The sequence below is a fragment of the Achromobacter sp. SD115 genome (assembly GCF_017355315.1).
Classification (GTDB): Bacteria; Pseudomonadota; Gammaproteobacteria; order Burkholderiales; family Burkholderiaceae_B; genus Achromobacter; species Achromobacter xylosoxidans_B.
This window is the reverse complement of the sequence record NZ_JADIJM010000016.1, coordinates 1-172478: the sequence shown is the minus strand read 5'-3', so window position 1 is coordinate 172478 and position 172478 is coordinate 1. Positions and strand designations below refer to the sequence as shown.

The window sequence follows — 172478 nt, the reverse complement described above, 5'->3', positions numbered from 1 at the left end:
AGGAAATGTCGTCCACCATGGCCATCGTGCGCATGCTGACCGCGCTGCTCAAGGACACCACCGTGGGGCCGCGCATCGTGCCTATCGTGGCCGACGAGGCGCGCACCTTCGGCATGGCCAACCTGTTCCGCCAGATCGGCATCTATTCGGCGCAAGGCCAGCTCTACGAACCCGAGGACATAGGCTCGGTGCTGTACTACCGCGAGGCGCGCGACGGCCAGATCCTGGAAGAAGGCATCACCGAGGCCGGCGCGATTTCGTCCTGGACGGCCGCCGGCACCAGCTACTCGGTCAACGGCCTGCCGATGCTGCCCTTCTATATCTATTACTCGATGTTCGGCTTCCAGCGCATCGGCGACCTGATCTGGGCCGCCGCCGACCAGCGCACGCGCGGATTCCTCATCGGCGCCACCTCCGGCCGTACCACCCTGGGCGGCGAAGGGCTGCAGCACCAGGACGGATCCAGCCACATCATGGCGGCGGCCGTGCCAAACTGCCGCGCCTATGACCCGGCCTACGCCTTCGAAGTCGCCGTCATCGTCGAACACGGCATGCGCCGCATGCTGGACGAGCAGCGCGATGAATTCTTCTACCTGACCGTCACCAACGAGAACCTGGCGCAACCGGACATGCCTCAAGGCGAGGACGTGCGCGAGGGCATCCTGCGCGGCATGTACCGCCTGCGGCCCGCGCGCGCGCAGGCCCAGGTGCGCCTGCTGGGCGCAGGCCCGATGCTGCGCGAGGCGGAACTCGCGGCAGAACGCCTGCAGGCCGATTACGGCGTGGACGCGGAAGTCTGGAGCGTCACCAGCTACTCCGAGCTGGCGCGCGCCGGCCGCGAAGCCGAACGCGCCCGCGCGCTGGGCCTGCAGGCCAGCGTCGACTGGGTCCGGACCTGCCTGGGCGCAAGCAACGCCCCGGTCGTCGCCGCCAGCGACTACGTGCGCGCCGTGCCCGAGCAAATCCGCGCCTGGGTGCCCGCGCCCTACCGCACGCTCGGCACCGACGGCTTCGGCCGCAGCGACACCCGCGCCCAGCTGCGCGACTTCTTCGAGGTCAGCGCGGACTGGATCGTGCTGCACGCGCTGGACAGCCTGGACCGCCAGGAAGACGCCAAGGCGTTGCGCGCCCGCTTGAATGCCAGCGCGCGCCAGACGCCGCCTTGGGAACTGTAGGATTGCGATCCGCGATGCAGCGAGGTCTTGCGCAAAATCGTCCATTCGCTGCACCGCAACAACCAAGCGCCCGCGCTTTCTGTTGAAATACGGGTGTTCCCAAGCATTTCCAAAAAAATACGGCGGGCCGCGAGCCCGCCTTTTTCAATCCGTCTTCCTTTCCATTTTGTGCCCCAGAGGCCTGTATCCCATGGACGAAACTCTCACCAAAATGGCGTTGGACTACCACGCCTACCCCACCCCCGGCAAAATCTCGGTCACCCCGACCAAGACCCTGGCCAACCAGGATGACCTGTCCCTGGCCTACTCCCCCGGCGTGGCGGCCGCCTGCATGGCCATCTTCGACCAGGGCGACGACGCCGCCTCGAAGTACACCTCGCGCGGCAACCTGGTGGGCGTGATCACCAACGGCACCGCCGTGCTGGGCCTAGGCAACATCGGCCCGCTGGCCGCCAAGCCGGTAATGGAAGGCAAAGGCTGCCTGTTCAAGAAGTTCGCCGGCATCGACGTCTTCGATATCGAACTGGCCGAGAATGATCCGGACAAGCTGGTCGACATCATCGCGGCGCTGGAGCCCACGCTGGGCGGCGTCAACCTCGAGGACATCAAGGCGCCCGAGTGCTTCTACATCGAGAAGAAGCTGCGCGAGCGCATGAAGATCCCCGTCTTCCATGACGACCAGCACGGCACCGCCATCATTTCCTCGGCCGCCATCCTGAACGGCCTGAAGGTCGTGGGCAAGGACATCGGCAAGGTCAAGCTGGCCTGCTCGGGCGCCGGCGCCGCCGCCATCGCCTGCCTGGACCTGCTGGTCCACCTGGGCGTCAAGCGCGAGCACATCTACGTGGTGGACTCGCGCGGCGTGATCTGGGACGGTCGCGATGAAAACATGGAGGCCAACAAGAAGCGCTATGCGCAGAAGACCGACGCGCGCACGCTGGCCGACGTGGTCAACGGCGCCGACGTGTTCCTGGGCTGCTCGACCGCCGGCGTGCTGACCGCCGACATGGTCAAGACCATGGCCGCCAGCCCGCTGATCCTGGCGCTGGCCAATCCGGAACCGGAAATCCGTCCCGAAGTGGCCAAGGCCGCCCGCCCGGACTGCATCATCGCCACCGGCCGTTCGGACTACCCGAACCAGGTCAACAACGTGCTGTGCTTCCCGTTCATCTTCCGCGGCGCCATGGACGCTGGCGCCTCGCGCATCACGGAAGAAATGAAGCTGGCTTGCGTCAAGGCCATCGCCGAACTGGCACAGGCCGAACAGAACGACGAAGTGGCCCGCGCCTACGCCGGCCAGGAACTGTCGTTCGGCCCGGACTACATCATTCCCAAGCCCTTCGACCCGCGCCTGATCGTCCAGATCGCGCCGGCCGTGGCCCAGGCCGCCGCCGACTCCGGCGTGGCCGCCCGTCCCATCGAGGACATCGAAGCCTACCGTCAGAAACTGATGGGCTTCGTGTACCACTCGGGCCAGCTGATGCGTCCGCTGTTCGCACAGGCCAAGAAGGCGCCCAAGCGCGTCATCTACGCCGACGGCGAAGACGAGCGCGTGCTGCGCGCGGTACAGACCGTGGCCGATGAGAAGCTGGCGTTCCCGATCCTGATCGGCCGCCCGGCCGTCATCGAGATGCGCATCAAGAAGTTCGGTCTGCGCCTGGTCGCCGGCCAGGACTTCGAGATCGTGGATCCGGAAGACGACAGCCGCTTCAACGAGACCTGGGCTGCGTACTACCAGTTGAAGGGCCGCGAAGGCGTGACGCCGGCCATCGCCAAGGCGATGATCCGCAAGCACAACACGCTGATCGGCGCGATGCTGCTGCGCCGCGGCGATGCCGACGCGCTGCTCTGCGGCGTGGCCAGCAAGTACGACAACCAGCTCAAGTACATCGACGAAATCATCGGCAAGAAGGAAGGCCAGACCTACGCCGCCCTGAACGTGCTGATGCTGCCCGACCAGACGCTGTTCGTCACCGACACCCACGTCAACGAGAACCCGACGGCCGAGGAAGTCGCCAGCATCACCATCCAGGCCGCGGACGAAATGCTGCGCTTTGGCGTGGTGCCGAAGATCGCCCTGCTGTCGCACTCCAACTTCGGCAGCCGCGTGACGGAATCCTCGCGCAAGATGGCCGCCGCGCGCCAGATGGTGCAGGACCGCGCTCCCGACCTGGAAGTCGACGGCGAAATGCACGCCGACGCCGCCCTGTCGGAAAAGATCCGCGTCCTGGCCTACCCGGACAGCACCCTCAAGGGCCGCGCCAACCTGCTCGTCATGCCCACGCTGGACACCGGCAACATCACGTACAACATGCTGAAGATGACCGGCAGCAATGGCGTCGCGATGGGTCCGATCCTGCTGGGCGCGGCTCGCCCCGTGCACATCCTGACCACCAGCGCGACTGTGCGCCGCATCGTCAACATGACGGCGCTGGCCGTGGTGGACGCGCAGCAGGAAGCCGCCGAGGCCGCCAAGAAGCGTCGTTGATGAGCGACCGCCGCTAAGGCAAAGAGCGCCCCTCGGGGCGCTCTTTTTCATTCCGGAGGGGTCACGCCATCAAGATAGCTGCCCTACCCGCGCTGATGGTAAAAACCAAGTTCGACCTTGTTTTCCGGAGTCAACATGCTGGCCGATGCCTTGTATGCCTGGTTTCACTACCTGGCCATTTTCCTGCTCGTGGTGGTCCTGACAGCCGAGGCCGTGCTGCTGCGGCCCGATCTCAGCGCCAACGGCCTCAAGCGCCTGGTCATCTATGACCGCCTCTATGCGCTGAGCGCCGTGGTCGTGCTCATCACCGGCGTGCTGCGCTTGACGCTGGGCGCCAAGGGCGCCGCGTTCTATATGAGCAATCCCTGGTTCCACGCCAAGATCACGCTGTTCGTCATCATCGGCCTCTGTTCGATCCCGCCCACGATGGCCTTCCTGCGCTGGGCCAAGCAATCCCGCCAGCAGCCGGGCTTCGTGCCTCCCGCGGCCGACATCAAGCGCGCCCGCCGCTGGGTCATGATCGAATCGCACCTGTTCATCTTCCTGCCGCTGTTCGCCGTGCTGATGGCGCGCGGCATCGGCGCATAAGGCAGGCTGCCCGGCCTGCTGCGTGGTTCAGGGGCAGGCCGCGCGGCTCGGCTGCGGTTCCTCGTCGCCCACGATGATGGTGGCGAAGTGGAACACGCCCGCCTCGTCGTTCTTGAGCACGTCCACGACCTCGCCGGCCAGCGTCTGCATGACCGACATGCCCTCGGGCACGTCGGCCTGGCCGTCACGCCGGGCAACTTGGCCGTCCCAGGGACTCAGCACCAGAACGCCCGGATACGGCTCGCGCGCATCGCCGCGGCCGCGCCGCGCCGACTTGACCTGGGTGCCCGCGGCATAGCTCACGCCGCCGAAACGCGTCGGGCAGGCCAGTTCCGCATCGCTGACCCGCAACAGGCGCCGCGCCTCGTCGAGGTACAGCCGGGGCTCGCTCAAAGGCAGCCCGAATATCTTGACCGCCACCGGGTTCTTGACCTCGATGCGCCAGCGATCCGGATCGCGCGATCCATCGGTGTAGACGGTGCCGCTCGAACCGTAGACGATGGAACCCGGCGCAAGGTCCACGGTCTCGACCCGGTTGCCCGGGCCCAGCACGCACTTGTCGAACGCCTTCATGGCGCCGTCGCTCGCCACCTCGAATTCGATGTCCTGTGTGGCGTCGCACTGCCAACCCTGCACCGCCTGGCTACCCGCGCCGCGCAGGATCACATTGCGCGGGTAGCGGCGCAGCAAGGCGTAGGTGTCGTTGTCGTAATCGGTGTTGAGATAGCGTCGGGCGCTCGACGCCAGTACCCCGTACATGGCCACAGGCTGTGGAAACTCCGCTTCGAGATAGGTTTCCAGTTGCCCTTCGTCCTGCAGCTTCAGTCGCGTTCCCGCTGGCATGGCAATGCCGCCGACCGTGGTGGTTTCCTGCAGCGTGACATTGCGGGCGGCCTCCGCACGGGCACCCTCCCGCTCGATCTGCCAGACCACCGTCTGGACCCACGCATAGAACGCGAACGGCACGGCCAGCACGATCGACGCCAGAGCGGAAGTCTTCCAGTACTTGCGTACGGTGCGGCGCGCGCCCGCGCTCACCGCCAAGACCACGGCCCAGCCGAGCAGCAGCAGGCCCGCAAGAAAGCCCAGGGAAACGAAGATGTAGAAGCCGGCGGAAGGCAATGCTATGGGAATCATGGCATGGATGATAAACGCCAAACCCAAACGCCATGTTCAAACACCGGGCCGCCCACCCGTCTTCGCACGACAAACGGCAACAAAAAACCGCCCGAAGGCGGTTTCTTGTTCAAGCCAGGCAGTAGCGTATCAACGCTTGTCCATCGGCGGCACGTCGCGCGTGACCGAACCGGTGAACAGCTGGCGCGGGCGGCCGATCTTGTAATCGGGATCCGACAGCATTTCGTTCCACTGGGCGATCCAGCCCACCGTGCGGGCCAGCGCGAAGATGGCCGTGAACAGCGAAGTCGGGATGCCGATGGCGCGCTGGACGATACCCGAGTAGAAGTCCACGTTCGGGTACAGCTTGCGCTGGACGAAGTACGGATCCGACAGGGCGATGCGTTCCAGTTCCATGGCCAGCTTGAACAGCGGGTCGTTTTCCAGGCCCAGGGCCGAGAGCACTTCCTTGCAGGTTTCCTGCATCAGCTTGGCGCGCGGGTCGTAGTTCTTGTAGACGCGGTGGCCAAAGCCCATCAGGCGCACGCCCGAGTTCTTGTCCTTGACCTTCTCCATGAACTCGCCGACCTTGGCGATGCCGCCGTTGGCTTGCAGTTCTTCCAGCATCTGCAGGCAAGCTTCGTTGGCGCCGCCGTGAGCCGGGCCCCACAGGCAAGCCACGCCGGCCGAGATAGCGGCGAACGGGTTGGTGCCCGACGAGCCGCACAGGCGGACGGTCGAGGTCGAGGCGTTCTGCTCGTGGTCGGCATGCAAGATGAAGATGCGGTCCAGCGCGCGCTCGACGACTTCGTTGACCTTGTAGTCTTCGCACGGCGTGGCGAACATCATGCGCAGGAAGTTGCCCGTGTAGGACAGGTCGTTCTGCGGGTAGATGAAGGGCTGGCCTTGCGAGTACTTATAGGCCATCGCGACCAGCGTCGGCATCTTGGCGATCAGGCGGATGGCCGAGATGTGGCGATGCTGCGGGTTCGTGATGTCGGTGGAGTCGTGGTAGAACGCGGACAGCGCGCCGACCAGGCCGGTCAGCACGGCCATCGGGTGCGCGTCGCGGCGGAAACCGCGCAGGAAGAAGTGCAGCTGCTCGTTCACCATCGTGTGATGGGTGACTTGCGAATCGAAGTCGGCCTTCTGGTCCTTGTTGGGCAGTTCGCCGTTCAGGATCAGGTAGCAGATGTCCATGAAGTCGCAATTGACGGCCAATTGCTCGATGGGGTAGCCGCGGTACAGCAGTTCGCCCTTGTCGCCGTCGATGTACGTGATGCCCGATTCGCAAGCGGCGGTGGACATGAAGCCGGGGTCAAACGTGAACATGCCCGTCTGGCCGTACAGCTTGCGGATGTCGATCACATCCGGACCAACCGTACCCTTGTAAACAGGGAACTCAATGGGGGCGCTGCCATCCGAGAAGGATAGAGTGGCTTTTTTGTCAGACAGGTTCATGTTCATTCCTCTCAATTAATCAGAGCGCGCGCATCTGGCCAATGATGCTCCGAAGCCTGGGCGTGTCCAGCGCGCCTTCAAGCTCTTTGCGGGCCAGCAGCAGATCGAGAAGGTCGTTGTCTCCCATCTCGAAAAGCTGCGTCAATGCCGCCACGTCATCATCGGTAAGCTCAGCCTCGTGGGCATCCAGATACCGGGTGATGATCAAGTCGTTTTCGAGCAAGCCGCGGCGCGCCCGCCAACGCAAACGCGCCCGCTCCAATTCAGTTAGCCTGCTCATCTTTCTTTACACCTTCAATACACTGCTTAGCACTAGACCGTGCGGCGAACCATCAGTTCCTTGATCTTGCCGATCGCCTTGGTCGGGTTCAGTCCCTTGGGACAGACGTCGACGCAATTCATGATGGTGTGGCAACGGAACAGGCGGTACGGATCTTCCAGGTTGTCCAGACGGCTGCCCGTGGCTTCGTCGCGGCTGTCGGCGATGAAGCGGTAGGCTTGCAGCAGGCCGGCCGGGCCGACGAACTTGTCCGGGTTCCACCAGAACGACGGGCAGGAAGTGGAACAGCACGCGCACAGAATGCACTCGTACAGGCCATCCAGCTCTTCGCGCGCCTCGGGCGACTGCAGACGTTCCTTTTCGGGCGGCGGCGTGTCGTTGATGAGGTACGGACGGATCGAGTGGTACTGGTTGAAGAAGTGCGTCATGTCCACGATCAGATCGCGGATGACGGGCAAGCCCGGCAGCGGACGCAGAACGATGGGTTCCTTCAATTCGCGCAGGTTGGTGGTGCACGCCAGACCGTTCTTGCCGTTGATGTTCATGGCGTCCGAACCGCACACGCCTTCACGGCACGAGCGGCGCAGGGCCAGGCTGTCATCGACGTCGTTCTTGATGCGCACCAGCGCATCGAGCAGCATCTTGTCGGTCGGCTGGAGTTCGACTTCCAGCTTCTGCATGTACGGGCGCTCGTCCTTGTCCGGATCGTAGCGGTAGATTTCGAACTTGACGATTCTCTTGTTGCTCATAGTGGGCTCAATCCGGACTTAGAAGGTACGCGCCTTGGGCGGGAAGGACTCGACCGTCAGCGGCTTCATCTGCACGGGCTTGTAATCCAGGCGGCTGCCTTCGGAGTACCACAGCGTGTGCTTCAGCCAGTTTTCGTCGTCGCGCGTCGGGTGGTCGTCCAGCGCGTGCGCGCCGCGGCTTTCGGTGCGGGCGGCGGCCGACTTGATGGTGGCGCGGGCCACTTCCGTCATGTTCGCCATTTCCAGCGCCTCGACGCGCGCGGTGTTGAACACCTTGGACTTGTCCTTGAAGTAGATATTGTCGGCTTGCTTGGCCAGATCTTCGATCTGGGTCACGCCTTCGTTCAGCAGTTCCAGCGTGCGGAACACGCCGCAGTGGCGCTGCATCGAGAAGCGGATGGCATTGCCGATGTCCTGGGTCTTCTCGCCCGAGGTGCGCGATTCCAGCTTGTTGACGCGGTCCAGCGAGAATTCGACGGCTTGCTGCGGCACGGGCTGGTGCGCGTGCTGGCGTTCCGGATGCGAATTGACGATGTGGTTGCCGGTGGCGCGGCCGAACACGATCAGGTCCAGCAGCGAGTTGGTGCCCAGGCGGTTGGCGCCGTGCACCGACACCGCGGCGCATTCGCCGATGGCGTACAGGCCGTTGACAACCTTGTTTTCGCCATTTTCGCGCGACAACACCTGGCCGTGGTAGTTGGCCGGAATGCCGCCCATCTGGTAGTGGATGGTCGGAACGACGGGGATCGGTTCCTTGATCGGGTCCACGTTGCCGAACTTGATGGCGATTTCGCGGATCGAGGGCAAACGCTTGTTGATGACGTCGGCGCCCAGGTGGTCCAGCTTGAGGACCACGTAGCTGCCGTCCGGACCGCAGCCGCGGCCTTCCTTGATTTCCTGGTCCATCGAGCGCGACACGAAGTCGCGCGGAGCCAGATCCTTCAGCGTGGGCGCATAGCGCTCCATGAAGCGTTCGCCATCCTTGTTCAGCAGGATGCCGCCCTCGCCGCGCACGCCTTCCGTGATCAGCACGCCGGCGCCGGCCACGCCGGTCGGGTGGAATTGCCAGAATTCCATGTCCTGCAGCGGGATGCCCGCGCGGGCGGCCATGCCCAGGCCGTCACCGGTGTTGATGAAGGCGTTGGTGGAAGCGGCCCAGATGCGGCCGGCGCCGCCGGTGGCCAGCACCGTGGTCTTGGCTTCCAGGATATAGATTTCGCCCGTTTCCATTTCGAGAGCGGTCACGCCCACGACGTCGCCCGCTTCGTTGCGCAGCAGGTCCAGCGCCATCCATTCGACGAAGAACTGGGTGCGCGCGGCAACGTTGCGCTGGTAGAGGGTGTGCAGCAGCGCGTGGCCGGTGCGGTCGGCAGCGGCACAGGCGCGCTGGACCGGCTTTTCACCGAAGTTGGCGGTGTGGCCGCCGAACGGACGCTGGTAGATGGTGCCGTCGGGGTTGCGGTCGAACGGCATGCCGAAGTGTTCGAGCTCGTACACGGCGTTCGGCGCTTCGCGGCACATGAATTCGATGGCGTCCTGGTCGCCCAGCCAGTCCGAACCCTTGACGGTGTCGTACATGTGCCAGTACCAGTTGTCTTCGCTCATGTTGCCCAGCGAGGCGCTCACGCCGCCCTGTGCGGCAACGGTGTGCGAACGCGTGGGGAACACCTTGGACAGCACTGCAACGGACAGGCCCGCCTGGGCCAGTTGCAGCGAACAACGCATGCCGGCTCCGCCGGCGCCAACGACCACCACATCAAACTGGCGGCGCGGCAGGGATTTCATGACAGAGACCACGGCTTAAATGCTCCAGAGGATTTGCGCGAAGTAAACGACCGAACCGACCAGCCAGAGGATCGTCAGCACTTGCAGCAGCAGGCGCACGCCCACCGACTTGACGTAGTCCATCCAGATGTCGCGCACACCAATCCAGGCATGCCAGGCCAGCGCAATGAATGCAAGGGTGGCCAGGATCTGGCCAACCGGAAGAACGCCCACGTAGAAGTTGAACAGCGCGGTCCAGTGCTCGTACGTGAAGGCCGGCATCATCAGGATGCCGATGAGCAGCACCAGCGTGTACACGGCCATGATGACGGCGGTGATACGCTGGATGATGAAGTCCATGACGCCGTAGTGGGCGCCCACGACCAGACGCTTGGGTCCGTAGTTTTTGACGTCGGCCATTACAGCACTCCGAACAGTTTGAGAGCGAACACCAGGGTCAGCGCCAGGCTCACCCCGAAGACCACGCCGGCGCTCTTCTTGGCCGACAGTTTGTCGATGCCGATGTGCAGGTCCAGCAGCAGGTAGCGGATGCCGGCACAGAAGTGGTGCAGGTAGCCCCAGATCAGGACCAGGAAGACAAGCTTGACGATCGGATTGCCGGCGTACGCGGCCACGGCTGCGAACGTCTGCGGCGCGGCCACGCTGGCCGCGAACAGCGGCAGAATGACCAAGGGAAGACAGAGGAACAGCAGCGCGCCGCTGACGCGGTGCAGAATGGACAGCTTGCCGGCCAGGGGCAGGCGGTAGCTGGCGAGTTGCGCAATACCAATATTGCGAAACTGCGGACGTGGCTTGGCAGCGGTGTCGGACATGACGGCCTCGGTGTTTCGGAACTAGGGAATCGTTACGGCGGAAATGCCGTCGCCCTTGCGGGCAAACACGGTATTTTCGCCCAGAGATAGGGTCGGTATCAAATCGTAGGTAAAAAACTCATCAATTCAGACTATTGCGGTAGTGGTATCGATCGGTCAAGTACAACCCCCGGCGAATTTCCATGGGGCGGTCACCATACGTATAAGACACCCTATCCACCTGCAACAACGGCGTCCCGGCGGGAACATTAAGCAGCGGACAGACCTCGGCCGGCGCGATCACCGCGCGCAGCTTTTCGTCCGCGCGCACCATGCTCACGCCGAATTCGGATTCGAACAGACCATAGAGCGGCGCCTTGTTGGCGCTCAGCAGTTCCAGGGTCAGTCCACGGAAAATGGAACCAGGCAGCCAGATGTCGTCCACCACGGTGGGCGCCTGCCCCAGGGACAGCAGGCGGCGGATCATGATGACGGTTTCGCCGGCCCGCAGGTCGAGGGCGCGCGCGATCTCGGCGGGCGCCCGCAGGCGTCGGCATTCCAGGATGCGGCTTTCCGCCCGGCCGGCCTCGCCTTCGTCGGCGGCCAGGCGCAGGAAGCGGTAGCGCACGCGCGCTTCGTGGTGGGTGGCGACAAAAGTGCCCTTGCCCTGGCGCCGCAGCAGCATGTGCTCGGCGGCCAACTCGTCGACCGCCTTGCGCACCGTACCCTGGCTCACCTGGAAACGGGCGGCCAGATCGATTTCGCTGGGGATGAGCTCGCCGGGCTTCCATTCGCCGCGTTCCAGGCTCTGGACAAGCAGATCCTTGATTTGGCGGTAGAGCGGACTGAAAGCGGCCCCCTCGCCCGCCGTGCGGGCGGCGCGAATGCGTAAGGAGGTTTCGGGCCGGGGCTCTGCCATGGATCTTTTCGATTGAGTCATGTTTATCCGGGGATATGGGAGGGCGGCGCAAGGCAGCGAACCCATCCGCAATGCGCTGCTGCCGCCAAGGTTCTGGCTTGATACAGGCGCGCAGCCGGAACCGGGCTGCGGCGCATTCGAATAAACGCTCTATTGTGGCATATCGGCCGGGAAGCTGTCCAACGTCTTATGTCTTATATAAGATAGAAGAGCAATTGACGGACACGTAAATTCGATCTAGGATTCAACGCTGTCCAGGCCCTGCGCCAGCCGCTGCGCGCACCTCCGCGCCCGCCGCTGCGCACGCTACCGCACCCGCGTTGATTTTCACGCCCAACGATTACACTGATTGGTGAGATTTTTTCTCGCCAAACCATTACGGAGAACGTCCATGTCCAAGCCTGCCTTGCGTGTCGCCGTCACCGGCGCCGCCGGCCAAATCGGTTACGCACTGCTATTCCGCATCGCCTCGGGCGAAATGCTGGGTAAAGATCAACCCGTCATCCTGCAACTGCTGGAAATTCCCGACGAGAAAGCGCAAAAGGCCCTGAAGGGCGTCATCATGGAACTGGATGACTGCGCCTTCCCGCTGCTGCAAGAAGTCACCGCCCACAGCGACCCGCGCACCGCCTTCAAGGACGTTGATGTGGCCCTGCTGGTTGGCGCCCGTCCGCGCGGCCCCGGCATGGAGCGCAAGGACCTGCTGTCCGTCAACGCCCAGATCTTCACGGCTCAGGGCAAGGCCCTGAACGACGTCGCCAGCCGCAACGTCAAGGTCCTGGTCGTGGGCAACCCGGCCAACACCAACGCCTACATCGCCATGAAGTCGGCGCCGGACCTGCCCGCCAAGAACTTCACCGCCATGCTGCGCCTGGACCACAACCGCGCCCTGTCGCAACTGGCCGCCAAGTCGGGCAAGGCCGTCGCCGACATCGAAAAGCTGGTCGTGTGGGGCAACCACTCGCCCACGATGTACCCCGACTACCGTTTCGCCACCGTCGGCGGCGAGTCGCTGTCCAAGCTGATCAACGACGACGCCTGGAACCGCGACACGTTCATCCCCACCGTGGGCAAGCGCGGCGCCGCCATCATCGAAGCCCGCGGCCTGTCCTCGGCCGCTTCGGCCGCCAACGCCGCCATCGACCACGTCCGTGACTGGGTCCTGGGCAGCAACGGCAAGTGGGTCACGATGGGCATCCCGTCGGACGGCTCCTACGGCATCCCGGAAGGCATCATCTACGGCGTGCCGGTCACGACCGAAAACGGCGAATACAAGCGCATCGAAGGCCTGGAAATCGACGCCTTCTCGCGCGAGCGCCTGGACTTCACGCTGAAAGAGCTCCTCGAAGAGCGCGACGGCGTCAAGGACCTGCTGAAGTAAGCAGCGCATGAGTAAAGAATTGGGCCCGTTTGCGCGGGCCCAATTCCTAAGCAAGACCGAAACATAAACCTGTCCCTTTGCTCCTGCGCAAAGGAATATCGCGAAGGGGACAGATCTATTTTCCGGCCAGTCCTTCCATCCGGGGCATTCTGAAAACACCCGGTCCAAATTACGGAGACCACCCATGTCCAGACCCGAATCCGCCGGCGCCCTCTTCCGCCGCGCACTCGCCGAAGAAAGCCCGCTGCAGATCATCGGCGCCATCAACGCCAACCATGCACTGCTGGCCAAGCGCGCCGGCTACCGCGCGATCTACCTGTCCGGCGGCGGCGTCGCGGCTGGCTCGCTGGGTCTGCCCGATCTGGGCATCAACACCATGGACGACGTCCTGACCGACGTGCGCCGTATCACCGACGTCTGCGACGTGCCGCTGGTGGTGGACATCGACACCGGCTTCGGCCCCTCGGCCTTCAACATCGCCCGTAGCGTCAAGAGCCTGATCAAGTTCGGCGCCGCCGCCTGCCACATCGAAGACCAGGTCGGCGCCAAGCGCTGCGGCCACCGTCCGGGCAAGGAAATCGTCTCGACCGAGGAAATGGCCGACCGCGTCAAGGCCGCGGCCGACGCCCGCACCGACACTGATTTCTACCTGATCGCCCGCACCGACGCGATCGCCTCGCACGGCGTCGACGCCGCCATCGAGCGCGCGCTGGCCTGCGTGGAAGCGGGCGCCGATGCCATCTTCGCCGAAGCCGCCTACGACCTGCCCACCTACGACCGCTTCGTCAAGGCAGTCAAGGTGCCGGTGCTGGCCAACATCACCGAATTCGGCAAGACGCCGCTGTTCTCGGTGGAAGAACTGAAGAGCGTGGGCGTGGGCATGGTGCTCTACCCGCTGTCGGCCTTCCGCGCCATGAACAAGGCCGCCGAAGCGGTCTACACCGCTATCCGCCGCGACGGCCACCAGAAGAACGTGGTGGACCTGATGCAGACGCGCGAGGAACTGTACGACCGCATCGGCTATCACGAGTTCGAATCCAAGCTGGACGCGCTTTTCCAGAAAGGCAAGGCGTAAGCAAGCCCTCGGTTTCCGGCGCCGCGGCAGCCGCCCGGCGCCTTGCATGCCCACCCCCATAGCAACGACCATCGCGAAAGGAAGGAGTAGAGACATGAGCACGGCTCCCAAGAAGCAAGTGGCCAAATCGGACGCCAAGCCGGAAGAAAAAGCCGGTTTCAAGCCCAAGAAATCGGTTGCGCTGTCTGGCGTTGTCGCCGGCAACACGGCGCTGTGCACGGTTGGCCGCAGCGGCAACGACCTGCACTACCGCGGCTACGACATCCTGGATATCGCCCACACCAGCGAATTCGAGGAAATCGCCCACTTGCTCGTCCACGGCAAGCTGCCGAACAAGGCCGAACTGAAGGCCTACAAGGAAAAGCTGCGCAGCCTGCGCGGCCTGCCCGCCCAGCTGCAAGCCGCGCTGGAGGCCCTGCCCGCCGCCAGCCACCCCATGGACGTGATGCGCACCGCCGTGTCGGTGCTGGGCTGCGTGCTGCCTGAAAAAGACGACCACAACACCCCGGGCGCGCGCGACATCGCCGACCGCCTGATGGCCAACCTGGGCTCGGCGCTGCTGTACTGGTACCACTACAGCCACAACGGCCGCATCATCGACGTACAGACGGACGACGACAGCATCGGCGGCCACTTCCTGCATCTGCTGCACGGCGAAAAGCCCAGCGATGATTGGGTCAAGGCCATGCACATCTCGCTGAACCTGTACGCCGAACACGAGTTCAACGCGTCCACGTTCACCGCCCGCGTCATCGCCGGCACCGGCTCGGACATGTTCTCGGCCATCTCGGGCGCCATCGGCGCGCTGCGTGGCCCCAAGCACGGCGGCGCCAACGAAGTGGCCTTCGACGTGCAGAAGCGCTATGACACGCCGGACGAGGCCGAGGCCGACATCCGCCGCCGCGTCGAAGCCAAGGAAGTTATCATCGGCTTTGGCCACCCCGTCTACACCGTGTCCGACCCGCGCAACAAGGTCATCAAGGAAGTGGCCAAGAAGCTGTCCAAGCAGGCCGGCAGCACCAAGATGTTCGATATCGCCGAACGCTTGGAAACGGTCATGTGGGACATCAAGAAGATGTTCCCCAACCTGGACTGGTTCTCGGCCGTCAGCTATCACATGATGGGAGTCCCGACCGCCATGTTCACGCCGCTGTTCGTCATCGCGCGCACGGCGGGCTGGTCGGCCCACATCATCGAACAGCGCGTCGACAACAAGATCATCCGCCCCACCGCCAACTACGTGGGCCCGGAAGACCAGAAGTTCGTGCCGCTGGAAAAGCGCAAGTAAGACCGGGACACGGACGAGGGCACGGCATGGCCACCTGTATTCATTCCATGGAGAGGTACCGCTATGTCTGCCCCGTTCTCCAACGTCCGTCCCGATCCCGACCAGGTCCTGGTCGACATCGCCGACTACGTCCTGAAGTATGAAATCCAGAGCGGCCTGGCGTACGAGACGGCACGCAACTGCCTGATCGACACGCTGGGCTGCGGCCTGGAAGCGCTGGAATACCCGGCGTGCAAGAAACTGCTGGGCCCCATCGTGCCCGGCACGACCGTGCCCCACGGCGCCAAGGTGCCTGGCACGCAATTCCAGCTCGATCCCGTGCAAGCCGCGTTCAACATCGGCACGATGATCCGCTGGCTGGACTTCAATGACACCTGGCTGGCCGCCGAATGGGGCCACCCGTCCGACAACCTGGGCGGCATCCTGGCCACCGCCGACTGGCTGTCCCGCACCGCGGTCGCGGCGGGCAAGCCGCCCCTGCTGATGCGCGACGTGCTGACCGGCATGATCAAGGCGCATGAGATCCAGGGCTGCATCGCGCTGGAGAACTCCTTCAACAAGGTCGGCCTGGACCACGTGGTGCTGGTCAAGGTGGCCTCCACCGCCGTGGTGGCACAGATGTTGGGCCTGAGCCGCGAGGAAGTGATCAACGCGGTGTCGCTGGCCTGGGTCGACGGCCAGAGCCTGCGCACCTATCGCCACGCCCCCAATACCGGCAGCAGGAAGAGCTGGGCCGCGGGCGACGCCACCAGTCGCGCCGTGCGCCTGGCGCTGATCGCCAAGACCGGCGAAATGGGCTACCCGTCCGTGCTGACGGCCAAGACCTGGGGCTTTTATGATGTGCTGTTCAAGGGCCAGCCGTTCAGGTTCCAGCGCCCCTACGGCAGCTACGTGATGGAAAACGTGCTGTTCAAGATCTCATTCCCGGCCGAGTTCCACGCGCAGACCGCCGTCGAATGCGCCATGGAGCTCCACGGCCGACTGAAGGCCGCCGGCAAGAGCGCGGACGACATCGCGAAAGTCACCATACGCACGCACGAAGCCTGCATCCGCATCATCGACAAGAAAGGCCCGCTCGCGAACCCGGCCGACCGGGACCATTGCATCCAGTACATGGTGGCCGTGCCGACGCTGTACGGCCGCCTGACCGCGGCCGATTACGAGGACTCGGTGGCGCAGGATCCCCGCATCGATGCGCTGCGCGACAAGATCGTCTGCGTCGAAGACCCGGCCTACACCCGCGACTATCACGACCCCGACAAGCGTTCCATCGCCAATGCGCTGACGGTGGAATTCAAGGACGGCACCCGGCTGGACGAAATCGTCTGCGAGTACCCAATCGGCCACAAGCGCCGCCGCGCCGAAGGCATACCGCTGCTGGAAGCCAAGTTCCGCACCAACCTGGCGCGCATGTTCCCTGCCCGCCAGCAGGACCGCATCCTGCAGGCCTCGCTGGACCAGAAGCGGCTGGAAGCCATGCCGGTGCACGAGTACGTCGACCTGTACGTGATCTGAGCCGCCGTCCCGCAAAGCCCCGTCCGCGGGGCTTTGCTCCGGCCCTGGGCGCAGGGTGGCGCAGCTTACAATGCGGCTTTCCTCGACTGGATCGCACCATGGCCATGCTTTGGGTCAAGACCTTTCACATCGTCTTCATCGCTTCCTGGTTTGCCGGCCTGTTCTACCTGCCGCGCATATTCGTGAACCTGGCCCAGCAATCGGACGCCACGGTCCAGACCACCCTGCTGGGCATGGCGCGCCGCCTGTACCGCTTCACCACCATCCTGGCCGTGGTCGCCGTCGTGTTCGGCATGTGGCTGTACCTGGGCTATGGCATCGGCGTGGGCCCCGGCAACGGCTGGATGCACGCCAAGCTCTTTTTCGTCCTGCTCGTCATCGGCTACCATCACGCCTGTGGCCTGATGCTGCGCAAATTCGAACAGGGCAAAAATACCCGTTCGCACAAGTTCTATCGCTGGTTCAACGAAGTTCCCGTCTTGCTGCTCTTGGTGGTGGTGGCGCTGGTCGTCGTCAAACCCTTCTGATACCCCCTACCTCTGCACATTCGCCAGGATTCGTATGTCCTCTGATGAACAGGACCGTCCGCGCAAGACGCTGACGATCAAGAAAACGGCGCGCGACGCCCACGCCGAAGACGCCCCCAAGCGCACCCGCACGGGCGCCCGCGCCCGCCTGGTCGCGCAACAGGAGCGCACCAAGGAAAGCATCGAACGCCAGAAGGACCCCGCCGCCTATCAGCGGCGCAAGGACGAGGAGGCCCGCGGACCGCGCGGCACCGGCCGCGGCCAGCCCGCCCGCGGCGCGTCGGATCGTGGCGCGCCAGGTCGGGCTGCGTCAGACCGGGCCGCGTCAGGCCGTAACACCTCGGACCGGGCCGCGCCTGGCCGCTCTGCGTCAGACCGCAAGCGCGACGACGGCCCGCGCCGCGAAACCGAATCCGGCAGCCGCTCCGGCCGCGCGCCGCAGCGCGCACCGCGTCTGCGGGACGATCAGTACATCGCGCCGGCCACGCCGGCAGGCCGCTTCTACGACCCGTTCGAGGACGACGGCCCCGCCCCGGAATACCTGGCCGAACCCGACCACGCGCAGGAAGCGGATTTCGCCGAAGCTCGCGACCATGACGACGGCCGCGACAGGCGCGAGCCCGCCGTGGAAACGCGCAGCCGCCGCCCGCGCGAAACCCGCCAGGCGGAAGTATTTCCCATCTTCGCCCCCTGCCCCCAGGGCCTGGAAGAGGCGCTGACGGCGGAAATGCAGGCGCTGGGCTTCGAGGACGCGCAGGCCGGCCGCGCCGGCTGTTCCTTCACCGCCGACTGGGCGGGCGTGCAGCGCGCCAATCTGTATTCCCGCCTGGCCACCCGCATTCTGGTGCAAGTGGCCCATGCCGAGATTTCGCACGAAGACGACATCCTGGACCTGGCCCGCGATACCCCCTGGGAACGCTGGTTCGGCGCCGAGCAGACCCTGCGCGTGGACACCTCGGCCATCAAGAGCCCGGTGCAAAGCCTGCAGTACTGCAATCTGCGCGCCAAGGACGGCATCTGCGACCGCCTGCGCGAACTGGAAGGCGAACGCCCCAGCATCGACACGGTGCGCCCGGATGCCCGCGTACACCTGTTCCTGACCGGACACACCGCCACGCTGTATCTCGATACCTCGGGCGAATCCCTGTTCAAGCGCGGCTGGCGCCTGGACAAGGGCGAAGCGCCGCTGCGCGAGAACTTGGCCGCCGGCATGCTGGCGCTGGCTGGCTGGGATCCGGCTGCGCCGCTGCTGGATCCTTTCTGCGGGTCGGGCACCATCCTGATCGAAGCCGCCTGGATCGCGCTGGGCGTGCCTCCGGGCATTTCGCGCCCGTTCGGCTTCGAGCGCCTGCGCGGGCACGACGCCTACCGCTGGCGCGACCTGAAGGACGACGCCCGCTCGCGCATCCTGCCGCAGCTGGACGCGCCGCTGGTCGGCTACGACCTGGACCCGCAAGCCATCGAATTCGCCCGCAACAACGCCGAACGCGCCTGGCTGACGGAAGACTCCATCCGCTTCGAGGTCGGCGACGCCCGCCACGTCACGGCGCCCGCGGATCATGGCTGGATCGTCACCAACCCGCCCTACGGCGAACGCATGGGGACGGAACAGGACGCGGATCTGTGGCGCGACTGGGCCACCTGCCTGAAGCGCAATTTCGCTGGTTGGCAGCTGCATGTCATCACCAGCGACCTGACCTTGCCCAACCAGCTGCGCCTGAAGCCCAAGCGCCGCGTGCCGTTGCACAACGGCTCGCTGGACTGCCGCCTGTTCGGGTTCGAGCTGGTCGCCGCCGGCTACCGCGACGCCTGAGCACACCTCGCACCCCGGGCGGCTGCGGCCCCCCGGGCGCCGCTTTTTCCCCTGGCGCAGTACGTTGTAAACGCGCAGCAACATGCTGCGCGTATCTTTGCTTATGGTGTTCCCCCGCCCCGTTTGGGAGCATCATCGAACCAAGGTGTTGCCAATACGCACCGGCCACTTGCACAAGTTCAGGGTTAACCCCTATAATTCGGGTTATCCCTAGTAGCTAAACAAACAGTGCAAGCCCGTGGAGGCTATTGTGATCAACCCGAACAACACCATCCGCCTGACCGACGAACTCGAGCGCCAACTGATGCTCCAGGCTATTGAAGAACAATTCCGTCCGCACCCGATGCGGGCGTTGGCCGCCGGCCTGCGTAAGCTGGCCCACGGCATCCGTGCCCTGGCTGGCAAGACGAGCGCCAAGAACGCGCACTCCGCCGCCTGAGCAAGGCCCAGGCTCGTGGCCTGAACAGTTTTCCCCTTGGGGGCTGCACAGCCCCTTTTAAGACCCGCCCTTACCGGTGGGTTTTTTTTTGCCCGAGATGGCCCCGCCCGGCAAAACTCTCGCGGATCGCTGCAAGCACCACGCAGCGCGTCGTCGCCGAACGCCGGCTTTGTCGGATAATAGCGACCCATGACGACCGACGCCCTCCTCGACCAGACCCCCAACCGGCTGCGCCGGTTCGCCTGCATGATGTACGAAGCCGTGCTGCTGTTCGGCGTGGTGTTCCTGGCGGGCTATCTGCTGGATACGCTGACCCAGAGCAAGAACGCATTGGAATTGCGCGGCGCCCGGCAGGCCTGGCTGTTCCTGGCCATCGGCGCGTATTTCGTGCTGTGCTGGCGCCGCCGCGGCCAGACGCTGCCCATGAAAACCTGGAACATCCGTCTGGTCGACCGCGACGGCAATACCCCCTCGACTGCCCGGCTGATGCTGCGCTATGTCCTGGTCTGGCCCCTGGTGCTGGCCGGCGCGGCGGTGGTCTGGGCCGCCGCCAGCGCCACTGGCTGGCCCTCGATGGACATGTTCATCGTCGCCGCGCCCTTCAGCATCTTCATCTGGTCCTGGTTCGACCCCGACGGCCAATTCCTGCACGACCGTCTCCTGGGTACGCGGCTGCGCAACGCGCCGCAACGCAAGAAAGCCCGATAGACCCGGATGCGGCGCGCTGGCAGGCGTGCCGCACACATCCTGCGACAAACAGCAACATCATGCGGCGATTTAGCCGTTTGCTTTCAGAAAGTTGAAAGTCGACCGCAAAGACAATGAGGCCCCTTTTTTCAGACGCCCCAGAACCATCATGCGCGCTTTTCTTTCCCGTGTTGCGCTGGCTGCCGCCAGCACCCTGTTCCTGCTGCCCGCCAGCGCCTTCGCGCAGAACGCGGCTGCCCAGCAGGAAATCGAAGCAGCCACGAAAGCCGCCTTCGCCGCGGCCCAGGAAGGGCCAGCCGACGTCAAGCTGGGCGACCAGGCAATCGTCCATCTGCCCGCATCCATGTTCTTCGTGCCGCGCCTGCAGGCCGACCGGCTGATGGCGGCCTACGGCAATGGCAAGGATCCTTCCCTGCTGGGCGTGGTGATGCCCAAGAGCGACGATGACGACTGGGTCATTACCGTCAATTTCGACAAGGCCGGCTACATCAAGGACGACGACGCCAAGAACTGGAACGTCAACGAATTGCTGGACAGCTTGCGCGAAGGCACCGAGCAGTCCAATGAAGAGCGCAAGCAGCGCGGTTTCCCCGAGCTGATCATGGACGGCTGGGTCGAAGCGCCGAAGTACGACAGCAGTACGCAGCGCCTGGTCTGGTCGGTCGCCGTCAAGCACAAGGGCGAAAGCGCCACCGAAAACCCCACCGTCAACTACAACACCTACGCGCTGGGCCGCGACGGCTACATCACGCTGGACCTGATCACGCAGAAGAGCATGGTGCCCAAGGACAAGACGGCCGTGCTGACCCTGCTGGACAAGCTGGATTACGTCGAAGGCAAGCGCTACGCCGACTTCAACTCGTCGACCGACAAGGTGGCCGAATACGGCCTGGCCGCCCTGGTGGCTGGCGTGGCGGCCAAGAAGCTGGGCCTGTTCGCCGTGATCGCCGCCTTCCTGGCGAAGTTCGCCAAGGTCGGCGTGCTGGCCGCGGCCGCGCTGGGTGGCGGCCTGTGGAAGCGCCTGCGCGCCAAGAAGGCCAACCAGCAACAACCCTGACCACCGGGCCATAAGGCGGCTCCGGCCGCTCAACTCCCTGCAGTCCGGCGCGCGGCCTGCCGCCGTGCACCGCTGCACCGGGCGACATCACGCCGTCACAACAGCGTCACATGGCGTTCATGTTCCGGTCATCGCCGGATGGTTTCATTCCCAGGCATGAGCACAGCCCCTGGGAAAGCTACCGTGAACGAAATCCGCCCTGCGCATTGGCGCGCCCTCTGGATTTCCGATATTCACCTGGGCACCGCCGGGTGCAAGGCGGAATTCCTCCTCGACTTCCTCGACCACAACGATTCCGACACCCTTTACCTGGTGGGGGACATCGTCGACGGCTGGCAGTTGCGCAAGCACTGGCACTGGCCCCGGGCGCACAACGACGTCATCCAGCGCATCCTGCGCAAGGCCCGCAATGGCACCCGGGTCGTGTTCATCCCGGGCAACCACGACGAATTCGCGCGCGAGTTCGCCGGCTATGCCTTCGGCGACATCGAAATCCTGGACGAGGACGTGCACGTCACCGCCAAGGGAGAGCGCCTGCTGGTGCTGCACGGCGACCAGTTCGACGGCGTGATCCAGCACAGCCGCTGGCTGGCGCACCTGGGCGACGGGCTCTACCAACTGGCGCTGTGGATCAACCATCATTTCAACCGGCTGCGCCACCGCCTGGGACTGCACTACTGGTCCCTGTCGCAATACCTGAAGCACAAGGTCAAGAACGCCGTGTCCTTTATCACCGATTTCGAGGAAGCGCTGGCGGGCGAAGCCCGGCGCCGCGGCCTGGACGGCGTGGTCTGCGGCCATATCCACAAGGCCGAACTGCGCTACGTGGGCGAGATCCTCTACTGCAACGACGGCGACTGGGTGGAGAGCCTCTCCGCCCTGGCGGAGACCCACGATGGCCAGCTCCAGCTACTGGACTGGGCCGCCATCACGGCGGAACGCGAGGCCGACCCCGCCGCCCGTCCGCCCCGCTCGCTGACGCTGCCGGCCCTGCCGTCCGCGCTGCGCCGGCAAGGCAAACACCCGTGATAACCCGTATGCGTCCCCGTTACGCAACGGGGATGTTGCAGTTCACGGCCCTCTAGGTCATGCTTGCATCTGGGGCAACGGGCGAACTTGACCCGTTCACGCTGCAACATGCTTACAACATAGGGCCATGAACGACCAATATCAGGCGCTCTACCAAACATTCCGCTGGCTGGTACCCACCCAGTTCAACATTGCGGAAGCGTGCTGCCACCGCTGGGCATCCAGCAGTCCGGATGCGCGGCGCATTGCCATCTACTACGAAGATGAATCCGGCAACCGCGAAGTCTGGACCTATGCCCGCCTGGCGGAAGCCGTCAATCAACTGGCCAACGGCCTGGTGAAAATGGGTGTGGGGCGCGGCGACCGCGTCGGTGTGGTACTGGGACAACGCCCCGAGACCGTAGTGGCCCATATGGCCATCTACAGCGTCGGCGCGGTGGTGCTGCCGCTGTCCGCCCTGTTCGGCCCGGAAGCCCTGGAAAGCCGCTTGCGCGACTCCGAAACCCGCGTCGCGATCGTGGATTACGCCTCCAGCGCCAATCTGCTGGCCGTGAGCGACAACTGTCCCAACCTGCAGCAGATCATCGGCATCGGCTTCGCCGACGAGCGCGTACTGCCCTGGCGCAGCCTGCTGGCGCGCCAGCCCAGCGAATTCAAGATGGTCCAGACCCGCTCGTCGGATCCGGCCATCCTGCTCTATACCTCCGGCACCACCGGCGCCCCCAAGGGCGCGCTGCTGCCGCATAGTGTGCTGATCGGCAACCTGCCGGGCTTCGTGGCCTCTCAAGATTGGTTCCCCAAGCCCGCCGACGTGTTCTGGTCGCCCGCCGACTGGGCCTGGACCGGCGGCATGATGGATGCCCTGCTGCCCACCCTGTACTTCGGACACCCCATCGTCGGCACGCGCGGCCGCTTCTCGGTCGAACGCGCCTTCGAACTCCTGGAGCGCTACCAGGTCACCAACACCTTCCTCTTCCCCACCGCGCTCAAGATGATGATGAAAGCGGTGCCGGAGCCCCGCAACCGCTATCAGCTGGCCTTGCGTTCCATCATGAGCGCCGGGGAAAGCGTGGGCGAAACCGTCTTCGAATGGTGCCAGTCGGCATTGGGCGTGACGCCCAACGAAATGTTCGGCCAGACGGAAATGAACTATGTGGTCGGCAACAGCCAAAAGCGCTGGCCCGCCAAGCCGGGCAGCATGGGCCGGCCATACCCGGGCCACAACGTCGCGGTGCTGGATGAAGACGGCAAGCCGGTCGCGGCCGGCGGCACGGGCGAGATCGCCGTCAACCGGCTCGACATCCACGGCTATCCCGATCCGGTGATGTTCCTGGGCTACTGGCGCAACGAAGCCGCCACCCAGGCCAAGTTCAAGGGCGACTGGTGCCTGACGGGCGACCTGGCAACGGTCGACGCCGACGGCTACCTCTGGTACGCGGGCCGCGCGGACGACGTGTTCAAATCCGCCGGCTACCGGATCGGCCCCGGGGAAATCGAAAGCTGCCTGATCGGGCATCCCGCGGTGGCCAACGCCGCCGTCGTGCCCAAGCCGGATGCCGAGCGCGGCGCCCTGGTCAAGGCCTATGTGGTGCTGACGCCGGAATTCGCGCAGCGCGACCGCAACGACATCATCGAGAACCTGCAGGAACACGTGCGCGAGCGCCTGGCCCCGTATGAATACCCCAAGGAGATCGAATTCGTCGACGAGCTGCCCATGACGACCACCGGTAAAATCCAGCGCCGCATCCTGCGCCTGCGCGAAGAAGAGCGCTCGCGGGCGACCGCGGGCGTGACAGACGCACCGTCGGCGCTCGCGCCACAGACAGAGGCGCAGCAGGCGCCCAAGGCCTGACGCCGCAACCGGAGAACCAGGCATGCCCATTTACCAGCTCGACGACCTGATCCCTAACATCGACCCGGCCGCCTATGTGGCCGACAGCGCCGACATCATCGGCAACGTCACGCTGGAGGCAGGCGTCAGCATCTGGTCCAACGTGTCGATCCGCGGCGACAACGACGCCATCCTGATCCAGAGCGGCACCAATATCCAGGAAGGCAGCGTGCTGCACGTGGACGACGGCTGTCCCATGACCATCGGCCCCAATGTGACGGTGGGCCATCAGGCCATGCTGCACGGCTGTACCATCCATGAAGGCGCCCTGGTGGGCATGCAGGCCATCGTGCTGAACAACGCCGTCATCGGCCGCAATTGCCTGATCGGCGCCGGCGCCATCATTCCCGAAGACCGCATCATTCCCGACAATTCCCTGGTCATCGGCATCGGCAAGATCGTCCGTGAACTCTCGGACGAGGAAATCGCCAATCTGCACAAGAACACCGCCCATTACGTGGCACGCGGCCAACACTACAAGACGGCCCTGAAACGGATCGGCTGAGGGCCCCGGCGCGACGCTTCGACCCTGCTGGCGGCAGGGGGAATAGACCGGCCTGATCGGCTAACATTCCTCCATGACCGATCAGCTCAAGAAATACCTTACCGAAGACCGCAGCGTCCGCATCCAGGCCGTGCGCCTGGAGGCGACCTGGAAGGCCGTGCAGGCCAATCACGACTATCCCCCCGCCATCACCCACCTGCTGGGCGAACTGGTGGCGGCGTCCACCCTGCTGGCCGCCAACATCAAGTTCGACGGCTCGCTGGTGCTGCAGATCCAGGGCGACGGCCCCATCGCCCTGCTGGTGGTGGAATGCCGCAACGACCTGAGCCTGCGCGCCACCGTCAAGATGCGCGAAGGCCACGAAGTACCCAGCGACGGCAACATGCAAAGCTTGCTGAACCCGGGCGGCAATGGCCGTTTCATCGTGGTGCTGGACCCGCAGCGCAAGCTGCCGGGCCAGCAGGCATATCAGGGTATCGTGCCCCTGCAGGGCGACACCGTGGCCGAGGCCCTGCAACACTACATGAAGGCCTCCGAGCAACTGGACACGCGCCTCTGGCTGGCCGCCAACGCCGAGCATGCCACGGGTATGCTGATCCAGCGCCTGCCGTACCACGGCGGTTCGGACGCACCCACGCTTACCGAGCAGAACGCCGCCGAAACCTGGGACCGCGCCTGCGCCCTGGCCGGCACCATCAAGCACGACGAACTGCTGGCCACCGACATCGACACGCTGATCCATCGCCTGTTCTGGGAAGAAACCCTGGTGGCGTTCGATCCACTGGCCGTGCGCTGGCACTGCCCCTGCACCCGCGAACGCGTGGCCAGCATGCTACGCACGCTGGGCCAGGAAGAGGTCGACAGCATCCTGGCGGAGCGCGGCCAGGTCGAGGTGTCCTGCGACTTCTGCGGCAAGCCGTACAAGTTCGACTCCGTCGACTGCGCCACCTTGTTCTCGTCCAGCGCCGCGCCCGCCGCGGACGAACCTCCCACGGTGCACTGACCCGTGCCGGCGGCCTGGCCGCCGGGACAATTCCAGCACACCGGCTTATCCTCATCGACAGGCGGCCATGCCTGCGCCAGACTGCGCAGCCATGACCGCCTTTTTTTACGCCCCTTCCTGCCGCCAGCGCGGCGCCGCCGCCATCGAATTCGCGGTGGCGGCGGCGCTGGTGCTGCTGCTGGGCCTGCTGGCAATCGAAGCAGCCCGCTGGCAAGGCGTGCGCCAGATGGCCTATCTGGCGCTGATGGAGGCCTCACGCGCCGGCGCCACCACGCACGGCGATCCGGTACGCATGCGGACAGCCTTTCTGCAGGCGCTGCTGCCGCTGCACGCCGACATACAAGGCCAGGCCGGCGCCCGCCGCCGCCAGAATGCCGAACTGGCCGCGCTGACGGCCATTTCAGGCACCCATCCCTGGCGCATCGAAGTCCTGCTGCCCGACGAGCAGTCGTTCCGCGAACACGCCCGCCCCGATCTCAAGCTGCCCGTGGCGCAGGGCCTGCGCGTCATCGACAACAGCTACCAGGACCTGCAGCATGCGCGCCGGCCGCCGCGCCCAGGCGGCCAGAGCATCTTCCAGGCCAACACCTTGAAGTTGCGCCTGACCTACCTGCACAAGCCGCTGCTGCCGCCCTTGCGGGCGTTGCTGGCCGTGCTGGGTCCCGACATAAACAGCTACGCCGGTAACGCGCAGGCCAAGGGCCTGCTGCCCTTGCGCATGGAGCTGGAAACGGAGATGCACTCGCACCCGGCGGATTGGGCGCGCAGAACGCCGCAACCCGCCGGCATCGTGTACGGCGAGTGCCGCAGCGTGCGCTGCGGCTGACCAACCGGGGGATGGACAGGAGCGGCGGCCGGCGTTCAGTGCCGGGTGTTGGCCTGATTGGCGGGCTTGGGAGGCACAGCCGCCGGACGGGCGGCCGGCGCGCTGGCGCGCGCGGGCGTGGCCGGCTTGGCCGCGGCATCGGCGGCCAGCGAGGCGCCGCCCGCCGGAGCCGGGGTGTTCTGCGGCAGAATGTGCACGAATACCTCGCCGTCGCGCATCATGCCCAGTTCGCCGCGGGCGCGTTCCTCGATGGCGCCGGAGCCACCCTCGAGGTCGCGCACTTCCGCTTCCAATGCGGCGTTGCGCGCGCGCAGGCCTTCATTGGTCTCGCGTTGCTCCGCCACCTGGCGTTGCAGATCCCAGACCTTGAACCACCCGCCCTTACCCAGCCACAGCGGGTATTGGATCAGGCCTAGCAGCACGAACAGCACCAGGAACAACAGGCGCATACGCGGGAACCCTCAGCAGTCGTGGCGTGGATGCAGCCCCGGGCTTGCGCCTGGAGCCGCGCTTCTCATCAACGCAGGTTGTAAAAAGCTTCCAGGCCCGGATACGACGCGACTTCAGCCAGCTCTTCCTCGATGCGCAGGAGCTGGTTGTACTTGGCCATGCGGTCCGAACGGGACAGCGAACCCGTCTTGATCTGCATCGCGTTGGTGGCCACGGCGATGTCGGCGATGGTGGAGTCCTCGGTTTCGCCCGAACGGTGCGACACCACGGCGGTGTAGCCGGCGCGCTTGGCCATTTCGATGGCGGCGAAGGTCTCGGTCAGGGTGCCGATCTGGTTGATCTTGATGAGGATCGAGTTGGCCACGCCCTTCTGGATGCCTTCGCGCAGGATCTTGGTATTGGTGACGAACAGGTCGTCGCCCACCAGCTGCACCTTCTTGCCCAACTGGTCGGTCAAGAGCTTCCAGCCTTCCCAATCGTTTTCGGCCATGCCGTCTTCGATCGAGATGATGGGGTACTTGTCGCACCAGGTGGCCAGCAGGTTGGTGAATTCCTGCGAGGACAGCGAGATGCCGCCTTCGCCGGCCAGCGTGTACTTGCCGTCGCGGTAGAACTCGGAGCTGGCGCAATCCAGGCCCAGGGCGATCTGCGTGCCCGGCTCGTAGCCGGCTTCGGTGATGGCCTTCAGAATCAGCTGGATGGCGGCTTCGTGGCTGGGCACGTTGGGCGCGAAACCGCCCTCGTCGCCCACGGCCGTGGACATGCCCTGGCCGTGAATCAGCTTCTTGAGCATGTGGAAGACTTCGGCGCCCCAGCGCAGGGCTTCGCGGAAGCTGCCCGCGCCTACCGGCAGAATCATCAGTTCCTGCAGGTCCAGCGTGTTGTTGGCGTGCGCGCCGCCGTTGATGACGTTCATCATCGGCACGGGCATGCTCATGGGGCCGCTGCCGCCGAAATAGCGGTACAGGGACAGGCCCGATTCGTCGGCGGCGGCGCGGGCCACGGCCATCGAAGCGGCCAGGATGGCGTTGGCGCCCAGGCGTTCCTTGGATTCGGTGCCGTCCAGCTCGATCAGGGTGCGATCGACAAAGGTCTGTTCCTGGGCGTCCAGGCCCATCAGGGCTTCCGAGATTTCCGTATTCAGGTTCTCGACGGCGCGCAGCACGCCCTTGCCCAGATAACGGCTCTTGTCGCCGTCGCGCAGCTCGATGGCTTCGCGCGCGCCGGTGGACGCGCCCGACGGCACGGCCGCGCGGCCCATGGCGCCGGACTCCAGCAGCACATCGCATTCGACGGTGGGGTTGCCGCGCGAATCCAGAATCTCGCGGCCGATGATATCGACGATAGCACTCATGACTTTACATTCCCTGAACGATAAACATATTCATGACAGCCGCGCCTTCGCGGGCATTGCGGGCGCGGCGGTACTGCCAGGAGTCGTAGAAAGCCTGGGCCGCGGTCATGGAGGGAAACTCCATGACGACGGTACGGCCAGGCTCACGGCCCTCGAGGTGCCTGGAATCGCCGCCGCGCACCAGGATCTTCGCATCGTACGCGCGCATCGCGAGCGTGGACAGACGCTTGTAATCCTCGTACTGCGCGGGCTTGGTCACTGAGACGTCGGCGATGAGGTAGGCACTCATGGGGTTCCTTCAGAGCAGTTGCGTTGGTTTCGGTCTGACGCCGGATACGGCGACGCCGCCAGTGTCGCGCAAGGCGGCCGGGCGACGCATATCCGATGCTAATTGGTTGTATCCGAAAGCAGCGCCGCCGTACAGGGCGGCGCTGGGGCGGCGGCCCGCGGTCCCGAAGATCCGCTTACGGAACTCCAGACCGCAGGCGCGCATTACGCCTCCTGGCCGCGGCGAGCCTTCTGCTCGATGGCGGCGCGGATATAGCTGCTGAACAACGGGTGGCCGTCACGCGGAGTGGACGTGAACTCGGGGTGGAACTGCACGCCCACGAACCACGGGTGGTCGGGCAATTCCATCATTTCCGGCAGGTTCTCGGTCGGCGTGCGGGCGCTGATCACCATGCCGGCCTCTTCCAGGCGCGGCACGTAGACGTTGTTGACCTCGTAGCGATGGCGGTGACGCTCGTTCACTTCGTCGCCATAGATGGTCTGCGCGCGGGTGCCGGCCTTGATCGGCACGCGCTGCGCGCCCTTGCGCATCGTGCCGCCCAGGTCGGACGACTGGTTGCGCTTTTCGACCTTGCCTTCACGGTCCATCCATTCGGTGATCAGGGCCACCACGGGGTGCGGCGCGGAGGGATCGAATTCCGTGCTGTTGGCGCCGCCCAGGCCGGCGACATGGCGCGCGAACTCGATGACGGCCAGCTGCATGCCCAGGCAGATGCCCAGGTAAGGCACGCCGTTTTCACGGGCGTAGCGGATCGCGGCGATCTTGCCTTCGGTGCCGCGCTTGCCGAAGCCGCCCGGAACCAGGATGGCGTCCAGGTGCTTGAGCTGGTCGGTGCCGCGGGTTTCGATGTCTTCGGAGTCGATGTACTCGATGTTGATCTTCGAGCGCGTGTGGATGCCGGCGTGAACCAGCGCTTCCGTCAGCGACTTGTACGACTCGGTCAGGTCGACGTACTTGCCGACCATGCCGATGGTGAGCTGGTGCTGCGGGTGCTCCAGCGCCTCGACCAGGTTGTCCCACATGGACAGGTCGGCCGGCGGCGGGGTCAGGCCCAGCGCTTCGCAGACGATGTTGTCCACGCCCTGCTTGTGCAGCATGGCCGGGATCTTGTAGATCGAGTCGGCGTCCCAGACGGAGATGACCGCGTCCAGGGGCACGTTGGAGAACATCGAGATCTTGGCGCGCTCGTCGTCCGGAATGCGGCGGTCGGCGCGGCACAGCAACGCGTTCGGGTAGATGCCGATTTCGCGCAGCTTCTGCACCGAGTGCTGGGTCGGCTTGGTCTTGAGTTCGCCGGCCGATGCGATGAAGGGCACCAGCGTCAGGTGCACGAAGGCGGCGTTGTTGCGGCCCATGCGCAGGCTCATCTGGCGCGCGGCCTCGAGGAACGGCAGGGACTCGATGTCACCCACGGTGCCGCCGATCTCGACGATCGCGACGTCGGTGTTGCCGTTCCAGGCGGCTTCGGCGCCACGGGCGATGAAGTCCTGGATTTCGTTGGTGATGTGCGGAATGACCTGGACGGTCTTGCCCAGGTAGTCGCCGCGGCGCTCCTTGCGGAGCACGGATTCGTAGATCTGGCCGGTGGTGAAGTTATTCACCTTGTGCATGCGAGCGGAAATGAAACGCTCGTAGTGGCCAAGGTCCAGGTCGGTTTCGGCGCCGTCTTCCGTGACGAACACCTCGCCATGCTGGAACGGGCTCATGGTGCCCGGATCGACGTTGATGTACGGGTCGAGCTTCAGCATGGTGACTTGCAGGCCACGCGACTCGAGGATGGCGGCGAGCGACGCAGCGGCGATGCCTTTGCCCAGGGAAGACACCACACCGCCGGTGACAAATACGTATTTGGTCATCGTAATGAGCACCCGGGACGAGCGGGCGCGTGCGGGAAATTTGGATTATAGCCGGGAGGCGGAGCTTATTTGGGTTTTCCCCTAGCTCCGGGGCGTAACATTTGGCAGCACTCGAATGGCTGCGAGGGTCATCGCCTTGTGTGGCGCGGCGCAGCGCCGTGCTATGTTCGATCCCTATTTTTCCGGCTGCTGTTTTTTCTCAACACTTCCTCTCTCCGCCGATGACCGACCCCGCCCGATCCTCCTACTCGCTCGCCTGGCGCCTGGCACTGACTGCCGTTTTCCTGCGGCTGGCCTACTCCGCGCTGGTCCAGTCCTATAGCCTGCTCGCCCTGCCCGGGTTGGAGCGAATGCGGGAGATGTACAGCCAACCCCAGTTCCTGGCGCCGCTCCTCGCCCATATCGTTGCGGGCGCGGTGATCGCCGGCTTGACTACCTGGGGCGCCATGCGCCGCTGGCTGGCGCGCCATGACGCGACGGCGGTTGACGAACCCCGCAAGCTGTACGGCACCTTCATCGCCTTGTTCCTGCTCTACACCCTGGCCGTGGCGGCGGGAATGGCATTCCTGCAGAACACGCTGATGCGCTTCGTCATGGACAACCGCGACGTGCTGCAGGAACGGCTCGGCTTCGGCATGATCGGGCAGTTCCTGACGCTGAACATCATCACCAAGCTCGTGAGCATCGTGCTGGAGATCATCGGCATCTGCGTCATCGTGCGCATTGCCGCCTGGACCGTGCAGCCCGCAGGCCCGGCCGGCGGCCCCGCCTACGAACGGCGCCACGCCGCCTGGGTGACCGCGCTGACCGTGCTGGTCTGGCAACTGACCGTTTCCATCTCGGTGGGCAGTTTCCTGCAGATGCAGGCCCCGGGTGCAAGCTGGACCGAATTCGCGCTGGGCTACCTGGTCCTGCCCGCGGCCCTGCTGGCGCTGTGCGCCCTGGTCTGCCTGAAAACCCTGCCGCATCCGATCGGCACGGCCCGGTTTGGACGGGCCGTCGCCCACGGCACCATCGCATTCTGGTTGGCCCAGGCGCTGGGCATAGGCATAGGATTCCTGGTCGTCCGGGCGATGACCTGGGGCCAGTTGATCCGCGCCTCGGAATCCCATGCGGCCGCCGCCATGACGCTGTTGGCCTACGGCGCGCTGCTGGTCCTGGGCTGCCTGATAGGCCGCCTTGCGCTGTACCGCGGCGCCAAGGCCGCCACGCAGGAAGGCTGAGCCCGCCTCGCCCACAAAAAAGGCCGCGGGCATCACGCCCGCGGCCTTTTTCATGCGCTCGCGCAGTGAATCAGATCGCCGCAGTGCGGCGCTCCAGCCAGGCCAGCGCCTCGCCTTCGACCAGCGGCGACAGGCGCTCGAACACCGTCTTGTGATAATCGTTGAGCCAGGCGATTTCGTCGGCGCGCAGCAGCGACGGTTCGATGCAGCGCGTGTCGATCGGGCACAGCGTCAGCGTTTCAAAGCACAGGAATTCGCCGAGTTCGGAAGTCAGCCAGCTGCGGTTGGCGACCAGGTTCTCGATCCGCACGCCCCAGCGGCCCGGCCGGTAGATCCCCGGCTCGTTGGAGGTGATCATGCCCGGCTCCATTGCGGTGTGCGGGCCGGGCATTGCGCGGTAGGAAATGACCTGCGGGCCTTCGTGCACGTTCAGGAAGTAGCCCACGCCATGGCCCGTGCCGTGGCCGTATTCCGCGCCGCCTTCCCAGATGGGAGCGCGCGCGATGGCGTCCAGCATGGGCGAAGGCGTGCCGCGCGGGAACGAGGCGCGCGACAGCGCGATCATGCCCTTGAGCACCAGCGTGAAGTCCACTTTCTGGTCGGCGCTGGGCGTGCCCACCGCGACCACGCGGGTGATGTCGGTGGTGCCGCCCAGGTACTGGCCGCCCGAGTCGATCAGCAACAGGCCATCGCCTTCGATGGTGGCGTGCGATTCGGGCGTGGCGCGGTAGTGCGGCATCGCGCCGTTGGCGTTGAAGCCGGCAATGGTGGCGAAGCTGGGGCAGACGTAGGCGGGCCGGCGCGCGCGGGCGGCGGTGATCTGCTCGTCGATGGTCAGTTCGGTGATGGTTGCATTGCCCAGCGCGCCTTCGAACCAGGCGAAGAACTCACAGAGCGCGGCGCCGTCCTGCGCCATGGCCTGGCGCACATTCGCCAATTCGGCATCGGTCTTGCGCGACTTCAGTAAGGTGGACGGGTTGATGGCCTCGATGCGCGGCACGGCGGGATCCATGGCATGGAATACGCCGCAGGTCACGCGGGCCGGATCGATCAGCAGCTTCTGGTCCAGCTCCAGCGAGGCCAGCGCGTCGGCGGCCTGGGCATAGCCAGCCACTTCCACGCCGTCGGCCGCCAGGACGGCACGCAGCGCGCCGTCGATCTTGCCGTCGGCCACGAACAGCGTGGCGTGGTCCAGGCCGATCAGCGCGTGGCCGACGAACACCGGGTTGTAGTCCACGTCGGCGCCGCGCAGGTTGAAGAGCCAGGCGATGTCGTCCAGGGTGCTGATGAAGTGCACGTCGGCGCCCTGCGCGCGCATGGCCTCGCGCACCTGCGCCAGCTTGTCGGCGCGGGTCACGCAGGCCTCGGGCGCTACGTGTTCATAGATAGCGGCGCCAGGCAGGCCGGCGCGGTCCGTCCAGACCTCGTCCAACAGATCCTCGCGGATTTCGAGGACGGCGCCGGCGGCGGCCGCGGCGGCCGACAGGGCACGGAAAGCGCCCAGGCCCAGCACCTGCCCGTCCACGCCAATGACCTCGCCCGCCTTTGTGTTGGCGGCCAGCCAGTCCACGTGGCCAGGCGTGGTCGCCAGCGCGATCTTCATCAGCTGCACGCCGGTGCCGGCCAACTGCGCTTCGGCCTGCACCCAGTAGCGGCTATCCACCCACAGGCCGGCGAAGTCGGCCGTAACCACCAGCGTGCCGACCGAACCCGTGAAGCCGGACAGCCAACGCCGCCCCTGCCAACGCGCGGGCAAGTACTCGGACAGATGCGGGTCCGAGGACGGAACGACATAGGCGGACAGGCCGCGGCGGCTCATGGCCTGCCGCAATTGGGCGATACGGGCGTCGGTGCTAGACATGGGGGATGGGATCCTTAGCGCAACATGAAAGACATGGCGGCCAGGCTGTTCAGCGTGCGGACGGCGGACTGCATGCTATCCGTGGTGAATCGCAAGGTCACGCCGTCCACGCGTTCCAGCGTGGGCCACATGCAGAACAGGTCGGCCAGGGCCGAGCTCTGCGTCTGCAACCGGCATTCTATAGGGGCGGGAATGCGGAAAGGAACCGCCCCCCCTTTCTTGAGATTGCGCACGGCGGTCTCGGCGGCGGCGGCGATCGCGCGGCGCGAAGCGGCCGGCGACAGGGTCACGCCGCTGCCCTGCCCGTGGGCCACTTTGGTCTGCACCCACTCGGCGCCCGGGAAGGTGTCGCGCGTTTCCGCGATGAAGGCGTCGTCCCCAGTCCCCAGAATGACGGGCACGCCCATCTCGCCCGCCAGCGCGCCGTAGAGGCCGGCCTCGCCCAGCTCCATGCCGTTGATGAGCACGCGGGCAAAGGCGAAGCTGTTGATGGTGTGGGCCAGGATGCCGCGGCCTTGCGAGCGCGAGTGGTAGCCGATCATGAAGACGGCGTCGCAGCCCTCTTCCAGGCCGCCCATCATGCCGAGGTAGCGCGGCTTGCCCAGCACCAGGCGGGCGCGCTCGTCCAGGCCGTCCGGCAGCAGGTTGCGAAAGCCCCCGTGCGAATCGTTGACCAGGATCTCTTCGGCGCCGCCGGCGATCGCGCCCTGCACGGCCGCGTTGGCCTCGGCGGTCATCCAGGCGCGGGCGCGCTCGTATTCGCCGTTGCCGGCGCGCACTTGTTCGGAATGAAAGACGCCGGCGACGCCTTCGATATCGGTGGAAATCAGGATCTTCATGGAATCAGCCTTGGAGAATTTCAGAGTTCAGTGTCGGACAGCCACTGGCGCCACTGCGGCGCCGCGTCGCGGATCGCGGCGCGGTGGTTGCCGTCGCGCCCCGTCACGCCCTCGGCATGCCAGAGCGCGGAAATGATGGCCTGCTCGCAAGCCTCGGCAGCGGCTTCGAACAGGGGATCGATGCGGGCTTCATGCAGCATCGCCAGCGCCGGCATGGGCTGCTCGGGCAGTTGCGGCACCGTGTAGGCGGTGGAAAACGCCAGCGCGATATCCCCGCTGCCATGGCCGTACACCGAGCCGGTGCGGGCCAGTCCCGCCCCCGCCCGCAGCGACAGGCGGCGCAACTGGCGCGCGTCCAGCGGCGCGTCGGTGGCCAGCAGCAGGATGATGGAACCCTTCTCCGGCACGATGGCGGCGTTCTCGCCCGCCTGCGCCAGGCCGTTGTCCAGCTGCTGCGCCAGCCGGCGGCCGAAAGGCCGGCCCGCCACGGTCAGGTTGGGCAGCCGGCCGAAGTTCGACAGCACCAGCGCCCCGACCGTGTAGCGCGGCCCCTCCACGATGGACGCGACGCGCGAAGCCGAACCGATACCGCCCTTGAACGAAAAGCAGGACATGCCCCGGCCGGCGCCGACCGCGCCCTGCTCGAATGGTTTGTCCGCGGCGGCCAGCGCGTCAACGTAATGCGATTCCTGCACCGCCAGCGCTTGTATGTCGTTCAGATAGCCATCGTTGCATTCGAAGACCAGCGGATTGACGGTAGCCATGCCGCGGCCGATGCCGGGATTGGCCGCGACCGCGGCGCGGATCTGCGCATTGGCCACCGTTCCCACGCCAAAGGTGTTGGTCAGCGCGATAGGCGTTTCCAGCACGCCCAGCTCCTGCACCTGGACCAGGCCGGTGCTCTTGCCGAAGCCGTTCAGCACGGTGGCAGCGGCCGGAACCTTGTCCAGATAGGGGTCGCCGCCATGCGGACGCACCACGGTCACGCCGGTTTGCAGCGGGCCGTCGGCCAGCGTGCGATGGCCGACGGTGACCTCGCCCACATCGCAGATCGAATCCAGCGGTCCCGAGGGCAGTACGCCGATGCGGGGAATGTCCAGCGCTTGTTTGTCCATGTTCACTACGTGTCGCCACGCTCCAGAATGCAAAACGCCGCCGCCCTGTGTCCGCTGCGCGCACTGGGTAGCGCGTGTCGCGGACTGGGGCGGCGGCGGAAATAGCCGCCCTCCATGCCGGCCCTCCGTAGAGGTCCGGCGGCAAGCTTACTTGCGGTCGATCTTGGGATCGAGCGCGTCGCGCAGGCCGTCGCCCAGCAGGTTGAACGCGAGCACCGTCAGGAAGATCGCCAGCGCCGGGAAGATCGCCACGTGCGGGGCGATCACCATGTCGGCGCGCGCTTCGTTCAGCATCGCGCCCCACTCCGGCGTGGGAGGCGATGCGCCCATGCCCAGGAACGACAGGCTGGCCGCGGTGATGATGGAGGTGCCGATGCGCATCGTGCCATAGACCACGATGGGCGAGATCGTGCCGGGCAGGATGTGGCGCATGATGATGGTCCAGTCGGACGCGCCCACGCTCTTGACCGCCTCGACGTAGGTCATCTGCTTGATCGACAGGGTATTGCCGCGCACCAGGCGGGCAAACGCCGGCACGCTGAACACGGCCACGGCCACGATGACGTTGATCATGCTGGAGCCCAGGATCGCGACCACGCCGATGGCCAGCAGCATGCCGGGGAACGCCAGCAGCACGTCGGAGATGCGCATCGTGATGCGTTCCCACCAGCCTTCGTAGTAGCCCGCCATCAGGCCCATGAAGGTGCCGACAATGGCGCCCATGGCGACCGACAGGAAACCGGCGGCCAGCGAGATGCGCGCGCCCATGATGATGCGGCTGAAGATGTCGCGGCCCAGCGAATCCACGCCCAGCCAGTGCGTGGTGGAAGGTCCCGCGTTCAGCGCGTCGTAGTCAAAGAAGTTCTCCGCATCGAACGGCACGATCCACGGCGCGAAGATCGCGATCACGACCAGCAGCAGGACGAAGATGCCCGCGCCGACGGCGAGCTTCTGCTTCTTGAATTTGCGCCAGAACTCGGTGGCGGGCGTGCGCACGTCGCTCTTGGGAGCGGCGGCGATGGTCGTGGCGGGTGTCGTATTACTCATGGCCGCCTCACTTGTAACGGATGCTGGGATTGATGACGCCATAGAGCACGTCGACAATCAGGTTGATCAGGATGAATTCCAGCGAGAACAGCAGCACCAGGCCCTGGATCACCGGATAGTCGCGCTGGGTCACGGCGTCCACCAGCAGGCGGCCGAGGCCGGGCCAGTTGAACACGGTCTCGACCACGATCGAGCCGCCCAGCAGAAAGCCGAACTGCAGGCCCATCATGGTGACCACGGGAATCAGCGCATTGCGCAGCGCGTGCTTGATCACGACGCGGCGCTCGGTCAGGCCCTTGGCGCGGGCGGTCCGCACGAAGTCTTCCTGGATGACTTCCACGAAGGAAGCCCGGGTGAAGCGCGCCATCACGGCCGCCACTGCGGCGCCCAGGGTGATGGACGGAAGAATGTAGTGTTGCCAGGTCGAGGCGCCCACGGTCGGCAGCCAGCCCAGATTCACGGAGAACACCTGCATCAGCATCATGCCCAGCGCGAACGCGGGGAACGAGATGCCGGACACCGCCAGCGTCATGCCGAGACGGTCGGGCCAGCGATTGCGCCATACCGCCGACACGATGCCGATGATCATGCCGAAGGTCACTGACCAGACCATGCTGGCGAGCGTCAGCCACAGCGTGGGCATGAAGCGGTCGGCGATTTCGGTCGAGACGGGGCGCTTGGTACGCAACGAGGTACCCAGGTCGCCTTGCAGCATGTGGCTGAAGTAGCGCACGAACTGCTGCGGCAGGGGCAGATCCAGCCCAAGTTCCTTGCGCACGAGCTCGACGGTCTGCTGGTCGGCCTCCTGGCCCGCGGCCAGTCGCGCCGGGTCGCCCGGAAGCATGTGCACAAACAGGAACACGACCACGGCCACCAGCAGCAGCGTGGGGATCATGCCCAAAAGACGTTTGACGATGTAGGTCAGCATTGAAATTCCTGCAACATCGGCGGGGACACCGCGCCCCCGCCGTATGTGGCCTTACAGGGGCGCGAAGGCCCCGAGAGTGACTGCCAGATTTACTGCTTCAGATCGATGTCGCCGAACCAGAACGAGGTGTCCGGCTCAACGTACACGCCCGACAGGTTCTTCGACTTCACGTACAGGTTGTTCTGGGTCACCAGGAAGGCCCAGGGGGCGTCCTTCCAGATGGTTTCCTGAACGTTCTTGTAGATTTCGGTCTTCTTGGCGCGGTCGGTCGTGGCCAGGGCTTGCTGGATGCCGTCGTCCACCGACTTGTTCGAGTAGTAGGACACGTTGTTGAGCACCGGCGGGAAAGCGGCGGTGGTCAGCAGCGGACGCAGGCCCCAGTCGGCTTCGCCGGTCGAGGACGACCAGCCGGCGTAGTACATGCGGACCTTGGCGTCTTCAGGCTTCTGCACCTGTTGCACGCGCTGCACGCGCTGGCCCGATTCCAGCACTTCGACCGACACCTTGATGCCGACTTGCGCCAGCTGCTGCTGCAGGAACTGGACCACCTTCACCGAGGTGCCGTCGTTATAGGCGGACCACAGCTGGCTTTCGAAGCCGTTGGGGTAGCCGGCTTCGGCCAGCAGGGCCTTGGCCTTCTTGATGTCGTAGGGCCACGGACCCGTCTTGTGGGCGAAGTCCACGCCCGTCGGCACGACGCCGTCCACGATGGTGGCGTAGCCCGAGAAAGCGACCTTGGCCAGGGCTTCCTTGTTGATGGCGTAGTTGATGGCCTCACGCACCTTGACGTTGTCGAACGGCTTTTGCTGCGTGTTCATGGACAGGTAGCGCGCCATGATCGAGTTCTGGTGATCGACCACGTCCAGCTTGTCGTTCTTCTTCAGCACGGCGGCCTGCTCGAACGGCACCGGGAAGGCGAACTGCGCCTCGCCCGTCTGCACCACGGCGGCGCGGGTGTTGTTGTCGGTCACGGTGCGGAAGGTCAGCGTGTCGACCTTGGGGTAGCCCTTCTTCCAGTAGCCGTCGAACTTCTTGACCTTCAGGTATTCAGCCGGCTTCCATTCGACGAATTCGAAGGGACCGGTGCCCACGGGGTGGAAGCCGATTTCCTTGCCGTACTTGGCCAGGGCGGCGGGCGAGATCATCATGGCGGCCGGGTGGGCCAGCGCGTTGATGAAGGCCGAGAACGGCTTCTTCAGCGTGATCTTGATGGTCATCGGATCGACCACTTCGGTCTTCTCGATGACGCTGAACTGGATGTAGCGCGACAGGCGGTTGTCCGGGTTGGCCGGACGGTCGAAGTTGATCTTGACGGCTTCGGCGTTGAAATCGGTGCCGTCGTGGAACTTCACGCCGGGACGCAGCTTGAAGGTGTAGACCAGGCCGTCTTCGCTGACGGTGTAGTCGGTGGCCAGCACCTTCTGGACCTTCAGGTCCTTGTCGAATTCAAACAGGCCTTCGTAGTAGGCCTTGCCGGCCGCCTGGTTCAGCGTGCTGTTGGTGTTGTACGGATCGAGCGTTTCCAGCGCGATGGAGACGGCGAACGTCACGTCCTTGGCGGCATGCGCCAGCGGCGACGCGATCACGCCGAAGGCCAGCGCGGCGGCGGCCATCAGTTTGGTGGGGCGCAGAACTTTCATCATTGCAACTCCTGGTTCCGTAAGGAATTAGGGGGTTTGGTGGAAGAAAAACAAGTACGTCAACTGACTCAATACGCTCCGCCGACCGGATGCCGGGCGACGAAGTGATCCGTTCCGACCTGCACCAGCGGCTGCACCACCGGCTCGTCATTGAGCTTGCGGATGGGGCTGGGGATTTCGTCGGACAACAGCGTGCGCTTCATGTGGCGCCGTGCCGGATCGGCGATCGGCACGGCGGACATCAGCTTCTTGGTGTAAGGGTGCTGCGGATTCTCGAAAATGGCGCGGCGCGGGCCGATCTCCACGATCTGGCCCAGGTACATGACGGCCACGCGGTGGCTGACGCGCTCGACCACGGCCATGTCATGCGAAATGAACAGGAAGGAAATGCCCATGTCGCGCTGCAGGTCGATCAGCAGGTTCACGATCTGCGCCTGGATCGACACGTCCAGCGCCGACACCGATTCGTCCGCGATCACGACCTTGGGGTTCAGGGCCAGGGCGCGCGCGATGCAGATGCGCTGGCGCTGGCCGCCGGAGAATTCGTGCGGATAGCGCTGCGCCATTTCCGCCGGCAGGCCTACGCGCTCCAGCAGTTCGGCCACGCGGCGTTCGGCGTCGCGGCCACGGGCCACGCCGTGCACCAGCAGCGGTTCCATGATGGAGAAGCCAACCGTCACGCGCGGGTCCAGCGAGGCGAACGGGTCCTGGAACACGAACTGGATGTCGCGGCGCAGGGATTGCAGCTCGGTGTTCTTCAGGCGCACGATGTCGCGGCCGCCGAAGCGGATCTCTCCGCCCTGGCTGTCGACCAGACGCAGCAGCGAACGGCCGGTGGTGGACTTGCCGCAACCGGATTCGCCCACCAGCGACAGTGTCTCGCCGGGATACAGGTCGAAGCTGACCTGCTCCACGGCGTGCACGCGGCGCTGCACGCGGCTCATGATGCCGCCGCGCAGGTCGAAGCGGGTGACCAGCTTGCGTACGCTCAGGATGGGTTCGCGCTTGGCGTCCGGCGCGGGCTGCGCGCTGACGGGAGCGGCTTCGGGCTGGGCCTGGCCTTCGGCCTGCAGCAGCGGAAAGCGTGCCGGCAGGTCGGTGCCCTGCATGGCGCCCAGCTTCGGCACGGCCGACAGCAGCGCCTTGGTGTAGCGGTGCTGCGGCGAGGCGAACACCTGCTCGGACGGGCCTTCCTCGACCTTGTCGCCGCGGTACATGACCAGCACGCGGTCGGCCACTTCCGCGACCACGCCCATGTCGTGGGTGATGAACACCACGCCCATGTGCATTTCTTCCTGCAGCTGGCGGATCAGTTGCAGGATCTGCGCCTGAATGGTGACGTCCAGCGCGGTGGTGGGTTCGTCGGCGATCAGCAGCGCCGGCTTGCAGGCCAGCGCCATGGCGATCATCACGCGCTGGCGCATGCCGCCCGACAACTGGTGCGGGTAGCGGTCCAGCACCGACTTGGCTTCCGGAATGCGCACCTGCTCCAGCATGCGCAGCGCCTCGGCGCGAGCGGCCGCGGCGTCCTTGCCCTGATGCTGGCGGATCGATTCCGCGATCTGGTCGCCGGCGGTGAAGACCGGATTCAAGGAGGTCATCGGCTCCTGGAAGATCATGGCCATGTCCGCGCCGCGCACATTGCGCATGACGCGTTGGCTCGATCCGGCCAGGTCGATCACGGAACCGTTGCGCCGCCGCAGGGCCATGTTGCCCTGGGCGATGCGCCCGCCGCCATGTTCCACCAGACGCATGAGCGCCAGGGACGTCACCGATTTGCCCGAACCCGATTCGCCCACGATGGCCAGGGTCTCGCCCCGGTCCACATGGAACGACAGATTGCGCACGGCTTCGACCGTGCGCTCCGATCCCACGAAGCGCACCGTCAGGTCGTCGACCTGGACCACGCGGTTTTCCGGCAGCGCCAGGCTGTTTGCGCGATCAACCATCTCTTTTGATTCCCCAAATACTGAAAAAACGAACCCGCCGCCGCTTATCGGTAGATAGCGGTGACCGGCTTCTCGCCAACGCGGGCGTAACCCCGATACATGCCTTCCGTGTTGAACGGCAAGGCCACATTGCCCTGGGCGTCGACGGCCACCAGGCCGCCCTTGCCGTCGATGGTGGGCAGCTTTTCATGCACGACACGGTCGGCGGCCGCTTCCAGCGACGCGCCGCAATATTCCATCTGGGCCGCCACGTCATAGGCGGCAACCATGCGGATGAACATTTCGCCGGTGCCCGTGGTGGACACCGCGCAGGTCTTGTTGCTGGCATAGGTGCCGGCGCCGATCAGCGGCGCATCGCCCACGCGGCCGACCTGCTTGTTGGTGATGCCGCCGGTCGAGGTGGCCGCCGCCAGGTTGCCCTGCGCATCCACCGCCACCGCGCCCACCGTGCCAAACTTCTTGTCCGCATCCAGCGGATCGGCCGGCGCCGGCTGGCCGCGCGCGACCAGAGCCTGGCCGTCGTGGTCCAGCACCGCCGCTTCCGGCGTTTCGCGCTGCACGCGCAGCAGCTGCTCGCGGCGGGCTTCGGTGGAGAAGTAGGAAGGATCGACCAGTTCCACGCCCTCTTGCTGGGCGTAGGCTTCGGCGCCCTCGCCCACGAAGAACACGTGCTTGCTGTTTTCCATGACCTTGCGCGCGGCGAAGATCGGGTTGCGCACGCGGTGCACGCCGGCGATCGCGCCCGAGCGCAGGGTGGCGCCGTCCATAATGGCGGCGTCCAGCTCGTGGGTGGCGGCGCTGGTGAACACGGCGCCATGGCCGGCGTTGAACAGCGGACAGTCTTCCAGCAGGCGCACGGCTTCGGTCACGGCGTCCAGGGCGCTGCCGCCCCGGGCCAGCACGGCCTGGCCGGCGGTCAGGATGGACTCCAGCGCGCTCAGGTACTCTTGTTCTTTCTCGGGCGACATGGCCGCGCGGGACATCGCGCCGGCGCCACCGTGAATCGCGATCACGGGTTGAATCATCGTTTACCTACTCCATGGATGAGCCACGGCATCACGGACTGGGTCACCCCAGCAGCGGCCGCGACGGAATTCTTGGCCCGATAGGCCACCGCCGAGGACAGGGCTTCGATCAGCCCCAGCGCGGCGGTTTCGGAATTGGGAATCAGCTGGCGCGCGGAATACGCGTACAGCACCACGGACGCCGTGGGCGCCAGCGGCGACGTGGGCTTGTCGGTCAGCACCAGCACCGGCACGCCGGCCTGCTTGGCCGCGCCGGCCAGGGTCACCGTGTCAGCCAGATAACGGGGAAAGCCGATGGCGATCACCAGGTCCTTGGCCGTCATGCGCGCCATCTGGCGCGCCGCGTGCGACACGCCGCCGGGACCGGCCAGCGATTCGACGGAATGCAGGTGCATGCACAGGCCGCGCTGCAAGAGGCCGGCCAGGAAGCCGCTGGCGCCGAAACCGATGATGAACACGCGGTCGGCGGCCAGGATGGCCTCTACTGCCTGCTCGCAGGCGGCGGCGTCCAGCGACTGCAGATTGCGCTGGGCGTTGCGGATGTCTTCTTCCAGCGTGGCGGCGAAGATCTGCACGGCGCTGGCGGAATGCGCCAGTTCCGTGCGCAGCTTTTCCACGGGTTCCAGCGCGGCCTCGAAGCCGCGCGCCAGTTCGGCGCGGAACTGCGGATAACCCGGCAGGTCCAGGGCGCGCGCGAAGCGGTTGGCCGTGGCCACCGACACCCCCACCGCCGCCGCGAACTCGTCGATGGTCATGGTGGCGGCGCGGAACTGGTGCGCCAGCACATACTCGGCCATCTTGTGCTGAGTACGGCTCAGCGCGGGCTGAGCCCGGGCGATCCGGTCAGCAATCGTGAGTGCGGCCTTGTTCATCGATGGGGAAGGAGGTGTAGCTGGGGTTTATGTAAATCTGTTTACAAGCAAATTTTAGATAAGAAAATAGATTTTCATACTAAGGGTATACCCGTGAATATATGTAACAGTGCATCAAAAGAAACGGGGCCAGTTTGAGTTACGCTAAGCGCGCTCCCCTTTCCCCACGCCACACCGGATAGACGCAATGCCCGATTGGATCTGCAAAGCCCACCAGGACCTGACCGTGAGCGAGATCTACGCGATCCTGCGCCTGCGCACCGAAGTCTTTGTTATTGAACAGAATTGCATCTTCCAGGACATGGACGGCAAGGACTTGGTCGGCCAGACCTCCCACCTGATGGCCTGGCAGGACGGCAAGCTCGCGGCCTATTGCCGCATCCTGGACCCTGCGCTGAAGGACGGCCAAATCGAGATCGGACGCGTCATCACCGCGCCCTGGACGCGCGGCCAGGGCCTGGGCCACGAACTGATCCGCCACGCGATGCAGGAAGTGCGCCAGCGCTGGCCCGGCCGCGCCATGTACCTGGGCGCCCAGGCCCGCTTGCGCAATTACTACGGCGGGCACGGCTTTGTGCAAGTCACCGAGGAATACATCGAGGACGGCATTCCCCATGTGGGGATGCGGCTGGACGAAACGGCATAAAGAAAAACGCCCCTTGCGGGGCGTTTTCATTGATGCGGCGCTTGGCGGATTACTTGACCGCCGACACGTCCAGCTTGGCTTGCGTCTTGGACTTGATCTCGTCCACCGTCACGCCCGGCGCCGTTTCCAGCAGCTTGAGGCCGTTTTCGGTGACTTCCATTACGCCCAGGTCGGTGATGATCAGGTCGACCACGCCCACACCCGTCAGCGGCAGATTGCATTCCGCCAGCAGCTTGACGTCTTCGGTGCCGTCCTTCTTCTTGGCTACGTGCTCCATCAGGACCACGACGCGGCCCACGCCCGCCACCAGGTCCATGGCGCCGCCCATACCCTTGACCATCTTGCCCGGAATCATCCAGTTGGCCAGGTCGCCCTTTTCGGACACCTGCATGGCGCCGAGGATGGCCAGGTTGATCTTGCCGCCGCGGATCATCGCGAACGAATCAGCCGACGAGAAGATCGAGGAGCCGGGCAAGGTCGTGACCGTCTGCTTGCCCGCGTTGATGAGGTCGGCGTCGACTTCATCGTCAGTGGGGAACGGGCCGATGCCCAGCAGGCCGTTTTCGGATTGCAGCCACACTTCCATGCCCTTGGGCACGTGGTTGGCCACCAGGGTCGGCAAGCCGATGCCCAGGTTTACATAAAAGCCGTCTTGCAGCTCGCGCGCGGCGCGCGCCGCCATTTCATCGCGGGACCATGCCATGTCTGTTCTCCTTAGGCCGGGCGAGTGGTGCGTTGTTCGATGCGCTTTTCGGGCGTGGCGTTCAGCACGATCCGTTGCACATAGATGCCGGGCAGATGGATCTGATCGGGATCCAGGCTGCCGGTATCAACGATTTCCTCGACTTCGACCACCGTGAACTTGCCCGCCATGGCGACGTTCGGATTGAAGTTGCGAGCGGTCTTGCGGAACACCAAGTTGCCGCTGCGATCGGCGATGTGCGCCTTGACCAGCGACACGTCGGGCACCAGCGAACGCTCCATCACGTATTGCTGGCCGTCGAATTCGCGGATTTCCTTGCCGTCGGCCACGATGGTGCCCACGCCGGTACGGGTGAAGAAGGCCGGAATGCCGGCGCCGCCGGCGCGCAGCTTCTCGGCCAGCGTGCCCTGCGGCGTGAACTCGAGCTCGAGTTCGCCGGACAGGAACTGGCGTTCGAATTCCTTGTTCTCGCCCACATACGACGCGATCATCTTGCGGACTTGACGCGTATTGAGCAGCTGGCCCAGGCCGAAGCCGTCGACGCCCGCGTTGTTGCTGATGCAAGTGAGGTCCTTGACGCCCGAATCGCGCAGCGCGGCGATCAGGGCCTCGGGAATGCCGCAAAGGCCGAAACCGCCCACGGCGATCATCTGACCGTCCTTGACGATGCCTGCCAGCGCCTCCTGGGCGCTTGCAAAAACCTTGTCCATCGCTCCAACTCCTAGTTAAGGTCTAACCGAAGAGGGCGCGGCTGCCGGCGCCGGTCCCAGCAGCACCGTCCGGTGCCCTGTGGCGGCTGGCGCCGAGGGTGGCGCGCCCATATTGCTTTTTTGATTTTGCGCTAGATTTTACCGGCATGCCCGGCCAAAGCACGCGCTATTTTGGCGGGGCCGTCCGAAGACGCCGCATCAAGCCGCGGGCTTGAACATGGCGCCCAGTTTGGACAGCACCTCTTGCGGCCACGGGGCGGACGCATTGACCGTATAGTCCATCCAGACTAGCACGTTGCGCGCGCGGGCATACGGACCGCCTTCGTCGCCTACCTTCTCCAGCAACAATTCGAATTCCGCGCTGGAACGGCCGATGCGCGTGAGTTTGTGGGTCACGAGCACGTTGGCGGGATAGGTCAGGGGCCGCAGGAAATCGCAGGACGCATGCGCCAGGATGAGCCCCTGATCGGAAGGCAGCGCAAAGCCCGCGCCATAGAGTATCTGTATCCGGGCTTCTTCCATGAGACGGAAGTACATGGCGTTGTTCAGATGGTTAAGAGCGTCCGAATCGCCCCACCGCAAGGGCAGTTCGACTTGATGGATATCTCCCACGGCCAGTATTCGCGCTGGGGTTTTGTCCGCGTTCACCAATTGCTCCTGATGGCTAAAAGAAATACGAAGGCATACCTGGCCTCCGCCTGCAATACAATCGCCGATAATACTTCCAGCCAAATATGGAATACATACGGGGAGCTTTGCAATGTCTGAACGCGAGTCGATGGAATATGACGTGGTCGTGGTTGGCGGTGGACCCGCCGGCCTGGCCACTGCAATCCGTCTTAAGCAGCTGGCCGCTGAAAAGAATCAGGAAATCGGCGTCTGCGTACTTGAGAAGGGCGCGGAACTGGGTGCGCACATCCTGTCCGGCGCCGTCATGGACCCGCTGGCGCTGACCGAGCTCATCCCCGACTGGAAGGAAAAAGGCGCGCCGCTGAACGTGCCGGTCACGCATGACAAGTTCATGTTCCTGTCCGAAACCGGCGCGCGCACCACGCCCAACTGGCTGCTGCCGCCCTGTTTCCACAACGAAGGCAACTACATCGTCCGCCTGGGCGACGTCGTCAAGTGGATGGGCGAACAGGCCGAGGCGCTGGGCGTGGACATCTTTCCCGGCTTTGCGGCCGTGGAACTGCTGTACGACGAGAACGGCGCCGTCCGCGGCGTGGCCACCGGCGACATGGGCGTGGCCCGCGACGGCTCGCACACCGACCACTACCAGCCCGGCATGGAACTGCATGCCCGCTACACCGTGTTCGCCGAAGGCGCGCGCGGCCAGCTGGGCCGCCAGCTGATCGAACGCTACAAGCTGGACGACGGCCGCAATCCGCAGTCCTACGGCATCGGCATCAAGGAAATGTGGGAAGTCGATCCGGCCCAATCCAAGCCGGGCCTGGTCATCCACACCGCCGGCTGGCCGCTGGACTCCGACACCTACGGCGGCTCGTTCCTCTATCACCTGGACAACAACCTGGTGGCAGTGGGCATGATCGTGGGCCTGGACTACGCCAACCCCTGGCTGTCGCCGTTCGACGAATTCCAGCGCTACAAGACGCACCCCGCCATCCGCGGCACCTTCGAAGGCGGCAAGCGCATCGCCTACGGCGCGCGCGCCATCACCGCCGGCGGCCTGCTGGCGCTGCCCAAGCTGACCTTCCCGGGCGGCGTGCTGGTCGGCTGCGAGGCCGGCTTCCTCAACGCCTCGCGCATCAAGGGTAGCCACGCCGCCATCAAGTCCGGCAAGCTGGCCGCCGAAGCCGCGTTCGACGCGCTGGTCGCCGACCGCCGCCAGGACGAGCTGGCCGCCTATCCGGCCGCTTTCGAGGCTTCCTGGCTGCATGCGGAGCTGAACAAGGCGCGCAATTTCAAGCAATGGTTCAAGAAGGGCCGCACCGTCGCCACCTTGATGACCGGCGTCGAGCAACTGCTGCTCAAGGGCAAGATGCCCTGGAGCCTGCGCCACAACAAGCCTGACCATGCCTGTCTGCAACCCGCATCGCAATGCGCGCGCATCGACTACCCCAAGCCCGACGGCAAGCTCACTTTCGACAAGCTCAGCTCGGTGTTCATCTCGAACACCAACCATGACGAAAACGAGCCCATCCACCTGACGCTGAAGGATCCGTCGATACCGGTGCAGGTCAACCTGGCCAAGTATGGCGGCCCGGAATCGCGCTACTGCCCGGCGGGCGTGTACGAGTTCGTCAAGGACGACCACGGCGAAGACCGCTTGCAGATCAACGCGCAGAACTGCGTGCACTGCAAGACCTGCGACATCAAGGACCCGACCCAGAACATCGTCTGGGTCGCGCCGCAAGGCGGCGAAGGCCCCGTCTACAGCGGCATGTAAAGCAGCCGGACGCCAGCGCCCGGCCACCGAAGGCGCCCCACAGGGCGCCTTTTTTTTCGACGAGCAGGACTATTCCATGACCGAACGCGTACTCCTCATCGGCTGCGGCGACCTGGGCCAGCGCGTGGCCCGGCGCTTTCTCGCGCGCGGCGACTACGTCTACGCCCTGCGCCGCAACCCGCCTGCCGAAGGCGCTAACGGCATACGCTGGCTGCAAGGCGACATCTCCCGCCCGGACGGACTGCCCGCCCTGCCCCGCGGCGTGACACGGCTCATCCACCTGCCCGCGCCCGGAGCGCGCGAGGCCGCCGCGTACCGCGCAGTGTTCATCGACGGCCTGAAGCACGTGCTGGACGCGCTGGACACGACGCAGCTCAAGCGCATCGTGTTCATCTCGTCCAGCGCGGTCTATGGCGAACATGAAGGCGGCTGGGTCGACGAAGACACGCCGCCCGCGCCGCTGGGCGTCAACGGGCGGGTGCTGCTCGAAGCCGAAACCGCGCTGGCGGCTTGCGGCCTGCCTGCCACCGCCTTGCGGCTGGCGGGCCTCTACGGCCCCGGACGCCTGCAATTGATCGAACGCCTGCGCCAGGGCGCGGCGGGCGCGCCGAGTTCTCCCGAACACTGGGCCAATCGCATCCACATCGATGACGCCGCCGCGGCCGTGGTTCACCTGACCCTCCTGCCTGAAGCGGCGCCGGTCTACATAGGCTGCGACGACACGCCCCTGCCCCTGCATGCGCTGTATGCCGACCTGGCCCAGCTGATCGGCGCCCCCGCGCCGCGCGAGGCGCCCGCGCCCGCCAACGTCGGCAGCAAGAAGCTCAGCAACGCCCGGCTGCGCGCCAGCGGCTTCACGCTGCAATGGCCCGACTCGCGGCTGGGCTATGCCGCGCTGCTCGCTGCCTCCGAAGGCACCGAGGCGCCGCAGGCATAGTTCGCCGCCCATCGAATCGTGGCCGTCCAGACTGGACGATACTGACAGCCGGATTCACCACCGGCCGTCGCCCATGCATCCCGCCCACCCCCTGCAGGCAGTCACTCACCCTGACCCCTACCCCTACTATGCCGCGCTGGCGCGCGAGCGGCCGCTGTATCGCGAGGCGACGCTGGACCTGTGGGTAGCCAGCCATCCGGACGCGATAGCGGCCATCATGCAGCATCCTGCCGCGCGCGTGCGCCCCGTGAATGAGCCCGTACCCAAAGGACTTTGGCCCGGTCCGGCGGCCGACCTGTTCGGCCGCTTCGTGCGCATGAACGACAGCGCGACGCACTCCCAAGTGAAGACCTTGCTGAGCGCCTACATCCATGAGCAAGGGACGAGACCCTGTGCGCCCGCCTGGCCGGATCCGGGGTCGTTGAACGCAGCGGCCATCGACCGCTACCTGAGCGCCGCGCCGGTGCATGCGCAAGCCGCTTTCCTGGGCTTGCCGCCGGACCTGTACACCGATTGCGCCGCAGACATCGCGGCATTTCTGTCGGCGCTGCCCGCCACCGCCACGGCGGATCGCATCGAGGCGGGACACGCCGCCGCGCAGCGCCTGCAAACACGCCTCGAATCGCATCTGCAGGCCCCCGATGCCGCCCCAGCCTTGCGCCGGTTGCGCGAAGACGGTGCGCGCGCGGGCATCGCGCCCGCGCTGCTGGCCGCCAATCTGGCCGGCCTGCTGTTCCAGTCCTGCGAGGCGGGCGCAGGACTGCTGGGCAACGCGATCATCCTGGCCGGGCGGCACGGCCTGCCCGCGGATCCCACGGAAGACGCAGCGCTGGCCTTGATGGATGAAGTCGAACGCAGCGACCCGCCGCTGCACAACACGCGGCGGTTTCTCGCCGCCGACATCGACATTGGCGGCCAACGCATCGCAGCGGGCCAGACCGTGCTGCTGGTGCTGGCCGCGGCGGCCACGGTACAGCCCGAGGCGCACTGGACTTTTGGCGCGCACGGGCATGCCTGCCCCGGCCGTCTGCCTGCCCGCCAGCATGCGGCGGGTGCGCTCAGCCACCTGCTGCGCGCAGGCATCGACGCTGCCGCGCTCGCGGCCCGTTTCCGCTACCGGCCGCTGCCGAATGCACGCGTGCCCCAATTTGATTTTTCCGAGGAACCCGCACCATGATCGCAGTGATATTCGAAGTCGAACCCGCCCATGGCGACCCCACCCCCTATCTGCATATTGCCGCCGGCCTGATCGATGAACTGAAGGCCATGGATGGCTTCATCTCGGTAGAACGCTTCCAGAGTCTGACCGAGCCGGGCAAGCTCCTGTCGCTATCCTTCTGGCGAGACGAAGAATCGGTCAAGCGCTGGCGCACGCTGGAGTCGCACCGCCGGGCCCAGGAAGCCGGACGCGGCGGCGTCTTCGCCAACTATCGCCTGCGCGTGGCGCAAGTGCTACGCGACTACGGCATGAACCAGCGCGACGCGGCGCCCGCCGACAGCCGCGACCGCCACGGCTGAAGCCTGTACTTCAGGCCCCGGCTGCCGCCGCGGCCAAGGCCACCCGATGGGTGGCGCCGGATTCCAACACCGCCGCCATCGATGGCACGCCCTGCGCGGCCGATGGATCGAAGTAGTCGGCCTCGTCGCGTCCTTGCCCCGCGGGCAAGTCGCGCACCTCCACGCGAAAGCCTTCGGCCCGGCTGCCGCGCAGTTCCGGCACCGCTTGCAGCAAGCGGCGCGTGTAGGGATGCGTGGGCCGGTCGAACACTTCGTCGCGCGCGCCCTCTTCGACGATATGGCCGCGCAGCATCACCACCACGCGGTCGGCGATCTGCTCCACCACGCCCAGATCGTGCGAAATCAGCAGGCAGGCGAAGCCGTGGGAGCGCTGCAGCGACATCAGCGTCTCCAGCACCTGCTTCTGCACGGTGACGTCGAGCGCCGACACGGGTTCATCCGCGATGATGACCTCGGGCCGCAGCACCAGCGCCCGGGCGATGGCCACTCGCTGGCGCTGCCCGCCGGACAGTTCGTGCGCATAGCGCGCCGCGTAGCCGTCGCCCAGACCGACGTCCCGCAGCGCCTGCGCCACGCGCTCGCGCCGGGCCTCGGCCGTCAAGCCGGCCTCGAGCCGCAGGCCCTCGCCCACCAGGTCGCCGATCGTCATGCGCGGATCCAGCGACGAATACGGATCCTGGAACACCATCTGCACGCGCCGGCGCGCCGCCTGCCAAGCTTGGCCCGAACCGCCGGCGGGCAAAGCCTGGCCATCCAGTTCGATGCGCCCCTGGGCTTGCGGCACCAGCCCCAGGATGGACATCATGACCGTGGTCTTGCCGCTGCCCGATTCACCGACGATGGCCAAGGTTTCCCCAGGGGACACCGCGAACGTCGCGCGGTGCACGGCGCGCACCGCCCGCTTGCGGAACCAGCCCTCGCGCACCGAATAGTCGATCGCCAATCCATCCACCTGCAGAATGGGCGCCCCCTGCACGGCGGCGCGGGCAGGCCCGCGCTTGGGCAGCGCGTCCAGCAGGCTGAGCGTGTAGGGGTCCGCCGGCCGCGACAGCACCTCGGCCACCGGCCCGGTCTCGACCGCCCGGCCGCGGCACATGACCAGCACGCGCTGCGTGTAGGCGGCCACCAGCGCCAGATTGTGGCTGATGAAGATCAGCGCCGTGCCCTCTTCGCGCGTCAATTCGCACATCAGGTCCAGCACTTCCTTCTGCACCACGCAGTCCAGCGCCGTGGTGGGTTCGTCCGCGATCAAGAGACGCGGCTTGAGCAGCATCACGCCGGCCAGCAGGATGCGCTGCCGCATCCCGCCGGAGAATTCATGCGGGTAGCGCTTCATGCAATCCTGCGCCTCGCGCACCCGCACCCGCTCCAGCATCCGCACGGCCTCGCCCCAGGCCGCGCGGCGCGTCATGCCCCGGCGCAGCACCAGCGCCTCGATCAGTTGCTCGCCCACGCGGAAAGCCGGGTTGAGCGACACCATCGGTTCCTGGAACACCATGCCGATGCCGGTGCCGCGCTTCGCCAGCCAGTCGCGCGGCGCCTGCCGCAGCAGGTCCTGGCCTTCAAACAGGGCTTGTCCGCCGGTGACGCGGGCCGAGTCAGGCAACAGGCCCAGCAAGGTCTTGCCGATCAGCGTCTTGCCGCTGCCGGATTCGCCGACGATGGACAACGATTCGCCGGCGTGCAGGTCGAACGACACGCGGTTCACCACGGGCGCGGCGTCGCGCTTGCCGGGAAAGCGGATCTCCAGATCGCGTACCGACAGCAAGGGTTGGGCCATGGTCATGCCATCACCCCCCGCATGCGCGGATCCAGCAGGTCGCGCACCGCGTCGCCCAGCAGATTGATGCCCAACAGGCTCAAGGAAATCATGGCGCCCGGGAACACTGCCAGCCAGATGGCCTGATCCATGGCGTTGCGGCTCTCGGACAGCATGCCGCCCCAAGTGGCCAGCGGCGGCGGCACACCCAGGCCGAGAAAGCTCAGCGCGCTTTCCGCCAGCAGGGCTGAACCGAAGATGGAGGTCGCGAAGATCAGCAGAGGCGGAAAGCAATTGGGCAACACGTGGCGGAACACGGTCCACAGGCCGCCATGCCCGGTGGCGCGCGAAGCGATGACGAAATCGCGCTGGCGCAGCGACAGCCCGGCGCCGCGCGCGATGCGAGCCACCGATGGCGAATACGCCAACCCCAACGCCAGCACCACGCCCCACTTGGACGGACCCAGCACCGTCATGATGCCGAGCGCCAGCAGCAGGCCTGGAAACGCCATCAGAGATTCCACCAGCACCGTGATGCCACGGTCGACCCAGCCGCCCGCATAGCCCGCCGCGACGCCTATGGTCGTGCCCAGCAGCAATGCCAGCAGCACGGAGAACACGCTGACCGCCACGCTGACGCCGGCCCCCGCCATCAGCCGCGACAGCACGTCGCGGCCGAACTCGTCGGTGCCCAGCCAGTACTCCGCCGACGGCGGCGAAAAGCGCGCCAGCAGGTCGCCTTCCAGCGGATCGTGCGGCGTGTACACCAGCCCGACCAGGGCCAGCAGCACCACGCCGCCGACCAGCGCGCCGCCCAGGACGGCATTGGTATGTCTAAAGCCCATGATGATCCTATTGAAGCTTCACGCGCGGGTCGAACAGCGGATACAGCAGATCCACCACCAGGTTGACCGCCACGTACAACAGCGCGATGAACAGCAGGCAGCCCTGCACCACCGGGTAGTCCCGCGCATAGATGCTTTCGACCAGCAGGCGGCCGATACCCGGCAGCGTGAACACGGTCTCGATCACCGCGGCGCCCGAGAGCAGATGGCCCAGCATCAGGCCGATCACCGTCAAGGTGGGGCCGAACGAATTGGGCAGCACGTGGCGCAGCATGACGCGTTTTTCCGGCAGACCCTTGGCGCGCGCATGCGCCACGTATTCCAGCCGCAGGGTCTCGATGGTGCTGGCGCGCATCATGCGCGTGATGGCGGCGATCTCCGTCAGCACGATGGCGCATACCGGCAGCACCAAATAACGCGCCGCGCTCAACCCGCCCTGGGCGATGGATTCGAAGCCATACACCGGCAGCCAGTTCAGCTTCACGCCGAACAGCCAGATCAACAGAATGCCGACCCAGAAGCTGGGCATGGACACGAACAGGATCGAGGTCGACACGATGGCGGTATCGGCGCGGCGGTTCTGACGCCAGGCCGCGACCATGCCGGCTGGCACCGCCACCAGGCAGGCCAGCAGCGTGGCCGTCAGCACCACCTGGGCCGTCACCGCGAAATGCGTCAGCACCAGGTGCATCACCGGTTCGCGCCGCGCGATGGACATGCCCAGGTCGCCCTGCAGCGCGTTGCCCACCCAGATCAGGAACTGCTCGCCCACGGGGCGGTCCAGCCCCAGCGCGTGGCGCATTTCCGCCAGCAGCGCCGGGTTGTCGATATCGCCCAGCATCAGCGAGGCCGGGTCCCCGGGAATCGCGCGTATCAGCGCGAACACCAGCACCGTGACCACGATCACGGTGGGCACCGACGCCGCGATGCGCTTGAGTAGATAGCCCAGCACGGCGCCTCAGTTCTTGGTCACGTTGAAGAAACGCGGCTTGCGCAACGGCCAGCCCGTAAAGCCCTGCAGCTTGCTGGAGACCACGACATAGCCCGGCTTGTTGTAGTACATCAGCAGCGGCGTGTCGCGCAGCATCAAGGCATGCAGCTTGTCGAACGCCTGCTTGCGCACGGCGGGATCGGACTCGGCCTCTATGCCTTCCAGGATGGCCGCGGCTTCGGGGCTTTCCCATTGGGCCATGGGTGTCTTGGACTTGTCGCCGATCACGTCGCGGAACATCAGCGCGGGCTCCGTGCGCGCCGAGTAGGCGAATGCCATCAGCTGGAATTTGCCTTCGCGGAAGTTGGTCACCTGCGTGCCCCACTCCAGCATGTCCAGTTCGGCCTTGATGCCGGCCTTGCCAAGCAACTGCTGCGTCACCACCGCGACGCGATACAGATAGGGATAGCGCTTGTTGGCCTGCAGCTTCAAGGGTTCGCCGCGATAGCCCGCGGCGTCGAGCAGGCGCTTGACCTCTTTCAGGTTCTTCTCGTAGCCGGCGCGGTCAGCCTCGGAGTAGTAGGCGCTGGCGGCGGGCACCAGGGACGGGTTGTAGGCGGCCTGGCCGTTGTTCAGCGCCCGGGCGATGCCGGGAAAATCCAGCGCCAGCGCGATGGCGCGGCGCATGTTCACATCCGACAGCAAGGGCGCGCGCGTCTGCATCAGCAGGTTCACGGTATCCAGTCCCTGCTCGGTAACGATGTTCCAGCGGGGATCCTTGACCGGGAGATTGTCCTCGTCGGCGTTGTAGGCGTCGACCTGCCCCGCCATCAACGCCGCCTTCTGCGCCGCGGCGTCCGGAATCACCACGAAGCGCAGATTGGCCTGCGCGGTTTTCTTCCCGGCCATGCCGCTGGGCGCTTCCTCGCGCGGTTTGTAGCCGGCGTATGGCGTCAGCAGCAGGTACTGCTCCTTCTTCCATTCGGCGAGGACGTAAGGACCGGTGCCTATGGGCTTGGCCCACTTGCCCTCGGCGTCGACGCTCTTGGCGCTCAGCACCGGCATCGGGCACTGGACGCTGGCCATCTGGTCCAGGAACAGCGCGTAGGGCTGCTCCAGCCTGAACACCACGGTGGCAGGATCCGGCGTTTCCACCGCCACGACCTTGGCGCCCTTGCTGCCGTCGTAGAGGTTCTTGCAGGAATACTCGGACTGGGCGCCGTTGAGATAGTCGTAAGTCCACTTGACGTCGGCCGAGGTCATGGGCGTGCCGTCGTGGAAGGTGACGCCCTGGCGCAGCTTGAAGGTGTAGTCGCGCTTGTCGTCGGACAGCGTCCAGCTGTCAGCCAACATGGGAGCCACGCTCATGTCGGCGCGCAGCGCCACCAGGGACTCCACCACATGGGCCAGCACGTTGTCGGTGGAGGTGTTGCGGGAACGCCCGCCGGGCAGCGTGGTCGGCGTGCCCGAACCTTCGGCGTAGCGGATTTCAGGAACGGCGGCCTGCGCCCGCACCGCGGCGGGCATGCCGGCCATGGCGCCAGCCAGCGCGGCGGTCAACAGCAGCGCGTTCTTGACGCGCGAACCATGCGAATTCATAGGGGGTCACTCCATGGGCGGCGCTAGCCGCATACGGGTCCGGGGCCGGCTCAGAAGAGCCGGTATTCAGCGAAGTTGCGTCCTTCGTAGGGCTTGCGGGCGATCCACATCACGCCGCTGGCCGGTTCCATCAAGGTCGTGGCCACCGTGGCCGAGATGCTGTCGAAGCTGGCCGGCTTGGGCGAGCGCAGCACGCCGTCCGGGGCGGCGAAGTCGTCGGCCAGGATGCGCTTGACCGTGTCCCAGTCGATGCCGCCGGCCGCACACGCCAGCATGTCCTGCACGCGGCGCTGGCGGTAGATCGAATCCGGATTGGCGGCCAGGCCCTTGTCAAACAGCTTGGCGCGCGCGGGCGGGCTGATCCAGTGGTTGGCGTGGACCAGCAGGCCGTCCTCGGGCGTGATCCAGAAGATCTCGTCGGGCGAGCACTCCAGGTCCACCGCCTCGCCCTGCGCCTGCGCCAGCATCAGGTTGTTGGAGCAGAAACGCCGCGACGCCCACAGCACCTTCATGGCGTTGCAGATGTTGGTGGCTTCCAGCATCTTGCGCCGCACCAGCACCAGCGGCACCTCGGCGGGACGCTGGTAATCGTGCTCGCAGGACAGGAAGTTGCCGGACAGGGACACGCCCGCGCTATTGAAGCCGTGGCGCGCCAGACTGCCCGCCTCGGTGAACATCAAGAGATCGGGACCGTCCTCGCGCCGCATGCGCAGCACGATGCCGGTGTCCACGCATTCCTCGCGCCAATCCCAGTTGTGGGCATGCATGAGCTTGCCGCCGGCGGCGGCCTCGGGCAGCACGATCAGGCCGGTGCAGCCATCGTCCAGCCCTTTGCGCGCGCGGCCCAACTCGGCATGACCGAACATCATTTCGGTGCGGCAGTTGATGACCACCACGTCCTCCAGGGCCTGGCCCGATCCATCGGCGATGCCGCGCAGCTCTTCCAGGTAGGCCGCGTCATAGTCGCCCACCACCGGCACCATGGCGGCGGCCAATTGCTTCAGGCGATCCGCGGCGACGCCGCGCCGCTCCAGCTGCCCGCGGTAGAGGGCCACGCTGCGCGCCACGCGTTCAGGGACGGCGGCGCCGTGCTGGCGGCCCCGCTCATAGGGGCTGCCCTGCACGTCGACCAGGGGGAAAGGGGTAGGCAAAGTCACGGCTCAAGGCTCCGGCGCGAGATTCATAAGATCGGCAAATTTTGTACTAATATAATAAAAAGTTCAATACAAGGGTTTCCCCGGAGCCATCATCACGAAGTCTGCGCCTGAAGCTCTCCGGTACCATTCCGACTCCGTCGCCACTCGCGTCCATTTCCCCATGTCCAACGCCGCTCCCGTCCGCCCCACTCCGCTGCAAGTCGATCTGGCGCGCCACATCGCGGAAGACATCGTGGCCCGGCGCTACGCGCCCGGCGACCATCTGTCGGAGGAAACGCTGGCGGCGAACTACGAGGTGTCGCGCACGCCGGTGCGCGGCGCGCTCAAGCTGCTGGCCGCGCAGGGTCTCATCACGCACCGCCCCAACAGCGGCTACACGGTGGCGGCGCACGCCGCCGCCGCGCCACCCGTCATCGCGGGCGCCGGCCCCACGCAGGACGAGCTGTACCGCCGCTTGATCGATGACCGCGCCTCGCGCGTGCTGCCTGAAACCTTTACCGAGCGCGACCTGCAGCAGCGCTATCCGGCGCCGCGCAGCCTGCTGGCCAAGACCCTGCTGCAGTTGTCGGCGGACGGCCTGATCGAAAAGCGCAAGGGCCATGGCTGGCAGTTCGCGCCGTCGCTGGAGAACCGCGACGCGCTCAACGAGAGCTACCGGTTCCGCATGACCATCGAATGCGCGGGCCTGCTGGAACCGACGTTCCGTCTGGACCGCGAAGCGCTGGCGCGCATGCGCGCCGCGCATGAAACGCTAGCCGTGCGCAGCGACGCCGACATCTCGGCCACTGAGTTCTTCAATCTCAACGCCTCATTCCACGAGATGCTGGCCCGTTTCTCAGGCAACCGCTACATCCTGCAGGCGGTGCAGCAGCAGAACCAGTTGCGCCGGCTGGAAGAGCATGCCGCGTTCTATCGCGACGCGCGCTTCATCAATTCCAGCAGCGAACACCTGCAGATCATCGACGCCCTCGAAGCCGGCGACCAGGAATGGGCGTCCCAGCTGATGCGTCGGCATTTGAAGACGTCGCTGCAAGTGTCCTAGGGAGGGGAGCCCCCCTCCACCAGCCTGCATACCGAAGCGTTCCGCGTCGAACAGCCGGCATGCCCGGCGCCCGCGTCTTCGGGAAGCATCCGGCTCGCTCGTATTGTATTTATTATTTTATTAATACAAAATAGAGCACCCGAATATCCAAAAGCCGGATCTCCCCATGCCCTCCTCAGCGCCTCACCCCACCCCCGCCATCAACGCCGAAGCCTATTGGATGCCTTTCACCGCGAACCGGCGCTACAAGCGCGCGCCGGTGCTGTTCAGCGCGGCCGAGGGCATGCACTACATCCGGCCGGACGGACGCCGCGTGCTCGACGGTATTGCGGGCCTGTGGTGCGTGAACGCCGGCCACCGCCGCCCAGAAATCGTCGACGCCATCGCCCGCACCGCCCATGATCTGGACTACGCCCCCTCGTTCCAGATGAGCCATCCCCTGGCCTTCGAGCTGGCCGAGGCCTTGCGCCAGGAGGCGCCCGCCGGGTTCTCCAATGTGTTTTTCTCGAACTCCGGTTCCGAAGCGGTGGACACCGCGCTGAAAATCGCGCTGGGCTATCACCGGGCGCGCGGACAGGGGCAGCGGGTGCGCCTGATCGGACGCGAGCGCTCGTACCACGGCGTGGGCTTCGGCGGCCTGTCGGTGTCGGGCATCGCCGGCCACCGCAAGCCCTTCGGCAATCTGCTGCCCTACGTGGACCACCTGCCGCACACCTATGACCGCAGCCAGATGGCCTACACGCGCGGCCAGCCGGACTGGGGCGCCCACCTGGCCGATACGCTGGAGCGCATCGTCGCGCTGCATGACGCGTCCACCATCGCCGCCGTCATCGTGGAGCCGGTGGCGGGCTCGACCGGGGTGCTGGTCCCGCCCAAAGGCTACCTGCAGAAGCTGCGGCAGATCTGCGACGCGCACGGCATCCTGCTGATCTTCGACGAAGTGATCTGCGCCTTCGGCCGCATCGATGGCGCCTTCGCCTCATCGCACTTCGGCGTCACGCCAGACATCATCACCAGCGCCAAGGGGCTGACCAACGGCGCCATCCCCATGGGTGCGACGCTGGTGCAGCAGCATGTCTACGATGCCTTCATGCAAGGACCGGACAGCGCCATCGAACTGACCCATGGCTACACCTATTCCGGCCATCCCGTGGCCTGCGCCGCCGGCCTGGCGACCCTGGACATCTGCCGCCGCGAGGGCCTGTTCCAGCGCAGCCGCGAACTCTGGCGCTATTGGGAGGACGCCGCGCACAGCCTGAAAGGACTGCCGCACGTCGTGGACATCCGCAACATCGGCCTGCTGGCCGCCATCGAGCTGGAGCCACTGGAGGGCAAGCCCGGCCAGCGGGCCTATGCCGTGCACCAGGCCTGCCTGGAACGCGGCTGCCTGATCCGCTCTGCGGGCGACACCATGCTGTTGTCGCCCCCGCTCATCATTGAGCGCGCGCAGATCGACGAGTTGTTCTCAGTACTGTCGGACGTGCTGCGCGCGGACGCCTGAACGCCAGCCCTGGCTATGCCAGGTGCCGCGCCACCGCCTGGATCACCTGCCGCACGTCCGCGGCGGACACGTCCAGGTGCGTGACCAGGCGCGTCGGGCCGCCGTAGACGGCCCGCATCTGGATGCCGTCGCCGGCCAGTTTGGCGGTGAGTTCCTCGCAGCGCGCGGGCTCGAATTCCGCGAACACCATGTTGGTGTCCTGACTCAACACCTTGACGCCGGGAATTCCGCGCAGCCCCTCGGCCAGCAGGCGGGCGTTCTCGTGGTCATCGGCCAGGCGCTCCACGTTGTGCTCCAGCGCATACAGGCAGGCCGCGGCCAGCACGCCGGCCTGGCGCAAGCCGCCGCCCAGCATCTTGCGCCAGCGGCGGGCGCGGGCGATGAGTTCGACGCTGCCCACCAGTACCGAACCCACCGGCGCGCCCAGGCCTTTCGAAAAGCAGAGGGACACCGAATCGAAGGGCTGGCACAGGTCCGCCACCGGTTTGCCGCTGGCCACGGCCGCGTTGAACACGCGGGCGCCGTCCAGATGGGTGGCCAGTCCGTGCTGGCGCGCCCAGTCGGTCGCAGCCTGCACGTAATCGGCGGGGATCAGCTTGCCGTGGAAGGTGTTTTCCAGCGCCAGCAGGCGGGTGCGGGCGAAGTGCGCATCGCCCTCGGGCTTGAGCGCCGCGGCCAGCTTTTCCAGCGGCAAGGAGCCGTCCGCCGCGTGCTCGACGGGCTGCGGCTGGATGCTGCCCAGCACGGCCGCCCCGCCCCCCTCGTACTTGTAAGTGTGCGCGAGTTGGCCTACCAGATACTCGTCGCCGCGCTCGCAGTGGGCCATCAACGCCCCCAGATTGCTTTGCGTGCCGGACGGGAAAAATAGGCCTGCCGCCTTGCCCGCGCGTTCGGCAACCGCTTCCTGCAAGCGGATCACGGTCGGGTCATCGCCCATCACGTCATCGCCCAGGGGCGCGGATACCATGGCTTGCAGCATGGCCGCGGATGGCCGGGTGACGGTGTCGCTACGCAGATCGATCATGGAAAATCCTGGTATGGAAAAGGAATTCTGAAAAAGACTAGTCGGCGCGCACAGCCGGCGCCGCGCGGCTCACCACCCAGATGCCGGCCAGGATCAGCGCCATGCCGCCCAGCTCGGCCGCAGTAGGCTGTTCCGACAACAGCGCCCAGGCGAACAGCATCGCCACGACGGGCACGCCCAGGCTGGACAGGCCTGCGATCGAAGCCGGCACCAGGCGCACTACCAGCAGCCACAGCAGCCAGCCCGCGGCCGTCGCGACCAGCACGATGTAGGCCATGCCGGTCCAGAGCTGCCAGCCCCATATCGCAGGCATCTGCGGCACCAGAAAGGCAACAGGCGTCATGACCAGCCCGCCCAGCAGCATCTGCCAGGCCGTGAAAGTCATCACATCCGGCGCGTGCCGCTCGAACATGCGCTTGGACAACACCGTGCCCACGCCCCAGCACAAGCCGCTGCCCAGTCCCAACAGCACGGGACGGATGTCGCCCAGGCCGTTCCAGGGTTCCACGAAGCAGACCAGCCCGATGGCGGCCAGCGCGATGCCCAGCCCATGCCGCGCAGTGGGGCGTTCGCCCAGCAGCCACCACGCGAACAGGATCACCCAGAACGGCATCGTGTAGGCCATGAGCGAAACCTTGCCCACGCCGCCCGATACCAGCGCCGTCTGTACAAAGCCCTGGAACCCGGCCGTTTGCGTCAGGCCGATCAGCAAGGTCAGCTTCCAGGGCGGCATCGCCAGCGGACGGCGCATCACGATGGCCAGCGCGAACAGCACCACGCCGCCCGATACATAGCGCAGCGCCACGAAGTCGAACGGGCCGATATACGGGACGATCAGTTTCATCGCGATCCAGCTGCCCGCCCAGACCAGGATGGTGCTGAACATCAGGGCTAGCCCTGCACGATCGAAACTGCTGCGGCTCACTGGCACGGCTCCGTGGGAATGAATGCTGGACGCGGAAAAGCAAATACGCCCGTACCGGCGGTTCCGATACGGGCGTATGACATTATGCGCCTGCCTTACCCGCCAGGGCGGTCATAGGCGGGCCATTCCCGTCCATCATGCGGACGGGAACGATCACAGGGATTTGGCCAGCTGTTCCAGAATGGCCGGGTTCTCCAGCGTGGACACGTCCTGCGTGATTTCCTCGCCCTTGGCGACCACGCGCAACAGGCGGCGCATGATCTTGCCGGAACGCGTCTTGGGCAGGTTGTCGCCAAAGCGGATGTCCTTGGGCTTGGCGATGGGGCCGATTTCCTTGGCCACCCAGTCGCGCAGCACCTTGGCGATGGCGAGCGCCTCATCGCCTTCGGGACGCGAACGCTTGAGCACCACGAAGGCCACCACGGCTTCGCCGGTGGTGTCGTCCGGACGGCCCACCACGGCAGCTTCCGCCACCAGCTCGTGCGCCACCAGGGCCGACTCGACCTCCATCGTGCCCAGCCGGTGGCCGGACACGTTCAGCACGTCGTCGATGCGGCCCATGATCCAGAAGTAGCCGTCCGCGTCACGCTGCGCGCCGTCGCCGGCCAGGTAGTAGCCGCGCAATTCGGGCAGGAAGTAGCTCTTCTTGAAGCGCTCCGGGTCGCCCCAGATGTTGCGGATCATGGCGGGCCAGGGGCGCTTGATGACCAGGAAGCCGCCATTGCCCTGCTCCACGTCGCCACCCGTCTCGTCGACGATGGCGGCGGCGATGCCGGGCAACGGCAAGGTGCAAGAGCCCGGCTTGGTCGGCGTGGCGCCCGGCAGCGGCGTGATCATGTGGCCGCCGGTCTCGGTCTGCCACCAGGTGTCCACGATGGGGCAGCGCTCGCGGCCGATGTTCTTGTGGTACCACATCCAGGCTTCGGGATTGATGGGTTCGCCCACCGTGCCGATGATGCGCAGGCTGTCCAGGTCGTAGTTCTGCGGATGCGCTTCGGGCGCGGCCTCGGCCGCCTTGATCAGCGAGCGGATCGCGGTGGGCGCCGTGTAGAAGGTGGTGACCTTGTGGCGCGCGATCATGTCCCAGAAGCGGCCGGCGTTGGGATAGGTCGGCACGCCTTCGAACACGACCTGCGTCAGGCCGGCCGCCAGCGGGCCATAGGTGATGTAGGTGTGGCCGGTCACCCAGCCCACGTCGGCCGTGCACCAGTACACGTCGTCCTTGCGGGCGTCGAAGGTCCACTTCACCGTCAGCAGCGCCCACAGCAGGTAGCCCGCCGAGGAATGCTGCACGCCCTTGGGCTTGCCGGTGGAACCGGAGGTGTAGAGGATGAAGAGCGGGTGCTCGGCGTTGACCGGCACGGGCTCGCAGGTGTCGGGCTGGCCGGCCTCGACGTCGTGCATCCAGAGGTCGCGGCCTTCGTTCCATTGCACCTTACCGCCGGTGCGGCGGTACACGATGACCTTGGTCACGGCCTCGCAGCCGCCCATGGTGAAGGCTTCTTCCACGGCGGGCTTGAGCGGGATGGTCTTGCCGCCGCGCACCTGCTCGTCGGCGGTGATGACCAGCGACGCGCCCACGTCCATGATGCGCTCCTGCAGGCTCTTGGCCGAGAAGCCGCCGAACACCACCGAGTGCGTCACGCCCAGGCGTGCGCAGGCCTGCATGGCCACCACGGCTTCGATCGACATGGGCATGTAGATGATGGCGCGGTCGCCCTTCTTGTAGCCCAGCGCCGCCAGGCCGTTGGCGAAGCGGCAGACGCGCGCCAGCAGTTCGCGGTAGCTGACCTTGTCGACCTTGCCGTCGTCGGTTTCAAAGATGATGGCGGTCTTGTCGGCGTTGCCGTTGGTCAGGTGCACGTCCAGACAGTTGGCCGACACGTTCAGTTCGCCGTCGCCGAACCAGCGGTAGAACGGCGCGTCCGATTCGTCCAGGACCTGCGTGAACGGCTTGGTCCATTGCAGGTTGTCGCGCGCCTGCCCGGCCCAGAATCCGTCGAAATCGTTCTCGACCTGCGCGCACAGCGCGTTGTAGGCCTCCATGCTGGGGATCGCGGCGCCTTGCGCGGCGCGCTCGGGCGGCGGGAACACCCGGGTTTCCACCAGTACGGACTCAATAGCGTTCGACATGATCTTTGTCTCCAATCGGTAATTCTGTTTGTTTGTGCCGCTTGTTCATTACCCAACCGCAACCGTATCGCCACGCTCTTACGGGCACCTTACGCAAAATGCGGGCCGGAGCCCGCGAGGCAAGGCCGGCGCCGGGCAATCAAGGCGTGCCGCCGCCAATCGTAGCGACGTCACCGGACAGTCCATAAGGATAGCAGCCGGCGTGGCCTGCGCGCACCGCGCGCCTCAAGCCGCGCGCCGCGCCAGCCCGCGCTTCACGTCCACGCGCGACAAAAGGATGAGGCCGCCCACGAAGAACAGGCCGGTCACCAGGATCGCGAGGCGGTGGTTGCCATGCGTGGCCCAGGTCACCAGGCCGTAGGTGAGCGGACCGATCACGGCGGCCAACTGCACCGCGAAGGTCCACAGCGAGTAGAACTCGGCCAGCCGGCCGGCGGGAGCCAGCGCGCCGGTCATGGCGCGGCCGGCGCTCTGCGTGGTGCCCATGCACAGCCCTGCCAGCGTGGCGGCCGCCCAGAACACAGGCGCGGTCACGGCGGCGTACGCCACCAGCACCATCACGATCCAGCCGCATAGCGTCATGGCCAGCGCCGGCTTGTGGCCGATGCGGTCCTGCACGTAGCCGAAGGAGAATGCGCCGGCGGCCGCGCCGATGTTCACGGTGAACACCAGCAGCATGATCTGCGGCGTGGTGAAGCCCATGACCTCCGAGGCATAGACGGCGGCCAGCGTGATCACCACCGAGATCCCCGCCTGATAGCAGGCGATGCACATCAGCAGGCGGCGGAATTCCGGAAAGTGCTGGCCGGTTTCGCGCCAGGCATAGGCCAGGCGCTTGAGCATGTGCAGGGATTCCTGCTTGCCGGCCTGCGGCTTGGCGCGTTCGCGCAACAGGAAGAACGACGGCAGCGCCGCCAGCGCGAACACCGTGCAGGTGACGACGATGACCCAAGGCACGAAATGCTCGGCGGTTTCGCCGCGCGCCTCGGCCAAGGTCACCACGACCAGCGACAGGCCCAGCGTGAGCATGCCGCCGCAATAGCCGAAGCTCCAGCCCCAGCCCGAGACGCGCCCCAGCGCGGAGGGCCGGGCGAGTTCCGGCAGGAAGGCCGCGACCACGGACTCGCCGACGCAATAGCAGTAGTTGGAAATGACGATGGCGGCCAGCGCCAGCCAGACGTCGCCAGGCCCGGCCTGGGTCAGCACCAGCGTGGCGGCCACGCAGCCCACCGTGCTCGTGAAAAGCAAGCGACGCTTGCTGGCCCGCGCATCCGCGCGGGCGCCCAGGGTGGGCATGGTCAGCATGATGAGCAGATAGGACAGCGACAGCGCCGCGGTCCAGGCCAGCGTGGCCCAGGGCGCGCGCCCGCCGACCACACCGACGAAATATGTGCTGAACACCGCCGTGAGGATCACGGTGGTATAGCCGGAATTGGCGAAGTCGTACATGGCCCAGGCCCAGACCTCGCGTTTGGCCACGCCGGGATTCAGGGGGCCGTCGCCCCCTGCTCCAGCGTTCTGCGCGGAAGCGCCGGCCGGCGCTTCCGACGGCTCGCCTTGGCTCATAGGCCCAGTGCGGCGATGCCAGCTTGCGCGATCAGCGCGTCTTCGGTCGATTTCACGCCCGACACGCCGACTGCGCCCACGACTTGGCCGTTGGCCACGATCGGCACGCCGCCTTCCAACATGCCCTCGAGGTGCGGCGCCGACAGGAACGAATAGCGCCCGTTGTTGATGATTTCTTCGTAGATGCGCGATTCGCGGCAGCCCATGGCTGCCGTCTTGGCCTTGGCCGGCGCAATGTGGGAGGAAATCGGCGCAACGCCGTCCAGGCGCAGCATGCCCATCAGGTGCCCGCCGTCGTCAACGACGGCGATGGCGACCGCCCACTTGTTCTGCAGGGCGTGTGCTTCGGCCGCAGCCAAAATCTTCTTGACGTCTTCGGCGGTCAGCACGGGCTTGGTATTCATTGCAGCGACTCCTTTATTTGTTCCAGGGCGGTGGGATCTTCTATGGTGGTCAGGTCGCCGGGATCGCGTCCTTCGCATACCGCGACGATCGCGCGGCGCAGGACCTTGCCGGACCGGGTCTTGGGCAGCGCGCCCACGAACCGGATCCTGGCCGGCCTCGCCACGGCTCCCAGCTGATCTTCCACCAGCCGCATGATATCGCCTTCCAGGCGCTTTGCCCCTTCCTCGGTTTCGGCGCCAGCAGGATTCTTGAGCACGGCGAACGCCATCGCCACCTGCCCCTTGAGCGAGTCCGCCACGCCCACCACCGCGCATTCGGCGATCGCGTTGTGGCTGTTGACGGACTCCTCGATCTCGCGCGTGCCCAGCCGATGGCCCGCCACATTGATCACATCGTCGGTGCGGCCCAGGATGAACCAATAGCCATCGGCGTCCACCAGCCCCCAGTCGAAGGTGGAATACACCTGGCGGCCGGGAATGGAGGTGAAGTAGGTCTGCACGAAACGCTCGTCGTCGCCCCAGATGGTGGACATGGCGCCCGGCGGCAGCGGCGGCACGATGGCCACCACGCCCTTCTGGTCGGGCCCGAGGTCCTCGCCGGTGGACTCGCTGACGATGCGCGCATCGAAGCCGTATACCGGGAACGACGGGCTACCAAAACGGGTTGGCACTTTTTCCACGCCCGGCTGGGCCGACAGGATGGGCCAGCCCGATTCCGTCTGCCAATAGTTGTCGATGATGGGCTTGCCCAGTCCGCCGGAGATCCATTGCGCCGTGGGCTCGTCCAGCGGTTCGCCCGCCAGGTAGACCGCGCGCAGCGAGGACAGGTCGTGGCGCTTGAGCAGCTCCGGATCCTGGCGCTTGAGCACGCGCACCGCGGTTGGCGCCGAAAACAGGGTGTTGACGCCGAACTGCTCCACCAGCTTCCACAAGATGGCGCCGTCGGGGCGCACCGGCGTGCCTTCATACAGCACCGTGGCCTGTCCGCCGATCAGCGGGCCGTAGATGATGTAGGAGTGGCCCACCACCCAGCCGATGTCGCTGGTGCAGAAGAAGGTTTCACCGGCGCGGCCGTCAAACAGGTATTCCATGGAGGAGGCCAGCGCCACGGCATAGCCGCCGGTATCGCGCTGCACGCCCTTGGGCTTGCCCGTGGTGCCCGAGGTATAGAGGATATAGCTGGGCTCGGAGGACTCCAGCCACTCCACCGGCACCCGCGCGCCCAGATGGCGCTGGCGCAAGGTGGCATAGTCCAGGTCGCGTCCCGCCACGGGCTCGAACGGCGCCAGGCCGCGGTCGAACACCACCACCGAGGCCGGCGGCGTCTTGGCCAGCGCCAAGGCGCGGTCCAGCAGGGGCTTGTAGGGTACGACCTTGCCGCCGCGCGAACCGGCGTCGGTGCAGACCACCACCTTGGGCGCCGCATCGTCGATACGCTGGGCCAGGTTGACCGAGGCGAAGCCGCCGAACACCACCGAGTGCACCGCGCCGATCCGCGCGCACGCCAGCATGGTGAACACGGCTTCCGGCACCATGGGCATGTAAAGCAACACCCGGTCGCCACGCCCCACCCCAAGTTCCTTGAGCATGGCGGCCGCGGCGTTGACCTCTTCGTACATTTCCTGGCGGGTGTAGACGCGCTCGCGCTCCACCTCGGTGGACACCCAGATCAAGGCCGGCGCATCGGCCTGGGTCGGCAGCCAGCGGTCGACGGCGTTGTAGCAGAGATTGGTGCGCCCGCCCGTGAACCATTTGGCGAAGGGCGGCCGGGAGAAGTCCAGCACGGACTCGAAAGGCGTCTCCCAGTGGATGCGGCTGGCCTCTTCCCGCCAGAACACATCGCGATCATGGATCGAGCGGTAATGGAAATCCCGGGTTTTTTGCATTTATGTCTCCTGTTATCTTTCTTACGCCTTAAGGCTGATTGATTTCTTCTCGAATCTTTTGGTCATTCTGGTAGGCGAACCTTGCACGAGGCTTGCCGCAAGTCAAAATGTTCTGCCAAATGTCCACGCTGCATGGGCATTAACGCCGGTTTTGTCGCTAACTGGTCTTAAAAGTTTGGTAGAATCCCCCCGAAGTTGTAGAAAAATGTTGATTTTGCTGACATCTCGGCCACATTCACGGCGAATTCCGTGTTTTTTGCCGTTATCTGCAAGTCACCCCCAGGCGCATGCATCGACACTCCAACCACGCGATACTGAATCCTTCCTCCGGCCAGGCAACTCGCGGTCTGCGTTTGCTGGCGTTGGTTGCATGCGTGGTGGGTCTGGCAGGTTGTGCTGCTACAAATCAAAAGTCAACCGCCCATACGTCCGAGATCGATCCCTACGAAACGGAATGGGTAGCCACCACCGATGATCCCATCGGCGTGCTGGTAAGCCAGAAATTCAAGCGTGAACGCCAGAAGACCCATTCAGGCGTCAATAGCGACAACGCCCTGGTCAGCGAAGCCCTCAATCACCTGGGCATCCGCTACCGCTTCGGCGGCAACTCCCCCGACACCGGATTCGATTGCAGCGGCCTGGTCACCTACACGGCCGAACGTTCGCTGGGCCTGAAGCTGCCCCGCAACGCCGCCGAAATGGCGCAACAAGGCGTCTCGGTCGCCAAGAACGAACTCAAGGCCGGCGACCTGGTCTTCTTCAACACGCTGGGCCGCCGCTACTCGCATGTGGGCATCTACCTGGGCGACGACCGCTTCGTGCACTCGCCCAGCGCTGGCGGCGTGGTCCGCGTGGAAAACATGACCATGGCTTATTGGTCCAAGCGCTACAACGGCGCGCGCCGCCTGGACAACAGCCTGATGGCGTCCGCCCGCGCAGCCAACTGACACCTTTCCAGGATAGCCGCCAGGCCCTCCTCGCTACAAGCAAAACGCCGCCGGACTTTCCAGTCCGGCGGCGTTTTTCATCTCTCTTCGCGGCCCAGGGGCCGCAGGCCGTTTCGGCCTCCCCAGTTTTTTGTTTGGCGGCGGCAGACCGCGCTATCAGTGCACCGAGCCCGAGCGCGGGCACAGGCCGCATTGCTGCAGGGCCTGTTGCATGCTGCACACCGAACGCCGACAAGCCACGACGCGGATGCCGCCACGTTGCGCGGCGTTGCGGAAGGTTTTCATGACGTTGTGGCCCAGGAAGTCGGTCAGCAGGATGACCAGCTGAGTACCCGAGGGCAATTGCAACGTCTTCTTTTGATGCGAGGGATCACGGCCGCTGATGTGGTGCGTGATCGAAATATTGTGTCCTTTGAGCAGATCCGGAATGTTGCCGAGGCGGTCGGCGCCCACTACCACTGCACTTAATCCTGCCGTCATGATGAACCTCACTGGGTCGTTGAGACTGGATGTAATGATAATGATTCCTATTTTTTAGTCAACTCAAATGAGATCAGTTCTTATTTAATTATTTTTATGAGCATATGAAAGGGGATAGCGCGGACCGCGACGCACCAAGAAAAAAGGCGCGCCGCCCAACGGCGCCGCGCCTCCAGCCCCAAGGGGAAACGGCCTGCTACTTGGGCGCGCCCTGCACTGCCTCGGTCACCACCGCGCGGGTCAACGAAGGCGCCAGCATTTCCAGGAAGGTGTAGACGTAGTCGCGCAGGAACACCCCGGCCTTCACGCCCACGCGGGTCGTATGCGTGCCGAACAGATGGCCCACAGGCAGGCCCACCAGATTGCCGTCGCGGCGCGGATCGTAGGCCACGCCCGCGATGATGCCGATGCCCAGGCCCACGTCGACATAGGTCTTGATGACGTCGGCGTCGATGGCCTCCAGCACGATGTCCGGATGGATACCCTGGTTGGCGAAGATTTCGTCTATGGTGCTGCGGCCGGTGAAGGCGCGGTCATAGGTGACGATGGGAAACTCGGCCAATTGCGCCAGCGACAGGCGCTTGGCGGCGCTGGAGGTCAGCTCGGCCAAGGGATGATCCGGGCGCACCACCACGGTGTGTTCCCAAGCATAGACCGGCAAGGTCGCCAGGCCGGGCGTCAAGGCCAACGATTCCGTTGCCAGGGCCAAGTCGGCCTGCTCGTGCAGCACCATTTCGGCCAGTTGCGCGGGGCTGCCCTCGGCCAGCGACAGATGCACCTTGGGGAATTGCTTGCGGAACGCGGGAATGACGCGCGGCAGCAGGTAGCGCGCCTGGGTGTGGGTGCAGGCGATGACCAGGCCGCCCTCGTCGCGGCGCGCGAATTCGTCGCTGACCTTCTTCAGGTTGTCCACTTCGCGCATGATGCGGTCGATGACCTGCGACACCGCCAGGCCGGGCTTGGTCAGCCCCTTGATGCGCTTGCCGTGCCGTTCGAAGATCTTGATGCCCAGTTCGTCCTCGAACTCGATGATCGCCTTGGAGACGCCGGGCTGCGAGGTGTAGAGCATCCGGGCGGCTTCGGTCAGGTTGAAGTCGCGCCGGATGGTTTCACGCACAAAACGAAATTGCTGCAGGTTCATGAATTGGCCCCTGATAGACGGGCCAATTATAAGTAATAAGGGCGCCTCGTTATATAACTTATTTATATAAGCTTACATGCGAGGCGTCCCCACTTCAGCGCATCGAGATCGTGGTGTTCACGCTCTTGGCATGAGCCGACCAGCGCGCAGTGACGGTCTTGGTCTGCGTCCAGAACTGCACCGCCTGCTTGCCGTTGGGGCCCAGGTCGCCCAGCTTGGAGCCGCGCGAACCGGTGAAGCTGAACCAGGCCACCGGCACCGGGATCGGCACGTTGATGCCGACCTGGCCGACGTCGATGTTGTTCTGGAAGTAGCGCGCCGCGCCGCCATCCTGGGTGAACAACGCCACGCCGTTGCCGTTGGGGTTGCGGTTGATGAACGCCACCGCGTCCTCCAGCGTTTCCACGCCTACCACGCACAGGACCGGTCCGAAGATTTCCTCGGTGTAGATGGTCATGTTTTCGGTGACGCCGTCGAAAATCGTCGGGCCCACGAAGTTGCCCTGCTCGAAGCCGGCGACCTTCAGGCTGCGGCCGTCCAGCAGCAGCTTGGCGCCTTCGTCCACGCCCTTCTGGATCAGGCTTTCGACGCGCTTCTTGGCGTTGGGCGAAACCAGGGGGCCGAGGTCCGCTTCGCGGTCCATGCCGGAATTGACCTTGAGCTTCTTGGAACGCTCGACGAAGTCGGGCAGCCAGTTGCGGGCTTCGCCCACCAGCACCGCCACGGACGAGGCCATGCAGCGTTGGCCGGCCGCGCCAAAGGCGGCGCCCACCAGCTGGTTCAGGGCGACCTCGGGATCGGCGTCCGGCAGGATCACGCAGTGGTTCTTGGCGCCCATCATGGACTGGCAGCGCTTGCCGGCGGCCGAGGCGCGGTTGTAGATCTCGGTGCCGACGCGGGTCGAGCCGATGAACGAGACCGCCTTGATGTCGGGGTGTTCGCACAGGCCGTTGGCGGTTTCCGGACCGCCATGCACCACGTTCAGCACGCCTGCCGGCAGGCCGGCTTCCAACGCCAGCTGCGCCAGGAACAGCGAGGAGGTCGGGTCCTGCTCGGAGGGCTTGAGGATGAAGGTGTTGCCGCAGGCCACGGCGATCGGGAACATGAAGCAAGGCAGCATGACCGGGAAATTGAACGCGGTGATGCCCGCGCACACGCCCAGCGGCTGGATCAGCGTGTAGACGTCGATGCCGGACGCGGCATTTTCGGCGTACTCGCCCAGTTGCAAGTTGGCGATGGAGCAGGCGTGCTCCACGACTTCCAGGCCGCGGCCGACTTCGCCCTCGGCGTCCGGCAGGGTCTTGCCGTGCTCACGGGTGATCATTTCGGCCAGCTTGCCGGAGTTGGCGCGCAGCAACTCCTGGAACTTCAGCATGACGCGCATGCGAGCGCCCTGCCCGCTGTTGCGCCAGGTCTTGAAAGCCTCCTTGGCGTTGGAGATGGCCAGGTCCAGTTCTTCGCGCGTGGCGAAGGGCACCTTGGCGACGACCTCCTGGGTAGCGGGATTGATCACGTCTCGCCATTCGGTGGTTTTGGACTGCACGAGCTTGCCGCCGATCAATAGCGGAACGCGGGGGACTTCACTCATTTGATGCTCCTCACACTGCGTAGTCGATGCGGATGGAATCCGCGTTCATGGATCTTCAGGTGCGCCGGCGGCCATGGCCGGTCGGCGCGCCAGGGTTTACTTCTTGACCAGCGGGCAGCTCGAATCCGCCAGGGGCTGGAAGGCCTCGGCGGCCGGGATGGTGGCCACCAGCTTGGAATAGTCCCAGCCGCCCTTGGACTCGGCCGGCTTTTTCACTTCATACAGGTACATGTCGTGGATCACGCGGCCATCGGGACGGATGGAGGCGTTGCGCATGATCGGATCCTCGATCGGCAGCGCGCGCATTTTGTCGGCCACCACCTTGCCGTCGGTGCTGCCGGAAGCCGCGACCGAACGCAGGTAGTGCCGCACGCTGGAGTACACGCCGGCCTGGGTCATGGTGGGCTTCAGGCCGCGGAAGGCCTTCTCGAAGCGCGTGGACCACTGGCGCGTGGCGTCGTCGTAATCCCAGTAGAAGCCGTCCACGTACGACAGGCCCTGGGCGCTTTCCAGGCCCAGCGCGCGCAGATCCGACAGGAAGATCAGCAGCGACACCAGGCGTTGGCCGCCTGCCACGATGCCGAATTCACGCGCCTGCTTGACCGCGTTGACCGTGTCCTGGCCGCCATTGGCCAGCGCCACGACCTGGGCCTTGGAAGCCTGCGCCTGCAGCAGATAGGAGGCGAAGTCCGGTGCGTTCAGGGGATGGCGCACGCTGCCGGCCACGGTGCCGCCCAGCGCTTGCACGGCCTTGGCCGTGTCGGCTTCCAGCGAGTGCCCGAAGGCGTAGTCCACGGTGATGAAGTACCAGGACTTGCCGCCCGCCCTCACCGTGGCCTTGGCGCCGCCGGCGGATTGCGAATAGGTGTCGAACATCCAGTGGAAGCCCACGGGCGAGCATTCCTTGTTGGTCAGCGCCGTGGTCGCGGGGCCGGAGAACATCACCACCTTGTTCTTTTCGCGCGCGATGCCCTGCACCGCCAGCGCCACCGCGGAGTTGGTCAGGTCGGCGATGGCGGTAACGCCGTCGCGGTCGAACCATTCGCGCGCCTTGGCCGCGCCCACGTCGGCCTTGTTCTGGTTGTCCGCGGACACCAGCTCGATCTTCATGCCCTTGCATTCGGCCGCCAGGCAGTCGTCGATCGCCAGTTGCGCCGCCGCCACCGAACCTGGTCCCCCCATGCCGGCGTAGGTGCCAGACATGTCCGTCAGAATGCCGATCTTCACTGGCGGCTTGTCCGCCGCCTGAGCCTGGCCGACCAATGCGGCGCCCAGACACAAGCCTACGGCCAGCCCGCGTGCGTGCAATTTCATGGATTTGTCTCCTGAGTTTTATGCGTTATGGCGCCGTCTGCGCGGCCTGCGGTCCCAGGGCTTGAGCCCCGGAGAGCCTGTCGTCAGGCTCTGAGCCCGCCGACCCAGTGTAGATGTGTGAAAATCAACAAGCAACACTAGAAATGCACATTCCTTGTGCATTCATGCACAAGTGAAATTTGGCCGGCGGCGCGTTGCGCGGCCGGCCCGGGAGAGCCGGAAAGTGCTTGATTGGGACAGCCTGAGATATTTCCTGGAAGTGGCCCGCACCCAGCGGGTCAGCGCCGCGGCGCGCAAGCTCGGGGTCGAACACACGACGGTGTCGCGGCGCATCCGCGCGCTGGAAGCCGAGCTGGACACCCTGCTGTTCGAGAAGTCGCGCGGCGCGGGCTTCGTGCTGACCGAGGACGGCCAGCGTCTGTTCGTCCATGCCGAGCAGATGGAAAGCACCGTGCACTCGGCCCGTGAAAACCTGTCGGGCATAGGCCAGGCGCTGTCGGGCCATTTGCGCATCGGCGCCACCGAGGGCTTCGGCAGCTATGTGCTGACGCCGCTGGCGGCGGACTTCCAGCGGCGCTACCCGCACATCACCCTGGACATCCTGCCGGTGCCGCGCTTCGTCAGCCTGTCCAAGCGCGAGGCCGATCTGGCCATCACCATCGAGCGCCCCCAGCGCGGCCCCTATGTGTGCAGCAAGCTGTGCGACTACACGCTGCGCCTGTATGGCACGCCCGGCTATCTGGCCAGCCATCCGCCGATCAGGGAGCGCGCGGACCTGGCCGGGCACACCTTCATCGGCTACGTCGACGAACTGCTGTTCAGCGAGCGCCTGCGCTATCTGGAAGACCTGCTGCCCGCCAGCAAGGTGGTGCTGCGCAGCACCAGCGTGGTGGCGCAATACCACGCCGCGCTGCAAGGCCAGTCGCTGGCGATCCTGCCCTGCTTCATCGCCGCTCAGGATCCGCGGCTGACGCCGGTGCTGGCGGATGAGGTCGAAATCACGCGCTCGTTCTGGATGTACTGCCACGAAGATCTGCGCAAGCTCAAGCGCGTGACGGCCTTGTGGGATTTCATCCGCAAGTCGGTGCTGAAGAACGCCGACCTGCTGGCCGGCAAGGGCGGCACGATGAAGTACCTGCCCTGAAAACGCCGCGGCCCGCTCTGGGCGGGCCGCCAGGCGTCGGGTCTGGTGGCGTCAAGCGCTGTTCTTGGGCGCCTTCACGCGCAAGCGACGCATCAGCAGGAAGACGGTCAGCAGCGCCACCGCGGCATGAATCGCCCACACGCCCAGGCCGAAGCTGAGCTTGCCGTTGGAAATCCAGGCGCGCGACAAGTTGATCAGGTTCATGTACAGCAGGCCCACCAGGCCGGCGATGAGCAGGTCGCCCGACCGTCCCAGGCGCGGATTGACGGCGCCCAAGGGAATCGCCAGCAGCGCCAAGTTGAGCGCGGCCAGCGGCAGCGAGATGCGCCACATCACTTGCGACCAACTGCTGTCGGTGTTGTCGGCGATCAGTTGGGACGTGGTGCGCGCCTTGGCGGAACGTTCCGCATTGGCCCGCGCTTCCGCCACGGGATCGCCGCCCGACTTGCTTTCCAGGCGCAGGCCGTACTTGTCGAAATGCACCAGACGAATCTCCGGAGTACCAGGCTTCAGGTCATAGCGATGGCCTTCGCCCAGCACCAGGAAGCGGTCGCCGTTGGGCATGGTTTCGCTATGCGCCTTGCTTGCAGTCAACACGCTGAGCCATTCAGGGCCGTTTTCGCGCGCGAACACATTGCCCAGTTCGTCGCTGGGCGTCAGGGGATCCTCGGCGAAGAACACCCGGTTGCCGCCGGACGATTCCGCGAACTGGCCGGCCGTGACCTTGGACAGGTCGGACCGCTGCTCGAAACGTTCGTGGTATTCGCCGATCTGGCGGTACGCCCAGGGCGCCGCCACCAGCGTCAACCCCGCGACCGCCAGCGCCACCGGAATGGCGACGCGCAGCACCGGTCTGAGCCAATCGGCCAGCGACAGGCCGCTGGCGAACCACACCACCATTTCGGATTCACGGTAATTGCGCGTGACGGTGGTCAGGACCGCAATGAAGACGGAGACCGCGAGGATGGTCGGCAAGGCGGTGATGGTCGACAGCGCGGCCAGCACCACCACGACGTCGGCTCCGATGTTGCCGCCAGCGGCTTCACCGAGCAGGCGCACGAGCAACACGCTGAGCCACACGATGAGCAACGTGGAAAAGACAACGCCAGCGTGACTGGTGATCTCGCTGACGACAGAGCGTTTGAATAGAGACATGGGAGAATATGCGGGATAATCGACCGCATTCTACACAGACGTACACGGGAAACCCTCATGGAATTTAGCACACAGACCACTGCTTCCCTGCACCAAGTCAAAACCGCCGCCCTGGCTGTCGGGGTGTATGCCGAAGGCGTGTTGAGCCCCGCCGCCGACCTCATCGACCGCGCCTCCAATGGCGCCGTGCGTTCGGTGGTCAAGGCCGAGTTCCGCGGCCGCACCGGCTCCACGCTGACGCTGCGCAACCTGCCCGGCGTGTCCGCGCAGCGCGTAGTGCTGGTCGGCCTGGGCAAGCAGGAAGAATATTCGGCCCGCGCCCACGCCTCGGCCGAGCAGGCCTTCGCCGCGGCCTGCGTGTCCGCTCAACTGACCGAAGGCGTGTCCACGCTGGTCGCCAACCCGATCGCCGACGTGGCCGTCATCGCCCGCGCCCGCAGCGCCGCCATCGCGGCCGGCGGCGCCACTTATCATTACGACGCCAGCTTCGGCAAACCCGACCGCGACGCCCGCCCCAAGCTCAAGAAGATCGTCCAGGTCGTCGAGCGCGCCGACGCGGCCCAGGCCCAGAAGGGCCTGCGCGAAGGCGGCGCCATCGCCAACGGCATGGACCTGACCCGCACGCTGGGCAATCTGCCCGGCAATATCTGCACGCCGACCTACCTGGGCGAAACCGCCAAGCGCCTGGCCCGCGAATTCAAGTCGCTGAAGGTGGAAGTGCTGGACCGCAAGCAGGTCGAGGCGCTGGGCATGGGCTCGTTCCTGTCGGTCGCGCGCGGCTCCGAGGAAGCGCTGCGCTTCATCGTGCTGCGCCACGCCGGCAGCAAGACCGCCAAGAAAGCCGCCAAGGCCGCGCAAGGTCCCATCGTGCTGGTCGGCAAGGGCATTACCTTCGATGCCGGCGGCATCTCGCTCAAGCCCGCCGCCACCATGGACGAAATGAAGTACGACATGTGCGGCGCCGCCAGCGTGCTGGGCTCGTTCCGCGCCCTGGCCGAACTGGAGCTGCCGCTGGACGTGGTCGGCCTGATCCCCGCTTGCGAAAACTTGCCCAGCGGCAAGGCCAACAAGCCGGGCGACGTCGTCACCAGCATGGCCGGCCTGACCATTGAAATCCTGAACACGGACGCGGAAGGCCGCCTGGTGCTGTGCGACGCGCTGACCTACGCCGAACGCTTCAAGCCGTCCGCCGTCATCGACATCGCCACCCTGACCGGCGCTTGCGTGGTGGCCCTGGGCAACGTCAACAGCGGCCTGTTCTCCAAGGACGACGCCCTGGCCGACGCGCTGGCCGCCGCCGGCCGCCAGTCCCTGGACACCGCATGGCGCATGCCGATGGACGACGCCTACCAGGAACAGCTCAAGTCCAACTTCGCCGACCTCGCCAACATCGGCGGCCCCCCGGCCGGCGCGGTCACGGCGGCCTGCTTCCTGTCGCGCTTCGCCACCTCGTACCGCTGGGCCCACCTGGACATCGCCGGCACCGCCTGGCGCGGCGGCAAGGACAAGGGCGCCACCGGCCGCCCCGTGCCGCTGCTGATGCAGTACCTGCTGGACCAGGCTTGAAACCGCAGCAACGGAAGCCGGCATGACGCGCATCGACTTCGCCTTCGGCGCGCCCGACCGCTTGCGCACTGCCTGCCAGGTGGTGCGCAAGCGCTACCTGGCAGGGCAGCGGCTGGTGGTGTACTGTAGGGATGGTGCCCGCCTGGCCGCGTTCGACCGCATGCTCTGGGCCTTCGACGACACGTCTTTCGTGCCGCACGTGCTGGCCAACGATCCGCTGGCCGCCGAAACGCCGGTGGTCCTCACCGCCGGAGATCCCCAGCAGGCCGCCGCCGCGGCCGGCCAGGGCGGACAGCCCCAGCCGTCCTGGCTGCTGAACCTGGATAGCGACTGCCCTCCCGGTTTCGAGGCCTTCGAGCGCCTGCTGGAAATCGTCTCCGACGACCCGGAGGACAAGCAGGCGGCCCGCCAGCGCTGGCGGACCTATCTGACCGCGGGCCACACGCCGCAAAGCCACGACCTCAGCCGCCAACAGCCGGACGGCTGAGCGCCCCGACCGTACGGCGCGCCATCTCGACATCCGGGAGCCACCATGCCCTCTCGCCCCGCCGACCACGGCATTCCTACCTTGACCCAACGGGCCGAGCCCTCGCTCTATCCGCCATCGGGCGGGGACGACGTAGACGCGCCCCTGTTGACCGAACTGGCCGACGACACGGCAGCGGCCCATGGCGACGACGCCTTTCCGCTGCTGACGGATCTGGCCGACAGCGACGATACGTCCCTCGATACCGCTATACTGGAAACGCCAGTGCAGGCCTCTCGCGCCGGGCTGCCCGACGCCACGGTCCTGAGCGCCCGTCTGCAGGCCGAGGTCGAGCAGCTGATGCGCGAGGCCCTGGCCGAAGCCATAGACCAGATCCAGGCGCGCATGGACGCGGAACTGCCGCGCATCGTCGCCAGGGTGCTGCAGGATGTCAGGCCGGGTTGACCCGTCTGGAACCTATTTCCCGCCTCTGGTCTAATCCTAGGCAGAACTGGATTCTTCAGGGAACTGTAAGGTATCCTACCCCTCTAAGCCTTCTAGGCAACCATTACTCTGCCGTACACAGGAGTTCTCCATGAACGAATATCGTCCGTCCCCCTTTAACCGTTCCGGCGCCGTAGCCGGCGCGCCGGGCGAGGTCGCGCGCAATCAGGTCTTGCGCAACACCTATTGGCTCCTGGCGCTCTCGCTGATCCCGACCGTGCTGGGCGCTGCCGTGGGCATGTACACCGGCATCAACCGCGTCATGGGCGCCAGCCCCGGACTGTCCGCCATCGTGTTCCTGGTGGGCGCCTTCGGCCTGATGTTCGCGATCGAAAAGAACAAGAACAGCTCGCTGGGCGTGGTCCTGCTGCTGGCCTTCACGTTCTTCATGGGCGTGATGCTGTCGCGCCTGCTGGGCTTCGTCATGGGCATGAGCAACGGCTCGCAGCTGGTCATGACGGCCTTCGGCGGCACCGCGATCGTGTTCGGCACGATGGCCACGCTGGCCACCACCATCAAGCGCGACCTGTCGGGACTGCAGAAATTCCTGTTCATCGGCGCAGTCGTGATCCTGGTGGCGGCCCTGGCCAACATCTTCCTGCAGCTGCCCGCGCTGATGCTGACCATCTCGGTCCTGGCCATCGTCATCTTCTCGGCCTTCATGCTGGTGGACCTGCAGCGCGTGGTCAACGGCGGCGAAACCAACTACGTGTCCGCCACGCTGGCCATCTACCTGGACGTCTATAACGTCTTCTCGAACCTGCTGATGCTGCTGGGCATCTTTGGCGGCAACCGCGAATAATCGCAAGCAGCCAAACCGGCGCAAAGGGCCTACATTCACGTGTAGGCCCTTTTTCTTTGCCCGCCGGGCGCCTTTCCGCCGGAGCCACGCCATGCCCGATCGCCGCCGCTTCCTCCAGACCGCCGCAGCCAGCGCCCTGATCGGATCCGCTTGGCCAGCCCGCGCGCTCAGCGTGGTGACGCCGATGTGGTCCCGGACCATACCCGTATCCGGCGAAGCGCTGCCCGTCATCGGGCTGGGTACCGCCGACACCTTCAACGTTTCGCCGACCGACAAGGCCGCCATGGCGCCATTGGCCCAGGTGCTGGACACGCTGCTGCAAAAGGGCGGCAAGCTGATCGACACCGCCCCCAGCTATGGGCAGGCGGAAGCGGTCACCGGCGCGCTGCTGTCCCGCAACGGCGGCCTGCGCGCCAGGACTTTCCTGGCGACCAAGATCAGCACGCAGGGCCATGAATCGGCCATGCGCCAGGTACGGCAATCGCAGCAGGCGCTAGGCAGCGACAAGCTCGACCTGGTCCAGGTGCACAACCTGATCGACACCGTCAATCAGCTGGCGCTGCTGCGCGAGCTGAAGCAGCAAGGCGTGATCCGCTATGTCGGCATCACCCACTACACCGACCACGCCCACGACGAACTGACCGAACTGGTGGAACGGGAAAAGCCCGACTTCCTCCAGGTCAATCTGTCCGTGGCCGACCGCAACGCCGAAAAGCGCCTTCTGCCCGCCTGCCAGGCCCATGGCGTCGCCGTGCTGATCAACCGCCCCTTCCAGGACGGCGCGCTGTTCCGCCGGGTCAAGGGCATGGCGCTGCCTCCGCTGGCCGCCGAGATCGATTGCGAGTCCTGGGCGCAGGTTTTCCTGAAGTTCATCATCAGCCATCCCGCAGTCACCGCCGTCATCCCCGCCACCTCCAAGCCGGCCAATATGGTGGACAACGCGCAGGCCGGCTTCGGGCGGATGCCGGATGCCGCCATGCGGGAACGCATCGCCGCCCTGTTGGCCTGACGCCATGGCGCCCGCCCCCGGCAGCTTGGCAGGCCGCGCCGCACAGGCCTTGGGCATTCCTCAGGAAGAACTGGCGCCGGCGGCCTGCGGCTTCGCCTTTTTCTTCTTCCTGTTCTGCGGCTATTTCATGCTGCGGCCGATACGCGAAACCATGGGTATCCAGGCCGGCGTCGACCAGTTGCAATGGCTATTCACCGCAACCTTCGTCGCCATGCTGGCCGTGGTGCCGCTGTTCGGCTGGCTGTCGGCGCGCGTGCCCCGCGCCATGCTGGTGACCTGGGTCTACGCCCTCTTCGCGCTCAGCATGGCCGCTTTCGCCGTGCTGCTCCATCTGCGGCCCGGCAGCGTCTGGGCCGCGCGCGGCTTCTACGTCTGGCTGTCGGTCTTCAACCTGTTCGTCGTCTCCATCGCCTGGAGCCTGATGGCCGACGTGTTCCGCATGGAATCCGCCAAGCGCCTGTTCGCACTGATCGCGGCAGGCGCAAGCGCCGGCGGGCTGGCGGGCCCGCTTTTGGGCGGTTTGCTGGCCGGCGCCCTGGGGCCCGCCGGCCTGCTGCTGCTGTCGGCGCTGCTGTTGACCGCCACCCTGCCCCTCAAGCGCTGGCTGCTGCGCTGGCGCGCGGCCAACCGCGAAGACGCGGCGCCGGACGACATGCGCCGGCCGATCGAGGGTTCGATCCTGGCAGGCATCTCGCGCATCTTCCAGTCGCCCTATCTGCTGGGAATTTCGCTGCTGGTCATCCTGTTGGCCACGCTCAATACCTTTCTCTACATGGAGCAGGCCCGGCTGGTGGCGCACGCCTTTGCCGACACGGCCCAGCGCATCCGCGTCTTCAGCGCGCTGGACTTCACGGTGCAGGCACTGTCGCTGCTGTCGCAGATCTTCATCACCGGCCGCGTCGCCACCCGCCTGGGGCTGCGTTTCCTGCTGACCGCCGTGCCGCTGACCATGACGGCCGCGTTCCTGGCCCTGGCGGCCTTTCCCGTGTTCGGCGTGCTGGCCGCAGCCATGATCGTGCGCCGCGTCGGCGAGTACGCGCTGATCCGGCCGGGACGTGAAATGCTGTTCACGGCGGTCCCGCCCGAAGACAAGTACAAGACCAAGAACGTCATCGACACCGTGGTCTACCGTGCGGGCGATGCGGCCAGCGGCTGGGTCAAGGCCGGCGTGGACACGCTGGGCTACGGCGTGGCCCTGGTTGCCGCGCTGGGCGCAATCTGCGCCCTAGCCGCCGCCGCGGTAGGACATGGCCTGGGACGGACCGCGGACCGGCGCAACAAGGACAAGTCTTAGGTTTTATTGAACATCCATCTCATTGAAACAAACGTATTCCCCAGGCCGCGACCGCACAATGGCGCAGCTCTCAATGCCTGGGGAAACGTCATGAAACGCACCGCCTGTCTTGCCGCCCTGTTGCTCAGCCTGGCCGCGCCCGCCGCGCTGGCTGCCTACCCGGAACGCGCCATCACGCTGATCGTGCCGGCCGCGGCCGGCGGCAACGCCGACATCACCGCACGCCTGGTGGGCCAGGAGATGAGCCGCCAATTGGGCCAGCCCGTGGTGGTGGAAAACCGCGTCGGCGCGGGCGGCCGCATCGGCACCCAGGCCGTGGCGCGCGCGGCGGCCGACGGCTACACCATCGGCTATGCCCACGTCGGCACCCTGGTGCTGCACCGCTTCCTGTTCAAGCAGCAGCTCTACGACCTGGACCGCGACATCGCCGCCATCGGCCTGGTCGCCGAAACGCCCAACGTCATCGTGGTGAATGCGTCATCGCCCTATCGCGACCTGAAGGGATTCATCGAAGCCAGCCGCGCCCAGCCGCAACGCCTGACGATGACCTCGGCCGACCCGGGCACCACCAGCGAAGTCGGCGTCAAGCTCTTCATCGCCCAGACCGGCGCCGCCGTGCGCCAGATCCCGTACAAGGCAACGGCCGCACAGCTGTCCGACCTGCTGGGCGGCCACGTCGATTCCATGATGGAAAACCTGCCGCCGCTGATCGGCAACCTGAAAGACGGCCGCCTGCGGGCGCTGGCGGTCACCACCCGGACCCGCGCCGCCTCAAATCCGGACGTGCCCACGGTGGCGGAACAAGGCTATCCCGACTACGAGCAGTCGGCCTGGAGCGCGCTGGTCGCGCCCGCCGGCACCCCGCCCGAGGTCATCGCACGGCTGAACGCGGCGATGAACGCGGCGCTGCGCTCGGACAGCGTCAGCAAGGAACTGCGCAGCCGCTCCCAGGAACCGCTCGGCGGCACGCCGCAGGATGTACAGAACCAGATACGCAAGGAGCTGCCCAAATGGGAAGGCATCATCAAGGCCGCCGGCACCACGCTGGATTGAGCCCGAACGCCGCACGAGCAGGAGCCGCCGCATGGCCACGGTGAGCCGCGAGGACTTTTCCTGCGCCGCCGCGACCAACGCGTCGGCCTACCGGCGCGTCACCATCCCGATGCTGCGGATCGAGGCGGGGCCTGGCCCCGCCGTCGCCTTGATGGCGGGCGTGCATGGCGACGAATGGGAAGGCCAGGCTGCCATCCTGGAACTGTGGCGCCTGCTGCCCGGCATCCTGCGGCGCGGCACGGTCTACCTGCTGCCCGCGGCCAACGCCGAAGCGTCGCTTGCCGGCACGCGCCTGTCGCCCTCGGACGACGGCAATCTGAATCGCGCCTTCCTGGGCGCCCCCGCGCGCGGCTACACCGAAAGCGTGGCGGCCGCGCTGGAGGCCCGGCTCTTGCCCCGCATACAGGCGCTGGTGGACGTGCACAGCGGCGGCGCGTCGCTGCGCTACCTGCCTTCCTCGGTGATCACGCGTTACGGCAACGATGCCTACGACGAACGCCTGCCCGCCCTGGCGCGCGCCTTCGGGCTGCCCGATTGCATGTTCTTCCGCGGCGCCGAGGCGGGCTCGATGCCGGCCGCCGCCAGCCGTCATGGAGTGTTGCGCCTGAGCGCCGAGATCGGCGGCGGGCGCGAAACCAGCCAGGCGCTGGTCGACCGCTGCCGCGACGGCCTGCTGGGCTGCCTGGGCGAACTAGGCCTCTTGCCAGACCGCCCCCCTGCGTTAACCCCCGAAATCCATCTCTACGACCTGGATGCCCCCGCCGCCACCCTGCGCGCCAACGAGGCCGGCGTGTTCGTGCCTGCCGTCGGACTGGGGCAAATGGTGGGCGCGCGCCAGCGCATCGGCCAACTGATGGAACCCGCCCGCCCCGACCTGCCGCCGCGAGCCCTGACCAGTCCGCAGGCCGGCACCGTGGTCTGCCTGCGCGCCATAGCCCGCAGCGACGACGGCGATTGCCTGCTGCAGGTCGCGCCCGCCCTGCCCCTTGATTCCCTCGCTTCGAAGTACTGACCCATGCAGATGAACCCTAGCTTGTCCGGCCTGCGCTGCATCCGCTGCACCAGCCTGTGGCCACCCGCCGATTACCCCGAAGGCTGCCCCAGCTGCCTGGAAGCCGGCCACCCCGCCGGCCTGGAATGCCTCTACGAACCTGCCACGGACGACGCCATGCCCCTGCCGGTGCTGGACGCCGTCACGCTGGGCGAAGGCGCCACTCCCTGCCTCGCCATGCCCGCGCTGGCGCAGACCGAGGGCGTAGGCCAGCTCTGGCTGAAATGCGAAAGCGCCAATCCCACCGGCAGCCACAAGGACCGCATGGCGGCCCAGCTGGTGTCGCGCGCGCGCCTGGCGGGCGCCACCCGCGTGGCGGCCGCATCCAGCGGCAATGCCGGGGTCTCGCTGGCCGCCTATTGCGCCGCCGCGCGGCTGGAGGCCGACATCGCCATCACCACCAACTGCCCGCCCTTGCAGCGCGAGGCCATGCAGCGCTTCGGCGCCCGTCTGACCGCCTTCGAGGACAGCCTGAGCCGCTGGCCCCATGTCGAGGACCTGTGCCGCAATCACGGCGCCTTCGCCGGCACCAACTATCTGAATCCGCCCGTCGGCACCCACCCCTACGGCGTGGAAGGCTACAAGCCCATTGCGCTGGAAATCCTGGAAGCCTGCGGCGTACCCAGCGACATCGTCGTACCCACCGCGCGCGGCGACCTGCTGTGGGGCATCTTCCTGGGCTGGCAGCATCTGCTGCAAAGCGGACGCATCGCCCGCCTGCCCCGGCTGCATGCGGTGGAACCGTACGCCCGCCTGTCGCGCGCCCGCGCGATTGGCGACGCGCGCAAGCAATGGGACGGCGTGACGGACCAGTATTCGATCGCGGGCAGCACCAGCACGCTGCAGTCGCTGGAAGCTCTGTCGCGCTCCGGCGGCACGCCCGTGGAAATATCAGACGCGGCGGCCGCGCAAGCGCAGCAACGACTAGAACGCATGGGTCTGGCGACCGAGCTGTCGTCGGCCGCGGCGCTGGCTGCCGTGTCGCGGCTGCGGCGCTCGGGCCTGCTGGACGCGGAATCTTCCGTCGTGCTGATCGTGACCTCGGACGGCCGCCGCGGCTAGCGTCCCCGCTCAGGGCACTAGACGCCGAAGCTTTCCACCAGCGGCGCCAGCGCGCCGCGCAGGCAGGTCGCCCAGAACTTGCCGGCTTCGGACAAGGGGCGGCTGCCATGCAGAATCATGTGGCATTCAAAATGCACCGGCGCGGCCAGAGGGCGATAGCTCAGGCCCGCCGCCGCCATGCCGACCGCCGTGGCCGGGTTGGCGATGCCCACGCCGTGTCCCGCCAGCGCCAATTGGCACACCGTGCTGGAGTATGGCGTTTCGATGGCCACCTTCAGGCTCTGCCCCGCTTGCGCCAGCAGCGCGTCCAGACGTTTGCGCGAGCCGTCCTCGGCGTTCAGCGCGATCACGTCGGCGTCGGCCAGATGGGTGAAATCCACCTGGTCCAGCCGCGCCAGCGGATGCCCCTTGGGAAATACCGCCACGGCGCGCAGGCTGGCCAGCCGGTGCCCGCGCAAGCCTTCCAGTTCAGACTCGTCGGCGACGGCGGCCAGATCGAGTTCGCCCGACACCACCATGTCGCGCAAGGTGTTGGAGTCGCGGATCTGCAGATACAGACCGGTATCCGGATAGCGGGTTCGGAAGCGCGCAATGGTATCGCTGATGATCGCGCCGCTGTAGGCATGGATGCAGCCGATGCGCAACCGCGGCTGCGCCGCGCCGCGGATCGCGCGGATCTTGCGGCCCAGGCTTTCCAGGCCGACGTTCAGGCGACGGATTTCCTCATAGAGCAAGGTCGCTTCTGGCGTGCGCTGCATGCGCTGGCGCACGCGCTCGAACAGCCGCAGCTCGATGCTGGCTTCGAGCGCGGCCAGGGTCGCGCTGACGGTGGCGGGCGACACGTCCAGCCGCCTCGCGGCCGCGGTCACGCTTTCCGTTTCATAGACGGTACGGAAGGTCTCGACCTGCTTGAGCGTGAAGGTCATGGCCGGGTCGCGATGCGCTCAGATGCGCTGCAGGTCCATCAACACGCGGCGGGTCGACAAGGGCCGGCCCGCCAGGATTTCGGCCAGCCGTTCGCGCAGGTCGCGGCGCAGCGCCGGCTCGATCGCGGGATCGTCGAAATCGGGCGGCGCCTCGTCCACGCCATAGCCGGTTTCGCGCAGCAAGGTCCATTCGAAGCGGCGCAGCGCGCCCGCCGCACGGGTGCCGCCGGACAACTGCTGCAAGGCGAAGTCGTAGGCATCGTAGAGCAGCGGATGGGCGTCTTCGCGCGGCAGCAGCCGCAGCAGCAGCTCGTTCATGTACCAGGCCGACATCAGCGCGGTGCCTGTCAGCGGCCGGATGCCGGCGATCTCGGCGCGGGTCAGGGTCTTGACCTCGCCGTTGCCGGTCCACGACAGCAGCAGCGGCTGGAACGCGGACAGCACCGGACGCAGCACGGAATACGGGCGCTTGGCGCCCTTGGCGACCATGGCCACACAGCCATGATCGCGGGAGAAAGTCTGAACAATAAGGGAAGTCTCACGCCACGCGGTGGCGTGCAACATATATCCGGGGCGATCCTGGACGCGAGGCGCCCTTCTACTCATAGCCCAGATCGCGGAGCGCACCCTCGCGGTCGGACCAGCCCTTGCGCACCTTGATATAGACCTCCAGGTGCACCGGCTTGTCCAGCAGCTTGGCGATGTCCTGCCGCGCCTCCGTGGCGATGCGCTTCATGTGCATGCCGCCCGTGCCCAACAGAATGGGCTTGTGGCTGTCGCGCTCGACCACCACGCAGGCGTTGATGCTGGCGCCCTTGGCGGTCTCTTCCCACTGCTCGATGACGACAGTACAGCCGTAGGGCAGCTCGTCGCCGACCAGGCGGAAGATCTTCTCGCGCACCAGTTCGGCGGCGATGAAGCGCATGGGGCGGTCGGTCAGCGTGTCTTCCTCGAACATCGCCTCGCCTTCCGGCAGACGCGACGCGATCTCTTCCAACAACTGATCCAGCTGCTGCTTCTTGGTGGCGCTGACCGGCACCACCGCGCCGTAGGGATGCAGTGCCATGATCTTGGACACGAAGGCGAACAGGTCGTCGCGGTTCTTCAATGCGTCGATCTTGGACACGACCAGGATGGTGCGTTCCGGCGCGGGCAGCAACGGCAGCAGCTTGGCGTCGCCTTCGGACCATTTGCCGGCTTCCACCACATGCACCACCACGTCCACGTCGGCCAGGGCCTGCGTGACCACGCGGTTCATCATGCGGTTCATGGCGCCGCCGTGGCGGGTCTGGAAACCGGGCGTGTCGACGAACACGAACTGCTCGTGCTCGCGCGTCAGCACACCGTGGATGCGGTGGCGCGTGGTCTGCGCCTTGCGCGACACGATGGAAATCTTGGAACCGATCAGGGCATTCGTCAGGGTGGACTTGCCCACATTGGGGCGGCCCACGATGGCGACGAAGCCGGTACGAAAAGGGGTATCGCTCATTTAGTCTCTTGAGCCACTGCCACCGGCAGCGACAATTGCGCGGTTTTGCGCGCCTTGCCCGACTTGCGGGCAGCCTTGGTCGCCGGGCTGACGGCCAATGCGGCCTCCAGCGCCAGCTTGGCCGCCGATTGCTCGGCGGCGCGGCGGCTGGCGCCAGGCGCCATCACCTTGATCTCGAGCGCCGGAATGGCGCATTCGACTTCGAACTGCTGGCTGTGGGCCGCGCCATGCGTGGCCACCACCGTGTACAGCGGCAGCGCCAGCTTGCGGCCCTGCAGGAATTCCTGCAGCAAGGTCTTGGCGTCCTTGCCCAGGGTCTTGGGGTCGACGGAGGCCAGCACCGGCTGGTACTGGCGCACGATCACGCGGCGCGCGGCATCGAAGCCCGCGTCCAGGAACACGGCGCCGAACAGGGCCTCGACCGTGTCCGCCAGGATGGAAGGACGGCGGAAGCCGCCGCTCTTCAATTCGCCTTCGCCCAGGCGCAGGTACTGGGACAGTTCCAGCCGCTGGGCGATGTCCGCCAGCGAGGCCTGCTTGACCAGATTGGCGCGCAGGCGCGACAGATCGCCTTCGTCGATTTTGGAATAGCGCTCGAACAGCATCGCCGCAACGACGAAGTTCAGCACGGAATCCCCCAGGAATTCCAGGCGCTCGTTGTGGCGCGCGCCGTGGCTGCGATGCGTCAGCGCTTGTTCGAGCAATGCCGGATCACTGAAGTGGTGATCCAGGCGGTTTTCTAGCGTGGCTAGCGACATAATCAGTTGAAGCGGCCGATGCGGCTGAGATCGCTGAAATTCATCCAGATGAAGAACGCGCGGCCGACGATATTGGATTCCGGAACGAAGCCCCAATACCGGCTGTCGGCGCTGTTATCCCGATTATCGCCCATGGCGAAAAACTGCCCTTCGGGTACTTTGCAGCGTACCCCATTACGGCTGTATTGGCAGTTCTGGCGGTTGGGAAATTGCCACATCGGCCCGTACTCCTGCGGCTTACCCTCATCCAGCAGGATTTTGTGCTCAATTTCGCCCAATTTCTCTTTAAATTGCGCGATATACGACACACGATCTGGCTCGAAATAATCGCCGTCGCGCACATGCGGCACCAATTCGCCGTTGATGTAGAGCTTTTTGTCCAGGTACGCGACCTCGTCGCCCGGCAGGCCGACCACGCGCTTGATGTAGTCGACGTCCGGATCCACGGGGTAGCGGAACACGAACACGTCGCCGCGCTGGGGCTTGCCCACCTCGATGATCTTCTTGTCGATAACCGGCAGGCGCAGGCCGTAGCTGAACTTGTTCACCAGGATCAGGTCGCCCGACTGCAGGGTCGGCAGCATGGAGCCCGACGGGATGCGGAAGGGTTCGACCACGAACGAGCGCAGCATGAACACGAACAGGATCACGGGAAAGAAGCTGACGGCGTATTCGATCCACCACGGCATGCGACGCGCGGCGTCGCCGGCTTCGCGGCGCAGGCGCTCGGCTTCCTGGGCGTCGCCGACCAGGGCCGTATCGTATTGCGCCATTGCCGCCTGGGCCCGGCGTTCGCGGCCCTTGCGCAGCACTGCCAGATCAAGCACCCAGATAATGCCGGTCAACACCAGCAAAACAAAAAGAATCAGGGCAAAGTTCCAACTCATCAGCTAACCGCCTTTTCGGGTTCTATTTGTCTTCCACTTGCAGGATGGCGAGGAACGCCTCCTGCGGAATTTCCACGCTGCCCACCTGCTTCATGCGCTTCTTGCCGGCCTTCTGCTTTTCCAGCAGCTTCTTCTTGCGCGAGATATCGCCGCCGTAGCACTTGGCCAGCACGTTCTTGCGCAGCGCCTTGACGTTTTCGCGGGCGATGATTTCAGCGCCGATGGCGGCCTGGATGACCACGTCGAACATCTGGCGCGGAATCAGGCCGCGCATGCGCGTGACCACGTCGCGGGCGCGATGGCGCGCGTTGCTGCGGTGGACGATCACGGCCAGCGCGTCGACGCGGTCATTGTTGATCAGCAGGTCCACGCGCACCACGTCGGCCGAGCGGTACTCCAGGAACTCGTAGTCCATCGAGGCATAGCCGCGCGACACCGACTTCAGCTTGTCGAAGAAGTCCAGCACGATCTCGGCCAGCGGGATCTCGTACACCAGGTGCACCTGGCGGCCGTGGTAGCTCATGTTGACCTGCGAGCCGCGCTTGTTATTGCACAGCGTCATCACAGGGCCCACGTAGTCCTGCGGCATGAACAGCGTGACCTTCACGATGGGTTCGCGGATGTCGGCGATCTTGCCCACTTCAGGCATGCGCGACGGGCTTTCCACGGTGATCACTGAACCGTCGCGCTGCTCGACTTCATACACCACCGACGGCGCGGTGGTGATGATGTCCATGTCGAATTCGCGCTCCAGGCGTTCCTGCACGATTTCCATGTGCAGCAGACCCAGGAAGCCGCAACGGAAGCCGAAGCCCAGCGCCTGCGACACTTCCGGCTCGAACATCAGCGCGGCGTCGTTCAGCTTGAGCTTGTCGAGCGAATCGCGCAGCTGGTCGTATTCGGAGCTTTCCACGGGGTACAAGCCCGCGAACACCTGCGGCTTCACTTCCTTGAAACCGGGCAGCGGCGTGGCGGCGGGCTTGTTGGCCAGGGTGACCGTGTCGCCCACCTTGGCGTCTTCCAGCTGCTTGATGCCGGCGATGATGAAACCGACCTCGCCCGCCGACAGATGCGGGCGCTGCTGCGACTTCGGCGTGAACACGCCGGTCTGCTCGCACAGGTGGGTGGCACCCGAAGCCATCAGCAGGATCTTGTCCTTGGGCTTGAGCATGCCATTGACGATGCGAACCAGCATCACCACGCCCACGTAGTTGTCGAACCACGAATCGATGATGAGCGCCTGCAGCGGCGCGTCCGGATCGCCCTTGGGCGGCGGCACGCGGGCCACGACCATCTCCAGGATCTCGTCGATGCCCATGCCGGTCTTGGCGCTGGCCAGCACCGCCTGCGACGCGTCGATGCCGATCACGTCCTCGACTTCCTGGCGGGCGCCATCGGGATCGGCCTGCGGCAGGTCCATCTTGTTCAGCACGGGCAGCACTTCCACGCCCAGTTCAATGGCGGTGTAGCAATTGGCCACGGTCTGCGCTTCGACGCCCTGCGAGGCGTCCACCACCAGCAGCGCGCCTTCGCAGGCCGACAGGGAACGGCTGACTTCATACGAGAAGTCCACGTGTCCCGGGGTGTCGATCAGGTTCAGGTTGTAGACCTTGCCGTCTTGCGCCTTGTAGTGCAGGGCGGCGGTCTGGGCCTTGATGGTGATGCCGCGCTCGCGCTCGATTTCCATGGAATCAAGGACTTGCGCCGACATCTCGCGATCCGCCAATCCGCCGCAGCGCTGGATCAGGCGATCGGCCAGGGTCGATTTGCCGTGATCGATGTGGGCAATGATGGAGAAGTTGCGAATATGCTGCATGCTTGAAATTATAAGGGACGGAACACTCGGCACATGGCCGGAAGACACCGCCGCCGGAGTACGCACGGCTGACGAGGGGGGCGCCAACGGGTCGGGCCCGGGCAAAACAAGGGGGCGCCATGCGCCCCCTCTTGCGGCAACCAGCCATTTTAGCCGGTCTTGAGCCTTTTTTCTGCGAACGCGGGGGACAGGCCCGGCATTACTTCGATGCCGGCACCGCCACCCACTGCGTCTGGTCGCCGCGGCGCACCAGCAGGCCGGCCGCGCGGCCCTTGTCCAGCTTGGCCACGAGTTCGCCGAACTGCTTGGCGCCGGTGACGTCGGTGTCGTTCAGGGCCAACACGATGTCGCCTTCCTGCAGGCCGGCCTTGCCGGCAGCGCCTTCGGCCACCTTGACCTGGACGCCGCCCTTGATGCGCAGCTTCTTCTGCACGTCGGCCGGCACGTCGACCACGCCCAGGCCCAGCGCGTTGGTGACTTCCGGCACCGGCGCCGCGCCCTTCTTGCTGGCGTTGGCGGCCTTTTCGGTCGGGATTTCGCCGACCTTGACCGACAGGGTGAGGTTCTTGCCCTTGCGCCACACTTCCATGTCGGCGCGCGTGCCCGGCTTGGTTTCGCCCACGATGCGCGGCAGATCGGACCAGCGCTTGATGGGTTCGCCGTTGAACTTGAGGATCACGTCGCCCGGCTGCACGCCGGCCTGCTCGGCAGGACCTTCGGCTTCCACGCTGCTGACCAGCGCGCCCTCGGCCTTGGGCAGGCCAATGGCTTCGGCCACGTCCTTGCCCACCTCGCCGATCTGCACGCCGACGCGACCGCGCGTGACCTTGCCGGTGGCGCGCAACTGGTCCACCACGCGCATGGCTTCATCGATCGGGATGGCCAGCGAAATGCCCATGAAACCGCCGCTGCGCGAAATGATCTGGGAGTTGATGCCCACCACCTCGCCCTGCAGGTTGATCAGTGGACCGCCCGAGTTGCCCGGGTTGACCGCCACGTCAGTCTGGATGAAGGGCAGGTATTCGCCGGTATCGCGGCCGATGGCGCTGACGATGCCGGAGGTCACGGTGGAATCCAGGCCGAACGGCGAACCGATGGCCAGCACCCACTGCCCCTTCTTGAGCTTCTTGGGATCCCCGATGACCAGCGGCGTCATGTCCTTGGCTTCGATCTTGATCAGCGCGACGTCGGTGCGTTCATCCGTGCCGATGACCTTGGCCTTGAACTCGCGGCCGTCGGTCAGCGTGACGTAGATGTCCGTCGCATCCACCACCACGTGGTTGTTGGTCAGGATGTAGCCGTCGTCCGAAATGAAGAAGCCGGAACCCACGCCGCGCGGCACGGTGCGCTCTTCGGGCTGGGAAGGCTGCGGACGCTGGCGTTGTGACGGACCGGGTTGGCCGCCGCCGGGAGGCTGGAATTCGGGGCCGAAGAACCAGCGGAACAGTTCGTAGGGATCGTTGCCGCCGCCAGGCCCCATGCCGCGCACCGGCACCGTGGCCGTGGTGCGGATGTTGACGACGGCAGGGTCGGCCTTTTCGACAATGGTCGTGAAATCAGGCAGTGTCACCGCCGGCGCCTGGGCGACGGCGGCAGGCACATAGGCGCCGGCCATCATGACGCTGGCTGCGGCCGCCATCAGAAAGCGCCGGAAAAATGCATTCGACACTGTCATTGCTTTCATAAGTGTTACTCCGAAATTGCTGCTTGCCGCAACCGGCCGATCACTTGGGTTCGGCGGCGGGCGATCCCGCGGCGGGCGACCCCGCGGCGGGCGCTGCTGCCGCGGGCGCGGCGGGCACATATTCAGTGGCTTGCGCCAGCTGTTCCAGCGTCGCGACGGGCACTTCGCCCACCGCGGTCAGCCAGAAATCAGCGATACGCGTGCCATAGACCGTGATCGCCCCGCGCTGCGCGGCGCCATGGGGAGGACGGTGGCCGCGCTGGCTGTCGTAAGGTTCGATAAACACGGAAATGGCCGCCAGTCCATCGGACAATACCATCTGGTTGACCGTAACGCCCTTGCCCATCGAACGCGCCACCTGCATGACCGGCTTGAACCCCTTCGGCGCCGGAATGCGCCAGCCCTGGGCCGCCAAGTCCACTGGCTTCATCGAGGGCTCCAGCACCTTCCAGTCGCGCGTGCTCCAGCGCGAGGTCAGCAACTGAGGATCGACTTCCGGACCCAGCCTCAGCGAGGTGAACGAGACCTGTTCGACCACGCCGCGGGCGGCGTTCAGCGTCTGGGCCTTCAGCAGCAGATTGGTTTCGACATCCGCGCACAGCCGGTAGCCGTAGCGCAGCTTGTCCAGCGGTTCGATCGTGATCAGGCGGCACTCCCGTCCGGCCACGCGGTGCAGGGCGGATTCGGCGCGGATCTTGTAAAACTCGGACAGATTCGCCGCTTCTCCCAGCAGCAGGCCGGGGAAGCGATCGCCGCGGCGGCGCTCCAGCAGCACGGTCTTGCGCTCGGGGATCAGGCACTGCACGTCTTCGTTGTGGCGCAGGTACTCGCGCGGCTGGCCGTCGAGAATTTCCAGGCGTTCGCGCTCGCCGGTACCGTCCATGACGTGCACCAGGCGCGAAGACTGGATCGTTTCGCCCTGCTGATACATGAAGACGCCGGCGTAGTCCTGCTTGCGGGCGGCTTGTTGGATGCGGGTCAGCAGTTGGACCACGTCGTCGGCGGCCGCAGGCGCGGCGTCGGCCGCGCGCGCGGGTTCGTGCGCGGCCAGGAAAGCGGTCAGAAGCGTGGCGGCAAACCAGCCGGCGCGGTGGGCCTGCAGCGTGGCGGCCCGACCCAGCACCGGCCAGCGCGAGGGAAGCACCAACGCCATCAGCGCCCCACTCCGGTGTCGAAGGACACCTGGCGCACGGCGCTGGGGCCGGCCATCTGGCGATGTGCCTCCAGATAGTCGCGCAGGCCCGTATCCTCGACGCCGGCAGCCGGCGTGGTGCTGGCATCGGCCAGCACGCGCACTTCCGAGGCTGGTTCCCCAGTCAGGTAAGGCTGCGCCACCCAGGCAACGGTCGCGACCGCCGCGGCCACGGCCAGGCCGGACAGGCCGACCCGCAATGGCGAGCGGCGCCGAGGCGCCGCAACAATGGGCAATTCCGCGTCCAGCGCCCGTGCCAGGCGGGCCTGGAAGGCCGCGCTGGGCGTCAGCGCCAGATCGGCGTTGCGCAGGGAATCACCGATCAGATGATAGGTGTCCCAGGTCTCGCGCCCCTCGCGGGACAACAAACCGGGAAATATGTCGTCGGATTCTTCTCCGTCCATCCAGGCGGAAACCGATTCCTCCCAGGAGGCCTCGGCGATCACAACGGATTTGGCTGCTGTTTGCATGACTGCCACTCCTTACCAGCGACGCTCGGCATCGGTGCCTAGCAACGGACGCAACTTGACGGCAATGGCTTCACGCGCACGAAAAATGCGGGAGCGCACCGTACCGATAGGGCAATCCATGCTTTGGGCGATGTCTTCGTAACTCATACCTTCGATTTCACGCAGGACAATTGCGGTGCGCAATTCTTCAGGCAATTCCTCGATAGCCGCGTTCACCGTCTCGGCGATTTCGCGGCTGGCGACCATGGATTCCGGCGTGCTTATATCGGTTAGGTTGTCGGTTTCGTTAAAAGTTTCACCGTCTTCCGTTTCTATCGCATTGGGCGCGCTGGGGCGCCGGCCCTGTGAGGCCAGCCAGTTGCGCGCCGTATTGATGGCGATCCGGTACAACCAAGTGTAAAAGGCGCTCTCGCCCCGGAACTGCGGCAAAGCGCGGTAGGCCTTGATGAAGGCCTCCTGGGCCACGTCCTCGATTTCCGAGGGGTCGCGGATCATGCGGGCCAAGAGGCGGAGAATCTTGCGCTGGTACTTGAGCACCAGCAGGTCAAAAGCCTTCTTGTCGCCCCGCTGGACGCGCGCGACAAGCTCAGCGTCGACTTCGCGCTCGCTCATGACGCCTCCCGCAGGCGGGCCGCCGGACGGGCGGGCCGCGCCGCGCCGGCCAGCAGGCACAGGCGCCGCCAGGACTCAGGTCGCAACGTCCGCTGCCAGACGGTGAGGGTAATTGTGCTGTTGGTAAAGGCCGTACTCCCGGTGGGCAAGGGCTGCAAAGTGAGCGTCAGCCAGCGCGGACCGCGCTGTTCCTGCAACAGTCTCGCGTCCTGCCAGCCTTGCGGCAGGCGCACCTGCCAGCGCCCTGCCCCGGCTGCCGCGCGCAATGCGGATACGGGGGACAGGCTGCTCCGTGTCGAGTGTAACAGCCCGGCCAGCACCAGCAGCAGCGCGATCGCCGTGCCCGCCTCCCATGCCATGCCGTGCCAGGACGCCGCCATCAGCGCACTGCCGCCAGCGGCGGCCAGCGCCAGGCCAAAAAGCGCCATGGCGCTTTTTGGCCTCAGGACAGGCACGCGAAACGCCCAGCGTCCCCCGAGCGGCTCGTCCAAATCAGACCCGGCGAACGGCCATCGAGCCGTTGGTGCCGCCGAAGCCGAACGAGTTGGACAGGCCGACGTCGATCTTCATCTGCCGCGCCTCGTTGGCGCAGTAATCCAGATCGCATTCCGGATCTTGATTGAAGATGTTGATCGTGGGCGGCGACACCTGGTTGTAGACCGCCAGGGTGGTGAACACCGCCTCGATGCCGCCGGCCGCGCCGAGCAGGTGCCCGGTCATGGACTTGGTCGAATTGACCACCAGCTTCTTGGCGTGATCACCGAAAGCCAGCTTCAGCGCATCGGTCTCGTTCTTGTCGCCCAGGGGCGTCGAGGTGCCGTGGGCGTTGACGTACTGGATGTCTTCCGCGTTCAAGCCGCCGTTGCGCAGCGCATTCAAAACGCCGCGGCGCGGGCCGTCCTTGTCCGGAGCCGTGATGTGGTGCGCGTCCGAGCTCATGCCATAGCCTGCGAGCTCGCCGTAGATGCGCGCGCCGCGTTTTTTGGCGTGTTCGTACTCTTCCAGCACCAGTACGCCTGCGCCCTCGCCCAGCACGAAACCGTCGCGGTCGCGGTCCCAGGGACGCGAAGCCGTTTCAGGATCGTCATTGCGGGTCGACAAGGCGCGCATGGCGGCAAAACCGCCGATGCCCAACGGCGACACGGTCGATTCGGCGCCGCCGGCCACCATGACGTCGGCATCGCCGTACTCGATCAGGCGCGCGGCATCGCCAATGCAATGCAGGCCGGTGGTGCAAGCCGACACCACCGCGTAGCTCGGACCCTTCATGCCATAGGTAATGGACAGATGGCCGGAAATCAGGTTGATCAGCGAACCGGGCACGAAGAACGGAGAAATGCGGCGCGGACCCTTGGCCAGGTATTCGACCTGGGTTTCCTCGATGCGCGGCAGGCCGCCGATGCCGGAACCCACGATCACGCCGATGCGTTCCGCGTTGGCTTCGGTGACTTCCAGGCCGCAATCGCGCCATGCCTGCATCCCGGCGGCCAGGCCGTAATGGATGAAGGTATCCATCTGGCGGGCTTCCTTGGCCGAGATATAGGTGCTGATGTCGAAGTCTTTGACTTCGCCGGCAATATGCGTGGTGATGGCCGAGGGATCGAAACGGGTGATGCGGCTGATGCCAGAACGTCCGTTGACGATATTGTCCCAAGCGGTGGTCAAGTCGTTCCCGACGGGAGAAACGATACCCAGGCCAGTGATGACGACACGTCGCTTCACGGATGACTCCTCAAACAGACAAAAGAAAGGCGGTTTTCGGGATGCGCTGCACGTGCGGCCCACACGAAAGCGGGTCGGGCTTTACTACGCCCTTCCCGCATGCGGACCGCACGGCAAATTCCTGAAACCGCCCCGATTTCCCGGTTGGCTGCGACAGATGTCGCGAGGCAACCAGAAGGGTAAAAGCCCAGCTTACTGCTTGCCGTGCGAATTGATGTAGTCAATCGCTTGTTGCACGGTCGTGATCTTTTCGGCCTCTTCGTCGGGGATCTCGGTCTCGAATTCGTCTTCGAGCGCCATGACCAGTTCGACCATGTCGAGCGAATCGGCACCGAGGTCGTCAAGGAAGGAGGATTCGTTCTTGATCTCGGCTTCGTTGACGCCAAGTTGTTCAGCGACGATCTTCTTGACGCGCTGTTCGATGCTTTCCATGCAGATCTCCAAATGGGAAAAATCCCGCGAATTATAGCCAAGCGCTGAGTTTTGCGACGCCTGGCCGTGACAAAAATAACACCGCGCACTTGATCTGTCGCCGGGAGTGGCGCAGGAAACCGGTGTGCGGCGTTTCCGGTTGAACCTCGCGTTGCCGCCCCGGTCGAGTCCGGCGGCGGCGCGGCGGAACGGGCCGCCTACGCGCGATTCGTGACTTATTGCATGTACATCCCGCCGTTGACGTGCAGGGTGGTGCCGGTAATGTAACCCGCCTGCGGCCCGGACAAAAACGCCACTGCGTGGGCGATGTCCGCGGGCGAACCCAGGCGGCCGAGCGGAATCTGCTGCAACAGGGCCGCAGTCTGATTTTCGCCCAAGGCGCGCGTCATGTCGGTATCGATGAAACCGGGCGCGACGCAGTTCACGGTGATGTTGCGGCTGCCCAGCTCGCGCGCCAGGGCGCGCGCCATGCCAGCGACGCCGGCCTTGGCGGCCGCGTAGTTGGCCTGGCCGGGGTTGCCGCTGGATCCCACCACCGACGTGACGTTGATGATGCGTCCCCAGCGGGCCTTCATCATGTTGCGCAGCACGGCGCGCGACAGGCGGAAAACCGAAGCCAGATTGGTGTCGATGACCGCCGACCAGTCCTCGTCCTTCATGCGCATTGCCAGCGTATCACGGGTGATGCCGGCGTTATTGACGAGGATATGGGGACCACCGCCTTCCTTGCCCAGCGCGTCGATCAGCGCATCGCAGGCAGCGGCGTCGGTCACGTCCAGCACCACGCCGCGACCGCCCAACGGCGCCAGCGCTTCGGTGATGGCGGCAGCGCCCGACTCGGAGGTGGCGGTGCCGACGACCGTGGCGCCGCGCGCGGCCAGTTCCTGGGCAATGGCGCGGCCGATGCCGCGGGTGGCGCCGGTCACCAGCGCGATCTTGCCCTGCAGTTCGATCGAGGTGTTGTCCATATTCTTAATTTCCGTTGACGGCGGCCAACGCGGCTTCCAGCGAAGCAGGATCGGTAATGGCCATGCCCGTGAGTTCGGGGTCGATGCGCTTGGTCAGGCCGGCCAGCACCTTGCCGGGACCGCATTCGATGATGTGCGTGACGCCCTGCGCCTTCATCGCGCGCAGGGTTTCAACCCAGCGCACAGGATGCCATGCCTGGCGCACCAGCGCATCCCGGATTGCCCCGGGCTCGACAGGCGAAGCCACGTCGACGTTGTTGATCACTTGTACCTGCGGCGTGGACACCGTCACGCCAGCCAGCGCGCCGGCCAGCACTTCGGCGGCAGGCTTGAGCAGGCTGGAATGGAACGGCGCGGACACCGGCAGCAGCAGCGCGCGCTTGGCGCCCGCCGCCTTGGCCAGCTCGCAGGCGCGCTCGACCGCGGCCTTGTGGCCCGCGATCACGACCTGCGCGGGCGCGTTGAAGTTCACGGCCTCGACGACCTCGCCCTGGGCAGCAGCCTCGCAGGCAGCGCGCACGGCGTCGTCGTCCAGGCCCAGGATGGCGGCCATGGCGCCGGTGCCCACCGGGACGGCAGCCTGCATGGCATCAGCGCGCACGCGCACCAGGCGCACGGCATCTTCGAGCGCGAGCGAGCCCGCGGCCGTCAATGCGGCGTACTCGCCCAGGCTGTGGCCGGCCACGACATCGGGCTTGCGGCCGCCTGCGGCACACCAGGCCGCGTACATCGCGACACCGGCGGTCAGCATGGCGGGTTGAGTATTGGTGGTCAGGTTGAGCTGTTCCGCGGGACCCTGCGCGATCAGCGCGCCCAGATCCTGCCCCAGCGCCTGGCTGGCCCGCGCCACGGTGTCCGTGACGGCGGCGACGCCGGACCAGGCGTCCAGCATGCCGACAGCTTGGGAACCTTGGCCAGGAAAGACAAAAGCGATTTTCATGATGGACCGTATGGATTGATTCAGTGTCTGTGTGGAATGCCAGGCACATCGTTCCGGCGGCCGTGGCGCATGTGCCACGCCGCGCCGGAGCGCGCCCTTACATGCGGGCCAGTACCGAGCCCCAGGTGAATCCGCCGCCCACGCCTTGCATCAGGATCAACTGGCCCGGCTTGACGCGGCCATCGCGGCGCGCGGCATCCAGGGCCAGCGGCACGCTGGCCGCCGAGGTGTTGGCGTGGCTGTCGACGGTGACGACGACCTTCTCGACCGGCACGGCAAGCTTGCGCGCCAGGAAATTCAGGATGCGCACGTTGGCCTGGTGCGGGATCAGCCAATCGACGTCGGCGATCTCGACGCCCGCTTCGGCGCAGGTATCGCGCGCGGAACGGTCCAGCACCGTGACGGCCTGCTTGAATACGGCCTGCCCGTCCATGCGCAGGAACGGATCGCCGGTCACGTCGCCATAGGCGACGTTGCCCGCGGCGTTCAGGATCTTGGCCTGGCTGCCGTCGGCGTGCAATTGCGCGGCCAGGATGCCGGGCTTGTCGGATGCCTTGAGCACCACGGCGCCGGCGCCATCACCGAACAGCACGCAAGTACCGCGATCGTTCCAGTCCAGGATGCGCGAGAAGACTTCGGCGCCGATCACCAGCGCGCAGCGCGCGCGGCCGGCGCGGATGAAGCTGTCCGCCGTGGTCATCGCGTAGACGAAACCGCTGCACACGGCCTGCACGTCAAATGCCGCCGAACCCTTGGCGCCGAGATTGGCCTGCACGATGCAGGCGGTGCTCGGGAACACGAAATCGGGGGTCGACGTGGCCAGCACGATCAGGTCGACCTCGGACGCGTCCACGCCCGCGTCGGCCAGCGCGCGGCGCGCGGCCTCGGTGGCAAGCTGGCTGGTGGTCACGCCGCGTTCGGCCAGATGGCGCTGGCGGATGCCGGTGCGCTCGACGATCCATTCGTCGGAAGTGGCGATGTCGCGCGTCGCCAGCTCCGCCGCCAGTTCGTCATTCGAAACCACGCGTTCCGGCAGGAAGCTGCCGGTGCCCGCGATCACGGAATATTTCATTGCGGTATCCATCAAGCGGTGTCCCCAGCCACGTTCGGCGGCGAAGCCGTTGGGCCCTCGCCAGATTGAACGCGCTTGGTAATCTGAGCGACCGTCTCGGCGGTGCGCTCCAGCAGTTTACTCACTACGGCTTCGCGGGCGCGCTGCAACGCAAATCCATAGGCGTAGACGTCCGCGGAACCATGGCTCTTGATGACCACGCCGCGCAGGCCCAGCAAGGCGGCGCCGTTATAGCGGCGGTTGTCGACGCGGGTGCGCAGGCGGTTGAGCACCGGCTTGGCCACCGCGCCGGCCAGCAGCGTGATCAGATTGCGTTTGAACTCTTCGCGAATGACGCTGGACAACATCTTCGCCAGCCCTTCGACGGACTTGAGCACGACGTTGCCGACGAAACCGTCGCAGACGACGACGTCGACCGTGCCCTTGAATATGTCATTACCTTCCACGTTGCCGTAGAAGTTGAGCGGGCTGCTTCGAAGAAGCTCGGCGGCTTCCTTGACGACTTCGTTGCCCTTGATGACCTCTTCGCCGATATTGAGCAAGCCCACGGAGGGACGCTCGCGATGATCCACCGCCTGCGACAGCGCGGCGCCCATGATGGCGAATTGGAGCAGGTGCTCGGCCGTGCAGTCCACATTCGCACCCAGGTCCAGCACCGTGGTGGCGCGGCCCGTCTGGTTCGGAATGGACGTGGCGATCGCGGGGCGGTCTATGCCGTCCAGCGTCTTGAGCACATAGCGTGAAATGGCCATCCACGCGCCGGTATTGCCCGCGGAAACGCAGGCGTCGGCGCGCCCGTCCTTGACGGACTGGGCGGCCAGGCGCATGGAGGAGTCTTTTTTGCGGCGCAGGGCGACCTCGACCGGGTCGTCCATGGTGACGACCTCGGAAGCCGCCACGATTTCAATGCGATCGCGCGCTACCCCGCGGTGCTCGGAGAGCGCCGCTTCAATAGCGTCGGGAAGCCCGACCAGCAATAGCCGGGTATCCGGAAATTGCCGGGCGAACTCGATCGCAGCCGGAATCGTGACGGGCAGACCGAAGTCTCCGCCCATACAGTCTATGGCGATGCGTATCACGGGTGCCAGGTATCAGCGCTCAGCCGAAATGGTCCGAGTACGAGTTCGGCCCGGGGGCCTTATTCGTCGGCCTTGGTCTTCAGGACCTTGCGGCCGCGGTAGAAGCCGTTGGGGCTGATGTGGTGACGCAGATGCGCTTCGCCCGTGTTGGGTTCGATCGCCGTCGGCGGGTTCACCAGAAAATCGTGCGAGCGGTGCATACCGCGCTTGGACGGGGACTTCTTGTTTTGTTGAACGGCCATGATGACTCCTAGAAACGGGGCGCATTGTACGCGATGCGGCCCGATGTTGATCTCAATCTTTGTGCTTCAGTTGTTCCAGCACCGCAAACGGCGACGGACGCTTGACAGCGGGCTCCTCGGGAGAAGCTTCGCTGACCTTGGCCAGCGCGCCCGGGCATACATCATGCTTGGGCACATACGGAACGCTCAGAATGAGCTCATCTTCGATCTGGGCCAGCAGATCAAAATGATGCGAACCCACCACCTTTTCAGGCAGGTTGGACACAAAACCATTTCCTTCTTCGTCCTCGTCGTCCTCGCCGGATGGATCCCCGTAGGAAGCATCGTCGTCGAGATCGGCCTCGGACTTGACCAGCTGCAAAAGGACTTCGCTGTCGATCGGGTACACAAACGGCTCATTGCACCGCTGGCACACCAGAACCGGATTCGCCTGAACATGGACATGCAGCAGCGGCCGGCCCAGCAAGAGGCCGGATTTACCCATTTCGCCGCGCACGGACCACGTCACCAGCCCGGCATCGCCCTGCGGTTGTTCGGGTAGCCCGTCAACCGCGCGCGTAAACCGCACAAGAGGTATGGTTCCTTGCGCTTCCTTGCCCATGTGGGCAAATGCGTATGCATCGATGCGCTTGATGTTCAGTCCTTTGCATTCGCGGGGTTGTGCATTATGCAGTGGGCTTAACGCCCAGCCATGCAAAAATCCCGCAAAACGTTAGATAATACTGTGACTTACGCATTAACGTCAAATATCGCATGCCTTCAAAGCCTAGCCTGATCCTCGCGTCCAGCTCGCGTTACCGCAAAGAACTGCTGTCCCGCCTGCGCCTGCCCTTCACGGCGATTTCCCCAGATGTAGACGAAACGCCACAGCCGGGCGAAACACCTGAAGCCCTGGCGCTGCGCCTGTCCGTGGCCAAGGCCATGGCGGTCGCCGCCAAGCATCCTGGCAGCATCGTGATCGGCTCGGACCAGGTGGCCACCGTGGACGGACAGCCCATAGGCAAGCCGGGGGATTTCCCGCGCGCCCTGGCGCAATTGCGAGCCTTGTCAGGTCAGATCGTGGAATTCCACAGCGCCCTGGCGGTCACCGACGGCCAACGGGTGGAAAAAGCCGACATTGTCACGCGCTGCCGTTTCCGCCCGTTGACGGACCGCGCCATCGAGGCCTATCTGCGCGCCGAGGAACCTTACGATACCGCAGGCAGCGCCAAGGCGGAAAGCCTGGGTATCGCGCTGATGGAAAGCATCCAGAGCGACGACCCCACCGCCATCATCGGCCTGCCGCTGATCGCGCTGACCGGCATGCTGGCGCAGTTCGGCCTGGATCCGCTGGACGCCCCTGGAGCGCCCGCATGAGCGGCGCGCTGCACCTGATCCCGGTCGGCCTGGGCGAAGCGCCGCCCGAGCGCTGGCTGCCCGCCGAGGTCCGCGCCCTGGCGGGCCGGCTGGACACCTATATCGCCGAAAACGCCAAGACCGCCCGCGCCTTCCTCAAGCTGATCGGCACCACCCGGCCGCTGCAGGAAATCACCATCCACACCCTGAACGACAAGACCGATGCCGCCCAGATCAAGGCCTGGCTCGAACCTGCGCGCAAGGGTGCGGAAATCGGCCTGGTTTCCGAGGCCGGCTGCCCCGCCGTCGCGGATCCGGGCGCCAAGGTCGCGGACGCCGCCCATCGGCTCGGCATAACCGTCAAGCCCTGGGTCGGCCCCTCCTCCATCCTGCTGGGCCTGATGGCCAGCGGCCTGGACGGCCAGCGCTTCGCCTTCCATGGCTATGCGCCGGTGGACCCGGCAGAACGCGCCAAGCAGTTGCGCGCCTGGGAACAGCACTCGGCCAAGCATAACCAGACCCAACTGCTGATCGAGACCCCCTACCGCAATACCGCCATGTTCACCACGCTGCTGGCCAGCCTGAAGGGCGACACCAAGCTGTGCGTGGCGCGCTCGGTCACAACCGCCGACGAATGGATCGTCACCCGCAGCGTGGCCGACTGGAAAAAGCAGCCAGCGCCCCAGCTCGACAAGCTGCCCACGCTGTTCCTCTTCCTGGCGCACTGACCCATGCGCCACCTGATTCTTGCGCCGCTCGCCGCGGCCATCCTGGCAGGGTGCGCCGCGCGCGGCCCCGCCGGCCTGGACCTGGACACTTCGGTCACCGCGGTCAGCCAGGCCAGCCGGGTGCGCAGCATCGTGCTGCACTACACCAGCGTCGACGACGCCCGCTCGATGGAGTTGCTCTCCAAGGGCAAGGTCAGCTCCCACTACCTGGTCAACGACGCCGGGCGCGTCTACCGGCTGGTGGACGAGAACCGCGCCGCCTGGCACGCCGGCGCCAGCTCCTGGTACGGCAACATCGCCATGAACAGCACATCCATCGGCATAGAAATCGTTAATCCGGGCTGGACGGAAGGCACGGACGACAAGCCCGTCTGGCACCCCTACAACGACCGGCAATTGCGCGCACTGACCATATTGCTGCGCGATATCGCCCAACGGCACGGCATCGCGCCCGAAAACATCGTGGGCCATAGCGACATCGCCCCGCAGCGCAAGGTCGACCCGGGCCCCCTTTTCCCCTGGAAAGCGCTGGCGGCGGCTGGAATCGGGCGCTGGTATGACGAAACCGGCGCCGCCGAGCACTTGGCGCGGCTGCAGGCCCAGGGCGTCCCCGACGTGGCGTGGTTCCAGAAGCAGTTGGCGCGGCTGGGCTACGCCTGCCCACAGGACGGCACGCTGGATCCGGCCACGATCGGCGCGCTAGCAGCCTTCCAGATGCACTACCGGCCGGCGCTGTACGACGGCCAGCCCGACGCGGAGACCGCCGCCATCATGCTGGCGATGCTATAGGACCGGCCAGCCTCAGCGTCGCGCGCGCAGCCACGCGACCAGCCGCCAGCCCAGCAGCAGGGCCAGCACAGCGGCGTACATGGCGGGCTGCGCCAAATCATTCTTGCCGGCCTTGTGCCACCAATAATGCAGCACCGCCAACAGCCCGATGACATAGATGGCGCGATGCAGGCTCTGCCAGCGCTTGCCCAGCTTGCGCATGGCCCATTGCGTCGAGGTGGCCGCAAGCGCGGCCATCAGCACGAACGCCGCGAATCCCACCATGATGAAGGGACGTTCGCCGATATCGCGCAGCATGCCCGCCGGATCGAAGCCGCGGTCCCACCAGACCCAGGCCATGAAGTGCATGAAGCCATAGAAGAACGCGAACAGGCCACACATGCGGCGCAAGCGCACCAGGGCCGGCTGCCCCGTCAGCCGGCGCAGCGGCGTGATGGCCAAGGTAACGAGCAGGCAGACCAGGGTCCAGGTGCCCGATGAGCGGGTCAGGAACTCGACGGGATTCGCCGTCAGCCCGTTGTTCACGCCCAACCAGATCCAGCGCGCGAAAGGCGCCAGCCCGAGCAGGAACAGGAACGGCTTGAAGCGTCCTACCGCCTTGGCGGAAAGCTGGGTCTTGCGCGGCGGCGCGGCGGGAACCGCCTGCGGAGTGCCATCAGGCATACAAACGCCTCAATAGTTCGCCTTCAGATCCATGCCCTGGTAGAGCGACGCCACCTGCTCGCCATAACCGTTGAACATCAAGGTCTTGCGCTTGGGCGAGAACAGGCCGTCCTCGCCGATGCGGCGCTCGGTGGCCTGGCTCCAGCGCGGATGCGGCACGTCCGGATTCACATTGGCGTAAAAACCATATTCCTGCGGCGCCGCCTTGATCCAGGACGACACGGGCGGCTTTTCCACCAGGCGGATCTTCACCAGGGACTTGGCCGACTTGAAACCGTATTTCCAGGGCACCGCCAAGCGGAGCGGCGCGCCGTTCTGGTTCGGCAACACCTTGCCGTAGACGCCGAACACCAGCATGGCCAGGGGATTCATGGCCTCGTCGATGCGCAGGCCTTCCACGTAGGGCCAGTCCAGGACTCCGGTGCGCACGCCTGGCATGTTCTCGCGCTGCACGGCGGTCACGAATTCCACGTACTTGGCGTTGCCGGTAGGTTCGACCTGCTGAAGCAGCGCCGACAGCGAATAACCCACCCAGGGAATCACCATGGACCAGCCCTCGACGCAGCGCAGCCGATAGACGCGATCTTCCATCGGCGCCAGCTTGAGCAACTCTTCGATGGAAAACGTGCGCGGCTTGCCGACTTCGCCCTCGACGCTCACGCTCCAGGGACGGGTCTGCAATTTGCCGGCATTGGCGGCAGGATCGTCCTTATCCATGCCGAATTCGTAGTAGTTGTTGTACGAGGTGATGTCGGCCAGCGAGGTCTGCTTGTCCATGACGCTCAGCGCGGCGTTGGCCTTGCCCGACAGGGCGCCGGCCTCCTGCGCGTGCGCGCTGCGCGTGGCCCAGCCTGGCAGGCCCGCGGCGGCGGCAACCACGCCGGCGCGCAGCATCAGTTCGCGGCGCGAACGCCAGACAGCCTCGGAGGTGATCTCGGACGGAAGAAAATCGTCAGGCTTGCGTATCAGCATCATGGTCTCCGGTGTAGCGCCCGCAGGATCATGGGCGCGCCCTGCGCAAGCCATGGACGCCGCGCCGCCCCATGATATTCCGCGGCAGGCGGCGCTTGCGGGTATTTCCTATAGACCCGTGCCGGCGGCAGGTGTTCCGCGTCCGGGGAAACCCGGGCGACAGACAGCGGTTAGACCCGCGGCAGCAGCCATTCGCGCACCTTCGGCACGCTATCGAGCACTGCCTGGGGCGAGCAACCCTCAAGTTCCTTCAGGGTGTGCGCGCCATAGGTCACGCCCAGGCCGTGCACGCCGGCGTTGATCGCCATCTGCAGGTCGTGCGAGGTGTCACCCACCATCACCACGCGATCCGGATCCACGTCCAACTCTTGCATCAGCTCATGCAGCATCGCGGGATGCGGCTTGCTGAAAGTCTCGTCAGCGGTGCGGGTGGCGTCGAACAGCGGCCCCAGGCCGGTCGCGGCCAGCGCGCGGGTCAGGCCCACGCGGCTCTTGCCGGTTGCCACCGCCAGGCGCACGTTCTGCCCCGCCAGTTCGGCCAGCAATTCCTGCACACCCTCGAACAGGCGCAACTCCGGGTCGCGCAGCAGGTAATGCGTGCGGTAGCGCTCCAGGAAACGCGGCAGCATCGCCTGCGTCAGGTCCGGCACCGCGCGGCGCAGGGCGCTTTCCAGGGACAGGCCTATCACCCAGCTGGCGTCGGATGCCGACGGCACCGCCAGCTCCAGATCGCGGCAGGCGCCCTGGATGGCTGCCACGATGCTGTGCGTGGAATCCATCAGGGTGCCATCCCAGTCAAAAACGACCAGCGAATACGACATAATCAGACCGACTCCAGTTGTTTCAGTATTTGCCGGCAGGCGGGGGGCAGCTCGGCGGTAAGCGTCAGGGGCTCGCCCGTCACCGGGTGGGCCAGGGTCAATTGGTGGGCGTGCAGGAACATCCTGCCAAAGCCCATGCGCGCGAACTGCGCCCGCACCTCGTCGCGGCCGTACTTGTCGTCGCCCACGATGGGAAAGCCGCTGGCGGCCAAGTGCACCCGGATCTGGTGGGTGCGGCCAGTACGCAATTCGGCGTCGACCAGACTATAGCCACCAAACCGCTGCTTGAGCGTGACGATGGTATGCGCCGACTGGCCGTCCGGATCGACCTTTACCCGGCGTTCACCCGACTGGGTGGTCCATTTGGACAGGCCCAGCTTGATATGCTGGCGGTCATTGACCCAATCGCCCTCGACCAGGGCCAGGTAATGCTTGTCCCCTTTTCCTTCGCGCAGCATGGCATGCAGCGCCAGCAAGGCGCTGCGCTTCTTGGCCACCATCAAAAGACCGGAGGTTTCCCGATCCAGGCGGTGGACCAGCTCCAGGAACTTGGCGCCGGGCCGGGCGGCCCGCAATTGTTCGATCACACCAAACGACACGCCACTGCCGCCATGGACCGCCACGCCAGCGGGCTTGTCCACCACCAGCAGGGCCTCGTCCTCGAACACCACCGGGAATTCCGCGCCAGGCACCGGACGGGGCTTGCCCGGATCGGGCAAGCGCAAGGGCGGAATGCGCACCACATCGCCTTCGGCGACCCGATAGTCGGCAGAAGTGCGTCCCTTATTTATCCGCACCTCGCCGCCGCGAATGGCCTTGTAGATGTGGGTTTTGGGGACGCCCTTGCACAGCCTGGCCAGAAAGTTGTCCAGGCGCTGGCCGGCCTGCTCGGCATCGACCTCCACCATGCGGACGGCGGGGGGAGCTTTAGAGAGGGTTTTCGAGGAGGAAGTTTCTTTGCGCATTGCGGAAAGCGACATATAATCGGGACAGCCTAAAGGGGCTGAACTAGCCGCCTGACGTAGAGATGCAACGTTACGCAACTCCGTCGAGCGCGCGGGCCGCCATTGTACTGCCTGCTCATTCAACCCCTGGGGTCATTTGGTCGCCGGCGCAACCGCGCCCTGCCGGATAGTGGTGTGGCATTCATTTTGCCCGCTGTCCCAGCAGGTCCGTTGCATGCCGCAAGCGGCTCTGAAGCACCGCAAGAATCGTCGCATATTTAAAGCACCAGCTGCGCGTGGGCAACCAATCCGACCGCAACTGCCGTTCACAGCACTTTTCCGTCAAACCACATTCAGTGAAGCTGACCCTCCTGCTGACAGAACCCCGAGCCCCACGGCTCGACGTGCCCGCCTGACCCGCGGCGGATACGCCTGGGCGCCGCCCAGGTACGGTCCGCATTTCTTGCCCGCTTCAGCCGCAGCCCGAGTGACCCGAGGTCACGCGCCGATATCGGCGCGTCATGACAACGGAGAACCCCTCTCATGAAGCGCATGCTGTTCAATGCGACGCATCAGGAAGAATTACGCGTCGCTATCGTCGATGGGCAAAAACTCATCGACCTCGACATCGAGACTGCCGGCCGCGAACAACGCAAAGGCAACATCTACAAAGGTGTCATCACCCGGATCGAACCTGGCCTCGAGGCTTGCTTCGTCAACTACGGCGAAGACCGCCACGGCTTCCTGCCCTTCAAGGAAGTAGCCCGCAGCTTCTTCAAGGAAGGCGTGGACGTCCGCAGCGCCCGCATCCAGGACGCCCTGCGCGAAGGCCAGGAACTGATCGTCCAGGTTGAAAAGGAAGAGCGCGGCAACAAGGGCGCCGCCCTGACCACGTTCATCTCGCTGGCCGGCCGCTATCTGGTCCTGATGCCCAACAACCCCCGCGGCGGCGGTGTTTCGCGCCGCGTCGAGGGCGAGGACCGCCAGGAACTGCGCGACACCATGGAGCAGCTCGATCTGCCCCAGGGCATGAGCATCATCGCCCGCACCGCCGGTATCGGCCGCAACGTCGAAGAGCTCCAGTGGGACCTGTCCTATCTGTTGCAGCTCTGGACGGCCATCGACGGCGCCGCGCGCGACAACTCCGCGCCCATCCTGATCTACCTGGAATCCAGCCTGGTCATCCGGGCCATCCGCGACTACTTCTCCCCGGAAATCGGTGAGATCCTCATCGATACCGACGAGATCGCCGACCAGGCCACGGCCTTCATGAGCGTGGTAATGCCGGACAACGTCCAGCGCGTCAAACGCTACCGCGACGATATCCCGCTGTTCTCCCGTTTCCAGATCGAACACCAGATCGAAACGGCCTACTCGCGCACGGTGACACTGCCTTCGGGCGGCGCCATCGTCATCGACCACACCGAAGCCCTGGTTTCCGTGGACGTCAACTCGGCCCGCTCCACGCGCGGCGCCGATATCGAGGAAACCGCGCTGCGCACCAACTCGGAAGCGGCCGACGAAGTGGCCCGCCAGTTGCGCTTGCGCGACCTGGGCGGCCTGATCGTCATCGACTTCATCGACATGGAGGACAGCAAGAACCAGCGCGCCGTCGAACAGCGCCTGCGTGACGCCCTCCATTTCGACCGCGCCCGCGTCCAGATGGGCAAGATTTCGCGCTTCGGCCTGATGGAACTGTCGCGCCAGCGCCTGCGCCCGGCCCTGAACGAAGGCTCGCACATCACCTGCCCGCGCTGCAACGGCACCGGCGTGATCCGTGACGCCGAGTCCAGCGCCCTGCACGTGCTGCGTCTGCTGCAAGAAGAAGCAATGAAGGAAAACACTGCCGCCGTGCACGCCCAAGTGCCGGTCGACGTGGCCACCTATCTGCTGAACGAAAAGCGCGCCGACATCACCAAGATGGAAGCCCGCCTCAAGGTCAACCTGATGCTGATCCCCAACAAGCATCTGGAAACCCCGCACCACCACATCGAGCGCCTGCGCCACGACGATCCGCGCCTGGAAGAGCTGAAGACCAGTTTCGAACTGGTTGAAGCTCCGGCCACGGACGCCCCCTGGCAGCCGCGCGAACATGAAATCAAGTCGCGTCCGGAAGCGCTGGTCAAGGGCATCACGCCCTCGCAGCCGGCTCCGGTTTCGACCCCGGCCCCGGCCGCGGCGGCTCCCGCTCCGGCAACAACCGGCGGTCTGGGCGGCCTGTTCAAGCGCCTGTTCGGCTGGCTGGGAGGCAGCTCCGAGGCGGCCAAGCCGGCTCCCGCCGCCCAGGAAGACAGCGCCAAGCGCGCCAGCTCCGGCCGCGGCAAGGGACGTAGCGGCCATGACGGCCAGGAACGCCGTGGCGAACGCCATGGTTCGGACCGCAACCGCAACCGCCGTGGCGAGTCGCGCGGCGAAGGCGCCGAAGGCAGCGAAGGCGGCCGCCATCACGTGCGCGGCAACCGCCGTCCCGAAGGCGAACGCCAGGAACGCGGCGATCGCAACAACCGCAACGAAGCCCGCGGCGAACGCGACACCCAGGCCACGCAAGCGGCCCTGGCGTCCAGCCGTCCCGAGCAAGCCGTGGAAGCCGGCGGCGAAGATGCCGGCGCCGGTCGCAACCGCCGCCGCGGTCGTGGCCGCAATCGCCGCGAGGAAGGCCAGTCCGACGCCCCGATGAGCGAACAGGAAAGCATGGTCGCCGCCCTGGCGCAGACGGTTGCCACCGCCCTGCCCGAGACCAAGCCTGCCCCTGAAGCTGCCGAGCTGGTCGCCGGAACCTCCGAAACCGTCGAACAGGCCGCCGATGGCGTGCCCGGCATCGAAGGTGCCGAAGGCGCGGCCGATCCCGAGCGCAAGCGCCGCCGCCGCCGCAGCCGCCGTGGCCGCCGCAGCCCGGACGAAGCTGGCTTGGCCGGCAGCGACGAGCAACTGGACGATGGCGTCGACGAAGACGGCGCCGAGCCCTCGGAAGACGCCGCTGCCCAGCCCGCCGTGACCACCGCGCAAGCCGTGGAACCGGCGCCGGTCCAGCAGGTCGCAGCCGCTCCGGCCCAGGTCCAGCAAGTCGAAGCTGCTCCGGCTGAACCCGCCAAGGTTGCCGCCGCGCCGGTTGAAGCCCAGCAGGCCGAAGCCGTGCAAGCCGTTGAACCCGTGGCCCAGCCCGTGCAAACGGCAGCCGCCGAGGTGACGCAGCCGGTTTCCGTGCAGGCCGCGACCGAGGTTTCCGCCCCCGCAGCGTCCGAACAGGCACCGGTGGAAGCCGCTGCCGTCGAACCCGTGGCCGCCCCCGCGCCCGTCGCCCCTGCTGCGCCCGTGGTCCAGGAAACGGCGGCCCCGGCGCCTGCCGCCGCGCCCGCAGCCAGCCAACCCATCGTAGTGCCGGCTGCCACCCCGTCGGCCAAGGCTCAGGCTCTGCATGACGTGGTCAACGCCGCCGGCCTGCAATGGGTGGAAACCGATCCGGACCGCCACGCCCAAACCCAGCTGCGCATCGCCGCCGCGCACACGCCGGTCCGCCTGGGCCGCGAGCGCAAGCCGGTCGCGTCCGTTTCCAACGAGCCGCTGGTTCAGGTCGAAACGCGCCACTAAGCCGCAAGCCCGCAAGGGCTTGCGACGGGCAATACCCCGCACCCCGGGAGCTGGATAGCGATCCAGTTCCCGGGGTGTTTTTCATTATGAAGGGCCGACGCGTGGTCACGCTGATGCGGCCCATTCCCGCTGCGCCGGCCCCAAACGCGATGCGCCGGCACGCCGCGCCGCTCAATCGCCCTCTATCCGCTCCGCAGGCAGGTTCAAGGCCAGCCCGGCCTCTTCCACGAACGCTTCCGCCAGCGCCGAATGCGGCATGTGCCGGGCCCAGAGAATCCCCATGCGGCGCAGCGGCGCGCGCCCGGGCAGCGGCACGCGCTTGACGCGCCGGCTGTCCAGCCAATCCGGCGCCCAGTCGGGCACCAGCGACACTCCCAGCCCTTCCGACACCATGCAGGCGATGCCCATCAGTCCGTCAACCTCCAGGCGTTCGCGCGGCACGATGCCGTGCTGGCGCAGGTACTGGTCCGCCAGGCGGCCGCCCCATACATTGCGGTCGTAGCGGATGAAGGGCTGGGTGCCCATCAGCTCGTGGGCGTCGTTGCTCGCGGTATCGGGCGGCGCCAGCACCACCAGCGGCTCCTCCGCCACCAGTTTCCAGGCATAACCCTTGGACAGGTTGAACTGGGGCTTGACGATAAAGGCCGCGTCCAGGTCGCCATTGATCACCCGGTGATACAGATGATTGGACGTACCCGGCTCCACGAAGACGGCAAGTTTGGGCAGGCGCCGGTACAGGCGCGCCAGCACGGTGGGCATGATGCCCGTCAGCGCCGACACCGACACGCCCAGGCGCAGTTCGCCCAACGGCGCGTCGTCGCTGGCGCTGGCACGCAAGTCCCGCACTTCACGCAGCACGCCGCGGGCGCGCTCCAGCACCTTCAAGCCCGCCTCGGTGGCCTTGACGCTGCGGCCGACGCGCTTGATGAGCGTGGCGCCCAACTCCTCTTCCAGGGTGCGCACCCGTGCCGCGATGGCGGCAGGCGTCAGGTCCAGCCGGCGCGCCGCCTCCGCCAGCGATCCGCATTCGACCACTGACACAAAACTCTGCACATATCTCGTATCCAAGATGTCCCCTTTTTTTCTGTATGCTCGGCTTGCGCCAGGGCAAACCACAACAATTTTATGGATTGAAGCAATTAAACAGCAGATGTTCATCGGCCGGTTCGGTGCCAGAATCAGACGTTGCCGTCGCGCCGCCTGGCGCGCCCTTTTCATTCATCAGACAACGAGTAGAGACAATGAGCACCCAAGCCAGTATTCCCGGCGTTTTTTCTCCGGTCCTGACGCCGTTCGACGCAGCCTATCGCCCGGCCTTGGGACGCTACGTGAAGCACTGCCGCTGGCTGCGCGAGCAATCCGTCGGCCTGGCCATTTTCGGCACCAATTCGGAAGCCAACTCGCTGGCCCTGTCTGAAAAACGCAGCCTGCTGGACGCGCTGCTGGAAGCTGGCGTGGAGCCGTCCGCGCTGATGCCCGGCACCGGCGCCTGCGCGCTGCCCGACGCGATCGAGCTGACGCGCCACGCCGTGCGCAGCGGCAGCATGGGCGTGCTGGTCCTGCCGCCCTTCTACTACAAGGGCGTGAGCGACGAGGGGCTGTTCCGCTACTACGCCGAACTGATCGAAGGCGTGGGCGACGACCGGCTGCGCATGTACCTGTACCACATCCCGCCCGTGAGCCAGGTGCCGCTCAGCCTGGACCTGATAGACCGCCTGCTGGACCGCTACCCCGGCCAAGTCGCGGGCGTGAAGGACAGCGGTGGCGACTGGAACAACACGGCGGCCATGATCGAACGTTTTGCACCGCGCGGCTTCCGGGTCTACGCGGGCAGCGAGGCTTTCCTGCTGCAGACGCTGCGCGCGGGCGGTGTGGGCTGCATCACCGCCACCGGCAACGTCAACCCCGGTCCCATCGTCGCGCTGCAACAGCGTTGGCAGGAAGCCGACGCCGACGCCCGCCAGGCTGGACTAAACGCGACCCGCAACGTGTTCGGCAAATTCCCCATGATCCCCGCGATGAAGGCCGCCATCGCCTGGAAGTCCGGCGATCCCGCCTGGGCGACCGTACGCCCGCCCCTGGTGGAACTGAACGCTGAACAGCGCACCGCCTTGCAGGCCGCCCTGGATGACAACGGCTTCGACATGCCGGGCGCGCAAGCGCTGGCGGACAACTAGTCCCAGGTCCCGCGGGCGCGCCGCCGCCTGCGGAATCGCACAACGCAGCGGCACATCCGCAGCAAGAAAAACGCCCCGGCGCACGGCCATCCAGGACCGTGCGCCGGGGCCTTTTTGCGAATGCGGCTGCGCGCCTCAGCTCACCACACCGATGTTCCAGGGCACGAACTCGTGGTCGCCCAGCCCCAGCAGCTCGCTCTTGCTGCGCGTGCCGGAAGCCACCAGCAGGATTTCCTCGAAGATGCGCTGCGCCACTTCCTGCAACGTCGCCGTGCCATCCAGGATGTCGCCGCAATTGACGTCCATGTCTTCCGTCAGCCTTTCATACATCGGCGTGTTGGTCGCCAGCTTGATGGAAGGCACGGGCTTGGCGCCGAACATCGAGCCGCGCCCGGTGGTGAAACAGATCATGTTGGCGCCGCCAGCGATCTGCCCGGTCGCGGACACGGGGTCGAAGCCGGGCGTATCCATGAATACCATGCCAGGCTGGCGCACCGGTTCCGCGTAGCGGTAGACCTCCATCAACGCGGTGGTGCCGCCCTTCATCGAAGAACCCAGCGATTTCTCGAAGATGTTGGCGAGGCCGCCCATCTGGTTGCCCGGGCTGACCTTGCCGTTGATCTGCACGTCGCGCCCGGGCGAATACTCTTCCTTCCACCAGCGGATACGCTGCACCAGCTTCTCGCCGACCTCACGGTTGCGGGCGCGCGACGTCAGCGTGTGCTCCACGCCGTAGATCTCCGGCGTTTCGGACAGGATGGCGGTGCCGCCGTGGCGCACCAGGATGTCCATGGCCGCGCCCAGCGCCGGATTGGCGGTGATGGACGAAAAGCCGTCCGACCCGCCGCATTGCAGCCCCACCGTCAGGTGCCGCGCCGGCAGCGGCACGCGCTCGACCTCATTGGCCTGCGGCAGCAGGGCTTGCACCGCGGCGACGCCGGCCTCGATGGTTTTACGCGTGCCCCCGGTCTCCTGCATGATAAAAGTCTTCAGCCGCGCGCCCGCTTCCAGGCCCTGATCCTTGAGCAAGGCATCCAGCTGGTTGCGCTCGCAGCCCAGCCCGACGATCAGCACGGCCGCGAAGTTGGCGTGGCAGGCGTAGCCGCCCATCGTCCGGCGCAACAGGTCCATGGGTTCGCCGGACATCTCCATGCCGCAGCCCATGCCATGGCTCAGCGCCACCACGCCATCCACATTGGGGTAGGCGGCCATCAGTTCCGGGGTGAAGGCTTCGGCAATGCGGTGCACCACCGTCGCCGAACAGTTGACCGTCGCCATGACGCCTATGTAGTTGCGCGTGGCCACCTGCCCATTGGCGCGCACGATGCCGAGAAAGCGCGCCTGCTCGGACTCGGGCAAGACGGGCGTAGGCACGTAATCGCGGGCGTGCGCGTAGTCGCGGTCGAACTCCTGGAAGTCCATGTTGTGCGAGTGGACGTAGGTGCCAGCCGGAATATCGCCCGCCGCAAAACCGATGCAGACGTTGTACTTGAGGATGGGCTCGCCGGCGCGCAGATCGCGCGCCGCGATCTTGTGGCCGGCCGGGATCTGGCTGCGGCTGACGATGCCCTCGGAAGGCACGGCCGCGCCTATGTTGATGGGCACGCGCGCCACGACGACGTTGTCCGCCGAGTGCAGCCGGATAACGGGGCCGGCCGCGCGCTTTTCGCTTAAGTCGATCATATTTTGGTCTCGCAGGAATGAAGGGAACGCCCGGCCGCGGATGCGCTGGCGCGGGCAGGCCGGCTATTCGGGTTTGATGCCTATGTCGCGGATCAGCACTGACCAGCGCGGTAACTCCGCCCCCACGAAGCGTGTGAAGGTCTCGGAATCGCTCCCCACCACCGTGAAACCTTGCTCGCTCAGCTTGGCCTGCATGTCGCTCTGTTGCAGGGCCGCGCGAATGGAATCGGCAAGCTTGCCCACCACGGGCTTGGGCGTATTGGCCGGCGCAAACACGCCGTACCAGGTCGACACTTCAAAATCCTTGAAGCCGGACTCGGCCAGCGTCGGAATCGCCGGCGCCTTGGGATCGCGCTTCAGGCTGGTGATGGCCAGCGGCCGGACCTTGCCCGAATTGATGTGCGGCAAGGCCACGGGAAGATTGGCGAACATATACGGCACGTGTCCGCCCAGCACATCGGCTATGGCGGCCGATTCGCCCTTGTAGGGCACGTGCGTCACCTTGGTGCCCACCATGTGCGCGTACAGTTCCCCGGCGATATGCTGCGGACCGCCCTGGCCCGACGAGGCGTAGCTCATGGCGCCGTCACCGGCCTTGCGGATGTGCTCGGTGAGCTCCTGCACGCTCTTCGCGTCTACCAAAGCCGGATTGACCACCAGGATCAAGGGCATGGTCACCACCTGCGACACCGGCGCGAAGTCCTTTTCAGGCTTGAACGGCAGGGACGGGAACAAGGAAGGCGCGACCACCATGGTGGACTGCGAGCCCAGGAACAGCGAATAGCCGTCGGCGGGCGAACGGGCCACGTTGTCGGCGGCGATGGTGCCGGTAGCGCCGGCCCGGTTCTCCACCGCCACCTGCTGCCCCAGGCTCTCGGCCATCTTGGCGCCCACCAGCCGCGCCACGATATCCGCGCCGCCGCCAGGAGCGAAACCCACCACCATGCGCAGCGGCTTGTTCGGAAACTCCTCGGCCCATGCGGCGGATGAGCCGCTGGACAGCGCGAGGGCCAGACCGATAGCGGCGGTCATGCGCGTCAGCGGACGCGCGGGCGTACAGGGATAGTTCATGCGTTGGTCTCCGTTTGCCGTCGTCGCGTCCCCTGGCGTGGCCATGCGTGCTGCGGAGAATCGGGGCCGTGCGGCGGCTCATTGTGTGTTGTGCGCTGCCTGGGCATTCTGGCCATTGCACTCCTTACCAACAAGTATGTGTACGCAGCGTCAGAACATAATATTTTTGTTGTTTTAGATTGAGCGGCAAGCAACGCAGCGCGACAGCCCAAAAAAAATCCACCCCTGAGGGTGGATCTGTCTGTTTGGCGCGCCCTGGGGTCGCGCCAGGCTCGCTCAAGGCGGAATCAGAACTGGTAGGTGTAGGTCAGCTGCACCACGTCCAGGCCCGGGTTCGGGCGCTTGATGCTGGCGTTCGAGAAGTGCGAATAGCGCAGGCCGATGCGATTGTTCGGCGTCACGAGAAAGCCCATGCCGATGTGGTCGCCAAACTGGAAGGCGGTGCTGATGTTCTCGTCGGCGAAACGCGTGCTGGAGAACAGCGTGGCGCCGATACCCGCTTCGATGTAGAAGCGTTCGCCGGTCCACCAGCGGAACATCGGGATGGCGTTGAGCTGCCAGACATGGCTGGGCGAACGCGAACCGCTAGCCTTCCAGTACGACACGCCGAGTTCAGGCGTCAGGTCCAGGCGACCCCAGTTGCCACCGAACTGGTAGGTCCAGACGGATGGCGTTTCGTAGTTCAGTGTCAGGCGCTGATAGTGGTCTCCAATGCCGTAATGCATGCTGACGCCGCCCTGGGTGCCTTCAGACGATTGGGCGCTCGCCAGCGACGCGGTTGCGGCCAGGGCAAGTCCTACAAGGCCGGTAAGCATCTTCTTCTTGGTCAACTGCATTGGAAAACTCCGTAGATTTCAAACCTAGTACGCAACATAGCAAAATCCGGGCCGGACGACTTGATTTCTGTCGCAGGCAGGCAACATCGCGGATGGAAAAGACTGTTCCGAATAACGTCCTTCAGATGCCACCTGACAAACGCCCTAAACGAGAATGCCGCCGGGAGCCCGAGGCTGCCGGCGGCATCCGATCACCGCCCGTCCAGTCCGCCCGAAAAGGCCGGCCGGATGGCAGGAACATTCAGGCCGTCACCACATCCGCGGGCTGATTGGTCAACAAGGCCAGCAGACGGGCGATTTCCTCGCGCAGCTGGCGGCGGTCCACGACCATGTCGATGGCGCCCTTCTGCAGCAGGAACTCGGCGCGCTGGAAGCCTTCCGGCAGCTTTTCGCGCACGGTCTGTTCGATCACGCGCGGGCCGGCAAAGCCGATCAGCGCCTTGGGCTCGGCGATGACCACGTCGCCCATGAAGGCGAAGCTGGCCGACACGCCGCCCATGGTGGGGTCGGTCAACACGCTGATGAACGGCAGACCGGCCGCCGACAGGCGGGTCAGCATGGCGTTGGTCTTGGCCATCTGCATCAGCGACAGCAGGCTTTCCTGCATGCGCGCGCCGCCGGAGGCGGCCACGCAGATGAACGGCGTCCTGTTGTCCAGGGCGGCCTGGGCGCCGCGCGCAAAGCGCTCGCCCACCACCGAGCCCATGGAGCCGCCCATGAATTCGAATTCGAAGCAGGCCAGGGTCGCGGACACGCCGCGGATCGAGCCGCTCATGACCACCATGGCGTCGGTTTCACCGGTTTGCTTGACCGCTTCCTGCAGACGCTCGGGATACTTGCGCGTGTCCTTGAACTTCAGCGTGTCGACCGAACGCGTGGTCTGGCCGATTTCGACCCGGCCCTCGACATCGAGCAGCGAATCGATGCGGGCGCGGGCCCCGATGCGCATATGGTGGTCGCACTTGGGGCAGACGTGCAGGTTGGCCGCCAGGTCTTCGCTGTACAGCACCGATTCGCACGACGGGCATTTCACCCAAAGGCCTTCGGGAACGCGGCGGGGGCCGCTTTCGCTGGTTTTGTTGATGCGAGGAGGCAGGAGTTTTTCGATCCAGCTCATTGATTATTCATCCCGTATGAGGTCACGCCCGCCGCTCAGGCCGACGCGCTTGCTCGTTTTACTTGATCCAGCGCTTGCCGGATGGTGCGCAGCCAGCCGCTGGCGGCGGTGACTGCGGCGTCGGTTTTCTGGGCCGCGGGGGCATCCGCCGCCGCCTGCTCCATGGTTTCTATCAGTTTGCTGCCGATCACGACGGCGTCGGCCGCGCGCGCCACGCGCTGGGCGCTTTCGGCGTCGCGGATGCCGAAGCCCACGCCGACCGGAATATCGCGCACGTGGCGGCGGATCACGGCCAAACGCTCGGCCACGTCATCGGTATTGAGCGAGCCCGAACCCGTGACGCCCTTGAGCGACACGTAGTACACGTAGCCGCGGGCGACCGCGGCGACGGCCTTGATGCGCGCTTCCGTGGACGTAGGCGCCAAGAGGAAGATCGGGGCGATGCCATGCTCGCCCAGCGTGGCCGCGAACTCGACCACTTCCTCGGGCGGATAGTCCACCACCAGCACGCCGTCCACGCCGGCCTGCTCGGCGCGGCGCGCGAACTCGGCCTGGCCCATGCGTTCTATCGGGTTGGCGTAGCCCATCAGCACCACCGGGGTGGCGGCATCACGCTGGCGGAACTCGGCCACCAGGTCCAGCACGCGGGCCAGGCCCACGCCCTGCGCGATGGCGCGGTCAGCGGCCCGCTGGATCACCGGGCCGTCGGCCATGGGATCGGAGAACGGCACGCCCAGTTCGATGACGTCGGCGCCGGCCTCGACCAGCGCATGCATCAGGGGGACGGTCGCGGCGGGCGAGGGATCGCCCGCGGCAATGTAGGGAATCAGCGCCGCGGCGCGGCCGGATTCGGCGGTGCGCGCGAAAGCGGCGGCGATGCGATCGGTGCGAGTCGTCATGGACAGGGCCTCAGAGCTCGATGCCGGCCTGTTCGGCCACGGTATGCATGTCTTTGTCGCCACGGCCCGACAAGTTGACCAGGATGACGGCGTCGCGCGGCAGCGTGGCGGCCATCTTCACGGCTTGCGCGATGGCGTGCGACGACTCCAGCGCGGGCATGATGCCTTCGATGCGGCAGCAATCGTGGAAAGCCTTGAGGGCTTCCGCGTCGGTGATGCCGACATATTCAGCGCGGCCGGAGTCCTTCAGCCAGGCGTGTTCCGGACCGACGCCCGGATAGTCCAGGCCGGCGGAGACCGAATGCGTTTCCTGGACCTGGCCGTCGGCATCCTGCATGACATAGGTGCGGTTGCCGTGCAGCACGCCCACCTGGCCCGCGGCCAGGGATGCGGCGTGGCGGCCGCTGTCCATGCCCTCGCCCGCCGCCTCGACGCCGATCAGGCGCACGTTTTCGTAGGGAATGTAGGGATGGAAGATGCCCATGGCGTTGGACCCGCCGCCCACCGCCGCCACGACGTAGTCGGGCTGGCGGCCAGCGGCTTCGGGCATTTGCGTCAGGCATTCGTTGCCGATGACGGTCTGGAAATCGCGCACCATGCGGGGATAGGGGTCGGGACCCGCCACCGTGCCGATGATGTAGAACGTATTTTCAATGTTGGTGACCCAGTCGCGCATGGCTTCGTTGAGCGCGTCCTTCAGGGTGCGCGAACCAGAGTTGACCGGCACCACCGTGGCGCCCAGCAGCTTCATGCGGTAGACGTTCGACGCTTGGCGGCGGACGTCTTCGCTGCCCATGTAGACCACGCATTCCATGCCGTAGCGGGCTGCCACGGTGGCGGTGGCCACGCCGTGCTGGCCGGCGCCGGTTTCGGCGATAACGCGGGGCTTGCCCATGCGCTTGGCCAGCAATGCCTGGCCGATGCAGTTATTGACCTTGTGGGCGCCGGTATGGTTCAGGTCTTCGCGCTTGAACCAGATCTGGGCGCCGCCCACCATTTCCGACCAGCGGCGGGCATGGTAGACCGGGCTGGGACGGCCCACGAAATGCTTGAGTTCATAGTTGAACTCTTCCTGGAAGGCGGGGTCGACACGGTAATGGTCATAGGCCGCGCGCAGCTCGTCGAGCGCGTGCATCAGCGTTTCCGCCACGAAAACACCGCCATAAGGGCCGAAATGGCCCTGGGCATCCGGAAAGTCGTAAGGTTTCACCAAGCATCTCCCCCGGGTATCGCGGCGGCCACTGCCGGCCGCAAATCCGGTTTGCAACCCGTCATTTTACCTGACGCCGGCAGCGGCCGGGCGCTACGCCCTGGCCGCCCCGGCAATCCTCGGCTTGCCCTCAGAGCGACTGCCCCAGGCGGCGCAGGAAGGTGTCGCAGGCGGCCAACTGGTCCAGCGCGACGTACTCGTCAGGCTTGTGGGCCTGTTCGATATGGCCGGGGCCGCAGACCACCGTGGGAATGCCGATGCCCTGGAACAGGCCGGCCTCGGTGCCGTAGGCGACCTTGCGGGTGGCGCGGTCTTCGGTCAGGGCGCGCACCAGCTGGGTGATGGCGGCCTCTTCGGAAGCCTCCAGGGCGGGAGCTGCCGCGCCGGTCTCGATTTCGATGCTGGCGCCGTCGAATTCGGCCTTCATGCGCGGCAGGAGCTCCTCGCGCACGTATTTTTCGACTTCTGCCTGGATCGCGTCGGGCTGCATGCCGGGCAGGTTGCGGAATTCGTAAGTGAATTCGCACAGCTCGGGGATGGTGTTGACCGCAATGCCACCCCGGATCTGGTTGGTGGTCATCGTCGAGAACGGCACATCGTAGAACTGGTCGTAGGGGCCGTTGGCCTTGAAGCTGTCGGCCAGGTCGCGGATGCGGCAGATCAGGCGGGCGGCGTATTCGATCGCGTTGCAACCGCGCGGGGTCAACGACGAGTGCGCCGCCTTGCCGTGCACCTTGCAGCGGAACAGGTTGATGCCCTTGTGCGCCACCACCACCTGCATGCCGGTGGGCTCGCCCACCACGCAGCCTTCGGGGCGGATGCCGCGCTCGTGCAGGTCGGCCAGCATATAGGGCGCGCCGGCGCAGCCGACTTCTTCGTCGTACGAGAACGCCAGGTGCATCGGCTTCTTGCGCGGCATGGCCAGGAATTCCGGCACCAGCGCCAAAGAGCTGGCGATGAAGCCCTTCATGTCGCAGCTGCCGCGTCCATAGAGCAGTCCGTCTTTTTCGATGAGCTTGAACGGATCCGTGCTCCAGTCCTGGCCATCCACGGGCACCACGTCGGTGTGGCCGGACAGCACAATGCCGCCCTGCATGCCGCCGTCCTGGGCGGGCAAGGTGGCGAACAGATTGGCCTTGGTGCGCTCGGGATTGTGCGCCAGCCATGCGTCGACGCCCTGGCCCTTGAGCCAATCCCGGACGGTTTCGATCAGGGCAAGATTGGAATTGCGGCTGGTGGTGTCAAAACCAACCAGCGTTTCCAGCCAGGTGCGCGCGTTCATGTCACTACTCTCTTGGGGAAAAAGAGGAGTGTAAGGCCAGCGCGCGTCCTCGTCTCGGGCAGGGCCTGGCGCGCAAGCGCCTAGAATGTCGCCCGGTTAGGCAAACCCCCAAGGAGAAACCGTGCAGCACAAAGCAGTTCCCACGCGCAACATCGTGGCGGCAGTCATAGGCAACGCCCTCGAATGGTATGACTTCCTGGTGTTCGCGTTCATGACGCCGATCATCTCGAAGCTGTTCTTCCCCACCGACCCCAGCGTTCCCGGCAGCGAACTGAACGCGATCCTGATGACCACCGCCATCTTCGGCGTCGGCTTCTTCATGCGTCCGGTCGGCGGCATCATCCTCGGCCTGTACGGCGACAAGAAAGGCCGCAAGGCGGCCATGGTCATGGTGACCTCGCTGATGGCCGTGTCGATCGCCCTGATCACCGTTGCCCCCACCTACCACGCGGCCGGCATCCTGGCCCCGATCTTCATCCTGATCGCGCGTCTGCTGCAGGGCTTTTCGGCTGGCGGCGAATTCGGCACCTCGACCGCGCTGCTGATCGAAATGGCGCCCAACGGCAAGCGCGGCTTCTATGGTTCCTGGCAGATGGCCGGCCAGATGCTGGCCCTGCTGATCGGCGCGGCCTGCGGCACGCTCATCACCGAATTCTTCACGCCCCACGAGATCGCCGATTGGGCCTGGCGCCTGCCCTTCGCCTTCGGTCTGGTAATTGTTCCCATCGCCATCTATATCCGCCGCAACGTCGATGAAACCGACGCCTTCAAGCAACTCAAGGAAGAAGAGCGCCAGGCCGCCGCACGCGGCGAGGTGCAGCGCCTGAGCCTGGGCCAGATGCTGAAGACGCATACCCGCGAAACGCTGATCGGCGTGGGCCTGGTCGTGACCGCGACGGTGTCCATCTACATCACCTTCACTTATCTGGTGACCTACTCCACGCAGATCCTGAAGCTGCCGCTGAACCAGACCTTCCTGGTGCAGATGGCCGGCGCGGCGCTGATGGTGCTGCTGACGCCCTTCATGGGCGCCTGGTCCGACCGCGTCGGCCGCCGCCCCATCGTGATCGGCTCGCTCATCGGCTACCTGATCGTGCTGTACCCGCTGTACTACTGGCTGTCGGACGCGCCGTCCATCGGCCGCCTGCTGGCCGTGCAGGTCGTGGTCTGCCTGTTCGTGTCGGCATTCTTCGGCGTGTTCAGCACGGTGATGGCGGAGCTATTCCCGGCGCGCGTGCGTTCGGTGGGCCTGTCCCTGGCCTACAACGTGGCCGTGATGATTTTCGGCGGCTTCGCGCAGTTCATCGTGACCTGGCTGATCAAGACCACCGGTTCGCCGATGGCGCCCGCCTACTACGTGATGTTCGGCGTGGCGCTGGGCCTGATCGCCGCGTTCTACATGCGCGACCGCGCGCACGAGCAGCTGGACGACTGAGTCCCGCTTGCGCCCGGGCCGCCCGGCCCGGGTTTCCCGCCTAGCGACGCGTCGCCGACGACACGCCCTGCACTTCGGCCAGGGCGTCCAGCGCGCGCGACAGCGACTCCCCCCCGCGCACTTCCACCGTGAACACCATGTGGGCCAGCGACTGCTTGCTCTGCGTGTTCACGCCCACCACGTTCAGGCGCAGCCGCGCGAAGACCTCGGACAGGTCGCGCAGCAGGCCGGAACGGTCATGTGCGCGCACGCTGATGTCCACCGGATAGAAGGTGTCGGCGGTCTCGCCCCAAGCCACTTCGATGACGCGCTCGGGTTCGCGGGCGGCCAGCGCCAGATAGCTGTGGCAGTCGCTGCGGTGGATGGACACGCCGCGCCCGCGCGTGACAAAGCCGGCGATGAGGTCCGGCGGCGCCGGACGGCAGCAACGCGCCAACTGCGTCAACAGCGATCCCACGCCCACCACCAACACGCCGCTCTTGCCGCTTTTCTCGGCGCTGCCGGCGCTGGCATGGCGCAAGGCGGCCGGCTGCGGTTCGACGGCCGGCCCGGGCTGCTGGAACAGCGTATCGATCTGCCGCAGGCTGAACTCTTCCTTGGCCGCCGCCACGTACAAATCGTCGGCGCGGGCGAATCCCAGGTTCTGCGCCAACTGTTCCAGATTGACGGCGGTCTTGCCCAGGCGCTGCAATTCCTTTTCGACCAGGGCTTGGCCCTGGGTGATGCGCTGCTGCAGTTCGATCGCGTTGAACCACATGCGCACCTTGGCGCGGGCCCGCGGGCTGGCCAGAAAGCCCAGCTGCGGGTTGAGCCAGTCGCGCGACGGCCCGCCAGACTTGGCGGAGATGATCTCCACGGTCTGGCCGGTGGACAGGCGCGTCTGCAGCGGCACCATCTGCCCATCGACGCGGGCGCCGCGGCAGCGGTGGCCCAGGTCCGTATGCAGGTGATAAGCAAAATCCACCGGCGTGGCGCCGGCAGGCAATTCGATCACGCGCGCCTGCGGCGTCAGCACGTAAATGCGCTCGTCGGTATGTGGCGGCGCAGTCGCCTGGCCGCGGCTTTTGCCCGACGCCGGCTTGGCGGGCGCGGGCTTGGCGGGTTCGCCGCCCTCGACATCGCTGTTCCAGGCCAGCAGCTGGCGCATCCACGCCAATTGCCGGTCGTATTCGCTGGAGGCCGCCACCTGGCCGCCCTTGGCGCCCGCTTCCTTGTAGCGCCAGTGCGCGGCCATGCCGTACTCAGCGAACTGGTGCATCTCGCGCGTGCGGATCTGCACTTCGAAGGGACGGCCGTCGTCATCGGCCACCACCGTATGCAGGGAGCGGTAGCCGTTGGGCTTGGGCCGCGAAATATAGTCGTCGAATTCTTCTGAGATCGGCGTCCACATCTCGTGCACCATGCCCAGCGCGGTATAGCAGGCGCGCACGTCGTCGACGATGACGCGCAGCGCGCGCAGGTCGTACATCTGCGAAAAATCCAGCCGCTTCACGCGCATCTTGTTCCAGATGCTGTAGATGTGCTTGGGCCGGCCGCTAACCTCGGCCTCGACGCCAGCGCGGGCCAATCCCGTCTGCAGGCGCTCGATGGCGCCGGCAATGAAGGCCTCGCGCTCCACCCGCTTCTCTTCCAGCAGACGGGCGATCTGCTTGTATTTTTCAGGCTCCAGGAAACGGAACGCCAGGTCTTCCATTTCCCATTTGATCTGCCAGATCCCCAGGCGGTTCGCCAGCGGCGCGTACAGGTCCAGGGTTTCCCGGGCGAAATCGGTGGAGCATGGCGCCTTGCTTTCCGCGTGCCAGCGCAAGGTGCGCAAGCGCGACGCCAGCCGCATCAGCACGATGCGCAGGTCGGCCGCCATGGCCAGCAGCATCTTGCGCTGCATTTCCTTTTGCGAACCGCTTTCAGCCGCGGCGTCGCTCGCCTGCCGCGCCACCACGCCCAGCCGCAGCAGCGCGCGCGTGCCTTGCACCAGCCGCGCGATCTCGGCGCCGAAAGCCGCCGCGACGGGATCGCTGCGCAGGGACGGCGCGGGGGCCATCAGGTCGGTCGGCAAAGCGGCCAGCAGCGCCGCCGCGCGGGTGGCCGCATCGGTATGCAGGGCGGCCAGGATGCGGACCACGCCCGCGCCGTGCCCGGCCAGCGGCTCGCCGGTCAGCGCCTGTTGACCTTCGAAACGCGGCTCGGCCCAGGCCACGGCCTGGTCGATCAACGCCATGCCGTCGGCATCCAGGCCGGCGCCTACCTCCTGGCGCCAGGTAGCGTCGAAAGGCGTAGGCGCGTCGGGAACAGGCGGGGCGGACATGACGGACGGCAGGCGGATGTAGTTTGATATCCCGACACTCTACACTAGGGTTTGTAGACACCAAAAGCAGCCGCTAGCCCCGGCATATGGAAGGAACTGAAGCTTATGTTGCGCTGGCTCAAGGGCCGGGGCGCCCGCCCCTCCGCGGTGGCCGAAATGCAGGCCCGCATCTCGCCAGAACTGTGGCTGCAGGTACTGGAGGCCCACCCGTTCCTGGCGGCCTTGAACACCGAAGAAGCGGCCCAGCTGCAGGCGCGTTCCGCCTGGTTGCTGGCCAGCAAGAACATCAATGGCGCGCAGGGACTGGAGGTCTCGGATTTCATGCGCCTGAGCATCGCGGCCCAGGCCAGCCTGCCCATCCTCAACCTGGCGCCCGAACTGTACGAAGGCTGGGACGAGATCATCGTGTACCCGGCCAGTTTCCGCATCCCGCGCTCCAGCCAAGACGATGACGGCGTGGTGCACGAATACATGGAGGACGCGGCCGGCGAAGCCTGGGAAGGCGGGCCGCTGGTGCTGTCCTGGGAGGACACCCAGCTCTCCGACGGCGGCTTCAACGTGGTCATCCACGAGTTCGCCCACAAGCTGGACCTGCGCTCGGGCTACGCCGACGGCATGCCCTCGCTGGCCGCGCACCCCGAACTCAAGCCCCAGGCCTGGCGCCGCATCCTGGACGACAGCCTGGACCGCTTCATCGCAGCGGTGGAGGCGGTCGAAGCCGCCATCCCGCACGATGTGGATCCGGAAAGCGAGGCGGCGGACGCCTGGTACGGCCAGTTGCCCATGGACCCCTATGCCGCCACCGACGAAGCCGAGTTCTTCGCGGTCAGCTCGGAACACTTCTTCGTGGATCCCCACCCCATGCACGAAGCGCTGCCGCAATGGTATGCGTTGCTGCGGGCCTACTACCGGCAGGATCCCCTGGATCGCTACGCATGAAACAGCTGCTGATCGTGTGGCATTCGCGCACCGGCGCCGCGCAACAGATGGCCGAGGCTGCGGCGCGCGGAGCGCGGACGGCCGCCGCACAGCTGGAGCAGGCGGCCGATCTGAACGTGGTCCTGCGGCGGGCCGCGGACACCCAGGCCGACGCGCTGCTCGCCAGTCAGGCCTATCTGTTCTGCGCCCCCGAGAACCTGGCCTCGCTGAGCGGCGAAATGAAGGAATTCTTCGACCGCAACTATTACGCGGTGCTGGACCGGATACAGGGACTGCCCTATGCCTGCGCCATCAGCGCCGGCAGCGACGGCGCGGGCGCGGCGCGGCAGGTCGTGCGCATCTGCACCGGCTGGCGGCTCAGCGCCTTGGCGCCGCCGCTCATCGTCAACATGGGTGCGCAGACCGCGCAGCAGATCCTGGCGCCCAAGACCGTGGCCGGCGCGGACCTTGCAAGATGCGAGGAATTGGGCGGCCTGCTGGCCGCGACGCTGTTGCTCGGGCAGTAGCCAGCGCAACGCGGGGAGAGAAAGGCGGGTGGCGGACGCGAGAGCCCGCCATCGCGCAGGCGTCAGGCGCCCTTGGCGCCCGACGCGGGGCGGCGTCTTAGACGGCAGCCGTCACAACGATTTCGACCTTGAAGTCCGGATTGGCCAGGCGCGCTTCGACGGTGGCGCGCGGAGGCGAATTGCCGTCAGCGACCCATGCGTCCCAGGCCTTGTTCATGCCATCGAATTCCTTCATGTTGGCCACATAGATCTGGGCCATCAGGATCTTGGTCTTGTCGGTGCCGGCTTCGGCCAGCAGGCGGTCGATCGTGGCGAGCACCTGTTCAGTCTGGCCGGTGATGTCCAGCGTGGAATCGTCCGGCACCTGGCCGGCCAGGTACGCGACGCCGTTGTACACGGCCATGTCGGACAGGCGCTTGGCCACGTGGAAGCGCTTGATGCTGCTCATGAATAGTCCCCTAGATTCGAGTGGGTTGGGTGGAACAATGCAGAAGAACCCGCAATTTACCCCGAGCCGCCCTCAGGCGGGAGGCAACTGGAACACCTGGCGCAGATAGGCCAGGTAGGCCGGATCGTCGCACATGGTCTTTTCCGGCGCGTCGGACACCTTGGCCACCGGCTGGCCATTGCAGCGGACCATCTTCATGACGATCTGCAAGGGTTCATGGCCCAGGTCGTTGGTCAGATTGGTGCCGATGCCGAAGGACACCTTGCAGCGGCCAGAAAACTGGCGGGCGAGCTCGATGGCGCGCGGGAAGGTCAGCGAATCCGAGAACACCAGCGTCTTGGCGCGCGGATCCACGCGGTTCTTGCGGTAGTGCTCGAGCAGGCGTTCGCCCCAGACGAAGGGATCGCCCGAGTCGTGGCGCGCGCCATCGAACAGCTTGCAGAAATACATGTCGAAATCGCGCAGGAAGGCATCCATGCCGTAGACGTCCGACAGCGCGATGCCCAGGTCGCCGCGGTATTCCTTGGCCCAGACTTCCAGCGCGTACACCTGCGAATCCCGCAGGCGCGGACCCAGCGCCTGGCAGGCCTGCAGGTATTCGTGGCCCATCGTGCCCAGCGGCAGGACCTCGTGCTGCTTGGCCAGCAGCACATTGCTGGTGCCGGCGAAATGCTCGCCCATCTGCGCTTTCATGGTGGACACGATTTCCTCGTGCCAGACCTTGGAAAAGCGGCGGCGCGTGCCGTATTCGGCCACGCGGAAGTCAGCCAGCGCGGGATCGTCCAGCACCAGGTGCATCTTGGATTGCAGGCGCTTGCGGCCTTCTTCCCAATCGGGATTCTTGCGCGTGTTGCGGAAATAGACCTCGTTGACGATGGCCAACACGGGGATCTCGAACAGGATCGTGTGCAGCCAGGGGCCCTTGACCTCGATGCTGATTTCGCCCGGACCCTCGCCTTCCTCTATATGGATGCAGCGCTCCGGCAGGTGGAACAGTTCCAGGAAATCGATGAAGTCGCTTTTGATAAAGCGCAAGCCGCCCAGATATTTAAGCTCGTCCTCGGTGAAGCGCAGCTGGCATAGCTGGCGCACTTCATCGCGGATTTCATCCAGATAGGGACGCAGGTCGACCCCGGGCGTGCGGCATTTGTAACGGTACTCGACCTGGGCAGCGGGAAACTGATGCAGAACCACCTGCATCATGCTGAATTTATACAGATCGGTGTCGAGCAGCGAAGTGATTATCATGATGGCGCGTTTCGTTTCGCGACACCATAGCATAGAGCCCCGGCCATTAAGGGCGAAGGGCCACTATGTCAATACGGGTATTGCCGGCACATCGGCGCGGCATTGGGTAAAATCCGCCCAACAAGACACAAAAGCCGCCGCTCCCGGAGTTCCTGAATGACCCACGTTGTCACCGAAAACTGTATCAAGTGCAAGTACACCGACTGCGTAGACGTGTGCCCGGTGGACTGTTTTCGTGAGGGTCCGAACTTCCTCGTGATCGATCCCGACGAATGCATCGACTGCGCCGTCTGCATCCCGGAATGCCCGGCCAATGCCATCTACGCCGAAGAAGATGTGCCGCAGGACCAAATGAATTTCATCGCGCTGAACGCCGAACTCTCTCCCGAATTCGCCAGCATCAGCCGCGCCAAGAAGCCCCTGCCCGACGCCGACGAATGGAACGGCAAGCAGGACAAGCTGCAATACCTCGAAAAATAATCCGCGAACGCCGGCCCCAGCCTGGCGGCCGGCCTCGCGCGATGTGCCGATGACCGACGACTCCAAATACACGCGCCAGACCGTAACCCACGTCCACACCTGGGTGCCTGACAAGCTGTTCTCCGTGCGCGTGACGCGCGACGACGCGTATACGTTCCAGCCGGGCCAGTTCGCCCGGGTCGGTCTGCCCGAAGCCGGCGCCGCCGAAGGCGAACCCACGCTGTGGCGCGCCTACTCCATGGTGTCGGCGCCGCACGAACCCTGGCTGGAGTTCTATTCCATCGTGGTCCCCGAAGGCCAGTTCAGTCCGCGCATGGCGCGGCTGCAGCCCGGCGACGACCTCTATGTGGAAAAGACGCCCTACGGCTTCCTGACCCTGGAGCGCTTTGCGCCCGGCGGCGATCTCTGGCTGCTGGCCTCGGGCACCGGCCTGTCGGCCTATCTTTCCATCCTGCGCGACCCCGCCGTCTGGCGCGCCTACCGCCGCATCATCCTGGTGCACGGCGTGCGCACCGCCGCGGAGCTCGCCTACCGCGGCGAAATCGAATCCTGGCGCGCTGAGCCGGCCCTGGCCGAATTCTTCGCGGCGGACCCGCAAAAGCTGGTCTACCTGCCCATCGCCACCCGCGAAGCCCTGCCCGGCATGCCGCGGGAACGCCTGACGACCTTGATCGCCGACGGCCGCCTGGAGCAACTGGCAGGCCAGCCGCTGGATCCCGACCAAGCCAAGATCATGCTTTGCGGCAACCCCGACATGCTGGCGGACGCCCGCAAGCTGCTGGGCGAACGCGGCTTCAAGCCCGGACGCCGCGGCATCCCCGGCAACCTGGCGGTGGAAAACTACTGGTAGCTTCGGTTCGTCCGACTTAGTGCATAAACCCTCCTTTTGGTATGACAGCACGGTGTAAAAAGCGCCCTAAACTGGTGCTCAATGGGCATTGGGTCGCTTTTTAGCAACAGATTTGCTTTTTTTGTCGGCGTTTCTTCAGGCTGTTTAGAAATATCGTTAGTGCCCGGAGCAATAATCGGGACACACGCACGACCCAGAAGGACTTTTCTCAAATGCTGTATCAATTGCACGAAATGCAGCGCGCCTTCCTGACTCCGTTTGCAGCATTCACGGACGCCGGTTCCCAGCTGTTTTCCAGTCCCTACAGCCCTCTCGCCTATACCCCGATCTCCCGCCAGATGGCAGCCGGGTATGAGCTGATGACCCGCATCGGCAAGGAATACCAGAAGCCTGCCTGGAACTTGCCCACCACCGAGATCAAGGGCAAGTCGGTCCGTGTCATCGAAGGCGTGGCCATGGACAAGCCGTTCTGCCGCCTGCTGCACTTCCAGCGCGACGTCCGCCACGCGGGCCAGGACGATCCCAAGGTCCTGCTGGTCGCGCCGCTGTCCGGCCACCACGCCACCCTGCTGCGCGATACCGTGCGCGCCCTGCTGCCGGCCCACGACGTCTATGTCACGGACTGGGTCGACGCCCGCATGGTGCCGCTGTCGGCCGGCCCGTTCCACTTGAACGACTACGTGCGCTACGTGCAGGACTTCATCCGCCACCTGGGCCCCGACGTGCACGTCATTTCCGTGTGCCAGCCCACGGTACCTGTACTGGCCGCCGTCTCGCTGATGGCCTCCGCCAACGATCCCTGCCAGCCGCGCAGCATGGTAATGATGGGCGGACCCATCGATCCGCGCCAGTCGCCCACGCAGGTGAACCGCCTGGCCACCACCAAGCCCTACTCCTGGTTCGAGAACCAGGTCATCCATCCGGTGCCGCCGCGCTATCCGGGCGCCGGCCGCAAGGTCTATCCGGGCTTTCTGCAGCACGCGGGCTTCATGGCCATGAACCCCGACCGCCACATGAAGTCGCATTACGACTTCTACCTGGACCTGCTGCGCGGCGACGACAGCGACGCCGAAGCGCACCGCCGCTTCTACGACGAATACAACGCCGTGCTGGATATGCCCGCCGAGTTCTACCTGGACACGATCCGCATGGTGTTCCAGGAGTTCCAGCTGCCCAACGGCACCTGGGAAGTGGACGGCAAGCTGGTGCGTCCGGCGGACATCAAGAAGGTCGCCCTCCTCACCATCGAAGGCGAGCTGGACGACATTTCGGGCCAGGGCCAGACGCGCGCCGCCATCAAGCTGTGCAAGAACATCCCGGCCGAGCGCAAGACGCACTACACGGCGCCGAACTGCGGCCACTACGGCATTTTCTCTGGCCGCCGCTGGCGCGAAATGATCTGTCCTAAAATTGCCGAATTCATCCGGCAATCTGCGTAGGATGGGTGCTGCGCGAGTCAAGCGGGACTAGAACCCGGACCTCCGACGCGCGCAACCCATCAAACAACGGTGGCTGGTAATACCACTGTTGTTTGATGGGTTGCGCGCGATCTGCATTCAGGCCCCCGGCTTCTGTCTTTTCGCGCCCCGCCCCACGGGTTCTTCTTCACATCCATGTCCTGTCGCTCACTAGCCGACCGCATCGATGCCTTGCTGCCTCAGACGCAATGCACCAAGTGCGGATACACCGGCTGCCGGCCCTATGCCGACGCCATCGCGGACGGCGCCGCCCCGATCAACCGTTGCCCGCCCGGAGGCGATGAAGGCATCGCCGCGCTGGCGGCCCTGCTCGACACCCCCGTCCTGCCCCTGGACGCCACGCGCGGCGAACCCGGGCCGCTGCTGGTCGCACGCATCGACGAAGCGCATTGCATCGGCTGTACGCTGTGCATCCAGGCCTGTCCGGTGGACGCCATCGTGGGCGCCAACAAGCACATGCACACCGTGCTGGCCGACTGGTGCAGCGGCTGCGACCTGTGCGTGGCGCCCTGTCCGGTCGATTGCATCCAGATGGTGCCGGCAGGCCGCGCCTGGAGCGCGCAGGATGCCGCCATCAGCCGCCAGCGCCATCGCAGCCACCTGGCGCGGGTCGAGCGCCTGGCCGCCGACAATGCGCGCCTGATGGCGCCCGAAACGACCGCGGCAAGCAGCGCGCCCGCGCCCGCCGCGGACGAGGCGCGCGACGAGGACCGCAAGCGTTCCGCCATTGAATCCGCGCTGGCCCGCGCCCGGGCCCGCCGCAACCCCACGCAATCATGAACGCAGCCAAACGCCGAGAGATCTTCGCCCGCCTGCAGGCCGCCAACCCGCACCCCACCACCGAGCTTGAATACGACACGCCGTTCCAGCTGCTGATCGCGGTGCTGCTGTCGGCGCAGGCGACCGACAAGTCGGTCAACATCGCCACGCGCAAATTCTTCCCTGCCTACGGCACGCCGCAGGCCCTGCTGGCGCTGGGCGAGGAAGGCCTGGCCGACTACATCAAGACCATCGGGCTGTACCGTACCAAGGCGAAGAACACCATCGCCACCTGCAAGATCCTGATCGAACAGCATGGCGGCGAAGTGCCGCAGACCCGCGAGGCGCTGGAGGCCCTGCCCGGCGTGGGACGCAAGACCGCCAACGTGGTGCTCAACACCGCGTTCGGACAACCCACGATGGCGGTCGACACGCACATCTTCCGCGTGTCGAACCGCACCGGCATCGCGCCCGGCAAGAACGTGCTGGAAGTCGAACAGAAACTCGAAAAGTTCGTGCCGCGCGAATACATGCAGGACGCGCATCACTGGCTGATCCTGCTGGGCCGCTACGTCTGCGTGGCGCGCAAACCCAAATGCCCTCAATGCGGCATTTCCGATCTCTGCGAATTCAAGCAGAAAACGCCCGCCTGAACAGCGCGTGCGCTGATACGCCGACCCGGCACCGGCTTGTGCCAAACCGGGTTTTCCCTCGCTATCGAATCCATGACGCGTTGATGACGATCAACGCATATTTGCTGCATTGCATTTCCATTATGGAAAGGCTCTCTTCCCTTGTGGCGCAAGCATTGTCGGCCTGCCGACAATTGCCCATTCCGCACTGCAAAACCTATGACAAACCCTCATGGAATTTTGATAAATAGGTGCGCATACTCGCCGGCAACTCATAAGAAAACGGCGAGGCTTCGCCAGTTTTCCGGACCCTGCGGGGGCCTGACGCAACGACGACAGGTGGAGACCGAAATAAATACAACGCCGGTGCAGCGAACATGGACGACACGATCCTGGAGACAAAAGGCCTCACCAAGGAATTCCGCGGATTCGTCGCGGTCAATGGGGTCGATTTGCGTATCAAGCGGGGCGAGATTCATGCCTTGATCGGGCCTAACGGCGCGGGCAAGACCACTTGCTTCAACCTGCTTACCAAGTTTCTCTCTCCCACGTCGGGAACCATCAAGTTCAACGGTATCGACATTACCGGCGAGCGTCCCGCGCAGATCGCGCGGCGCGGCGTGATCCGTTCCTTCCAGATCTCGGCGGTGTTCCCGCACCTGACCGTGCTGGAAAACGTGCGCATCGGTCTGCAGCGCAAGACCGGCCTGTCGTTCCACTTCTGGAAAAGCGACAAGCAGCTGGCGGCGCTGAACGAGCCCGCCCGCGCGCTGCTGGAACAGGTCGACCTGGGCGCCTTCGCCGACGAGACCACCGTAAACCTGCCCTATGGCCGCAAGCGCGCGCTCGAAATCGCCACCACGCTGGCAATGGAACCCGAGCTGATGCTGCTGGACGAGCCCACGCAGGGCATGGGCCACGAGGACGTGGACCGCGTCACGCAACTGATCAAGCGCGTCAGCGCCGGCCGGACCATTCTGATGGTGGAACACAACATGAATGTCGTGTCCTCCATCGCCAACACCATTACTGTGCTGGCGCGTGGCAGCGTGCTGGCCGAAGGATCGTACGCCGAAGTCTCCCGCCATCCGGCCGTGATGCAGGCTTACATGGGCACCACCGAGGGCGAACTTCAAGGAGCGCACGCATGAGCACCCCGGCACTGGAAATTTCGGGCCTGCAGGCCTGGTACGGGGAATCGCATATCCTGCACGGCGTGGATATGCGCGTTGGACAAGGCGAAGTGGTCACGCTGCTCGGACGCAACGGCGCCGGGCGCACCACGACCCTGCGGGCCATCCTGGGCCTGACGGGTTCGCGCAAGGGCTCGGTACGCATCCACGGCACCGAAGCCATCGACCTGCCCACCTACAAGATCGCCCACCTGGGCGTGGGCTATTGCCCCGAGGAACGCGGCATCTTCGCCAGCCTGTCCTGCGAAGAGAACCTGCTGCTGCCGCCGGTCGTCGGCTCGCTGGGCGGCGGCATGTCGCTGGCCGAAATCTACGACATGTTCCCCAACCTGCAGGAACGCCGGAATTCTCCCGGCACGCGCCTGTCGGGCGGCGAACAACAGATGCTGGCCGTGGCGCGCATCCTGCGCACCGGCGCCAACCTGCTGCTGCTCGACGAAATCTCCGAAGGCCTCGCCCCTGTCATCGTGCAGGCGCTGGCGCGCATGATCACGGCGCTGAAGCAGCGCGGCTACACCATCGTCATGGTGGAGCAGAACTTCCGCTTCGCCGCGCCCTTGGCCGACCGCTTCTATGTCATGGAGCACGGCCAGATCGTCGAGCACTTCGAAGCCGCAGAACTTTCAGAAAAACAGGACACGCTCAACGAACTGCTGGGCGTCTAGAACCTGTGTCATCCGCCGGAAATCCGGCAACACTACACCGTAGGGAAGAGAGGAGTCATCCCATGAAGCTGCACACCATCACTGCTGCACTGGCCATGGCGGGCCTGGGATTTGCTGGGGCAACCGCCCACGCGCAAGGTATCTCCGACGATGTCATCCGCATCGGCTTCATCACTGACATGTCGGGCGTGTATTCCGACATCGACGGCAAGGCCGGTCTGGAAGCCGTGCGCATGGCAATCGAGGACGCCGGCGGTTCGATCAACGGCAAGAAGATCGAAGTCGTGTCGGCCGACCACCAGAACAAGGCCGACGTCGCCTCGGCGCGCGTGCGCGAATGGTTCGACGAACAAAAGGTGGACGTCATCATCGCCGGCACCAACTCGTCGACCAGCCTGGCCATGGCCGGGGTGGCCGCCGCGAAGAAAAAGCCCTTCATGGCGATCGGCGCGGGCGCGTCGGACCTGACCAACGCCCAATGCTCGCCCTACACCGTGCACTACGCGTACGACACCGTGGCCCTGGCGCGCGGCACCGGTTCCGCCGTGGTGAAGGACGGCGGCAAGAGCTGGTTCTTCCTGACCGCGGACTACGCCTTCGGCCACGCGCTGGAACGCGACACCATGGCCGTGGTCAAGGCCGCGGGCGGCGAGGTCAAGGGCCAGGTGCGCGCGCCGCTGGGCGCGTCTGACTTCTCGTCCTTCCTGCTGCAAGCGCAAGCCTCCAAGGCGCAGATCCTGGGCCTGGCCAATGCCGGCGGCGACACCATCAACTCGATCAAGGCCGCCAATGAATTCGGCGTGACCAAGACCATGAAGATGGCCGGCCTGCTGGTCTTCATCAACGACGTGCATGCGCTGGGCCTGCAAGCCACCCAGGGCATGTACCTGACCGACGGCTGGTACTGGGACCAATCCGACGCCTCGCGCGCCTGGTCCAAGAAGTTCGAAGCCAAGGTCGGCCGCAAGCCTTCCATGCTGCAGGCGGGCGACTACTCAGCCACGGCCTTCTACCTGAACGCCATCAAGTCCACCGGCACGGACGACGGCGACGCCGTGATGAAGTGGATGAAGTCGAACAAGGTCAACGACTTCTTCGCGCAAGGCGGTTACGTGCGCGAAGACGGCCGCATGATCCACGACATGTACCTGATGCAGGTCAAGACGCCAGCTGAATCCAAGGCCCCGTGGGACTACTACAAGGTCGTGGCGACGCTGCCCGGCGACGAGGTCTACACCAAGTTGTCCGAGTCCACTTGCAAGCTGGTCAAGAAGTAAACCAGCTCGGGTGATCCCAGACGCGACCCGGCGAACCTACACGCCGGGCCGCGTTTTTGACCGGCTCTTGCTTCACGCCGGGTCGCATTCTGACCAGGTCAGGTTTTGACTAGCTCGCTTCCATTCGTACGCGCAGGATTTTCACAAGATGACTGACATTTTCGGCATCCCCATACAGGCCTTGTTCGGCCAGCTGTTGCTAGGCCTGGTCAACGGCTCCTTCTACGCCATGCTGTCGCTTGGGCTGGCCGTCATCTTCGGGCTGCTGAACGTCATCAACTTCGCGCACGGCGCGCTCTACATGCTGGGTGCGTTCGTCGCCTGGATGGGGCTGTCCTACCTGGGGTTGAACTACTGGGTCATGCTGATCCTGGCGCCGCTGATCGTCGGACTGTTCGGCATCATCATAGAAAAGCTGTTGCTGCGGCACCTGTACAAGCTCGATCACCTGTACGGGCTGCTGCTCACCTTCGGCCTGACGCTGCTCATAGAAGGCCTGTTCCGCAGCTTCTACGGCGTCTCGGGCCAACCCTACCCCACGCCCGACGCGCTGCGCGGCGCCACCAACCTGGGCTTCATGGTCCTGCCGAACTACCGCGGCTGGGTCGTGGCGGCCTCCCTGGTGGTGTGCCTGGCAACCTGGTTCGTCATCGAGCGCACCCGCCTGGGCGCCCTGCTGCGCGCCGGCACCGAGAACCCGCGGCTGGTGGAGGCCTTTGGCGTCAACGTGCCGCGCATGATCACGCTGACCTATGGCTTCGGCGTGGCGCTGGCGGGCTTTGCCGGCGTGCTGGCCGCGCCCGTGCTGCAAATTTCTCCGCTGATGGGCTCCAACCTCATCATCGTCGTGTTCGCCGTGGTCGTGATCGGGGGCATGGGGTCCATCATGGGCGCCATCGTGACCGGTCTGGGCCTGGGCGTGATTGAAGGACTGACCAAGGTGTTCTGGCCCGAGGCCTCCAGCACGGTCGTGTTCATCATCATGGCCATCGTTCTGTTGATCCGCCCGGCCGGGCTGTTCGGAAAAGAAAAATGAATCGTCAATTCCTGGGCTATGCGGTACTGGCCGTCGTGGTGGCCATACTTCCCTTTGTCGGGGTGTATCCGATCTTCGCCATGAAGATCATGTGCTACGCGCTCTTCGCGTGCGCATTCAACCTGCTGCTGGGCTTCACCGGCCTCCTGTCGTTCGGCCACGCCGCCTTCCTGGGCAGCGCGGCCTACGCGACCGGCCACGCGCTCAAGGTGTGGGGCTTCCCCACCGAGATCGGCCTGCTGTTCGGCGTGGCCGTGGCGGCGCTGCTGGGCCTGGCGATGGGCGCCATCGCCATCCGCCGCAGCGGCATCTACTTCGCCATGATCACCCTGGCGCTGTCGCAGATGGTGTTCTTCTTCTTCCTGCAGGCGAAGTTCACGGGCGGCGAGGACGGCCTGCAAAGCGTGCCGCGCGGCACCCTGTTCGGCTTGATCGATCTTTCCAAGGACCTGAACCTGTACTACGTGGTGATGGCCATCTTCATCATTGGCTACTTCATCATCTGGCGCACGGTGAACTCGCCCTTCGGCCAGGTGCTGCAGGCGCTGCGCGAGAACGAGCCGCGCGCCATCTCACTGGGCTACGACGTCGACCGCTTCAAGCTGCTGGCGTTCGTGCTGTCGGCCGCGCTGGCCGGCCTGGCGGGCGCCACCAAGACCCTGGTCTTCGTGTCCGCCACCTTGTCCGACGCCACCTGGCAGATGTCCGGCCTGGTCATCCTGATGACGCTGATCGGCGGACTGGGCACCTTGACCGGCCCCATCCTCGGCGCCTTCATCGTGGTGCTGCTGGAAAACAAGGTCGGCGACTTCGGCCAGATGATGGCCAGCCTGACCGGCGTGGACTGGTTCCTGCGCCTGGGCGAATCGGTCACCATCGTGATCGGCCTGATCTTCGTGATCTGCGTGCTGGCCTTCCGCCGCGGCATCGTGGGCGAGGTCGGCGCCCTTATCAACCGCCGGCGCGCCGCCCGCGCCTGATCCAGGCAACGCAAGTAACCCGGGGCCGCAATCCGCGGCCCCGTTTCATTTGGCGCGCCGGCTGGCACCCGTACAATGAACGGCACCCAACCCAACAGGTGCTGACCATGCGCAACCCGCATCCGCTCGCCCCCGTCCTTGGCGCCTTGGCGCTGGCAGCCGCCCTCATCCCCGCGGCCGCACAAGCCGCCGATCCCGTCTGCGAAATCGACCGGCCGGTCCGCTTCAGCGGCCTGAACTGGGAATCCAACCTGGTCCTGGCCGGTATCGAACGCTACGTGCTGGAACATGGCTACGGCTGCAAGACCACGGTCGAAATCGGCGAAACCCTGCCCATGCTGGCCGCGCTGCAACGCGGCGACGTCGACGTCACCCCGGAAGTGTGGCCCGGCCAGATCGAAGGCGCATGGAAGAAGGCCCTGGCCAGCGGCAAGGTGCTGGGCGTGGGCCACGTATACGACGCCGGCGAGGGCTGGTACGTGCCGCGCTACACCGTCGAACGTCACCCCGGTTTGAAATCCGCGGCCGACCTGGCGCGCTTCAAGGAAGTCTTCGCCGATCCCGAGGAGCCCGGGCGCGGCCGCATCTACGGCTGCCCCGCAGGCTGGGCCTGCGGCACCCTGAACGAGAACCTGCTGCGCGCCTTGAAGCTTGAAAAGGACTACGCGATGTTCGCGCCCGGTTCCGGCGCCGCGCAGAAGGCCGCCATCGTGTCCGCGTACAAGCGCAAGCGCGACATCGTCTTCTACTACTGGACGCCCACCTCGCTGGTCGGGGCCCTGGACCTGGTGAAGCTGGAGCTGCCCGCCTTCGACCAGGCCGCCTACACCTGCATGACCGATCCCAAGTGCGCCCATCCCGTGGCCACCGAGTTCAAGCCCAACCCCGTGGTCACCGGCGTGAATGCGCAGTTCGCCAAGCAGGCGCCGCAACTCGCCGAGTTCCTGGGCAAGCTGACCGTGCCCAGCGACGCCATCGACGCCACGCTGGGCTGGCTGGAAAACGAAGGCAAGGAACCCGAGGACGCCGCGCGCTATTTCCTCAAGCAGTATGGTCCCGTCTGGCGGCAATGGATGCCGGCGCAGGCGGCCGACCGCGTGCAGGCGGCGCTGGCGCGCGAATGACAACCGGAACCCGGCCGCCGCCTCATGTATCCTGACGTTTCGGCGCGCCGATAGCGCCAACCCGATTCAAGTGAAGGAAGACAACCATGGATGCCTTGTTCTGGCACAACGGTCACTGGACCACTGAAAACCCCAAACTGCTCGGCCCGGCCGACCACGCCTTCTGGATGGCCAGCATGGTGTTCGACGGCGCGCGCGCATTCCGCGGCCTGACGCCGGACCTGGACCTGCACTGCCAGCGCGTGGTGCGCTCGGCCGAAAAGATGCTGATGAAGCCCCAGCTCGGCTGGGAAGAAATCCAGCAGCTGTGCCTGCAGGCAGTCGCGAAATTCCCGCAAGGCACCGAGCTCTACATCAAGCCCATGTTCTATTGCGCCGACGGCTTCCTGCTGCCGGACGCCGACAAGACCCAGTTCGTGCTGCATGTGTTCAAGGTGCCGATGCCGGGCGACCAGGGCTTCTCCGCCTGCTTCTCCAGCTTTGCGCGTTCCTGGCCCAATATGGCGCCGACCGACGCCAAGGCGTCCTGCCTCTACCCCAACGGCCAACGCGCCATCCGCGAAGCTGCCGAGAAGGGTTTCGACAACGCCATCATGCTGGACGGCGCGGGCAATATCGCCGAATTCGCCACCAGCAATCTGTGGATCGCGAAGGACGGCGTGGTGTCCACGCCGGCCGACAACGGCACCTTCCTCAATGGCATCACGCGCCGCCGCGTGCTGGCCCTGCTGAAGGCCGACGGCGCCGACGTGCAGGAACGCAGCCTGACCCGCGCCGACATCGAGCAAGCCGACGAAGTGTTCTCGTCCGGCAACTACGGCAAGGTAGTGCACGTGAACCGCGTGGAGGACCGCAAGCTGGAATACGGCCCGATGGCCCGCCGCGCGCACAAGCTGTACATGGACTACGCGGAAAGCACCGGCGCGAAGTAGGATCGCCGCCGCCCCAGCCGCCTCTCCACGCTGCCCGCCCTGTGCGGGCAGCTTCGTTCTCAGGAATGCCTCATGCAGACCCGACGTGACTTTCTCCGCAGCGGTGCCTCGCTGGCCGGCGCCGGCAGCGCCCTGGCCCTGCTGCCCGCGTCCATCCGCCGCGCGCTCGCGATCCCGGCCGCGCGCCGCACGGGCACGATCCGCGACGTGGAGCACATCGTCATCTTCATGCAGGAGAACCGTTCGTTCGACCATTATTTCGGCGGGCTGGCGGGCGTGCGCGGGTTCGGCGACCGCTTTCCCATACCGGTGCCGGACAGCCCGGGCGCGCGCCGCCGCACCGTCTGGGCGCAGTACAACGACAAACCCGATGAAGGCGCGCCGCGCACGGTGCTGCCCTTCCACCTGGATACGCGCGAAGCTTTCGAGACCATGCGCGTAGCCAGCACGCCGCACACCTGGTCCAACGCCCAGGACGCGTGGGACGCGGGCCGCATGGGCAACTGGCCGGCCGCCAAGAAGAACCACTCGATGGCGTACTTCTCAGCCGAGGACATGCCCTTCCAGTACGCCATGGCGCGCGCCTTCACGGTCTGCGACGCCTACCACTGCTCGTTCACCGGCGGCACCAACACCAACCGGCTGTTCGTCTGGACGGGCACCAACGACGGCCTGGGCCGCGGCAACGGTCCGGCCTTGGGCAATACCTACAACAAGCTCACCGGAGGCGATCCGGCTCGCGCCTATACCTGGACGACCTATCCCGAGCGGCTGGAGGCGGCGGGCGTCAGTTGGCGCATCTACCAGAACATGGCGGACAACTATTCGCTCAACCCCACCGCCGGGTTCAAGGCCTACCGCGATGCCTATCAAGGCCTGCCCGGGTCAGTGGCCGCGCTGAAGGACAAGGCGCTCACCACCCGCGACCTGGACCTGCTGCGCCAGGACGTGCTGGACGGCACCCTGCCGCAAGTGTCCTGGATCTGTGCGACCAAGGCCGGCTCCGAGCACCCCAGCCCGTCCAGCCCGGCCCAGGGCGCCGATTACACGGCCCGCGTGCTGGATGCGCTGACGGCCAACCCCGAGATCTGGAGCAAGACCGTCCTGCTGCTGATGTTCGATGAGAACGACGGCTTCTTCGACCACATGCCGCCGCCTGCGCCGCCCTCGCGCGATGCCTCGGGCGCGCTGGCCGGGGCCTCCACGGCGGATACGCGCGGCGAATATCACGAGATCGTCGCCGGCGCGGAAAAGGACGACACCCTCGCCCACTTGCACGGCGTCTACGGCCTGGGTCCTCGCGTGCCCATGTATGTGCTGTCGCCCTGGACCAAGGGCGGCTGGGTCAACTCCCAGGTGTTCGACCACACTTCCGTGCTGCGCTTCATCGAGCAGCGCTTCGGCGTGGCCGAGACCAATATCTCGCCGTGGCGCCGCGCCGTGTGCGGCGACCTGACCTCCATCTTCGATTTTTCCGCGCCGGACGGCGCTGGCCTGCCCAGCGGCTTGCCAGCCACGGCCGAACGCGCCGGGCTCGCCTCGGCGTTGCCCGGCACGGTCACACCGCCCGCGCCGCTGCAGCCGGGACCGGCGCGGCAACAGGCCGGCACGCGCCCATCGCGTCCGCTGCCCTACGCGCTGCAGGTCCATGCGGCTGTGGACAGCGAGCGCGTGACGCTGCGCTTCGAAAACACCGGCGCGGCTGGCGCGGTGCTGCATGTGTATGACCGGCTGCACCTGGAGCGCGGCCCGCGCCGCTACACCGTGGAAGCGGGCAAGCAGCTGGAAGGCGCATGGCAGACCGCTGCCGACAATGGCCGCTACGATCTGTGGGTGCTGGGTCCCAACGGCTTCCACCGCCATTGCACCGGCCGCGCCGGCCTGCAACCGCTGGAAGTCACGGCCAGCTATCAGGGGCCGGGCGCGTCGCTGCAACTGACGCTACGCAACCCCGCCCCGCAGGCCCGCTCGTTCCGGGTGGAGGCCAACGCCTATGGCCATCCCCGCGAAGACGACGCCACGCTTGCCGCCGGCGAGACGGTCAGGCTGGCCTGGGACCTGACCCGCAGCGCCGGCTGGTATGACCTGACGGTGCGTGACAGCGGCGACCCGACCTACACTCGCCGCCTGGCCGGACGCATCGAAACCGGCGCCCCCTCCACTTCCGACCCCGCGATGGGACAGGAGCTGATACTGCAATGGACAGCGCTGACATGAAACCGCCCGCCCCCTATGAGAACGCCGTGACCTTCCAGTTCGGCGATTCGCCCGAACTGGCCGACGAGTTGCTGGCGCTGGTGCTGGCCGGCACGAAGACGGCCACCTGCGGCGCGCTGCGCGATTTCAATGAACAGGAACCCGTGCCTCAGGCCGGCCGGCGCGACGTGGTGCTGGACGGCCTGGGCCGCCCCGCCTGCGTGATCGAGACGCTCAGCGTGCTGATCCAGCGTTTCGACCAGGTCGACGAAGCGTTCGCGCTGGCCGAAGGGGAAGGCCCCTACGAGGCCTGGCGCGACGCGCACATCGCCTACTTCGGCCGCAACGGCGGTTATGCGCCGGACATGATGCTGGCGTGCGAACGCTTCCGGGTGGTCGAAGTCTTCGAGCGATAAAAAAAGCCGGATGCCTCGCGGCGTCCGGCCCTTCAGGCGCTTGGGGTCGATCAGCTTTGCTCGCCGCCCTTGCCCAGGCCCAGATAGCTTTCAATGACCTTGGGGTCGCCGGCCAGTTCGCGCGCCGGACCGTGCAGGATGACCTCGCCGGTTTCCAGCACGTAGCCGTAGTCGGCCACTTGCAGCGCCGCGCGCGCATTCTGTTCGACCAGCAGGATCGCCACGCCGGTCTCGCGCAGGCGCGCGATGATGTGGAAGATCTCGCGCACGATGCGCGGCGCCAGGCCCAGGCTGGGCTCGTCGAGCATCAGCAGGTTGGGCTTGGCCATCAGCGCGCGGCCGACGGCCAGCATCTGGCGTTCACCGCCCGACAGGGTGCCGGCCTGCTGCGCACGGCGCTCGCGCAGCCGCGGGAACAGGTCGAACACTTCGTTCAGCGTGTCGCGCCAGCCGCTTTCGCGGGCGCGGTAGCGGCGGAAACCGCCCAGCAGCAGGTTGTCTTCCACCGACATGGTGCCGAACAGTTCGCGGCGCTCGGGCACCAGCGACATGCCGGCCGCGACGCGGCGTTCGACCTGCCAGCCCGACACGTCGGTGCCGGCGTACTGCACGGTGCCGGCCGCGTGGCCGGTCTGCGGCAGCGCCCCCATCATGGCGTTCAGCATGGTTGACTTGCCGGCGCCATTGGCGCCGATCACGGTGACGATGCTGCCGGCGGGCACGGTGAGCGAGGCGCCCACCAGCGCGCCCACCTTGCCGTAGCGGGCGGACAGGTTGGTGACTTCGAGTACGGGAGCGCTCATCACACGCCTCCTGCCGACACGGGCTTGGCCTGGTCCGCTTCGGGCAGGTCGTCATCGATGCCGCCCAGGTAGGCTTCCAGCACCGCCGGGTTCTTTTGCACGTCGGCCGGCACGCCTTCAGCCAGCTTGGTGCCGAAATCCATCACCACGAGGTGGTTGGTCAGACGCATCACAAAATCCATATCGTGTTCGACGAGCAGAATGCTCATGCCCTCGGCGCGCAACTGTTCCAGCACACGCGCCAGGTCCTGCTTTTCCTTGTAGCGCAGGCCGGCGGCGGGTTCGTCCAGCAGCAGCAGCACCGGGTCGGCGGCCAAGGCGCGCGCGATTTCCAGGATGCGTTGCTGGCCCAGCGCCAGGTTGCCCGCCTGCTCGTACAGGTACTCGCCCAGGCCGACGCGCTTGATCTGCTCGGCGGCTTCGTGCAACAGCTGCGCCTCGCGGGCGCGATCCGAATGCAAGGCGCCCGCCAGCACGCCGACGTCCGAGCGCAGGTGCGCGCCCAGCGCCACGTTCTCCAGCACCGTCATGCCGGGCAGCAGTTGCACGTGCTGGAAGGTGCGGCCCACGCCCAGCTTGGCGATGTCGCGCGCCGAACGGCTGTCGATGCGCTGGCCCATGAACGTGACCTTGCCGCGCGTCACCGGCAGCACGCCGCTGATCAAGTTGAAGGTCGTGCTCTTGCCGGCGCCGTTCGGGCCGATCAGGCCCATGATTTCGCCGGAGGCGACCTTGAAGGAAATGTCGTTGACCGCGACCAGGCCGCCGAATTCCTTGCGGATGGCATCCACTTCGAGCACCACCTGGCCGGCTTGCGGACGCGCGCGCGTCGGCAAGGCCGGCGCCGGCGCGGGCGGCGCCAGGTTGCGGCGCGAACCGTCGGCGCCGGTGATGCTGCCCCACCAGCCCGCCAGGATCGGCCACAGGCCGTTGCGGGCGTATTGCAGCATCAGGATCAGCAACACGCCGAAGACGATCATCTCGAAGTTGGCGTTGGTGTCCAGCAGCTTGGGCAACAGGTTCTGCAGCTGGTCCTTCAGCACCAGGATGACGCTGGAGCCCAGCAAGGCGCCCCAGACGTAGCCCGCGCCGCCGACCACCGCCATGAACAGATACTCGATGCCGTAGTTGATGCCGAACGGGCTGGGGCTGACGGCGCGTTGCATGTGCGCGTAGAGCCAGCCGGAGACGCAGGCCAGCAATGCCGCCCAGACGAAGATCACGACCTTGTAGGCGGCGGTGTTCACGCCCATGGATTCGGCCATGCCGGCGCCGCTCTTGAGCGCGCGGATGGCGCGGCCCGGACGCGAGTTCAGCAGGTTGCGGGTCGCCCACAGCGCCAGCAGCACGAACACCCAGATCAGGTAATAGATGTGGCGGCCGCTGGCCAGCGACATGCCGAAAATGCTGATGGGCTCGATGCCGGCGATGCCGTCATGTTTGCCCAGCCAGTCGATGTTGCCGAACAGGAAGTACAGCGACAGGCCCCAGGCGATGGTGCCCAACGGCAGGTAGTGGCCCGACAGGCGCAAGGTGATGGCGCCCAGCAAATAGGCCACGACGGCCGTCAGGATCAGCCCGGCCGGCAGCGCCAGCCAGGGCGAGACATCGTATTGCGTGGTCAGGTAGGCGGTGGTGTAGGCGCCCAGGCCCACGAACGCGGCTTGGCCGAACGAGGTCAGGCCGCCCACGCCGGTCAGGAGCACCAGGCCCAGCACCACCAGGCTGGCCAGCCCGATGTAATTGAGCTGCGTGACCCAGAATTCAGGCGTGGCCGACACCAGCGGCAGGCCCGCCAGGACGACGAGAAAGAGGACGAGCAAAATGCGGTTCATGACGTTTATTCCTCTTCGTCCACGTGATGGGTGCTGAACGAACGCCACACCAGAACCGGGATAATCAGGGTGAAGACAATCACTTCCTTATAGGCGCTGGCCCAGAAGGACGAGAAGGATTCCAGCACGCCCACCAGCAGCGAGCCCGCGGCGGCCACCGGGTAGCTGGCCAGGCCGCCGATGATGGCGCCGACGAAGCCCTTCAGGCCGATCAGGAAGCCGGTGTCGTAGTACACCGTGGTGATGGGCGCGATCAGCATGCCGGACATGGCGCCGATAGCGACGGCCAGCGTGAAGGTCAGGCTGCCGGACATGGTGGTGCTGATGCCAACCAGGCGGGCGCCGCGGCGGTTGACGGCCGTGGCGCGCAGCGCGCGGCCGTACAGCGTCTTGCCGAAGAACAGCCACAGGCCGATGATCAGGATGGCGCAGGTCGCCACCACGAACAGGCTTTGCGCCGACCAGGTCATGAAGCCCAGGTCGATCTGCCCGCTGACGAAGGCCGGCGTGCGCCAGCCTTCGGCGCCAAAGAACACCAGCGCCAGGCCGGTGAGCGCGAAGTGCACGGCCACGGAAACGATCAGCAGCACCAGCACGGTGGCTTCGGCCAGCGGCTGGTAGACGATGCGATAGACCATCGGACCCATCGGGATCACCAGCAGCAGCGTCAGCAGCATGTTCAACCACAGCGAATTGCCGGGCGCGGTGTAGGTCACGGTCAGCCAGAGCAGCGCCAGCGGCAGGACCACACAGGTCACGATGGCCTTGGGCAGCGCGGCGGCGCTGCGGGTGCGCAGCGCGCGCAGCAGCTCGAGCGCCAGGCAGACCACGCCCAGCAGCGGCAGGAGATAGGCGGTGCCCGGCACTTTGCCGTCCACCAGCATGGCCAGGGTCAGGGCGCCGAACGCCACGAACTCGCCCTGGGGAATGAAAATGACGCGCGTAACGGCGAATACCAGCACCAGAGCCATGCCCAGGAGGGCATAGATGGCGCCGTTGACGACACCGTCTTGCAGCAGGATCAGCGCAATTGTGGAATCCATCTAACAACCTTATTTATTCTGGTGTTCCGGCCGCACCCGGGACACTGATACGACACACCGGCCGGAAAGGCCGGTGCGAAGCATTGCTGGGGTGCCGCGCGGCGGGCGCCGCCGCGCTTTGCGCACCCTTGGATCGGGCGATCCTGGGGATTACAGGCCGGGCTGGTAGACCCACTTGCCGCCTTCCACCTTGACCATCACGCGCGAGCGCTCGTCAAAGCCGGCGTGGTCCGTCGGCGACATGTTGAACACGCCTTGCGAGGCGGCCAGGTCCTTCACGCCTTCCAGGGCGTCGCGCATGGCGGCGCGGAACTCCGGCGTGCCGGGCTTGGCGCCCGACTTCAACGCCACCGGCAGTGCGGCCACGACCAACTGGCCGGCGTCCCACATGTGGCCGCCGAACGTGTTGGTGGAACCGGCGCCGTTGGCTTTTTCGTAGGCCTCCACATAGGCCAGGGCCGATTTCTTGACCTGGTTGCTGTCCGGCAATTGAGCCGCGACCAGCAGCGGGCCGGCGGGCAGCAGCATGCCGTCGCAGTCCTTGCCGCAAACGCGCAGCACGTCGTTGTTGGCGGCGCCGTGCGTCTGGTAGATGGTGCCGCCGTAGTTGCGGGCCTTCAGTTCCTTCTGCGGCAGGGCCGACGGGGTGCCGGCGCCGGCGATCAGGATGGCGTCGGGCTTGGCGCCGACCAGCTTGAGCACCTGGCCCGTCACGCTGGTGTCGGTGCGGCTGTACTTCTCGATGGCGACGATTTCGATGCCCTTGGCCTTGGCGGCCTTTTGCATCACATCCAGCCAGCCGTCGCCGTAAGCGTCGGCAAAGCCGATGAAGCCCAGGGTCTTGACCTTGGACTTGGCCATGGCGTCAGCCAGGGCGCCGGCCATCAGCGCGTCGTTCTGCGGGGTCTTGAAGACCCAGCGGCGCTTGTCGTCCACGGGTTCGACGATCTTGGCGCTGGCGGCGACGCTGATCATCGGCACCTTGGCTTCGGCGGCCACGTCGACCATGGCCAGCGAGCCCGGCGTGACCGAGGTGCCGATCAGCACGTCGACCTTGTCGTCGGTGGCCAGCTTGCGCGAGTTCTTGACGGCTTGCGTCGTGTCGGTAGCGTCATCCAGGACGATCCATTCGATCTTCTGGCCGGCCACTTCCTTGGGCAGGAGGGCCACGGTGTTGCGCTCGGGGATACCCAGCGACGCGGCGGGGCCGGTGCTGGACACGGTCACGCCGACCTTGACCTGGGCGCTCGCCAGTAGCGGCAGGGCCAGGGCAATGGCGGCAGCCGCCGCGGACAAGCCGAAGTGCTTGCGCATATTTTTGTCTCCTGTGGTGGCTCTTGTGCGCCTCGGTCGAGGCTAAGGCGAGCCTAGTTAAAGTTATACAGAAAAAAATATTATAGGGTTAAAACAGTATCAGATGACGATGCGCAACTCCGGTAATTCCCTGATGTGCTACCCAAAACACGTTTTAGCAAACGCATTCGTTAATGGCGAACTTGTACTAGATAAGTTCGCCAGCCGTCAGTTGGGGGATTCCCTTGGAAAGCGGCGCGCGTCTCAGCGCCCCAACATCGGCCACACGCGCTCAACCCGCGACGCCACCCAGGCCGCGACCACGGCCTTGGCCAAGTCGCCGGGCAGGAATACAGCTACCGCCATCGCAGCCTTGGCCAAGCCCATCTTCGTCACCGCGGCCAGCCATGGCACGCCGCAGGCGTAGACCACGGCGATGCCGCCGACCACGCATGCGAGCACATAGCCGGCGAACTTCGCCCAGCCGCCAACGGCGCGTCCCGCGAGGCTGCGCGCCAGCCAGCCTGTCACGAAGGCGCCCACTACCAGGCCGACGAGGAAGCCGCCCGTTGGCCCGAAGAAGGCGCCCAACCCTCCCCGGCCGCCCGGCAGCACGGGCAGCCCGACCGCCGCCAGCGCCAGGTACAGCAGGCAGGCCAGCGCGCCACGGACGGGTCCGAGCATCGCGCCCGCCAGCATGGCCCCCAGGGTCTGCAGCGTGACCGGCACCGGAATTGCCGGCAGCGGAATCGGCGGAATCAGACTCAGGACCACGATCAGCGCCGCGAACAGCGCAATCAGCACGGTATTACTGGATTTCACGGTTTTTTCCCCTTTGGGAGATGGAACAGGGCGCGCGGCCCTCAGTGGCTGCGCGCGTCTATTGCTTCGGATACTTCCTGCGCCCTTTTCAGCGTCAGGACGATCAAGGGCACGATCAGCGCCACGGGATTGGCGCCCAGCCCGCGGGCCGCCTGCGCTTCGCGGATTTCCTGGAAGTTGCGCCAGATCTCGGGCACGAAACGCAGGGCCAGCGCCAGGGCCAGCGCGACCTTGCCGGCATCCACCAGCCGCATGCGTTCAAGCGGCATCAGCGCCTTTTCGCAGACGGCGATCAGATCGGACGTGCGGGTGGCGAGCGTGACCGCCAATGCCAGCCCTACCATCGCCGCCACGCGCAGCAGCACGGCCAGCGCCTCCATCCCGCCCTGGAACCAGGCGGTGAACGCGCCGATGGCCACCAGCACCCAGGCCAAGCCCTTGATTTGCCGCCAGACGGCGATCGCGGCGACACCCGTCGACCAGACCAACACGGCGGCGACCAGGAAGGCCGGCGCCAGCCAGCGCGGGTCGCGCAACAGGAACAGGCCCGCGCCCGCCGCCATCAGCGCCAGCAGCTTCAGCCACGCCGGCAGCCGGTGCAGGAAGGAGTCGCCCGCGACGTACAACGGTTCCATCATGCGCAGTGCTCCCGGTACCAGCGCAGCGCCGCGGCCGGCTTGTCGTCGGCCGCGATATTGCCGTCGCGCACCACCACGACACGGTCGAAATCCTCCAGCAGCTCCAGATCGTGGCTGACGACGATGGCGTCATGGGGCAGGCCCGCGATGGCGTCGCGCACGCGATTGCGGTTGCGCAGATCCAGCTGGGTGGTGGGTTCGTCGAACACGATCAGCGCCGGCTCCATCACCAGCACCGCGGCCAGCGCCACCAACTGGCGTTCACCGCCGGACAGTGTGTGGCTGGTCCGGTCCGCCAGATGGCCCACGCCCAGGTGGCTCAATTGGGCATCGATGCGGGCCTCGCGTTGTTGCCGGTCCGGGGCCAGATGCTTCAGGCCGAACGCCAGGTCCTCGCGGACGATGGGGAAGACGATCTGATTTTCGGGATTCTGGAATACGAAACCGACCTGGCGACGGACGGCCTTCAGGTCGCGGCGGGTGTCCAGCCCGCCCACCCTGACGCTGCCGGCGGAAGGCAGCACCAATCCGTTGATCAGCCGCGCCAGCGTGCTCTTGCCGGCGCCATTGGGGCCGACGATGCCGATGCGGCGTTCGGCCAGCGTCAGGCTCACCCCATTCAGCACTTGCGCCTGGGGCGTGGAAACAACCGCCTGGTCAAACTCGATTAACATGGGGCGGGATTATGCCCGAACCATTTCGGGCATCGGGACTCCAAGAGCTCATATGGACAAAGTACGAAAATCCGACGCCGAATGGCGTGCCCAGCTTTCCCCCGAAGAATACGTCGTCACCCGTGAAAAGGGTACCGAACGGGCCTTCACCGGGCGCTACTGGAATACGTTCAGCCACGGCATCTACCGCTGCGTGGGCTGTGGCACGGCGCTGTTCGCTTCCGACACCAAATTCGATGCCGGCTGCGGCTGGCCCAGCTATTTCCAGGCGCTGGATCCGGAACTGGTGCGCGAAGAACGCGACACCACCCACGGCATGGTCCGCACCGAAGTGCTGTGCAACGTCTGCGACTCGCACCTGGGACACGTCTTCCCCGACGGCCCCGAGCCCACCGGACTGCGCTATTGCATCAATTCCCTGTCGATGACGTTTGAACCCATAGAAGACTGAATGAAGAAGTTCCTGTTCGACCTGTTTCCGCTGTTCCTGTTCTTCATTGCCTATCGGTACACGGACATTTTCATCGCCACGGGCGTCGCCATGGCCGCGGCCGTGCTGCAGATCGTCTGGCTGAAGGCGACGGGCCGCGCCACCGAGGCCATGCACTGGATCAACCTGACCGTCATCCTGGTATTCGGCGGGGCCACGATCTGGCTGCACAGCGATGTCTTCATCAAATGGAAGCCCACGGTGCTGTATTGGCTGTTCGGCGGCGCGCTGGTGTTTGCACGCCTGCTGTTCGGCCGCAACCTGATCCGCCGCCTGATGGAAAAGCAGATCCAGCTGCCTGACGCCGCCTGGGAGCGGCTGAACCTGGTCTGGGCCGGCTTCTTCCTGATTGCGGGCGCGCTCAACCTGTATGTGGCGTTTTCCGGCCATTTCACCGAATCGCAATGGGTCAGCTTCAAGGCCTTCGGCCTGATGGGCCTGATGGTGGTCTTCGTGATCGGCCAGTCGATCTGGCTGGGCAAGCACATCCAGACGGAGGATCAGGCCCCCTCCTCCGACACCCCGCCCCGCCAGCCCTGAAGCCATCCGATTCCCCGGCCGGCGCCCTCTGCCCGCGCCGGAACTAAACCTATACCTCCATGTCAGACACCACCGACCGCATTTCCCTGATCCGGGAGCGGCTAGCCGTCCTGGAACCCGTCAGCCTGGACATCCTGGACGACTCGCATTTGCATGCCGGCCACGAAGGCAGTAAAAACGGCGCCGGCCACTATCGCGTGATCATCGTAGCGCCTTGCTTTGCGGGGCTCTCGGCCGTTGCGCGGCATAGGCTGGTGTATCATCATTTGCAAGATTTGATCCCCTATCCGATTCATGCGCTTGCGCTAGATGCCCAGGCTCCCAAATAGAAAGTAAAAGGATATTCATGAAACGCATCGTCATGCTGGCTGCAGCCTGCGTCATCGCCGTGCCGGCTTTCGCTCAGAACGTGGCTACCGTCAACGGCAAGGCCATTCCGCAAAAGAGCCTGGATCAATTCGTCAAGCTGCTGGTCAGCCAGGGCGCCACCGATTCGCCGCAACTGCGCGAACAGGTCAAGCAGGAAATGATCAACCGCCAGATCTTCGTGCAAGCCGCCGAATCCAGCGGCATCGCCAAGCAGGCCGACGTCCAGACCGAAGTCGAGCTGGCCCGCCAAGGCATCCTGGTCCGCGCCCTGATGGCCGACTACCTGGCCAAGCACCCGGTGTCGGATGCCAAGGTCACGGCTGAGTACGAGAAGATCAAGAAGGAACAGGCCGGCAAGATGGAATACAAGGTCCGCCACATCCTCGTCGAAGACGAGAAGACGGCGAACGACCTGCTGGCCCAGATCAAGAGCAACAAGAGCAAGTTCAACGACCTGGCCAAGAAGAACTCCAAGGACCCTGGCAGCGCCGAAAAGGGTGGCGACCTGGGTTGGGCTCCCCCGACCAACTACGTCCAGCCGTTCGCGCAAGCCGTGACGCAGCTGAAGAAGGGCGAACTGGTCGACAAGCCGGTGCAAACCCAGTTCGGCTGGCACATCATCATGGTCGACGACACCCGTCCGGTGGAATTCCCGCCGCTCGACCAGGTGCGCCCGCAGTTGGAAGAAATGCTGCGCCAGCAAACCCTGGCCGACTACCAGAAGGAACTGCGCGAAAAGGCCAAGATCCAGTAAGCCTTGCCGCACAGATGAAAAATGCCCGCGCAAGCGGGCATTTTTTCGCCTGCATTTCCTGGGCTGGGCCGGCTCCCCGCCCGCTAGGTCAGCGCCTGCCTCAGATAGGCATTCCAGAGAGGCCCCTCCAGCAGCGGCGACAGGTGGCCGTAGCGTCCGGCCACGCTGACCTGAACGACATTGCCAGGATACGGAAGCTGCGCCTGGACGTCCGGGTCATCCGGCGCGAACAGCTCGTCCGACGCGCAACGCAGCCAGCGCACGGGCGTGGACGAAGCCAGCAACGCGCCGCGCGCGTCGTAGCGGCAGGCCGACGTCCTGAGCGCCGCCATGGACCAGGGCGAGAAGCGCGCCGCCCAGGCCCCTGCCTCGGCCCGCAGGCGCGGCTCCAAGTCGGACTCGCCGGCGGCGGCCAGCCACCGGGCATAGCCGTAGCGGCGCAAGGTCGCGCAGCGCAGTTCGACCCATTCGTTCCACGCATCCGCATCTTCCGAGTCAATCGCAGCAGCGAGTCGCCGCAGGCGCTGCGCGTCCGCCATGCTGCCGCCGCCGCGCGGCGCCGAGGCCAGCGCCACGACCCGTCCGACAGGTAGCGGCGCGGCCACTGCCCATTGGAAGGCCTGGTAGCCGCCAAAGGAATAGCCCACCACGGCATCCAGCCGTTCGACGCCGATCGCGCGCAGCCATTCCCTCTGCAGGCGCACGCCATCGGCGATCGATACGGCTGGAAACGCGCTGGCCGCGGCGCCGGTCGGCGCGCTGCTGCCAAAGCACGATCCCAGCGCGTTGGGCGCCAGCACGCAGGTGTCGCGCGTGTCCAGCGCCGCCCCCGGCCCCAACCAGGGGCTGGCCCAGCCGGCATCGGGATAGACCTCCCCCTCGTCCGTCCTCAAGGCCTGCTGGCTGCCCGATATGCCATGCAGCAGCAACACCACGGCACGCGCGCGCTCTGGCGGCGGGCCGTAGCGGGCCCAGGCCAGCCGGGCTGGCGCCAAGGCCTCGCCACTGTCCAGCGGCAGGGAGTCGACCTGCGCCACGCCAGCGGCATGATCGATGAGCTGGTTTGCGGCCACCGGCGGCTCCTAGACGGGACGCTCGCCCATGACCGTCGTGCGGTAGATCGTGCGTCGCATATTGGCCGGCAGTTCGCGGGTGGTGGCCTTGTGCATCACGCAGCGGTTGTCCCACATGACCACGTCGCCCGGTTCCCATTGCAGCGCGTACTGGTACTTCTCCTGCGTGCAATGCGCGAACAGGCGCTCGAGCAGTTCCTGGCTGCCCGCCTCGCCCCAGCCGGATACCTCGGCGGTCATGCCGGGATGCACATACAGCGCTTTGCGGCCCGTCTCCGGATGCGTGCGCACGATGGGGTGCTCCACGTCGGGCGTGCCTGCCAGTTGGCTGGCGTCCATCTTCACCTGGGTGCCCTCCTCGGCCCTGGTGTTCTTGGGCCGGTAGCGGTGCACTGCCTGCAGGCCCGCCAGCTGGGATTGGACGGTGCCGTCCAGTTCCTCGTAGGCCCGGTACATATTGATGAACAAGGTGTTGCCGCCTTCCGGCGGTATCAGCTGGGCATTGAGGATGGTGGCCTTGGCCGGACATTCGCGGAAAGCGAAATCCGAATGCCAGTAGGAACCGCCATCGGCGATGCCTGCCGGCACGCCGTTCTTGACCTCGTTGGACAGCACGAATATCTCGGGATACTCAGCGTGGTTGTACTGGGCCAGCACGTGGATATCCAGCTCGCCCAGGCGGCGGCTGAAGCGCAGCTGGCCTTCGGGCGACAGGCGCTGGTTCTTGAAAACCAGCAACTGATGGCGCAGGAACAGCGCGTTCACATCCTCGAACGCCGCGTCGTCCAGCGTTTCCAGATCCACGTCATGCACGGCCGCGCCGATCAGCGGGCTCAGGGGTATCGCTTTCATCATGGAGCTCCTGCCTAGGTTCAGGGAAGACGGTGCACGCGGGCCTCGGTGCGCACCAGCGGCTCCGCGCCGTGCTCGCCGATCAACACCGGGTACTCCAGCCGCATGCCGCCCAGGCCCGGACGGTACAGGTGCGTACCCAGAGCCACCACCATGCCGGGCGTGACGAGGTCGCGGCTGCGCAGGTTGATGAAGGGCCGGGTACGCGCGCAGGTGCCCAGGCCATGGCCGAACAGGGGCAGGCCGAACTCGCTCAAGCCATGCTTTTCGAACACGGCGATGCCACGGCTGGCGCACTCCGCTATCGGCCGGCCAGGCGTCAGGGACGCGAGCATGGTCTGCGCAGTCTCTTCCCAGCAATCGATCAGCTTGCTCTGGGCCGAATCCGGCTTGCCCAGGAACACGGGCAAGGCGGTATCCGCCATGTAGAGATCCAGCAGCGGATGCAGGTCCAGGATCACGAATTCGTTCGGCCGGATGGCGCGGTCGGTCGCCTGCTGGGTCACGCCCCGCAGGAAACCCGTGCGCTCGCCCGCGCCGACTTCGGTGCCGCCGGTCACGGCCCAGGACCATGTGCTGCCCCGCCGCCGGATCGCGCGCTCGATCTCGCCGGCGATCTCGTTCTCGGTCGCCCCGGCCCGCACCGCGTTCATGCCCTGCTCGAAGCCGTAGTCCGATACCTCCGCCGCATGGCGCAGGCGCTCGATCTCGGCCGCGTCCTTGATCAGCATGACGTCGTCGATCACGTCCACGCCGTTCTCGAACTTGATGTCGGGCAGGTGGCTGGTCAGGTCGAAGTATTCCGCGGCCGTCAGCATGCCCGGCGCTACCTGCGCCGCCCCCGGGTGCGACAGGTCCAGCGCGACCTTGCCCCGCGTCAGCCCGTGGTGCTCCAGACGCTGGCGTATCAGTTGCGGAAAGTCCGAGAACTCGAACTCGTACATTTCCATCTGATGGCCTTCGGCCCGCACGCGCGAGGCGTCCATGGCCCAGTAGATGAATTCGCAATGCCCGTCGGCGGTGACCAGCACGGCGCCGCGCCAAGGCATGAACGCGCCGCTCAGGTAGTGCAGCGCGCCCTGGCGGGTGCCCAGGTAGGCGTCAAAGCCGAGTTCGCGCGCGTGCTGGGCGACGCGCTTGCGGCGGGCCTGAAAATCGATGGACTGCATGTGTCACTCCTCTTTGGGGATTCAGGAAACCGATGCGCCGGAAGCCTTGACCACGGGCGCCCATTTCCCGGTTTCGTCGGCGGTGAAGCGGGCAAAGTCGTCGGGCTTGCTGGCTACAGGGTCGGCGGCCTGAGACACCAATTGCTCCCGCACGCGGGGATCGGCCAGCGCCCGGGCGATTTCCTGCTGCAGGCGTTCGACGATGGGGCGCGGCGTGCCTGCGGGCGCGAACACGCCTATCCAGGACGTCATGGCGTAGCCAGGCAAGGTTTCGGCCACGGTCGGCACGTCGGGCGCGGCCGGGGAACGCTGCGGACCGGTCACGGCGATGGCGCGCAGCTTGCCGGCCTTGATCAGGGGCTGGGCGATGACCAGGCTGTCGAAGGCCAGGTCGGCCTGCCCACCGATCACGTCGGTGAGCGCGGGCAGGCTGCCCTTGTAAGGGATGTGCTGCATCTGCACGCCCGCCATCTCGTTGAACAGCTCGCCGGACATGTGCATCGAAGTGCCGCTGCCGCCCGAGGCGCGGTTGAGCTTGCCGGGGTTGGCTTTGGCGTAGGCGATCAGGTCCGCCACCGAGTAGATGGGCAGCTTGGGGTTGACCACCACGACCAGTGGATACGACACGACCTGCGTTACCGCCGCGAAGTCCTTCAGCGGCTGGAACGGCATGGACTTGTACAGGGTCTGGTTGATGGCATTGGTGCCTATCGTGCCCATCAGGATGGTGTAGCCGTCCGGCGCCGCCTTGGCCACGGCGTCCGCGCCGATGTTGCCGCCCGCTCCGGGCTTGGCCTCGACGATGACCGACACGCCCATGCTCTGGGTCATGCGTTCAGCCAGCAGGCGGGTGACGATTTCAGTGGGCCCGCCGGCCGCGGCGGGTACCACGAAGCGGATCGGTTTGCTGGGATAGGCCTCGGCCGCGCTGGCGGCGGAAGTGGCCGCCATTCCCGCCGCCAGGGCGCATGCGCCCAAGGCGCTCAGTAGTCTCCTGCACATGGCATGTCTCCGTTGTTGCGGGACGTACCGGGCGTGTGCCCTGGTCGACCCATCTAATTAACGAACAATTGTTCGCTAATTGGCATTTTATGGAGATTGCGGCGGATGTCAAACTACAATCGAACTTCCAACGACAAGACCGCCGATACATGGACACGACATTGCCGGAACCGAAAGAAAGGAAAGAGGAGTTTCTGGACAGCCTGGCCAATGGCCTGCAATTGCTGCAGATCTACGCCACGGGCGTGGCCAGCGTGACCGTGCAGGAGGCCGCCGAACAACTGGACGTGACGCGCGCGGCGTCACGGCGCATCCTGCTGACGCTGGAAAAGCTGGGCTATGTGCGCCAGGACGGCAGGGATTTCTCGCCCACGCCCAAGGTCATGGACCTGGGATACGCCTATTTCGCTTCGCTCAGCCTGCCCAAGCTGACCCGCGCGACCATGCGCGAAGTCGCGCAAACCGTGGGAGAAACCTGCTCGCTGGGCGTGCTGGACCGGCAACACGTCGTGTTCCTGGCGCGCGAGGAAGGCCCCAAGCTGCTCAAGCTGGACCTGTCGGTAGGCAGCCGCCTGCCCGCCTACGCCCATTCGCTAGGCCGCACGCTGCTATCCACGCTGGATGACGAGGCGCTCGACGAGTATCTGGAAAACGCGGACCTCAAGCGCCTGACGCCCTACACGACGGTGTCGCGCAGCGCCCTGCGCAAGCTGATCCGGCAGGTGCGCGAGGACGGCTACTGCATTTCGGTCAGCGAATTGGTGGACGGTTTCGCGGGCGTGGCCGTGCCGCTGTACAACCACGAGGGCAAGGCCGTGGCGGGCCTGAGCGTCAGCATGGTGCTCGGATCGCGCGAACCCGAGGAATTGAAGCGGCAGCATCTGCCGGCCTTGCAGCGCGCGGCCGCCGCCATACGCGACATGATGCCGCGCAGCACCATCTGATTTGGATTTGGCGGCCGGGCGGCCTCAGCCGCCCTGCTCGCCCAGCAAGGCTTTCAGCCCATCTTCATCCAGCACCGCCACACCCAATTCCTGGGCCTTGGCGAGCTTGCTGCCGGAATCTTCGCCAGCCACCAGATAGGCCGTCTTCTTGGACACCGAGCCGCTGACCTTGCCGCCGGCGGCCTGGATGCGCATCGAGGCTTCTTCGCGCGTCCAGTTGGGCAGCGTGCCAGTCAGCACGAAGGTCTTGCCGGCCAGGGTGGTCGCTTGCGGCGCCGCCTCGGCCACGGGGTCCACGCCCTGCGCCTTGAGCTGTTCGATCACATCGCGGTTGTGCTGCTCGGCGAAGAAGCGGCGAATCGAGGCCGCCACCACCGGACCCACATCAGGCACGGAGGACAAGGCGTCCTCATCGGCGTCCATGATGGCGTCGATGCTGCCGAAATGGCGCGCCACGTCGCGCGCCGTGGTCTCGCCCACATGGCGGATGCCCAGCGCGTACAGCAGGCGGTTCAAGGCCGGCGCGCGCGCCTTGTCGATGGCGGCCACCAGGTTGTCGGCGGACTTCTGGCCCATGCGGTCCAGCCCCACCAGCTCCAGCGGGCGCAGGCTGTACAGGTCAGCCAGGGTCTTGACCCGGCCGCTGTCGACCAGTTGGTCCACCAGCTTCTCGCCCAGGCCTTCGATGTCCAGCGCCTTGCGGCTGGCGGCGTGCCAAAGCGTCTGCTTGCGCTGCGCGCCGCAGAACAGGCCGCCAGTGCAACGCGCGATGGTCTCGTCTTCCAGGCGTTCGATGGCGGAGCCGCAGACCGGACAGGCCGTGGGCATGACGAACTCGCGGGCGTCGCCCGGCCGCTTTTCCAGCACCGGGCCCAGCACTTCGGGAATCACGTCGCCCGCGCGGCGCACGATGACCGTATCGCCGATGCGCACGTCCTTGCGGCGGATCTCGTCTTCGTTGTGCAGCGTGGCGTTGGTGACGGTGACCCCGCCCACGAACACCGGCTTCAGGCGCGCGACGGGCGTGATGGCGCCGGTGCGGCCCACCTGCACCTCGATGTCGAGCAAGGTGGTGGTGGCCTCTTCGGCGGCGAACTTGTGCGCCAGCGCGAAGCGCGGCGCACGCGCCACGAAGCCCAGCACCTTTTGCGCCGGCAGCGAGTCCACCTTGTAGACCACGCCGTCGATGTCATAGGGCAGCTCGGGCCGCAACTTGCCGACCTTGGCATAGAAGGCCATCAGGCCCTCGGCACCGCTGGCGCGGTGGTTGTGCTTGACGTTGACCGGCAGGCCCAGCGAGGCCAGCCAGTCCAGCATGGCGCCGTGGGATTTCTCGGGCAACTGCGAGGCCTCGGCCGCGCCCGCCGACGCTTCGGCGAACAGGCCGCCTTGCGTGCCCGCCGCCAGGCCCTGGACCTCGCCCCAACCATAGGCAAAGAAACGCAGCGGCCGCTTGGCGGTGATGCGCGGATCCAACTGACGCAGGCTGCCCGCGGCGGCATTGCGCGGATTGACGAAGACTTTTTCGTCGCGCTTGGCCTGGGCCTGGTTCAATTTTTCGAAGTCGGCGCGGTTCATCAGGACTTCGCCGCGGACTTCCAGCACCCTGGGGAACGTCCCCTTGAGCTGCAGCGGAATCGCCTTGATGGTGCGGATGTTCGAGGTGACATCCTCGCCGGTCTGGCCGTCGCCGCGGGTGGCGGCCTGCACCAGCCGGCCGTCCTCGTAGCGCAGGCTGATCGCCAGCCCGTCCAGCTTGAGTTCGCAGAAGTAATCGGCTTGCTGCGCCGGACCCAGCAAGCCTGCGCCGCGCAACGTGTCGGTGACGCGCCGGTCGAAAGCCGCCACGTCCTCTTCGTCGAAGGCGTTGCCCAGGGACAGCATGGGTACCACGTGCCGCACGCTGCCAAAGGCGGAGACAGGCGCCGCGCCCACGCGCTGCGTGGGTGACTCCGGCGTCACCAGTTCCGGGTGCTCGGCCTCCAGGGCCTGCAATTCGCGCATCAGTCCGTCGTACTCGGCATCCGAGATCGACGGCTCATCGTAGACGTAATAGCGAACGTTGTGCTGTTCGATTTCGGCGCGCAAGCGCGCCGCGGCCTGCGCCGCGCTTTCACCGCCAGACTTGCTGTTCATTTACGCAAACACCCGTTGGGCGCGTTCGCTGCCGGCGGGCAGGCCCGCTTGTTCAAGTTGGCCGAACAGCACCTGGAGCCGTTCGTCGATCACCGTTTCCGAACCATCAGCCAGCGGCTTGCCCTGGTCGTCGACCAGGTCCGCGCGCAGACGGGTGGCCAGATCGCGGCCCACATCGACCATGCGGCCGAAGGCGCGGGCGTCCGCCGGGCTGCAAGGCACGTCCAGCAGCAGATACAGGCGTTCGATTCCGCCCATGCCGGCATCAAAGGCCGCGCCGTCGCCGCGCGCCAGCGTGAAGCGGGCCACGCCGTTTTCCGCCGGCCAGGCCAGGCGGTTGCCGTCGGCGACGAAACCGAGGTCGCGCGCCACGGACAGGACCTCGGCGGCGGGCTGGGCTGCGCCCAGCAGCAGAGTCAGGCCGACCTGGGTGTCCAGGGCGGCGCAGGTGTCGTCCAGACGGGCGCCTTGCTCAAGCACGGCCTGCTGGTCCGGACCTTCGATGGTGGCATCGAAACGTTCGGCCATGTCCTGGGCGCGGGCCCAGGCTTGGGACCATTCGATGGCGGTCAGCGGACCGCTGCGGTTGGCCAGCAGCACGGCCAGTTGCATGGACGCATAGGATTCGCCGGCGTGGACGCGCGCGCGGTGGCGGCGCTGGTCGGTTTCGGCGAACACGCGCATGGGCTTGCGGCCGACGTGGCGCAGGCTTTGCATGTAGGGCAGCAGATCGGCGCCGCGCACGGCTTCGGCGAAGTTGATCTCGATGACCACCTCGCAGGCGGGATCGGGCTCTTCGGTATCGTCGGCATCGCTGCCGGGGTCGACCGGGGCCGGCTGGCCGGGCTGGGCACGGGGGGCATCCCCGCCCATGCCGGGTTCGCGCCGCGCCGCCGCGGCGCCCGCTGCCGACGAAGCGCCGGCTGCCGCGCCAGCGCCCAACAGCGGATCCTGTTCGGTGGAGGGGAAATGGGTCTGCATCTTGCGCCGGACCCGCCGGTCCTGCCACCAGTTGAATCCCAGCACCAGCAGTATCAGCAATACGCCCAGGGCTATCAGCCCGATCTGCAAATCACTCATGTATAAATCCCGCGCCGAAACCCCGACGCCCTTCTGAATATTGGGTTTATGCCGCTTCGGAGGCCATCATCTGGACGGCCGAGTCTATGTCTACCGCAACGATACGCGAAACCCCTTGCTCTTGCATGGTTACACCGATCAGTTGCTTGGCCATCTGCATCGCGATCTTGTTGTGCGAGATGAACAGGAACTGGGTCTGCTCGCTCATGTTGGCGACCAGATTCGCGTAGCGTTCCGTGTTGGCGTCGTCCAGCGGCGCGTCCACCTCGTCCAGCAGGCAGAACGGCGCGGGGTTGAGCTTGAACAGCGCGAACACCAGGGCGGTCGCGGTCAGGGCCTTTTCGCCGCCGGACAGCAGGTGGATGGTGCTGTTGCGCTTGCCCGGAGGCTGGGCCATGACCTGCACGCCGGCGTCGAGGATTTCCTCGCCCGTCATGCTCAGCTTGGCCTCGCCGCCGCCGAACAGCTTGGGGAACAGCTCGCCGAAGTGGCCGTTGACGACGTTGAAGGTCTCTTGCAACAGCTCGCGCGTCTCGCGGTCGATCTTGCGGATGGCGTCCTCGAGGGTCTCGATGGCGCTCATCAGGTCCTGGTTTTGCGAATCCAGGAAGCCCTTGCGCTCGCGCGAGGTGTTCAATTCGTCCAGCGCGGCCAGGTTGACCGAGCCCAGGGATTCGATCTGGCGCGAAATGCGGCCGACTTCGGACTGCAGCCAGCTGGCGCGGCGCCATTCGTCGGACTGGTTGGCCAGGTCCTGGGCCAGCGCCTCGCGATCGACCTCGCGCGCGTTCAGCTGTTCGGTGAACTGCTCCTCGGCCAGGCGGGCGGCCTGTTCCTGCAACTGCAATTCCATGATGCGGGCGCGCCGCGGTTCCAGCGTCTGCTCCTGCTGCAGGCGGTCTTCGTCCGCGCCGCGCAGCAGGGCCGCCAGGTTTTCGAGTTCCTGGCGCGCGCGCGACAGCGCTTCCTCGCGCTCGGCGCGCGCTTCCAGGGCGTCCTGCAGGCCGGCTTGGGAGGCCGAGGCGTCCAGTTCGGCCAGGTCCACCAGCAACTGCTCCAGCTCGACGCTGCCGCGTTGGCTCTGGTCGGCGGCCAACTGCTGGTTGCGCTGCAGGTCGGTGATGCGGACCTGGATGCCGCGTTCGGCGAATTCGGCTTCCTGGGCGGCGCGTTCCAGTTCGCGCAGGCCAGCACGGGCCGCTTCGGCCTGGGCCGCCAGGGTTTCGCCGTCGATCTCGGCGTCGGCGAAACGGGATTGGTGTTCGGCCAGCTCTTCGTCCAGGGCCTCGAAGCGGGCCTCGGCCTCTTCGCGGGCGGCGCGCAGGTCTTCTTCCTGGACCTTGATCTCTTCCAGGTCCTGGCGCAGGCGCGAGGCACGCTCGCCGGATTGCTCGGCCTGCTGTTGCAGGCGCGAGTGCTCCAGCTGGATGTCATGCACCCGGCGGGTGACCTCCGCCACGCGCTGGCGCGCCGGGGCGATGGCCTGGGACACCTGCTGCCAGGCGACTTCGGCGCGGGCGACCGCGGCGCGCGCCTGGTCGGCGATCAGTTGCTGCGCCTTGATCTCGCGTTGCAGGTTCTCGATTTCCTGCTGGCGCGCAAGCAGGCCTGCCTGCTCGGAATCCGGCGCGTAGAAGCGCACGCTGTGGGCGTCAACCAGGTGGCCGGCCTTGACCACGCAGGCGCCGCCGGCGGGCAGGCTGGCGCGCATGGCCAGGGCCTGGGTCACGTCGGTGGCGGTATAGATGCCGCCCAGCCATTCGTTCAGCAAGGTGCGCAGGTCGGGATCGGTGATGCGCAGCAGGCTGGCCAACGGCGTCAGGCCGGCAGGCGCGGCGGGCGCCGGCGCCGCGACCGGCAACTGGTAGAAGGCCAGACGGGCCGGCGGCGCATCCTCGGCGAAGGCGCGGGCCCAATCCAGGTTGCGCACTTCCATGGAGGCCATGCGCTCGCGCAAGGCGGCTTCGAGGGCGGTTTCCCAGCCGGGCTCGATATGCAGCTTCTGCCACAGGCGCGACAACCCGGCCAGCTCATGCTTGGCCAGCCAGGGCTCCAGCGCCCCCTGCTTCTGCACGTCTTCCTGCAGCTTCACCAGGGCCGACAGGCGGGCCTCCAGGCGCGCCAGGTTTTGCACATCGGTCTGGGCGGCGGCCTGGGCGCGGCTGCGCTCGGCGTCCGCTTCCGGCACGCGGCCTTCCAGGGTGGCCAACTCTTCCTGGGCTTCCTCGAGCTGGTCCTCGCCGGCGACGCGGTCGCCGGCCAGTTGCTCCAGGCGCACCGGATCGGGGCTGTGCAGTTCGCGCAATTCCTGCTGCAGGCGTTCGCGGCGCTGGTCCAGCGCCTGCATCTGGCGGTCGGCGTCGCGCTGCGACTGCGCCACCAGGGCCAGATTCTGTTCGACGCGGGCCAGCGCGGCGCGCATCTCGTCGCGCCCCGAGGCGGCTTCGCGCACGCGCTGCTCCACGGCCGGCAGCGCGGCCTGGGCGTCCTCGGCCTTGGCGCGCGCCTCTTCGGTGCGGGCGGCGCCGGCAGCCAGGTCTTCCTCGGCCTGGGCGATCTGTTCGGTGCAATGCTCGCGCTGGGCGGTCCACTCGCCGATCTGCTGCTGCAACTGGTCGCGGCGCGCCTGCAGGCGGTTGCGGGAATCCACCACGTGGCGGATTTCAGCTTCCAGGCGGCTGACCTGGGCGTTGGCTTCGTACAGCCCGCCCTGGGCGGTATGCACTGCGTCGCTGGCGGCGTAGTGGGCCTGGCGCCGGGATTCCAGCGCGGCCTCGCCGGCCCGCAGGCCGGCGATGGCGGCTTCCAGCTCGTTCTGGGCCTGCGCCATCTCCTGGGCTTTCTTGGCGCGTTCTTCGCGCGCCCCGGTTTCCTTCAGGAACCACAGCGCGTGCTGCTTCTTTTCGCCGTCGGCCTGGAGCTCGCGGTAGCGCGTGGCCACTTCGGCCTGCGCCTCCAGCTTTTCCAGCTGGCTGTTGAGTTCGCGCAGGATGTCTTCGACACGGGTCAGGTTCTCGCGCGTGTCGGACAGGCGGTTTTCGGTCTCGCGGCGCCGTTCCTTGTAGCGCGACACCCCGGCCGCCTCTTCCAGGAACACCCGCAATTCCTCGGGGCGCGCCTCGATCAGGCGGTTGATCATGCCCTGGCCGATGATGGCGTAGCCGCGGGCGCCCAGGCCGGTGCCCAGGAAGATGTCGTGGATGTCGCGGCGGCGGACCTGCTGGTTGTTGACGAAGTAGCTGCTGGTGCCGTCGCGGGTCAACACGCGGCGCACGGCAATTTCGGCGTAGGTGCTCCACTGGCCAGCGGCGCGCCCTTCGCTGTTGTCGAACACCATTTCCACCGAGGCCCGCGCCGCCGGCTTGCGGTTGCCGGAGCCGTTGAAAATGACGTCCTGCATGGACTCGCCGCGCAATTCCGAGGCCTTGGCCTCGCCCAGCACCCAGCGCACGGCGTCAATGATGTTCGATTTTCCGCAGCCATTGGGACCCACCACGCCCACCAGCTGGCTGGGCACGGGAATCACGGTGGGATCGACGAAGGACTTGAAGCCGGCGAGTTTTAGCTGAGTAAGACGCACAGTACGATGACGACGGGGTGGGTTGAACGAAAGGCGTTAACGGACCTGCCGCACAGATTGCAAACCGGCCCCTGGAGGGCCGGCGCACATATGGGTCGTATGATACCGCAGGCAGTCTGTCCCCAAACGTCAGCAAGGGTCAAGACGAGTTGTCCCTGAGGCTTGCCGGCAGTCAACCCGCGGGCAAACGCTCAATGGCCGCCACCTGAGGTCCGGCTATACTCCCTGACACTTTTTTGCGCGACACATAAATTTTCACGCGGACTGGCCGGGGCCAGACCTGAGAACGGGGACATTCTTGAAACGTGGTTTCTATCTGGTCATGGCCGCGCAGGCCTTCTCGTCATTGGCGGACAACGCGCTGTTCATTGCAGCCATCGCCTTGATACAGGAGCTGCATGGGCCGGACTGGATGGCGCCCATGATGAAGTGGTCGTTCGCGCTGGCCTATGTGGTCCTGGCTGCCTTCGTCGGGGCGCTGGCGGACTCCTTCCCCAAGGGCCGCGTGATGTTCTCCACCAACGCGCTGAAGGTGGTCGGCTGCATGCTGATGTTCTCGTATGCCAGCATCGGCGTCGCCCCCCAGTACCAGACCTACCTGATCTGCGCGGCATACGCCATCGTCGGCATCGGCGCCGCGGCCTATTCCCCCGCCAAGTACGGAATCGTCACCGAAATGCTGCCCCCGACCATGCTGGTCAAGGGCAATAGCTGGATCGAGGGCCTGACGGTCTTCTCCATCATCCTGGGCACGGTGCTGGGCGGCGTGCTGATTTCGTCCTCCGTCTCCAGCGCCCTGCTCAGCCATTCCTTCATCGGCAAACTGGTCCACACCCCGGCCGAAGCCGCGATCCTGGTCATCGCCTTCGTCTACCTGCTGGCGGCGCTGTGCAACCTGCTGATTCCGCATACCCATGTGCGCTACCCGCCGCAGCAGAAGAACCCGGTGCGGCTCATCCGCACGTTCTGGGGCTATGTCTGTGTGCTCTGGAAGGACAAGCTGGGCCAGATCTCGCTGGCCGTCACCACCCTGTTCTGGGGCGCTGGCGCCACGCTGCAGCTGATCGTCATCGAATGGGGCCGCAGCCACCTGGGCTACCAACTGGACAAGGCCTCGATGCTGATGGGCGTGGCCGCGCTGGGCACGGTGGTCGGCTCCATCCTGGCGGGCCGCATTCCGTTGCGGCGCGCGCTGGCCGTACTGCCGGTCGGCGCCGCGATGGGCCTGGTGGTGCTGCTGATGCCGCTGGTCTACTCGCCCTGGAGCGTCTACCTGCTGCTGCTGATCACGGGCGGCCTGGCCGGCTTCTTCGTGGTGCCGATGAATGCGCTGCTGCAGCATCGCGGCCACGTGCTGCTGTCGGCCGGCCACTCCATCGCCGTGCAGAACTTCAACGAACAGCTCAACATCCTGCTGATGGTCGCCATGTACACGCTGCTGTTGTGGCTGCAGCTGCCCATCAACATCATCATCGTCATCTTCGGCACCGTGGTTGCCGTGCTGATGGTGGTCTTCATGCGCTGGAGCAAGCGCAACCTGCAAGCCAATCCCGAACTGCACGACCAGATCGGCCAGGAAGGCCACGGCCGCGCGCTGGATTCCTCGCACTAGGCGCGACGGTTCCGCGGCAATGAAAAACCGGGCCGAGGCCCGGTTTTTCTTGGTCCGAAGATCAGCCGCGCCAGGCTCAACCCAGCCGCGCCACCGCCAGGCGCAGATCCTGCCAGGCGCGCGCCTTCTCGCTGGGACTGCGCAGTAAATAGGCCGGGTGGTAGCTGACGACCACCGGAATCTCCACGCCCTCGTCCGTCTTCAACTGATGGATGCGCCCGCGCAGGCTGCCTATCGTGGCGTCCGTGCCCAGCAGCGTCTGGGCGGCGAAACGGCCCAGCACCAGGATACGCTCAGGCTTGAGCAGCGCGATCTGGCGCATCAAATAAGGGCTGCAAGCCGCGATTTCCTCCGGCTTGGGATTGCGGTTGCCGGGCGGGCGGCACTTGATGACGTTGGTGATGAACACATCGCGTTCGCGGCTCATGGACACCGACGACAGCATGGCGTCCAGCAACTGGCCCGAGCGGCCCACGAAGGGCTGGCCTTGCCGGTCCTCTTGCTCGCCGGGCGCCTCGCCCACCACCAGCCAGCGCGTGGGCTGGCCGCCATGGCCGAAGACCGCGTTGCGGCGGCCTTTGCACAGGCCGCAGGCGGCACAGGCCACGACCTGGTCGTGCATTTCTTCCAGCGTGGCATTGCGGATCGCTTCGGCCACGGGCACCGGTGGCGGCGGCGCAGCCTCCTCCGCCGCCTTGGGCACAGGACGCGGCGGCGGGCCGCTGCGGTTCAGGATCGAAGCCGGTATGCCGCCGGGACGGCCGGAAGCTGGCGCGGCGGGAGCCGATGCTGCGGGAGCCGCCGCGCCGGGAGCCGGAGCTTCAGAAACTGGCGCCGCGGTGGCCGGCGCAACTGCTGCCGGCATTGGCGCCTTGGCGGATGGCGGCGCAAGCGGCGGCGATCCGGCCGCGGGCGCCTGCGCGCCTCCCGTCAAAACTTCCTTGGAAACAGGGACTTGCGGCTCAACCGCTGGCCGACTGGGCGCGGGCGCCGGGCGCAGCCATAGCCGCTCCATGCCGATCTCGCGCAGCCAGATGCGCTGCAGCGGATTGACGCGAGGCGCGGCCGACGGCGGCGCTGCAGTAGGCTGGCTCATGCCGCCGCTCCGTCCGCCGCGAAACGCTTCTGCATGACCAGGGCATCTTCCCTGCCGCCTTTTTCGGCCGGGTAGTAGCCCCGCCGCACGCCGATCTGCAAATACCCGTGCCGCTTGTAGAAATTGATGGCCGACTCGTTGGACGGGCGCACTTCCAGCAGCACCCCCTCCATGCCGCGTTCACGCGCCTGCTGCTCGCACCAGTCGAGCAGCACACCGCCCAGGCCCTGGCGGTGCAGCGGCTTGGCCACGGCGATCACCAGCAGGTGCGCCACGTCGGGCGCGAACATGAGCACGCAGAATCCGACCAGCTTGCCCTCGCGCCGCAGTACCCAGGCGCCATAGCCTGCCGCCAGGGCATCGGCGAAATTGCCGCGCGTCCAGGGAAAGGCTTGCACGTGCGCCTCCAGCGCCACGACCTCGTCCAGATCGGCGTCGGTCATCGGCTGCGGCACCCAGGGCGCCAGCGACGGCAGGGCCTTGGGATTGCCGCCCTCCCCGCGCATGCGCTCGGCGGTGGTGAACGCCACCTTGTCGCGCACATAGAGCGGCGCGGCCAGCTCGGGCGCCACGGCCTCGCCCCGCATCCAGCCCTGCCGCGCCAGGCGGGCGACGCTGGCCGCCTCCGGCCGCCGCGCGCCGTCGGCGCGGCGCCACTCTACGGGATGCTCCATGTCGGACGCGTAGGCATCCCATGCGTCGCCGGCCAGCAGCAGTTCCAGCGGCTGGCCCGCTGCGGTCGACCAGGCCGGCAGATGATGGGCAGTCCAGGGCACGACTTCGGCCGCCGCGATAAGCAGGGGCGCCTGCAGGACTTCCCAGGAGATTTCACCATCCGCAACGCCGGCTTGGCGGTAGACGGCCAGATAGACCTCGTTCATGCGGGCATCCAGCGCCACCACGATCGCATGCGCCGGCGTCGCCTCCACCTGTGCGGCGACCGCCTGATGAGAGACAATGGGAAGTACCGGGATGCCCAGGCCCAGGCCCATGCCTTGAGCCACTCCGCAGGCCACCCGCAGGCCGGTGAATCCGCCCGGACCCTGGCCAAATGCCACCGCGTGCAAGGCGGCAGGCGCCAGTCCGGACTCCGCCAGCAGCTCGTTGGCCATGGGCAAGAGCCGTTCCGCGTGCTCCTGGGAACCTTCATGCTCCCTGACGCTGACCTCCAGGCGGCCATCGACCGCCCGCAACAGGGCCACGCCACAACGGGACGAAGAGGTTTCCAAAGCCAGCAGGTTTAGTTCCATAGATGCAGATTGTACGAAATACCGTGAGTCCGCCCCCGGTTATCAGGCTGATGCCGGGGGGATTTCAACCATGGTTCGCAATGTGTAATATCTTGTGAACGCCCACTAGCCGCTGGTTCTCGCCACTGTTACATTTCCGGCCATGAATACGCAAAACACCACTCCCACCCGAAAAATCCTCGTCGTCGACGATGATCCGCGCTTGCGCGATTTGCTGCGTCGGTATTTATCCGAGCAGGGATTCAACGTTTTCGTTGCCGAAGACGCCAAAGAGATGGGCAAACTCTGGCAACGCGAGCATTTCGACCTGCTCGTGCTGGATCTGATGCTGCCCGGGGAAGATGGCCTGTCCATCTGTCGCCGGCTGCGCGGTGGTCACGACAATACCCCCATCATCATGCTGACGGCCAAGGCGGAAGAAATCGACCGCATCGTCGGCCTGGAAATGGGCGCGGACGATTACCTGTCCAAGCCGTTCAATCCCCGGGAACTGCTGGCGCGGATCAACGCGATCCTGCGCCGCCGCGGCACCGAGGAACATCCCGGCGCCCCCAGCCAGGAAAACGAATCCATCGCCTTCGGCCCCTACACGCTGAACCTGTCCACCCGCACGCTCACGCGCAACGGCGAACAGGTGCCCATCACCACCGGCGAATTCTCGGTGCTGAAGGTGTTCGCCCGCCATCCCAAGATCCCGCTGTCGCGCGACAAGCTCATGGAACTGGCTCGCGGCCGCGAATACGAAGCCTTCGATCGCAGCCTGGACGTGCAGATCTCGCGCCTGCGCAAGCTGATCGAACCGAACCCGTCCAAGCCCGTATTCATCCAGACCGTCTGGGGTCTCGGATACGTGTTTGTGCCGGACGGTGGTAGCTGACCGACTCGCCCGCCCCGGGCAGGAGCGCAGCCTCGTGCCCCGCTTGCGCAGAACCTTCAGGAACCTGACATCACGTTTGCGGCTCGGCTTGTTCGGCCGCACGTTCCTGTTGCTCGCCGCGCTGATGCTCGTCTCCCTGGGCGCGTGGCTACAAGTATTCTTCAGCATGGAGCTGGGACCGCGCGCCAATCAAATGGCGCAGCGGGTGATCACGGCCGTCAATATCACGCGCACCGCGCTGATCTATTCGCACAACGACGAACGCAGCAAGCTGCTGCTGGACCTGGCCACCAACGAAGGCATCCAGGTCTATCCGCGCGAGGTCACCGACTTCGCCGAAGCCCTCCCCGACGACGACTACTGGCAACGCGTCGCCCAGCACATCCGCACGCGCTTCGGCCCGGAGACGCAGATCGCCTGGGGCGTCAACCAGGTGCCTGGCTTCTGGGTCAGTTTCCAGATAGAAAAAGACCTGTACTGGCTGGTGTTCGAGCGCGAGCAGATCGGCCTGACGGGCGGGATCGAATGGCTGGGCTGGGGCGCCACGGCGCTGCTGCTGTCCCTGGTGGGGGCCGCGGTCAGCGTGGGCTTCGTCAACCGGCCGCTGTCGCGGCTGGCCAGGGCCGCCCAGGTGCTGTCGCGGGGTGAAAACCCCGCGCCCCTGCCCGAACAGGGGCCGCTGGAGATCCGCGACCTGAACGCCTCGTTCAACCGCATGGCCAAGGACCTGAGGCAGGCCGAGGCCGACCGCGAACTGATGTTGGCGGGGATCTCGCACGACCTGCGCACGCCGCTGGCGCGCATGCGGCTGGAAATCGAGCTGAGCGGGGTGTCCGAGGACGCCCGCCAGGCCATCGACGAAGACCTGGGCCAGATCGATCACAGCATCGGCCAATTGATGGAGTACGCGCGCCCCGCCGGCACGCTGCCGCAACTGGCCACGGACATCTCCGCGGTGCTGGCGGAGCTTTACGAACGCGAACGCAGCCATACCGCATCCCTGGGCGGAGAGCTGGATGCCACGCTGGAACCCGGCCTGCGCGCCCGCATCACGGCGCTGGACCTCAAGCGCGTCGTCAGCAACCTGATCGAGAACGCCCGCCGCTACGGCCGTTCCAGCGATGGCATGGCGCGTCTCGTCATGACACTGCAAGCTGAAGGCTCCATGATCGTGATCGAGGTGTCCGACCGCGGTCCCGGCATCGCCCCCGAGGACGTCGACCGCCTGCTGCGGCCGTTCTCGCGCGGCGAGGCGGCGCGCACCGGCGTCAGCGGCGCGGGGCTGGGCCTGGCCATCGTCGAACGCCTGCTCAAGCACGTGGGCGGTTCACTGCGCATGCTGCCTCGCGAAGGCGGCGGCCTGACCGCCAGGATAGAGTTGCCCAAAGCGAAGTTTAGGAATTATCAATTAGACAACGATAATCCATAGCGTAGAATTTATGGTTTGAGGCACAGCCTTAATTCCACCAACAACTGGGAGTAAACATGAAAACTGTTGGCGACAAACTCGAGCCCTTCAAGGTCACCGGCGTCAAGCCCGGCTTCAACCAGCACGAAGAAAACGGCGTGTCGGCGTTTGAAGACATCACCGAAAGCTCGTTCCCCGGCAAGTGGAAGGTCATCTACTTCTACCCGAAAGACTTCACGTTTGTTTGCCCGACCGAAATCGTCGGCTTCAACAAGCTGGCCAAGGATTTCGAAGACCGCGACGCCGTCCTGCTGGGCGGTTCGAGCGACAACGAATTCGTCAAGCTGGCCTGGCGCCGTGAGCACCCGGACCTGAACAAGCTGGGTCACTACCAATTCGGCGACACCACCGGCGCCCTGATCGACCAGCTGGGCGTGCGCGAAAAGGGTGCTGGCGTTGCCCTGCGCGCCACCTTCATCGTTGATCCGGACAACACGATCCAGCACGTTTCGGTGAACAACCTGAACGTCGGCCGTAACCCGGAAGAAGTTCTGCGTCTGCTCGACGGTCTGCAAACCGACGAGCTGTGCCCGTGCAACCGTACGGTTGGCGGCGCTACGCTGTAATTTCCAGCCCGGCCCGGGACCCGCTAGCGGGTCCTGCGCTGGGCTTTAACTGCTCTAGATTATAGGTAAAAGCTATGGAATTTCTTACGACCATTAAGGAACAACTGCCGGATTGGGCCAAGGATATCCGCCTGAATCTGGACGCCGTGATCGCCCGTTCGACCTTGGCTCCTGAAGATGCCGTCGGCGCCGCCCTGTCCGCCGCCTACGCCGCGCGCAGCCCGGTGCTGGTCGAAGCCTTCAAGAGCGGCCTGTCGGAAGGCGACGCCAACGCCGCATTGACGGCATCGGCCCTCATGGGCATGAACAACACCTGGTATCCCTACGTCGAAATGACCGGCGACGCCCAGTTGAAGAGCCTGCCGGCCCAATTGCGCATGAACGCCTACGCCACCCACGGCGGCGTGGACAAGAAGCGCTTCGAGCTGTTCGCGCTGGTGGCCTCCATCATCGGCAAGTGCCATTTCTGCGTGGCTTCGCACTACGAGAATCTGAAGAACGACGGCCTGTCGACCGAACAGCTGCGTGACGCCGGCCGCATCGCCGCCGTGGTCAACGCCGCCGCCCTGGCGCTGGCTGCCCAAGGCAAGTAAACAGCCCCGCGCAGTAAAAAACCCGCCTGCGGCACATGCGCAGGCGGGTTTTTTTATGCAGGGCCGTCGATCGCTTATTTCTTCGGCATGCTCGACGTGGTGGGCAGGCCGTTCGCGGCCCAGGCCTCGACGCCGCCGCGGTACCAGTACACGGTCCAGCCCAGCGTGCCGGCGCGCAGCGCCGCGTTGTAGGCGGAACGATCATTCATGCCCGCGCCCAGGATCACGACGGGCGCCTTGCGATCGCCGCCGTTGTTCTTCAACAGCCAGGCGTCGAAGCCTTGTTGCAGGTGATCCGTGACGCTGCCATCCGAGCCCGCATCCGCCAGCGGATAGCCGATGGGCACCGTGTCGCGCAGTCCGCTGGTGTCGACGATCAGGAGGTTCTTGTCCTTCTTGATCATCCCGACCAGATCGGCGGTCGTGATCACCTGGGCGCGGTAGATCTTGTTAGGCGTCGGCCCCTTGTACGGCGCGGTGAACAGCATGGTCGTGGCCGGTACGCCAAAGTCTTTCAGTTCGTCGATGGCGCTGGCAGGCAGGCCCTGCCCCGGCGCCGGCGCTGGCTGCTGACGCGGCGCGGCCGAGCTTGGGGCGCCGCCGCCCTGGGCCGCGACCTCGCCGCCCACGGTGCCCATCTCGATGTCGGAAATCATCACCGCGATGTTTTCGATCAGCTCATAGCACATGGTGATCGAGCCTTCGCGCGGGCTGTACCAGGCATTGAGCTGGCCGCAGTCCTTGAACACCACGTTGACCGGACGCGGCAGCACGTAGCGTTCGCCCAGCAGCTTGATGTTGTTCGAGATCGCTTCGGACAGATTGTTCGCAAACAAGTTGCCGATCTTGCGCTTGGACGGCTGGAACACCACCTTCACCGGCGCGCCGGGCGCATTCGCCGGCTGCTGGCCTTCGGGCGTCCAGGTGCCCACGCGCGTGTGAGGCGCCAGGATCTTGTTCCAGGCGCGGTTCTGCTTGTTGAATTCATCCGCGCAACGCGCCCGGGTCCGGTCCTCCAGCCCGACGTGTTTGGCAATGGACTCGAACACGGCGGGGTTGCCGCCGTACATGATGCAGAGCATGTTGCGAAAGCGCTTCAGGTCGCCAGTGTGCTCGTCTTGCCAGGCCGAGGAGGCGTCGGCCCCCCTGCGTTCGGCCACCTTGCCGCTGTAGTACCACTGCAAGGCCGCGTACTTCGCCGCGTCCTGCGCCATCGTGTTCACTTCCTTGTTGTCCGACGGATACATGGTCGGCTCGACGATCTGCAGCGCCGAGTAGATGTCGACCGCGTCCTCTTCCGCCCCCGTCGAGGGCAGCTCCAGCTCGCCGATCAGGGCGTGCCCGAACTCGTGCATGAAGATGCTGCGCATGATGCCGATGTACACCGACACGATGCGCATGGTGTCGCCGCCAAAACGCGGATAGGGGCCTTCCCCCGGCAAGGCCGGGTTGTAATCGCCGCCGCCCTGTCCGGCGGCCGGAGCCGGCGCCTGGGGCTTTTGCGCCGTGCCCCCGCCGGTGTTGCCGCCCCGCGCGGGCAAGGTGCCGGCCGCCGGCGCCGCGCCGGATTGGCCGCCTGTCATCGTGATCTTGAAGTCGGCAATGCCGAAGGTGCCTACGTCGTAGGCCATGATGCCCAGCTCTGCGCCCGTGGCGGGCTCATTGCTGACATCGCCGATCTGCTGGCCGTTCACGATGAAACGGGCCGCGCCGGGCAGTTCGACCACTCTGATGCGGTCGGTACCGTCCAACTTCGCTATGTTGGGCAGCGAAGCGATGTCGCGGCGATTCTGCCCCTGCAGACAGAACAGCAGCGTGTTCTTGTCGGCCGTGAGTTCGAGCAGGCACAGGCTCTTGTTGGCGCGGTTGCTCAGCGCCACGCCGATGGACGCTTTCGGATTCGGAGACTTGACGACCACATTGACGTCGGTCACCCGGCCCGATTCCGGCGCCGGCCCGACATTCATGTACAGGGTCTGTTCGCTGTCGGCCTTGTTCGCATTGTGCAGGGTGAACCATCCATCCTGCACGCCAACGGTCCAGCCCTCCAGCATCTGCTGCTTGACCGCGCCGGCCAGCGGCCCCAGCTGCTGCTCGTACTGCGCATGCGCGGGCAGGCTTACCGCGCTGAAGATGGAAGCCAGGGCGATGCCACGTAAATGCATCCGAATGTCTCAGTAGTCGAATTGAAGTAGCGCAGAATATGCCAGATCAATTCGACCCGCTTATTCATTTGTTAAAGATGTATCCAAACTAAATGAACAGCGGAAAAGCGCCTTCGGTCGTGTTGCGCGGAGCCCTCGCGCGAGCTAGGAAGCCGCGCGCGCCAGCAAGGCCACCACCGTCGCCGCAATGCCTTCCTTGCGGCCCAGGTAGCCCAGGCCCTCGTTGGTCTTGGCCTTGATATTGACTTCGGTCTCGGCCAGCCCGGTGTCGGCGGCGATGTTCTTCACCATGGCCGGCGCGTGCGGACCGATCTTGGGCGCCTGCGCGTGCAGCGTCGCGTCGATGTTCACCGGTTCCCAGCCCGCGGCGCGCACGCGCGCCATGGCCTCGCGCAGCAGCACGCGGCTGTCGGCGCCCTTGAAGGCCGGGTCGGTATCCGGAAAGTGGCGGCCGATGTCGCCCAGGCCGGCGGCGCCCAGCAACGCATCGGTAATGGCGTGCAACAGCACGTCCGCGTCCGAATGCCCCAGCAGGCCATGCGTGTGGGGAATCGTGACGCCGCCGATGATCAGCGGACGGCCCTCGACCAGCGCGTGCACGTCGAAACCCTGGCCGACGCGGAAAGGAATACTCATAGCCATTTTTCCATCAGTTCGAAATCGTCCGGCCATGTCACCTTGAAATTGCGCATGGCGCCGGGCACCAGCAGCGGCGCGTAGCCGGCCGCCTCGATGGCCGAGGCTTCGTCGGTGACGGCCGCGCCGCTCACGGACGCCGCCGTCAGCGCATCGCGCAGCACGCCGGCCCGGAACATCTGCGGGGTCTGCGCCAGCCACAGGCCATTGCGGTCCAGCGTGCGATCCACGCGCTCATGGCCGCCCTTGACGGTGTCCGCCACGGGCAGCGCCAACAGGCCGCCCACGGGATCCGCCAGGCATGCGTCGATCAGCCGGCCTAACGCCGCCGCCGGCAGCCCGGGACGCGCGGCGTCATGCACCAGCACCCAGGCGTCGTCGGCCACGCCGCTGTCGGCCAGCGCGCCGGCCACGGTATCCGCGCGCGTTGCGCCGCCGCAAGCACGCCACACGGTGCGCGGCAGGCCGGCCAGGGCCGCGTCCACCCAGCCGTCGCCGGGCGTCACGGCCACGCGCACCTGCGAGATGCGCTCGTCGGCCAGCAGCGCGCATACCGCGTGGCGCAGCATGGGCTGTCCGCCCAGCGGACGATATTGCTTGGGCACGGTTTCGTGCCCGGGCCGGCTGGCGCGGGCCCCTACGCCCGCAGCGGGCACGATTGCAATGAGAGAGGCAGACATGGTGCGGTG

At 65.9% G+C, this 172478-nt stretch carries 160 protein-coding genes and 1 pseudogene; 68 read left to right on the top strand and 93 right to left on the bottom strand.

Annotation, left to right across the window (positions count from 1 at the left end):
* From IPU70_RS21925 to IPU70_RS21915, 3 genes and pseudogenes are all read left to right on the top strand, one after another.
* A pseudogene (locus tag IPU70_RS21925) lies at positions 1-1175 on the top strand (pyruvate dehydrogenase (acetyl-transferring), homodimeric type); the annotation flags it as partial.
* Positions 1176-1365: 190 nt separating this feature from the next.
* Positions 1366-3663 (top strand): NADP-dependent malic enzyme, encoded by a 2298-nt coding sequence (locus IPU70_RS21920; protein WP_088139109.1) that lies wholly within the window; start codon positions 1366-1368, stop codon positions 3661-3663.
* Between the two features lie 135 nt (positions 3664-3798).
* Positions 3799-4251 carry a DUF2214 family protein gene (locus IPU70_RS21915; RefSeq protein WP_207470257.1) on the top strand — a complete coding sequence of 151 codons (453 nt, stop codon included), beginning with the start codon at positions 3799-3801 and terminating at the stop codon, positions 4249-4251.
* Between the two features lie 27 nt (positions 4252-4278).
* Here IPU70_RS21915 and IPU70_RS21910 read toward each other — a convergent pair whose 3' ends face one another.
* The 8 genes from IPU70_RS21910 to IPU70_RS21875 form a co-directional block, all read right to left on the bottom strand.
* Positions 4279-5388 carry a hypothetical protein gene (locus IPU70_RS21910; RefSeq protein WP_207470256.1) on the bottom strand — a complete coding sequence of 370 codons (1110 nt, stop codon included), beginning with the start codon at positions 5386-5388 and terminating at the stop codon, positions 4279-4281.
* Positions 5389-5517: 129 nt separating this feature from the next.
* Complete coding sequence (locus IPU70_RS21905) at positions 5518-6828, bottom strand: citrate synthase (protein WP_013392312.1); 1311 nt, start codon at positions 6826-6828, stop codon at positions 5518-5520.
* Positions 6829-6847: 19 nt separating this feature from the next.
* Positions 6848-7108 (bottom strand): succinate dehydrogenase assembly factor 2, encoded by a 261-nt coding sequence (locus tag IPU70_RS21900; RefSeq protein ID WP_129241980.1) that lies wholly within the window; start codon positions 7106-7108, stop codon positions 6848-6850.
* A gap of 32 nt (positions 7109-7140) precedes the next feature.
* On the bottom strand, positions 7141-7857 hold the full coding sequence (locus IPU70_RS21895) for a succinate dehydrogenase iron-sulfur subunit (RefSeq protein ID WP_013392310.1): 717 nt from the start codon (positions 7855-7857) through the stop codon (positions 7141-7143).
* A gap of 18 nt (positions 7858-7875) precedes the next feature.
* Positions 7876-9642, bottom strand: a complete 1767-nt coding sequence (gene sdhA, locus IPU70_RS21890; RefSeq protein WP_242702634.1) for a succinate dehydrogenase flavoprotein subunit — start codon at positions 9640-9642, stop codon at positions 7876-7878.
* A 15-nt stretch (positions 9643-9657) separates the two neighbouring features.
* Positions 9658-10041 carry a succinate dehydrogenase, hydrophobic membrane anchor protein gene (sdhD, locus tag IPU70_RS21885; RefSeq protein WP_013392308.1) on the bottom strand — a complete coding sequence of 128 codons (384 nt, stop codon included), beginning with the start codon at positions 10039-10041 and terminating at the stop codon, positions 9658-9660.
* Positions 10041-10454: a succinate dehydrogenase, cytochrome b556 subunit gene (gene sdhC / locus IPU70_RS21880; RefSeq protein ID WP_013392307.1), complete on the bottom strand. Its 414-nt coding sequence runs from the start codon at positions 10452-10454 to the stop codon at positions 10041-10043. Before sdhC ends, sdhD begins: the two co-directional genes overlap by 1 nt.
* Before the next feature lie 121 nt (positions 10455-10575).
* Positions 10576-11352, bottom strand: a complete 777-nt coding sequence (locus tag IPU70_RS21875) for a GntR family transcriptional regulator (RefSeq protein ID WP_013392306.1) — start codon at positions 11350-11352, stop codon at positions 10576-10578.
* A gap of 391 nt (positions 11353-11743) precedes the next feature.
* Between IPU70_RS21875 and IPU70_RS21870 the strand changes: the two genes are divergently transcribed.
* The 14 genes from IPU70_RS21870 (at position 11744) to IPU70_RS21805 (ending at position 26409) form a co-directional block, all read left to right on the top strand.
* On the top strand, positions 11744-12733 hold the full coding sequence (locus IPU70_RS21870) for a malate dehydrogenase (protein WP_207470255.1): 990 nt from the start codon (positions 11744-11746) through the stop codon (positions 12731-12733).
* A gap of 184 nt (positions 12734-12917) precedes the next feature.
* Positions 12918-13808 (top strand): methylisocitrate lyase, encoded by an 891-nt coding sequence (gene prpB / locus IPU70_RS21865; protein WP_054450739.1) that lies wholly within the window; start codon positions 12918-12920, stop codon positions 13806-13808.
* A 94-nt stretch (positions 13809-13902) separates the two neighbouring features.
* Positions 13903-15096, top strand: coding sequence for a 2-methylcitrate synthase (gene prpC, locus IPU70_RS21860; RefSeq protein ID WP_013392303.1), 1194 nt, complete (start codon positions 13903-13905; stop codon positions 15094-15096).
* Between the two features lie 63 nt (positions 15097-15159).
* On the top strand, positions 15160-16611 hold the full coding sequence (locus IPU70_RS21855) for a bifunctional 2-methylcitrate dehydratase/aconitate hydratase (RefSeq protein WP_207470254.1): 1452 nt from the start codon (positions 15160-15162) through the stop codon (positions 16609-16611).
* 98 nt (positions 16612-16709) lie between these two features.
* Positions 16710-17138, top strand: a complete 429-nt coding sequence (locus IPU70_RS21850) for a CopD family protein (protein WP_013392301.1) — start codon at positions 16710-16712, stop codon at positions 17136-17138.
* A gap of 34 nt (positions 17139-17172) precedes the next feature.
* Positions 17173-18951, top strand: coding sequence for a THUMP domain-containing protein (locus tag IPU70_RS21845; protein WP_207470249.1), 1779 nt, complete (start codon positions 17173-17175; stop codon positions 18949-18951).
* A gap of 250 nt (positions 18952-19201) precedes the next feature.
* Positions 19202-19390, top strand: a complete 189-nt coding sequence (locus tag IPU70_RS21840) for a hypothetical protein (protein ID WP_006389355.1) — start codon at positions 19202-19204, stop codon at positions 19388-19390.
* A 189-nt stretch (positions 19391-19579) separates the two neighbouring features.
* On the top strand, positions 19580-20098 hold the full coding sequence (locus tag IPU70_RS21835) for an RDD family protein (protein WP_207470247.1): 519 nt from the start codon (positions 19580-19582) through the stop codon (positions 20096-20098).
* 148 nt (positions 20099-20246) lie between these two features.
* A complete protein-coding gene (locus IPU70_RS21830; RefSeq protein WP_207470245.1) occupies positions 20247-21155 on the top strand; it encodes a DUF2167 domain-containing protein in 909 nt (302 codons plus the stop codon).
* Positions 21156-21311: 156 nt separating this feature from the next.
* The gene (locus IPU70_RS21825) at positions 21312-22184 is read left to right on the top strand and encodes a UDP-2,3-diacylglucosamine diphosphatase (RefSeq protein WP_207470244.1); all 873 of its coding nucleotides are present in this window, start codon (positions 21312-21314) and stop codon (positions 22182-22184) included.
* A gap of 127 nt (positions 22185-22311) precedes the next feature.
* A complete protein-coding gene (locus tag IPU70_RS21820) occupies positions 22312-24036 on the top strand; it encodes an acyl-CoA synthetase (protein ID WP_207470242.1) in 1725 nt (574 codons plus the stop codon).
* 22 nt (positions 24037-24058) lie between these two features.
* On the top strand, positions 24059-24580 hold the full coding sequence (locus tag IPU70_RS21815; RefSeq protein ID WP_207470237.1) for a gamma carbonic anhydrase family protein: 522 nt from the start codon (positions 24059-24061) through the stop codon (positions 24578-24580).
* A 73-nt stretch (positions 24581-24653) separates the two neighbouring features.
* Entirely contained in the window at positions 24654-25583 is a 930-nt protein-coding gene (gene hslO, locus IPU70_RS21810) for an Hsp33 family molecular chaperone HslO (RefSeq protein ID WP_207470236.1), read from the top strand.
* A gap of 91 nt (positions 25584-25674) precedes the next feature.
* Complete coding sequence (locus IPU70_RS21805; RefSeq protein WP_242702633.1) at positions 25675-26409, top strand: TadE/TadG family type IV pilus assembly protein; 735 nt, start codon at positions 25675-25677, stop codon at positions 26407-26409.
* 35 nt (positions 26410-26444) lie between these two features.
* On the opposite strand, the gene ftsB is transcribed toward IPU70_RS21805, so the two are convergent.
* The 4 genes from ftsB to IPU70_RS21785 all read right to left on the bottom strand — a co-directional run bounded on the left by ftsB (position 26445) and on the right by IPU70_RS21785 (position 30358).
* On the bottom strand, positions 26445-26858 hold the full coding sequence (ftsB, locus tag IPU70_RS21800) for a cell division protein FtsB (protein ID WP_207470229.1): 414 nt from the start codon (positions 26856-26858) through the stop codon (positions 26445-26447).
* 68 nt (positions 26859-26926) lie between these two features.
* On the bottom strand, positions 26927-28213 hold the full coding sequence (gene eno / locus IPU70_RS21795; protein ID WP_013392290.1) for a phosphopyruvate hydratase: 1287 nt from the start codon (positions 28211-28213) through the stop codon (positions 26927-26929).
* Between the two features lie 4 nt (positions 28214-28217).
* Entirely contained in the window at positions 28218-28502 is a 285-nt protein-coding gene (locus IPU70_RS21790; RefSeq protein WP_013392289.1) for a DUF1330 domain-containing protein, read from the bottom strand.
* 203 nt (positions 28503-28705) lie between these two features.
* A complete protein-coding gene (locus tag IPU70_RS21785; protein WP_207470216.1) occupies positions 28706-30358 on the bottom strand; it encodes a CTP synthase in 1653 nt (550 codons plus the stop codon).
* A gap of 221 nt (positions 30359-30579) precedes the next feature.
* Here IPU70_RS21785 and IPU70_RS21780 point away from each other — a divergent pair, with 221 nt between their 5' ends.
* The gene (locus IPU70_RS21780; protein ID WP_207470214.1) at positions 30580-31581 is read left to right on the top strand and encodes a hypothetical protein; all 1002 of its coding nucleotides are present in this window, start codon (positions 30580-30582) and stop codon (positions 31579-31581) included.
* A 70-nt stretch (positions 31582-31651) separates the two neighbouring features.
* On the opposite strand, the gene IPU70_RS21775 is transcribed toward IPU70_RS21780, so the two are convergent.
* The 9 genes from IPU70_RS21775 to IPU70_RS21735 form a co-directional block, all read right to left on the bottom strand.
* Entirely contained in the window at positions 31652-33442 is a 1791-nt protein-coding gene (locus IPU70_RS21775; RefSeq protein WP_207470212.1) for an aminopeptidase P family protein, read from the bottom strand.
* A 14-nt stretch (positions 33443-33456) separates the two neighbouring features.
* Positions 33457-34281, bottom strand: a complete 825-nt coding sequence (locus IPU70_RS21770) for a M55 family metallopeptidase (protein ID WP_207470210.1) — start codon at positions 34279-34281, stop codon at positions 33457-33459.
* 20 nt (positions 34282-34301) lie between these two features.
* Positions 34302-35396 (bottom strand): P1 family peptidase, encoded by a 1095-nt coding sequence (locus IPU70_RS21765; protein ID WP_207470270.1) that lies wholly within the window; start codon positions 35394-35396, stop codon positions 34302-34304.
* A gap of 147 nt (positions 35397-35543) precedes the next feature.
* Entirely contained in the window at positions 35544-36443 is a 900-nt protein-coding gene (gsiD, locus tag IPU70_RS21760; RefSeq protein WP_207470208.1) for a glutathione ABC transporter permease GsiD, read from the bottom strand.
* A 7-nt stretch (positions 36444-36450) separates the two neighbouring features.
* Entirely contained in the window at positions 36451-37371 is a 921-nt protein-coding gene (gene gsiC, locus IPU70_RS21755) for a glutathione ABC transporter permease GsiC (RefSeq protein WP_013392281.1), read from the bottom strand.
* 89 nt (positions 37372-37460) lie between these two features.
* Positions 37461-39014 (bottom strand): glutathione ABC transporter substrate-binding protein GsiB, encoded by a 1554-nt coding sequence (gene gsiB, locus IPU70_RS21750; RefSeq protein WP_013392280.1) that lies wholly within the window; start codon positions 39012-39014, stop codon positions 37461-37463.
* A gap of 65 nt (positions 39015-39079) precedes the next feature.
* A complete protein-coding gene (locus IPU70_RS21745) occupies positions 39080-40960 on the bottom strand; it encodes a dipeptide ABC transporter ATP-binding protein (protein WP_207470207.1) in 1881 nt (626 codons plus the stop codon).
* Between the two features lie 44 nt (positions 40961-41004).
* Positions 41005-41985: an isoaspartyl peptidase/L-asparaginase family protein gene (locus tag IPU70_RS21740; RefSeq protein ID WP_207470205.1), complete on the bottom strand. Its 981-nt coding sequence runs from the start codon at positions 41983-41985 to the stop codon at positions 41005-41007.
* Positions 41982-42857 (bottom strand): MurR/RpiR family transcriptional regulator, encoded by an 876-nt coding sequence (locus tag IPU70_RS21735; RefSeq protein ID WP_013392277.1) that lies wholly within the window; start codon positions 42855-42857, stop codon positions 41982-41984. Before IPU70_RS21735 ends, IPU70_RS21740 begins: the two co-directional genes overlap by 4 nt.
* Before the next feature lie 187 nt (positions 42858-43044).
* Here IPU70_RS21735 and IPU70_RS21730 point away from each other — a divergent pair, with 187 nt between their 5' ends.
* Entirely contained in the window at positions 43045-43503 is a 459-nt protein-coding gene (locus IPU70_RS21730; RefSeq protein WP_207470203.1) for a GNAT family N-acetyltransferase, read from the top strand.
* Positions 43504-43552: 49 nt separating this feature from the next.
* On the opposite strand, the gene IPU70_RS21725 is transcribed toward IPU70_RS21730, so the two are convergent.
* The 3 genes from IPU70_RS21725 to IPU70_RS21715 form a co-directional block, all read right to left on the bottom strand.
* A complete protein-coding gene (locus IPU70_RS21725) occupies positions 43553-44206 on the bottom strand; it encodes a CoA transferase subunit B (RefSeq protein ID WP_013392275.1) in 654 nt (217 codons plus the stop codon).
* A gap of 11 nt (positions 44207-44217) precedes the next feature.
* The gene (locus IPU70_RS21720; protein WP_013392274.1) at positions 44218-44916 is read right to left on the bottom strand and encodes a CoA transferase subunit A; all 699 of its coding nucleotides are present in this window, start codon (positions 44914-44916) and stop codon (positions 44218-44220) included.
* Positions 44917-45114: 198 nt separating this feature from the next.
* Entirely contained in the window at positions 45115-45564 is a 450-nt protein-coding gene (locus IPU70_RS21715; RefSeq protein WP_207470201.1) for an acyl-CoA thioesterase, read from the bottom strand.
* A 112-nt stretch (positions 45565-45676) separates the two neighbouring features.
* On the opposite strand from IPU70_RS21715, the gene IPU70_RS21710 reads away from it, so the two are divergent.
* From IPU70_RS21710 to IPU70_RS21695, 4 genes are all read left to right on the top strand, one after another.
* Positions 45677-47323 (top strand): electron transfer flavoprotein-ubiquinone oxidoreductase, encoded by a 1647-nt coding sequence (locus tag IPU70_RS21710; RefSeq protein ID WP_207470199.1) that lies wholly within the window; start codon positions 45677-45679, stop codon positions 47321-47323.
* 76 nt (positions 47324-47399) lie between these two features.
* A complete protein-coding gene (locus IPU70_RS21705) occupies positions 47400-48260 on the top strand; it encodes an SDR family oxidoreductase (RefSeq protein WP_207470197.1) in 861 nt (286 codons plus the stop codon).
* Positions 48261-48333: 73 nt separating this feature from the next.
* The gene (locus tag IPU70_RS21700; RefSeq protein ID WP_207470196.1) at positions 48334-49437 is read left to right on the top strand and encodes a cytochrome; all 1104 of its coding nucleotides are present in this window, start codon (positions 48334-48336) and stop codon (positions 49435-49437) included.
* A complete protein-coding gene (locus tag IPU70_RS21695) occupies positions 49434-49778 on the top strand; it encodes an antibiotic biosynthesis monooxygenase (RefSeq protein ID WP_013392269.1) in 345 nt (114 codons plus the stop codon). The genes IPU70_RS21700 and IPU70_RS21695 overlap by 4 nt, the downstream gene beginning before the upstream one ends.
* 10 nt (positions 49779-49788) lie before the next feature.
* Here the strand turns inward: IPU70_RS21695 and IPU70_RS21690 are convergent, their stop codons facing one another.
* Genes IPU70_RS21690 through IPU70_RS21670 form a run of 5 tightly spaced genes read right to left on the bottom strand, consistent with a single transcriptional unit; the run spans position 49789 to position 56069 of the window.
* Positions 49789-51564, bottom strand: a complete 1776-nt coding sequence (locus IPU70_RS21690) for an ABC transporter ATP-binding protein (protein WP_207470194.1) — start codon at positions 51562-51564, stop codon at positions 49789-49791.
* Positions 51561-52382: an ABC transporter permease gene (locus IPU70_RS21685; protein ID WP_207470192.1), complete on the bottom strand. Its 822-nt coding sequence runs from the start codon at positions 52380-52382 to the stop codon at positions 51561-51563. Before IPU70_RS21685 ends, IPU70_RS21690 begins: the two co-directional genes overlap by 4 nt.
* 7 nt (positions 52383-52389) lie before the next feature.
* On the bottom strand, positions 52390-53334 hold the full coding sequence (locus tag IPU70_RS21680; protein WP_207470190.1) for an ABC transporter permease: 945 nt from the start codon (positions 53332-53334) through the stop codon (positions 52390-52392).
* 6 nt (positions 53335-53340) lie between these two features.
* Positions 53341-54912 carry an ABC transporter substrate-binding protein gene (locus tag IPU70_RS21675; RefSeq protein WP_207470188.1) on the bottom strand — a complete coding sequence of 524 codons (1572 nt, stop codon included), beginning with the start codon at positions 54910-54912 and terminating at the stop codon, positions 53341-53343.
* A 50-nt stretch (positions 54913-54962) separates the two neighbouring features.
* Entirely contained in the window at positions 54963-56069 is a 1107-nt protein-coding gene (locus tag IPU70_RS21670) for a C45 family peptidase (RefSeq protein ID WP_013392264.1), read from the bottom strand.
* 160 nt (positions 56070-56229) lie between these two features.
* On the opposite strand from IPU70_RS21670, the gene IPU70_RS21665 reads away from it, so the two are divergent.
* On the top strand, positions 56230-57111 hold the full coding sequence (locus IPU70_RS21665; RefSeq protein WP_207470186.1) for a GntR family transcriptional regulator: 882 nt from the start codon (positions 56230-56232) through the stop codon (positions 57109-57111).
* A 166-nt stretch (positions 57112-57277) separates the two neighbouring features.
* On the top strand, positions 57278-58612 hold the full coding sequence (locus IPU70_RS21660; protein WP_207470184.1) for an aspartate aminotransferase family protein: 1335 nt from the start codon (positions 57278-57280) through the stop codon (positions 58610-58612).
* A 13-nt stretch (positions 58613-58625) separates the two neighbouring features.
* Here IPU70_RS21660 and ltaE read toward each other — a convergent pair whose 3' ends face one another.
* The 6 genes from ltaE to IPU70_RS21630 form a co-directional block, all read right to left on the bottom strand.
* Complete coding sequence (gene ltaE / locus IPU70_RS21655; protein ID WP_207470182.1) at positions 58626-59636, bottom strand: low-specificity L-threonine aldolase; 1011 nt, start codon at positions 59634-59636, stop codon at positions 58626-58628.
* A gap of 37 nt (positions 59637-59673) precedes the next feature.
* Positions 59674-60561, bottom strand: coding sequence for a DMT family transporter (locus IPU70_RS21650; RefSeq protein ID WP_207470180.1), 888 nt, complete (start codon positions 60559-60561; stop codon positions 59674-59676).
* Positions 60562-60714: 153 nt separating this feature from the next.
* Positions 60715-62694, bottom strand: coding sequence for an acetate--CoA ligase (acs, locus tag IPU70_RS21645; protein WP_207470178.1), 1980 nt, complete (start codon positions 62692-62694; stop codon positions 60715-60717).
* A 225-nt stretch (positions 62695-62919) separates the two neighbouring features.
* On the bottom strand, positions 62920-64260 hold the full coding sequence (locus IPU70_RS21640; protein WP_207470177.1) for an MFS transporter: 1341 nt from the start codon (positions 64258-64260) through the stop codon (positions 62920-62922).
* Entirely contained in the window at positions 64257-64664 is a 408-nt protein-coding gene (locus IPU70_RS21635; RefSeq protein ID WP_207470175.1) for a heme-binding protein, read from the bottom strand. Before IPU70_RS21635 ends, IPU70_RS21640 begins: the two co-directional genes overlap by 4 nt.
* A complete protein-coding gene (locus IPU70_RS21630; protein WP_207470174.1) occupies positions 64661-66550 on the bottom strand; it encodes a propionate--CoA ligase in 1890 nt (629 codons plus the stop codon). Before IPU70_RS21630 ends, IPU70_RS21635 begins: the two co-directional genes overlap by 4 nt.
* Before the next feature lie 287 nt (positions 66551-66837).
* Between IPU70_RS21630 and IPU70_RS21625 the strand changes: the two genes are divergently transcribed.
* Entirely contained in the window at positions 66838-67497 is a 660-nt protein-coding gene (locus IPU70_RS21625) for a C40 family peptidase (RefSeq protein ID WP_207470166.1), read from the top strand.
* Between the two features lie 156 nt (positions 67498-67653).
* Here IPU70_RS21625 and IPU70_RS21620 read toward each other — a convergent pair whose 3' ends face one another.
* The 4 genes from IPU70_RS21620 to IPU70_RS21605 all read right to left on the bottom strand — a co-directional run bounded on the left by IPU70_RS21620 (position 67654) and on the right by IPU70_RS21605 (position 72020).
* Entirely contained in the window at positions 67654-67977 is a 324-nt protein-coding gene (locus tag IPU70_RS21620) for a DUF2325 domain-containing protein (protein ID WP_013392254.1), read from the bottom strand.
* A 196-nt stretch (positions 67978-68173) separates the two neighbouring features.
* Complete coding sequence (locus IPU70_RS21615; RefSeq protein WP_207470164.1) at positions 68174-69118, bottom strand: CysB family HTH-type transcriptional regulator; 945 nt, start codon at positions 69116-69118, stop codon at positions 68174-68176.
* Positions 69119-69212: 94 nt separating this feature from the next.
* Entirely contained in the window at positions 69213-70706 is a 1494-nt protein-coding gene (locus tag IPU70_RS21610) for a CoA-acylating methylmalonate-semialdehyde dehydrogenase (RefSeq protein ID WP_207470163.1), read from the bottom strand.
* A gap of 96 nt (positions 70707-70802) precedes the next feature.
* Positions 70803-72020, bottom strand: a complete 1218-nt coding sequence (locus IPU70_RS21605; RefSeq protein WP_207470161.1) for an ABC transporter substrate-binding protein — start codon at positions 72018-72020, stop codon at positions 70803-70805.
* Between the two features lie 223 nt (positions 72021-72243).
* Here IPU70_RS21605 and IPU70_RS21600 point away from each other — a divergent pair, with 223 nt between their 5' ends.
* Positions 72244-73164: a LysR family transcriptional regulator gene (locus IPU70_RS21600; RefSeq protein ID WP_207470159.1), complete on the top strand. Its 921-nt coding sequence runs from the start codon at positions 72244-72246 to the stop codon at positions 73162-73164.
* A gap of 51 nt (positions 73165-73215) precedes the next feature.
* Here IPU70_RS21600 and lptF read toward each other — a convergent pair whose 3' ends face one another.
* Complete coding sequence (lptF, locus tag IPU70_RS21595; RefSeq protein WP_207470157.1) at positions 73216-74319, bottom strand: LPS export ABC transporter permease LptF; 1104 nt, start codon at positions 74317-74319, stop codon at positions 73216-73218.
* A gap of 57 nt (positions 74320-74376) precedes the next feature.
* Here lptF and IPU70_RS21590 point away from each other — a divergent pair, with 57 nt between their 5' ends.
* From IPU70_RS21590 to IPU70_RS21550, 9 genes are all read left to right on the top strand, one after another.
* The gene (locus IPU70_RS21590; protein WP_207470155.1) at positions 74377-75885 is read left to right on the top strand and encodes a leucyl aminopeptidase; all 1509 of its coding nucleotides are present in this window, start codon (positions 74377-74379) and stop codon (positions 75883-75885) included.
* A 22-nt stretch (positions 75886-75907) separates the two neighbouring features.
* On the top strand, positions 75908-76372 hold the full coding sequence (locus IPU70_RS21585) for a DNA polymerase III subunit chi (protein ID WP_207470154.1): 465 nt from the start codon (positions 75908-75910) through the stop codon (positions 76370-76372).
* Between the two features lie 45 nt (positions 76373-76417).
* On the top strand, positions 76418-76816 hold the full coding sequence (locus tag IPU70_RS21580) for a hypothetical protein (RefSeq protein WP_207470152.1): 399 nt from the start codon (positions 76418-76420) through the stop codon (positions 76814-76816).
* A 130-nt stretch (positions 76817-76946) separates the two neighbouring features.
* Positions 76947-77657: a Bax inhibitor-1/YccA family protein gene (locus IPU70_RS21575; RefSeq protein WP_013392245.1), complete on the top strand. Its 711-nt coding sequence runs from the start codon at positions 76947-76949 to the stop codon at positions 77655-77657.
* Positions 77658-77748: 91 nt separating this feature from the next.
* Entirely contained in the window at positions 77749-78666 is a 918-nt protein-coding gene (locus tag IPU70_RS21570) for an aldo/keto reductase (protein ID WP_207470150.1), read from the top strand.
* Positions 78667-78670: 4 nt separating this feature from the next.
* Positions 78671-79960 carry an NTP/NDP exchange transporter gene (locus IPU70_RS21565; RefSeq protein ID WP_207470147.1) on the top strand — a complete coding sequence of 430 codons (1290 nt, stop codon included), beginning with the start codon at positions 78671-78673 and terminating at the stop codon, positions 79958-79960.
* A gap of 90 nt (positions 79961-80050) precedes the next feature.
* Positions 80051-81013 carry a tripartite tricarboxylate transporter substrate binding protein gene (locus tag IPU70_RS21560; RefSeq protein ID WP_207470146.1) on the top strand — a complete coding sequence of 321 codons (963 nt, stop codon included), beginning with the start codon at positions 80051-80053 and terminating at the stop codon, positions 81011-81013.
* A gap of 31 nt (positions 81014-81044) precedes the next feature.
* Positions 81045-82025, top strand: a complete 981-nt coding sequence (locus IPU70_RS21555; RefSeq protein ID WP_207470143.1) for a succinylglutamate desuccinylase/aspartoacylase family protein — start codon at positions 81045-81047, stop codon at positions 82023-82025.
* 3 nt (positions 82026-82028) lie between these two features.
* The gene (locus IPU70_RS21550; RefSeq protein ID WP_207470136.1) at positions 82029-83126 is read left to right on the top strand and encodes a pyridoxal-phosphate dependent enzyme; all 1098 of its coding nucleotides are present in this window, start codon (positions 82029-82031) and stop codon (positions 83124-83126) included.
* 17 nt (positions 83127-83143) lie between these two features.
* On the opposite strand, the gene IPU70_RS21545 is transcribed toward IPU70_RS21550, so the two are convergent.
* The 19 genes from IPU70_RS21545 to IPU70_RS21455 form a co-directional block, all read right to left on the bottom strand.
* A complete protein-coding gene (locus IPU70_RS21545; protein WP_207470134.1) occupies positions 83144-84052 on the bottom strand; it encodes a LysR family transcriptional regulator in 909 nt (302 codons plus the stop codon).
* An 18-nt stretch (positions 84053-84070) separates the two neighbouring features.
* Positions 84071-84658 carry a DNA repair protein RecO gene (recO, locus tag IPU70_RS21540; protein ID WP_207470133.1) on the bottom strand — a complete coding sequence of 196 codons (588 nt, stop codon included), beginning with the start codon at positions 84656-84658 and terminating at the stop codon, positions 84071-84073.
* A complete protein-coding gene (gene era / locus IPU70_RS21535; protein ID WP_013392237.1) occupies positions 84651-85541 on the bottom strand; it encodes a GTPase Era in 891 nt (296 codons plus the stop codon). Before era ends, recO begins: the two co-directional genes overlap by 8 nt.
* Entirely contained in the window at positions 85538-86299 is a 762-nt protein-coding gene (rnc, locus tag IPU70_RS21530) for a ribonuclease III (protein WP_013392236.1), read from the bottom strand. The genes era and rnc overlap by 4 nt, the downstream gene beginning before the upstream one ends.
* A 2-nt stretch (positions 86300-86301) precedes the next feature.
* Complete coding sequence (lepB, locus tag IPU70_RS21525; RefSeq protein WP_207470132.1) at positions 86302-87186, bottom strand: signal peptidase I; 885 nt, start codon at positions 87184-87186, stop codon at positions 86302-86304.
* Positions 87187-87208: 22 nt separating this feature from the next.
* A complete protein-coding gene (gene lepA / locus IPU70_RS21520) occupies positions 87209-89002 on the bottom strand; it encodes a translation elongation factor 4 (RefSeq protein WP_207470131.1) in 1794 nt (597 codons plus the stop codon).
* A 199-nt stretch (positions 89003-89201) separates the two neighbouring features.
* Entirely contained in the window at positions 89202-90686 is a 1485-nt protein-coding gene (locus tag IPU70_RS21515) for a DegQ family serine endoprotease (RefSeq protein ID WP_207470129.1), read from the bottom strand.
* A 40-nt stretch (positions 90687-90726) separates the two neighbouring features.
* Positions 90727-91839, bottom strand: a complete 1113-nt coding sequence (locus tag IPU70_RS21510) for a MucB/RseB C-terminal domain-containing protein (protein WP_207470128.1) — start codon at positions 91837-91839, stop codon at positions 90727-90729.
* On the bottom strand, positions 91839-92348 hold the full coding sequence (locus IPU70_RS21505) for a sigma-E factor negative regulatory protein (RefSeq protein WP_207470121.1): 510 nt from the start codon (positions 92346-92348) through the stop codon (positions 91839-91841). The genes IPU70_RS21510 and IPU70_RS21505 overlap by 1 nt, the downstream gene beginning before the upstream one ends.
* Positions 92349-92360: 12 nt before the next feature.
* On the bottom strand, positions 92361-92960 hold the full coding sequence (gene rpoE, locus IPU70_RS21500) for an RNA polymerase sigma factor RpoE (protein ID WP_013392230.1): 600 nt from the start codon (positions 92958-92960) through the stop codon (positions 92361-92363).
* On the bottom strand, positions 92957-93451 hold the full coding sequence (locus IPU70_RS21495; RefSeq protein WP_242702630.1) for a hypothetical protein: 495 nt from the start codon (positions 93449-93451) through the stop codon (positions 92957-92959). Before IPU70_RS21495 ends, rpoE begins: the two co-directional genes overlap by 4 nt.
* A gap of 1 nt (position 93452) precedes the next feature.
* Positions 93453-94682, bottom strand: a complete 1230-nt coding sequence (fabF, locus tag IPU70_RS21490) for a beta-ketoacyl-ACP synthase II (protein ID WP_013392228.1) — start codon at positions 94680-94682, stop codon at positions 93453-93455.
* A gap of 192 nt (positions 94683-94874) precedes the next feature.
* Positions 94875-95114 carry an acyl carrier protein gene (gene acpP / locus IPU70_RS21485; RefSeq protein WP_003813816.1) on the bottom strand — a complete coding sequence of 80 codons (240 nt, stop codon included), beginning with the start codon at positions 95112-95114 and terminating at the stop codon, positions 94875-94877.
* 215 nt (positions 95115-95329) lie between these two features.
* A complete protein-coding gene (fabG, locus tag IPU70_RS21480; RefSeq protein ID WP_207470119.1) occupies positions 95330-96082 on the bottom strand; it encodes a 3-oxoacyl-ACP reductase FabG in 753 nt (250 codons plus the stop codon).
* A 4-nt stretch (positions 96083-96086) separates the two neighbouring features.
* Complete coding sequence (gene fabD / locus IPU70_RS21475) at positions 96087-97022, bottom strand: ACP S-malonyltransferase (RefSeq protein WP_207470117.1); 936 nt, start codon at positions 97020-97022, stop codon at positions 96087-96089.
* Positions 97023-97119: 97 nt separating this feature from the next.
* A complete protein-coding gene (locus tag IPU70_RS21470; RefSeq protein WP_207470116.1) occupies positions 97120-98106 on the bottom strand; it encodes a beta-ketoacyl-ACP synthase III in 987 nt (328 codons plus the stop codon).
* On the bottom strand, positions 98106-99173 hold the full coding sequence (gene plsX / locus IPU70_RS21465; protein ID WP_013392224.1) for a phosphate acyltransferase PlsX: 1068 nt from the start codon (positions 99171-99173) through the stop codon (positions 98106-98108). The genes IPU70_RS21470 and plsX overlap by 1 nt, the downstream gene beginning before the upstream one ends.
* Positions 99174-99232: 59 nt before the next feature.
* The gene (gene rpmF, locus IPU70_RS21460) at positions 99233-99415 is read right to left on the bottom strand and encodes a 50S ribosomal protein L32 (protein WP_013392223.1); all 183 of its coding nucleotides are present in this window, start codon (positions 99413-99415) and stop codon (positions 99233-99235) included.
* A gap of 52 nt (positions 99416-99467) precedes the next feature.
* On the bottom strand, positions 99468-100016 hold the full coding sequence (locus IPU70_RS21455) for a DUF177 domain-containing protein (protein ID WP_207470114.1): 549 nt from the start codon (positions 100014-100016) through the stop codon (positions 99468-99470).
* A 152-nt stretch (positions 100017-100168) separates the two neighbouring features.
* Between IPU70_RS21455 and IPU70_RS21450 the strand changes: the two genes are divergently transcribed.
* From IPU70_RS21450 to IPU70_RS21440, 3 genes are read left to right on the top strand one after another with little or no spacing between them, the layout of a single operon-like run.
* Entirely contained in the window at positions 100169-100771 is a 603-nt protein-coding gene (locus tag IPU70_RS21450) for a Maf-like protein (protein ID WP_207470112.1), read from the top strand.
* Positions 100768-101478, top strand: a complete 711-nt coding sequence (locus IPU70_RS21445; protein ID WP_207470110.1) for an SAM-dependent methyltransferase — start codon at positions 100768-100770, stop codon at positions 101476-101478. Before IPU70_RS21450 ends, IPU70_RS21445 begins: the two co-directional genes overlap by 4 nt.
* A 3-nt stretch (positions 101479-101481) precedes the next feature.
* On the top strand, positions 101482-102267 hold the full coding sequence (locus tag IPU70_RS21440; RefSeq protein WP_207470108.1) for an N-acetylmuramoyl-L-alanine amidase: 786 nt from the start codon (positions 101482-101484) through the stop codon (positions 102265-102267).
* 12 nt (positions 102268-102279) lie between these two features.
* Here IPU70_RS21440 and msrQ read toward each other — a convergent pair whose 3' ends face one another.
* The 4 genes from msrQ to IPU70_RS21420 all read right to left on the bottom strand — a co-directional run bounded on the left by msrQ (position 102280) and on the right by IPU70_RS21420 (position 105688).
* Entirely contained in the window at positions 102280-102930 is a 651-nt protein-coding gene (gene msrQ / locus IPU70_RS21435) for a protein-methionine-sulfoxide reductase heme-binding subunit MsrQ (protein WP_207470106.1), read from the bottom strand.
* 9 nt (positions 102931-102939) lie between these two features.
* Positions 102940-103902, bottom strand: coding sequence for a protein-methionine-sulfoxide reductase catalytic subunit MsrP (gene msrP, locus IPU70_RS21430; protein WP_207470266.1), 963 nt, complete (start codon positions 103900-103902; stop codon positions 102940-102942).
* Between the two features lie 170 nt (positions 103903-104072).
* Complete coding sequence (locus tag IPU70_RS21425; protein ID WP_013392216.1) at positions 104073-104723, bottom strand: HAD family hydrolase; 651 nt, start codon at positions 104721-104723, stop codon at positions 104073-104075.
* 2 nt (positions 104724-104725) lie between these two features.
* Positions 104726-105688: an RluA family pseudouridine synthase gene (locus tag IPU70_RS21420; RefSeq protein WP_207470104.1), complete on the bottom strand. Its 963-nt coding sequence runs from the start codon at positions 105686-105688 to the stop codon at positions 104726-104728.
* A 522-nt stretch (positions 105689-106210) separates the two neighbouring features.
* Between IPU70_RS21420 and IPU70_RS21415 the strand changes: the two genes are divergently transcribed.
* Entirely contained in the window at positions 106211-109255 is a 3045-nt protein-coding gene (locus IPU70_RS21415) for an Rne/Rng family ribonuclease (RefSeq protein WP_207470102.1), read from the top strand.
* Positions 109256-109426: 171 nt separating this feature from the next.
* Here the strand turns inward: IPU70_RS21415 and IPU70_RS21410 are convergent, their stop codons facing one another.
* Positions 109427-110323 carry a LysR family transcriptional regulator gene (locus tag IPU70_RS21410; protein ID WP_207470100.1) on the bottom strand — a complete coding sequence of 299 codons (897 nt, stop codon included), beginning with the start codon at positions 110321-110323 and terminating at the stop codon, positions 109427-109429.
* A 173-nt stretch (positions 110324-110496) separates the two neighbouring features.
* Between IPU70_RS21410 and IPU70_RS21405 the strand changes: the two genes are divergently transcribed.
* A complete protein-coding gene (locus tag IPU70_RS21405) occupies positions 110497-111432 on the top strand; it encodes a dihydrodipicolinate synthase family protein (RefSeq protein ID WP_013392212.1) in 936 nt (311 codons plus the stop codon).
* Between the two features lie 135 nt (positions 111433-111567).
* On the opposite strand, the gene IPU70_RS21400 is transcribed toward IPU70_RS21405, so the two are convergent.
* From IPU70_RS21400 to argE, 7 genes are all read right to left on the bottom strand, one after another.
* Complete coding sequence (locus IPU70_RS21400; protein ID WP_207470097.1) at positions 111568-113115, bottom strand: UxaA family hydrolase; 1548 nt, start codon at positions 113113-113115, stop codon at positions 111568-111570.
* Between the two features lie 63 nt (positions 113116-113178).
* A complete protein-coding gene (locus IPU70_RS21395; protein ID WP_207470095.1) occupies positions 113179-114186 on the bottom strand; it encodes a tripartite tricarboxylate transporter substrate binding protein in 1008 nt (335 codons plus the stop codon).
* A gap of 287 nt (positions 114187-114473) precedes the next feature.
* On the bottom strand, positions 114474-115022 hold the full coding sequence (locus IPU70_RS21390) for an acyloxyacyl hydrolase (protein WP_013392209.1): 549 nt from the start codon (positions 115020-115022) through the stop codon (positions 114474-114476).
* 241 nt (positions 115023-115263) lie between these two features.
* Positions 115264-116139, bottom strand: a complete 876-nt coding sequence (gene accD / locus IPU70_RS21385; protein WP_013392208.1) for an acetyl-CoA carboxylase, carboxyltransferase subunit beta — start codon at positions 116137-116139, stop codon at positions 115264-115266.
* 35 nt (positions 116140-116174) lie between these two features.
* Positions 116175-117038 carry a tryptophan synthase subunit alpha gene (gene trpA / locus IPU70_RS21380; protein ID WP_207470093.1) on the bottom strand — a complete coding sequence of 288 codons (864 nt, stop codon included), beginning with the start codon at positions 117036-117038 and terminating at the stop codon, positions 116175-116177.
* Positions 117039-117048: 10 nt separating this feature from the next.
* On the bottom strand, positions 117049-118248 hold the full coding sequence (gene trpB, locus IPU70_RS21375) for a tryptophan synthase subunit beta (RefSeq protein WP_013392206.1): 1200 nt from the start codon (positions 118246-118248) through the stop codon (positions 117049-117051).
* 130 nt (positions 118249-118378) lie between these two features.
* Positions 118379-119530: an acetylornithine deacetylase gene (argE, locus tag IPU70_RS21370; protein ID WP_207470091.1), complete on the bottom strand. Its 1152-nt coding sequence runs from the start codon at positions 119528-119530 to the stop codon at positions 118379-118381.
* 121 nt (positions 119531-119651) lie between these two features.
* Between argE and IPU70_RS21365 the strand changes: the two genes are divergently transcribed.
* A complete protein-coding gene (locus tag IPU70_RS21365) occupies positions 119652-120965 on the top strand; it encodes an MFS transporter (RefSeq protein WP_207470089.1) in 1314 nt (437 codons plus the stop codon).
* A 40-nt stretch (positions 120966-121005) separates the two neighbouring features.
* Here IPU70_RS21365 and IPU70_RS21360 read toward each other — a convergent pair whose 3' ends face one another.
* A complete protein-coding gene (locus tag IPU70_RS21360) occupies positions 121006-123270 on the bottom strand; it encodes a bifunctional (p)ppGpp synthetase/guanosine-3',5'-bis(diphosphate) 3'-pyrophosphohydrolase (RefSeq protein WP_207470087.1) in 2265 nt (754 codons plus the stop codon).
* 105 nt (positions 123271-123375) lie between these two features.
* Here IPU70_RS21360 and IPU70_RS21355 point away from each other — a divergent pair, with 105 nt between their 5' ends.
* Both IPU70_RS21355 and IPU70_RS21350 read left to right on the top strand, forming a co-directional pair.
* Positions 123376-124209: a zinc-dependent peptidase gene (locus IPU70_RS21355; protein WP_207470086.1), complete on the top strand. Its 834-nt coding sequence runs from the start codon at positions 123376-123378 to the stop codon at positions 124207-124209.
* Positions 124206-124715, top strand: a complete 510-nt coding sequence (locus tag IPU70_RS21350) for an NAD(P)H-dependent oxidoreductase (RefSeq protein ID WP_207470084.1) — start codon at positions 124206-124208, stop codon at positions 124713-124715. The genes IPU70_RS21355 and IPU70_RS21350 overlap by 4 nt, the downstream gene beginning before the upstream one ends.
* A gap of 97 nt (positions 124716-124812) precedes the next feature.
* Here IPU70_RS21350 and IPU70_RS21345 read toward each other — a convergent pair whose 3' ends face one another.
* Together IPU70_RS21345 and pncB are read right to left on the bottom strand one after the other, a co-directional pair.
* On the bottom strand, positions 124813-125163 hold the full coding sequence (locus tag IPU70_RS21345) for a RidA family protein (protein ID WP_013392200.1): 351 nt from the start codon (positions 125161-125163) through the stop codon (positions 124813-124815).
* A gap of 72 nt (positions 125164-125235) precedes the next feature.
* The gene (pncB, locus tag IPU70_RS21340) at positions 125236-126411 is read right to left on the bottom strand and encodes a nicotinate phosphoribosyltransferase (RefSeq protein WP_207470082.1); all 1176 of its coding nucleotides are present in this window, start codon (positions 126409-126411) and stop codon (positions 125236-125238) included.
* Between the two features lie 156 nt (positions 126412-126567).
* On the opposite strand from pncB, the gene fdxA reads away from it, so the two are divergent.
* The 14 genes from fdxA to IPU70_RS21270 all read left to right on the top strand — a co-directional run bounded on the left by fdxA (position 126568) and on the right by IPU70_RS21270 (position 140429).
* Positions 126568-126891: a ferredoxin FdxA gene (gene fdxA, locus IPU70_RS21335; protein WP_013392198.1), complete on the top strand. Its 324-nt coding sequence runs from the start codon at positions 126568-126570 to the stop codon at positions 126889-126891.
* A gap of 49 nt (positions 126892-126940) precedes the next feature.
* On the top strand, positions 126941-127741 hold the full coding sequence (locus tag IPU70_RS21330; protein ID WP_207470081.1) for a ferredoxin--NADP reductase: 801 nt from the start codon (positions 126941-126943) through the stop codon (positions 127739-127741).
* Between the two features lie 212 nt (positions 127742-127953).
* Positions 127954-129180, top strand: coding sequence for a polyhydroxyalkanoate depolymerase (locus tag IPU70_RS21325; RefSeq protein WP_013392196.1), 1227 nt, complete (start codon positions 127954-127956; stop codon positions 129178-129180).
* 174 nt (positions 129181-129354) lie between these two features.
* A complete protein-coding gene (gene rsxB, locus IPU70_RS21320) occupies positions 129355-129999 on the top strand; it encodes an electron transport complex subunit RsxB (RefSeq protein ID WP_207470079.1) in 645 nt (214 codons plus the stop codon).
* The gene (nth, locus tag IPU70_RS21315) at positions 129996-130631 is read left to right on the top strand and encodes an endonuclease III (RefSeq protein ID WP_054450563.1); all 636 of its coding nucleotides are present in this window, start codon (positions 129996-129998) and stop codon (positions 130629-130631) included. Before rsxB ends, nth begins: the two co-directional genes overlap by 4 nt.
* A 356-nt stretch (positions 130632-130987) precedes the next feature.
* Positions 130988-131761, top strand: coding sequence for an ABC transporter ATP-binding protein (locus IPU70_RS21310; RefSeq protein ID WP_013392193.1), 774 nt, complete (start codon positions 130988-130990; stop codon positions 131759-131761).
* The gene (locus IPU70_RS21305) at positions 131758-132468 is read left to right on the top strand and encodes an ABC transporter ATP-binding protein (RefSeq protein WP_013392192.1); all 711 of its coding nucleotides are present in this window, start codon (positions 131758-131760) and stop codon (positions 132466-132468) included. Before IPU70_RS21310 ends, IPU70_RS21305 begins: the two co-directional genes overlap by 4 nt.
* A 62-nt stretch (positions 132469-132530) precedes the next feature.
* Complete coding sequence (locus tag IPU70_RS21300; protein WP_013392191.1) at positions 132531-133745, top strand: ABC transporter substrate-binding protein; 1215 nt, start codon at positions 132531-132533, stop codon at positions 133743-133745.
* Between the two features lie 148 nt (positions 133746-133893).
* Positions 133894-134781 carry a branched-chain amino acid ABC transporter permease gene (locus tag IPU70_RS21295; protein WP_207470077.1) on the top strand — a complete coding sequence of 296 codons (888 nt, stop codon included), beginning with the start codon at positions 133894-133896 and terminating at the stop codon, positions 134779-134781.
* Positions 134778-135761, top strand: coding sequence for a branched-chain amino acid ABC transporter permease (locus IPU70_RS21290; protein WP_207470076.1), 984 nt, complete (start codon positions 134778-134780; stop codon positions 135759-135761). The genes IPU70_RS21295 and IPU70_RS21290 overlap by 4 nt, the downstream gene beginning before the upstream one ends.
* A 107-nt stretch (positions 135762-135868) precedes the next feature.
* A complete protein-coding gene (locus IPU70_RS21285) occupies positions 135869-136885 on the top strand; it encodes an ABC transporter substrate-binding protein (protein WP_207470074.1) in 1017 nt (338 codons plus the stop codon).
* Between the two features lie 86 nt (positions 136886-136971).
* Positions 136972-137817 carry a branched-chain amino acid aminotransferase gene (locus IPU70_RS21280; protein WP_207470072.1) on the top strand — a complete coding sequence of 282 codons (846 nt, stop codon included), beginning with the start codon at positions 136972-136974 and terminating at the stop codon, positions 137815-137817.
* Positions 137818-137889: 72 nt separating this feature from the next.
* Positions 137890-140034, top strand: coding sequence for a phosphocholine-specific phospholipase C (locus IPU70_RS21275; protein WP_207470070.1), 2145 nt, complete (start codon positions 137890-137892; stop codon positions 140032-140034).
* Complete coding sequence (locus IPU70_RS21270; RefSeq protein ID WP_242702628.1) at positions 140031-140429, top strand: ASCH domain-containing protein; 399 nt, start codon at positions 140031-140033, stop codon at positions 140427-140429. The genes IPU70_RS21275 and IPU70_RS21270 overlap by 4 nt, the downstream gene beginning before the upstream one ends.
* Before the next feature lie 50 nt (positions 140430-140479).
* Here the strand turns inward: IPU70_RS21270 and IPU70_RS21265 are convergent, their stop codons facing one another.
* The 7 genes from IPU70_RS21265 to IPU70_RS21235 form a co-directional block, all read right to left on the bottom strand.
* Entirely contained in the window at positions 140480-141232 is a 753-nt protein-coding gene (locus tag IPU70_RS21265; protein WP_207470060.1) for an ABC transporter ATP-binding protein, read from the bottom strand.
* The gene (locus IPU70_RS21260; protein ID WP_207470058.1) at positions 141232-143067 is read right to left on the bottom strand and encodes an ATP-binding cassette domain-containing protein; all 1836 of its coding nucleotides are present in this window, start codon (positions 143065-143067) and stop codon (positions 141232-141234) included. The genes IPU70_RS21265 and IPU70_RS21260 overlap by 1 nt, the downstream gene beginning before the upstream one ends.
* Before the next feature lie 5 nt (positions 143068-143072).
* The gene (locus IPU70_RS21255) at positions 143073-144110 is read right to left on the bottom strand and encodes a branched-chain amino acid ABC transporter permease (RefSeq protein ID WP_207470056.1); all 1038 of its coding nucleotides are present in this window, start codon (positions 144108-144110) and stop codon (positions 143073-143075) included.
* Between the two features lie 150 nt (positions 144111-144260).
* On the bottom strand, positions 144261-145424 hold the full coding sequence (locus IPU70_RS21250) for an ABC transporter substrate-binding protein (protein WP_013392181.1): 1164 nt from the start codon (positions 145422-145424) through the stop codon (positions 144261-144263).
* A gap of 243 nt (positions 145425-145667) precedes the next feature.
* On the bottom strand, positions 145668-146225 hold the full coding sequence (locus tag IPU70_RS21245) for a biotin transporter BioY (protein ID WP_207470054.1): 558 nt from the start codon (positions 146223-146225) through the stop codon (positions 145668-145670).
* A gap of 41 nt (positions 146226-146266) precedes the next feature.
* Positions 146267-146863 (bottom strand): energy-coupling factor transporter transmembrane protein EcfT, encoded by a 597-nt coding sequence (locus IPU70_RS21240; protein WP_207470046.1) that lies wholly within the window; start codon positions 146861-146863, stop codon positions 146267-146269.
* Positions 146860-147537: an energy-coupling factor ABC transporter ATP-binding protein gene (locus tag IPU70_RS21235; protein ID WP_207470044.1), complete on the bottom strand. Its 678-nt coding sequence runs from the start codon at positions 147535-147537 to the stop codon at positions 146860-146862. The genes IPU70_RS21240 and IPU70_RS21235 overlap by 4 nt, the downstream gene beginning before the upstream one ends.
* A 52-nt stretch (positions 147538-147589) precedes the next feature.
* Between IPU70_RS21235 and msrB the strand changes: the two genes are divergently transcribed.
* Genes msrB through IPU70_RS21215 form a run of 4 tightly spaced genes read left to right on the top strand, consistent with a single transcriptional unit; the run spans position 147590 to position 149690 of the window.
* Positions 147590-147988 (top strand): peptide-methionine (R)-S-oxide reductase MsrB, encoded by a 399-nt coding sequence (gene msrB / locus IPU70_RS21230; protein ID WP_013392177.1) that lies wholly within the window; start codon positions 147590-147592, stop codon positions 147986-147988.
* The gene (locus IPU70_RS21225) at positions 147989-148567 is read left to right on the top strand and encodes a septation protein A (RefSeq protein WP_013392176.1); all 579 of its coding nucleotides are present in this window, start codon (positions 147989-147991) and stop codon (positions 148565-148567) included.
* A gap of 59 nt (positions 148568-148626) precedes the next feature.
* Entirely contained in the window at positions 148627-148896 is a 270-nt protein-coding gene (locus tag IPU70_RS21220; RefSeq protein WP_013392175.1) for a BolA family transcriptional regulator, read from the top strand.
* Between the two features lie 17 nt (positions 148897-148913).
* Positions 148914-149690 carry a peptidylprolyl isomerase gene (locus IPU70_RS21215; protein ID WP_173143485.1) on the top strand — a complete coding sequence of 259 codons (777 nt, stop codon included), beginning with the start codon at positions 148914-148916 and terminating at the stop codon, positions 149688-149690.
* 83 nt (positions 149691-149773) lie between these two features.
* On the opposite strand, the gene IPU70_RS21210 is transcribed toward IPU70_RS21215, so the two are convergent.
* From IPU70_RS21210 to IPU70_RS21195, 4 genes are read right to left on the bottom strand one after another with little or no spacing between them, the layout of a single operon-like run.
* Entirely contained in the window at positions 149774-150763 is a 990-nt protein-coding gene (locus IPU70_RS21210; RefSeq protein WP_207470042.1) for an alpha/beta fold hydrolase, read from the bottom strand.
* 9 nt (positions 150764-150772) lie between these two features.
* The gene (locus tag IPU70_RS21205; RefSeq protein ID WP_207470040.1) at positions 150773-151618 is read right to left on the bottom strand and encodes a TauD/TfdA family dioxygenase; all 846 of its coding nucleotides are present in this window, start codon (positions 151616-151618) and stop codon (positions 150773-150775) included.
* Between the two features lie 17 nt (positions 151619-151635).
* The gene (locus IPU70_RS21200) at positions 151636-152784 is read right to left on the bottom strand and encodes a Xaa-Pro peptidase family protein (protein WP_207470038.1); all 1149 of its coding nucleotides are present in this window, start codon (positions 152782-152784) and stop codon (positions 151636-151638) included.
* Between the two features lie 21 nt (positions 152785-152805).
* Entirely contained in the window at positions 152806-153786 is a 981-nt protein-coding gene (locus IPU70_RS21195; protein WP_207470036.1) for a tripartite tricarboxylate transporter substrate binding protein, read from the bottom strand.
* A gap of 149 nt (positions 153787-153935) precedes the next feature.
* Between IPU70_RS21195 and IPU70_RS21190 the strand changes: the two genes are divergently transcribed.
* Complete coding sequence (locus IPU70_RS21190) at positions 153936-154730, top strand: IclR family transcriptional regulator C-terminal domain-containing protein (RefSeq protein WP_207470035.1); 795 nt, start codon at positions 153936-153938, stop codon at positions 154728-154730.
* Positions 154731-154754: 24 nt separating this feature from the next.
* On the opposite strand, the gene ligA is transcribed toward IPU70_RS21190, so the two are convergent.
* From ligA to smc, 3 genes are read right to left on the bottom strand one after another with little or no spacing between them, the layout of a single operon-like run.
* Positions 154755-156866, bottom strand: a complete 2112-nt coding sequence (gene ligA / locus IPU70_RS21185; RefSeq protein WP_207470033.1) for an NAD-dependent DNA ligase LigA — start codon at positions 156864-156866, stop codon at positions 154755-154757.
* On the bottom strand, positions 156867-157946 hold the full coding sequence (locus tag IPU70_RS21180) for a cell division protein ZipA C-terminal FtsZ-binding domain-containing protein (RefSeq protein WP_207470031.1): 1080 nt from the start codon (positions 157944-157946) through the stop codon (positions 156867-156869).
* 46 nt (positions 157947-157992) lie between these two features.
* Positions 157993-161526: a chromosome segregation protein SMC gene (gene smc / locus IPU70_RS21175; RefSeq protein WP_207470029.1), complete on the bottom strand. Its 3534-nt coding sequence runs from the start codon at positions 161524-161526 to the stop codon at positions 157993-157995.
* A 298-nt stretch (positions 161527-161824) separates the two neighbouring features.
* Here smc and lplT point away from each other — a divergent pair, with 298 nt between their 5' ends.
* A complete protein-coding gene (lplT, locus tag IPU70_RS21170; RefSeq protein WP_013392165.1) occupies positions 161825-163138 on the top strand; it encodes a lysophospholipid transporter LplT in 1314 nt (437 codons plus the stop codon).
* A 76-nt stretch (positions 163139-163214) separates the two neighbouring features.
* Here the strand turns inward: lplT and IPU70_RS21165 are convergent, their stop codons facing one another.
* Together IPU70_RS21165 and tsaB are read right to left on the bottom strand one after the other, a co-directional pair.
* Entirely contained in the window at positions 163215-164234 is a 1020-nt protein-coding gene (locus IPU70_RS21165) for a uracil-DNA glycosylase (RefSeq protein ID WP_207470020.1), read from the bottom strand.
* On the bottom strand, positions 164231-165484 hold the full coding sequence (gene tsaB / locus IPU70_RS21160) for a tRNA (adenosine(37)-N6)-threonylcarbamoyltransferase complex dimerization subunit type 1 TsaB (protein WP_207470018.1): 1254 nt from the start codon (positions 165482-165484) through the stop codon (positions 164231-164233). The genes IPU70_RS21165 and tsaB overlap by 4 nt, the downstream gene beginning before the upstream one ends.
* Before the next feature lie 142 nt (positions 165485-165626).
* Between tsaB and ompR the strand changes: the two genes are divergently transcribed.
* The 4 genes from ompR (at position 165627) to IPU70_RS21140 (ending at position 168988) form a co-directional block, all read left to right on the top strand.
* Complete coding sequence (gene ompR, locus IPU70_RS21155; protein ID WP_013392162.1) at positions 165627-166361, top strand: two-component system response regulator OmpR; 735 nt, start codon at positions 165627-165629, stop codon at positions 166359-166361.
* 34 nt (positions 166362-166395) lie between these two features.
* Positions 166396-167790 carry an ATP-binding protein gene (locus IPU70_RS21150; protein ID WP_207470010.1) on the top strand — a complete coding sequence of 465 codons (1395 nt, stop codon included), beginning with the start codon at positions 166396-166398 and terminating at the stop codon, positions 167788-167790.
* Positions 167791-167846: 56 nt separating this feature from the next.
* A complete protein-coding gene (locus IPU70_RS21145) occupies positions 167847-168395 on the top strand; it encodes a peroxiredoxin (protein ID WP_006389231.1) in 549 nt (182 codons plus the stop codon).
* A gap of 74 nt (positions 168396-168469) precedes the next feature.
* The gene (locus IPU70_RS21140; protein ID WP_013392160.1) at positions 168470-168988 is read left to right on the top strand and encodes a carboxymuconolactone decarboxylase family protein; all 519 of its coding nucleotides are present in this window, start codon (positions 168470-168472) and stop codon (positions 168986-168988) included.
* Positions 168989-169062: 74 nt separating this feature from the next.
* Here IPU70_RS21140 and IPU70_RS21135 read toward each other — a convergent pair whose 3' ends face one another.
* The 3 genes from IPU70_RS21135 to ispD all read right to left on the bottom strand — a co-directional run bounded on the left by IPU70_RS21135 (position 169063) and on the right by ispD (position 172469).
* Positions 169063-171153: a DUF4344 domain-containing metallopeptidase gene (locus tag IPU70_RS21135; RefSeq protein ID WP_207470007.1), complete on the bottom strand. Its 2091-nt coding sequence runs from the start codon at positions 171151-171153 to the stop codon at positions 169063-169065.
* A gap of 144 nt (positions 171154-171297) precedes the next feature.
* Positions 171298-171789 carry a 2-C-methyl-D-erythritol 2,4-cyclodiphosphate synthase gene (gene ispF / locus IPU70_RS21130; RefSeq protein ID WP_207470005.1) on the bottom strand — a complete coding sequence of 164 codons (492 nt, stop codon included), beginning with the start codon at positions 171787-171789 and terminating at the stop codon, positions 171298-171300.
* Positions 171786-172469: a 2-C-methyl-D-erythritol 4-phosphate cytidylyltransferase gene (ispD, locus tag IPU70_RS21125; protein WP_207470260.1), complete on the bottom strand. Its 684-nt coding sequence runs from the start codon at positions 172467-172469 to the stop codon at positions 171786-171788. The genes ispF and ispD overlap by 4 nt, the downstream gene beginning before the upstream one ends.
* Between the last annotated feature and the right edge of the window lie 9 nt (positions 172470-172478).

What these genes read in the sequence shown, in the direction of transcription:
- IPU70_RS21745 (WP_207470207.1), bottom strand. Translation starts at nt 40,960, where the DNA reads ATGGTTGATCGCGCAAACAGCCTGGCGCTGCCGGAAAACCGCGTGGTC.
- IPU70_RS21255 (WP_207470056.1), bottom strand. Translation starts at nt 144,110, where the DNA reads ATGGATTCCACAATTGCGCTGATCCTGCTGCAAGACGGTGTCGTCAAC.
- IPU70_RS21630 (WP_207470174.1), bottom strand. Translation starts at nt 66,550, where the DNA reads ATGCAAAAAACCCGGGATTTCCATTACCGCTCGATCCATGATCGCGAT.
- gsiC (WP_013392281.1), bottom strand. Translation starts at nt 37,371, where the DNA reads ATGCTGACCTACATCGTCAAACGTCTTTTGGGCATGATCCCCACGCTG.
- IPU70_RS21345 (WP_013392200.1), bottom strand. Translation starts at nt 125,163, where the DNA reads ATGAGCAGCATCAAGCGCTTCCACGTGGCCAAGCGCCTGTCCGACATG.
- IPU70_RS21900 (WP_129241980.1), bottom strand. Translation starts at nt 7,108, where the DNA reads ATGAGCAGGCTAACTGAATTGGAGCGGGCGCGTTTGCGTTGGCGGGCG.
- IPU70_RS21555 (WP_207470143.1), top strand. Translation starts at nt 81,045, where the DNA reads ATGGCCACGGTGAGCCGCGAGGACTTTTCCTGCGCCGCCGCGACCAAC.
- IPU70_RS21425 (WP_013392216.1), bottom strand. Translation starts at nt 104,723, where the DNA reads ATGTCGTATTCGCTGGTCGTTTTTGACTGGGATGGCACCCTGATGGAT.
- sdhD (WP_013392308.1), bottom strand. Translation starts at nt 10,041, where the DNA reads ATGGCCGACGTCAAAAACTACGGACCCAAGCGTCTGGTCGTGGGCGCC.
- IPU70_RS21640 (WP_207470177.1), bottom strand. Translation starts at nt 64,260, where the DNA reads ATGAGCCAAGGCGAGCCGTCGGAAGCGCCGGCCGGCGCTTCCGCGCAG.
- IPU70_RS21875 (WP_013392306.1), bottom strand. Translation starts at nt 11,352, where the DNA reads ATGGCAGAGCCCCGGCCCGAAACCTCCTTACGCATTCGCGCCGCCCGC.
- IPU70_RS21220 (WP_013392175.1), top strand. Translation starts at nt 148,627, where the DNA reads ATGTCAGACACCACCGACCGCATTTCCCTGATCCGGGAGCGGCTAGCC.
- sdhA (WP_242702634.1), bottom strand. Translation starts at nt 9,642, where the DNA reads ATGAAATCCCTGCCGCGCCGCCAGTTTGATGTGGTGGTCGTTGGCGCC.
- IPU70_RS21580 (WP_207470152.1), top strand. Translation starts at nt 76,418, where the DNA reads ATGCCCTCTCGCCCCGCCGACCACGGCATTCCTACCTTGACCCAACGG.
- IPU70_RS21610 (WP_207470163.1), bottom strand. Translation starts at nt 70,706, where the DNA reads ATGAGTGAAGTCCCCCGCGTTCCGCTATTGATCGGCGGCAAGCTCGTG.
- IPU70_RS21505 (WP_207470121.1), bottom strand. Translation starts at nt 92,348, where the DNA reads ATGCAAACAGCAGCCAAATCCGTTGTGATCGCCGAGGCCTCCTGGGAG.
- IPU70_RS21145 (WP_006389231.1), top strand. Translation starts at nt 167,847, where the DNA reads ATGAAAACTGTTGGCGACAAACTCGAGCCCTTCAAGGTCACCGGCGTC.
- IPU70_RS21455 (WP_207470114.1), bottom strand. Translation starts at nt 100,016, where the DNA reads ATGGGCAAGGAAGCGCAAGGAACCATACCTCTTGTGCGGTTTACGCGC.
- IPU70_RS21570 (WP_207470150.1), top strand. Translation starts at nt 77,749, where the DNA reads ATGCCCGATCGCCGCCGCTTCCTCCAGACCGCCGCAGCCAGCGCCCTG.
- IPU70_RS21140 (WP_013392160.1), top strand. Translation starts at nt 168,470, where the DNA reads ATGGAATTTCTTACGACCATTAAGGAACAACTGCCGGATTGGGCCAAG.
- tsaB (WP_207470018.1), bottom strand. Translation starts at nt 165,484, where the DNA reads ATGGAACTAAACCTGCTGGCTTTGGAAACCTCTTCGTCCCGTTGTGGC.
- IPU70_RS21855 (WP_207470254.1), top strand. Translation starts at nt 15,160, where the DNA reads ATGTCTGCCCCGTTCTCCAACGTCCGTCCCGATCCCGACCAGGTCCTG.
- IPU70_RS21180 (WP_207470031.1), bottom strand. Translation starts at nt 157,946, where the DNA reads ATGAGTGATTTGCAGATCGGGCTGATAGCCCTGGGCGTATTGCTGATA.
- IPU70_RS21805 (WP_242702633.1), top strand. Translation starts at nt 25,675, where the DNA reads ATGACCGCCTTTTTTTACGCCCCTTCCTGCCGCCAGCGCGGCGCCGCC.
- lepB (WP_207470132.1), bottom strand. Translation starts at nt 87,186, where the DNA reads ATGAGTTGGAACTTTGCCCTGATTCTTTTTGTTTTGCTGGTGTTGACC.
- era (WP_013392237.1), bottom strand. Translation starts at nt 85,541, where the DNA reads ATGAGCGATACCCCTTTTCGTACCGGCTTCGTCGCCATCGTGGGCCGC.
- hslO (WP_207470236.1), top strand. Translation starts at nt 24,654, where the DNA reads ATGACCGATCAGCTCAAGAAATACCTTACCGAAGACCGCAGCGTCCGC.
- IPU70_RS21285 (WP_207470074.1), top strand. Translation starts at nt 135,869, where the DNA reads ATGCGCAACCCGCATCCGCTCGCCCCCGTCCTTGGCGCCTTGGCGCTG.
- IPU70_RS21330 (WP_207470081.1), top strand. Translation starts at nt 126,941, where the DNA reads ATGACCGACGACTCCAAATACACGCGCCAGACCGTAACCCACGTCCAC.
- IPU70_RS21165 (WP_207470020.1), bottom strand. Translation starts at nt 164,234, where the DNA reads ATGAGCCAGCCTACTGCAGCGCCGCCGTCGGCCGCGCCTCGCGTCAAT.
- IPU70_RS21690 (WP_207470194.1), bottom strand. Translation starts at nt 51,564, where the DNA reads ATGACCATGGCCCAACCCTTGCTGTCGGTACGCGATCTGGAGATCCGC.
- IPU70_RS21200 (WP_207470038.1), bottom strand. Translation starts at nt 152,784, where the DNA reads ATGCAGTCCATCGATTTTCAGGCCCGCCGCAAGCGCGTCGCCCAGCAC.
- IPU70_RS21405 (WP_013392212.1), top strand. Translation starts at nt 110,497, where the DNA reads ATGAGCACCCAAGCCAGTATTCCCGGCGTTTTTTCTCCGGTCCTGACG.
- IPU70_RS21450 (WP_207470112.1), top strand. Translation starts at nt 100,169, where the DNA reads ATGCCTTCAAAGCCTAGCCTGATCCTCGCGTCCAGCTCGCGTTACCGC.
- IPU70_RS21660 (WP_207470184.1), top strand. Translation starts at nt 57,278, where the DNA reads ATGCCCTCCTCAGCGCCTCACCCCACCCCCGCCATCAACGCCGAAGCC.
- IPU70_RS21275 (WP_207470070.1), top strand. Translation starts at nt 137,890, where the DNA reads ATGCAGACCCGACGTGACTTTCTCCGCAGCGGTGCCTCGCTGGCCGGC.
- IPU70_RS21415 (WP_207470102.1), top strand. Translation starts at nt 106,211, where the DNA reads ATGAAGCGCATGCTGTTCAATGCGACGCATCAGGAAGAATTACGCGTC.
- IPU70_RS21190 (WP_207470035.1), top strand. Translation starts at nt 153,936, where the DNA reads ATGGACACGACATTGCCGGAACCGAAAGAAAGGAAAGAGGAGTTTCTG.
- IPU70_RS21470 (WP_207470116.1), bottom strand. Translation starts at nt 98,106, where the DNA reads ATGGATACCGCAATGAAATATTCCGTGATCGCGGGCACCGGCAGCTTC.
- IPU70_RS21290 (WP_207470076.1), top strand. Translation starts at nt 134,778, where the DNA reads ATGAATCGTCAATTCCTGGGCTATGCGGTACTGGCCGTCGTGGTGGCC.
- rpoE (WP_013392230.1), bottom strand. Translation starts at nt 92,960, where the DNA reads ATGAGCGAGCGCGAAGTCGACGCTGAGCTTGTCGCGCGCGTCCAGCGG.
- IPU70_RS21420 (WP_207470104.1), bottom strand. Translation starts at nt 105,688, where the DNA reads ATGCGCAAAGAAACTTCCTCCTCGAAAACCCTCTCTAAAGCTCCCCCC.
- IPU70_RS21240 (WP_207470046.1), bottom strand. Translation starts at nt 146,863, where the DNA reads ATGATGGAACCGTTGTACGTCGCGGGCGACTCCTTCCTGCACCGGCTG.
- prpC (WP_013392303.1), top strand. Translation starts at nt 13,903, where the DNA reads ATGAGCACGGCTCCCAAGAAGCAAGTGGCCAAATCGGACGCCAAGCCG.
- IPU70_RS21360 (WP_207470087.1), bottom strand. Translation starts at nt 123,270, where the DNA reads ATGTCCGCCCCGCCTGTTCCCGACGCGCCTACGCCTTTCGACGCTACC.
- IPU70_RS21215 (WP_173143485.1), top strand. Translation starts at nt 148,914, where the DNA reads ATGAAACGCATCGTCATGCTGGCTGCAGCCTGCGTCATCGCCGTGCCG.
- msrQ (WP_207470106.1), bottom strand. Translation starts at nt 102,930, where the DNA reads ATGCCTGATGGCACTCCGCAGGCGGTTCCCGCCGCGCCGCCGCGCAAG.
- IPU70_RS21740 (WP_207470205.1), bottom strand. Translation starts at nt 41,985, where the DNA reads ATGATTCAACCCGTGATCGCGATTCACGGTGGCGCCGGCGCGATGTCC.
- IPU70_RS21700 (WP_207470196.1), top strand. Translation starts at nt 48,334, where the DNA reads ATGCATCCCGCCCACCCCCTGCAGGCAGTCACTCACCCTGACCCCTAC.
- IPU70_RS21815 (WP_207470237.1), top strand. Translation starts at nt 24,059, where the DNA reads ATGCCCATTTACCAGCTCGACGACCTGATCCCTAACATCGACCCGGCC.
- IPU70_RS21685 (WP_207470192.1), bottom strand. Translation starts at nt 52,382, where the DNA reads ATGGGCTTTAGACATACCAATGCCGTCCTGGGCGGCGCGCTGGTCGGC.
- IPU70_RS21585 (WP_207470154.1), top strand. Translation starts at nt 75,908, where the DNA reads ATGACGCGCATCGACTTCGCCTTCGGCGCGCCCGACCGCTTGCGCACT.
- IPU70_RS21515 (WP_207470129.1), bottom strand. Translation starts at nt 90,686, where the DNA reads ATGAAAGCAATGACAGTGTCGAATGCATTTTTCCGGCGCTTTCTGATG.
- IPU70_RS21550 (WP_207470136.1), top strand. Translation starts at nt 82,029, where the DNA reads ATGCAGATGAACCCTAGCTTGTCCGGCCTGCGCTGCATCCGCTGCACC.
- acs (WP_207470178.1), bottom strand. Translation starts at nt 62,694, where the DNA reads ATGTCGAACGCTATTGAGTCCGTACTGGTGGAAACCCGGGTGTTCCCG.
- recO (WP_207470133.1), bottom strand. Translation starts at nt 84,658, where the DNA reads ATGAGTAGAAGGGCGCCTCGCGTCCAGGATCGCCCCGGATATATGTTG.
- IPU70_RS21545 (WP_207470134.1), bottom strand. Translation starts at nt 84,052, where the DNA reads ATGACCTTCACGCTCAAGCAGGTCGAGACCTTCCGTACCGTCTATGAA.
- prpB (WP_054450739.1), top strand. Translation starts at nt 12,918, where the DNA reads ATGTCCAGACCCGAATCCGCCGGCGCCCTCTTCCGCCGCGCACTCGCC.
- IPU70_RS21605 (WP_207470161.1), bottom strand. Translation starts at nt 72,020, where the DNA reads ATGAAATTGCACGCACGCGGGCTGGCCGTAGGCTTGTGTCTGGGCGCC.
- IPU70_RS21850 (WP_013392301.1), top strand. Translation starts at nt 16,710, where the DNA reads ATGGCCATGCTTTGGGTCAAGACCTTTCACATCGTCTTCATCGCTTCC.
- IPU70_RS21615 (WP_207470164.1), bottom strand. Translation starts at nt 69,118, where the DNA reads ATGAACCTGCAGCAATTTCGTTTTGTGCGTGAAACCATCCGGCGCGAC.
- fabD (WP_207470117.1), bottom strand. Translation starts at nt 97,022, where the DNA reads ATGAAAATCGCTTTTGTCTTTCCTGGCCAAGGTTCCCAAGCTGTCGGC.
- IPU70_RS21400 (WP_207470097.1), bottom strand. Translation starts at nt 113,115, where the DNA reads ATGATCGACTTAAGCGAAAAGCGCGCGGCCGGCCCCGTTATCCGGCTG.
- rpmF (WP_013392223.1), bottom strand. Translation starts at nt 99,415, where the DNA reads ATGGCCGTTCAACAAAACAAGAAGTCCCCGTCCAAGCGCGGTATGCAC.
- IPU70_RS21785 (WP_207470216.1), bottom strand. Translation starts at nt 30,358, where the DNA reads ATGACCAAATACGTATTTGTCACCGGCGGTGTGGTGTCTTCCCTGGGC.
- IPU70_RS21195 (WP_207470036.1), bottom strand. Translation starts at nt 153,786, where the DNA reads ATGTGCAGGAGACTACTGAGCGCCTTGGGCGCATGCGCCCTGGCGGCG.
- IPU70_RS21305 (WP_013392192.1), top strand. Translation starts at nt 131,758, where the DNA reads ATGAGCACCCCGGCACTGGAAATTTCGGGCCTGCAGGCCTGGTACGGG.
- lptF (WP_207470157.1), bottom strand. Translation starts at nt 74,319, where the DNA reads ATGTCTCTATTCAAACGCTCTGTCGTCAGCGAGATCACCAGTCACGCT.
- IPU70_RS21510 (WP_207470128.1), bottom strand. Translation starts at nt 91,839, where the DNA reads ATGGCGTTGGTGCTTCCCTCGCGCTGGCCGGTGCTGGGTCGGGCCGCC.
- IPU70_RS21310 (WP_013392193.1), top strand. Translation starts at nt 130,988, where the DNA reads ATGGACGACACGATCCTGGAGACAAAAGGCCTCACCAAGGAATTCCGC.
- gsiB (WP_013392280.1), bottom strand. Translation starts at nt 39,014, where the DNA reads ATGATGAAAGTTCTGCGCCCCACCAAACTGATGGCCGCCGCCGCGCTG.
- IPU70_RS21135 (WP_207470007.1), bottom strand. Translation starts at nt 171,153, where the DNA reads ATGCATTTACGTGGCATCGCCCTGGCTTCCATCTTCAGCGCGGTAAGC.
- rsxB (WP_207470079.1), top strand. Translation starts at nt 129,355, where the DNA reads ATGTCCTGTCGCTCACTAGCCGACCGCATCGATGCCTTGCTGCCTCAG.
- IPU70_RS21225 (WP_013392176.1), top strand. Translation starts at nt 147,989, where the DNA reads ATGAAGAAGTTCCTGTTCGACCTGTTTCCGCTGTTCCTGTTCTTCATT.
- IPU70_RS21295 (WP_207470077.1), top strand. Translation starts at nt 133,894, where the DNA reads ATGACTGACATTTTCGGCATCCCCATACAGGCCTTGTTCGGCCAGCTG.
- IPU70_RS21395 (WP_207470095.1), bottom strand. Translation starts at nt 114,186, where the DNA reads ATGAACTATCCCTGTACGCCCGCGCGTCCGCTGACGCGCATGACCGCC.
- IPU70_RS21845 (WP_207470249.1), top strand. Translation starts at nt 17,173, where the DNA reads ATGTCCTCTGATGAACAGGACCGTCCGCGCAAGACGCTGACGATCAAG.
- IPU70_RS21590 (WP_207470155.1), top strand. Translation starts at nt 74,377, where the DNA reads ATGGAATTTAGCACACAGACCACTGCTTCCCTGCACCAAGTCAAAACC.
- IPU70_RS21575 (WP_013392245.1), top strand. Translation starts at nt 76,947, where the DNA reads ATGAACGAATATCGTCCGTCCCCCTTTAACCGTTCCGGCGCCGTAGCC.
- IPU70_RS21280 (WP_207470072.1), top strand. Translation starts at nt 136,972, where the DNA reads ATGGATGCCTTGTTCTGGCACAACGGTCACTGGACCACTGAAAACCCC.
- ligA (WP_207470033.1), bottom strand. Translation starts at nt 156,866, where the DNA reads ATGAACAGCAAGTCTGGCGGTGAAAGCGCGGCGCAGGCCGCGGCGCGC.
- gsiD (WP_207470208.1), bottom strand. Translation starts at nt 36,443, where the DNA reads ATGAGTAATACGACACCCGCCACGACCATCGCCGCCGCTCCCAAGAGC.
- IPU70_RS21445 (WP_207470110.1), top strand. Translation starts at nt 100,768, where the DNA reads ATGAGCGGCGCGCTGCACCTGATCCCGGTCGGCCTGGGCGAAGCGCCG.
- IPU70_RS21720 (WP_013392274.1), bottom strand. Translation starts at nt 44,916, where the DNA reads ATGGACAAGGTTTTTGCAAGCGCCCAGGAGGCGCTGGCAGGCATCGTC.
- IPU70_RS21765 (WP_207470270.1), bottom strand. Translation starts at nt 35,396, where the DNA reads ATGGACAAACAAGCGCTGGACATTCCCCGCATCGGCGTACTGCCCTCG.
- IPU70_RS21835 (WP_207470247.1), top strand. Translation starts at nt 19,580, where the DNA reads ATGACGACCGACGCCCTCCTCGACCAGACCCCCAACCGGCTGCGCCGG.
- nth (WP_054450563.1), top strand. Translation starts at nt 129,996, where the DNA reads ATGAACGCAGCCAAACGCCGAGAGATCTTCGCCCGCCTGCAGGCCGCC.
- fdxA (WP_013392198.1), top strand. Translation starts at nt 126,568, where the DNA reads ATGACCCACGTTGTCACCGAAAACTGTATCAAGTGCAAGTACACCGAC.
- IPU70_RS21895 (WP_013392310.1), bottom strand. Translation starts at nt 7,857, where the DNA reads ATGAGCAACAAGAGAATCGTCAAGTTCGAAATCTACCGCTACGATCCG.
- lepA (WP_207470131.1), bottom strand. Translation starts at nt 89,002, where the DNA reads ATGCAGCATATTCGCAACTTCTCCATCATTGCCCACATCGATCACGGC.
- IPU70_RS21300 (WP_013392191.1), top strand. Translation starts at nt 132,531, where the DNA reads ATGAAGCTGCACACCATCACTGCTGCACTGGCCATGGCGGGCCTGGGA.
- IPU70_RS21265 (WP_207470060.1), bottom strand. Translation starts at nt 141,232, where the DNA reads ATGAGCGCTCCCGTACTCGAAGTCACCAACCTGTCCGCCCGCTACGGC.
- msrB (WP_013392177.1), top strand. Translation starts at nt 147,590, where the DNA reads ATGGACAAAGTACGAAAATCCGACGCCGAATGGCGTGCCCAGCTTTCC.
- fabG (WP_207470119.1), bottom strand. Translation starts at nt 96,082, where the DNA reads ATGGACAACACCTCGATCGAACTGCAGGGCAAGATCGCGCTGGTGACC.
- IPU70_RS21910 (WP_207470256.1), bottom strand. Translation starts at nt 5,388, where the DNA reads ATGATTCCCATAGCATTGCCTTCCGCCGGCTTCTACATCTTCGTTTCC.
- msrP (WP_207470266.1), bottom strand. Translation starts at nt 103,902, where the DNA reads ATGCTGATACGCAAGCCTGACGATTTTCTTCCGTCCGAGATCACCTCC.
- IPU70_RS21830 (WP_207470245.1), top strand. Translation starts at nt 20,247, where the DNA reads ATGCGCGCTTTTCTTTCCCGTGTTGCGCTGGCTGCCGCCAGCACCCTG.
- IPU70_RS21665 (WP_207470186.1), top strand. Translation starts at nt 56,230, where the DNA reads ATGTCCAACGCCGCTCCCGTCCGCCCCACTCCGCTGCAAGTCGATCTG.
- IPU70_RS21695 (WP_013392269.1), top strand. Translation starts at nt 49,434, where the DNA reads ATGATCGCAGTGATATTCGAAGTCGAACCCGCCCATGGCGACCCCACC.
- pncB (WP_207470082.1), bottom strand. Translation starts at nt 126,411, where the DNA reads ATGATAATCACTTCGCTGCTCGACACCGATCTGTATAAATTCAGCATG.
- ftsB (WP_207470229.1), bottom strand. Translation starts at nt 26,858, where the DNA reads ATGCGCCTGTTGTTCCTGGTGCTGTTCGTGCTGCTAGGCCTGATCCAA.
- IPU70_RS21905 (WP_013392312.1), bottom strand. Translation starts at nt 6,828, where the DNA reads ATGAACCTGTCTGACAAAAAAGCCACTCTATCCTTCTCGGATGGCAGC.
- argE (WP_207470091.1), bottom strand. Translation starts at nt 119,530, where the DNA reads ATGAACGCGCGCACCTGGCTGGAAACGCTGGTTGGTTTTGACACCACC.
- IPU70_RS21770 (WP_207470210.1), bottom strand. Translation starts at nt 34,281, where the DNA reads ATGAAGATCCTGATTTCCACCGATATCGAAGGCGTCGCCGGCGTCTTT.
- IPU70_RS21730 (WP_207470203.1), top strand. Translation starts at nt 43,045, where the DNA reads ATGCCCGATTGGATCTGCAAAGCCCACCAGGACCTGACCGTGAGCGAG.
- IPU70_RS21560 (WP_207470146.1), top strand. Translation starts at nt 80,051, where the DNA reads ATGAAACGCACCGCCTGTCTTGCCGCCCTGTTGCTCAGCCTGGCCGCG.
- IPU70_RS21725 (WP_013392275.1), bottom strand. Translation starts at nt 44,206, where the DNA reads ATGGCATGGTCCCGCGATGAAATGGCGGCGCGCGCCGCGCGCGAGCTG.
- IPU70_RS21325 (WP_013392196.1), top strand. Translation starts at nt 127,954, where the DNA reads ATGCTGTATCAATTGCACGAAATGCAGCGCGCCTTCCTGACTCCGTTT.
- IPU70_RS21235 (WP_207470044.1), bottom strand. Translation starts at nt 147,537, where the DNA reads ATGTTAATCGAGTTTGACCAGGCGGTTGTTTCCACGCCCCAGGCGCAA.
- ompR (WP_013392162.1), top strand. Translation starts at nt 165,627, where the DNA reads ATGAATACGCAAAACACCACTCCCACCCGAAAAATCCTCGTCGTCGAC.
- IPU70_RS21355 (WP_207470086.1), top strand. Translation starts at nt 123,376, where the DNA reads ATGTTGCGCTGGCTCAAGGGCCGGGGCGCCCGCCCCTCCGCGGTGGCC.
- IPU70_RS21825 (WP_207470244.1), top strand. Translation starts at nt 21,312, where the DNA reads ATGAGCACAGCCCCTGGGAAAGCTACCGTGAACGAAATCCGCCCTGCG.
- IPU70_RS21620 (WP_013392254.1), bottom strand. Translation starts at nt 67,977, where the DNA reads ATGACGGCAGGATTAAGTGCAGTGGTAGTGGGCGCCGACCGCCTCGGC.
- IPU70_RS21775 (WP_207470212.1), bottom strand. Translation starts at nt 33,442, where the DNA reads ATGTCTAGCACCGACGCCCGTATCGCCCAATTGCGGCAGGCCATGAGC.
- sdhC (WP_013392307.1), bottom strand. Translation starts at nt 10,454, where the DNA reads ATGTCCGACACCGCTGCCAAGCCACGTCCGCAGTTTCGCAATATTGGT.
- IPU70_RS21390 (WP_013392209.1), bottom strand. Translation starts at nt 115,022, where the DNA reads ATGCAGTTGACCAAGAAGAAGATGCTTACCGGCCTTGTAGGACTTGCC.
- accD (WP_013392208.1), bottom strand. Translation starts at nt 116,139, where the DNA reads ATGAGCTGGATCGAAAAACTCCTGCCTCCTCGCATCAACAAAACCAGC.
- IPU70_RS21705 (WP_207470197.1), top strand. Translation starts at nt 47,400, where the DNA reads ATGACCGAACGCGTACTCCTCATCGGCTGCGGCGACCTGGGCCAGCGC.
- IPU70_RS21735 (WP_013392277.1), bottom strand. Translation starts at nt 42,857, where the DNA reads ATGAACAAGGCCGCACTCACGATTGCTGACCGGATCGCCCGGGCTCAG.
- rnc (WP_013392236.1), bottom strand. Translation starts at nt 86,299, where the DNA reads ATGTCGCTAGCCACGCTAGAAAACCGCCTGGATCACCACTTCAGTGAT.
- acpP (WP_003813816.1), bottom strand. Translation starts at nt 95,114, where the DNA reads ATGGAAAGCATCGAACAGCGCGTCAAGAAGATCGTCGCTGAACAACTT.
- ispF (WP_207470005.1), bottom strand. Translation starts at nt 171,789, where the DNA reads ATGAGTATTCCTTTCCGCGTCGGCCAGGGTTTCGACGTGCACGCGCTG.
- IPU70_RS21565 (WP_207470147.1), top strand. Translation starts at nt 78,671, where the DNA reads ATGGCGCCCGCCCCCGGCAGCTTGGCAGGCCGCGCCGCACAGGCCTTG.
- IPU70_RS21260 (WP_207470058.1), bottom strand. Translation starts at nt 143,067, where the DNA reads ATGAACCGCATTTTGCTCGTCCTCTTTCTCGTCGTCCTGGCGGGCCTG.
- IPU70_RS21625 (WP_207470166.1), top strand. Translation starts at nt 66,838, where the DNA reads ATGCATCGACACTCCAACCACGCGATACTGAATCCTTCCTCCGGCCAG.
- IPU70_RS21710 (WP_207470199.1), top strand. Translation starts at nt 45,677, where the DNA reads ATGTCTGAACGCGAGTCGATGGAATATGACGTGGTCGTGGTTGGCGGT.
- IPU70_RS21915 (WP_207470257.1), top strand. Translation starts at nt 3,799, where the DNA reads ATGCTGGCCGATGCCTTGTATGCCTGGTTTCACTACCTGGCCATTTTC.
- IPU70_RS21675 (WP_207470188.1), bottom strand. Translation starts at nt 54,912, where the DNA reads ATGAATTCGCATGGTTCGCGCGTCAAGAACGCGCTGCTGTTGACCGCC.
- ltaE (WP_207470182.1), bottom strand. Translation starts at nt 59,636, where the DNA reads ATGATCGATCTGCGTAGCGACACCGTCACCCGGCCATCCGCGGCCATG.
- IPU70_RS21635 (WP_207470175.1), bottom strand. Translation starts at nt 64,664, where the DNA reads ATGAATACCAAGCCCGTGCTGACCGCCGAAGACGTCAAGAAGATTTTG.
- IPU70_RS21790 (WP_013392289.1), bottom strand. Translation starts at nt 28,502, where the DNA reads ATGAGTGCCTACCTCATCGCCGACGTCTCAGTGACCAAGCCCGCGCAG.
- IPU70_RS21870 (WP_207470255.1), top strand. Translation starts at nt 11,744, where the DNA reads ATGTCCAAGCCTGCCTTGCGTGTCGCCGTCACCGGCGCCGCCGGCCAA.
- IPU70_RS21820 (WP_207470242.1), top strand. Translation starts at nt 22,312, where the DNA reads ATGAACGACCAATATCAGGCGCTCTACCAAACATTCCGCTGGCTGGTA.
- IPU70_RS21350 (WP_207470084.1), top strand. Translation starts at nt 124,206, where the DNA reads ATGAAACAGCTGCTGATCGTGTGGCATTCGCGCACCGGCGCCGCGCAA.
- IPU70_RS21205 (WP_207470040.1), bottom strand. Translation starts at nt 151,618, where the DNA reads ATGATGAAAGCGATACCCCTGAGCCCGCTGATCGGCGCGGCCGTGCAT.
- eno (WP_013392290.1), bottom strand. Translation starts at nt 28,213, where the DNA reads ATGAGTGCTATCGTCGATATCATCGGCCGCGAGATTCTGGATTCGCGC.
- IPU70_RS21920 (WP_088139109.1), top strand. Translation starts at nt 1,366, where the DNA reads ATGGACGAAACTCTCACCAAAATGGCGTTGGACTACCACGCCTACCCC.
- IPU70_RS21270 (WP_242702628.1), top strand. Translation starts at nt 140,031, where the DNA reads ATGAAACCGCCCGCCCCCTATGAGAACGCCGTGACCTTCCAGTTCGGC.
- ispD (WP_207470260.1), bottom strand. Translation starts at nt 172,469, where the DNA reads ATGTCTGCCTCTCTCATTGCAATCGTGCCCGCTGCGGGCGTAGGGGCC.
- IPU70_RS21250 (WP_013392181.1), bottom strand. Translation starts at nt 145,424, where the DNA reads ATGCGCAAGCACTTCGGCTTGTCCGCGGCGGCTGCCGCCATTGCCCTG.
- trpA (WP_207470093.1), bottom strand. Translation starts at nt 117,038, where the DNA reads ATGACGACTCGCACCGATCGCATCGCCGCCGCTTTCGCGCGCACCGCC.
- IPU70_RS21440 (WP_207470108.1), top strand. Translation starts at nt 101,482, where the DNA reads ATGCGCCACCTGATTCTTGCGCCGCTCGCCGCGGCCATCCTGGCAGGG.
- IPU70_RS21780 (WP_207470214.1), top strand. Translation starts at nt 30,580, where the DNA reads ATGACCGACCCCGCCCGATCCTCCTACTCGCTCGCCTGGCGCCTGGCA.